Raw genomic sequence first — 230,686 nt, forward strand, 5'->3', positions numbered from 1 at the left:
CACCAGGTGTCGCACGAGACGATCTATCGCAGCCTGTTCGTCCAGGCTCGCGGCGTCCTCAAGAAGGACCTGCAGGCGCATCTACGCTCGGGCCGGGCGATCCGCCGATCGCGTCACGCCACCGGCAAGGGCGATGCGCGCGGCAGCCGAGCTTGTCACACTTCTTGATGTGGGAAGAAGGAAGCGGGCGTGGAGCAGGTATTTGCCGCTTTGGGGCGGCGCTGTGGCAGTCGGCCTTGTCGTTGGCATTGGACCGAGCTTACTGCGGGGCGGCACACCCAGCGCGGGCAAAGCGAGAAACAGCGGCCCCGACGATGGCCGCGCCAGAGAAAGCCCGAAGGAACACAGCGGAAAGTCCTTAATCCGCGTCTACCCAAGAACGCCGATCACCCCTGCAAGCTCCCAAGTTTCTGAAAAGGTAAGCGAAAACCGCCTGGCCGAGCCCGCCCTAGTGGCTGGTTCCGATGATCCACTGTTCCAGCCGCCGCTTGAGCGAGCGGCGCTGCGGAACGAAAGCGATCTGCTCCAGCGGAGCGCTCTCTTCGTGCGCTTCATACATCCGCAGGTTGGCGGGCACCTTCGGCCGCAACGTCTCGCGTCCGCGCATCATGTCCTCGGCCATGGCCAAGGCACGGTGGACGTCCTCGCCCGTAAACGGCTTCATCAGACAGCCGAGCGCCAGGTCCGGCATGGCGAAGCTGGGCGCCTTGCCGCTCACGAACAGGCAAGGGATATCGTAGTCGTTCAGCCGGACAGCGACGGAGAAGCCGGTGCTTCCGCGGGCAAGGTGGAGGTCTACCAGCGCAAGGTCGGGACTGTCCCCTTCCGCAATCTCGAGCGCACCCGCGAGATCCTCGGCGACGCCCACCACCCGGTAGCGAGGATTATCCTCCACCAGATATTTGAGCATCGATGCTAGCTGGCTGTCGTCTTCGACAATCAGGATCTTCAGCATATCTGCTCCCCCGCGCTCATCCTGTTGATAAGTCTTGGCGGAGGAGAGTCAGAGTGCGAATCCCTTTGCTACCACATTAACGACGAGCAGTTTTCCAGCCGCGCCGGGCTGCAGGAACTCAGTTCGCCGAACCGTATGTTAGCCGCGGTAGAAGATGTGTGCGCCGATCTTTTCGACGCGGTTCAGCCGCCGACCCCAGGACGGAGCGACATAGTCAGCATGGTACCACAGCACGTCGTCTGGCAATTCATCGACCAGCTTGTGCGCGGCAATGCGGGTGATCGCCTTCGCCTTCGCCCAGTGCGGGCAGTTCGGATCGATGCTCGGGAACTGGCCCCGCCGGACGAACGAAAATTGCGCCGGCTGCTTTACGACGGCGCACAGGCTGGCGGGATAGCGGCCAGATTGAGCCCGGTTCATGACGACCTCCGCGACGGCGAGCTGGCCTTCGAGCGGTTCCCCGCGGCTTTCGAAATATACGGCGGTCGCGACGCAGCTCAACTCGTCATTGAGCGCCTCGCCCGCCTTGTTGGCCTCGACCAACGCCCATAGGGGCCAAGTGGAGGCAACTGCAGCGACTGGAGTCGAGACCGTCAGCGGGCGCGCCGCCGGCAGGGTCATGGCCGGCAAGGTCGCTGCGGGAAGAGCAACAGTCGCGGTCGGGCTGGCCAGGCGCGCAGCGCCCGTTGCGGCGCTCTGCAAGGACGTGGGAGTCGTGCCTTGAACGACGGGAGCGGAAATTCGAATCTGCGCCTGCGCAGCGGTCGAACCGCCGACGGCTAGCACGAAGGTAGCAGCGATCGCCGACGCAGGGCCGGCACCGAGGAAACGCGTCAATCTTTTCTCTATCGTTGGCGGCCGAGGGGGCGGGTCCGCGCTTCGTCATCGCACCTGTTGCGCGATGTCGCGGCCCGCCACCATCGTCCGTCTTGCCCCGGGCCGGAAACTCACCGGCCCGCTCGCTCTCAAAATCGTGTGGTCAGCAGGTACGGTGTGCAGGCCGAAACACAAGCCGCGTGCCGGTGAAACGTTCGCTTGGTGAGACGAGCGACGGAACAAATCCCCTTGTGGGACAGAAACTTAGATCAGGCTGCCTCGGCCTTGCGTGAGTGGCGCTTACGCTCATGCGGGTCGAGGAACCGCTTGCGGATGCGGATGACCTTGGGCGTCACTTCCACGAGTTCGTCGTCCTGGATGTAGGCGATCGCCTGCTCCAGCGTCATCCGCCGCGGCGGTGTCAGGCGGATACCCTCGTCCTTGCCCGATGCGCGGAAGTTGGTCAGCTGCTTGGACTTGAGCGGATTGACCTCAAGGTCCTGGGGCTTGGCATTCTCGCCAATGATCATGCCCTCGTAGAGCATGTCCCCGGGCGAGATGAACAGGACGCCACGCTCCTCCAGCATGTTGAGCGAGTAAGCGACGGCGGCGCCGGTCTCCATCGAAATAAGGACGCCGTTCTGCCGACCGGTGATCGGACCCTTATACGGTCCGTATTTCTCGAACAGCCGGTTCATGATGCCGGTACCACGGGTGTCGGACAGGAACTCGCCATGATAGCCGATCAGGCCCCGCGACGGAGCGGAGAAGGTGATCCGCGTCTTGCCGCCACCGGACGGGCGCATGTCCGTCAGCTCTGCCTTGCGCATCGCCATCTTCTCGACGACCGTTCCGGAGAATTCGTCGTCGACGTCGATCACGACGGTTTCATACGGCTCTTCGCGGCCGCTCGGCCCGTCGCGGAACAGGACGCGCGGTCGGCTGATGCCCAGCTCGAACCCTTCGCGGCGCAGCGTTTCGATCACCACGCCGAGCTGAAGCTCGCCGCGTCCGGCCACCTCGAACGCCTCGCCGCCCGGAGTTTCGGTGATGCGGATGGCCACGTTGCCTTCCGCTTCGCGTTCGAGCCGCTCGCGGATGACGCGGCTCTGGACCTTGTCACCGTCCTTGCCGGCAAACGGGCTGTCGTTGACCGCGAAGGTCATCGAGAGGGTCGGCGGATCGATCTCGCGTGCATGAAGCGGCTCGGCGATCTGCGGCGTACCGATCGTATTGGAGACAGTGGCCTTCATCAGCCCGGCGATCGCGACGATATCGCCCGCCTTGGCGCTTTCAACCGGCACCCGCTCGAGACCCTGAAAGGCGAACAGCTTGGTGACGCGGCCGTCCTCGACGACCTTGCCGTTGACGTCCATCGCCCTGATGGGATCGTTGATGTTGAGTGTGCCGCTCTCGATCCGGCCGGTCAGGATTCGGCCGAGGAAGTTGTCGCGATCGAGAAGTGTCGCAAGCATCTTGAACTCGCCCGCGGGATCGAGCTGCGGCGCCGGCACATGGTCGACGATCTTTTGGAACAGCGGGGTGAGGTCGCCTTCCCGCACGTCATCGGTCGGCCCGGCATAGCCGGCGCGGCCGGATGCGTAGAGCACCGGGAAGTCGAGCTGCTCGTCGTTGGCGTCGAGGTTGAGGAAAAGTTCGAATACTTCGTCGAGCACTTCCGCCGGACGGGCGTCCGGACGGTCGATCTTGTTGACCACGACGATCGGGCGCAGACCAAGGCTAAGCGCCTTGCCCGTGACGAACTTGGTCTGCGGCATCGGGCCTTCGGCGGAATCCACCAGCAGGATCACGCCATCGACCATGGACAGGATCCGCTCCACCTCCGCGCCGAAATCGGCGTGACCGGGCGTATCGACGATGTTGATGTGCATGCCGTTCCACTCGACCGACGTGCACTTGGCGAGGATGGTGATCCCGCGCTCTTTTTCGAGATCGTTCGAGTCCATCGCCCTTTCTTCGACGCGCTGATTCTCGCGGAAGGTACCGGATTGACGGAAGAGCTGGTCGACGAGCGTGGTCTTGCCATGGTCGACGTGGGCGATGATCGCCACGTTGCGGAGGTTCATTGCGATGTCCTTGGAAGCGTTGGCGCGCCCCTAACGCAAATGGTGCGTTGCAGCAACCGCCGCCGGGCGGCACAAGCCTCCCGGTGACCTCCCGCCCTCGCCTGCCCCGCACCGTTTGGGTGCTTGGCTTCGTCAGCCTGCTGATGGACCTGAGTTCCGAGGTCTACCACGCGCTGCTGCCGTTGTTCGTCACGGTAACGCTGGCCGCCCCGGTCGCAATGCTTGGCGCGATCGACGGGATCGCGGAGGCAACCGCAAGCTTCGCCAAGCTGGCGTCCGGACGGCTGAGCGATCGCAGCCGCCGCCGCAAGCCGTGGATATTGCTCGGCTATGGGCTCGCCGCTGCCACCAAGCCGCTGTTCGCATTGGCTGCCTCGCCCGCGACGGTGCTCGGGGCGAGGCTGGTGGACCGGACGGCGAAGGGGGTTCGCGGCGCTCCTCGTGACGCCATGATCGCCGACGAGACGCCCCCGGAGGTGCGCGGCGCGGCTTATGGGCTACGACAGTCGCTGGATACGGTGGGCGCGTTCCTCGCGCCGTTGCTCGCGGTGGCGCTGATGTGGGCGCTGGCGGACGACATTCGCGCCGTCTTCTGGATCGCGGCCGTCCCGGCGGCACTTTCCTTCCTGCTGGCGTGGCTGGCACTGCGGGAGCCGGAGCGGCATGCGGGTGCCAGCAAGGCGCAGCCCCTGCTCGGCGGCTTTGGGCGCGTCGATGCGGCGAGCCGGAGACTCGTTCTCCTCGGCTTCGTGTTCACGCTGGCTCGCTTTTCGGAGAGCTTCCTGATCCTGAAGGGCAGCGCGGCCGGGCTGTCGCTGACAACCGCTCCGCTGGTGCTGGTGCTGTTCAACCTCGCCTTTCTGCTGCTTTCCTATCCCGCCGGAGCGCTGAGTGACCGGCGTGATCCGCGGGCGATCCTGCTGGGCGGGATCGCGCTGCTGGTGCTCGGCAACCTCGTGCTGGCGGGAACGACCGGGTTGGTTGGGCTGGTCATCGGCGTGGCGCTGTGGGGCGGGCACATGGCGCTGACCCAAGGGCTGTTTGCCCGCATGATCGCCGATACGGCGCCTGAGCCGTTGCGAGCGACGACCTTTGGGCTGTTCCACTTCGCGACCGGGGTCGCGACCTTGCTGGCCAGCGTCGCGGCGGGGTTGTTGTGGGATGCCCAAGGGCCGGCCGCTACCTTTGTCGCCAGCGCAGCGGTGGCGGCCGTGGCGGCGGTTATGCTTCTCGTGGTGCCTGCTCGTCCGCGGGACGTGTAGGCTCACCGCTCTTCGGCCGGAAGGGAGGCATCCTCCCGGCAACCTGGCGAGTGCTGTCGAAGAACTGCTGCTTCACGGCGGCGCCGACGTGCAGGACCAGGAGAGCAAGGGTGGTGAAGACCAGCACCTCATGCACTCCGCCCGACAATTCGCCGGTTGCTTCGTCGATCCCGGGGACGACCGGCAGGGGAATGCCGCCGACCAGCGGCGTATACCAGTCCTCGGCGCGTCCGGACACGGCGACCAGCCCGGTCAGGGGAAGGGCGAACAAGAGGAAGTAGAAGGCACGGTGGTTCCAGACCGCGGCGTGGCGCTCCCACGCCGGCAGTTCCGGCGGGAACGGCGGCGGGGGATTGCGCAAACGAACGATCAGGCGAGCGATGGCGAGCAGCAGGATCGTCGCCCCGACCGTCTTGTGCCAGGTGAAGAATTCCATCCGCTCGGGCCCGCGCGGCAGGTCGGCGAAGGTGAAGCCGAGCCAGACCTGGATCACGATCAGCAAGGCGGTGATCCAGTGGATCGCCACCGCCGCATTGACGTAGCGCCGTACCGGCTTCTGTTCGCGGGCTTCGGGAACGCTGGCCATGACGCATCTCTCCCCTGTTCAGGAGGCTAGATGCTCCGCAGCCGTAACGGTTCCCGTCAGCGCCCGAACTTCTCGCCCTTTTCCGCTTTATCGAAAAGCAGCTGGGAGAACGTGAAGTCGGGCATCCGCTCCTGCTGGCGCTTCAGCCCCTCGACAATCTTGCCGAGCCCTTCTGTATCCGCCCAGTGCATCGGCCCGCCGCGATAGACGGGCCAGCCGTAACCGTAGACCCACACGACATCGATGTCGGACGGGCGCTGGGCCATACCCTCCTCCAGGATCTTCGCGCCCTCGTTGACCATCGTATAGAGCGTTCGCTCGATGATCTCCTGGTCCGAGATTTCGCGCGCCTGCACGCCTTCCCTGGCGCGGAACTCCTCGATGATCTCCTGCACCTTCGGGCTGGGCGAGGGCTTCCGCTTGTCATCATAGTCGTAGAAGCCGGCGCCCTTCTTCTGGCCCCAGCGATCAACCGCGCAGAGCGCGTCGCGGATGTTCTCGATGCGGCCGGGATCGCGGTGCCAGCCAATGTCGACGCCGGCGAGGTCGGCCATCTGGAACGGCCCCATCGGCATGCCGAAATCGACGTGCACCTTGTCGATCTGCGCCGGAGTGGCGCCTTCGAGCAGAAGCTTGGTCGCCTCGACCTGACGTGGAATCAGCATGCGGTTACCGATGAAGCCGTAGCAAACGCCGGCGACCACCGCGACCTTCCGGATCTTCTTGGCCAGCGCCATGGCGGTGACCAGCACGTCCGGCGCCGTCTTCGCGCCGCGCACCACTTCCAGCAGCTTCATGATGTTCGCGGGCGAGAAGAAATGCAGCCCGAGCACGTCCTGCGGCCGGGAGGTCGCCGTCGCGATCTCGTCGATGTTGAGGTAGCTGGTATTGGAGGCGAGGATCGCGCCCGGCTTGGCGATCTTGTCGAGGCGCGAGAAAATTTCCTTCTTGATCTCCATCTGCTCGAATACCGCCTCAATGATGAGGTCGCAGTCGGCGAGATCGTCGAAGTTCAGCGTCGGCTTGAGCAATCCCATCGCCTGCCCGACCTGCTCGGCGGTCAGCTTCCCCTTGGCCGCGCTCGCCTGATAGTTCTTAAGCATCACACCGGTGCCGCGATCGAGCGCCTCCTGCGCCATCTCGACGATAGTGACCGGGATGCCGGCCGACAGGAAATTCATCGAAATGCCGCCGCCCATGGTGCCGGCGCCGATTACGCCGACGCGCTTGATTTCGCGGGGTTTCACGTCCTCGGGAATGCCGTCGATCTTGGACGCCTTGCGCTCGGCGAAGAAGAAATATTGCTGCGCCCTGGCCTGCGTGCCGCTCATCAGCTCCATGAACAGCCTGCGCTCTTCCAGCACGCCTTCGGCGTAGGGCTTCTGCGTCGCGACCCGGACGGCTTCGAGGTTCTTCATGGGTGCTTCAAAGCCCCTGAAGGTGCGGGCATTGGCCTTGATGAAGTCGTCGAACACGGCGGGATCGGTGCCTTCGATCTTGTCCTGCCGCTCGGAGGATTTGGGGAGCGGGCGCACGTCGACGCACTCGGTTGCGTAGGCGACGGCGTGCTGCAGCAGATCACCTTCGATGATGCGGTCGACCAGCCCTACGTCATAAGCTTCCCTGGCCGAGATTGGCGTTCCGCTGGTGGTCATTTCCAGCGCCTTCTGCACGCCGGCGACGCGCGGCAGCCGCTGGGTTCCGCCGGCGCCGGGCAGGAGCCCAAGCTTCACTTCGGGCACGCCGAGCTTCGCCGACGGCACCGCCACGCGATAGTGACAGGCCAGCGCGACCTCGAGCCCGCCGCCGAGCGCCGTTCCGTGGATTGCCGCGACCACCGGCTTGGAGCAGTTCTCGATGATGTCGACAACCTGCGGCAGCATTGGCGGAGCGAACGCCTTGGGCGTGCCGAACTCGCTGATGTCGGCGCCGGCAAAGAAGGTCTGGCCTTCGCCGATGATCACCACTGCCTGGACGCCGTCGTCCGCTTCGGCCTGTTCGATTCCCTTCACCAGCCCTTCCCGCACGGCGTGGCCAAGCGAGTTCACCGGCGGGTTGTTCGAGCGGATGATGAGAACGTGGCCGTGCTGTTCGGTGCTGATCGGGCTGGTCACTGGGGTCTCCGGGTCGGTTCGGGTCAAGGTGTAGAAAGGCGCGAATGTTCACAATGTTCACGGTAACGAGCGCCATTTTCGGCCATTTATCACCGAGAGAGGCAGCTTCTGTCCACGTCGCCCTGCTCTAACCTGAAGAGCCCGGTGTAGGACAGATGGTTCGGCCGGCTAGATCGCAGTGCGGCCGTAATCCTGGCGGTTGAACGGATGGGACGAGGACAGTCCGCCGTCGACCACCAGGGCGTGGCCGTTCACGTAGCTGCTCTCATCCGACGCGAGGAACAGCGCGGCGCGGGCAATCTCCACGGGCAAGCCGCCGCGGCGAAGGGGGTTGAGGTGGCCAAGCTTGTCCGCGACGCCTTTCTCGCGCGCCTTGTTGTAGACGAACTCGGTCATGCCGGTTTCGATCAGCCCCGGGCAGATGGCATTCACCCGGACGTTGCTGCCTGCCAATTGCTGCGCGGCCGTCTTCACCAGGCTGATCACGCCCGCCTTCGAGGCGGAGTAGGCCGGCCCGCCGGCGCCGGAGCGCAGCCCGGCGACACTGGCGGTGCAGATGATCGATCCGCCGCCGCGTTCCCTGATCAGCGGCGCCGCATGCTTGATGGCGAGGAACGGACCGATCAGGTTGACGCGCAGGATCTCCTGCCAGTCGTCAGGCGTCTGCTCGAAGATGGAAGCGAGCCCGCCGGAAATGCCGGCATTCGCGAAGAAGCCATGGAGCGCGCCATGCTCCTCCCGCGCCATGCTGATGAGGCGGAGGACATCCTCTTCCTTGCCGGCGTCGGCGATGTGGTCGGCGCCGCGGAGGTCGGCGGCGAGCACGGTCGCGCCGTGGAGTGCGAACAGGCGGGCAGTCGCCTTGCCGATGCCCGATCCCGCGCCGGTGACGATGATGACCTTGCCGGCGAGGCGGCCGCGGTCGGAGTCTTCGGGTTCGATGCTCATGGCCGTGTCACAACCCCGCACCGAACGTCGATCCGCCATCGACCACCAGCGTCTGCCCGGTCACGAAGCTTGCAGCGTCGCTGGCGAGGAACACCGCGGCCCCGGCAAGCTCGCGCGGCTCGCCGATGCGCTTGAGCGCGGCGACTCTGGTCACCGCCTTCAGGATCTCGGGATTCTCCCATAGCGCACGGGCAAAATCGGTGCGGACCAGACCGGGAGCGATGGCGTTGACGCGCACCCCGCTCGGACCGAACTCGGCGGCGAGGTTGCGGACCAGCTGGAGGTCGGCCGCCTTGGAGATGTTGTAGGCGCCGATCACCGTTGAACTGGTCAGCCCGCCGACCGAGGAGACGATGATGATCGCGCCGTTGCCGCGTTCCACCATCTCCGGCGCGACCATCTGAACCAACCAGTGGTTGGCGAGAACATTGTTGTCGAGGATCTTGCGGAACTGATCGTCCGTGATCCCCGCCATCGGTCCGTAGTAGGGATTGGACGCCGCGTTGCAGACCAGGATGTCGATGCGGCCGAAGCGTGCGCGCGTTTCGTAGACCAGCTCCTGCAGCGCCTCCTTGTCGGAGATGGAAGCGACGATCGCGGCCGCCGTGCCCTCACCGTGCCGGGCGTTGATCTCGGCAGCAACCTCATCGCAGGCGTCCTGCTTGCGGCTGGAGATGATCACCTTGGCGCCCTGTTCGGCAAGGCCCTCGGCGATCGCCTTGCCGATGCCGCGAGAGGAGCCGGTGACGATGGCGACCTTGCCGCTCAGGTCGAACAACGAAGACATTCACTTCTCCTGTGGCCTTCCCCTCTCCGCTCGTCCCGAGCGTAGTCGAGGGGCGTGTTTTCAATCTGTCAGCCAACGCCCCTCGACTTCGCTCGGGACAGGCGGTTCTGCTTGCCAGTACTCACATCGTCAGCTGCGCATGCTTGGCGAACTCGATTTGGGCGATGCTGCGATTGTGCACTTCGTCAGGACCGTCGGCCAGCCGCAGCGTGCGGATGCCCGCCCAGCTGTGCGCCAGCAGGGTGTCCTGGCTGACGCCCGCACCGCCATGCGCCTGGATTGCGTCGTCGATCACCTGCAGCGCCATGCGCGGGGCTTTGACCTTGATCATCGCGATTTCGGCCTTGGCGGCCTTGTTGCCGGCCTTGTCCATCAGGTCGGCGGCCTTGAGGCAGAGCAGCCGGGCGCAGTCGATCTCGATCCGCGCCTCGGCGACTCGCTGCTCCCAAACGCTATGTTCGGCGAGGCGCTTGCCGAAGGCGGTGCGACTCTGGAGCCGCTCGCACATGAGCTTCAGCGCTTCTTCGGCCGCGCCAATAGTGCGCATGCAGTGATGGATGCGCCCGGGACCGAGGCGCCCTTGCGCGATCTCGAAGCCCCTGCCCTCGCCCAGCAAGAGATTGTCGGCCGGAATGCGGACGTTCTCCAGCGCGATCTCCATGTGGCCGTGGGGCGCGTCGTCATAGCCATAGACGGTGAGCGCGCGCTCGACCTTCACTCCGGCAGCGTCCATCGGCATCAGGATCATTGACTGCTGCTGGTGCTTGCGGGCCTGGGTGTCGGTCTTACCCATCAGGATCGCGACCTTGCAGCGCGGATCGCCGGCACCGCTCGACCACCACTTGCGGCCGTTGACGACATAGGAGTCGCCGTCGTGTTCGATGCGGCACTCGATGTTGGTCGCATCCGAGCTTGCAACGCCCGGTTCCGTCATCAGGAAGGCCGAGCGGATTTCCCCGCGCATCAGCGGTGCCAACCACTGGTCCTTTTGCTGGCGCGTGCCGTAGCGGTGCAGCACCTCCATGTTGCCGGTGTCGGGCGCGGAGCAGTTGAACACCTCCGCCGACCACAGGATCCGGCCCATCTCCTCGGCGCAGAGAGCATATTCGAGGTTGGTCAGTTGCTCGCCTTCGAAAGCGAAGCTCTCGTCGACATGCTGGAGCGCGCCGCCCGGCGGCATGAACAGGTTCCATAGCCCCGCTTCACGGGCCTTGGGCTTGAGATCCTCGATGACCGAGAGGGGCTGCCAGCGGTCGCCGGTAGCGATCTCGCGGACGTAATCTCCCTGCCGCGGGCGGACGTGCTCGTCGATGAACTCGCGTACCCGGTCGCGGAAATGGGCCTGACGGTCGGTGAGATCGAAGTCCACGCGGCTTCCCCTTTGCTGGCCGAGAAAATGCGCTAGGACGCGTAAGGCATGGAGACAAGTGCGATGGCCGACCTCGATCAATTCCGCGCCGAAACCCGCTCCTGGCTGGAGGCGAACTGCCCGGCGGAGATGCGGGAGCCGATGAAATCGGAGGACGATGCCTGCTGGGGCGGGCGGCATTGGACGTTCGCTTCGGACGCCCAGAAACGCTGGCTGGAGGTCATGGCGGAGCGCGGCTGGACGGTGCCCGACTGGCCGAAGGAGTACGGGGGCGGCGGGTTCTCGCCGGCCGAAGCCAAGGTGCTGCGTGAGGAGATGCGCAGCATCGGGGCGCGCCAGCCGCTGTACAGCTTCGGCATCTCGATGCTCGGGCCGGCGCTGCTGAAGTACGGGACGGAGGAGCAGAAGAAGCGCTTCCTGCCGGAGATCGCGCGCGGCGAAATCCGCTGGTGCCAGGGCTATTCGGAGCCCGGTGCCGGGTCCGACCTTGCGGGGCTGCAGACTCGCGCCGAGGACAGGGGCGACCATTGGCTGGTCAACGGACAGAAGGTCTGGACCTCCTACGCGGACAAGGCCGACTGGATCTTCTGCCTGGTGCGGACCTCCACCGAGTCGAAGCAGGGCGGGATCAGCTTCCTGCTATTCGACATGGAGAGCCCGGGCGTTACGACCAAGCCTATCCTGCTGACCAGCGGCTATTCGCCCTTTTGCGAGACCTTCTTCGACGACGTGAAGGTGCCCAAGGATCAGGTCGTCGGCGAGGTGAACAAGGGCTGGGACGTCGCCAAATATTTGCTCGGCCACGAGCGCGAAATGATCAGCGGCATGGGCCTTGGCGGCGGGGCGGCGCTGCTCGGCAAGCAGGTCGGCAGCATCGATGACCCACTGCTACGCGCGGAGGTCGCGGCGTTCGATGTCGATGCGCTGGCCTTTGCGGCGATGAGCGAGCGGTTCCTCGACCAGCTGAAAGCGGGCGAGGCGCACCCGGCGATGCCGAGCGTGATGAAATATGCCGGCACCGAACTCAACAAACGGCGGCATGAGCTGATCATGGCGGCCGGCGGATCGGACGCGCTCGAATGGGACTCGGAGCGGAGTCGCGAAGGCAAGGCGGCACGCGAGTGGCTGCGGACCAAGGCCAACTCGATCGAAGGCGGGACGAGCGAAATCCAGCTTGGCATCGTCGCCAAGCATATTCTCCGCCTGCCGGGAGCCTGACGTGACGCTCCTTACCGACGATCAGAAGCAACTCCACGACATGGCACGGTCGTTCCTGGCCGAGGAAGGGGCGATCAAGAAGCAGCTGCGCCACTGGCGCGACAGCGGCTGCAAGGACGGGTTCGGGCATGGGCTGTGGAAACAGTTCGGCGAGCTTGGCCTTACCGGCATCTGCATTCCGGAAGCGCAAGGCGGGCTTGGGCTCGGCGCGACCGAGGCGGCGCTGGTGCTGGAGGAGGTCGGGCGAAATCTGACGCCATCGCCACTCCTGACGACCGCCGTGGCGGCAGTTCGTGCCCTGGACGGCTCCGCCCAGGGCGAGCGCTGGTTTCCGGGGATCGTCGCGGGCGACACGGTAGCGGCGCTGGCGATCGACGAAGGCCAGCATCATGCGCCGGCTGCCATCGCGCTGGAGGCCAGGCGTTCCGGCAATGGCTTCGTGCTGAACGGCGCAAAGCAGTTCGTGGTGCACGGAGCCTCGGCCGACCTGATCATCGTCGCGGCGCGAACCGGCGGGTCGGCCGGCGAGCACGACGGAGTGACCCTGTTCGCGGTCGAGCGCGACACGTCTGGGCTGCAAATCGAAAACGTGACCCTGGCCGATGCGTCCAAGGCTGCGCGGCTGACCCTTGCCGATGTCGCGGTCGATGCGGACGCGGTGATCGGGGAGGTCGATGGTGGCTGGACCCCGCTGGCCCGTGCGCTCGATGCAGGGCGCGCGGGTGCAGCGGCCGAGCTGGTCGGCCTTGCCAGCGGCGCGTCGGACATCACCGTCGACTATCTCAAGCAGCGTAAACAGTTCGGCCGGCTGATCGGTGAGTTCCAGGCGCTCCAGCATCGCGCCGCTCACCTGTACGGCGAGATCGAGATCGCCCGGGCTGCGGCCTACAAGGCTGCGGAGCTGATCGACCGCAACGATCCGAGGGCAGAGCTGATGACCGCCGTAGCGAAGGCCAAGGCGGGGCGATCGGCGGCGCTGGCAGTGCAGGAAGGCGTGCAGATGCACGGCGGCATCGGCATGACCGACGAGCATGACATAGGCCTTTACATGAAGCGGGAAGCGGTACTCGGGCGGCTGTTCGGCGACTGGCGATATCACGCTGGGCGAGTGGCGGAATTGAGCGGCTAGTAGCTGCTCCCCAGCGGGGGAGCTGCCAGCGCAGCAAGTCAGAGGGGTGTGACCCACGGTCGCTCCGCGAGCTGCTCCCCACGGGGGAGCTGCTAGGGCCGATCCAGCAGGAAGTTGATCCGGGCGCTGGCGATTGGGCGTGAGCGGTCGGCCTGCCAGGCGAACGCCTCGACGTTGGCGATGCTTCGGCCGAGCCGCTCGATCACCGCGCCGGCGAAAGTCTCTCGGTCCTTGCCTCCGAGCATGTAGTCGACCGTGACGGTGATCGGCTTTGGAGTGACCTCTTCGCCGATCGCCCGCAGCAGCGTGCCGTAGGCGGCGAACTCCAGCAGCCCGGCGATGGCGCCGCCATGGAGATATCCGGGCCGGCCGACGACATCGTCGTGGAAAGGCATGACGAACAGCAGGGAGCCGTCGTCCCGCACCTCGCTGCGGAGTTTCAGAAGATGCGCGTAGGGCGGAAGTTCGGTCATCGCCCTGCCTTACTCGGCTGCACGGCTGAGCCAAGAGGCGGGCAGGTGCACGAGGTCCGCAGGCTCGTCCACGTCGGGCAGCGGGTCGGCGACGTGGAACTTCCAGGCGATCATCCGCATCCGCTGCAACGTAGTTTCCAGCACGGAGCGCGTACTCCAAACGATTCCTTCGAAGATCACGGGGTCGAACCGGCGCAGGGCGAGCAGGACGTAGCCGCCATCGGTCGCGGGAATGATCGCAGCGTCATGATCCGCAAGCAGACCGGCAGCTTCGGCGATCCGCCGCGCACCTAGCTCCAGGCAATCCGTACCGATCAGGACCGCATGTTCGCTCCGCGCGAGGGTCCGGCGGGCCGCCTTGGCCATGCGTTGCCCGAGATCGCCGCCGCCTTGAACCGAGCGTTCGACCGGGACCCTGATCTCGCTCCAGTCCGGCCCCGTCGGGTCGGGATCGCCGACCAGCTCGACCGGTCCGATCCCCGCCAGCACCGCCTGCCGAAGGGTCTCGTCCAGCATCCTTGCGGCCAGGTCTGCCGCGCCCTGTTCGCCCAGCGCGGGGATCAGCCGGGTCTTAACTCGCCCCGGCACAGGCGCCTTGGCGAACACCAGCACACGGGCTGGCCTCACCCCTTCCGCCATTTTCGCGCCCCATTGCATTGTCAGTCGCGCAGCCTCTCTCTAGGACACAATCCCGCCATGACAGACCGCGACCAACGCCTCCAGACGATCCTGAAGCTGATCGAAGAGTTCAACAAGAAGGGCATCCCGGTGACGGAGGAAACCCGCTTCGCCCAGGACCTGGAGTGGGACAGTCTGACCGTTATGGATTTCGTGGCTGCCGTGGAGGACGAGTTCGACGTGCTCATCACCATGAACCGGGCTGCGGAGATCGAGACGGTCGGCCAGCTGGTCGATGCGGTCGCCGAGCTTCAGGGCTGATTTGGCAAAGCTAACATCCGCTCATCCTGAGGAGGGACTGAGTAGCTCCGCAGGAGCGTAGCGAAGCCGGTCTCGAAGGGTGCTTCGAGACGCGGCTTCGACAAGCTCAGCGGCTCCTCAGCATGAGCGGTGAAGGAAAGCAGTTCTTCATGACTGACCTGTTCGACAAGTTCCAGCCGCTGATCGACCAGCGCGAGGCGCTGCTTTCGACCGGCCTGACCGACCCGTTCAACCTGACGATGGAGCGGGTGGAGAGTCCGACCGTCGCCATCTGCAACGGCAAGCGGACGATCCTGCTCGGCACTTACAATTACATGGGGATGACGTTCGACCCGGATGTGATCGCGGCGGGCAAGAAAGCGCTGGACGAATTCGGCTCCGGCACCACTGGCAGCCGGGTGCTCAACGGCACCTATCAAGGCCACCGCGAGTGCGAGGATGCGCTGCGCGAATTCTACGGCATGGACCATGCGATGGTCTTCTCGACCGGCTACCAGGCCAATCTGGGGGTCATCTCCACCATCGCCGGCAAGGAGGATTATGTGATCCTCGACATCGACAGCCATGCGTCGATCTACGATGGGTGCGCGCTCGGCAACGCGCAGATCGTTGCCTTCCGCCACAATGACATCGAAGCGCTCGAGAAACGGCTCAAGCGGCTTCCCGCCGACGCGGGCAAACTGGTCGTGCTCGAAGGCGTCTACTCGATGCTGGGCGATGTCGCTCCGCTCAAGGAGATGGTCGCGGTGTGCAAGGCGAATGGCGCGATGGTGCTGGTCGACGAGGCGCATTCGATGGGCTTCATCGGCGACAACGGCCGCGGGGTTGCCGAAGCGCAAGGCGTGATCAACGACGTCGACTTCATCATTGGCACTTTCTCCAAGTCGGTCGGCACCGTCGGCGGCTTCTGCGTGAGCAACAATCCGCGGTTCGAGATCCTGCGGCTGGTGTGCCGTCCCTACGTCTTCACCGCCTCCCTGCCGCCGAGCGTTGTCGCCACCGCCGCCACTTCCATCCGCAAGCTGATGGGCGCAGCGGACAAGCGCCAGCACCTGTGGGACAACAGCCGCCGGCTGCACAAGGGCCTGCGCGAGCTCGGCTTCACGCTGGGCACGCAGGAGCCGCAATCGGCGATCATCGCAGTGATCATGCCCGATCTGGAGAAGGGCGCCGCCATGTGGGAAGCGCTGCTGCACGAGGGCTTGTACGTGAACCTTGCCCGGCCGCCAGCCACGCCCGCGAACATGACGCTCCTGCGCTGCTCGCTGTGTGCGCTCCACACGGAGGAGCAGGTCGGCGAGATCCTCGGCATGTTTGAAGCGGCGGGGAAGAAGACCGGCGTAATCTAGTCCCGCCGCGTCACCAGCCGCCAGTTCTCCGGCAGGTAGTCGACCGACATATAGTAATAGAAGGCGCAGCGCTGGCCGTCGATGAAGGCGCCGCCCTTGAGGATGCCGTAGGCGGTGGTGCCCAGGAACACCGGCCCGCCGCTGTCGCCGCGGCGGCATTCCGGACCCTTTACCGTCACCCAACTGGCCGAGCACAAGCCGCCGCACAGCTCGGCCGGTGGCGCGAAGTCGATAAGCTCGACCTCCGAGCAATTGTAGCCGCTCGATTCGCCGCGCATGCAGACGATGTCGCCGGCGCGGGTCATCGGCCGGGTGCGCCAGCTGGTGACGGCGCGGGCCTGCGTCCGAGCCTTGTCGGCGAAGAACAGCGGATCGGCCCGGCCAACGCCGGTATGGACCTGCACGTCGCGGTACGCCGTGCCCCACCCTCCGGCGAACTTGAGGAGCCGCTCCTCTCCGTCCGGGCCGCGATAGGTCATGTTGTCGGGGCAATGCGCCGCCGTCGTGATCCCGGCCAGCGCTCCGTAAGTGACGACAAAGCCGGTGGTGCAGACATAGCCGACGCCGTTGAGCGGCCCGACGACCCGCGATCCGCCCAGCGCGCCGGTGTTGGCAAAGGTCGCCTGCAGCCGGCGCAAGGTCACCGGAACGCCGGTCAGCCGCGCCAACTCACCCTCGATTTCCGCCGCCGGGCGACGGGCGGCGGAGGCACGCTGCATGACGATCATCCGCCCGGTGCGCGGATCGTGGCCGACGCCACGCACCCCGGGCACCGCACTGGAAATGGCCGCCCGGTGCAGATCGATGGCGGCGAGCACCTGCTCCCGAGTGACCTGCGCCCCGGCTTGGAAGGTGACCGGCACCTGCATCCCGCCGGCGGAAACCGTGTAATCGGCCGGCTTGTCCGTCCCGGTCAGCAGAACCACGATCCGCCACACCGGACGCTGCTCGATATACATCCCGGCCAGGCGCGAGCGGTAGGTGGTGCGCAGCCGCTCGGTCGTCGCGACGCTGTCCGCCTGCGCCTTCAGGCGCGCGAGCGCATTGGCGGGCGGCAGGGCATAGGCCTTGGCATAAGCGTCGGCATCCTGCGCCAGCGCATCCCTGGATGTCTGCACGACGGGCTCCGCGGCGATGCCGGAGGTCGCCAAGCTGGCGGAAACAAAGGCGAACAAAAGGAACGGGCGACGCATTCCCGTGCGATTAGCACGCTCTGCCTGAACGAAAACTCTGCGCCATTGCGTCTGCCAGCCGACACGGGCTAGTCGAATGGTGGGAGTGGGCTTATCACGGCAGACATGACGGCGGTCTTCGACGACCAACGGTTCGATTGGCGGCGCGGCGGGGCGGCGGCCGGGGCGCTGCTTGCAACCCTGGTCCTGCTGGGGATGGTCCTGCTGGTCGCCCTGTCCAACCAGGCCCGCGATCGAGCCTTGGCCCGCGAGAGGCAGGCCTATGACGTGACCCTGCTGGTCCGCACCGTCGACAACACCATTTCCCGGGCCGAAGGGGCGATCGGCCGCTTCGTCCTCGACGAGGACACCGGGCCGACCGGAAGCGGCGCGGTCTACGCCGACCAGTGGCGCCTTGCCTCGTATCAGCTTGGACAATTGCGCGAGCTGGTGCGCAACAACCCCGAGCAGGCCGCGCGAGTCGATGAGCTCCGCACCCTGTTCAATGCTCGCGGCGCCCAGCTCGCTGCCGCCGCCCGGGCAGCTGCCGCCGGTAAGGGCGAAGGCGGCCTTGGCGTACTCTATGCCTCGACTCGCGAGACCGACAACCCGCTCGACCAGCTCCGCCGCAAGATCGACGAGATCGCCCGCTCCGAGCGAGGCGCCCTCCGGGCGAGCATGGAGCAGACCCAATTCTTCTCCGCGGAGGCGGACCGTCTGACCGATTATCTGTCGTGGCTCGGCGTCATCGTCGGAGCCGCGGCTATCGGACTCGGCTTCCTGTCAATCCAGGCGATCCGGCAGAATTCCGCATCGCGGCGGGAGGCCGAGACGCTGGAACGCGCGGTGGCTCTGCGTACGCAGGAACTGTCGGACGCGAATGCGGCCCTGAAGGCCGAGGCCGAGGAGCGCGCCGCGGCCGAGGCGCAGCTTCGCCAGGTTCAGAAAATGGAGGCGGTCGGGCAACTGACCGGCGGCATCGCCCACGACTTCAACAACATGCTGGCGGTGGTGGTCGGCGGGATCGACCTTGCCCGGCGCCGCCTCAACGGTCCGCGCCGTGAAGTGCAGATGCACCTCAACAATGCGATGGAAGGCGCCACTCGTGCTGCCGCCCTAACCCGCCGCCTGTTGTCCTTCGCTCGGTCGGAGCCGTTGCTGCCCGCGCGCGTCGACACGTCCGAGCTGGTCAGCGGCATGTCGGAACTGCTCGACCGGACCTTGGGCGAGCGGATCACGGTCGATGTAGGCCTTGCCGGCGATGCCTGGCCGGTGTTCGTCGATCCGCATCAGTTGGAGAATGCGATCGTCAACCTCGCGGTGAATGCGCGCGACGCGATGGACGGCGAAGGACGGATGAAGATCTTTACCGCCAATGTCACGCTGTCAGCGAACGAAGTAGGGGACATCCAGCCGGGCGAGTACCTGCGCATTTCCGTCAGCGACACCGGCTGCGGGATGAGCCCGGAAGTGGTCGACCGCGCCTTCGAGCCATTCTTCACGACGAAAGAAGTTGGAAAGGGTACGGGTCTAGGATTGTCGCAGATCTTCGGGTTCGCCCACCAGTCGGGGGGCGAGGTCGGGATCGAAAGCAAGGTGGGCGAAGGGACCACCGTGTCCATCTACCTCCCGCGTACGGAGGTCCAGGCCGCGGAGGTTCGGATGCACCCAGCCATGCACAATCGCGAACAGCATGATCCATCGGTGCCAGGCGCTCGTATCCTACTGGTCGAGGACGACCCGCGCGTTCGCTCCGCCACAGTAGGGGCGCTGGAGGACCTCGACTACGAGCCAGTCTCCTGCTCGTCTGGCGCCGAAGCGATCGAACTGTTCGAGGCCCAGGACTTCGACCTGGTGATCAGCGACGTGATCATGCCGGAAATGACCGGCCCGGAATTGGTGCGCGAGTTGAAGGCGCGCCGCCCGGATACCGCCATCCTGTTCGTTACCGGCTTCGTCGGCGAGGGGGAGAGCGACGACCTGATCTCCCATGAGCTGCTCCGCAAGCCATTCACTGTCAGCGCGCTGGCGACCGCGGTCGCCGCCGCCCTTGACCGGGAAACTAGCGGATCGCGCGTGAGCGCAGCAGCCGGGGCACGAGCATAACCGCGGCCAACAGCGGCCAGCGGCGCTGCCACGGTTTGATGCGAATGGCCGTGCCCGCATGGCGATTGATCTTCCAGGCGATGTAATCGACTCCGCCGGCGAAGGTAGCGCTCGCCTTGGCTAGGCGGATCACCGATAGGGCCTTGCCTTCGATCCGCCGGCGCCGCCAGCTGGCCTGGCAGCGGCGGCCCTCGGCACGGGCTGCCGCCAGGGCGGGGGCGGTGAAGCGATGGTAACGCTCCGGGTCGGCATCCACCACCGATCCGCTGCGGCTCTGCTTCTCGGCCCTGAGTTCGGCCGAATAGGTCAGCGCAAAGGCGGCGCGCCACAGGTCGAGTGGTGGCTGGTCATTGGGCAGCACAGCCAGCGCGGCGCTCAGCAAGGTTGGCGCGGCACGGGCGATCGCGGCAATGGCCCTCCCCTCCGCGGCGGCATCCGCAGCCCACACCAACCGTGAGGGCTGGGCGAAGCGCGCCCATACCGAGACGTTGCGGGTCTCCGGCCCGTTCAGGCGGTGGAAGTCGGCTTCGCTCAGCACCGCATATTTCGCGGTCAGTCCGTCGTGCTCGAACGGGAAGACGTTCGGTGGAAACAGGCGGTTGGCGGCGGCGAGCCAGCCGCGGCCGTAAGCCGCGCGATAGTCCGATACGATCAGGTAGAAATCGAGCATCAGCCCGTCGAACCGGTGTTCCCGAAGACAAGAACCGTAGAACAACACCGCCCGGCTGGAATCGCCATGCCGCGCTGCGATCGCCTCGGCCAGGGCGCGGACCTTTGGATCCACCGGCTGGCGGAGTTCGGCGGCGACCAGGTCGCGAAGCTGGCTCATCGGTTCAGACCGCGAGGCGGACAAAGGACAGCGGCGACGCGGGACTGAGCAAGATCGGCTTGCCGGTGCTCGCCCGGAACATCTCGCCGTCGAGGATGACGTTGGAGCTGTCGCTTTCGATGCTGATCTCGTCCGATTCCTCGACGTGGACACCGCGCACTTCGCTGCGGCCGAGGCGCCCGGCGATACCTGCCCAGATACCCCGCAGGAGAGAACCAGGCTTCTGTTCGATGATGACCAGCTTCAAGGGGCCGCGGCCCGACCCCCGCAGCCCGCTTCCGAGCAGCAACTTCTCGAGCGTGGTCACGGCAAGAAGCGAGAAGCGGCCGGACAGCTGGCCGCTGCGCCGTACCGAAACCTGCACCGGCTCGGTGTCCGGCGGAAGAAAGCTGGCGCGAACCCCGAAGATCTGCCGGACCAGCACCGCAAGGGCGGTGATCACATGGCTGAGGCCGTTCGGTAGTCCGAGCGGATAGATCCGGTCTCGGCAGTACAGCATCGTGTCGGCCAGCCCGGCGCCGCCCAGGAACATACCGATCACGGGTTTGCCGGTGCTGTCCCCGCAACGCAGCGCAATCAGCTCGCGCGCGACGATTGACGATGCGAGGTCGCTGCGGGCGATCTCCAGCAACCGGCCGAGGGCAGTGATCGGGTCACCTTGGGCGCCAAGATCGAGAGCAATCAGATTGGTCTTCCCATTGGGGAGAACCGCCACCGGCGGCGGCGCGTCGGCGAAATGGCCGCCGTTGTGCAACTCGGTAAGGGCCGCCTGCACCGTTCCGTCGCCGCCGTTGATGACCAGCATGCAGGGCTTGACCCGCGCGATGGTCTTCAGCGCCTCGCCGATCTGTCCAGCCTGCTCAACTTCGTAATGGAAGATGTCCGGATGTTCGGCACAAAACGCCCGGATCCGGGGCAGCTGGGAAAGGTTGCCGGTCGACTTCGGGTTCGAAAGCAGTGCGATGCGCGTCTGACCCATCAGCTCTCCACGGGCCCGATCCGGAGCCCCTTCAGATATTGCAGCGTGACCGGCACCATCCGAGGACCGGAGCCGACGTCGAAGCTGGTTCGCGCGAAGCTTGGCCGGGCGCCGACCAGGCTCAACCCCGGGTTGCGGGAGAAGCCCCCGCCATCGGCCCGGTCAAGGTCCCGGTTTCCGTTGAGGTCGTGTTGGACCGCAACCGAATAGCGCCCGGGCTTCGGAACCGCGACGCAGACGTCCATGGCCCCACGCGAGTTCACGGGGACACGCACCTTGCGCAGCGAGGACTTCTTCTTGAGGTAACCGCGGGCATCGTAGAGCGTCACGCGCACCGTGCCGCTCGCCTGCTTGAAGCCGCTGACCCGCACTTGCACGGCCGGCTTGCCGGACTGGCAGGTGGCGGCATCCTTGCCCACCACGACGGCGGCAGCGGCAGAACCGGGCATCCCCACGGGAAGCACCAGCGCGGCGGCTGCGGCGAGGAGAACAGGTGTTCGAAGTTTGAGCATGCTTTTGTTCATCGGTCCGCTATATGATCAGTGGCCGGGAACGACCTGGAACACCCCTGTCGGTTTCGCATGTCGGCCCAGTTTGCGGCCAAATCATGGTGTTAGAGCGACTTAATCCGTGCGCAGCCTTTCGCTGATCGATCGATACATTGCGCGCTCGGTGGCGGTCCCGCTGCTTGGCACCCTGCTGCTCGCCGCGATGCTGCTGGTCCTGGACAAGATGCTTCGGCTGTTTGACTTCGTGGTCAACGCCGGCGGCCCGGTCAGCGTCGTCTGGCGGATGCTCGCCAACCTGCTTCCGGAATATTTCGCGCTCGGCATCCCCATCGGGCTGATGCTCGGCATCCTGCTCGCCTTCCGCAAGCTGGCCTTGTCGTCCGAACTGGACGCTCTGCGCGGCATTGGCGCGGGATTTGGCCGGCTGCTGCGCGTGCCGTATGCCTTCGCCGTCGGGCTGCTGCTGGTGAACCTGTTCATCGTCGGCTGGCTGCAGCCGTGGACCCATTACGGCTACGAACGGCTCCGCTTCGACCTGCGCTCGGGCGCGCTTGGTGCCAGCCTCAAGGTCGGTGAGTTCAACCAGGTCGGCAAGCGCTTCACCCTCCGGATCGACCGCAGCGAAAATGAGGGGACGCAACTCCACGGACTGTTCGTGCAGGTGGACGACCGCGACCGCAGCATCGTCGCCACCGCCGACCACGGCCGCTTTTTGGCGACCGACGACCCCGACACCATCCTCCTGCGCCTGGAGCAGGGGCGCCTCGTCCAGCAGGACAGCGATTTCAATGCGGCCCGCACCCTGGCGTTCGAAAGCTATGACCTGCCAATCAACCTGCCGGCGGTGGACGCCTTTCGTGGACGGGGCTCCGAAAGCGACGAAACGGACGAGCTGACGCTGCCCGAGATCATCCGCGAAGCCTATGGCGGGACCGCGGCCAACTACGAGGAGATGCTCGGCGCGCGGGCCAACCTCCACTTCCGCCTGACCGAGGTAGCAATGATGCTGCTGCTTCCCTTGCTGGCCATCGCGCTCGCGGTCCCGCCCAAGCGAAGCTCATCCTCGCTCGGCATCTTCGTCGGCATCGTGTTGATCGTGGCCTATCACAAGGTGAACCAATATGCGGAGGACGCTGGGGCGGCGGGGCGGATGGTCCCGGAGATCGCCCTGTGGGTTCCGTTCCTGCTGTTCGCGGGCCTGATCGCCTGGATGTACCTGACCCTTGCCACCAAGGTGGGGGGGCAGCCGATCGGCGCGCTTGAGCGGGGCGCGGGCAAGATTGGCAAGGCAATCCGCTCGGCTCTTCCACAGTTTGGGCGCGAGGCGGCAGGCGGCGCATGATCAACCTCAACTTCTTTCCGTCGCGGCGGATGGCCTTCTACATGGCCAAGCTGTTCGTCACTCGTAGCTTCGCCGTCCTGCTTGCCCTGGTGCTGGTGTTGATGACGCTCGATCTGCTTGGCGAGAGCGGCAAGATCCTTCGGGTGCCGGGTAACGGCGAGGCCGAGCTGTGGCGGTACGTCTCGCTCCGGGTGCCGATGCTGATCGCCCAGTTCCTGCCATTTGCCGCGCTGCTGGGCACGCTGATCACCTTCACGACCATGAACCAGAACAGCGAGGTCGTGGCGATGAAGGCTGCCGGTCTGTCGGCACACCAGATCCTGGCGCCCCTGGTGGTCGCCAGCCTCGGCATCGCGGCGGTCAGCTTCGTCTTCAACGAGCGGGTAGTGACCAAGGCGACCCGCGCGGTGACCGCCTGGGACGACAACGACTACAAACCCCTGCCCCCCGACAGCGGGATCATCAGCAATGTCTGGCTGATGGCGGGCGATGACCTCGTCAAGGCGCGGCAAGTGATCGGCCGCGGCCGCGCCACCCGCGTGCAGGGCCTGACGATCTACGATCGCGAGGGAAACCGCCTGCTCCGGGTGATCGATGCCGCTCGGGCAGCGCAAACCGCCGGCGGTTGGCGGCTGCGCGATGTACAGATCTACGACACGGCAATGAACATGACCCTGCGCCGGCCCGAGATGCTGGCGCTGGAAGGGGTCGAGCCGCAGCGCTTCACCCTCGCCAAGGTGGATCCGGACGAGCGGGACTTCACCGATCTCAGGCAGGCGATTGCAGCCCTAGAGCAGGGCGGTCGCCCGACGGCGGAAGCGGAAGCCGGGCTTTGGCACAAGCTTGCCAAGCCCCTGTCGACCGTTCTGATGCCGCTGCTTGCGGCGATCGCCGGGTTCGGGTTGGCGCGGTCGGGCAAGGTGTTGCTGCGCGCAACGATCGGCATGGCGCTCGGCTTCGCCTATTTTGTGGCGGACAATTTCGCCATGGCGCTGGGCAATGTCGGCGCCTATCCGCCCCTGCTTGCCGCCTGGGCGCCGTTCCTCCTGTTCCTGCTGATCGGCGAGACCGTCCTGATCAGAAGCGAGGAATGAGCGCAGCGCCCTAACGGCGCATCGTGCTTGCCGCGAGCCGTCCGACCAGTCCGGCCAGGCTGCGATGGTTGGTGGCGTGGAAGCTGGAGCGTTCGTCCAGCGCCCCGCTGATCCGGCGGTGAGCCTCGCCGAGGTTGTGGTACGGCACGCCCGGCAGCAGGTGGTGCAGCGCATGATAACGCAGGCCCACCGGAGCCCACAGCGCCGGCAGGGTGGCGGGCGGCGGCACGTTGACGCTATCCAGATATTGCGCCGTGACGGTCATCGGCTCGCCATCATTCTCCCACAGGTGCGCGACCAGAGTGCGCACCTGGTTGAGGAGCATGACGCCGGACACGACCACCAGCAGGATGATCGCATCGCGCAGTGGGAGCATGCTGCCCGCGACAAGGGCGATGAAGCCGATCGCCCACAGGCTGGCCGCGATTTCCTGCCAGCGCCACTGGGCCTTGATCTCGCCCTCGGGTGGGCGCCGGCGGAAATGCGGGTTGATCTGCAGTCCGGAATAACGCGCGACGACGATGTCGCGGAGCCGCGTCGACAACAAGGACAAGGGCGCCAGAACCGCGAACCGGATCAACAGCGCAACCGGCGCCAGCACCGACACCAGCAGGAACACTGGCAAGGTCCACGGCTTCATCAGCGCGAGCGGGAGGTATTCGGGATCCTCAACCGTGCCGTAGCGGCTCTTGGCATGGTGGAGATTGTGGACACCTTCGTACAGGAACGAAGGCGCCAGCAGCGGAATGCCGACCAGCAGGTTCCAGGCGGTGCGGAAGCCCGGAAGTGCCCGATGCTTGATGTGGGTCACTTCATGGATGAAGCTGCCTGCGCGATAAAGTGCGAGCACCGCAAGCACGCCGCAAAGCAGGGCCGCGCCGGCCGGCTGTAGCAGCATCGCCCCGGCGAGTGCGGCATAGCCGACCAACGCCGAGCCCAGCAGGTCCGCCCAATAGACGGGGGGTTTGGGCGTGTTGAGATCGCGGGTCAGATCCGCGGCGGCGCGCAGCATGGCCTTGTCATCGCCGCGGACACCATCGGCAAGTGGCCGCGGGCCAACGGCCGTGCCCTTTGCCTCGGCTCTGGCAAGCCGTGCTCCGTCGATGGTCAGCTGAGTCATAAGTCCTTGTCCGACTTGCGGGACTGCTCCGAGATAGTGGCACGAACATGGCGCAACAATGCGGATCGCCTCCGATATTTGCGATAGTGGTGACAGGACCGCCGGCGCGGGCTAGCCCGCAGTCATGAATGCTCCTGCCGCGACCCTCTCCATCCATCGCGTCGCCACGGCTGCGGACCGCCGGAAATTCGTCGATATCGCCTGGGAGGTGTACCGCGACGACCCGGCCTGGGTCCCGCCACTCAAGAGCGAAGTGCTGGGCCTGATCACTCCGGGCAAGAACCCGTGGTTCGAACATGCCCGTGCCGAATTGTGGCTGGCCATGCGAGGCGGCCGACCGGTGGGACGGATCAGCGCCCAGGTCGATCGGCTGGTGCTGGAGCAGATGGGCCCTGGAACCGGCCAGTGGGGCATGTTCGAGGCGCTGGACAGCGAAGCGGCGGCGGCGCTGATCGCCACTGCCGAAGAATGGCTGCGGGCTGAGGGAATGAGCCGCGCGCTTGGACCCATCAGCCTGTCGATCTGGGATGAGCCGGGACTGCTGATCGCCGGCTTCGACGAGGCGCCGACGGCGATGATGGGCCATCACCGGCCCGAGTATCGCGGCTGGGTCGAGGCTGCCGGATACGGCAAGGCGCGGGATCTCTACACGTACGAACTCGACATCCGGATCAACATGGTTCCGCTGATCCAGCGGCTGATCGACAGCGGCCATCGCAATCCCAGGATTGGGCTGCGCGAGGTCGACAAGAACCGGTTCGACGAGGAAGCGGCGATCCTGATGAGCCTGCTCAACGATGCCTGGTCGGAGAATTGGGGGTTCGTCCCCCTCACCGCGTCCGAGATCGCCTATGTCGGCAAGAAGCTGCGCCCGATCATCTACGAGGACCTCGTCTATGTTGCCGAGCTGGACGGGGTTCCTGCCGCCTTCATGATCACCATTCCGGACATCAACGAACTGACCGCCGACCTTGACGGCCGGCTGTTCCCGTTCGGTTGGGCCAAGCTGTTGTGGCGCCTGCGCAAGCCGCGAGTGCGACGGATGCGCGTGCCGCTCATGGGGGTCGCCAAGCGGCTTCAGGGCAGCCGGCTGGCGAGCCAGCTCGCTTTCATGATGATCGAGAAATCGCGGCAGGTTTCTGTCGCGAAATACGGCGCCACGCACGGCGAGTTCGGCTGGGTGCTGGAGGACAATCAGGGGATGATGTCGATCGCCCAGCTTCCTGGAGCGGGCATCAACAAGACATACCGGATCTACGAGAAGGCGCTCTAGGCGGCCAGCTTGATCCAGGTCGGCGCATGGTCGCTGGCCTTTTCCTCGCCGCGCGCCCAGCGGTCGACCCCGGCCGCCTGCAGGCGATCTGTGGCGACCGGCGACAGCAGCAGATGGTCGATGCGGAAGCCCGCGTCCCGCTGCCAGCAACCAGCCGTATAGTCCCAGAAGGTGTACAGCCGCTCCTCCTTCGGGTGCAGAGCGCGCAGGGCGTCTGTCCAACCCTGGTGCAGGATCCGCCGCCATGCCGCCCGGGTCTCCGGCTGCATCAACGCGTCGTGGCGCATCCGCTCGGCTGAGAAAACATCGCGATCTTCGGGGACGACGTTCCAGTCGCCGGCAAGCACCACCGGCCGCTCGGTCGCGAACAGCTCCGCCGAATGCTGGCGCATGCGCTCCATCCAGGCGAGCTTGTACGCGAACTTGTCGGTGCCCACCGGGTTGCCGTTGGGCAGGTAGAGCGAGGCGATCACCACCCCGTCGATCTCCGCCTCGATATAGCGGCTGTGGCTGTCTTCGGGGTCACCGGGCAACCCCACCCGGCGCAGATCGGGAGACCCGCCGCGGCGAAGAATCGCCACCCCGTTGAAGCCCTTCTGCCCATGCCACACCGCGCCATAGCCGGCGGCCTCGATATCGCTCACCGGCAGCGCTTCGTCCGCGCACTTTAGCTCCTGCAGGCAGGCGACGTCCGGCTGCTCCCGTTCGAGCCATTCCAGAAGGCGCGGCAGGCGGGCGCGGATGCCATTGATGTTGAAGGATGCGATTTTCATTGGGGTGGAGGACTAGGCGCGGCCCCCCAAAAAGCAACATCGCGATATCTAGACCGAGAAGCTTGATCCGCAGCCGCAACCGCTGGCAGCGTTGGGGTTGGTGACTTTGAACGCAGCACCGCCGAGATCCTCGACGAAATCGACCGCAGAGCCTTGGACGAGGTCGAGGCTGACCGAATCGACGACGAGCTTCACCCCGTCGGTCTCGGCCACGCTGTCGTCCGCCTCGACTGCATCGGCCAGCGCGAACCTGTAGCTGAACCCCGCGCAGCCGCCCCCATCGACGGAGAGGCGCAGCAATGGCGGCTTGCCTTGCCGAGCGGCGATTGCGGCGACGCGCCTGGCTGCGGAGAATGTGAGCGAGATTCGGGCCTGGGCTGTTGTGGTCACGAGCACGAGATAGGCTCGCGCGCCATCGACAACAAGTTAGCGCTGCGCCTTGGTCGGCCCGCCGAGCGCAACCTGGTCCATCGCGGCGCCGTTGCGGCTGCGGATCGCGACCAGATAGTCCGTCGATTTCATGAACGGGATCGGGTTGACCGCGCGACCGTCGATCCGGACTTCGTAGTGGAGGTGGCTGCCGGTCGAGCGGCCGGTCGAACCCATGCGGCCGATCACGTCGCCTCGCTTGATGCGCTGCCCGGGACGAACCGCGATCGACGACAGGTGGGCGTAACGGGTCTCGATCCCGCGGCCGTGGTCGAGCTTGATGAGGTTGCCGTAGCCGCCATTGTGCCAGCCCGCCGAGCTCACCACACCTTCGGCCGTGGCGTAGATCGGGGTACCGGCGGGACCGGCAAGGTCGATCCCGGCGTGCATCGCGGCGCTGCCCCGGAATGGATCCGAGCGGACCCCGAAGCTGGACGTAAAGGCGGCGGTGCGAACCGGCTTGTCGGCCGGAACGGCAATGGCGCTGTCCTGAAGCTGGTCGAGCTTCTTCCAGCTATTGAACAGGGCTTTGAAGGTCGGGTCGGCCTTGGCGGCTGGCTCGAACGGGCCGCCCACGGCCAGGCGGTTCGGCGACAGGCCGAGCTTCTTCAGCTCACGCGTAGCAACCCTGTAGCGCTCATCGAGCGTAGCAGCGGCGGCGCTTTCCTCGGCCGCAAGCTTGTCCTCGGCGCGGGCGAGCGGGCCAGCGATCTCGCTCGGCAGGGCGGCCAGAGTGGTGGTTTCCGGAAGTGCCGACGGGTCCACGTTGCCGCCGGCGATCATCTGGGCAAGCAGCTCCTGGCGCTGCTCGATCGCACGGGCGCGCAGCTCGGCGGCAGCGGCGAGTTGCTTGAGGCCGCCACCCTGGACGACCACGGTGGGACGAGCCGGAGCCGTCATGATCCGGGCAGCGGCAAAAACCGACCAGCCGACCAGAAGAACGGTGAGCGCAAAAAGAAACGCCTGTACCGGAAGGGACAGGCGGATGCGGCGGAGCTTGGTACCGTCGTGCACGAACAGGTCGCGGCTGCGGAATAGGCCGGGGGTTGCGGTCAAGGCGTGCGCCATGTCGGTGTATTGCTCCCAAAATCTCAAACGAAAGCCTCGCAGCGAAAAGCCACTCGGCTTTCTTGTTCTGTCGAGAGCTCCCCAGCCCCCGCCAGCCACTGCGATTTGCCCATCGCCGTGCTGACAGAGAATAAGAGACCTGCGTTGGTTAATGAATTCAACCTTCCGGGCGAGTTTGCGGGATGAGTTGCAGGGGCGAAGCGATGAGCCGAGCCGAGTCGTACCCCGCTCAAGGAACAATTTCGCGCTTATCCACAGAATCGAAGGTCTAGTCCCCGGTTGCGGCCAGCCGCAGATCGGCTAAGTCTCGTCGCGGGCCACGCCGTCCCAACGCGGCGCGTGCTCTCTGCGAGGAGAGTTGAAGTGAATCGTCCTGCCGTGCGGCCGCAAAGGCCGTTCTTTTCGTCGGGCCCCTGCGCCAAGCCGCCAGGCTGGAGCCCCGACAAACTCAGCCTCGAAAGCCTCGGGCGGTCGCATCGCTCCAAGATCGGCAAGGCGCGGCTGAGCCACTGCATTGCCCTAATGCGCGAAGTCCTGGAGCTTCCCGACACCCATCGGGTCGGGATCGTTCCCGGCTCCGACACCGGTGCGTTCGAGATGGCGATGTGGTCCATGCTCGGCGCGCGCGCGGTGACCCTGCTGGCCTGGGAAAGCTTCGGCGAGGGCTGGGTCACCGACGCGGTCAAGCAGCTGAAGCTCGACCCTACGGTGCTCCGCGCACCTTATGGCGAACTGCCCGCCTTGAGCCGGATCGACTGGTCGAACGACGTCCTGTTCACCTGGAACGGAACGACATCGGGCGTGCGGGTGCCGGACGGCGAGTGGATCGCCGGCAATCGCGAGGGCCTGAGTTTCGCCGACGCGACCAGCGCGGTGTTCGCGATGCGCCTTCCGTGGGACCGGATCGATGTGGCGACCTTCTCGTGGCAGAAGGTGCTCGGCGGCGAAGGCGCTCACGGAGTGCTGATCCTCGGCCCCCGAGCGGTCGAGCGTCTGGAAAGCTTCCCCCCAGACCGGCCGCTGCCCAAGCTGTTCCGTCTGATGAGCGGCGGCAAGCTGAACGAAGGCATCTTCAAGGGAGAGACGATCAACACACCCTCGATGCTGGCGGTGGAGGATGCGATCTTCGCGTTGGAATGGGCGACCGAGCTCGGCGGGCTCGAGGCCCTGATCGCGCGCAGCGAAGCCAATGCGGCCGCGCTCGACCGGATCGTGCAGGAGCGCAGTTGGCTTACCCATCTCGCGCACCAACCGGAAACGCGCTCGACCACAAGCGTTTGCCTGTCACTGGAGGGCGCGGACGAGGCTCGGATCAAGCAGATTGCCGCGCTGCTCGAAGCGGAGGAGGTCGCCTACGATATCGCGGGATACCGAGACGCTCCGCCGGGGCTGCGCGTGTGGTGCGGGGCGACGGTGGAAACGAGCGATATCGAAGCGCTCGGACCGTGGCTCGACTGGGCGTGGGAAGAAACTGCCCGCTGATTGTCTCCCCCCGCGAGGGTGGAATCCATGTGCCGCAGCGGAATGGCGCGGGATCAAATTCCGCCTTTGGATAACGAGGAAATAGCGTGAATTCCAAAGTTCTCATTTCCGACAAGATGGACCCCAAAGCGGCCGCCATCTTCCGCGAGCGCGGGATCGAAGTGGATGAGATCACCGGCCAGACGCCGGACGAACTCGCAACGATCATCGGCGACTATGACGGCCTGGCAATCCGATCGTCGACCAAGGTCACGGCCAAGCTGCTGGCATCGGCGGAGCGCCTGAAGGTCGTCGGTCGCGCGGGGATCGGGGTCGACAATGTCGACATCCCGGCGGCGACCGCCCACGGCGTGGTCGTCATGAATACCCCGTTTGGCAATTCCATCACCACCGCCGAGCATGCCATCGCCCTGATGTTCGCGCTTGCCCGCCAGCTGCCCGAGGCCGACGCCTCTACCCAGGCCGGCAAGTGGGAGAAAAACCGCTTCATGGGCGTGGAGCTGACGGCCAAGACGCTGGGACTGATTGGGGCCGGCAACATCGGCTCGATCGTCGCCAGCCGGGCGCTGGGGCTTCGGATGAAGGTCATCGCCTTCGATCCCTTCCTGACGCCGGAACGGGCGCTGGAGCTTGGAGTGGAGAAGGTCGAGCTCGACGAACTCCTTCGCCGCGCCGACTTCATCACCCTGCACACGCCACTGACCGACCAGACCCGCGGCATCCTCAGCCGCGACGCGCTGGCGAAGACCAGGCGGGGCGTGCGGATCATCAATTGTGCGCGCGGCGGGCTGATCGACGAGGGGGCTCTCAAGGAGGCACTCGACAACGGCCACGTCGCAGGCGCCGCGCTGGACGTGTTCGAGACGGAGCCGGCGACCGCCTCGCCGTTGTTCGGAACGCCAGGGTTCATCTCCACCCCGCACCTCGGCGCATCGACCAGCGAGGCGCAGGTCAACGTCGCCATCCAGGTCGCCGAGCAGATGAGCGACTTCCTGTTGCTCGGCGGGGTGACTAACGCGATCAACATGCCGAGCCTCAGCGCCGAAGAGGCGCCGCGGCTGAAGCCCTACATGGCGCTGGCAGAGAAGCTCGGCCGGCTGGTCGGGCAAGTGCTTGGCGAGGAGGTCCGCTCAGTCGCGGTCGAGGTCGAAGGTGCCGCGGCCGAACTCAACCAGAAGCCGATCACCGGGGCGGTGCTCGCGGGGCTGATGGGCACGTACAGCCAGACGGTGAACATGGTGAACGCACCCTTTCTGGCAAAGGAACGCGGGCTGGACGTGCGCGAAATCAGGCACGACCGCGAGGGCGATTACCACACCTTGCTCAGCGTGACGGTGGGGACCGGGTCCGGGGAACGGCGGGTCGCCGGCACGTTGTTCGGCAATCGGGCAAGCCGGCTGGTGGAGATCTTCGGCATCCGGGTCGAGGCCGATCTCACCGGCGACATGCTCTACATCGTCAACGACGATTCCCCCGGTTTCATCGGCAAGCTCGGCTCGACCCTGGGCGACGCGGGGATCAACATCGCGACCTTCAACCTGGGACGCCACGAAGCGGGGGGTGAGGCGGTCGCTCTGGTGGCAGTCGACGATCCTGTTCCAGCGGAGGTGGTTCGGAAGCTCTGTGCCTTGCCGGGCGTGCGGGAAGTAGTGCCCCTGAGCTTCTAGAAAGCCGGCCCGCGGGCCACCCACGCGCTGAGCGCAAGCAGGGCAGCGCCGAGCCAGCCGCGGGAAATGAGGAAGGGGTGCTGAACTGGACGCATCACCGCCTTCCCAATAGGAGGGCGGACTGAATCGCGGCTGACCGCGCCGTTCAGAAAAGGACCGACCGTGGGCAACGTCACCGTTATCGGCGCGCAATGGGGCGACGAGGGCAAGGGCAAGATCGTCGACTGGCTTGCCAGCCGGGCCGGAATGGTAGTCCGCTTCCAGGGGGGGCATAACGCCGGGCACACGCTGGTGGTCGGCGGCGAGGTGTACAAGTTGTCGCTGCTGCCTAGCGGAATCGTCCGCAGCACGCCCTCGATCATCGGCAACGGCGTGGTGCTCGACCCGTGGGCACTCCGAAAGGAGGTCGAGCGGCTGCGCGGGCAAGGTGTCGCTGTCACTCCCGAAGTGCTGCGGATTGCTGAAACCTGCCCGCTGATCCTTCCCATTCACCGTGACCTCGATGCCTTGCGCGAGGACGCGTCGGGAGCGGGCAAGATCGGGACCACTCGCCGCGGAATCGGTCCAGCCTATGAGGACAAGGTCGGCCGCCGAGCGATCCGCGTGTGCGACCTCGCCCATCTCGAGGAGCTCGACCCGCTGCTCGATCGTCTGTGCGCGCACCACGATCACCTGCGCGCCGGTTTTGGCTACCCGCCGGTGGACCGCGCCCGGCTGAAGAGCGATCTTCGCGAAATCGCCGACTTCGTGCTGCAGTTTGCGCGGCCGGTCTGGGTCGATCTCGACGAGGCGCAGCGAGCCGGCAAGCGCATCCTGTTCGAAGGTGCGCAAGGCGTGCTGCTCGACGTCGATCATGGCACCTACCCTTTCGTCACCTCGTCCAACACGGTCGCGGGGACCACCGGCAGCGGCAGCGGCACGGGCCCAGGCGCGGCCGGTTTCGTGTTGGGAATTGTAAAGGCGTATACCACGCGGGTCGGCTCCGGCCCTTTCCCGACCGAGCTGGAGGACGCCGTCGGCCAGCGGCTCGGTGAGCGGGGGCATGAGTTCGGCACGGTCACAGGGCGTCAGCGCCGCTGCGGCTGGTTCGACGCGGTGCTGGTGCGGCAGGCGGTGGCGGTGAGCGGCATCACTGGCGTGGCGCTGACCAAGATCGACGTGCTCGACGGGCTCGACAAGGTGCGGATCTGCACAGGCTATCGAATCGACGGGCGCGAGTTCGACTATCTTCCGCCGCACGCCGCGGACCAGGCGCGCGTGGTGCCGGTCTACGAGGAAATGGACGGCTGGAGCGATAGCACTGCCGGGGCTCGCTCGTGGGCGGAGCTACCGGCCCAGGCGATCAAGTATATCCGCCGGGTGGAGGAACTGATCCGCTGCCCGGTGGCGCTGGTGTCGACCTCGCCCGAACGCGACGATACGATCCTGGTGCGGGATCCGTTCGCGGGGTGACCCTCGGCGGGGGCTGCACCTTACTTCTTGTCAGGCGCCTGAGCTTTCATCTGCGCGCCGAGACCCGCTGCATCCTTCCCAAGCTCCGGCATCATCTTCATCATCTCCGGGAAGGACTGCATCGCTCCCCGAAGCACGTCGGGCTCGAACCACAGCCCGACCATCTGGCGGCCGTACGCCGCGCCGGTCGGGGTTGCGAGGAAGCCGTTGATCTCGCCAAGTTGCCGCGCATCAAACTTACGCGCCAGCGACCGCGCCATGCCCTCGCGGAACTTGGGCTCCGCAACGTCGCCAAGCTTCACGAACATGGTCTTCGCGAACGCCTTGCCAGCCGCCAGCTTTGCGTCGAACTGCGGGTCCTTTGCTGCCAGCGCCTGACCCAACGGTACCCGGCTTGGCGCCGCGCCAGCCTTGCTCTTGCCCTTGGCGGCGCCCGAAGGCATCAATTCGGCGAAATCCGCCTCGGTCATGCCGAGCACCTGATCCGCCGTCCTCTCGATGAAGCCGTTCATCGCCTCGGCATAGGCACCCTTGGGAAACATCAGCATGGTCACGCCGCGGGCGGCGGCAAGCCGCATCGGCTCGGGCTCCGGTCCCGCAGGGAACAATCGGTCGAGGAACTTGGTCATCACCGCCATGGCCTGCGCCGGATCGAGGTCGGGCTTGGTCGGCGTTTTCCGAGCCGCGGTCGCGGGCGATCGCTTCGCTGGCGCGGCAGCCAATGCTGCGGCGGGCGTGGCACCCATGGCAACTGCGGCCAGCAGGATATGAACCCACTTCATTTCTTCCCCTTTGTCAGCGACCACTCCCGCGGCTGGCCTGAGCCGTTAGCTGCCGAAGCTTAACCGGTGAGACCGTTGGAAAGGTTAACTGCTGCGCCTCGGCGAAGTTGAACGCTTAACCTCGAAGACGCTCGCTCCCGCGGGTTCACAGGGGTTCGAGATCAGCTCAGCCACCTCTGCCGCTGGAGGGCCACGGCGCATTCGTCCGATCAATGCTCCCACAGCCGGCTCGTCACCCTCAACATGAGCCTCGACCGAACCGTCCGGGCAATTGCGCACCCAGCCTTTGACAGCGAGTTGGTCGGCCTGCTGCTTGGTCCACTGGCGAAAGAAGACCCCCTGCACGCGGCCGGTGACTCGTGCATGGCGGGCAATGACAGAGACCACAGGCTTGTCTCCAGAAGACTGGGTTATGCCAGTAAGGCAACGCTGCCAGCAACGGCGAACACGCCCCCGAGGAGCGCCAAACCCCTCGAATAGCGCTTGAACCGATCAGGCTCGTCCCACCGGTTGATGTGCTTGAAGCCCGCAAGCGGAACATGCCCGACGATTTGACCAAGCATGTATCCAGCCCCGAACAGCAGGGCCAAGAACATCAAGAGAAGGGTCACACCGTCGCGATATCCGGCGCGTCTTCGGCCTTCATGCCGACAACGTGATAACCCGCGTCGACATGGTGGGTTTCGCCGGTCACCCCGCTGGCCAGATCAGACAGCAGGTACAGCCCGGCCCCCCCGACATCCTCGATCGTCACGTTGCGGCGCAGGGGCGAGTTATACTCGTTCCACTTCATGATGTAGCGGAAGTCGCCGATGCCGCTGGCGGCGAGCGTCTTGATGGGCCCGGCGCTGATAGCGTTGACGCGCACGCCGTCCGGGCCAAGGTCGGCGGCGAGATACTTGACCGAGGTTTCCAACGCGGCCTTGGCGACGCCCATGACATTGTAATGTGGAATGACCTTTTCGGCGCCGTAGTAGCTCAAGGTCAGCATCGAACCGCCCGGCTGCATCATCCGCGCCGCGCGCTGAGCGCAGGCGACGAAGCTGTAGACTGAAATGTTCATGGTCAAGAGGAAATTGTCGAGGCTGGTGTCGACGAACTTGCCGCGAAGCTCATTCTTGTCCGAAAATCCGATCGCGTGGACCAGGAAGTCGAGGCCGCCCCAGCGCTCCTGCAATTCGGCAAACGTCCGGTCGAGCGCCGCCATGTCGCCGACGTCGCAATCGAGCAGCAGGTTGGAGCCGAGCTGCTCGGCCAGCGGCCGCACCCGCCGCTCCAGCGCCTCGCCCTGGTACGAAAAGGCCAGGTCCGCCCCGGCCTGCCCAAGCTTCTGCGCGATCCCCCACGCCAGCGACCGATCGTTGGCGAGACCCATGATCAGCCCGCGCTTGCCCTGCATCAGTGCGGTCATGCCGCGACTCCTCCCCCTTCTTCCTTGCGCACGTCTTCGCCGGGCGCAGGCTCTTCGACTTCAAGTTCCTGGCTGAACGGCCCGGAGTAGATTTCCCCCTTTAGCGCCGTCGCGCCGGTTTCGGCCAGCGCCGCGTTCAACTCCGCGCCCATCACCACGCCGAGCCCGACGACGAAGAAGAACAGCAGGGCAATCATGACCCCGGCCAGGCTGCCGTAGGTGAGGTCATAGCCGCCTGCCAGGCTGATGGCTTCAGGCAGGAGTTCCGCGGTGCCGAGCCACCAGAGGGTCACTAGCAGCGCACCTGGCCACTTGCGGCACTCCCGCTTGCGGTAGCGCGACGGAGTGAGGATAACGAAGACGGCATAGACCGTGCCGAACAGCGCTGCCGCGGGAATGAGCCGGTAGACCTGGATCAGGCCCGCCACATCACCAAAGGCTGGCACCAGGTGGATGATCGCCTTCTCCAGCGAACTCATCGCCACCGAGGCCGCAAAGGCGGTCATCAGCAGGATCACCGCGCCCAGGATGAGCGCAATGGAGATCAGCCGATATTCCCAAAAAGGGGCGCAGAACTTCACCCCATAGGCTCGGCGCAGAATGTCCCGGATCGTTTCGGTGAAGCTGGTCGCGGTCCACAGACCGACCAGGCCGCCGAACCACAGCAAAGGTCCGGTCCGGGCCGTGAGCACCTCCCGGATCGGTTCTCGCAGCACAGCGGCGACGTCGGGCGGCAGTTGCTGGAGGAGCGCCGCAACCGTCATCTGGCTGTCTTCGCTCCGCCCGAGCAGCGAGGCCACGGCGGCCGCCGTGATGAAGAAGGGGAACATCGACAGCAAAGCCAGGTACGCAAGATTGCCGGCATGGATGAAGCCGTCGTTGTACACGCCGACCGCCACCCGCTTGATCACCTCGAACGGTCGGGAGCCCGGCTTGACTCGGTCGACGACGCGCTCGCCGAAGCGCGCCTTGAGCATGGCCAGGCGCTTGCGCCGGGCCTCGGGAGATTGTGGAGAGCCTTCCTGCATGGGAGGTTAGACGCCCAGGCTCCCCCGGGGGTTGCCCTCGCCACCCGACCAGCCGGCGACGAAGTTTTCCAGCGCCGCATCCCCGGCTGGCAAATCAACGCTGAGTGTGACCAGCTGGTCGCCCCTTGCGCCGCCCTTCCCGGAAAAGCCGCGGCCCTTGATCCGCAGCACCTTGCCCGACGAACTGCCCTTGGGCACGGTCAGCATCACCGGACCATCAGGCGTCGGCACCTTTACTTTGCCGCCCAACACCGCTTCCTTGAGCGTCACCGGCAAGGTCAACCGGATATCCTGGCCGTCGCGGGTGAAGAAGCGGTGGGGCTCGATCGCGATGGTGACCATGGCGTCGCCGGTGCCGCCCGGACCCGATTCGCCCTTGCCCGCCAGGCGGATTCGAGTGCCGTCCTCCACGCCGGGGGGAAGCTTGAGGTCGATGGTCTTGCCGTCTGCCAGCGTCACACGCTGCGGCGCGAGGGTTGCGGCGTCAACGAATGGGACTGTCAGCCGATACGCGACATCCGCGCCGCGTGGCGGTGAAGAAGAACGACGGCCACCGAAGCCGCCGCCCCCGAACGGGCCGCCGCGGCGAGCGCCCGCTGCACCGCCGAACAACCCCTCGAACAAGTCGGAGATATCGGCGGCATTGCCCTCGAACCCCCCGCCCCCGGGAAAGCCTTCGAACCCGCCTGGTCCGCCGCCCGGGCGAGCGCCGCCTGCCGCCCCGCCGAAGCCGCCGCCGAACGGCATCTTGGGATTGCCTTCCTCGTCGATCTCACCGCGGTCGTAGCGGGCGCGCTTGTCCTTGTCGGACAGCAGGTCGTAGGCGGACGTGATCTGCGCGAACCGCTCGGCAGCCTTGGGATTGTCCTTGTTGCGGTCGGGATGGAGCTGCTTGGCGAGGCTGCGGTAGGCCTTCTTGATCTCGGCTTCGGTTGCGCCCCGCTTGACCCCGAGCCGTGCGTAAAGATCCATGCGAAATTTCGACCCTTCATCACTCATCTGCCCGCGCGACGACGTACCCCGACGGGCGAACGCTGCCTCGGCCTGTTCGATGGTCGATATGGACGCTGAAGAGGCGCTCGCCAACCTTGGCGCAGCGCGGGACGCGCTCTCGACTTGCCCGGCGGTGCGGTTAAACGCGAAGGGATGACCACCGATCCGTTCGCTTTGTTCGCCGATTGGTTCGCCGAGGCGCGGACAAAGGAGATCAACGATCCCGACGCCATGGCGCTGGCGACCGCCGATGCGGAGGGGCGGCCCTCGGTGCGGATGGTCCTTTTGAAGGGCCACGGGCCGGAGGGTTTCACCTTCTACACCAACATGGACAGCCGCAAGGGCGGCGAGCTGGCCGCCAACCCGCACGCATCCATCTGCCTGCACTGGAAATCGCTCCGCCGGCAGGTGCGCGCGGACGGACCCGTTGTCCCGGTCAGCGAGGCGGCGGCGGACGCCTATTTCGCCAGCCGCGCGCGCGACAGCCAGCTTGGGGCGTGGGCGTCGGAGCAGTCTCGTCGACTAGATCGGCACGAAACCTTTGAGCAGCGGTTCGAACAGATGAAGGCGCGGTTCGCCGGGGGCGCGGTTCCGCGCCCGCCGCACTGGTCGGGTTACCGGATCGTTCCCCGGCAGATCGAGTTCTGGGCCGACCGGGCATTCCGGCTGCACGAACGGCGGCTGTTCACCCGGGTGGACGACGGCTGGGCCGAAAGCCTGCTTTACCCATGAGGGTCACCGGGCCGGAGCGGACCCGCCTTTCGACCCGCGCGGCGCTGGCCAGCGTGGCCATGGCCTTGTCGCTGCTGGTGGCGAAGGTGTGGGCGGCGGTGGCGACCGACTCTACTGCCATGCTCGGCAGCCTGGCCGACACGGCGCTCGACCTGGTGGCGAGCCTGGTGACCCTTGCCGGGGTACGGATCGCGGCGCTTCCGGCGGACACCGACCATCGCTTCGGGCATGGCAAGGCGGAGGCGCTGGTCGCCCTGGGTCAGACCGTGCTGATCGCCGCGTCCGGTATTGGCATCGGCTGGCGAGCGATCCACCGGCTGATCGAGGGCGCGCCGACGGCCAATGCGGAGCTCGGCGTCGGGGTCAGCATCGCCGCGATGGCCGGAACGCTGCTGCTGCTGTCGTATCAGCGGCAGGTGATCCGCAAGACCGGCTCGATCGCCATCCAGACCGACAACATCCATTACAAGTCGGACCTGCTGCTGAACGCCGCGGTGATCGCTGCGCTGGTCCTCGATCAGTGGCTGCGGGTGCGGGGCGCCGATGCGGCCTTCGGAGTGGCGATCGCCGCCTGGTTGATGTGGGGCGCCTGGCGAGCGGCGGGAGACTCGGTGGATCAGTTGATGGACAAGGAATGGCCGGTCGGCAAACGCGAGGCCTTTCTTGCCGCGGTGGCTGAATTTCCCGAGCTCAAGGGCATCCACGACGTTCGCACGCGGACCAGCGGCGCCCATGATTTCATCCAGTTCCACGTCTGGGTGCCACAGGACTGGACCATCCGCGAGGCGCACGAGCGGCTCGACTCGGCCGAGGAAGCGCTCCAGCGACGTTTCCCGGGGACCGAGATTCTGATGCACCTCGATCCGGAGGGACATACCGACCGTGAAACCCTGCTGCCGAGCCACCTGACGGAGACCCGCCCGTGATCTTGCCCTTCTTCCAGGTCGATGCCTTCGCCGAGCGGCCCCTGACCGGCAATCCTGCGGCAGTGATGCCGCTCGAGCATTGGCTCGACGACGCAACGCTGCAGGCGATCGCGGCGGAGAACAACCTCAGCGAGACGGCATTCACCGTCCCGTCTTCGCAGGACGACGCTGATTACGATCTGCGCTGGTTCACCCCAGCCGTCGAAGTCGACATGTGCGGGCATGCGAGCCTCGCCGCAGGTTACGTCCTGCTCACCGGCGAGCGCGTTCGCTTCTCAACCCGCTCGGGCGTACTGACCGTCGCCAGGACGGAAAAGGGGCTACTTGAGCTCAGCCTCCCTGCTGCCTCCCTCCGGAAAACGGATGAACCCGATCTGTGTGATGCGCTCGGCATTGCACACCGGCCGGCTTGGCTTGCGAGCGAATGCAACGACGCCGCCATCCTGCTGCTCGACAGCGAGCAAGAAGTGCGCGCGGTTGCTCCCGACTTCGCCCGCCTGCGCTCGATCCGACGGATGGCCGTGGTCACTGCTCCCGGCGCTCGGGAGGACATCGCCAGCCGGGTCTTCGTGTCCTACGTCGGCATCGACGAGGATCCGGTGACCGGATCGGCTCATGCGGCTTTGGTGCCGTTCTGGGCGGAGCGGCTCGGCCGGCACCATTTCTCCGCGGCCCAGGTCAGCAAACGCGGCGGGCTGCTGCAATGCGAGTTGCGGAACGACCGCGTGCTGCTCAGCGGCTCCTGTTTCACGGTGATCGAGGGCAGCTTCCAGCTTTGAGCGAGAAGCAGCTTTGAACGAACGGGTGGCCGCGCTGCCCCGCCGGATCGGCCTCGGCGGCGCGATCCTGCTGAGTTTCAATGGCGCCGTCGGAGCGGCGATCTTCGCCCTTCCGGCGACGCTGGCTGCGGATTTTGACGCGTGGTCGCCGTGGCTGTTCCCGCTGGTCGCATTGGCGTCCTTGCTGGTCGTCGTTCCGTTCTGCCGCAGCATCGCCGCCTTTCCGGAGAGCGGCGGGCCGGCGACCTACGGCCGGGCATTTGGACGACTGGCCGGCTTTGAACTCGGGTGGATTTACTACATCGCCCGTGCTGCCGCCTTTGCCGCCAACGCCAACGTGCTGACCGCCTATCTTGCCCGCTGGTGGAGCGGAGCCGACGAAGGCATTCTCCGCGCTGCGATCCTGCTCGCGGTGCCGGCGCTGCTCGCTCTTGCGAACCTTTCGGGAATGAAGCGCGCGCTTGGGCTGCTCGGCGGACTGACCCTGCTGAAGACGCTGCCCCTGATCGTCGCCGGTGTTGCGGCCCTGGTCTTGTTCGGCCCCCTGCCGGCGCCAGGACCATTGCCGCAGCTGAGCAGCGTCGAAGCGACGCTGCTGGTCGTGTTCTACGCCTTTGTCGGGTTCGAGAATGCGGTCGTTCCAGCCGGTGAGACGCGCAACTCCTCAGTCACCCTGCCCCGTGCCATCCTGCTGACCATCGCCGCGACCGCGATGCTGTACCTGCTGGTCCAACTCGCGTTCGTCGCCGCCTTTCCGGGCGGAGCAGCAGTCACCGATGCCCCGCTGATCGACCTTGGCCAGCGCGTCGCGGGGCCGCACGGCGCCGCCGTGCTGACGCTTGCGGCGGTGAGTTCGCTGACCGGCAACCTGCACGGGATCATGGCCTCTACCCCACGAGTCACTTACGCAATGGCAACCCGCGGCGATTTGCCCGGCTGGTTCGGCCGGGTCAGCGTGCGCCTGGAAAGTCCCTCCAATTCGATCCTCTTCCTAGCGCTGCTTGCCGCCGCGCTGGCGGTCAGCGGCAGCTTCGTCTGGCTGGCGGTCGTCAGCACCCTGGCCCGGATGATCGTTTACGGCGTGACCATCGCCGCCTTGCCGCGAGTCGCCGGGCGGCGTTTGTCGGCCGGGCAATGGGCGTCGGCGGCGGTTGGTATCCTGGTCTGCATGCTGGCCGCATCCCAGGCCGACCTCGCCGCCTGGGGCACGCTAGGGGCGCTCGCCGTCGCCGGATTGCTGCTCTACCTGCCGATGAGTCGCCGTTCGTCACCTGACTAGGTGAGCTTCGCCTCGAGGGCCTCAAGCAGCGGCAGCTGGCTCCGCAGCATGCGCCGGCGGGCCTCGGCGAGGCTCATCCATTCGGCTCGGTCCATCTCCGGAAAGCTCTGCTGCTGGCCGCTGTTGCGCGGCCATTCCATGGAGAAGTCGATGCTGCGCAAGGCAGCCGGGTCTAGGTCGCCTTCAGCCGCAAAGGCTTCGACAATCTTCCCACCGGACTGCCGGATGCGAGCCAGCGGAAACGGAACCGCCTTCAGCCGAGTGCCGGTCTCTTCCTCGAATTCGCGCAAAGCGGCCTCCACCGGCCGCTCGCCGGGTTCGACCTGCCCCTTTGGAATCATCCAGGCGCCTGCATCCTTGTGGCGCCAGAATGGCCCGCCTGGATGGCCAAGCAGCACTTCCACTCCGCCGTCGGATTTGCGGAACAGCAGGATACCGGCGCTGAGCGGGGCAGGCACCCGTCAAGCCGCCGCCAGGGCGGCTTCAGCTGGACTCGTCCTTGCAATCCACCCGCCGCCGAGCAGTCGGCTGCCGTTGTAGAACACCGCCGCCTGGCCTGGCGCGACGCCATATTCAGGATGCAGGAAACGGACTTCCCCGTCCTTGAACCGGGCGGGCACGGGAGGCGCGAGCGAGCGGACCTTGACCGCGACGTCCTGCTGCTCCTCGCCGATCCAGTTCAGTTGCTCGACCCATGCCCCGGCCACTGCCAGGGCCCGGCGCGGACCGACCACCAGGCGGCGATCCTCCGGCTCGATGCGCACCACGTAGAGCGGCTCGGCCTGCCCGCCGATTGTGATCCCGCGGCGCTGGCCCACGGTGAAGTGGACTACCCCCGGATGCTCGCCGAGGACACGGCCGGAAAGGTCGACAATCTCGCCTGGCGCCGCGGTCTCCGGCCTGAGCCGCTTGACCAGACCAGCATAATCGCCGTCGGGAACGAAGCAGATGTCCTGGCTGTCAGGCTTGCCGGCCACGGTCAGGCCCGCTTCCTCCGCCAGTTGGCGCACCCGGCTCTTGGGCAGGTCGCCCAGCGGGAAGCGCAGGAAGTCGAGCTGCTCGCGGGTCGTGCCGTACAGGAAATAGCTCTGGTCGCGCGCGGGGTCCGCGCCCCGGTGAAGCTCGGGCCCGCCGCTGCCGACCATTCGGCGCACATAATGGCCGGTGGCGAGGCAGTCGGCGCCGAGATCCTGCGCGAAGGCGACCAGGTCGGTGAACTTCACGCCCTGGTTGCATAACGAGCAGGGCACCGGCGTTCGGCCGCGGGCATAATCGTCCGCGAAGCGGTCGATCACGCCCGACCGGAAGCGACTCTCAAAATCCAATACGTAATGGGGAATGCCGAGCCGGTCGCAAACGGTCCTGGCGTCGTAGATGTCCTGCCCGGCGCAGCACGATCCGGAGCGCTTCACCGCCTCGCCATGATCGTACAGCTGGAGAGTCACGCCGATCACCTCGGCACCGGCCTTGGCCGCCAGAGTGGCCACCACCGAGCTGTCGACGCCGCCCGACATGGCGACCACGATCCGAGCCTCCCGAGGGGGCCTTTTCAGTCCTAAATCGATGAGCATGGGGCGCGTCTTTACCCGAAGTTCACCATCCGAAGCTAGGTCAGGTTCAAGGCCGGATCAGGCAGGAGAGTGGATTGGCGCTGCACCATGGGAAGCTGGAAGCGGCACGTGAGGCCTCGAGAGACGAGTTGCCGGCACTGCTGTCGCTTCTCCGCGGGCCGGCCATGCCGCCCTGCCCGACCGAGCGGCAGCGTGCGATCGTGTGCTTGCTGTCGGGATCGGACGGCTGGCGCGAAGCCTCGCGGCAGTTGAGCGGCGCCTTTGCGGGCGCGTCAGGGTTAACGGGCGATAAGGAGGAATGAGGGCCGCGTTTACCAGCAGGTTTCAGATTTCCTTGATTGGAGCCCCGGTAAACAGGCTCCACCACGTCGAACCCAAACGCCTTTGAGGAAGCAATGCTCGAGAATCAGAAGTTCCGGCCCCATCAGGTTATCGGCCCCCTCGGGGAGCCGCTGACGCTTGAGTCGCTTCCGCCGGCGGGCACCACTCGCTGGGTCGTGCGCCGCAAGGCCGAGGTCGTCGCAGCGGTGGCCGGGGGCCTGCTTACGGTGGACGAGGCCTGCGCCCGCTATACGCTCAGCCTGGAAGAATTCGCCAGCTGGCAACGCGCCGTGGACCGCAGCGGAATGCCGGGGCTGCGCGTGACCCGGCTCCAGCACTATCGCCAGGTTTACGAGCGTCAGCAGCGCTACTGACCGCGGCCCATCCTCGGACTAACGTTTCGTCAGCGTATCTAGACAGAGCGTTCCTGATGCGGAACAAGATGCGGGCATCACGCGTCTTGATGCCGGAAGGCTGCACCGACTGTGCAATCGTGCAGCCACGAACAGGAGGGAACGCATGACCTGGATTCTGATCATTATCATCGGTGGTATTCTTGGCTGGCTGGCCAGCATCGTGATGCGCACCGATGCGCAGCAGGGCATTCTGCTGAACGTGGTTGTCGGCATCATCGGCGCAATTCTCGGCGGTCTTCTGCTTGCCCCGCTTCTTGGCGGCGGTTCGATCACCAGCGGTGACTTCTCGCTTCCGAACCTGCTGATCTCGCTTCTCGGCGCGATCATCCTTCTGGCGATCGTCAACCTGCTGCGTCGCGGCCGGGTGCGCTAAGCCCCGCTTACGCGAAGCACTGCAGAACACGTGGAAAGGCCGCTCGGGAAACCGGGCGGCCTTTCTTCGTCAGCTCCTCACTGCAACTCGAAGCTCATGGTCACGCCGACCTGGAGCTTCTGCTCGCCCGGATTGATCTGCGTCTTGGCGTCGGCGGCCTGGGCCGTTTCTGCCCGCATGTACGGCATCGGTGGCGGCGCGGCGTAGCCGCCGGTCTCGCTGACCAGCAGCAGACGGACGATCCGCATGCCGAGCGAGCGGGCGTAGAGTTCGGCCCGGGCGCGCCCATTAGCGATTGCCGCGGTCCGCGCCTCGTCGAGCGCCGCCTCGGGCTTGTCGATAGTCAAGGTCGGGCCGCTGATCTGGTTGGCGCCCACCGACACCAGCGCGTCCAGCACCTGGCCGGTGCGGCGGATGTCGCGAAACCGCACGTTGACCGTGTTGGTCGCCTGGTAGCCGGTCAGCTGCGGCGGCTGGTTCTCGACGTATCGATATTCCGGATTGAGGTTGATGGTGCTGGTCTGGATATCGCGGTCCGCGATCCCCGCCCGCTTCAGCGCCGCCCGGACCCGTTCCATCCGCTCGGCATTGTCCGCGATCGCGCCGGTGGCGGTCGACGAGCGGGTCACCACCCCGGCGGAGATGATCGCCACGTCTGGAACACGCGTGACCTCTCCGGTCGCACTGATGTCCAGCCGGGTGCCGCTGACCGGCTGAGCGAAGGAGGCGCCCCCTTGCGCGGCGGCTGGCGTGGACATCGCCGCTCCGGCAAGCGCCAGTGCGAGGATCGAGGCTCTTGATATCATGCGTTCACTCCATGGTAGACCGGAGCGGCAGGCTGCTCGCCTGCCGCTAACTTCTTCCTGAACGGCGGTTCCGCCGGGTCAACGACGGCGCATGATGAGGCGGTAGATGAAGAGGATCAGGAAGGCGCCGACGATCGCGGCCAGGAAGCCTGCTGCTTCGCCGCCCTCGTACCAGCCGATGCTCTTCCCGATGAAGCCCGCCAGCAGCGCCCCGGCGATGCCCAGGAGAATGGTGATGATGCACCCGCCAGGGTCCTTGCCCGGCATCAGCAGCTTGGCGATCCCGCCTGCGAGCAAGCCGATCACGACCCAGCCGATCACCCCGTAATTCTCGATCATTCGTTCCTCCCTGTTCGTGGGGCCTGCCGAACCCGCACCATCTAGGTTATACACACAGAAAGATCGTTTGCGGCGCAAGAGGCGTCATTGGTCGAAAAGCGATTGCGTGGCGGGGCTCGTTCGGGCCCCTGTTGCAAGCAGTGACTTATTGAAGTAACACAGCCCGAGTATCCGGTGCGGAGCCGGGCAGGACGAAAGATTTGCGCATGAATCGGGAAACGCGTCTGGACCGGTCGGACACTCTGGTGGTGGTAGACAGCAGCAAGCGTCGCCGCAATCTCATCATTGCTGCGGTTGTCGGCGCGCTCGCGCTGGTGCTCGCATACGTGCTGTTCGGCGGCGGCAAGGGGGAGGAAACGACCTCCGGCCAGTCCGCGGCTGCGGCCGCGGGCAACGACAAGGGCGGACGCAGTCAGGTACCGACCGTGTCCGTCATCGTTCCCGGGCGCAGCCAGGTAGCGCGAGTCATCACCGCCAGCGGCGCGCTCGCCGCAAGGCGGGATCAGCCGGTCGGCGCCGCCGGCCAGGGCGGCCGGGTCACGGCGGTGCTGGTCGATGCTGGCGACTGGGTGTCCGCCGGTCAGACGCTCGCCAGGGTCGACCGCTCGGTGCAGGCGCAGCAAGCGGCGCAGCTTGCCGCTTCGGTCGAGTCGGCCCGGGCCAGCGCGGCGCTCGCCCAGAACGAATATGATCGCAGCGCCTCGCTGGTCCGCCGCGGCTTCGTCTCGAAGGCGGATCTCGACCGCAAGAAGGGTGCGCTCGATCAAGCCCGCGCCCAGGTCCGGGTCGCACAGGCGCAGCTCGAGGCGACGCGCGCGGGCATCGGCCTGCTCGACGTCCGCTCGCCGGCAAGCGGCCTGGTGCTTCAGCGCAACGTCGAAGTGGGCCAGGTCATCGGCGCCGGCAGCCAGGGGCTGTTCCGGATCGCGCAGGGCGGCGAAATGGAAATGCGGGCGCAGTTGGCCCAGCAGGACCTTGCCGCGATGCGCGTCGGCCTTCCGGCGACCGTGACCGCCATCGGCTCCAATCGGAGCGTCACCGGCCGCATCTGGCAGGTGGCGCCGGTGATCGACCCGCAGTCGCGCCAGGGTGCAGTGCGGATCGCCATTCCCTATTCGGCCGACATCCGGCCGGGCGGCTTTGCCGAAGCGCGGATCACGTCAGGGGCGTCCACCGCTCCGCTCCTTCCGCAAAGCGCGGTGCTCAGCGACAGCGACGGCAACTATGTGTACGTCATCAACGCCCGCAACGAGGTCGAGCGGCGCGCGGTCAAGGTCGGCACCGTCGACGACAATGGCGTCACCATCGCCGAAGGGCTGACCGGACAGGAGGCCGTCGTGCTTTCCGCCGGGCCGTTCCTGAACCCCGGCCAGAAGGTTAATCCGCGGCGCCAGGCGGCCCGCTGACGTTTTCTCTGTTGAAGGACGGCATGGTCCGATGAGTTTCCGCAACATCTCCGCCTGGTGCATCCGCAACCCGGTGCCGCCGATCGTGCTGTTCGTCGGTCTGATGCTGGCCGGCATCGTCTCGTTCATGAACATGGACGTGAACAACAATCCGGACATCGATTTCCCGGCCGCGTTCGTCCAGATCTCACAGCCGGGTGCCGCCCCGTCGGAGATCGAGAACCAGATCACGCAAAAGGTCGAGGCCGCTGTCCGCAGCGTCAACGGCGTCGACGAGATCAGCAGCACGGTTCGCGAAGGCAGCAGCCAGACTGAGGTGATGTTCGAGATCGGCACCCCGACCGACCGCGCGGTCAACGACCTGCGCGACGCCATCACGCAGATCCGGGGCGACCTGCCCGACGGCATCCTCGAACCCCAGATCTCGCGCGTGGACATTTCCGGCGATCCGATCCTGTTCGTCGCCGCCGAAACCTCGGACATGACGCTCGAGGAGCTCAGCTGGTACGTCGACAACAGCGTGTCGCGCCGGCTGCTCGGCGTCGGGGGCATCGCTGCGGTGACCCGCGAGGGTGGCGTTGATCGCCAGATCCGGGTGATACTCGATCCGGCGGCGTTGCAGGCGCAGGGCATCACCGCCGCTCAGGTCAACCAGCAGCTTCGGCAGACCAACCTGAACGCAGTCGGCGGCCGGGCGGAGATCGCCGGGTCGGAGCAGTCGGTGCGGGTCATCGGCAATGCCGACGACGCTTACGACCTGTCCCAGACCCAGATCGTGGTGGGTGGCGGGCGCACCGTTCGCCTGACCGACATCGCGCGGGTCGAGGACAGCTATTCCGAGCAGCGGACCATCGCCCGGATGAACGGGCGCCAGGTGATCAGCTTCAACGTCCAGCGGTCCAAGGGCTCATCCGAAGTCACCGCCTACGACGAAGCGTGGGCCGAGCTGCGCAAGATCGAGAAGGAGAACCCGCGGGTCCGCTTCGTCGAGATCATCAACCAGGTCGACTATACGAAGCAGCAGTACAGCTCTGCGATGAAGGGCCTGATCGAAGGCGCAATCCTGGCCGTGCTGGTGGTGTTGCTGTTCCTGCGCGACATCCGCGCAACGTTGATTTCGGCGCTGGCGATCCCGCTGTCGGTCATTCCGGCCTTCTGGTTCATGGACCTGATGGGGATCACCCTGAACGGTCTGTCCCTGCTGGCGCTGAGCCTGGTCGCGGGCGTGCTGGTCGACGATGCGATCGTGGAGATCGAGAACATCGTCCGCCACATGCGCATGGGCAAGACCGCGTGGCAGGCATCGATCGATGCCGCCGACGAGATCGGCCTGGCCGTGCTTGCAACCACCATGGCGATTGTCGCGGTGTTCCTGCCGGTTGCCCTGATGCCCGGCATCTCCGGGCAGTTCTTCAAGGCATTTGGCTTCACCGTTGTGCTGTCCGTGCTGATGAGCCTGCTCGTCGCCCGAATGATCACCCCGCTGATCGCGGCCTATTTCCTGAAGTCGCACGGCGTGCAACCGCACGCGTCCGGGCCGATCATGGACAAATATCTGTCGGTCCTTCGCTGGAGCATCAACGACAGCAAGGCGCGCGCCTATCGAGCTCGCCATCCCGGCATGTTCAACAGGGTCAAGTCGCTGATCTTCGACCACCGACTCTACATGGTCGGGGCCGGCTTCGCCGCGCTGGGGCTGACGGTCGTGCTGTTCATGACCCTGTCGATGACCTTCCAGCCGCCGTTGAACCTCGACTTCAGCCGCGTCCGCATCGGCATGCCGCCGGGAACCACCGTGCAGCAGACCCAGCAGATGGTTGCCAGGGTGGCGGACATCGTCGACGATGACCCGAACGTCGACCGCGTGTTCGAGCGGACGTTCACCGGGGTCGGCTTCCTCAACATCGTCCTCAAGAAGGACCGCGAGAAGACTTCGACCGAGTTCGAACGCTCGCTCCAGCCAAAGCTGGCCGCGATCCCCGACGCCCAGGTCAACTTCATGAGCCAGGGCGGCGGCGGGCCGGGCAGCGGCGGCCGCGACATGGTCCTGTACCTTGGCAGCGACAATCCCGTGCTGCTGCAGCAGACTGCGGAAAAGATCGAGGACGAGATGGCCGGCTTGTCGCAGCTGGTTGCGCCCCGTGTGGTCGGCGACCTTGTCCGTCCCGAGATCGTGATCAAGCCGCGCTTCGACCTTGCGGCCGACCTTGGAGTGACCACGGTCGCGCTCGGCCAGACGATCCGCATCGCTACGATCGGCGATATCGCCCAGAACAGCGCCAAGTTCAGCCTTGCGGACCGCCAGGTGCCGATCATCGTCTCCTTGAGCGAGAATGAGCGGCGCGACCTGTCGACGCTGGCGAACCTGCCGGTACCTACCTCCAGCGGCGGTTCGGTACCGCTCAAGGCGGTGGCCGAGATCGGCTTCGGGGCCGGACCGACGACCGTGCAGCGCACCGATCAGATGCGCCGGATCGCGGTGGGCGCTGACCTTGCGCCGGGCCTGGTGAGCGGCGACGTCTGGCCACTGATCAACGCCCTGCCAACGGTGAAGAACCTGCCGCAGGGCGTGCAGAAGATGAACCTTGGCGACCAGAAGTGGCAGGCCGAACTCATCTATTACTTCCTGATCGCGCTGGCATCGGGCGTGCTGCTGGTGTTCGCGGTGCTGGTGCTGCTCTACCGCCGCTTCCTTGCGCCGTTCGTCAACATGGGATCGCTCCTGCTCGCCCCCTTGGGCGCAGCGATCGCACTGCACCTGACGGGGCAGCCGGTGTCGCTGCCGGTGCTGATCGGCATCCTCATGCTGTTCGGCATCGTTGCCAAGAACTCGATCCTGCTGGTCGACTTCGCCGTCGAGATGATGAATCACGGCATGGAAAAGGATGAGGCGATTATCGAGGCCGGGCACAAGCGGGCGCAGCCGATCCTGATGACTACCATCGCAATGGTCGCGGGCATGGTGCCGATCGCCATCTCGCTCACCGGCGACGCCAGCTGGCGTGCACCGATGGGCATCACGGTGATTGGCGGCCTGATCTTCTCGACCCTGCTGACGCTGCTCCTGGTGCCGGCTTACTACTCAATTGCCATCAGCATCGAGAGCCGGATCGCGCGGGTGTTCCACCGCTTCATCGGCGACAGCGCGCATAAGCTGCCGCCCGGCACGGAACCGCACCAGCCCGCTCCACAGCCTGCGGAGTGAACCTTCAGCGCGGCTCGTCTATTGATGGACCGATGAGCCGCGCCGACCCGCCAAATCCCCGTCCCGTTCTTGCACGATTCAATCCCGCCCAGCCGGGAGCCGCGGGAATGAAGGCCATTGCCACCGGCCTGCTGGTGGTGATGGCGGCGATATTCCTCGCCACCCGGGTGCTGGAGCCGCGCTACCCCTGGCTCGGTTTCGTCAAGGCCTTCGCCGAGGCTGCCATGGTCGGCGGTCTGGCCGACTGGTTCGCGGTGACCGCCTTGTTCCGCCACCCGCTCGGCCTGCCGATCCCGCATACCGCGATCATCCCGCGCAACAAGGACCGGATCGGCGACACGCTGGCGCAGTTCCTGCGTGACAATTTCCTGGTCGCACCGGTGGTTGCGCGGCGGATGCGGCACATCGACCTGGCCGGAGCGGCGGGGCGGTTCCTCCAGGCCCCCAGCGGCGAGGGCACCCGGATTCGCAAGGGCGCATCGCGGCTGATCGCGGACATCTTCGAAGGGCTGGACGACGAGCGGCTGGGCGGGATCGTCAAGACGGCGATCTCCAGCCGGGTCCGGCAGGCGGAAGTATCGCCGCTAATCGGCCATGCTCTGGCCTCCGCGATCAATGAGGATCGCCACGTACCCATGCTGGAGGCCGGCATCCGCGCGCTTGCCCGGACGCTCGACGCGAACGAGCCGCTGATCCGCGACATGGTTCGCAAGCGGGCCAATTGGATGCTGCGGCTGGCCGCCCTTGACGAGAAACTGGCCGACTCGATCCTCGACGGACTGCGGAAAGTGACGGTGGAGATGAGCACGGACCCCGCCCACCCGGTCCGGTTAAGAATGGAACAGGCGCTGGCCGACCTTGCCAATGACCTCCAGACAAATCCGGAGACTCGTGCTCGCGTGGAAGGCTGGAAGAACGACCTGCTCGCCAACAAGTCGGTTGGGCTGTGGATCGACACGTTGTGGCAGAAGGGCCGCGCGGCGATGATCGCCGCGGCGCGCAATCCCGACGCGGTGATGGCCGGCAAGCTCGGCGAGGTGCTGCGCTCGATGGGCGCGACGCTGGAGAGCGATCCCGGCATCCGCGCCGCGGTCAACCAGTTCGCCCGCCGCGCCGTGTCCGGAATGGCGGCGAGCTACGGCGGATCGATCGTCCGCCTGGTGAGCGACACGATCCGCGGATGGGATGCGCGGACGATCACGGCGCGGCTGGAAAGCGCGGTCGGTCGCGATCTACAGTATATCCGGATCAACGGCACGTTGGTCGGGGGTCTGGTCGGCTTGGTCCTCCACGTCATCGATACGCTGTGAGCGACGACGCCGACGCGCTCGCCGAGGCCGCTCGTAATCGCGGACTGAAGCTCAAACGGTCCCGGGTGCGCACTCCAGGCAAGCCCGGATTCGGCATGTTCGGGCTGGTCGATGCGAATGACGAGCCCGTGTTCGGCATCCGCGGCAAGCGGGCGCTGCGGGCCAGCGCGGAGGAGATCACGGCGTTCCTGCGCAAGGGCGAGGTATCCGACTGGAAAGCTTCGCTGAAGGAAGTCGGGGCGCGGAAGGCACGTGCGACGCCACACCCCTCCCCCTCGGGGACGGCTCCCCCAAGGACGGCGGAGGGGTCACTGCGGCATGTTGGTACGGTTCCCACTGTCAGCCGCTCCGCGCCTGACATTTCCCCCAAGGAGGACAAGCAGGTGGCCGCGCCGCGGGCGGCCGAGTTGGGGGAGGCCAAGCGCACGGATGCCGAGCAAGTGTCGGGACTGTTCGCCCTGCTCGAACATCGGGTCGATGCAAAAACAGTTGCTCGCAACATCGCCGCGCTCGCCAAGGCCGGTGAGCCGCTGCTGGTGGTTGCGGAGGACAAGAAGGTGCTCGGCGCGTGCGGGATCCACCGCACGACCGTTCCACACCGCGACAGGCCGGTCGGCCGGATCACGATCATCATCGTTGCCGAAGACGCCCGCGACCGGGGCTTGGGCCGCATGCTGCTCGAGGAAGCCGAGCGGCGGCTGAATGCGCTCGGCTGCGGCATCGTCGAGGTCACTAGCAACGATCGCCTCGCCTCCGCCCACGCCTTTTACAGGCACATGGGGTATGAGCGCACCTCCATGCGCTTTGCGAAGACGCTGTCCAGGGGCTAAGCGCCGGCGCATGAACGAGAATGAGGTCCGCACTTTCACCGTCGCCGAGGACGACGACGGCATCCGCCTGGACCGCTGGTTCAAGCGCCACCTCGCCGATGTGAGCTTCAACACCGTGTCGCGGTGGGCGCGGACCGGGCAGCTGCGGGTGGATGGCAAGCGCGCGACGCCGGGTGACCGGATCGAGACGGGTCAAACGATCCGCCTCCCTCCGCCCGAAGCCGCTCCCGCCAAGCCCGCCCGCCCCCAACGGCGGATCGTCCCGCTCACACCCGACGAACAGGCGTTCGTGCAGGAAATGGTGATCGAGCGGACCCGCGACGCGTTCGTCATCAACAAACCGCCCGGCCTTGCCACTCAGGGCGGGACCAAGACCAACCAGCACCTCGATCGCCTGCTCGACGGGCTGGCCGACGACCAGGGCAACCGCCCCAAGCTGGTTCACCGCTTGGACAAGGACACCTCCGGAGTGCTGCTGGTGGCCCGGTCGGCGAGGGCCGCCAGCTTCTTTTCGAAGAGCTTCTCCGGACGGACCGCGCGCAAGGTGTATTGGGCCCTGATCACGGGCGTTCCCTCCGAAGAGGGCGGATTCATCGACCTGCCGCTGGCCAAGCAGCCGGGCACCGGGGGCGAGAAGATGCATGTCGACGAGGAGAGCGGCCAAGCGGCGCGCACCCGCTGGCGGATGATTGATCGTGCCGGCAACCGCGCGGCCTGGGTCGAGCTCCAGCCGCTGACCGGCCGCACGCATCAGTTGCGGGCCCACATGGCTGCGCTCGGCCATCCGATCGTCGGAGACGCGAAATATGGCGGGGCGGAAGCGTTCCTGACTGGCGGGATCAGCCGCAAGCTGCACCTCCATGCGCGGCGGCTGAAGATCGATGCCCCTGAAGGAGGGGTTATCGACGTCACGGCCGAGTTGCCGGCGCACTTCACGAAAAGCCTCGCGACGCTCGGCTTCGAACGGATGGCGGGCGACATGCTGCCCCTCGACACGCCCGATCCGGCCAAGGACCCCGTCGTCAAGCAGCGCCGGGTCGCAGCGGCCGCCAAGACCGCGCGCAAGGAGCGCAAGGGCGAGCGCCGCGCCCGCGGCGCTCCGGCCGGCAAGCCGCCCAAGGGTCGCCGCAAGTGACCCGCCTCGCCATCTTCGATTGCGACGGGACGCTGGTCGACAGCGGTGCGACCATCCACTCTGCACTGGCCCAGACCTTCGAGCGGCACGGCAGGCCCCTGCCGCCGCGTGACGGGACCAAGCGGGTTGTCGGCCTGAGCCTGGATCAGGCGATGGCCATGCTTGCTCCCGACGCGGACGCTGCCGAACATAAGCGCCTGTCCGGCACCTATCGCGACGTGTTCATCGCCATGCGCCAGGCCGGCCAAGTGGAAGAGCCCCTGTTCGACGGAATTGCCGAGCTGCTGGACCGGCTGGAAGAGGACGGCTGGCTACTCGCGGTCGCCACCGGCAAGTCGGATCGCGGGCTGCGGCACTGCCTCCAGTCGCACGGGCTCCACGCCCGCTTCCTCTCTCTGCAGACGGCCGACCGCCATCCGTCGAAGCCGGACCCGTCGATGGCGCTGACCGCCATTGCCGAATGCGGATCCTCGCCCGAACGCAGCATCGTCATTGGCGATACCGGCTGGGACATGGGCATGGCCCGTGCCGCCGGAGCAGGGGCGCTCGGAGCGGCCTGGGGCTACCATTCGGAGGCGGAGCTGCTTGCCGGCGGAGCGCAGGCCATTGCTCAGGGGCCGGCCAACGTGGCCACCTTGGCGGGCGTCCTCATCCAGGAGGGCGTTCGATGAGCGAGGAGGACGTCTGGAAGCGCCGGTTCGCCGTGTTCGCGCTGGTCCGCCTGGCAGGCCTCGCCATCTTCTTTCTCGGCATCGCCATCGCCTTTTCGGATTGGCTACGCGTCGGCGGCTGGCCGGTGCTGGGCATCCCGATCGCGCTGGCCGGGCTGGCCGACGCGGTGCTTGCGCCGCGATTGCTCAAGCGAGTGTGGGAGCGGCAGCCGCGGTGAAGCGCTTCTGGACGACGGCCGAGGCGCAGCCCGCGGATGGCGGCTGGAGCATATTCCTCGATGGCCGCCCGGTGCGGACCCCGGCGCGGGCCGTTTTGCGGGCCGAAACCGAGCCGCTCGCCCGAGCCATTGCAGCCGAGTGGCAGAACGCGCCGGAAACCGTCGATCCACGCGCCATGCCCATGACCGGGCTCGCCAATGCTGCTGTCGATCGGGTGGCGGCCGACCCGGCTTCCTTTGCCGCGGGGCTCGCGAAATATGGCGAAGGGGACCTGCTAACCTACCGGGCGGATGGTCCCGAGGCGCTGGTCAGCCGTCAGGCGGAACGCTGGGACCCGTTTCTGCAATGGGCCCGCCGGCGCTTCGATGTCGATTTCGCAGGCACCCACGGGATTACATTCGTTCCCCAGCCCGCGGCGACCATCGAGCGGCTGAGCCATGCGGTTGCGGCCATGCCGCCGTTCGCGCTTGCCGGACTGTCGCCTCTCGTCACAATCGGCGGTTCGCTAGTGGTAGCCCTGGCGGTGGCGGAGCAGCAGGCAAGCGTCGAGGAAGCGTGGGCGGCCGTCAGCCTGGACGAAGCCTGGCAGATTGAAAAATGGGGCAGTGATGCCGAGGCCGAAGCGATGTTGGAAGGGCGACGCGCGGAGTTCCTCGCCGGCGCGCGCTTCCTGGACCTGCTTCGCTAGCGGCTCGCCACCAAATCGCGGACAAACGCCACCAAACCGACCTGCCGCTGCCGCTTCAGCCGCTCGGCGGCGACGATCGCCTGGACTTGCAGCAGGCAGTCCTCCGTAGAGCGGTTGATCAGCACATAATCATATTCGGCCCAATGGCTGATCTCGCCCGCCGCCCGTTGCATGCGGAAGGCGATCACCTCTTCGCTGTCGGTCCCGCGAAAGCGAAGCCGGCGCTCCAACTCCTCCATCGACGGCGGGAGGATGAAGATCCGCACCAGATCCTCGCCCATGGCCGCGTGCAGTTGCTGTGTGCCCTGCCAATCGATGTCGAATAGGATGTCGCGCCCAGCCTTGAGTGCTGCCTTCACCGGCGCCTTGGGAGTGCCGTAGCGGTAATCGAACACCGGCGCCCATTCGACGAACTCGCCCGTCTCGATCAGCCGGTCGAACTCCCCGTCCGAGACGAAATGGTAATCGACGTCCTCCCGCTCGCCCGGACGCGCCGGCCGCGTCGTAGCGGAAACGGACATGGTGACCTCGGCGTCCGCCTCGAGCAGCATTCGCGAAATGGTCGACTTGCCGGCTCCCGAAGGCGAGGACAGCACGATCAGGAGGCCGCGGCGCTGGCGAGTGGTGGCAGACAGATCTCGGTCCATGCGCGCTAGTGGCGCGGCGCTGCGGAACGGTCAATGCTGCAGCGCACACAAGACTCTTGAAATCTTGTGCACCGCACTATATTGTGCAGTGCAACATCGAACCACAGGATTGAGCCATGGACAACGAAATCAACACCGTGCCGGAAGCCATCGAGGCTGCTCCTGCAGTTGAAACGATGGCCGACGTTGCAGCTCCGCCCCGCAAGGCGCGCCGCAAGGTGCAGGATGACGTCGTTGCCGCCGTCAAGAAGGTAAACGCCCGCCGCGTGAAGACCGAACGCAAGCCGCGCGCCGGCAAGCGTGCTCAGAGTGCAGTGAACGAAGCCGCCGCTTCGGCCCCGATCAACGAGACGGCTGCTACGCAGCCCCAAAAGGAATCCGTCATGAACTTCGACGCCACCAACTGGATGAACAACTTCTCCAACTTCAACGCCCTGCCGGGTGCCGACAAGTTCCAGTCGCTGTTCGCCCAGGCCGGCGAGCGCGGTCAGCAGGCGATCGAGCGTTCGCGCACTGTTGCCGAGGAAATGTCCGAGCTCGCCCGTGCCAACGTCGAAGCGCTGGTCGAGACCGGCCGCATCGCCGCTGCCGGCGCCCAGTCGCTCGGCCAGGAAGCCGCCGAGCGTGCCCGTGAAGGGTTCGAGCAGGCTGCGGCCCAGGCGAAAACCCTCGCCGAAGCCAACGGCCCGGCCGAATTCTTCCAGCTTCAGGGCGAGATCGTTCGTACCCAGTTCGACCGCTTCGTCGCGGAAAACAGCCGCATGACCGAGTCGCTGGTGAAGCTCACCGGTGAGGCGCTTCAGCCGCTGTCCAACCGTGCGGCGATCAACGCCGAGAAGCTGAACAGCTTTACTGCCTGACATTCCTCCTCCTGTCAGGCTAAGGGACGGCCGTTCTCCAATTGGAGGGCGGCCGTCTTTTTTGTGCCACGGCGAAACGGCGTCGGGAGCGGCACTGCTTGGCAAGCGTTCGCGGCTTGCCATATCTGTAAGTGAACCATGACCACGCGACTGACAGCAGGCCCCAGCCCCGACGAGCCCGGCCAGGGCGACGGCATCGGGGAGATCGAAAAGGGCGTCGTCACCCGGACGCGCCCGCGCACCCGCAAGCCCAGCAACTACAAGGTGTTGATGCTGAACGACGATTACACTCCGATGGAGTTCGTCGTGCTGGTGCTCCAGCGGTTCTTTTCCATGGGCATCGACGATGCGACTCGCGTGATGCTGCAAGTTCATCAGCAGGGCGTCGGCGTGTGCGGGGTCTTCACCTACGAAGTCGCGGAAACAAAGGTCAGCCAGGTTGTCGACTTCGCTCGGGAGAACCAGCACCCGCTGCAGTGCACGCTGGAAAAAGCGTAGGCTGTTCACCGGCAGGGGCTGCCCTTGCACCCCCGCAACGAATCCCTAAACCGCCGCGATGGATTCGATTCGCATCGTTGGCGGCAAGCGCCTGGAAGGCGCCATTCCCATCTCCGGGGCCAAGAATGCCGCCCTTACATTGCTGCCCTGCGCGCTTCTCACTGCCGACAAGCTGACGCTGACCAACCTGCCGCGCCTGGCGGACGTGGACAGCTTCGGGCACCTGCTCAACATGCTCGGCGTTTCGACCAAGATCGAGGGCGTGAAGAAGGGCGAGTTCGGCCGGAGCATGACGCTCCAGGCTGGCGAAATCGCTTCCACGGTCGCCCCATACGACATGGTCCGGCGGATGCGAGCCTCCATCCTGGTGCTCGGCCCGATGCTTGCCCGGGCGGGCGAAGCGACGGTGTCCCTTCCCGGCGGCTGCGCGATCGGCGACCGGCCGATCGACCTCCATCTCCAGGCGCTCGAAGCGATGGGCGCGGAGATCGAGTTGGCCGCCGGCTACGTCAAGGCGAGCGCTCCCAAGGGGCGGATCGCCGGCGGCGATTTCAGCTTTCCGGTGGTCTCGGTCGGAGCAACGGAAAATGCGCTGATGGCCGCCGTGCTGGCCACCGGCCGGACGCAGTTGTTCAACGCCGCTCGCGAGCCGGAAATTGTCGACCTGTGCAACCTGCTGGTGGCGATGGGCGCCAGGATCGCCGGGATCGGCTCCTCTCACCTCACTGTCGATGGCGTGGAGGGCCTCCAGGGCTGCACCTACGCCGTGATGCCCGACCGGATCGAGGCGGGCAGTTATGCCTGCGCGGCGGGGATCACCGGCGGCTCGATCGACCTGATCGGCGCCCGCCCGGAAGACATGCTCGCGATCACCAACGCCCTCGCGCAGGCCGGGCTGATCGTCGAGTTCCACGACAAGGGGATCAAGGTGAGCGCTGACGGGCGGCTTCGGCCCCTGGCGCTCTCAACGGCGCCCTTTCCCGGCTTTCCGACCGACATGCAGGCGCAATTCATGGCAATGCTGTCCATGGCGGACGGCGAAAGCTTTCTTGAAGAGACAATCTTCGAGAATCGATACATGCACGTGCCGGAGCTTCGCCGCATGGGCGCCAACATCGATGTCCGCGGGCGTTCGGCGATCGTCCATGGGGTCGATGGGCTGACCGGTGCGCAGGTGATGGCCACCGACCTGCGCGCATCGATGAGCCTGGTGCTCGCCGGCCTGTGCGCCGAAGGCGAGACCGAAGTGCTGCGCGTCTACCACCTCGATCGGGGCTACGAACGGCTGGAGGAGAAGCTCAGCGCGGTCGGGGCCACGATCGAACGGAGGTCGGCAGGCTAAGCCTCAGTCGACCGCGGTCAGCTGCCGCTGCCCGCCGAGCTTGAACACCTGCCCCCACTTCATCACGAAGCCCATTCGTTCGAGCAGACTGACGTCAGCCAGCGGATCGCCGTCGACCGCGACGATATCTGCATCCTTGCCGGGCTCGATCGTGCCAATGCTGTCGGACTTGCCGAGCAGATCGGCGGCGTTGACCGTCGCCGCCTTGATCGCCGCCATCGGCTGCATGCCGTTGCGGACCATCAGTGCGAATTCCTGCGCATTGTCGCCATGGCGCGACACGCCGCTGTCGGTTCCGAAGGCGATCTTCACTCCCTCGCGGATCGCCCGCGCGAAGCTCTTTTCGGCATTGCCCGCGGCCTGCTGCGCCTTGGCGTATTGGGCTGCGGTCAGCGCTCCCCGGCGGCCGTCGGCTACCGCGGCCGCCGGCGCCATCAGGGTTGGGACATAGTAGGCGCCGGTCTGGCGATAGAGCTTGAACGTGTCGTCGTTGGTGAAGGTGCCGTGCTCGATCGAGTCCACGCCGGCGCGCAGGGCCGCGTTGATCCCGTCCACCCCGTGAGCGTGCGCGGCGACCTTGCGGCCGAACGACCGCGCGGTATCGACCACCGCCTTCATCTCGTCGGGCATCATCTGCTGGTTGAGCCCACCCGCGACATTGCTGAGCACGCCTCCGGTCGCTGAAATCTTGACCACTTCGGCGCCAAGGCCGATCTGGTCGCGGACCGCCCGGCGGCAGTCTTCCGCGCCGTTGCAGGTGTTGATGATCCGGTCCGCCTCGACGTGGTACAGGTCGCGGTTGAGCCCGTTACGGGCATCGCCATGCCCCCCCGAGACCGAAATCCCCTGCCCGGCCGCGACGATGCTGGGGCCAGCGAACATGCCCTGGTCGATCGCGTCGCGCAGCGAAAAGATGAGCCGCGGATTGTTGCCAAGGTCGCGCACGGTGGTGAACCCGGCGAGCAGGGTGCGCCGGGCGTTCACCTGGGCGGTATAGGCTTCGTCCTCATAGTCGCGGGTGGCCGCCTGCAGTCGCGCCTGCATGCGGTCGTCCAGTCCGCGCATGTGGACGTGCATGTCGATGAAGCCCGGCATGACGGTGCCGGAGCGGAGATCCACTACCCGAGCGCCGGGCACCTCTGCGAAGCCATCCCGCACCTCCAGGATCTTGCGGCCCTGCACGATCACGCTGGCATTGCGGCGGGGCGCCTGGCCGGGAACCGCGATCAGCGTGCCGGCGTGGATCACCGTAACGGGCGCCTGCTGGGGAGCTGTCGGGGCGGGCGCCTGTGCGAAGACCGGAGCGGCGAAAAGGGTCAGTGCGGCAGCGCCGAGCAGTCGGGTGGCAAGCGTCATCGGTAGGTCCCCTTGTTTACAGGGACGAAGCTTAGTGCCAACTGCGTGGTCCGCAACGGGCTTCAGCGCTGGCGGTCGCTCCAATAGGCGAATGCCTCTGCCTGGAGCCGATCGATGAGTGCGCGGGCGGTCGGACCTTCCCAGCTGCCCTTGTGCCCGTGTTGCTCTGCCGACCCGACCCACCAGCCCTGGCCCGGCAGTCCGTCGGACTGACGCACCACAAGCGCCGCCAACTCCGGCTCGCCGGCCACGATGCCAAGCTCGTCGATCCGCGCCAGGACCTTGCACAACGCTCGCATCTTTGGCCGCGAGAAAGCGTAGCCTAGCTGTTGCAGCAGTTCGGAGTAGGTGATCGACCGGCCAGCCGATGCAGCCGCGATCAGGTGAGCGCGGACCTCCGCCGGATCGGCCAGCACCGCCTCACCCGGCCGCCGGCTGCTCGGCCACCGGGGTCAGTTCGAACACGTCGAGCTTGGACTTGGCCCGGGGCCAGGGAATCACCAGCCGCCACCGGAACGGTCCAACCCGCTCCAGCACCCCCGCCATGTCACGCGCCGGTTTCTCTCCGTAGGCCAGCGGCTGATCTTCGTTGCCGAGCGCCACGCTGCCGAGGAACACCAGGCGTGACTGGTTGTCGTCCTCCCACAGCCGCCCCGCCGGCCGCTCGCTGCCGGTCTGCTTGACGATGGTCAGCAGGTCGCCCTCCACCTCGACATAGCAGAAGAAAGGCTTGAACTTCTCGAACGGGCGGGTCTGGTTCGTGTACCGCCCCAGGCGCACCAGCCGGCAATTGTAGCTGCCGGGCGTCGGCGCCGGACGGGGCAGCGCCGCCTGCGGCTGGAGGAGGTCGCCCTCGGTCCGCAGGTCCCGCGCGAAGCCCCCCTTGCGCGCCTCCGCCAGGGCCGCCGCCCAAGCCGCCTCAAGCCGCCGGATCCTGTCGGCATCGTCGGGGGTCGCTAGGCTCAGCCAGGTGTCGGTCTTGGCTGGCGGCTCCAGGATGGCAACAGGCCGCGGGGGCGCTTTTTGTGGCAGCGAAGCGCACCCGGAAAGCAAGGTCACTCCGCACAACAGGATCAGGAACTGAGATCGGCTCACGGTCGGTCCTTCGGCATGAAATGACGCTAGCAGCACCGGGCCCTTCGAACCAACTGTCTTAGGCAGAGATAAAGGTTAACAAAGTCTTTCGCCCGCGCCGAGGCCCCGCTAGGCGGCGGCGAATGGATCGCGCCCCTCGCACTGTTACCGTCACAGCTGACCGCTCAGAGGCTCGCGCCGGGCTAGGCTTTGGGGTCGCCGCCTACGGGTTGTGGGGCCTGCTGCCGATCTACTTCAAGCTTCTGAGCGCAGTTCCGGCAGTGGCGATCGTCGCCCATCGGATCGTCTGGTCGATGGTCGCGCTGCTGGTGCTGGTGCTGGCGACCGGAGCGGCGAAGGAAATTGCCACCGCCGTACGGCACGGCCCGACGCTGCGCCTGCTGCTGCTGACCTCCGTGCTGATCGCGATCAACTGGCTGATCTACGTCTATGCGGTGAACAGCGGACATATTCTGGCCGGCAGCCTTGGCTATTACCTCAACCCGCTGGCCAACATCCTCCTCGGCCGGTTTGTCCTGAAGGAGCCGCTCGGCCGCATGCAGTGGGCTGCGGTTGCGATTGCCGGGGCGGGGATCGCGGTGCTTGCCGCGGGCGCCTTGTCGCACCTCTGGATCAGCCTGACGTTGTGCTGCAGCTTTGCCCTGTACGGCCTGCTGAGGAAGATCGCGAAGGTCGATGCGATTGCTGGTCTCACCATCGAAACCACCGTTCTTCTGCCGCTGGCTGTCGGCTGGCTCGCCTTCACCAGTGGCGGGCCGCAGCCGGTATGGGGCACGAATGCGACCGAGCTTGCCCTGCTGATCTTTGCAGGCGTCGCATCGACCACGCCCCTGCTGCTGTTCACCGCCGCGGCCCGGCGCCTGCGTTACTCGACCTTGGGTGTGCTCCAGTTCCTCGCGCCCACCCTGCAGTTTCTGATGGCCGTGTTCCTGTACGGGGAGCCATTCGGCCAGGCCCAGGCCATCGCCTTCGCCGCTATCTGGACAGCGGCGACGCTCTACCTCATCTCCTCCCTTCGGAGCGCCCGCACCCACGCGGAGATGCTGCCCGAATAGGAGCCGGCCGACGATGCTGAACCTCGTGTCCCTGATGATCGGCGCTGTGGCGCTGGTCTGCGCGGCCGTCGCTTTCCTGCCGCTGCTTGGCTGGGCCAACTGGCTGATCATTCCGCTGGCCGTGATCGGCGCCGGGATAGGGCAGATGAGCGCCAGCCGGTCGGGCCGCAACCTGAACCTTTTCGTGATCCTGGTCGGCATCGTCCGCCTGAGCCTGGGCGGCGGCATTCTCTAGGCTAGTCGTGGACTTTCAGACCACGACGAAATCGCCCGGATTCAGCGAGGCGCGGTTCGCGATCGTGGCTGCGGAGGTTCGTGATCAGGTGCGGCGCACCGCCATCGACATCCTTGTCGAGCGTAGCCTTTCCCCGCTCAGCGCGTCCGCACGTAACGCCCGGGCGCATCTTCGATCGCCTTGAGCTTGCCCTTGCCGGGCTGCCGCGCGCCGTCCGCCTTCACTTCGGTGGGGTCCTGGCTGCGCAGCCATTTGAGCCAATCCGGCCACCAGCTGCCCTTGTGCTCCGTCGCGCCGGCGACAAACTTCTCCAGGCTCTCCGGATCGCCTTCATTCACCCAATACTGATACTTGCCCGCGCTGGGCGGGTTGACCACGCCCGCGATATGACCGGACCCGGCGAGCACGAAGCGCTTGGGTCCGGTGAAATGATGCATGATCTTCCACACGCTTTCCGGGGGCGCGATATGATCCTCGCGCCCAGCCTGTACGTAGCAGGGCGTCGCGACGGTGCCGAGGTCGATCGGGGTGCCGGCCACGCTGATCCCGCCGCTCTCCGCCAGCTTGTTGCCCTTGTAGAGCGTCTCGAGATAGTCCTTGTGCCAGCCGGCAGGCAGGTTGGTTACGTCCGCGTTCCAGTGCAGCAGGTCGAACGGCGCCGGCTCTTCGCCCAGCAGGTAATTGTTGACCACATAGTTCCAGATCAGGTCCCGCCCGCGGAGCAGGTTGAAAGTCGCGGCCATGTAGCGGCCGTCAAGGACCCCTCGTTCTTCGGTGAGCTTGTCGAGCAGGCTCATGACCTCCTCGCCGAGCAGCAGCTTCAGGTCACCCGCCTGGACGAAGTCGACCTGGGCGGTGAAGAAAGTCGCCGACTTGACCTTCTCCGCCTCGCCCTTCGCCTGAAGGTACGCCAGGGTCGCGGCCAGGGTGGTACCGGCGACGCAGTAGCCGATCGCATGCACGCTCGGCACGTCGAGGAGGTCGCAGACGGTCTCGATTGCGTCGACCTGCCCGCGCAGGACGTAATCGTCGAGTGAGACGTGGGCGATACTCTCGTCGGCCGACTTCCAGCTGACCATGAACAGGCTGATCCCGTTCTCGACGCACCAGCGGACGAAGCTCTTCTCCGGCGTCAGGTCGAGGATGTAGAAGCGGTTGATCCACGGCGGAAAGATCACCAGCGGCGTCGTCAGCACCGTGTCGGTGACCGGCGTGTAGTGGATCAACTGGTAAAGCTCGGTTTCCTTGACGACCTTGCCCGGCGTGGTCGCCAGGTTCTTGCCGACCTCGAATGCACCTTTCCTTGTCTGGGTCATCTGCCCGCTGCGGATATCCTCGAGCATGTGCTTGAGGCCGTTCAGCAGATTCTCGCCGCGCGTGTCCATCGTCCGCTTCAGAACCTGCGGGTTGGTCAGCGCGAAGTTGGACGGGCTCATCGCATCGACGAAGCTCTTGGTCGCGAAGCGAAGCCGCTGGCGCGCCGCCTCATCGAGCCCCTCGACCTGCTCGACGCTCTTGAGCAGTTGGTCGCTGATCGCCAGGTACGACTGGCGGATGGTATCGAACACCGGATTTTCGCGCCATTCGGGCGCGGCGAACCGGCGGTCCTTGGCCTCTGCCGCCTTTTGCCCTGCACCGAGCATCCGGCCCCAGGATTCGAAGCCCTTGCTCCACGCGTCAGCGCTAGCGGTCAGCCACGGCATCGGATCCGCCGCCGCGGGCGACGGCTTCACCCCCGGCAGGGGCTCGCCGGCTTTCAGACCATCCGCCCACGCCTCCATCAGCATCTGCTGGGCCCGACCCATCACGAGGGTCCAATGCTGCCAGTCTTCAATGGTCGGGAAAGGCGGAGTGGTGCTCTCGGTTGCCATGGCGACAGCATAACGCTTGAGGAGCCACACCGTCACCATGTCTCCGACGCCGTCCGCCTTTTCTTCCCGGCACCGGTTGAGAAAGACGGGCGGATGCCGGATCAAGCCCAGCATGACGGAAACCGTTCCAGTCCCCACCCTGCCCGAAGCCCTCATCCTGATCGATTACTTCGGGATTGCCGTGTTTGCCGTCTCGGGCGCGCTGCTCGCGGCCGAGCGGCGGCAGACGCTGGTGACCTTTATCTTCTTCGCGGTGGTGACCGGAGTCGGCGGGGGCACGATTCGCGACCTGCTGATCGGCGCGCCGGTGTTCTGGATGCATACCAATTCGACCCTGCTGATCTGCTTTGCCGCGGCATTGCTGGTGTGGATCGCAAGCCGGCACCGCTTCGCCGGGCAAGCCCTGCTGTGGTTCGATGCCGCGGGGTTGGCAGCGTACGCCACCTATGGCGCGGCAAAGGCGCTCGGTTGGGGGGTCGCCCCCGTTCCGGCCTTCGCCATGGGCGCGATCACCGCCTGCGCCGGCGGGATCATCCGCGACGTGCTTGCGGGCGAGCCGTCGATCCTGATGCGGCCGGAGCTCTACGTCACGGCGGCAGCGCTCGCCGCGGGGCTGTTCGTGGCCCTGTCGCTGCTGGGAGTAAGCCTGCCGCTGGCGGCGCTGCTGGCGGCAGTGGCAGGGTTCGCCTTGCGCGGGCTGGCGATCGCGCGCGGGTGGTCGTTGCCCGCCTATCGGGATTGATGCCATGACGCCAGGCATGGACTCCGACTTCTACCGCATCCGCCGCCTGCCGCCCTACGTCTTCGCCGAAGTGAATGCGATGAAGGCGGCGGCAAGGGCCCGCGGCGAGGATATCGTCGATCTCGGCATGGGCAATCCCGACGGAGCGCCGCCCCCGCACGTCATTGCCAAGCTCGCTGAAGTGGCGGCCAAGCCGACCGCCCACCGCTATAGCGCCAGCCGCGGTATCTCGGGTCTGCGAAAGGCCCAGGCCGCTTATTACGAGCGCCGGTTCGGGGTCAGCCTTGATCCCGACAGCGAGGTGATCGTCACGCTGGGCAGCAAGGAAGGCCTCGCCAACCTGGCCCAGGCGATCACCGCTCCCGGTGACGTGGTGCTCGCCCCCAACCCGTCCTACCCCATCCACAGCTTCGGCTTCATCATCGCCGGGGCAGCCATCCGCTCGATCCCAGCGGCCCCCGGCGACGATTTCTTCGAAAGGCTGCGGCTGGCCATGCGCTACACTGTGCCGCGGCCCAAGGTGCTGGTCATCGGCTATCCCTCCAACCCGACCGCTTATGTCGCGGACAAGCCCTTCTACGAACGCCTCGTCGCCTTTGCCCGCGAGCAACAGCTGTGGATCATCTCCGACCTCGCTTATGCCGAAATCTACTTCGGCGAGGAGCCGACGCCGTCGATCCTCGCGGTCGAGGGCGCGAAGGAGGTGGCGGTCGAGTTTACCTCGATGTCCAAGACCTATTCGATGGCCGGCTGGCGGATCGGATTTGCTGTCGGCAACCCGACCCTGATCGCGGCGCTGGCGCGGGTGAAGTCCTATCTCGACTATGGCGCCTTCACGCCGGTCCAGGCGGCCGCCGTGGCGGCTCTCAACGGCCCGCAGGATTGTGTCGAGGCCAACCGCCAACTCTACAAGAAGCGACGCGACGTGATGGTCGGATGCTTCGGACGGGCGGGCTGGAACATTCCCGTGCCACAGGCAAGCATGTTCGCCTGGGCGCCCATCCCCGAAGCCTTCCGCCACCTCGGCAGCATGGAGTTTGCCAAGCGCCTCCTGACCGAGGCCCATGTCGCGGTGGCGCCGGGTGTAGGCTTCGGGGAGGAAGGCGAGGGCTTCGTCCGGCTCGCGCTGGTCGAGAATGAGCAACGCCTGAGGCAAGCCGCGAGGGGCGTGAAGAAAATGCTTGCCGGCGCTTAGCGGTAGGACATCATGTCCAATGGCCGGTGCTCGAAATCCGACCTACCTGCTGGCTTGAAAGCGAGGCTCCATGTCCCCCAACAAAGAGCAGGCCGCGGCCGAGTTCCGGCGCATGATCAAGTGGATCGCGCTCATCGGGGTGGTCGCGACCGGTTTGGCCATTCTCTATCTTGCGGCGACCGGCGACCTCCACCTGCACATGGTTATCGCCGTGATCGGCGGCGTGTTCCTGTCCGTGCTGCTGGGGTGCGGCTTATTTGCCGCCTCCTTCTTCAGCGACAAGAGCGGTCATGACCAAAGCGTTACCGACGCGACGAAGCGCAAGACTGACTAAGGCCCACCCCGGCGATTTGCGTCTGCCCGGCCCAGGCACCATGAGGGTGGCGGCATGCTCCCTACCCCCGAATCCGCCACCCAAGTCGCGCAGGTTGTCCAGCTGGCGGTCGCGCCGGTGTTCCTACTGGCCGGAGTCGGTGCTTTCCTCAACGTCTGCGCCTCTCGCCTGTCGCGGATCGTCGACCGATCGCGCAGGCTCGAACCCCAGATGCTGGACTCACGCGGTGCGGAGCATGACCGCTTGCTGCACGAGCTCCGCATCCTCGACCGGCGCATGGCGCTGGTCAGCCGTGCCATCTTCTCGTCCGTTCTCTCCGCGGTGCTGACCTGCGCGGTGGTTGTGCTGCTGTTCGCGGGCGGGCTGACCGGAGCCCATGTCGGCACCCCTATAGCCCTCCTGTTCATCGCCTCGATGGTGAGCCTGGCGTTCGGCTTCTCCATCTTCCTCGTCGAAACCCGCCTCGGCAGCCGCGCCGTGCGGATTCGCCCAGCGCTCCTCCAGCACGAGGTGGATGAAGTCGCAGGCGACTAGGCTCCGATCATCCGCTGCACGCTGGCCGGCCGGCCAACGTCGGCACCCGGTGTTTCAAAGGTTCGCCACCCACTGCCCTGCCGCAGGCCGGCGAGGAGCCCATATTGGGCCGGGTCTATCACGAGGAAGGCTTGGCCATCGTGCGCCCGGGTAACGATCACCCGCCCTTCCCGCACCAGCGGGGTGGCATTGTGGAGTGCGGCGCGGAAGCGGGCAACGTCCGGGCCGAGCATGGCGTTGAGGTCGACCAGCACCGGGCTCTCCTCGAACAACCCGCTTTCGACCGGAGTGCGGCCGATCATCCCAGACAAGGCCGACCAGTCTCCCGGCACTTCACTCATGAGGTTGAGATCGGGAGCAACGGCGTTCTCGGCAACGACGTCGTCGCCGCCGCAGGCCGCCAAGGCGGCGGAGAGGATCGGGAGCAGGCGGTTCATGCCAGCCCAACGCACACCGCCTCGACAGGAGCCACCCTCCTGCCTAGTGCATCAACCAACACCAACCATGGAGTTTCTTCGTGATCCACGCCAGCAGCCTGCTCGATCGTGTCCTGGTCCTCGAAATGGTGCGGGTCACCGAAGCGGCGGCGATCGCTGCGTCGAAGCTGATCGGGCGCGGCGATGAAAAGGCCGCGGATGCCGCCGCGGTCGAGGCGATGCGCGCGGCTCTGAACGAGCTGCCGATGGATGGCACCGTGGTGATCGGCGAAGGCGAGCGCGACGAAGCGCCAATGCTGTTCATCGGGGAAAAGGTCGGCACCGGCACCGGCCCGGGCATCGACATCGCGCTCGATCCGCTGGAAGGTACCACCATCACCGCGAAGGCCGGCCCGAACGCCCTTGCAGTGCTCGCGATCGCCGAGCAGGGCTGCCTGTTGAACGCGCCCGACGTGTACATGGACAAGCTGGCAATCGGGCCGGGCTATCCCGAAGGCACCATCGACCTTGCCCGCTCCCCGTCGGAGAACATCCGCTCGATCGCGGCGGCGAAGGGCGTCGAACCGAGCGAGATCATCGCCTGCGTCCTCGACCGACCCCGCCATGCCGAGCTGATCGCCGAACTGCGCTCGCTCGGCTGCGGAATCATGCTCATCCCCGACGGAGACGTCGCCGGCGTGATCGCGACGACCGATCCGGACACGACCGTCGACGTCTACATGGGGTCCGGTGGCGCTCCCGAGGGCGTTCTCGCGGCCGCGGCATTGCGCTGCGTCGGGGGACAAATCCAGGGGCGGCTGCTGTTCCGCAACGACGACGAGCGCGGCCGTGCCCGGCGCTGGGGCATCGAGGACCTCGACCGCATCTACACGCTGGAGGACATGGCCAAGGGCGATTGCATCTTCGCGGCCACCGGGGTCACCGATGGATCGCTGCTGGAGGGCGTGAAGCGCCGCAAGAGCTGCGTCACCACCGAGAGCATCGTCATGCGCGCCAGCTCTGGCACCGTGCGGCGGGTCAAGGGCGAACATCGCAAGAGCGTCGACGCGTGACCGAAGCGGCGGCGCCTGCTGCCGCCTTCGCCGGGACCGACCCCATCCCTGACGATGGGCTGCTTCCGGTCGAGCCGGGCTACCTCCATGTGCTTCGCGCAAGAACCCTCTTCGCCTGGCTGCCGCTGATCGTGGGGGCACTGATCCTCGACTCGACCCTTCTCGACGGGTCGCCATTCCACGGCTTGCCCAGCGTCGCCGTCCCGCTGCTGGCGCTGGCTGTCGTGCTGGTTGCGCCCGGGCGGGTGTGGGCCCGGCTCGGCTACCGCCTTGCGCCGACCCTGCTGCAGGTGGTGCGCGGCTGGCTGTTCCATGTCGATACCGTGGTGCCGTTCGTCCGCGTCCAGCATATCGACGTCAGCCGGGGGCCGCTCGACAAGATGTTCGGCACGTCAACGCTGGTCGTCCACACCGCCGGGACTCACAACAGCATCGTTACGCTGCCCGGCCTGTCACCCGACCGCGCCGCCGAGATCCGGGAGATCATTCGCGGCCAGATTCGCTCCGACTTTGATGATCGCTGAACCGCACAGTCCCGACGTCGCTCCGGTCGAGCGGCTTCACCCCTTCTTCCTGTTGACCGGGCTTGGCCGCAGCCTTCGCCAGGTCGCGGGCGGATACGCCGGCATCGCCTATCTCGCCGCAACCGGCCGGATCAGCACCGCGGTCCTGGTCGGCATTGCGCTGTTCGCCTTCTTGGGCGTGAGCCTTTTCCTCTACTGGCGCCGCTTCTCGTTCCGCGTCGGAGCGCACGAACTCCGGATCGACAGCGGCATCCTCAACCGCACCCACCGCTCGATCCCGTTCGACCGGGTTCAGGACGTCGACATCAGCCAGGGTCCGGTCGCCCGTCTGCTCGGCCTGGCGCAGGTGAAGTTCGAAACCGGCGGGTCGGCCGCGGCAAGTAGCGATGACGGAGTCCTCCCCGCCATCGCGCTCGCCCGTGCCCAGGATCTTCGCGAATATGTCCGCTCCCGCCGCGGCGCTGCGGCGGTGCCGAGTGCCGAGGTTTCCAACTTCGGGCCCCTGTTCTCGATGAGCCTGCCGCGGGTCCTGCTGTCCGGCATGTTCGGCTTCAGCCTGGCGATCTTCGCCGGCCTTTTCGGGGCATCGCAGACGCTGGGCGACGTGATCGGCTTCGATCCGCTGGAACCGAGCTTCTGGCGCGACTTGTTCACGGGCAGCCCCGTTGCCGCCTTCGTCATGGGTCACCAGGTCGCGGCGGCGATCGGTGGCCTGCTGGTGCTGGTCCTGGCCGGGTTTGCCACCGGGATCGTCCGCAGCCTGCTGCGCGATTACCGCTTCCGGCTGGAGCGGACCGGAACCGGCCTGCGCCGCCGCCGCGGGCTCCTGACCATCACCGACGTGACCCTGCCGCTCCGGCGGGTGCAGGCCGCGCTGATCCGCTCCGGTCCGGTCCGCAGTCGCTTCGGCTGGAGCGAGCTGAGGCTCCAGAGCCTTGCCCGCGACGAGGAGAGCAAGGGCGATCACGTGGTCGCCCCGCTGGCCCGTCCGTCCGAAGTACAGGCGGTCCTCGATGAGCTCGGTTGGCCGGACAACTCCCCCGCCTGGGAGCGGCTGCCCTTTGCCCATGTCACCAGCTTCGCGCTGCTGGCGCTGCCCTTGCTGGTGGCGGGATTGTTGTGGCTGCTCCTGTTCCTGTGGGCGGCAGCGCTTGCCGGAAGCAGCCCCGACTGGCGGTTCGACGATCAGCCGGCCGCCGCGGTCGTGCTTGGCCCAGCCCTCCTCTATCCCGTGCTCGTGACCATGCGCTGGCTATCATGGAAGCGGGAGGCCTTTTCCCTGTCCGGCGAACACCTGCTGGTTCGTTCCGGCTGGTGGCGACGGCGCACTGTCGTTCTTCCGCTCGCCAACGTGCAAAGCATCGACCTCACGGAGAACGCCCTTGGCCGGAAGTTCGGTATTGCCGCCCTGGTCATCGGGGTGGCTGGCGGCAGCGGCTTTGCCGGCCACCGCATCCCCGCCCTTTGCCGCAAAAGGGCAGACGAAGTCCGCGCCGAACTGCTATCGCGTTTCGCATGAGTATAGCGTTGGGGGTGGAACGATCCGTCACGGGGCAGCCGTGGCGCTGGCGGCGAGCGCAGGAGGGCGAGCTTGGCCGTGACGCGCTGGTCGACGAGCTGCTCCTCGGCCGCGGGATCGCGCGCGAGGATCTCGCCCGCCATCGGGCCCCGACCATTCGTGACTTCCTGCCCGACCCGTCCTCCTTCCGCGACATGGACAAAGCCGCCGCACGTCTCGCCGGTGCGGTGAAGGCGGGCGAGAGCATCGCCATCTTCGGCGACTATGACGTCGACGGCGCGACCAGCTCGGCCTTGTTGGTGCTGTTGCTGCGGCGGTTGGGGGTTGAGCCGATCGTCTACATCCCGGACCGCCTGATGGAGGGCTACGGCCCGTCCGGCCCGGCGCTGCTCGCCCTCCAGGACGCGGGCGCCAAGCTGGTGGTTACGGTCGATTGCGGGGCGCAGGCCTTCGATGCGCTGGAGGCGGCCCATCGCGCGGGGCTCGAGGTGATCGTCGTCGACCATCACCAGTGCGCCGCCGCCTTGCCGCTGTGCCACGCGCTGGTGAACCCCAACCGGCTGGACGAGGAAGCGATCGGGGCCGCTCACGGCCACGTCGCCGCCGTCGGCATGGCCTTTCTGCTCGGCGTGGCCCTGCTTCGCGAGCTGCGGCGCCGAGGGTATTTCAACCCCTCCCATCCTGAGCCCAAAATCATCGACCTGCTCGATCTAGTCGCGCTCGGGACGGTGGCAGACGTCGCCCGCCTGCAGTCGCTCAATCGCGCCTTCGTCACCCAAGGGCTGAAGGTGATGGCGACGCGGCAGAATGTCGGTTTGGTCGCGCTCGCCGAAGCTGCGCGGCTGGTGAAGAACCCCTCGTGCCGCGACCTGGGCTTCGCACTCGGACCCCGGATCAATGCCGGCGGGCGGGTTGGCAAGTCGGACCTCGGCGTCCGCCTGCTCACCACCACGTGCCCCGAGGAAGCGCGGACCCTCGCCGCGCAACTGGACCGCCTCAACGAGGAACGCCGCGCGATTGAGATGCTGGTGCTCGAAGCCGCCACGGATCAGGCCGAGCAGCAGGGGGACGTTCCCCTGATCCTGGTTTCGGCGCCGGGCTGGCATCCGGGCGTGATCGGCATCGTGGCCGGCCGCCTCAAGGAACGGTTCGGCCGCCCGGCGATCGTGATCGCCGAAGACGAGGACGGCACCGGCAAGGGCTCCGGCCGCTCGATCAGCGGAGTCGACCTCGGCGCGGCCGTGCTCGCGGCCAAGGACAGCGGCCTCCTCCGCGCCGGCGGAGGGCATGCGATGGCGGCGGGCCTGACCGTCGGGCCGGGCGGTATTCCGGCCTTGCGCAACTTCCTTCATGAGCGGCTGGCCGCGGACGTGGAGCAGGCGCGGCAGGGCCGCTCGCTCTTGCTGGACACAATGTGCGCCCCCCGAGGAGTCGCCGCCGGGCTGTGCGATGCGCTCGACGCGGCGGGCCCCTATGGCGCCGGGTGGCCCTCCCCCCGCGTCGTGTCCGGGCCGGCGCGCCTGATCAAGACCGGGGTGGTCGGCAACGGCCATGTCCGCGGTCTCGCCTGCGGCGACGACGGCGCCAGCTTCAAGTGGATCGCGTTCCGCGCCGCCGACACGCCGCTCGGGCAGACCCTCCTCGCGGCGGGCAGCGACCGCCGCTTCTGGCTCGCCGGATCGATCAAGCGCGACGAGTGGAACGGCGGGGACCGGGCCGAGATGCACCTCGACGATGCGGCATTTGCCTAGGGGCTCGCTTGACCCCCGCAAAACCCTCGCCTAAGCGCGTCCCCTCCTCCGATGGCCCCTTCGTCTAGCGGTTAGGACGCGGCCCTTTCACGGCTGAAACACGGGTTCGATTCCCGTAGGGGTCACCAGGCGATCAGCGAACTGCCCGGGAGCAGTTTGCCGCCTGATGATAGGGCAGCCATGCTGCGGGGCGAGCACTAGGACGCCGAGGAGAGCAATGCAGAGCTTGCGATCGCCTGTGCCTTCCGCAAGATCACCTTCTCGGCACCCCTTCGCCGATCGGCACTCGTCATTGGCCTCTCGCAACGTCGCCCTACAGCAGCCAAAGCCCAACCATGCGGTTGACCCCTCAGCTCGTAGAAGCAAGCTTGTGGCTGCTTCAGGACCAATCTCAGTTGGGCTTCCGTTCAGCAACGCTGGGTTCCCTGGGACCCAGTTTGTTCAGGAGGGCGGCGCCTGCTTCGTGCCTCTTGAGTGAATATCGGCTCGAACGATAAGTGCGACCACGCCAAGCATTGGAAACAGGAGTTCGGGAGCGATGCTAGGCTCCCCGCGCCAAACAATGTGGGCGAAGATCATTGAAGCGATTGCCAGCAGGTCACCGTTCGCCGATCGGTTTTGCGGAGCACGCGATCTTTTCGATCGCTCTCCCGGTTCACGGCGCTGATCTGCGCTCTCAGCAAAGCGTGCGTTAGCTTGCGGCGTTCGCAGTCCGCTGCATTCTCGGCATCAAGCTCGTTTGCGGGAATGTGCGCACGAACAAGCTCAACGCCTAGGTCAGTCGCTTCGATTGGAACAGGTTTGATCTGTCGTTCCGACTGGCGGCATCGCGAGATCGACAAATTGAGCCTGTATCAAGTTGTGAGGGATGTCCCGGAACCTGCCGGCTCCATCGGCGAAGACCTCGGCCCAAGGCGCGCCATTTCGCCGGAGTAAGGCGGAAAGCTGCGGTGCACCGAACGTCCCGTAATCTCTAAAGACCCGCTTCAAGATGTCTTGCGCAATCGGGTCCAAATTGGACGAAGCGGGTTCCACGGGGTCAGACATCGGCAGCCCGGGGTAGAGTTCCGCAACAGTTACCTGCCGCTCGACCGGAGCAGTTCCGTATCGAGCAAGTGCATCTGCCAGGCGCCGGTAAACGGGACCATAGCTCCAGGCTTCCGGGCGATCGCCGGTCAGCGGCTCCCCGGTGATTGCAAGGCACCACAGCCGTGGGCGATGTACACCAGAGCCTGTAGCTGCATCTGATCCAGCCTGCGGCCCTCTTTTGCAGCCAACAGGATAAAGTCGTTGGCAATTTCCGGCGACCACGTCGACATACCCGAGTCCTTGTAGAACCCGAGGTAAACATATCTCGAACATAGCGGGAACCATGTTTGGCTCCACAGTAAATGAACTTACTCCAGTGCGGATTCGTCTGGATCGCGGCAGGGGAAGCTCTACGTCATCCCGATGAGCGACCGCGGAACGGACCTGATCGTCGGGGTTGGCTGCCTGATCCTGGCCCTGCTGCTGATCCTCCGCATCGGCCGAGCCTTGCGCACCGGGGAAGTCCCGCTCTACCGCACCCGGGTGACGCGCGCCGAGGCTGGCGACGCTCGCTTCTTCACGCTGGTCGGGCTGAATGCGGCGGCGTTCGTGGCGATGTTCGTGATCGCCGCCGACCTGATCTTCGGGCTTGGCCTGCGGCCACGGTAGATGCTCCCAGCTCGTTCGTCCCGAGCGCAGTCGAGTGATCCTGCCGAGGGCTCGACACAAACGGACGTGGGTTTTCGAGCACGCGGGAAGAGTTTAGGGCCTCACCCATGCCCACCGACAAGCACGACGCCTGGAAAGCCCTCGCCGCCAAGGAAGCTCGCGGCGCCGACCTCAGCCGCACTACGCCCGAGGGCATCACCCTCAAGACCGTCTACGGCCCCAACGACGCCGCCGGGATCGACAGCGGTTATCCCGGCGTCACGCCCTACACCCGCGGACCCTATGCGACGATGTACGCGGGCCGCCCGTGGACGATCCGGCAATATGCCGGCTTCTCGACGGCGGAGGAGAGCAACGCCTTCTACCGCCGCAACCTCGCCGCCGGGCAGAAGGGGCTGAGCGTCGCCTTCGATCTCGCCACCCACCGCGGCTACGACAGCGACCATCCGCGCGTCGCCGGCGACGTCGGCAAGGCGGGTGTGGCGATCGACAGTGTCGAGGACATGAAGCTGCTGTTCGACGGCATCCCGCTCGGCGAGATGTCAGTCTCCATGACCATGAACGGGGCGGTGCTGCCCATCATGGCCTTCTACATCGTCGCCGGCGAGGAGCAGGGCGTGCCGCGCGACAAGCTCAGCGGCACGATCCAGAACGACATCCTCAAAGAGTTCGCGGTCCGCAACACCTACATCTACCCGCCCGAACCCTCGATGCGGATTGTCAGCGACATCATCGCTTTCACCTCCGCCGAGATGCCGAAGTTCAACAGCATCTCGATCTCCGGCTACCACATGCACGAGGCCGGGGCGACGGCGGTGCAGGAGCTCGCCTACACGCTGGCCGACGGCATGGAATATGTTCGCGCCGCGGTGAACAGCGGGCTCGACATTGACGCCTTCGCACCGCGCCTCAGCTTCTTCTGGGGCATCGGCATGAACCTGTTCATGGAGGTCGCCAAGATGCGGGCCGCCCGGACGCTGTGGGGCAGGATCATGACCGATCTCGGCGCTAGGTCCGAGAAGTCGAAGCTGCTGCGGACGCATTGCCAGACCAGCGGCGTCTCGCTGACCGAGCAGGACCCGTACAACAACATCATCCGCACCACGATCGAGGCGCTGGCGGCGGTGCTCGGCGGCACGCAGTCGCTGCACACCAACAGCTTCGACGAAGCGATCGCGCTGCCGACGGATTTCTCGGCGCGGATCGCCCGCAACACGCAGCTGATCCTGGCGGAAGAGAGCGGCGTCACGGCTGTGGCTGATCCGCTCGGCGGCAGCTATTACGTCGAGCGTCTGACCCGTGATCTCGAAGAGCGGGCCTGGGCGCTGATCCAGGAAGTCGAGGCTCATGGCGGCATGACCAAGGCGGTGGCCGAGGGCTTGCCTAAGAAAAGGATCGAGGAAGCAGCGGCGGAACGTGCGGCCAAGGTCGATACAGGCGAGACGGTGATCGTCGGAGTTAACCGCTATCGGCTGCCGGAGGAGGCGCACCTCGACATTCTCGAGGTGGATAATGCGAAGGTGCGCGCTGGGCAGATCGCTCGGTTGGAGCAGGTTCGCGCGGGCCGCGACGATGTGCAGGTGCGGTCCGCATTGGACGCTTTGGAGCAAGGCGCTCGTGGTGGCGGAAACCTATTGGCTCTTGCCGTCGAAGCTGCCCGCGCCCGCGCCACGCTTGGCGAAATCTCCGACGCCCTCGAACGCGCATTCGGCCGCTACGCCACCAAGCCCGAGCCGGTCACCGGCATCTACGGCCGGCGCTCCGACGCCCGCTGGGCTGGTGCCAAGCAGGGCACCGAGGCCGTCACTTCCCGCCTCGGCCGCAAGCCTCGCATCCTTGTCGCAAAGATGGGCCAGGACGGTCACGACCGCGGCGCAAACCTGGTGTCCAGCGCATTCGGCGACCTCGGCTTCGAGGTCATCGCCGGCCCGCTGTTCCAGACCCCGCGCGAGGCGGCCGAACTGGCCGTCGGCAGCGACGTCGACGTGGTCGGCGCCTCCTCCCTCGCGGCCGGGCACAAGACGTTGATCCCCGAGTTGATCGATGCACTGAAGGAGATGGGCCGCGCCGACATCAAGGTCGTCGCCGGCGGAGTCATCCCGCCGCAGGACTATCCGATGCTCCGCGCCGCGGGCGTCCAGGCGATCTTCGGGCCGGGCACGAACCTCGCGGATGCCGCGGACGAGGTGCTGCGCCTGCTCGGCCATAACAAGCCGCCGCTTAACGAAGCCGCTGAGTGAGGGTTGCAACCTTCATAGCGCTGTCCCTCGCCTATGCAGTGGCGGCCTTTTTCCTCATCCAGATGTACGCGCTTCGATGCGGCGTTGGCTTCGCGGACGAACGTTGCGTCCGACCGGTGGAAGCACGATGGCCCTATGTGCTTGGCGGGCTGATCATCCTCTATGCCGCCTGCAGCTTGCTGTTCTGGCGGCGCGGACGAAGATCCTGACAGGGTGAACTTGTTTCAGGATCGATTTTCGGGAAGTGCAGTGCCGGTCGCGAGATAGCCGCTGAAGCAAGCTCCGTGGGACGATTGAGAGTGTGTCGATGTTCAAGAAGATTCTGATCGCCAATCGCGGGGAAATCGCCTGCCGCGTAATCCGCACGGCGAAGCGCATGGGCATCAAGACTGTTGCCGTCTATTCCGACGCCGACACCCGCGCGCCGCATGTGCGCATGGCGGACGAGAGCGTAAGGCTGGGGCCCGCACCGGCCGCGCAGTCCTATCTCAATGCCGAGCTTATCCTCGATGCGGTGCGCGCGACGGGCGCGGAGGCGGTGCATCCGGGCTATGGCTTCCTGTCGGAGCGGGAGAGCTTCGCGCGGGCTTTGGCTGAGGCGGGCGTCGCCTTCATCGGCCCGCCGCCGAACGCCATCGCGGCGATGGGCGACAAGATCGAATCCAAGAAGCTGGCGCGCGATGCGGGCGTCAACGTCGTCCCCGGCTACCTCGGCGACATCGCGACCACCGACGAAGCGGTGAAGATCGCGGCCGACATCGGCTTTCCGGTGATGATGAAGGCTTCGGCCGGCGGCGGCGGCAAGGGGATGCGGCTGGCCTACAGCGAGCAGGACGTGCGCGAGGGTTTCGAGGCAACCAAGCGCGAGGGCCTCGCCAGCTTCGGCGATGACCGCGTGTTCATCGAGAAGTTCATCGAGGACCCGCGCCACATCGAGATCCAGGTGCTGGGCGACCAGCACGGCAACATCCTCTACCTGGGCGAGCGCGAATGCTCGATCCAGCGCCGCCACCAGAAGGTGGTCGAGGAAGCGCCTTCGCCCTTCGTCACGCCCGAGATGCGCAAGGCGATGGGCGAGCAGGCGGTCGCCTTGGCGCGCGCGGTTGGCTATTTCTCCGCGGGCACGGTGGAGCTGATCGTCTCGGGCGCCGACCCGACGGGCAAGAGCTTCTACTTCCTGGAAATGAACACCCGCCTGCAGGTGGAGCATCCAGTCACCGAGGAAGTCACGGGGCTGGACCTGGTCGAGCAGATGATCCGAGTGGCAGCTGGTGAGAAGCTCGCTTTCACTCAGGACGATATCAAGCTGAACGGCTGGGCTATCGAGAACCGCGTCTATGCGGAAGACCCCTACCGGGGCTTCCTGCCGAGCACGGGCCGCCTTGTCCGCTACCAGCCGAGCACGCCAACCCGCTCCGACGATCACGTCGTCCGCGTTGACGACGGCGTGTTCGAAGGCGGCGAAGTCTCCATGTTCTACGACCCGATGATCGCCAAGCTGATCACCTGGGCCCCCACCCGCGAGGCTGCGATCGATGCTCAGATCGAGGCGCTCGACGCCTTCGATATCCAGGGCATCGGCCACAACGTCGATTTCCTCTCCGCGCTGATGCAGCACCCCCGCTTCCGCGAGGGCAACATCACTACCGGCTTCATTGCCGAGGAATATCCCGACGGCTTCCAGGGGGCGCCCACCGACGAGCAGCTCACCGCCGACCTCGCCGCCATCGCAGCCCTCATCGCGACCACGCATGAAAGCCGGGCCGTGATGATCGACGGGCAGCTCGGCGGTCATATCCGGGTCAACGAAGACCACATCGTTCGCCTCGACGGCGGCGCCGAGCATCGCGTCCATTTCGAGCTCGACCGGGTGGTCGTCGACGGTGCCGAGCCGCAGCGCTTCGACGCCGACTACCAGCTCGGCCAGCGGCTCGTCCGCGCCCGCATCGGCAACCGTAACCGCACGGTCCTTGTGGCGAAAAACGGCCGTTCGTGGAACATGACCACGCGCGGCGCAAAGCACCGGGTGACGGTCATGACCCCGCTGGTCGCGGAGCTTGCGCGGCACATGATCGAAAAGGTCCCGCCCGACCTTTCCAAGTTCCTGATCGCTCCGATGCCCGGCTTGCTGACCCGGCTGGACGTCAAGGCCGGAGACAAGGTCGAGGCCGGCCAGCCGGTCGCCGTCGTCGAAGCGATGAAGATGGAGAATATCCTGCGGGCCGAGAAGAGCGCGGTGGTGAAGGCCACCCCGGTCGGTGCGGGCGAAAGTCTCGCGGTGGACCAGGTGATCGTCGAGTTCGAATAGTGCTTCCCGCCAAGTACTATTCAGTTCGTCGTATCCCCCGACTCGGTCGGCTGCGCTATCCTTCCGTTCGGCGACGAGGAAGGAGAACGATCATGCAACGAAGTCGTTACCTCGCGTTCCCGGCGGCCGTGACGGCGCTCCTGTTGGCAGCGCCCGCTCCCGCCCTTGCTCAGGACGAAACGCAGCAGATCGTCGTTCGAGGCAAGCAGATGCCGCGCGGCTACGGGCCGGTCGAAATGATCGTCAAGATCGGCGACCTCAACCTTTCCTCCCGGGCCGGCGTGGGGGAGATGGAAAAAAGGGTCACTAACACAATCAGGCTGATGTGCCGGATCAACGCGCCGATCAATGCGTCCAACAAGCGCGAATCCAAAACCTGCAGCGAGTTCGCCTGGGCCAGTGCACGGCCGCAGATGGACCGGGCGGTCAGGGCTGCAAGCGACTAAGCTGGGGGCGCCGGCGGTCTTCCTACGGGGCGGGTTTCCTCAGCTCGCTCCGCCGCAGCTTGCCCGTCGCCGTTTTCGGCAACTCCTGCACGAACTCGACAAGCCGCGGATATTTGTAGGGGGCGATCGCCTGTTTGACGAAGGCCTGCAGCTCGGCGGCGAGGTCCTCGGAAGGTTTCGTGCCGGCCGCCGGCACGACGAACGCCTTCACCCTCTGCCCGCGTTGCGCGCAGGGCACGCCGACGACCGCGCATTCGGCCACCGCCGGATGGGCGAGTAGCGCATTCTCCACCTCGGGCGCACCGATGTTGTAGCCGGAACTGACGATCATGTCGTCGCTCCGCGCCATGTACCAGTAATAGCCGTCCGCATCCCGGCGGTATGTGTCGCCCGTGACGTTCCAGCCGTTCGCTACATAGTCGCGCTGGCGCTGGTCGGCGAGGTAGCGGCAGCCTGTAGGCCCCTTCACCGCCAGGCGCCCCGGCCCTTCGCCTTCGATCTCCTCCCCGGCCGCGTCGAGCAGGGTGGCGGTGTAGCCCGGCACCGGCATGCCGGTCGCCCCGGGCCGGATGTCCTCGCCTGAGGCCGAGATGAAGATGTGCATCATCTCGGTCGATCCGATGCCGTCGATGATACGGATGCCGGTGGTGTCGAGCCACGCCTGGTAGGTTGCGGCCGGGAGGTGCTCGCCCGCCGAGATGCAGGTGGTGAGGGTGGCAAGCGCCTTGGTCAACGCCCCCTCCCCGTCCGGCGTCTCTTCCTGGGTGGTTTGGCGGAGCTGACCGTCCGATGAAAGCATCGCCTTGTACGCCGTCGGCGCCGTTGCAAGGTGGGTCACGCCATGCCTGGCGATCGCTTCCAGTATGGCCGTCGGGCTCGCCTGCTCCAGCGTTGCCGCGGTCGCTCCCGCGCGCAGTGGGAACAGCAAGGTCGCGCCCAGCCCGAATGTGAACGCCACGGGCGCCGAGGTGAGGACCACGTCACCGGGTTTCATCCCGACCACATGTTCTGCGAAAGTGTCGCACGGCGCCAGCACGTCGCGATGGAAATGGACGCAGCCCTTGGGCGCTCCCGTGGTGCCGCTGGTGAACGCGATCAGTGCGGGATCGTCGCGGCCGGTCTCGAGGGCCGGGAGCGGCTGGAGCGCCGCGGTGCGTGCCTCGAGCTCGCCTCTCCCATAGTCGCCGTCATATTTGATGACGTGCTTAACGTGATGCGTCTGCGACACTGCCTCGCGCAGGTCGCCAATGAACCGGCTGTCGCACAGGACGTAGCTGATTTCGGCCTTGTCGATGATTCCGGCGATCTCGCCCGGCCGCAGCAGCGGCATGGTTGCCACCGCCACCCCGCCCGCCTTGAGCACGCCAAGCCAGGCGGCGAACAGCGTGTATCCGTTGGGCCCGCGCAGAAGGACCCGATTGCCGGGCACGAGCCCGTATTGCCCGACCAGCAGGCGGGCGATGCGGCCGGAAAAGGCATCGAGCTGGGCATAGGTCCAGCGGCCGTGATCGTTGACGACAGCCAGTGCGTCCGGCTCGCCGCCTCTGAGCAGTTCGGCTGCGGCATTGAGCCGCTCGGGATAGCGCAGTTCGGGCAGGTCGAAGCGGAACTCCGGAAGCAGCTCCGGCGGAGGGAGGTTGTTGCGGACGAATGGGTCGTATTCGGTCACGGCACGGCTCTCGAATGGCGGGCGACAGGCCATTCCTCCCACGAAATCATCACTCCGGCACCACGGCAGTTGCTTCAATTTCGATCAGTGCTTCGCGCTCGACCAGCGCCGCCACCCCCACCAAGGCCATCGCGGGATAGTGCCGGCCGATGATTTCCTTCCAGGCCGCGCCGATTTCCGGAAGGCTCGCCCGATACTGCTCGATGTCGGTCACGTAGCAGGTCATTCGCGCGATGTTCCGCGGGCCCGCGCCGTCACAGGCGAGGATCGCCAGGATGTTGCGGAGCGCCTGGGCGAACTGCCCGGCGAGGGTGTCGCTGGTGAAGCGCTCCGCCTCGTCCCAGCCGATCACGCCGGCGGTGAAGATCACCCGGCCCTGCGCCGCCATGGCGTTGCTGTAGCCCTTCGGCCGAGGCCAGTCCGGCGGCAGCAGTGACTTCATCCGCGATGCTCCCTGACGAGGTCGCGCGCGATGATCTGGCGTTGCACCTCGCTGGCTCCCTCATAGATGCGCAGCGCCCGGATTTCACGATAGAGTTCCTCGACCTTGACGCCGCAGGTGACTCCGGCACCGCCGTGCAGCTGCACCGCCATGTCGATCACCTTCTGCGCGGACTCGGTGGCATGGAGCTTGGCCATCGCCGCCGCCCGGCGCGGGTCGCCCGGCTGCGTGTCCTGTGCCCAGGCCGCGCGCGCGATCAGCAAGGCGGCAGCGTCGTTGCCCAGCGCCATCTCGGCAAGGCCGGCCTGCGTGACCGCATTGTCGGCCAGTGTCGCCTTGCCCAGCTTTCGCGTGGAGGTGAAGGCGATGGCCTCGGCCAGCGCGCGGCGGGCGAAACCCAGCGCAGCCGCGGCGACGCTGACGCGAAAGCGGTTGAGCGTCTGCATCGCGATCCGGAAGCCCTGCTCGGGCTGACCAATCAACTCGGCAGGGACCTCCTCGAAACGCAGCCGCGCCAGCGGATGCGGAGCGATGACGCGGATTCGCTCGGCGACAGTCAGGCCGGGAGCGTCGCCGCGCACGATGAATGCGGAAATGCCGGCATGCCCCTCCCCGCCGGTTCGGGCGAAGACGGTCAGCACATCCGCGATGGTGCCGTTGGAGATGTAGCTCTTCTCGCCCGAAAGACGCCACCCGCCGCCCTCCCGCCGCGCCGACATGGCGATGTTGGCGGCGTCCGAGCCAGTTTCGGGCTCCGTCAGCGCGAACGCGGCAATGGCTTTCCCCACTGCGACCTCCGGCAGCCACTGGGCGCGCTGTGCCTCGCTGCCCGCGATGGCGATCGCCCCTGATCCGAGCCCCTGCATGGCGAAGGCGAAGTCGGCAAGGCCCGAATGGGCGGCAAGCGTTGCCCGGGAGATGGCCAGGCTGCGCACGTCCGGTTCGATGCAGGGCTGGAGGAGGCCCGCACCACCAAGGTCCGCGACAAGCGTCCGGCACGCTGCGTCGACGTCCCGACCATGGGAGAAGTCGCGCCCGGCGCACCATCGCTCGACGCAATCGGCAAGTACGCGGTGGCGCTCTTCGAAGAACGGCCAACCCAGCCAGCCAGTCATTCCCCGTTATCCCTGCGCAGGCGGGGGCCCCGCTGGCCTTGGGCCGGGCTAGTCACCCCGAAACTCCGGCGTTCGCTTCGCGGCGAAAGCCTCATAGGCGCGGGTGAAGTCGCGGGTCTGCATGCAGATCGCCTGGGCCTGCGCCTCCATCTCTAGCGCCGTGTCGATGCCGACGGCCCATTCCATGTCGAGCTGGCGCTTGGTCATGGCATGGGCAAAGGCCGGGCCGGAGGCGATCGCTCGGGCCGCTGCCGCCGCTTCCCCGTGAACATCCTCCGCGATGCGCGAATAGAATCCCCAGCGCTCCCCCTCCTCCGCACTCATCGCGCGTCCGGTATACAGCAGCTCCGCCGCCCGGCCGTGGCCGACGATCCGCGGCAGGATCGCGCAGGCCCCCATGTCAGCCCCCGCCAGGCCGACGCGGCTGAACAGGAATGCCGTCTTCGATCCGGGCGCGGTCAGCCGGATGTCGCTGGCCATCGCGAGGATCGCACCCGCTCCCGCGCACACGCCGTTCACCGCGGCAACGATCGGTTGCGGGCACGCACGCATTGCGCGGACCAGATCCCCGGTCATCCGGGTGAAGGCAAGCAGCCCCGGCATGTCCATCCTGGTCAGCGGACCGATGATCTCATGGACGTCACCGCCGGAGCAGAAGTTGCCTCCCGCCCCCGCCAGCACCACAGCGCGCACCTCCGGCTCGACCACCAGCGCGCGGAACGTGTCGCGAAGCTCGGCATAGCTGTCGAAGGTGAGCGGGTTCTTCTTCTCCCGCCGGTCGAGGGTAATCGTCGCGACTCCGCCGGCGAAGTCCCAGCGGAAGTGGGCGGGCGGGAATGCTGCGGGATCGAAGCTCACGCGGTGGTCCCGCCGTCGATGGTCAAGGCCGCCCCGTTCACGTCGCGGCTCTGCGGCAGGCACAGCATCAGGATCATCGTCGCCACACCGTCGGGATGGATCAGCCTGCCATGGCGGTTCATGCCGGCAAGCGATTGCCGCGCCTCCTCCTCGCTGCGCCGCGAGACGGCCGCGATGCGGGCGGCCGACTCATCCACCATTGGCGTGTCGACGAAGGCGGGACAGACCGCGTTTACTGTCATGCTGCTGGCGGCGAACTCCACCGCCATGCTGCGCATAAGGCCGATCAGCCCATGCTTGGAAGCAGCATAGGGCGCCGCATAGGGCGCTCCCTTCAGGCCCGCCACGGACGCCACGAACACCAGCCGGCTGTCCTCACCTGCGAGCAGGTCCGGCAAGGCCAGTTGCGCGCTGTCGAAGGCCGCGCTGAGGTTGGTCGCGATGATCCGGTCCCACGCCTCGCGTGAAGTGCGTGCGAATGGCGCGCTGTCGCCAATCCCGGCATTCACCACCAACATGGAGATCGGGCCGTTGGCGGCGCGAGCTTCATCAAAGGCGCCACCCAGGGCCTCCCGGTCGGTGACGTCGCACCGGATCGCCCTGCCGTTCACGACCTTCGCGGTCCGCTCGATCGGCTCGGACCGGCGCCCGAGGACCGAGATGGTCGCGCCGGCGGCGTGGAGGTGTGCTGCGGTCGCAGCCCCAATCCCGGTGCCGCCACCGGTGATCAGCGCGTGGCGCCCCTGCAGCCAGTTGTTCGCCTGCATGCTTTCCCCTTGCCGGTGAAGCATTGGCCCAAGCGCAGGAGCGTGGCAAGGCGGCCCCATCCCGGAACGAGGAGCCATCATGAAGACCCGCGCCGCCGTCGCATTCGCCCCGAAGCAGCCGCTCGAGATTGTCGAGCTCGACCTGGAAGGCCCCTGCGCAGGCGAAGTGCTGGTGGAGATCATGGCGACGGGCATCTGCCACACCGACGCCTACACTCTCGACGGGCTCGACAGCGAGGGCCTGTTCCCCTCCATCCTCGGCCATGAGGGGGCGGGCATTGTCCGCGAGGTCGGACCGGGCGTCACTTCGGTGAAGCCGGGCGATCACGTCATCCCGCTCTATACCCCCGAATGCCGCCAGTGTAAGTCGTGCCTGTCCGGCAAGACCAACCTGTGTACCGCCATCCGCGCCACCCAGGGCAAGGGCGTGATGCCCGACGGCACCAGCCGCTTCAGCTACCGTGGGCAACCGATCTTCCACTACATGGGCTGCTCGACCTTCTCGAACTTCACGGTACTGCCGGAGATTGCAGTGGCGAAGATCCGCAAGGACGCGCCGTTCCAGACCAGTTGCTACATCGGCTGCGGGGTGACCACCGGGGTCGGAGCGGTCGTGAACACCGCCAAGGTCCAGGTCGGCGACACTGTCGCCGTGTTCGGACTTGGCGGGATCGGCCTCAACGTCATCCAGGGCGCGCAGCTGGCCGGCGCGAACCGGATCATTGGGATCGACATCAACCCTGCCCGGGAGGAATGGGGCCGCCAGTTCGGCATGACCGACTTCCTCGACACCAGGGGGATGAGCCGCGAGGAGATCGTCGCCAAGGTCGTGGACCTGACCGACGGAGGCGCGGACTATACGTTCGATGCCACCGGCAACACGGAAGTGATGCGGACCGCGCTCGAATGCTGCCACCGCGGCTGGGGCACGAGCATCGTCATCGGGGTCGCCGAAGCGGGCCAGGAGATCGCCACCCGGCCGTTCCAGCTGGTCACCGGCCGCAACTGGCGTGGCACCGCATTCGGCGGCGCTCGCGGACGGACCGACGTGCCGAAGATCGTCGACTGGTACATGGACGGGAAGATCGCGATCGACCCGATGATCACCCATGTCCTGGCGCTGGACGAGATCAACCGAGGCTTCGACCTGATGCACGCGGGCGAGAGCATCCGTGCGGTGGTCGTGTACTGATAGAGGAGAGCAGCCGATGTTCAGTCATGTCATGGTCGGGTCGAACGACCTCGACCGGTCCAAAGCTTTCTATGACGCCCTGTTCGAGAAAGAGGGCCGCCGCGACGACAAGGGGCGGCTCAGCTACGGCCGGCGCGGGGCGGTGTTCATGGTCAGCAACCCCATCGACGGCCAGCCCGCCACTGCTGGCAACGGCGGAACAATCGGCTTCGCCTTCGACACGGCGGAGGAGGTCGACGCATGGGTCAAACGCGGGATCGACGCCGGCGGCAGCGCCATCGAGGATCCTCCAGGCATCCGCCAGAACGCCTTCGGCAAGCTCTACTTAGCCTATCTTCGCGACCCGGACGGCAACAAGCTGTGCGCCTTGCACCGGCCGGAGCAATGAGCATGGAGATCCTGTCGGAAGCCCGTGCGCACGGCGGCCGGCAGTTGGTGGTCAAGCACCGGTCGGCGGCAACGGGCACCGACATGACGTTCTCGATCTTTCTTCCGGCACAGGCCGAAGAGCGGGAGTGTCCGGTCATCTGGTATCTGTCCGGCCTGACCTGCACGCACGCCAACGTCACCGACAAGGGCGAGTATCGTGCCGCCTGTGCCGAGCTGGGGCTGATCTTCGTGGCTCCGGACACCAGCCCGCGAGGCGATGGTGTTCCGGATGACCCGGATGGTGCGTGGGACTTCGGGCTGGGAGCTGGCTTCTACGTCGACGCGACGCAGGAGCCCTGGGCCCGCAACTATCGGATGTGGAGCTATGTGACCGACGAGCTGCCCTCAATGGTCGCGGCGGAGTTCCCGGTCGACATGGAGAAGCAGGGCATCACCGGCCATTCCATGGGCGGACATGGGGCTCTGACCGTTGCACTTCGGCAACCCGGCCGCTTCAGAAGCGTGTCGGCCTTCGCGCCGATTGCCGCACCTTCGAAGGTCCCTTGGGGCGAGAAGGCGCTGGGCAACTACCTTGGATCCGGCCGCACCGCCTGGGAACAGCATGACGCGGTCGCCTTGATCGAGGCGGGCCGGACCGTCCCAGCCTTGCTGGTTGACGTGGGCGGCGACGATCCCTTTCTGGAACAGCAGCTTCGTCCCGATCTGCTCGAACAGGCCTGCCGGGCCGCGGGCCTGCCGCTCACCCTCCGCCGCCAGCCCGGCTACGATCACAGCTACTATTTCATCTCGACCTTCATGGCCGATCACCTGCGCTGGCATGCCGCCCGCCTTCTGGGATGATGCTTAAATACACGGCTACAAGCGAGTTTTATATCCGAACTGAATCTGTGTCTTCAAATCCACACGACTGATCTTTATGCAAGCAGGCGAAACCCGGCACCTCAAGGTAGCGTTGGGCAGGGGTTCGACTTTTCAGGGGGCATCAATCCAGATGCTGTTCCAAAGTAGGGAGCTTCGCGTGAAGACATCCATGACTCGTATTGCGCTGCTCAGCACAGCGTCGGCCGCCGCGGCCGCGTTCGTGCTGCCCAGCACCGCCGCTGCGCAGGCCACCAGCTGCGCCCCCGGCACAGCTACCACGACCCAGGCGATTGAGTGCCGCGACGGCGCCGCGCTGGTTGCCACTGGCAGCACCGACCTCACTTCTGTCGTCGCGACCGGCCCTGGCCTGGTCGTCACGAACCCGGGTGCGGCTAACGTGTCGCTGTCGGCGACTGCGCTGTTCAACGTCGGCGCCAACCGCGGCATCGTGGTCAACAGCAACGGCGACATCATCCTCAACGCCCTCGATGTCAGCGTCGCCACCTCAGGCGGCATTGCCACGCACGCGGTCGTGCTGTCATCTAACGGAAACGACGTCATTGCGCGCGTTGGCAACCTGTTCACCAATGGCGACAACAGCTTTGGCGCTTATGCTCCGAATGCTGCCACGCTGAACCTCACCACCGGCAACATCACCACCACCGGCACCAACAACAGCGACGGCGTCGTCGCGTTTGGCGGCACCGGCGCGTACAATGTGAACACCGGCAACCTCACCACCAACGGCGCAGGCGTCGACCTGCAGTCGACCGGACCGATCACCGTTAAAACCGGCGCGATCCGCACTGCGCAGGATAACAATGACGGCGTCCGAATCGTTGGCGGAGCGGGCGCGGTCAACGTCGGTACCGGCACCATCGCCACCACTGGCGCCAACTCGCAGGGCATCGAAATCACCGGCACCGGCCCGATCACCGTTGCGGGCACCGGCGCGATCTCGACCACCGGTGCGGGCTCTCAGGGCATTCTCGTCAACGGCGGCGCGGGCGCGGTCAACGTGACCTTCGGCACTTCCGTGACCACCACCGGCGCCGGTTCGACCGGCGTCCAGCTGACCAGCACGGGCAGCCAGACGGTCAACGGCGGCAACGTCAGCACCTCGGGTGCGGCGACCAATGCGGTTGTGCTCACCGGCGGCAGCCTCACCGGCACCGTCGGCAACCTGTCGGCCACGGGCGCCGGCTCCAGCGGCCTGCTCGCCACGGCGACCGGCCCGGTCAACCTGACGACCGGCAACATCACGTCGACCCAGGAAGGCGCGATCGTCAACGCGGGCACCAACAACGTCCGCCTGGCCGTCGGCAACGTTGCCACCACTGAAGCAGCGGCTCCGGCCGTGGTTATCAACACCACCGGTGCGATCACCAGCCTCAACGGCAACCTGAGCACCACCGGCGCGGCCAGCGACGGCCTCCAGATCAACGGCGGGGCGGCTCCGATCGTGGCGACCACTGGAACGGTCTCGACCACGGGCCTGGATTCCGATGGCGTGCAGATCACCGGCACCGGCACGATCACCAGCACCACCGGTGCGATCACGACCACCGGTAACGATTCGGCCGGTCTCCAGATCACCGGCGGCGCCGGCGCGATCACGGCCAACTACGGCAACATCACCACCAGCGGCACGGGTGCTTCGAACGCTTTGCTGATCACCGGCACTGGCCCCGTTGCGCTGAACGGGGCAGGCGCGACCCTGCGCACCAACGGCGCGGGCGTAACCGCGGCGTCGGTGACGGGTGCGGGCGTGACCGGTAATCTCGGCAACGTCACCACCACCGGTGCAGGTTCGCAGGGTGCGGTGATCACGTCGACGGCTCCGGTGAACCTCACGGTCGGCAACGTCTCCACCACCGGCAACGGTCTGACTGTCAACGCCGGCCCCAATGCGGTGACGCTCACGACCGGAACGGTCGCTGCGTCCGAGACCGGTGCGCGCGCCACGACCATCAACTCGACCGGCGCGATCACCTTCAATGGCGGTCGTCAGACATCGGTCGGAGCTGACGCTCTGCAGATCAACGGCGGTGCGGACGCGATCAACGCCACCGTTGCCGGCGCCGGCACCACCGGCGACAATGCGGATGGCGTGCAGATCACCGGGACTGGTCCGCTGACCTTCGCCAACACGGCCGGCATCACCACCACCGGTGCTGGCTCGCGCGGGATCGCCATCTCCGGCGTGACCACCGCTGCGGTCACTTGCGGTAACGTTTCGACCACGGCGGCAGCCACTCCGGCAGTGGTTGTCGCTGCCAACGGCAACACGACCGTGACCTGCGGCACCGTCACCACCACCGGTGCCGGTTCTGACGCAATCCTGGTCACCAACACGGCGGGCACCACCACCGTGACCGGCGGCACGACGTCGGCCACTGGTGCCGGATCGCGCGGGATCGTCGTCACCTCCTCGGCTCCGACCACGACCGGTACTGGCGCCGTCAGCGGTGCAGTTGTGGTCAACACTGGTGCGGTCACCGCTAATGGTAACGCCGTTGTCGCGACCTCGACCGGCGCTGCCAGCAACGTGACGGTGAACGCCACCGGCAACGTCACCTCGACCACCGGGACAGGCATCACCGCCACTGCTCCGGGCACGGCCACGGTCGTGATCGGTGCGGGCACCACCACGCAGGGTGCAACCACGGGCGTGGCGCTGAACGGCACCACCGGCAACGCTCTGACCGTCAATGGCACGCTGCGCAGCAGCACTGCCGCCAACGCGCCCTACACGGTCGCTGGCGGTCCGCTGACCCTGACGTTGGGCTCGGCTGGCGTGATCACCGGTCCGCTGACCTTCACGGCTGGCGCCGACACGTTCAACAACGCGGCCAACTACACCCAGTCGGGCGTGATCGACTTCCTTGGCGGAGCCGACACGTTCAACAACACCGGCACGTTCACCCAGAATGCTCTGGTGAACTTCGGTGCGGGTGCGGACACGCTGAACAACAGCGGTACGTACAACGCGGTCGGCACCACCGACTTCGGTGCCGATGTCGATGTCGCCAACAACACGGGCACGATCCGTGTGACGGGCGCCGCGGCGACGTTCGCCAACCTGGAAACGTTCAACAACCGCGCCACGGGCTTGATCGAAATGCGTGACGGCGCTGCCAACGACACCTTCACCGTGTCCGGCAACTATGCCGGGACCGCGGGGTCGCGTCTTGGCATCGACGTGGTCGGCACCAACGCCGGCAACACCGCCGACCTGCTGGTCGTTGGTGGCAACATCACCGGCAGCACCACTGTCCTCGCGCAGTTCACCAATCCGGTCATCGATCCGGACGGTGTTCGCATCGTCGATGGCGGCGGCACGGTTGCGGCGGGCGCCTTCACGCTCGGCGGCGAAACGAGCCAGGGGCTGATCAACTACTCGCTGGTCACCTCGGGCAACGACGTGCTGCTCGTGTCCACCCCGGACGAAGCGATCGTGGATGTCACCGCCCTTGGCCTGATGGGTCAGGAGATGTGGCACCGCTCGCGTGACGCCTATGGCGCTTATGCCTCGGCCCGCCGGATCGACTTCGGCAACGAGCGCAAGCACCCGATCGGCCTGTGGGCGCAGCTCTACGGCGGCTCCGACAAGGTTGGCGATCGCGATGGATCGGTCACCGTGTTCGACACCGACCTGGACGTGGGCGATCGTCTGAAGACCGACTATCGCGGTGCTCAGACCGGGATCGACTTCGGTGCGCCGAACTTCGTGGTTGGCGTCACCGCCGGCTACGGTCACTCGGATGCGGACACGGAGTCGGGCAGCGAACTCGACCTGGAAGGCTACAACTACGGTGCCTATGCCCAGTTCGGCATGACCTCGGGCCTGTACGCCGGCGTGCTGGTGAAGCGCGACAATTACGACGCGCGGCTCCTGAACAGCCTGGTGGGTGACTCGGAGCGTCCGGACATCCGCAGCACGGGCATCGACGGTGAAGTCGGTGCGCGGGTCGGCGGCTTTGGAACGACCAACGTCGATGTCGGCGCGGGTCTGTCCTACGTCCGCACCAAGGTCGATGCGTTCAACTATGGCTTCATCGACTTCGACGCGGATCGTTCAACCAGCCTTCGTGGCCGTCTTCAGGCGCGGGCCAGCTGGGCCGCGACCCTGTCGCCGTTCCTCGACGCCAAGCTGTTCCACGAGTTCAAGGGCGACAGCGATGTCGAAGTCGGCAGCGCCTCGCTGCTCGACACCATTGAGCGCAACGGACGCGGCACCTGGGGCCGGTTCGAAGGCGGCATCGGTGGCGGCACCGGCGGCGGCCCCCTGCTCAGCGCATGGGTCGACGTTGGCGACGTCAAGGGCTGGGGTGTCCGCGGCGGTTTCCGCTTCTAACACCCAAGCCGCTCACCCGAGCGACAAGAGCGGGCGTCTGGGAAACCAGGCGCCCGTTTCTTTTTGCCGGGAGGTCGAGGCTGGTTCAGGCAGAGACGCAGAGACGCAGAGGTGGAGCCGCCTGCTGCGGGCACCCCGGGAACTAACCAGGTTGAGAAATGCCGGCTTTCACGCGGCAAGCAAGCACTAGCCGCGTGAACGAACTGCCGGGGTTACCCGAACACACGCACCGCGTCTCTGCGCCTCTATGCGAGTCCGGGCACGCTCGTCACCGCGAACGAAGATGAGGCTCAGGGACACCAATGAATGTCAATCGGCTGCTCGGCCTCGGCCAGCACGCGGCCGATGGGCAGCTTGCTGCTGTGGCCGTCGGCGATGGCATGCTCCAGCAGCGCGCGCTTGGCATCGCCGCGGATGGTGATCAGCACCGTCCGGGCGGACAGGATTGCGGCCCGGGTCAGGGTCACGCGCGCGACCGGCGCATCGGCCGGCAGCGGATCCGGCATAACGCCAACGGCCCGGCGAGCCTTGGGCGCATCGAGCGCGGCCTGCAGGTCGGGCCCGGCGAAGATCGAGGCGGTATGCCCGTCCTTGCCCATGCCGAGCCAGACGAGGTCCGGTGGCCAGGGCAGGTCCTGCAACCGGGCATCGGCGGCATTGCCGGCCAGGCGATAGTCGGCATTCTCCGTCGCGATCGGGATCACCCGCGCGCCCACCGGAAGAAAGGTCTTTGCGATCGCCCGGATGTTGGACTGCTCGCTTTCGACGCTGACCAGCCGGTCATCGGTCGGGATAACAGTCACCCGCTTCCACGGCAGCTTGGCCGAGGCGAGCTTGGGCAGGATGGGCGCGGGCGTGGTTCCGCCCGGCAGCGCGATCAGCGCCGCGTTGCGGGCCTCGACCGCGCTTTCGACGATGAACCCGACATCGCCGGCGACCGCGTCGGCCATCTCCTCGGCGCTGTCATAGTCCCACCACTCGGCTTCGATCATGCTGCTGTCCTTTGTGCGAAGGCTGGCCCATCGCGCCAAGCTGGCGGAATGTAAATGCGTCGCACGGCCAGTCGGACGCAGCGCTCGCCATGTCGCCGCTCAATGCGCCTGGCGCGGGCTTTCCATGATCTCGGTCAGCACACCGCCCATGTCCTTCGGGTGCAGGAACACGATCGGCGTCCCGTGCGCCCCAATCCGCGGCTCGCCCAGCACGCGCACGCCCTTGCCCTTGAACCAGGCCACGGCGTCACCGATGTCCGGAACCTCGAAGCAGACATGATGCTGCCCGCCCTCCGGGTTCTTCTCGAGGAACTTCGCAATCGGCGATTCCGGCCCAAGCGGCTCGATCAGCTCCACCTGCGTGTTCGGCGCATCGACAAAGCACACCCGCACGCCCTGCGCCGGCAGGTCGAACGGCTCGCCGATCTGCGTCGCGCCCATCCGCTCGCGGTAGAGTGCCACCGACTGCTCGATCGAGGGCGTCGCCACGCCGATGTGGTTGAGACGCCCGAGTTTCATACGTGTCTAGTCCAACTCCCGATCAAGACGTTCCTGCTCTTCTCGACGCAGTGCATTCTCGCGATGGCGGTCGTACGCTTCCATGTCCTTCTTGTAAAAGAGCCACGCAATTAATGCGCTTCCGACGAGTAGGACCGGCCACGGCAGCTGCGAAATTCCTCCGTCGATGACGACCAGCACAATGACAACAAGAATGCCTACTGCGATCTTCTCCATCGCGGCCTCCTGAACTTAACTACAACGGGATATTGTCATGCTTTTTCCACGGGTTCTCCAGCTGCTTCCCTCGCAGCTTGCGTAACCCCAGCGCGACCCGCCGCCGTGTCGAGTGCGGCATGATCACCTCGTCGATAAAGCCCATACTCGCCGCCACGAACGGATTGGCGAAGCGCTCTTCATATTCGGCGGTGCGCTCGGCGATCTCATCCGCCGTCTTGCCCCGGAAGATGATCTCGACCGCTCCCTTGGCGCCCATCACCGCGATCTCGGCGGTCGGCCAGGCGTAGTTGAGATCCCCGCGCAGATGCTTGGACGCCATCACGTCATAGGCGCCGCCATAAGCCTTGCGGGTGATCACCGTGATCTTGGGCACCGTCGCCTCAGCATAAGCGAACAGCAGTTTCGCGCCATGCTTGATGATGCCGTTATGCTCCTGCCCCACCCCCGGCAGGAAGCCCGGCACATCGACAAAGGTCAGGATCGGGATCTCGAACGCGTCGCAGAAGCGGACGAACCGCGCCGCCTTCTTCGACGAGTTGATGTCGAGCACCCCCGCCAGCACCATCGGCTGGTTGGCCACCACGCCGACCGTGCGGCCCTCGATCCGGCAGAAGCCGATTATTATGTTGCCGGCATGGTTCGGCTGGATCTCGAAGAAGTCGCCCTCGTCCGCCACCTTCCGGATCAATTCGTGCATGTCGTAGGGCTGGTTCGCGGACGGCGGGATCAGCGTGTCCAGACTATCCTCGACCCGGTTCCATGGATCCTCCGTCGGCCGCTGCGGCACGCTCTCGCGGTTGGATAGCGGCAGGAAGTCGAAGAACTCGCGCGCCGCCAGCAGCGCGTCGATGTCATTCTCGAACGCCACGTCGGCCACGCCCGACTTGGACGTATGCGTCACAGCGCCGCCCAGCTCCTCCTGGGTCACCACCTCGTTGGTGACGGTCTTCACCACCTCAGGGCCAGTGACGAACATGTAGGAAGAATCCTTCACCATGAAGATGAAGTCGGTCATCGCCGGGGAATAGACCGCGCCGCCCGCACACGGCCCCATGATCAGGCTGATCTGCGGGATGACGCCCGAGGCGTTGACGTTGCGCTGGAACACCTCGGCGTACCCAGCGAGCGACGCCACGCCCTCCTGGATACGGGCGCCGCCGCTGTCGTTGAGGCCGATCACCGGGGCGCCGACCTTCATCGCCGCGTCCATCACCTTGCAGATCTTCTGCGCGTGGCGCTCCGACAGCGAACCGCCGAACACGGTGAAGTCCTGCGCGAACACGAACACCAGCCGGCCGTTGATCGTGCCCGATCCGGTGACCACGCCGTCGCCGGGGATCTTCTGCTCCCCCATCCCGAACTCGGTCGCATTATGTTCGACGAAGGTGTCGACTTCCTCGAAGCTGCCCTCGTCCAGCAGCACGGACAGGCGCTCCCGCGCCGTCAGCCGCCCCTTGGCGTGCTGCGCGTCGATCCGCCGCTGCCCGCCGCCTAGCCGAGCGGCCTCGCGCCGCCGTTCCAGTTCCGCAATCGTGGTGGTCATGGCCCGGGCTGTTCCGACATCCGGCCAGCGGCGTCAATCACCGTCCCTTCCATAGCCACTCGCAGGGGCGGTCGGTCGCTTGTGCGGCACAGCAATTTTACCGCACCGCAGCATAAAAATGCATATCATGGGTTAGTGTTCGGGAACCCGAATCGGCCCTTCATTGTTCCCCCGTAATCGTATCTATTTTTTGGGGCTATTGAGCATGTTCGACAACGTCGGTGTCCGTGGTGAAGGTAGCGTTCCGGCGCCGGCATCGTCGAGCAAGACTACCCTTGTCTGTTTCTCGCACCTGCGGTGGGAATTCGTGTTCCAGCGCCCGCAGCACCTGATGAGCCGCTTCGCCAAGGCGATGCCGGTCGTGGTCTGGGAGGAGCCGATCCCGGCTGCTCCCGGCGAAGGTCCGTCCCTCGACGCTCGCCCCGCGAAGAACATGCCCAACCTGACGGTCGTCACGCCACGCCTGCCCGAAGGGCTGGACGTCGAAGCGCAGCGGACTGTCCTGAGGGGCCTGCTCGACAATTACGCGGCCACCCTGCCCGGCAAGCTGATCCGCTGGTATTACACGCCGATGATGCTGCCCTTCTCGCGGCATCTCGATGCGGTCGCGACCGTCTACGACTGCATGGACGAGCTGTCCGCCTTCCGCTTCGCCCCCCAGGAGCTGCTGGAACTGGAATCGGAGCTGCTGGAGGCTGCGGACGTCGTATTCACAGGCGGCTATTCTCTTTATGAGGCGAAGAAGAAAAGGCACGGTAACGTCCACCCCTTCCCCTCCTCCGTCGACCGTCACCACTTCGGCAAGGCCCGGACCGGGATCGCCGACCCGGCCGACCAGACCGCCATCGCTCGTCCCCGTTTCGGCTTCTACGGCGTGATCGACGAGCGGATCGACCTCGACCTGCTCGCCGCAGTGGCCGACGCCCGGCCCGACTGGCAGATCGTGATGGTCGGCCCGGTGGTGAAGATCGGCGAGGACGAGCTTCCCCGCCGCCCTAACATCCACTACCCGGGCGGCAAGTCGTACGACGAGCTGCCCGCTTATCTGGCGAACTGGGACGTCGCGATGATGCCGTTCGCCATCAACGAGGCGACCCGCTTCATCTCGCCGACCAAGACGCCCGAATATCTCGCCGCCGGCCGTCCGGTCGTATCCACGCCCATCAAGGACGTGAAGCGCCACTACGAGAAGCTGTCCGGGGTGCAGATCGCCGGCACCCCGGAGCAGTTCGTCGAGGCATGCGATCGAGCGCTGGAACTGGCCCGCTCCGACGGCGACTGGCTGGCCGAGGTCGACCTGGCGCTGGCCGACATGAGCTGGGACACCACCCATGCGCGCATGGCGGCGCTGATCGACCAGGTCGTCGAGCCGGCCAGCAAGATCGAACGCCCCGCTTTCGGCGCGGGCCACTTTACCCACATCCCCAAGGCGAAGAAGTACGACTATCTGGTGGTCGGCTGCGGCTTTGCCGGCTCGGTACTGGCCGAACGCCTCGCCACGCAGCATGGCGCCCGCGTGCTGATGATCGACAAGCGCGATCACATCGCCGGCAATGCCTATGACGAGCTGGATGCGAGCGGCATCCTGTACCACAAGTACGGCCCGCACATCTTCCACGCCAACAGTGACGAGATCGTCAGCTACCTGTCGCAGTTCACGCAGTGGCGGCCGTACGAGCACCGTGTCCTGGCGCACGTCCGCGACCAGCTCGTGCCGATCCCGATCAACCGGACCACGCTGAACAAGCTGTTCAACGCCGGTCTCAAGACCGACGAGGATGCCGCGGCCTTCCTGGCGGCGCGCGCCGAGCCGGTGGCCAACATCCATACTTCGGAAGACGTGGTGATCAACGCCGTCGGCCGCGAGCTCTACGAGCTGTTCTTCCGCGGCTACACCCGCAAGCAGTGGGGCCTCGATCCGTCGGAGCTCGACAAGCTGGTCACCGCCCGCATTCCGACGCGGACCAACACGGACGATCGCTACTTCACCGATATCCACCAGATCATGCCGCTAGAGGGCTACACCCGGATGTTCGAGCGGATGCTCGACCACCCGCTGATCGACAAGTCGCTCGGAACCGACTTCCGCGACGTCCGCGACGAGGTGGATGCGGCGCACATCGTCTACACCGGCCCGATCGACGAATATTTCGACTGGAAGTTCGGCAAGCTGCCATACCGCTCGCTCCGCTTCGTCCATTCAACGATCGACAAGGAGCAGTTCCAGGAAGTCGGGACCGTCAATTATCCGAGCGAGGACATCCCCTACACGCGGATCAGCGAGTATAAGCACCTGACCGGGCAGAAGCATCCGAAGACCAGCATCACGCTGGAATATCCCGCGGCCGAGGGTGATCCCTATTACCCAATCCCGCGACCGGAGAACCAGGCGCTGTTCAAGAAGTATGAAGCGCTGGCCGACTCCACGTCCGGCGTGACCTTCGTTGGCCGTCTGGCGACCTACCGCTACTACAACATGGACCAGATCGTCGGCCAGGCGCTCGCCACCTTCCGGCGCATGGACCGGGTCCGCAGCGACCTGCTCGACGGCTCGGGAATGCGGGTCGCCGTCTGACCCTTCGGCAGCGGCCGAGGCCCCGGGTCGCGGCCGCTTGTGAAATCGTTTCGGTAACGGCAAGAGTTCGCTCGTGACGACCGAACCGCTTTTTCCCAGCTTCTGGATGGCGGGCTTCGAATGCTCGTCCCACCGCCGGCTGGACGGGGTCCGGCTCGATCTGCTGCGGGCGACGCGGCACGACCGCTTTGCCGCCCTAGATTATCAGCGCTGCGCCGCGCTCGGCTTTGCCGCTGTGCGCGACGGCTTGCGCTGGCACCTGATCGAACAGCAGCCTGGCCAGTTCGACTTCTCGAGCTGGCTGCCGATGGTTGACGCTGCCGCGGATGTCGGCATCGAGGTCATCTGGGACATCTTCCACTACGGCTATCCCGACTTCCACGACCCACGCTCGGACGACTTCATTCCGGCCTACGCTGCCTATGCCGCGGCTGTGGCGGAGAAGCATCTTCAGCATACCGGCAAGCCGATCCGCGCCGTGCCCCTGAACGAGATCAGCTTCTTCACCTGGGCGCTGGAGGTCGGCTATTTTCCTCCCGAACTGGGCGACGATCATCCGATCGGCTGGATGAAGCGCCGGCTGGTTCGCGCTGCCATCGCCGCTGCGGAAGCGATGGAGGACGTCTGTCCCGGCCGGCGCTTTTACTGGGCCGAGCCGCTGATCCACGTCGCACCGCACAACCGCTCGTCTGTGCAGCGGCGCGAGGCCGGCCGCATGCGCCGCTCGCAGTTCGAAGCCTACGACATGCTCATGGGCCTGCAGGAGCCGGAACTCGGCGGTCATCCGGAGATGGTCGATGCCATCGGCCTCAACTTCTACCCGCACAATCAATGGTATTATGAGGGCCCCACCATCCCCATGGGCCATCATGAATATCGCCCCATGCGCGACATGCTAGTCGAGGTGTGGGAGCGCTACAACAAGCCGCTATTCATCTCCGAAACCGGCGCGGAAGGCAGCGGCCGTCCTGCCTGGCTCCACTATGTCTGCGACGAGGTCCGCGCCGCAATGAAGGCCGGCGTCCCGATCGGCGCTGTCTGCCTTTACCCGATCACCGACTATGCGGGCTGGGACAACGGCCGCCACTGCGAAGTCGGCCTGTTCGGCGATGCCGACCGGTACGGCGAGCGGCAGGTACATGAGCCGATGCTGGGAGAAATGCAGCGTCAGAAACAGCTGTTCGAACACCTGACGCGCGAACCAGCGGCCCGTTAACGACGGCCGCCGAGTGAAGCTGGCGTCTACTATGGGAGGGTTTCGGACATGGCACCTTGGCCGGAGGTCAGACCATACCCTCCGACAGGTGACGTTTGGGCCACGGCTGACATAGCGGCAATAAGTGGACGACCTTTCGTGATTGCCTGTTTTACGGAAGGTAGGGAGAGCGATGCCTCGTGAGCGTCCTTGCTTGTCCAAGCCTCGGTGATCCAGATTAGGTTTGGATCAGCAGGGTCGTTGGCGATGATGTAGCTAAGACAACCGGGCATGCCCGCCACGCCGTGGAGCAGGATCTGAACAAGCTCGTCGCGCTTTCCCGGCTGCGCGATCATTTTGCCGATTAGGCCATACATGTCTTGAACCTTCGCAATCCGTGTCGTTGGAGTAGCGCAAGCAGCAGCCGCAGAGGCGGCTCCTACAACAAACGTTCTTCGGTCAATGCTCACCAGCGCCATGTAGCTGCCCATCTGGCTCACGCAATCGACAAGTGCGGCTCGCACACGGTGGCAGCGCTATGTCCGCAATGGTTGAAAGCAGACCTCCCCTCTCGTTGGACCCAACCCGCCGCTCATGCTTTCTCCTGCCTATGAGGAGACGGAGTTGAGCGAGCAGAAGGAACCCCGCCCGCATTGGCCCGAGCGGCTGTGGCTGGTGCGGCACGGGCAGAGCCAGGGCAACGTCGCGCGGGACCATGCCGACCTGCACGGGCTCGCCACCATCGGGATCGAGATCCGCGACGTGGACGTGCCCTTGTCCGACCTCGGCCACCGCCAGGCGGAGGCGGCCGGGCGCTGGTTCGCGGCACTGCCCGAGGACCGGAAGCCGGAGGTCATCATGTCCTCGCCCTATCTGCGGGCACGACAGACGGCCCGGCACATCTGCGAAGCCGGGGGACTAGCCGGAGGCAAGGCCCGCACCGTGATCGACGAGCGGCTGCGCGAGCGGGAATTCGGCGTGTTCGACGGCCTGACCACGCTCGGCATCCGCGAGCGCTTCCCGGACGAGGCCGCGCACCGCAACCGGCTGGGCAAATTCTACCACCGGCCGCCCGGCGGAGAGAGCTGGGCGGACGTCATCCTCCGCCTCCGCTCGGCGATGAACAGCATCAACCTACACTACCCCGACCGCCGGGTGCTGATCGTCTGCCATCAGGTGGTGGTGCTGTGCATGCGCTACATCCTGGAAGAGCTGGACGAAGCGCAGATCCTCAGCATCGACAAGCAGGCGGACGTGCTCAATTGCGGCATCTGCGCCTTCGACTTCCAGCCGCACGAGCTGGAATGCGCGCCCAAGCTGTCGGTGTGGAACCACGCCGCCCCGCTGGTGGAGGAGAATGCGCCGATCACCTCCGAACCGGACGCGGTGGTCGCCACGCGATGACGAACGTCACCCCGCTCGACCGGGGCACGCTCGACAGGCATCCATTGCCGCGGATCGGATCGGGCGACAAGGACGACCGCGGCTCCATCCTGATCATCGCGGGCAGCCGCGATGTCAGCGGCGCCGCCTTGCTGTGCGCAACCTCGGCGATGCGGGCCGGGGCCGGGCGGCTGCAGATCGCCACCGTCGGAAGCATCGCTCCGCACCTTGGCATGGCGATGCCCGAGGCCATGGTCGTCGGCCATGTCGAGGACGGCAACGGCGGCTTCGCGGCCGAAGCCACCGCGCCCTTGGTGGAGCGGGCTGGCAAGGCGGACGCGATTGTCGCGGGCCCTGGACTGTACGGCAACGATGGCTGCGCCGAGCTGACGGCCGGGCTGCTGAAGCTCGGCAAGCCGCTCGCGCTGGATGCGGCACTGCTACGCATTCTGCCGAAGCGCGAGAAGGACGCGAAACGAGCCGCCCATCCGCCGATTCTCCTGCCCCACTCGGGCGAGCTGGCGGCGTTGCTCGAGTGCGATGAGGACGAAGTCGAGCGCGATCCCCTCGCTGCCGGACGGGCCTGTGCCGAGCGCTTTGATGCCGTCACCCTGGTCAAGGGTGTGCAAAGCCACGTCGTCGCGCCTGACGGCGCCGCTTTCCTGTACCACGGCGGAGGTCCGGGGCTCGGCGTGTCGGGCAGCGGCGACACGCTTGCCGGGATTGTCGGCGGCCTGCTCGCCCGCGGAGCCGACCCGCTGACCGCGCTTCTGTGGGGTGTCTGGGGTCACGGCGAGGCGGGCCGCCGGCTGGGCGAGAAGGTCGGTACCCTCGGCTATCTCGCGCGGGAAATTCCGGGTGAAATTCCGGGCCTGCTGGAGGCCTCGTGACGATCTTCGAGACGGCCTTCGTCTCGAAGGATTGTAGGACCGAAGGATCAAACCCCCGACGACTCGTCCAGCTCGTCCCCCAGCAGCCGGGCTACATGGATCACATTGGTTGATCCGCTGGTGCCGAACGGAATTCCGGCCATGATGATGATTTGCTCGCCACCGGAGGCCAGCTTGTGCCGCAGCGCCATGCGCTTGGCCTTGCCGACCATCTCCTCGAAGCTCGCGACGTCCCGGGTGTTGACCGCGTGCACGCCCCACACCAGCCCCATACGGCGTGCGACCTTGCGGCTTGCGGTCATCACCAGCAGCGGCACGGGTCCGCGCTCGCGGGCGATCCGGCGGGCCGTCGAACCGCTGCTGGTGTAGCAGACCATCGCTGACATCGGCACGGTGTTGGAGATGAGCCCGGCGCTTTCCGCCAGCGCGTCGGCGGTGGTCGGCTCGGCCGGCGTAGCGGTGAAGTGGACCCGGCTTTTGTAACCCGGATCGGCTTCAACGGTCCGGCCTATCCGGTCCATCATCGTCACCGCCTCGCACGGATAGTCGCCCGCCGCGCTCTCCGCGGACAGCATCACCGCGTCGGCCCCATCGTAGATGGCGTTGGCGACGTCGCTCACCTCGGCCCGGGTCGGAGTCTGCGAGGTGATCATCGTCTCCAGCATCTGGGTCGCGACCACCACCGGCTTGCCGAGTTCCCGCGCCCGGGCCACGATTCTCTTCTGCAACGGAGGGACCGCTTCCGGCGGCAGCTCGACGCCAAGGTCGCCGCGCGCCACCATCACCGCATCGGCTAGGGCGAGGATTTCCTCCAGCCGGTCGATCGCGGCCGGCTTCTCGATCTTGACCATCAGCGCTGCCTTGGCGCCGATCAGCTCGCGCGCTTCCTCGACATCCTCGGGCCGCTGCACAAAGGAAAGCGCGATGTAATCGGCCCCCTGCTCGAGGGCGAACTGCAGGTCGGAGCGATCCTTCTCCGTCAGCGCCGGGATCGGCACCACCACGTCGGGCACGTTGACGCCCTTGTTGTCGCTGATCCGCCCGCCGACCTCGACGATCGTTTCGATCCGCTCGGGCAGCACGGCCGTGACCCGGAGTCTGATCTTGCCGTCGTCAATCAGCAGCCGATGGCCCTCGCTGACCACCAAGAACAGCTCGGGATGCGGCAGCTCGACCCTGCTCGTGTCGCCCAGCTCCTCCGACCGGTCGAGCACGAAGCGGCCGCCGGTGTCGATGGCGACACTTCCCTCGGCAAAGCGGCCGACCCTCAGCTTGGGCCCCTGGAGATCGAACAGGATGGTGGTGGGCCGCTGCAGTTCCGCCTCGAAGCCCCGGATCGTCTCCACCAGCCGGACCTTGGCGCCCTGATCGCCATGACTCATGTTGATCCGGAAGGCGTCGGCGCCAGCGCGAATCAGCTTGCCGATCATCTCCGCCGAGTCGCTGGCCGGCCCCAGGGTCGCCAGGATCCTGACCTTGCGCCCGCGCGGGCCCACCGAAACCGCCACTACCTTCTCCCACCTGGCCACTACGCGCCTTGGGGGGTGCCATAGCCTTCTGCCGCCGCGGTTCAACCGGCTTGAGCGGGCCGTCCCGCTCGCCTAAGGCCCGCCGGCACATTTTTGCACAAGCGGGGACTATCAATGGCAGACGGCAACGTCGCAGCGGATCAGCTGCGGCTGTTCATCGAACGCATCGAACGGCTCGAGGAAGAGAAGAAGGGCGTCGCCGACGACGTCAAGGACGTCTACGCGGAGGCCAAGGCCAACGGCTACGACACCAAGACGATGCGGGCCGTCGTCCGCCTCCGGAAGATGGAGAAGCACGCCCGCGACGAAGCGGACGCGCTGCTCGAAACCTACCGCAACGCGCTCGGGCTGCACTAAGGAGTCCGCCCCATGGCTGGCCATTCCAAATTCAAGAACATCATGCACCGCAAGGGCGCTCAGGATAAGAAGCGCTCGGCGATGTTTTCCAAGTTGAGCCGCGAGATCACTGTCGCGGCCAAGATGGGCCTGCCCGATCCGGACATGAACGCCCGGCTGCGTGCCGCCGTGCTCGCCGCCAAGGCGCAGTCGATGCCCAAGGACAACATCCAGCGCTCGATCGACAAGGCGAGCTCCAGCGATGCCGAGAATTACGAGGAGATCCGCTACGAGGGCTTCGGCCCGGGCGGCGTGTCGCTGATCGTCGAAGCACTCTCCGACAACCGTAACCGCACCGCCACCAACGTCCGCACCGCCTTCAGCAAGAATGGCGGCAACCTAGGCGCCTCCGGCTCGGTCAGCCACGGCTTCGAGCGGATGGGCCTGATTGAATATCCGGCGACCGCCGGTGACGCCGACACGGTTCTGGAAGCCGCGATCGAGGCTGGCGCCGACGATGTCGAAAGCGACGAGGACGGCCACCAGATCTGGACCAGCGTCGACGCCTTGCACGAAGTCGCCAAGGCGCTCGAAGCGACCCTCGGCGAACCGGACAGCACCAAGCTCGCCTGGCGCCCGCAGACCCCAGTCGACGTCGCCGAGGAGGACGCCACCCGGCTGATGAAGCTGATCGACACGCTGGAGGACGACGACGACGTCCAGACCGTGTGGGGCAATTACGAAATCAGCGACGCGGTGATGGAGAAGCTGGGTTGAACCCTCCCCTCCCCCTTGGGGGAGGTGCCGCGAAGCGGCGGAGGGGTGAAGCCTCTTCGCGCATGACCCCTCCGTTCCCAAGGACGCGGGGCGAATGCTGATCCTTGGCCTCGATCCGTCATTGACTTGCACGGGCTGGGGGCTGATCCGCGCGGAAGGCAATCGCCTGAGCCATCTCGCCAACGGGCAGATCAAGACCCGCTCCGGTGACCCGCTGGCGCGGCGGCTTGGGGAGTTGGCCGAGGCACTTGAAGCGATCATCGCCGAACATCGCCCCGAGGCCGCCGCGGCGGAAGAAGTGTTCGTCAACCAGAACCCGGCCTCGACGCTCAAGCTCGCCCATGCCCGCGGGGTCGCCCTGATGTGCGCTGCCCGCGCTGGGCTCGACGTTGGCGAATATGCCCCGACCTTGGTCAAGAAGGCGGTGGTCGGCACCGGTGGCGCGTCCAAGGACCAGGTCCACGCCATGGTCTCGCGCCTGCTGCCCGGGGCGAAGATCGCGGGACCCGACGCCGCGGACGCGCTGGCGGTGGCGATTACCCACGCGCATCACCTGGCCACCCTCTCCCGTTCGTCCCGAGCGTAGTCGAGGGACGCTGGCCGGGGAGAACGTGTCTCGACTTCGCTCGACACGAACGGATAGGGTGGGCTCGAAATGATCGCGCGCCTCGCCGGAACCCTCGCCGAAACCACCGCAGACAGCGCCGTCGTCGATGTGAACGGCGTCGGCTACCTGGTCCTCGCCAGCACCCGCACCCTCGACGCCCTCGGCCCGGTCGGCGGTTTGGTCACCCTCCTCACCGAGCTCCAGGTCCGCGAAGACAGCATGACGCTGTTTGCCTTCGGCTCTGCCGGCGAGCGTGAGGCATTCCGCCAACTCACCAGCGTCCAAGGCGTCGGCGGCCGCGTCGCCCTCGCCATCCTCTCGGTCCTCGGCCCCGAAGAGCTCGCCCGTGCCGTCGGCACCGGCGACAAGGCGATGATCGCGCGTGCAAACGGCGTCGGCCCCAAGCTCGCCGGGCGCATCGCGATGGAACTGCAAGGCAAGCTCGGCACTCCCGGGCTTGCCGGTACGGTCGGCACACCCACCCCGAAAGGAGGCGCCGCCCAGGACGCGCTCTCCGCCCTTGCCAACCTCGGCTTCAAACCTGCCGAAGCCAGCGCAGCGGTGACGGCCGCCAGCGAAGACCTTGGCCCGGACGCAACGCTCGACGCGTTGGTAAGGCTGGCGCTCCGCAAGGCGGCGAAGTGACCGCCTCCTCACGCCGCTTGGGCGGCGAAGCGATCGGCACCTTCTTCCTGTTCGCAACCGTGATCGGCTCCGGGATCATGGCGGAGCGGCTCTCCGGCGGAAATGTAGCGCTTGCCCTGTTGGCCAACAGCCTGGCCACCGGCGGTGCCTTGTTCGCGCTGATCACCCTCTTCGCGCCCGTGTCGGGAGCGCAGTTCAACCCCGCGGTAACACTCGCCCTCGCCCTCCGCCGCCGCCTTCCGGCCGGGGACGCGATGACCAATGTCGCGGCACAGCTCGCGGGAGGTCTGATCGCCGTCCTCGCCACGCACGCGATGTTCGACCTGCCGCTCGTCCAGGCCGCCACCCACCTGCGCTCCGGACCCGGCCAGTGGCTGGCCGAATTCATCGCCACGTTCGGCCTCGTCCTTGCGGTGTTCGGCGTCGCCGGAAAAGAGGTACCCGCCGCTGCCGGCGTAATCGCCAGCTACATCGTCGCCGCCTACTGGTTTACCGCTTCGACCAGCTTCGCCAATCCGGCCATCACAGTAGCCCGAAGCCTGACCGACACTTTTTCCGGCATCGCTCCGGCCGACGCTCCCGGCTTCATCCTTGCCCAATCGGTCGGTGCGGCTGTGGGCGCGTTCACCGCCCGTTGGCTGTTTGTGGAGGACGCATGATGACCAGCCGCACGCGCACCGCCACCTGCCGTTGCGGCCAGCTTCGCGCCACCGTGGCCGGCGAGCCGGTGCGTGTGTCCGTCTGCCATTGTCTCAATTGCAAGAAACGGAGCGGCAGCGCGTTCGCGGTGCAAGCGCGCTGGCCCTCGGAGCAGGTCGTGGTTGAAGGCTGCTCGAAGTTCTTCAAACAGACATCCGACAGCGGCAACTGGGCGACTTTCCACTTCTGCGCGGAATGCGGTTCTGACGTCTACTATGTGAATGGAGGTCGATCCGTGCACGCGGAAGTTGCCGGCTTTGTCGCCATCCCGCTCGGCGCGTTCGACGATCCGTTCTTTGCCGCGCCGAACTTCTCCGTGTGGGAAGAGCGCAAACACTCATGGGTTGAGATTTCGGGCGAAGGCGTCGAACACGACTGAAATGGCCACTGATCCTGCTCGCCTGACCACGCCGGAGCGCACCGCCGAGGACGCCGACGCCGCGCTGCGCCCCAAGAGCCTCGACGAGTTCGTCGGCCAGAAGGGCGCCCGCGAGAACCTGCGCGTGTTCATCTCCGCCGCGAAGAGCCGTGGTGAGGCCCTCGACCATGTCCTGTTCTTCGGGCCGCCCGGCTTGGGCAAGACCACCCTCGCCCAGATCGTCGCCCGCGAGATGGGTGTCGGGTTCCGCGCCACGTCCGGCCCGGTGATCGCCAAGTCGGGCGACCTCGCCGCCCTCCTCACCAACCTCGAGGACGGCGACGTCCTGTTCATCGACGAGATCCACCGCCTCAATCCCGCGGTCGAGGAAGTGCTCTACCCGGCCATGGAAGACCGCGCGCTCGACCTGATGATCGGCGAAGGGCCATCCGCCCGCTCGGTCCGGATCGACCTGCCGCGCTTCACCCTGGTCGGCGCGACCACCCGCCAGGGTCTGCTCACCACCCCGCTGCGCGACCGCTTCGGCATTCCGGTCCGCCTCAATTTCTACACGGTTGACGAGCTTCAGCAGGTCGTCCGCCGCGCCGCCCGCCTGCTCGGGGCCGACCTTGCCGAGGATGGCGCGCACGAGATCGCTCGCCGCAGCCGCGGAACTCCGCGTATCGCCGGCCGCCTGCTCCGCCGGGTGCGCGATTTCGCCCACGCTGGTGGCAATGACCTGATCGATGCCGTGACAGCCGACCGCGCCCTCTCCCGGTTGGAGATCGACGCCCTCGGCCTCGACGCGATGGATCGCCGCTATCTCCTGATGATCGCCGATCTCTACGGCGGCGGTCCGGTCGGTGTTGAGACGCTCGCCGCCGGCCTCAGCGAACCGCGCGACACGATCGAGGACGTGATCGAGCCTTATCTCATTCAGCTCGGCCTCATCGCCCGCACCGCACGCGGGCGCTGTCTCAATGGTCGCGGCTGGACCCACCTCGGCCTCAACCCACCCGCTGGTGCGCAGACCGGCCTGTTCGACGGCAACGGAGTGAAGTGAGCATGGACACCCAACCCGCTCATGCTGAGGAGAGGTTGAGCACGCGACGCGTGTCGGATCGAAGAGACCGTCAGGGCAAGGCTCGTCTCGAAGCACCCGCCAAGTCCTTCGAGACGCCGCTTCGACGAGCTCAGCGGCTCCTCAGGAGCGGGTTGATGGGAGCCTTGGCTCTTGGCGCATCACCAGGATGGGCTCAGCCCGCCCCCGCAGCCCCCAACTACACCAGCGAGTCTACCTGGCTCTGCTTGCCTGGCCGGTCGGATTCCTGCTCGACCCCGCTCGCGACTGCAGCGCTCAACCCCAACGGTTATGGCTCAAACGGCCTCAGCCCCGTAGCCAAGGCCCCAGCGCTCGACTGTTTCTATGTCTACCCCACCGTATCCCGCGATCGCGGCCTGAACAGCGACCTCCGTGCAAACGAGGAACGCGGCGCGGCGCGGTCGCAGTTCGCCCGCTTTGCCGGCGTGTGCCGCACCTTTGCGCCAGTCTACCGGCAGATGACCACCGCCGCGGTCGCCGCCGCGGCCACTGGCGGCGACATTCGCCCGGCCTTCAACACCGCGTTCGGCGACGTCCGCGCCGCGTTCCGCAACTATCTGGCGACCCGCAACAACGGGCGCCCGTTCGTCCTTGTCGGCCACAGCCAGGGAAGCTGGCTGCTGCAGGAGCTGATCAAGCGCGATATCGAAAGCACTCCGGTCGCGCGCCAGATGCGCCTTGCCATCATTCCCGGCTTCAACGTCCTCGTCCCGCAAGGCAAGCTGGTCGGCGGAACCTTCAAGTCCACGCCCCTGTGCAGCCGCCCCGGCCAGACCGGGTGCATCGTCAGCTATGTCAGCTACCGCACCCGCAACCCGCCGCCGGAGGGCGCCGTGTTCGGCCATGCCCCCGCGCCCGGGATGACGGTCGGCTGCGTCAATCCGGCCCGCCCCGGCAGCCGAGGCTGGGAGAAGCTCGACAGCTACTGGTTCGCCCGCTCGACTCAGCCGGTGCCTGGAGGGCCGATCGCCTGGTCGGCGCAAGGCGCTCCGCCAGCGCCCTACGTGCGCACCGACGGACTGGTCTCCGCCCGCTGCGTCAACGAAGGCCAGCGTGGCTATCTCGAGGTCCGCGTGAACGCCGATCCCTTCGACAAGCGAACCGACCGGATTGGGGGCGAAGTCGGGACCGCCACTCCGCTCGGCGCGTTCTTCCTGCCGGGCTGGGGCATGCACCTCGCCGACATGAATGCGCCGCAGGGGGATCTGGTGCGGCTGGTGGAGGAGATCGCTCCCGGCGGCTCGGCTGCCCGAGCGGCCCGGCGCTGATGGGGCGGGACGATCTCGACCAGCCGTATCGCGGCGGCTTCGTCGGACCGGAGCACCGCTTCGCGCTGACCGTCTATTTCGAGGACACCGACACTGCCGGCATCGTCTATTATGCCAATTACCTGAAGTTCATGGAGCGCGCCCGGTCCGACATGCTGCGGGCGGTCGGTGTCGATCAGCGCGCGGCGCTGGCTGCCGGCGACGGCGTCTACGCGGTGGCCGAAGCTAACATCCGCTACCTGCGCCCAGCCCGGCTCGGCGACGACCTGGTCATCCGCTCAACCGTGGAGCAGGTCCGCGCCGCCTCCGTGCTCATCCGCCAGCGCGTGTTCCGCGGTGCGGAGCAGCTAACCGAGGCACGGGTCACGGCCGCCTTCCTTACGCTCGACGGCCGTCCCACCCGCCAGCCTCGCGACTGGGTCAAGCGGTTCGAGCGGATCCGTCAGGCGGCGTAGCGCTGCTGGCCCATGCCGAGCCATGCCCGCGCCTGCTTCTGTGCCTCGGCGATCTCGCGAGCGGTCATCTCGACGCTGATCTCCGCCCGGCACTGCTGACCGCGGGTGCAGCCGTTGAGCGCCGCGAGATTGAACCATTTGTGCGCTTCGATGAGGTCCACCGACCGGCCTCCGCGCCCGGTCGAATAGGTCACCCCAAGCTCGAACAAGGCGTCCACGTCCCCGCCTTCCGCGTCCGCAAGCCGGCTCCGAAGCAGGAAATCCGCCGCTTTTTCACTGATTGCCATGTCACACCCCCTTGTTGTTGAGGGCAGGTTCGGCCTGATTCGCCTACGAAATGGTTAACGGCCGCAAACCATGTTCTCTCAGACCGGAATATTGTCGATCAGGCGGGTCGTCCCGATGGTCGCCGCAGCGATCAGCCGCATCTCGCCGGCCGGCGCATTCAGCGGCTCCAGCGTCGCGGCATCGACCAGCGCCAGATAATCAATCCGCTCGAACCCCGCGTCGCGGAGTGCAAGCTCCGCCTGATCCAGCACCGTCGCAACGTGCTGCCCGGCGCGGATCGCTTCGGCCGAGTCCTGCAACCCCCGCGGCAATGCCAGCGCCCGATGGCGCTCCTCAGCGGTCAGGTAGATGTTGCGCGAAGACAGCGCCAAACCATCGACGTCGCGCACCGTCGGCACGCCAACGATTTCCGGACCGAGCCCGAGGTCGGCGACCATCCGCCGGATCACCGCCAGCTGCTGGAAATCCTTTTCCCCAAACAGCGCTACGTCCGGCCGCACCGCCAGCAGCAACTTGGCGACCACCGTCGCCACGCCCGCGAAGTGCCCTGGCCGCGCCGCTCCGTCCCAGCGCTCGCTCACCCCAGCCACGCTGACCGTGGTCGCGAACCCGTGCGGATACAGCTGCCCTGGCGTCGGCAGCCACAGCAGGTCGCAGCCCGCCGCCTCCAGCATCGCCGCATCCTCCGCTTCCTGCCGCGGATAACGGCCAAGATCCTCGCCCGCGCCGAACTGCAGCGGGTTGACGAAGATGGTCGCGGCGACCTTGTCCGCCCGGGCCCGCGCCTCGGCGACCAGCGCCATGTGCCCGGCATGCAGGGCCCCCATGGTCGGTACCAGCGCCAGCGTTGCACCGCCGCCACGCACCGCCCGAAGCACGGCAGGCAGGTCGGCCATGTCACGGATTGTTTGCACGGCCCCCGCCCCTTCGATAAACCGCTGTTCGGGAAGGTGCTTTGGCCCGCACCGGGGGAAAATCCAAGTGACTCAACCGCACTTCATCGTCTTCGCCAATGAAAAGGGCGGCACCGGCAAGTCGACCACGGCGGTCCATACCGCCGTTGCCCTGGCCGCGTCTGGCCACCGGGTCGGCGCGCTCGACCTCGACCATCGCCAGCGCACCACCACCCGCTACCTTGAGAACCGCGCCGCAACCATGCGCCGCACCGGCTCCGACCTTCCGCAGCCAGTGTTCAAGGTGCTGGACGACCAGATCGAGGAGGCGCTGGACGCCGCCATCGCCGAGCTTGCCCAGCACTGCGACGTGCTGGTGATCGACACGCCGGGCCGCGACGATCCGGTCGCGCGCGCCGCCATTCTCAAGGCCGACACTTTGGTCACCCCGATGAACGACAGCTTCGTGGACCTCGACCTGATCGGCCAGGTCCATCCCGAGAATTTCAAGATCACCCGCCCCAGCTTCTATGCCGAACTGGTCTGGAACAGCCGCACCCAGCGCGCCAAGACCACCGGTCGCAGCGTGGACTGGGTCGTCCTTCGCAACCGCCTCCAGCACATCCAGTCCCACAACCAGCAGCGCGTCGGCGCGGCGATGGACGAACTTGCCCGCCGCGTCGGTTTTCGAGTCATCCCCGGCCTCGGCGAGCGCGTCATCTACCGCGAGCTGTTCCCCAAGGGCCTGACCCTGCTCGACCTCAAGCAGATGAGCGACGTCGGCATCGGCCACATCGCAGCCCGCCAGGAATTGCGCGAGATGATCGCCGGGCTGGCGGTGCCAGGGACCGAAGAAGCGCGGGCAGCCTGAATCCCTCTTCGTTATTGCGAGCGCAGCGAAGCAATCCAGTTCACGTTTAAAGAGCACTGGATTGCTTCGTCGCTGTGCTCCTTGCAATGTCGTGGAGAAACAAACCTCATCCTGCTACGTTCGGCCCCGTAATGACCCACAGCTTCCACCCCTCCATCCTCCGCGAATATGACATCCGCGGGGTCGTCGGCTCCACCCTCTCTGACCAGGACGCCTTCGCGCTCGGCCGGACCTTCGCCGCTCATGCCGGTGACGAGGGCGTCAAGCGCCTCGCCGTCGGCCGCGACGGGCGCGAACATTCACCAATGATGGAAGAAGCGCTGGTCCGCGGTCTCACCGAGGGCGGGATCGACGTGGTTCGCGTCGGCCAGGGCCCCTCGCCGATGCTCTATTACGCGGTGGCGGAGCTCGACGTGGACGGTGGCATCCAGATCACCGGCAGTCACAATCCGGCAGACTATAACGGCTTCAAGATGCTGCTCCCCAACCGCTCGGTGTTCGGCGAGGAGATCAAGAGCCTGGGCCTGCGCGCGACCGAGGGCCGCTGGAGCGAAGGCCAGGGACAAGTGACCGAGGTCGACATCCTCGATCGCTACGTCGACCGGCTGGTGCAGGACTTCCAGGGCGGCAGCTTCCGGATCGGCTGGGACGCCGGCAACGGCGCCGCTGGCCCTGCCCTCGAGAAGCTGATCGCGAAGCTGCCGGGCGAACACCACACGCTCTACACCGACGTCGACGGCCGCTTCCCCAACCACCACCCCGACCCCACGGTCGAGAAGAACCTCGAAGACCTGAAGCGTCTTGTCGCTGACAAGCAGCTCGACTTCGGCATTGCCTTCGACGGCGACGGCGACCGCATCGGCGCGGTGGACGGCCGCGGGCGGGTAATCTGGGGCGACCAGTTGCTCTCGATCCTGGCCGAGCCGGTGCTCAAGGCCAAGCCCGGCGCGACCATCATCGCCGACGTCAAGGCCAGCCAGACCCTGTTTGACCGGATCGCCGAGCTCGGCGGCAAGCCGCTGATGTGGAAGACTGGCCACAGCCTGATCAAGTCCAAGATGAAGGAAACCCACGCCCCCCTTGCCGGCGAGATGAGCGGCCACATCTTCTTCAAGCACCGCTGGTACGGCTTCGACGATGCCCTTTACGCCGCCGTCCGCCTGATCGAGGCGGTGAGCCAGTCCGGCAAGACCTTGACCGAGCTGCGCGATGCGATGCCGACCAGCGTCGCTACGCCCGAAATGCGTTTTCCCGTGGACGAAGCGCGCAAGTTCGCGATCCTCGACGAGGTGCTCGACCGGCTGAAGCAGACCGGCGCAAAGGTCGATGCCACCGACGGTGCGCGCGTCATGAACGGCGACGGCTGGTGGCTGCTCCGCGCCTCCAACACCCAGGACGTCCTCGTCGCCCGGGCCGAAGCACAGGACGAAGCCGGGCTGCAGCGGCTGATCGCTGAGATCGACGAACAACTGGCAGCGTCGGGCATCAAGCGCACCGAAGCCGCACACTGAAGCGTCACCCCGGCCATGAGCCGGGGTCCGCCTTCTTGAGTCTCTTGCTGCGCAGCGAGTTGGCGAAGGGGCCTTTGCCCCTCCACCGGCACAATCAGTTAGATGCGCGCACCACGCCCGCGCAGGCTCTTCAGCAGCCCGAAGCCGAACAGGGCGGCTGCAGCCGCCGTGGCGACCGGCTGCCGCCGCGCGAAGTCGCGCACGGCGCCCACGCCCTTGCGCACGCCGCCTGAAACCTGATCCACTGCGCCGTCCTGCTGCAGCGCCGGATCGCCCGTCGCATCGCCCAGCGACGACTTGAACCGCCCCTTGATCTGAGTGCCTTCACCCGCAAGCGTGTCGATGTTCATGGTCGTGCTCCGTGACATTGATGTTCGGGTGCGCAACGCCCGGAGCACGGCTTCTGTGCCATCATGCGCCGCTGGAGCTCATGTCGGAATTGTGAACATTCACCTCCCGCCACCCTGGATTTCCCGCGCGCTCACTCCTCCTCGTCGTCCTCATAGCCAACCAGGTTCAGCTCCCGCGCCTTGATCTGATGGAGCATGCACCAGTGCATCAGGGCATCCTCGCGGCCGTGGGTGATCCATACTTCCTTGGGCGCGACTTCGCGGATGGTGTCGATCAGTTCGTCCCAGTCGGCATGGTCGGAAATGATCAGCGGCAGCTCGACATTCTTCTGCCGCGCCCGCTGGCGGATCCGCATCCAGCCTGACGCCATCGCGGTGATTGGGTCCGGGAGCCGCCGCGACCAGCGGTCGTTGAGCGCGGACGGCGGGCAGATGATCAGCTTGCCCTGAAGCTCCGCCTTGGAGGCGCCGGTCGCCGGCCTGAGCTCGCCCAGCGGCACGCCCAGCTCCTCATAAAGCAGGCACAGCCGCTCCATCGCGCCGTGATAATAGATCGGCTCCTCATGGCCGCGCCGCCTGGCCTCAGCCACTACCCGCTGCGCCTTGCCGAGCGCGTAGGCACCGACCAGTACGCATCGTTCGGGATTGTCGTGCAAGCGGCCCAGAAGCCGGTCGATCTCCCCGCCAGTGTCGGGGTGGCGGAACACGGGAAGGCCAAAGGTCGCCTCGGTGATGAAGATGTCGCACGGCACCGGCACGAACTGGGCGCAGGTCGGGTCCTCGCGGCGCTTGTAGTCGCCCGACACCACCACCCGCTCTCCGTTCCAGTCGAGGATGATCTGCGCCGATCCCAGCACATGCCCAGCAGGCACGAAGCTGATCTCGACCTCACCGACGGTGACGCTCTGGCCATATTCAACCGGGCAGCCGTTCTGGTCGCCGTAGCGCACGCCCATGATGCTGAGGGTGTCCGGCGTCGCCCACACCGTGCCGTGCCCGCCGCGGGCATGGTCGGCATGGCCGTGGGTGACCAGCGCCCGTTCCTTGGGCTGGGAGGGGTCGATCCACGCATCAGCCGGGCGCACATAAATGCCTTCGGGAAAAGGCTCGATCCAGGAACCGAGACGGGCCATCGCGCACTTAAGGGGTGAATGGCGGGATGGTTCCGCCGACGAAACGGGAGCCGAGCACATGGCCGAAGGCAGCGACGTCAATTATTGGAGCCTGGTGACGATCATCGGGCCCCTCCTGCTGCTGGCAGTGATCGCCTGGGCGGTCCTCCGCTCGAAGAAGCGCGGGGCGGAAATGAACCAGCGCGAGACGGAGGAAGGCACCCGGCGGCTCTACCAGAAGGAGCAGGAGGCTCACGAGAATGAGCCCGGCAGCGGCCTCTGAGCGGGCCTGACCTGCCGGAGCCGGTCGCGCGGTGGTTCGCCGCGCGCGACTGGCAGCCCCGGCGGCACCAGCTTCAGATGCTGGAGCGTGCCCGCGCCGGGCGCAGCGCGCTGCTGATCGCGGCCACCGGCGCGGGCAAGACGCTCGCAGGTTTCCTGCCGACCATCTGCGAGCTGGCGGAAAAGTCCGCGGAGGGCCTGCACACCCTCTACATCTCCCCGCTCAAGGCGCTGGGAGTGGACGTCCAGCGCAACCTGCTTGGCCCGATGGAAGAGATGGGCCTGCCGATCCGGGTGGAGACCCGCAGCGGCGACACTCCTTCGGACCGCAAGGCTCGCCAGCGCGTCCGCCCACCGCAGATCCTGCTGACCACACCGGAATCACTGAGCCTGCTGCTCAGCTATCCCGACAGTTTCACCCTATTCGCGGGCCTGAAGGCGGTGGTGATCGACGAAATCCACGCCTTCGCCCGGGACAAGCGCGGCGACCTGCTCAGCCTCTCGCTGGCCCGCCTGCAGGCGATCGCCCCGGCGCTGCGCCGCGTCGGCCTCTCCGCCACCGTGTCCGATCCCGATGCCTACCGCCACTGGCTCGCACCCGACGCGGACGAGCAGCTGGTCGACCTCGTCATCGGGGACCCCGGCGCGGAGCCCAACCTGTCGATCATGATCCCCGAGGGCCGCGTTCCCTGGTCCGGCCACTCCGGCCGTTACGCCGCAAAGCAGGTCATGGAGGAGATCGAGCGGCACAAGACGACGCTCGTCTTCTGCAACACCCGAAGCCTTTGCGAGCTGATCTTCCAGGACCTGTGGAAGGTGAACGACAAGGCGCTGCCGATCGGAGTCCACCACGGCAGCCTGGCGCTGGAGGCGCGCCGCAAGGTCGAGGCGGCGATGGCGGATGGTCGGCTCCGTGCCCTGGTCTGCACCTCCAGCCTCGACCTCGGAATCGACTGGGGCAATGTCGAGCTGGTGATTCAGATGGGAGCGCCTAAGGGCAGCTCGCGCCTGCTCCAGCGGATCGGCCGCGCCAACCACCGCCTGGATGAGCCTAGCGAGGGCGAGATCGTCCCCGGCAACCGCTTCGAATATCTCGAAGCCCGCGCCGCCCTCGACGCGATCGACGCTGGCGAACTCGATCCGGAGATCTTTCGGCCGGGCACGCTCGACACGCTCGCCCAGCATATCCTTGCCTGTGCCTGCGCGGCTCCGTTCGAAGAAACGAAGCTGCTCGCCGAACTCCGCTCCGCAGCGCCATATGCCGGCCTGACCGAAGAGGTCTACCACCAGGTTATCAACTACATCGCCACCGGCGGCTATGCACTCAAGGCCTACGACAAGTTCCGCCGCCTGACCCCCGACGGCCCCGGCCGCTGGCGGATTACCCAGCCCGCCGTCGCTCAGCAGCACCGGATGAATGCCGGGATCATCGTCGACAATCCGATGATGGATATCCGCTTCAAGAACGGACGCATGCTGGGCCGGGTGGAGGAAGGCTTCGCCTCGACCCTTACCGTCGGCGACCACATCTTCTTCGCCGGCCTCAGCCTGGAGGTCGAGCGCTTCAAGGACAGCGACATCCTCGTCCGCGCCTCGGCCAAGGAGGCTCGCCTGGTCACCTACGGCGGCCAGCGCATGAGTATGACCACGCACCTTGCCGATCGGGTCCGCGCCTTTCTCGCCTCGCCGGATGAGTGGCACCGCTTCCCCGACGACGTTCGGGAATGGCTCGAAGTCCAGCAGCGCCGCTCGAAGCTGCCGCAGCCGGACGAGCTGCTGGTGGAGACCTTCCCCTTCGAGAAGCGCCACTACATGGTGATGTACAGCTTCGAAGGCTGGAACGCCCATCAGTCGCTCGGCATGCTGATCACGAAACGGATGGAGAAAGCAGGCCTCAAGCCGTTGGGATTCGTCGCCAACGATTATGCCATCGCCGTTTATGGGCTCGAGCCGATCGACGATCCGGCGCCATTGCTCTCCCCGGACATCCTCGAGGCCGAGTTCGTCGAATGGGTCGAGCAATCGATGCTGCTCAAGCGCGCCTTCCGGGAGGTTGCGGTGATCGGCGGGCTGGTCGAACGGCAACATCCGGGCAAGCGCAAGACGGGCAAGCAGGTCAGCTTCTCCACCGACCTCATTTATGACGTGCTGCGCAAGTACGAACCCGAGCATCTGCTGATGAAGGCCGCTTGGGATGACGCCCGCGCCCGCATGACCGAGCTCGGCCGCCTCGCCAGATTGGTCGAGCGCGCCGCGGACCAGATGGTCCACGTGCCCGCCCCCAGGGTCACGCCAATGGCCGTCCCGCTGATGGTGATCGTCGGGCGGGAGGCACTTCCCAGCGGTGGCGCTGCCGAGGACAGCCTGCTGATCGAAGCGGAGGCACTCGCCGAAGAAGCGATGCGGTTGGACTAAGAGACCTGCCGCCCGACCAAGAACCGTATGTGCTGGAGCCCATCGAAGCACTGCCCCTGCCTTCGCTGCAGGAGAGAAGGACGACAGGCCCTTCGCCACGCTCAGGGCACACGGACAGGGTTACGGGACTCGGTTCACATGCGAGCAATCTTGCGGCAGAGAGAACGGCGTCATGCGCATCCTCCTGCCAGTCCTGCTTATCCCCGCCCTTTCCGGCTGCGTCGTCGGGACCATCGCCAGCACCGCGGTCGACATTGCGACGCTGCCGGTGAAGGCCGCCTCGGCGGGCGTAGACGCGGTCACCACCAGCCAATCCGAAGCGGACGAGAAGCGCGGCCGCCAGATTCGCAAGGACGAGGAACGCCGCGGCCGCGAGGCGCGGGCGATGGCCGAGCGCTGCCGCAAGAACCGCCCGCTGCCCACCGACCTGTGCGCGCAGCCGCAATCGCGCTAGCCGTAGTATTCCGGCCCTCGCCGGGATACGAGGCCGCCCATGCGCTATTTCCTGGACTGCGAGTATAACGGTTTCGGCGGAGCCTTGCTCAGCCTGGCGCTGGCCCCGGAAGACGGCGGCGAGGAATTCTACGTCACCCTCGTCTGCGGCGACCCGATTCACGAATGGGTTGAGCGCAACGTCCTGCCCTACATGGATCATGTCCCGGTCGGCCTCCAATCGCCGCGGCTCGGCCATGAGCAGGCCGCCATGCATCTCTCCGCTTGGCTGGCGGGTCTCAGCGAAGCGGAGATCATCGCCGACTGGCCGGAGGATATCCGCCTGTTCTGCGACTTGCTGGTGATCGGCCCGGCGCGGATCGTGCCCTTCCCCCCGCTGACCTTCAAGTTGATGCGCCTGCCCGGCTTCAGCACCGCGGCCAACAGCGCCGTCCCGCACAATGCGCTGCACGACGCCCGGGCGCTACGCGAGCATTATACCCACTTGGAATAGCAAGCTTTCTACGGCACAGGCGCAAGATCATGGTTCCCTTTTCGTTCGCCGGCCACGACTTCCTCGCCGATCCGCAGGGCGCGCTTCACTGGCCGGCCGAGCGGGCGCTGCTGGTCGCCGACCTGCACCTGGAAAAGGCCAGCTGGTTCGCTCGGCTGGGGCAATTCCTGCCGCCGTACGACAGCCAGGCGACGCTCGCCGCCCTGACCACCCTGGTCGACCGGACCGGGGTCGAGCGGCTGTATTGCCTCGGCGACAGCTTTCATGATCGCTTTGGCTGCGACCGCCTGCCGGAGGCGGCGCGCGCCATGCTGCTGGCGCTGACGGCAAGGCTCGACTGGGTTTGGATCCTCGGCAACCATGACCCGGGCTTCGCTGATCATTGCGGCGGGCGCCTGGTCGAAGAAGCGACCGTTTCCGGCATCACCCTTCGCCACGAGGCTGACCCGCGCGATCCCGCGCCCGAGATGTCCGGCCATTACCACCCCAAGCTGCGGCTTCACCTTCGCGGCAAGAATGTCTCGCGCCGCTGCTACGTCGCGACGGCGAGCAAGGTGATCCTGCCGGCCTTCGGCGCTCTGACCGGCGGGCTCGACGCCGACCATCCGGAAATCCGGCGCAAGGTGGGCACCGGGGCGGCTGCATTGATCCCCGTCGCCGACCGGATGCTCCGCTTCCCGATCGCAGCTTAGCCGGCGAGCCGCGCCGGGATCAGTCCCCGGACAATATTGCCGACCATGAATCCGTCCTCCAGGTCGGCCGGCGTCAGGTCCGCTTCCTCCGCCCGGCCTTCGTCGATCAGCTTGGCCCGCAGGATGCCCGGCATCAGCCCGCGCGCCAGCGGAGGAGTCAGCAGCTTGTCGTCCCGCTCCACGAAGACGGACGAGTAAGTCCCCTCGGTGATCTTGCCGTCGGGCCCCACGAACACGGTTTCGTCCGCGCCGCCCTCTGCGCGCGCCTCCTCGTAAAAGTCCCGGTCGGTCGTCTTGAACCGCAGCCGGTAGTCGCTTGGATCGACCGGCAAGGGCTTCAGCACCACCCGCAGGGGCACCGCCGCGTGAGCGGGAATGGTCTTCACCTCGACGGCCATCACCCCGGTCGGCGAGAGCATGAGCCGGGCCATCGCGACATGCTTGCGCCCGAAGGTCGCCGCCTGCAGCTCGTTGCGCGCGGCGTGGCGGTCGAACCGGAAGCCCAGTTCGGCCGAGGCCTTCTCCAGGCGGTCCAGGTGCCGGTCCAGTTCGACGATGCCTTCGTGGGGATCGAAACGCATGGTCTCGATAAGGTCGATCGGCGGCATGGATCGGGTCACGAACGCTCCCTTGGCAAGGCACTCGTCCCACTCATTGCCGGGGACGCTGTCCACCACAAGCCCCGAACCAAGCCCCAGCCGCGCGATCCGCGCACCATTGCCGAGTTCGAGAGTGCGGATGAGAACATTAAAGCTCGCGTCGCCGCCGGGATCGATCCACCCCATGCTGCCAGTGTAGGCTCCGCGCGCCTCCGGCTCGAGGTGCCGCAGCGCAGTCATTGCCGCAACCTTCGGCGCTCCGGTGATCGATCCGCACGGAAAGATCGTCCGGAGGACGTCGACGGCGTCGCGACCGGGGCCCAGCCGGGCGGTCACCCGGCTGACCATCTGGTGCAGCGTCGGATAGGTCTCGACCGCGAACAGCTCCGGCACCTCCACGCTTCCCGGCACGGCGACCCGCGCCAGGTCGTTCCGCAGCAGGTCGACGATCATCAAATTCTCGGCCCGCTGCTTGGGATCGTTCCGCAGGGCTTCGATTGCGGCCACGTCCGCCGCGGCAGTCCCCCCGCGAACCGCAGTGCCTTTCATCGGCTTCGCTTCGATCCCGCCGTCCCGAATGGTGAAGAACTGTTCCGGGCTCAGCGAGAGCAGCCAGCCGCCCGGGTGCCTGACCACCCCTCCCCAGCCCGCCTCCGCCGACCCGCGCATCCGTCCATACAGCGCCAGCGGATCGCCTGCGATCGCGACATCGCAGCCGAACGTCAGGTTGGCCTGGTAGAAGTCGCCGGCCAACAGATGTTGATGCACCTGCTCCGCAGCCGCGAGATAGTCGGCCCGCTCCAGCCGAGATTGCGGCGACGCGGCTCGGCCGCCGTCTTGGGGGGGAAGTATCCTCTCGGCGTCGACCAGCTCGAACCCGTTGAACAGTCCGAACCACAGCAGCGGCGCGGCACCTTTCCGGGCGTGATCCAGGAGCGCCGGGTCGAGCGCATAGCCGGCCTCGTAAGCGATGAACCCCGCCGCATGGGCGCCCCCGCGTACCGCCACCTGCAATCGCTCAAGCGCCGGCAGCACCTCCTCCAAACGCTCCGCGACGATCGTGTCCGCCGGCTGCTCATAGAGCCGCGCCTGTGCCGCGCCGTCGGCGCGGGCATCGTCGAACAGCAGGAAGGGTCCCGGCGGGATCATCGCCGGGCCCGTTTGCCCCGGACGCGAGCCGCTCGTAAAGCTCGGGCCAAGATCATTCTCGTTGGGGAAGTCCGATGCGTTGCGCCCTGTTTCTAGCTTTGCTCGCCATCGTTGCCAGCCCGGCCGCCGCCCAGCCGATCGATCCGGCGGTCGCCAAGCGCATCGACCGTATCCTCAAGCGCACCCCCCTGATCGACGGTCACAATGATCTCCCGGGCGAGTTGCGCGAGAAATACGGCAGCAGCGTCGAGGGCCTCTCCGCCGGCACCGACAAGCTGCCTCAGCCGCTGATGACCGACATGGCCCGCCTGCGCGCCGGACGGGTGGGCGGGCAATTCTGGTCGGTGTACATCCCCGCCACGGTGACCGGCCCGCCGGCGATTCAGATGACGCTGGAGCAGATCGACATCGCCCGCCGGCTGATCAATGCTTATCCGAACGATCTTCAGCCGGCCGTGACTGCAGACGAGATGGTGCGAGCGCATCGCCGCGGCCGCGTCGCTTCGCTGATCGGGGTCGAAGGCGCCCACCAGATCGGCGACTCCATGGCCGCGCTTCGCCGCTACCATGACCTCGGCGTCCGCTACATGACGCTGACCCACAACAAGACCAACACCGTGGCGGACTCGGGCACCGACGAGCCCAGGAATGGCGGCCTGTCCCCGTTCGGCGAGAAGGTCGTCGCCGAGATGAACCGGCTGGGCATGCTGGTGGACCTCAGCCACGTCTCCCCCGACACGATGACGGACGTGCTCCTCCTCACCCGCGCCCCGGTCATCTTTTCCCACTCCAACGCGGCCGGGGTTGCTCCGCACCCGCGCAACGTACCCGACGAGGTGCTTCGCCTCCTCCCTGCAAACGGCGGCGTGGTGATGGTCAACTTCTATCCGGTCTTCCTGTCCGAACAGGTCCGGCAGTGGAACGCGGCCCGCTCGGGTGAGGAAGCGCGCCTCAAGAGCCTTTATTCATTCAGCGCCGCGCGCGTCGCCGAAGGGCTCGCCTTGTGGGACGCCGCCAACCCCCGCCCTGCCGTTCCGGTCCGGGCCGTCGCCGATCATATCGACCACATCGCTCGGATCGCTGGACATGACCATGTCGGCATTGGCGCCGATCTGGACGGTGTCCCCTTCACCGCCGTCGGCCTGGAAGGGGTGGAGGGCTACCCCCGCCTGTTTGCCGAGCTGATCCGCCGCGGCTGGTCGGACAGCAACCTTGCCAAGCTGGCGGGCGGCAACGTGCTGCGGGCTCTTCGCGGCGCTGAAGCCGCGGCTCGCGCAATGAAGGGTCAGCCGCCGTCGCTGGCGACCCTTGAGCCCGCCGCGCCCACCCCCTAAGCATCGGTCATGCAGACCTTCCTCCGCCTGGCGCTTGGCGCCACCGCCGCCCTTGTCGCAGTCCCGCTGGCCGCCGCGAACGTGGACAAGCCCGCCGCGCTGACCGCCGACGGCGTGCCGGCCATCCCGCGGGAGCTGGCGGCCCGCTCGCGGCCCTACATGGAGTTCCGGACCGCCGGTTTCGCCGGCTGGAATGCGCGCGACAAGTCGATGCTGATCTCGACCCGCTTCGGCAACGTCGCGCAACTGCACTCGGTCGCAGGCCCTGGCATGGACCGCCGCCAGATCAGCTTCGAGGCCGAGCCGCTCGGCGGCCGCTGGTCGCCGCGTGGGGACGTGCTGGCGGTCAGCAAGGACAATGGCGGCGACGAATTCTACCAGATCTACACCCTCGCGAACGGCCGGCTCAATCTGCTCACCGACGGCAAGAGCCGCAACGAGATGGGTCCGTGGAGCAAGGATGGCCGCCTGCTCGGCTACAGTTCGACCCGGCGCAACGGCAGCGACAGCGACCTCTATGTCGTCGATCCGCGCAATCCCGCCAGCAACCGCATGGTGGCTCAGGTCAAGGGTGGCGGCTGGGGCATCGCCGACTTCGCGCCCAACGGCCGCCACGCGGCAGTGGTCAACTACCAATCGATCACCAACAGCGACCCCTATCTGCTCGACCTTGCCTCGGGCAGGCTGAGCCCGATTGGCGACCATGCCAAGGACATCTCCTATGGCGGAGCCGAGTTCGCGCCGAACGGCACCTTGTGGGTCACCTCGGATGAAGGCGCCGACGTGCAGCGCCTCGGCACCCTGGACCCATCAACCGGCCGCTTCACGCCGGTGGTGGCTGCGGGCCGCTGGGACGTGGACAGCTTCGACATCTCGGACGAGGGCCGCACCATCGCCTATCTCACCAACGAAGCCGGGATCAGCCGCCTCTACCTGCTCGACGTCGCCAGCGGGCGCAGTCGCCAGGTCACCGGACTGCCGGTCGGCGTTGCCGGAGGCCTCGAGTTCGCCCCCTGGGGAACGCTCGGTCTCACCATCAGCTCGGCTCGAAGCCCATCCGATGCCTATACGGTCGATCCGAAGTCGCTGAAAGTCACCCGTTGGACCAACAGCGAGACCGGCGGCCTCGACCCGCAAGCCAATGTCGAACCGGAGCTCATCGACGTGAAGAGCTTCGACGGCCAGGCGGTCAGCGGCTTCCTGTACCGCCCGGACCCGCGCCGCTTCCCCGGCAAGCGCCCGGTGATCGTCAATATCCACGGCGGCCCGGAAGGGCAGACCCGCCCCGGCTTCCAGGGCCGCAACAATTACCTGCTCAACGAGCTCGGGATCGCCATCTTCTACCCGAACGTGCGCGGCTCGACCGGCTACGGCAAGCGCTTCGTCAGCCTCGACAACGGCCCGTTCAAGCGGGAGGATTCGGTCAAGGACATCAGCGCTTTCCTCGACCGCCTGTCCGCCGATCCCGCACTCGACCCTGCCCGCATGGCGGTAACCGGCGGCTCGTACGGTGGCTACATGTGCTACGCCTCGGCGATCCGCTACGCGAACCGCTTCAAGGGTGCGCTCTGCAACGTTGCCATCTCCAACTTCGTGACCTTCCTGGAAAACACGCAGAGCTATCGGCGCGACCTGCGCCGGGTCGAATATGGCGACGAGCGCATCCCCGCCGAGCGTGCCAAGCTGGAAGACATCTCCCCGCTCCGCCGCATAGGTGAGATCAAGGCGCCGCTATTCGTGGTGCAGGGCGCCAACGACCCGCGCGTGCCCAAGTCCGAAGCTGACCAGCTGGTGAAGGGCCTTCGCTCCCGCGGCAACCAGGTCTGGTATCTCGTCGGCGAGAACGAAGGCCACGGCTTCGCCAAGAAGGAGAACCAGGATTATCAGTTCTGGGCCAGCCTCCTGTTCTGGCAGAAGGAACTTCTCGGCCAGTGAGCGAGGCCAATCCCCCGCTCAAGGCCGCGATCATCCCGGTGACGCCGCTGCAGCAGAATTGCTCGCTGATCTGGTGCACCGCGACGATGAAGGCGGCGTTCGTCGATCCGGGCGGCGACCTGCCCAAGCTTCGCGCCGCCGCCGCGCAGGCGGGGGTGAAGGTGGAGAAGATCCTCCTCACCCATGGCCATATCGACCATTGCGGGCAGGCCGGCATCCTCGCGGCGGAGTTGGGCGTGCCGATCGAAGGCCCGCAGGAGGAAGACCGCTTCTGGATCGCCAGGCTGGAAGAGGACGGGCGCGGCTATGGCATCGATGCAAAAGCGTTCGAACCTGATTGCTGGCTGGAGGATGGCGACAGCGTCTCCGTCGGCGAGCTCACCCTGTCGGTCCACCACACGCCCGGACACACGCCCGGACACGTGATCTTCCATCATGCGCCGTCCAACCTCGCGCTCGTTGGCGACGTGCTGTTCGCGGGCTCGATCGGACGCACCGACTTCCCGCGCGGCGACCACCAGCAGCTGCTCGATTCGGTCACCGGCAAGCTTTGGCCGCTGGGTGATGAGACGGTGTTCATCCCCGGCCACGGCCCCGTCTCCACCTTCGGGCGGGAACGGGCCAGCAACCCGTTCGTCGGCGACCGCGTGCTGGCCTCCGCTTAGCTTCTCCCCCAGGGGGGAGCGGCTGAAGTTGTCCGTCGGGGCCACAGCGGAAGGAAGCTGGGCCGAACCCTTGCACCCGCAGCGCTTTTCGCTATAGGGCCGCATCGTTCGCGACGATCTTTCGCCGCCGCGGGTTCGCCCGTTCGAGCATTGGCGAGGTTCGTCGCATCTTTTTTTGACCGTTGAAAACAAGGTGCCGCAATGGCCGTCCCCAAGAGAAAAACCTCGCCCTCCAAGCGGAACATGCGCCGCAGCCACCATGCGCTGAGCCCGGCCAGCTTCCAGGAGTGCGCCAATTGCGGCGAGCTCAAGCTGCCGCACAACCTGTGCAACTCCTGCGGCCATTATAACGGTCGCGAGATCGTCTCGACCGAGGCCTGAGCGGCGACACAATCGTGACCCGCAACACCGACAGCGCCGGCCATCTGGAGGCGCCGCGGATTGCGATCGATGCCATGGGAGGCGACTCCGGTCCGGCAGCGATGCTGGGCGGAATGGCGCGCGCCCTCAAGGCCGACCGGTCGCTCCGTTTCCTTGTGATCGGCGACGAGGCGCGAGTCCGCCCGGAGCTGGAGCGGCTGACGCTGCCGGCTGGGTCGGTCGACCTCCTTCATGCCGCCGACGCGATTGAATCGAGCGAGAAGCCGAGCCAGGCGCTGCGCCGCGCCCGCACCACGTCGATGGGAATGGCGATCAACGCGGTCAAGGACGGCAGGGCCCACGCCGCTCTGTCTGCCGGCAACACCGGCGCCCTGATGGCCATCGCCAAGCTTGCGCTCAGGACCATGCCCGGGATCGACCGCCCCGCGCTCGCGGCCCTGCTGCCGACGCTCGGCGACCATGACCTCGTCATGCTCGATCTCGGCGCCAACACCGAGTGCGATGCCCAGAACCTCGTTCAGTTCGCGGTCATGGGCTCGGCCTATGCCCGCACCGTGCTTGGCCTTCGGAAACCCCGCGTGAAGCTGCTCAACATCGGCACCGAGGAACTGAAGGGTACCGACGAACTGAAGGATGCCGCCGCCCTGTTGCGCGAAGCGGCCGGCTACCTGCCGATGCAGTTCGACGGCTTCACCGAAGGCGACCAACTGTCCCGCGGCAAGGTCGACGTGGTCGTGACCGACGGCTTCTCCGGCAACATTGCGCTGAAGACCGCGGAGGGCACGGCGCGGTTCGTGACCGACCTGCTCCGCCGCGCGTTCACCTCTTCGCTCCGTTCCAAGGCCGGCTTCGCGCTGTCCAAACCCGCCTTGCACATGCTCAAGGTCCATCTCGACCCCAACAACCACAACGGCGCCGTCTTCCTGGGCCTCAACGGCCTGGTGGTGAAGAGCCACGGCAGCGCCACTGCCAAAGGCGTAGCCAACGCGATCGGCGTCGCCGCCCGAATGGTCCGCAACGACATCACCCGCAAGATCGGTGACGATCTCGACAACTTCCGCGCCCACGCCTTTGCGGCGGAGGCGGCCAAGTGAGCCCCACTCCCACTCGCCGCGCCGTGATCCAGGGCGTCGGATCCGCGCTCCCCAAGCGCCGGGTCGACAATGCGGAGCTGGCGGAACAGGTCGACACCACCGACGAGTGGATCGTCGAGCGCACGGGCATCCGCACCCGCCACATTGCCGGCGAAGGCGAGACGACGGCGACGCTGGCTGCAGATGCCTGCCGGGCGGCGCTTGCCCATGCGGGCATGGAGGCGGGCGAGATCGACCTGATCGTCCTCGCCACCGCGACCCCGGACCAAACCTTCCCATCCTCCGCGACCCGCGTGCAGGCGATGCTCGGCATCGACGATTGCATCGCTTTCGACGTTCATGCCGTCTGCACCGGCTTCCTTTATGCGGTGTCCGTCGCGGACGCGATGCTGCGCGCGGGCAATGCCCGGAGCGCGCTGGTCATCGGCGCAGAAACCTTTAGCCGAATCCTCGACTGGGAGGACCGCACCACCTGCGTCCTGTTTGGCGACGGCGCCGGCGCGCTGGTCCTCAAGGCCGAGGAAGGCAGCGATCGCGGCATCCTGGCAACCAGGCTCCATGCCGACGGCCGTCATGGCGACATGCTCTACGTCGACGGTGGCCCGTCCACGACCGGGACGGTGGGCAAGCTGCGCATGAAGGGCCGTGAAGTCTTCCGCCACGCCGTGGTGAACCTAGCCGACGTGCTGAAGGAAGTACTCGAAGCCGCCGGCCTGACCACCGCCGACGTGGACTGGGTCGTTCCCCATCAGGCCAACGCCCGGATCATCGATGCCACCGTGCGCAAGCTTGGGCTGCCGGCCGAGCGGGTGGTCATGACCGTGGATCGCCACGCCAATACGTCCGCGGCGTCCGTGCCCCTTGCCCTGGACGTGGCCGTCAAGGACGGGCGCATCAGGCAGGGCGACTGCGTCGTCCTCGAAGCGATGGGGGGCGGCTTCACCTGGGGTGCCGCGGCCTTACGCTTTTAAGAATAAGCCTTTAGGACGGTGTTTGTCGAATTGCCGACAATGACACTATTTAGTAGAGAGGGTTCGGCGCAGATGCGCTGAACAGGGGGCGGAGAACGAAAATGGCCGATGCGGGTGTTGCCCGGTCTGGGCAGAGCAACGAGTTGCATTCAGGGACGCTCACACGGGCGGACCTCAGCGACCTTGTCCATAACAAGCTCGGCCTGTCTCGCGCCGAAAGTGCAAGCATGGTCGAACGCTTGCTGTTCCACATGTGCCATTCGCTGGCCGAGGGCGAGAATGTGAAGATCAGCGGCTTCGGCAGCTTCATCCTTCGCGACAAGGGCGAGCGGGTCGGCCGTAACCCAAAGACCGGCGTTGAAGTGCCGATCGCCCCGCGCCGGGTGATGACCTTCCGCGCCAGTCAGATGATGCGCGACAAGGTCGCGCGCGGCTGAGCAGCGGGATGGCCGGCACCAAGGCGCCTGACGCCTTCCGGACCATCGGCGAACTGTCCGATGAACTGGGCGTCGCCCAGCACATCCTGCGCTACTGGGAAACCAAGTTCCCGCAGCTTCGGCCGCTGCAACGGGCTGGCAACCGCCGCTACTATCGCCCGGCGGACGTCGATCTCGCCCGCCGAATCCATCAGCTGCTGAGCCAGCAGGGCTATACGATGCGCGGCGTTCAGCAGCTGCTGAACAATGGCGCGGGAAAAGCGCCGGTGCCGGCGGAGGCTGCCCCTGCTGCGGAGTTCCCGAAAACGGACGCCGCCAAGCTCCGGGCTATTCGGAAACATCTCCTCGACGCCCTCGAGGCTTAGTGTCCCGTATGCCCTGAGCTTGTCGGATCGAAGAGACCGTCAGGGCAACGGCCGTACTCCTCGTCCGATCTTGGCGCTGAAAAGGGCGGTGCTTCGACAAGCTCAGCACATGCGGCACTTCTGCTGAAGCCCCTCACCCGCGCGATCGCCTCGTCCAGCGGCAGGCGCAGCACCGGCACCCCTGGCGGGAACGCGCTCAACAGACGGGACGGCATCGCTGCCGACAGGATCACGAACTGCCCCCGATCACCCTGCCGGCGGATCAGCCGCCCGAAGGCCTGCGCCAGCCGCGCGCCAACGACCCGGTCGTCATAGACGGAGCCACCGCCAGCCATTCGCCTCGCGCCATGCAGCACCGTTGGGCGGGGCCAAGGCACCCGCTCCATCACCACCAGTCGCAGCGACTCTCCCGGCACGTCCACTCCGTCCCGCAGCGCGTCGGTGCCGAGCAGGCTGCTGCGCGGATCGTCCCGAAAGATGTCGACCAGCGTGCCTGTGTCGATCGGATCGACATGCTGGGCGAGCAGCGGCAACCCCTCGCGCGCCAGCCGGTCGGCGATCCGCGCGTGCACCGCTTTCAGCCGCTGGATGGCGGTGAACAGCCCAAGCGTTCCGCCGCCCGCGGCCTCGATCAGCCGGGCATAAGCGCCCGCCAGCGCCGGCAGGTCACCTCGTCCGAGATCGTTGACGATCAGCACCTCCGCCGATGTCGCATAATCGAACGGGCTGCTCGCCGCGAAATGCTGCGCCTTGCCCGGAAGGTGGACCGCACCGCTCCGTTGCTCCGCACCCGCCCACTCCTCGGCTCCGCCCCGCAGCGTTGCAGACGTCACCAGTACGCCCTGTGCCGGCTGGAGCACCGTCGCGGCCAGGGGGCGGGTCGGATCCAGCCAGCGGCGCTGGATCGCAATGTCATATTCCCGTCCCTCGACCCGCTCCACCGCCAACCAGTCGACGAAGTCCGGGTCAGCCGTCCCCCCGATCCGCGCCAACAGGGCGATCCAGGCGGCCAGCGCCCCACCCCGCCAGCCGAGGCTCGCCACTGCCCCCTCCACCCGCGCCCGAGCAGCGCTATCGAGCCAGTCGGGCGCATCCTCCAGCACCGCTTCCAGCCGCCGGCCGAGCGCCGCCAGCGGCCGCTGCAAGGACTCCAGCGCCTCCAGCGCGGCGGCCGCTGCGGCAACCAAATCGCCGTCCGGTTCGGCCAGCTCCGTTTCCAGCCCGTAGCCCGCGTCCTGCGCCCGCGCCCGCGAATAGACCGTACCCCTCACCTCCCCGAGCAGCCGCTCCAGCGGCCCGAACGGCGCACCCTCGCCGATCCGCCCGACCCAACCGTCCAACGGCAGCAGGCGCGCCGCGTCGACCGCCGCCTCCAGCGCCTGCGCGCCCTGCTCGTCGTAGGACGCAACATCCATCAACCGCGCCGGCAGTCCCCGCCGGCGACCGCGGCTGCTCTTCTCCGGCCCGACGATCCACCGCCGCAGCTCGATCGCTTCCTGCCCGCCCAGCGTGACCGCAAAGGTCGAATCGGCGGCATCGAACAGGTGATGTCCCTCGTCGAACACGATGCGCTCGGGCGGCCGGACACCTCGTCCCCGGGCCGCGTTGACCATCACCAGCGCATGGTTGGCGATCACCAGATCCGCATCGCGGCTGGCGCGCTCGGCCCGTTCGATGAAGCAGCGGCGATAATGCGGGCAGCCGGCATAGACGCACTCGCCGCGGCGGTCGGTCAGGGCGGTCGCCCCAGCCCGCCGGAACAGGCTCGGAAGCCAGCCCGGCAGGTCACCGCCGACCATGTCCCCATCCCTGGAATAAGCCGCCCACCGGCCGACCAGTTGCGCCAGCACCGCCGCCCGCCCGCTAAATGCGCCCTGCAGCGCATCCTCAAGGTTGAGCAGGCACAGGTAGTTCTCGCGCCCCTTGCGCACCACGATCCGCTTCGCTCGCTCAGTCGGATCGGCGACGATCTTGTGCCCTTCCCCATCCAGCTGCCGCTGCAGCGCCTTGGTGAAGGTCGACACCCAGACCGGCCCGTTGGCCCGCTCCGCCCACAGCGACGCCGGCGCCAGATAGGCCAATGTCTTGCCGATCCCGGTCCCCGCCTCGGCCACGAGCATGTTGGGCGAATCGCGCCGCTCCTTCGGCGCGAACACCGCCGCCGCCGCCGCCGCAAAGGCGCGCTGTCCTTCCCGAGCTTCGGCGGCGTGTCCGGTCAGCGCCGTCAGCCGCTCCTGCGCCTCAGCCTCGCCGATGCTCACCGGCCGCGGCGGCGGGCGGTCCGACGCTTCTTCCCATTGCGGCAGACGCGAGAACAGCATCCGCTCGGCCCGTTCCGGCCTTGGTAGCCGCTGCGCGATCACCCCTGCCCAGCCCCACCCCAGCCGATGCAGCGTCGCGTTGCTCGTCCACGCGCCCTCGCGCTCCGCCCAGCTTGGATCATCGAACACCGCCAGCAGCGCCGCCGCGATCCTTGGCAACAGCGCCGCAGCCTCGGCATCGCTCTCAACCGGCTCCAACCCCGCCGCCCGCGCGAGCCCGGCCACCGTCGGCACCGCGAACCGCGCCGGATGAACGAATGCGAACAGCTCAAGCAAATCGAGCCCACTCAGGTCCGGATAGCCAAGCCGCTGCCCGGCCAGCGGCGCGTTCAGCAGGATGTGCGGGGTCTCCGCCACCCGAGCGATTGCCTCCCCACGGCTCGCCTCACGCACCTCGCCAGAGGGCGCGGCCAACCAGATACCGGCGTGGGTTGCGTGCAGCGCGGGAAGGGGCAAAGGAGCGGCCACTTGGCATCTCTGTCGCCAAGAGAACGAAAGGGCAACAGTTGACAGGCGCGATCCGCGATGCGGCGATGAATTCAAAGGCTTGGCCGTTCGAGGAGGCCCGCAAGCTGTTGAAGCGCTGGGCCGACGGCAAGCCGAACGGAGAGCCGATCGTCTTCGAGACCGGCTACGGCCCCTCCGGCTTGCCCCATATCGGCACCTTCACCGAAGTCCTCCGCACCACCTGGGTCCGCCGCGCCTTCGAGACCCTGACCGGCGGCGAGGTCCCGACCCGCTTGATCGCCTTCAGCGACGACATGGACGGTCTCCGCAAGGTGCCCGACAACGTGCCCCACCAGGAGATGCTCGCGGAGCACCTTGGCCGTCCGCTCACCCGAGTCCCCGACCCGTTCGGCACGCACGAAAGCTTCGCCCACCACAACAATGCGATGCTCCGCCGATTCCTAGACCGGTTCGGCTTCCATTACGAGTTCCTCTCGGCCAGCGATTGCTACGCCGCTGGCCGGTTCGACGAGACGCTCCGCCAGGTGCTGCGCAAGTGGGACGACATCCTCGCCGTCATGCTCCCGACGCTTCGCGAGGAGCGCCGGCAGACTTATTCGCCGGTGCTCCCGGTCTCGCCGACGAGCGGCCGGGTGCTGCAGGTGCCGGTGCGCGTCGTCGACGCCGAGGCAGGCACCATCGCCTTCACCGACGAGGACGGCCAGGAGGTCACCCAATCGGCGCTCGGCGGCCTGTCCAAGCTGCAGTGGAAGGTTGATTGGGCGATGCGCTGGGTCGCGCTGGGTGTCGACTATGAGATGGCCGGCAAGGACCTGATCGACTCGACCATCCAGTCTGGCAAGATCGCCCGCATCCTCGGCGGCCGCCCGCCCGAAGGCTTCAATTACGAGATGTTCCTCGACGAAAAGGGCGAGAAAATCTCCAAGTCGAAGGGTAATGGCCTCAGTCTTGAGGAATGGCTGACCTACGGCAGCGAGAAGAGCCTCGAATTCTACCTCTACCGCGAACCGAAGAAGGCCAAGAGCCTCCACCTCGGCCTGATCCCGCGCGCGGTCGACGAATATTGGCAGTTCCGCGAAAAGTGGCCCGAGCAGCCGGCCGAGCAGCGGCTCGGTAATCCGGTTCACCACATCCACAATGGCGAGGTGCCGGAACCGTACAGCCTTCCGGTCAACTTCGGGCTGCTCCTGAACCTCACCAGCCTGCCCGGCTGCGCTGACAGGGCGACGGCATGGAACTTTGTCCGCCGCTACAATCCGGCCTGCTCGCCGGATAGCAATCCCGAGCTGGACGAGCTGATCGGCCTTGCCGTCAACTACGCCCGCGACTTCGTCGCCCCGACCCTGAAGCGCCGTGCTCCGGTCGGCCACGAGGCCGACGCCCTCCGCGATCTCGACGCACTGCTGTCGCGGCTCCCGGCGGGCGCCAGCGCTGAAGACATCCAGAACCAGGTGTTCGAAATCGGCAAGCGCTATCCGTTCGAAAGCCTCCGCCACTGGTTTCAGGCGCTGTACGAGACCCTCCTGGGCAGCAGCCAGGGCCCCCGCATGGGCAGCTTCATCGCCCTCTACGGCGTCGAAAACACCCGCCGCCTGATCGCGGAGGCCCTCGCCGTCGGCTGACGCCTTGGGTTGGTCATGATTGGCTGGTAAGCGGCCGCGCATGCTGACCATCAATGGAATCACGGTGCGCCTTGGCGGACGCACGATCCTCGAGCGCGCCACCGCCGCGATCCGCCCGCGCAGCCGCGTCGGCCTGATCGGCCGCAATGGCGCGGGCAAGTCGACGCTGATGAAGGTGATGATCGGCCAGCTCGAAGCCGACGAGGGCGAGATCGAGATGCCGCGCCGCACTCGCCTCGGTTATATCGCGCAGGAAGCGCCTAGCGGCACCGCCACCCCGTTCGACACGGTCCTCGCCGCCGATGTGGAGCGCGCCCGCCTCCTGGCCGAAGCGGAAAGCTGCACGGACATGGACCGCCTTGGCGATGTCCACGACCGGCTGATCGCGATCGACGCTTATGGCGCGCCGGCCCGAGCGTCGCGGATCCTGCTCGGCCTCGGTTTCGACGAGGAAATGCAGGGCCGGCCGCTCGACAGCTATTCGGGCGGCTGGAAGATGCGCGTGGCACTCGCCGCCCTGCTGTTTTCGGAGCCGGACGTCCTCCTGCTGGACGAGCCGTCGAACCACCTCGACCTCGAAGCAACCCTGTGGCTGGAGAATTTTCTCAAGAGCTACGCCGGCACCCTCGTGGTGATCAGCCACGAGCGCGACCTGCTCAACAATGTCGTCGACACGATCCTTCACCTCGAAGGCGGCAAGATCACCCTCTATGCCGGCGGCTACGACGACTTCGAGCGCCAGCGCGCCGAGCGCGCCGCCCAGCTGGCTGCGGCCAAAGCGTCGCAGGATGCGCAACGCGCCCGGCTGCAGGATTATATCGCCCGCAACAGCGCCCGCGCCTCGACCGCCAAGCAGGCCCAGTCGCGCGCCAAGATGCTCGCCAAGATGCAGCCGATCGCGGCGATGGCCGAAGACCCCAGCCTCAGCTTCGCTTTTCCCAGTCCGACCGAACTCAAGCCGCCGCTGATCACGTTGGACATGGCGGCGGTCGGCTACGCGGCGGACAGCCCGGTGCTGCGCTCGCTCAACTTGCGGATCGATCCGGACGACCGCATCGCGCTGCTCGGCCGCAACGGCAACGGCAAGACGACCCTCGCAAGGCTGCTTGCTGCACAGCTTCCAGCGATGGAAGGCTCGGTCAACGCATCGGGCAAGATGCGCGTCGGCTACTTCACCCAATATCAGGTGGAGGAGCTGCACGGCGACGACACGCCGCTCCAGCACATGAACCGCGCCATGGAGGGATCCAAGCCAGGCGCGGTCCGGGCCCAGCTCGGACGATTCGGCTTTTCCGGCGACAAGGCGACCACCGCGGCGAGCCGCCTCTCCGGCGGCGAGCGGGCCCGCCTCGCGCTCGCGCTCATCACCCGCGACGCACCGCACCTGCTGATCCTCGACGAGCCGACCAACCACTTGGACGTCGATGCGCGCGAGGCGCTGGTCCAGGCGTTGAACGATTATGACGGCGCCGTCATCCTGATCAGCCACGATCGCCACATGGTCGAGCTGACCGCCGACCGGCTGGTGCTGGTGGAGAATGGGATTGCGGTCGATTACCCGGGCAGCATCGACGATTACATCGACTTCGTGCTCGGCCGGAACCAGCCCAAGGCCGAGGCCAAGCCCAAAGCGGCAAAGGTAGACCGCAAGGCCGCGGCGAAGGCTCGTGACGACGAACGCGCGCTCAAGAAAGCCGCCTCGGAGGCGGAACAGGAAAGCGCCCGGCTGGCTGCCCAATGCTCGGCGATCGACCAGGCAATGTTCGATCCCTCGGCCGCCGATCCGCAGCTTGCATCGCTGCCGATGAGCGAGCTTTCACGCCGCCGGGCGAAGCTCGCCGCGGACCTCGCGCTTGCCGAAGCGCGCTGGCTGCAGGCCAGCGAGCAGCTGGAGAGCCAGGCGGCCTGACCCCCGCGCGGACGTGATCCTTGAACAATAGGATTGCGCCTGCTTGGTTTCGGGGAGCGGTTCGCCGGGCGGCTCTTTGACATAATCCAACGCAATGGCCGATTTGCGCCGTTGTCACCGTGAGCATTGTGAACATTCGCGGGCGGCGGAGCGCGCGAACGGCCCGGCCTAAGCCGCCTTCCGCTCCGCGATCCAGCGGTCGATCTTCTGCTCGAGGATTGCCAGCGGCAAGGCCCCCGTCATCAGCACCTGGGCATGGAAGTCCTTGACGTCGAACTTCGGCCCAAGCTCGGCCTCCGCCTTCTTGCGCAGCCGCTGGATGGTCAGGGCACCGATTTTGTAGGCGAGCGCCTGGCTCGGAATGGCGATGTAGCGCTCCACCTCTGCGGTGGCATCGGTCTTCCCCATGCTGCTGTGGTCGATCATGTACTGGATCGACTGGTCGCGGCTCCACCCCTTGGAGTGAATGCCGGTATCGACCACCAGACGCATCGCGCGAAGCATTTCGTCGTCGAGCGTGCCCATCCGCTGGTAGGGATCGCGGTAGAAGCCCATGTCGTAGCCCAGCGTCTCGGCGTACAGCGCCCAGCCTTCGACAAATGCGGTGTTGCCGCCGAAGCGCATGAACGGGGGCAGCGCTTCATTCTCCTGAGCCAGGCTGATCTGGAAATGGTGCCCCGGCGCTCCCTCGTGCAGGTAAAGCGTCGTCATGCCCGGCGTCGTCCGCGACGGCAGGTCGTAGGCATTGAAGTAGAAGGTGCCTGGGCGCGATCCGTCAGGCGTGCCCTGCTCGTACGAACCCCCGGCCTCGAACTTTTCCCGGAACGGCTCGTAGGGGCGGATCACCAGCTTGGCCCTGGGAATGGTTGAGAAGTACTCCGGCAGCTTGGCATCGACCTGCTTGCCGACCGCATAATAACCCTGCGTCAGCGCGTCGCGGCTCTTCGGCTTGAACTTGGGGTCGGTGCGCAGGTGTTCGAAGAACTGCTTCAGCGTGCCCTTGAAGCCGACCTCCTGCCGAACCTTCTCCATCTCCGCGGTGATCCGGGCGACTTCGCTGAGGCCGGTCTGGTGGATTTCCTCCGGGGTCAGCGGCAGAGTCGTCGTCGACTGCACCTGGTAGCGGTAGAGCTCCGGCCCGCCCTTCATCGATAGCAGGCCGACGCCGTCGCGAGCCTTAGGCAGATACTCGCTCCGCAGGAAATTGCGGACGCGGGTCAGCGCAGGGTACAGCTGGCCGCTGATCGACGCACGATAGGCGGCGGTCAGTCGGGCGCGGTCAGCGGCGGAGACGCTGTCCGGGAACTGCTTGACCGGACCGAAGTAAGGCGAGTCCTCCGGCTTCTGGGCCAGCTGCGTCGTCAGCTGCTCGATCATGTTGCGGGTGGTGAGCCTGGTATCCACCACCCCGCTCGCCAGCCCTTCACGCCAGCGGCCGATCGCCCGGTCCATGTAGGTGACGAAGTCGGCATGCCGCTTCAGATTGTTCTCATAGTCGGTCAACGTCTTGAACGGCGCCGCGCCCTTGCCGCTCGCGAAGGTCGGGTAAAAGGTATGGATGCCGAAGAAATGGTTCATCGGCCGCACCTTGCTCAACAGCAGAAGCTCCGGCTGATAACCGCGAAGCGTGTCCTCGGTGGAGAACTTGAACACGTCATAGGCGAGCTGATCCGTCGGCTTCAGCACCGACCGGTCGATTCGGGCCAAGGCACCGAGATCGGCTTCCGCGGCCGCTTTTTCCGCAGCAAAATAAGCGTCGGTGATGTTGTCGCCGAGGCGATCGGCGTACCGCATGTCGCCGCGGAACAAGGCCTGCAGCGGGTTGCGCTGGAGCGAGGCTTCGTCGCTGGCCTTGAACAGTGCGAACAGCTTCTCCCGCTCGGTGTCAGCGGTCGCGGTCGGAGCAGCGGGCGGCGAGGCTTCCGCGACCAGCGGGGCAGCGCTAGCCGGCTCGACCGGCGCGGTGGTCGCACAGCCAGCCAGGGCGGAGGCGGCAAGCAGAAGGGCGGCGGCGGTCAGTCGAGTCTTCACAAATGTCCCCCGGTCAATGAATATCACGGTCATGAAAGCGAAAGGGCGCCACCGCAAGCGCGGCAACGCCCCTTCGACCAACTGCGATCGACGATCTACCAGAAGACGCTGTAGATAACGTCCACGACGCGGCCAGTGCGCGTGTCGATCAGCAATGCGTCGTCCCAATAGCGGACCCAGCGGTACGGACCGTAGGCCGGCGGTAGGCGGTACATCCAGGGATCCTGGATCCAGTAGTTGCTCCCCCAGTACCGTGAACGGATCGGCCAACCGACGTTGTACGGCCGGTAGCTGTAGCCGAACGGATCGTAGTAGAGGCCGAAGCGGTACAGCGACCGATGGCGGTTGCGGTGCCCACGCCAGTCGTAACGCCCGTCCTGCCGCCAATCGTGTCGCCAGTTGTGGTCGTAGCGGCGGTCGGCCTTGCGCCAGCGGTCGCCGTCGCGGCGATGGCCCTCGCGCCAGCTGCGGTTGCGATCCCGATCGCGTTGCCCGTCGCGCAGGTCGCCGCTCTGCCGTGCCCGTTCGATCGCCACCGCATCGCGCAGCCGGTCGTCGAAGCCGCGCGGCTGCGTCGTATCGGCCAGGGTTCTGTCACGCAGCGCCCGTTCGCGCAGGCGTTCGGCACGCTCTACGCGGCGGACCTGCACCTGCTCGTCGCTGCGCGGCTGAACCGCTTGAACTCGCTGCTGCTGGCGCTCCTGGCGCTGCTGTTGCCGCTCCGCACGGACCGAAGAGTCCGCGGGCTCGGACCGCCGCTGTTCGACCGCATCCCGCAGCCGATCCCCGAAGCCGCGGCGCTGGTCGCCGCCGTCCTGAGCAAGGGACGGAGTTGCTGCCGCTGTGGCCAGCAAGGTGAGAAGAAGGAAGTTGCGCATGACTACCTCAAGGCAAGACTGTTGTTGAACCTTCACTCTCTGCCCCTGCCCATGAGCCGTGCCTTAACGTCGGTGAATTGCACGGTTCATCTGCGGGGCGGTGGTGCTGCCCGGGTTGCGGGAGCCTGCGGTACCGCCGCCGCTGCCATCGCTTGAGCCGCACGGGCGATGGCTCGCCGGATGCGCGGCTGCGCTCCGCACGGGCAGACGTTGGGCAAGGCATCGACCTGCTCGGCGGAGGGCCGCGGACTGGCCTGAAGCAGCGCCGCTACCGCCATGATGAAGCCACTGTCGCAAAAGCCGCATTGCGTCACCTGCTCCGCGGCCCAGGCCTGCTGCACCGGGTGCGCGCGGCCGCTCGACAAGCCTTCGATGGTGGTGATGTCGGCGCCCTCCATGGCGGCGATGGTGACAGTGCAGCTCATCACCGCCTTGCCGTCCGCAATCACGGTGCAGGTCCCGCAGTCACCCGTCCCGCAGCCGTACTTGGTCCCGGTCAGGTTGGAAGCATCGCGCAGCGCCCACAGTAAGGGGGTGTCCGGATCCAGCCTGTAGTGGATCGCCTGCCCGTTCACCGTCATGCTTGTCATCCCGCACGGCCTAGCGCGCCCGCCGCTGCACTGCCAAGATGCGGCATGGCGCGGATCGACATCGGCAGTGGAAACATCGGTTTTGTCGAGGCAGGTGGCGGTCCGGCAACGCCGATGATCCTCCTGCACGGCGTCGGGTCCGACAAGACGGTGTGGCACCCGCAGCTTGAGTATTTCGCGGCCAGCCGCCGGACAATCGCGTTCGACTATCCCGGCTATGGACAAAGCGACCCCATCCCCGGCGCAGACGGCGAGACCTTCGCCCGCGCCATACTCGCGGCGATGACCGCGCTGGAGGTCGAAGAAGCGCACATTTGCGGCCTTTCCCTGGGCGGAGTGATCGCGATCTCCATGCACGCGCACTCTCCGCAGCGCTGCAAATCCCTGATCCTGGCGGACACGTTTGCGACACACCCGGAGGGTCAGGCGATCCTCGATCGATCGATCTCCGCCAGCAGCGAACTGGGCATGCGCGGCCTCGCTGAAGCGAGGGTAGAAGCGCTTATTGCACCCGGAGCCAGTGATGCGGTCCGAGCGGAGGTGGTCGAAACCATGTCGCGGATCGACCCTGCCGCCTACGCCTCGGGCGCCAAGGCGGTTTGGCTCGCCGATCAGCGGGAGCGGGTTGCCGCCATCGCCTGCCCGACGCTGATCCTGTGCGGCAGCGAAGATCGGATCACTCCGCCTTCGCTGAGCGACGACCTCAAACATCGCATCCCGCACGCCGCCCTGGTTGAAATTGCTGGCGCCGGGCACCTGTCCAACCTTGAGCAGCCGGACATCTTCAACCGGGTTCTCGACGGCTTCCTGGCCGGCATCGAGGATTAGCTTAGCGACGCGTTAACCATGACCCTTAGCGCGGCTTTTGCCATCGCCTGCGACAAGCGGCCTCATGGACAGGACGTTCTTCCCGACGCTGGCCGTCATGCTTCTGGCAGCCTCTCCTGCCGGCGCGCAGCAATTCGCACCTTCGAGCCAGGCGACCAGGGCGTCGCTGACGTGGAGCAAGTCTGACGCCATTCTCGGCGGAGCGCCCAGCCGGCTCGCTGCGCTGGTCGCTCAACAGTCCGGCGCAACGGCTCGACCGCCAATCACGCCCGCGCCGCTTGCCCGCTCCCATTCCGTTGCCACACCGCAGCGAGCCAATCTCTCCGCTGAGCCCGCGGGCGACCGCCCGGACGTCTTCGGCACAGTCGCACTGCCGGTCGGCCGAACGCCGCTCGACACACGCTGGCGCAAGGTCCGGCGGCAGGGAGCGGCGGGAACGGAGGCTGCGTTCGCATCTTCGCTACGCAGCCACGATCCGGACGCCCGGATCGCTGCGGTGAATCGGTTCGTGAACGCCCGCGTGGCCTTTGTCGACGACAGCCGCCAGTACCGCGCCGCCGACGTGTGGCAGGCCGCCAAGCTCACGCTTCGCACCGGCCGTGGCGACTGCGAGGATTATGCGATCGCCAAGCTGCAATTGCTGCGCGCCGCTGGCTTTGCCGAGCGCGACCTCTACCTCGTGATCGTTCGTGACTTGGTTCGCCGCGCTGATCATGCGGTGCTGGTCGTCCGGTCGGGGGATCGGCTGCTGATGCTCGACAACGGAACCGATCGGATCGGCGACGCGACCGAGATGCAGGACTATCGCCCGATGTTGAGCTATTCGGCCGGGCGGTCCTGGGCCCACGGCTACCAGCGACCAAACATGACCTTCGCCGCTGTCGAACGCTTCGCGCCGGCCACTCCGGTGGCGCCCGCGGCCGCGCCGGTCGAGCCTCTCGAAACCACCGAGATCGAGATTGCTCAGCGCTCGGTCAGCGCGTCGCTTCTCGCCTTCAGCACGGGCTTGAGCAGGTAGCTCAGGATCGACTTGCGCCCGGTAATGATCTGCGTGTCGGTCATCATGCCCGGAGTGATCGGCAGGCGTCGGCCCGCTGACATCAGGAAGCTCTTGTCGGTCTCGACGATGACGTTGAAGTAAGCCTCCTTCGTCGCCTCGTCGTAGATCGAGTCCGCCGACACCTGCACGACTCGCCCATCCAGTCCGCCATAGATCGAGAAGTCGTAGGCGGTGACCTTGACCAGCGCCTTGTCGCCGACCTTGATAAAGGCGATGTCGCTGGGCTTAACCCGCGTTTCTACCAGCAACTTGTCGCCCAGCGGGACGACCTCCATGATCTTCTGCCCTGCCTGGACAAAGCCGCCGCGCGTGGTGACCTGAAGGTCGTTGACGACGCCCTCGACCGGCGAGCGAAGCTCGGTTTTGCTGAGCCGCCCTTGCGCGCCGCGAAGCGTTTCCTCGTTGACCGCGATCTTGGCCGTGACCTGGCTGCGTTCGTTGAGCGCGTCCTGGCGGAACTCGAAGTTGGCCTCGGATGCCTGGCTTTGCGCCTCGCGCACCGCGGCCATCGCTCGCCCCTGCTGCTCCCGCGCCGCGGCGATCCGGCCCTGGATATCGACCACTTCCCGCTGCGCGTTGGCGAGTTCGGTCTGCGGGACGATGCTCCGTGCGGCCAGCGGCGCCAGCCGGTCGACATTGTCCTGCGCCAGCTGCAGGCTGCGCGAGAGCGAGCCGATCGTCGCCTGCGCCTCGGCGGCCTCGCGCCGGCGCTGATCTGCCGTCGCTCCAAGGGTGGAGATGCGGCTGCGCAGCGCCGACTGCCGCGCTGCGAGCAAAGCGCCTTCGTCGCCGCCGACACCGCCGCCCATCCCGCCTTCGGCGCCAAGCCTTGCGGCGCGCGTCTGCAGCGATCGGGTCTCGGCTTCGATCTGCCCGACGTCGGCTGAGCTTTGCGTGTCGTCCAGCCGCACGAGCAGTTCGCCCGCCCGCACGCGCTGACCCGATCGCACCAGGATCTCGCGGATCGAGGCCGGCTCCGTCGCCTGCACCAACTGCACCTTGCTGGACGGGATGACCCTGCCCTGGCCTTGGGTCACCTCGTCGACATGGGCAATCATTGCCCAAAGAAGGAACAGGAAGAAGCCGATCGCGGAAAAGACGATGATCTTCTGCGAACCCGACAGCGGGGCCCTGCGACTGCCGCGTGGCTGGGGCGAAGTGAAGGGAATGGTGGCCATGGTGACGCCTTGCTCTAGTTGACAGCCGCGACGACGCTGCCGCCGGTGGCGCTGATCACGACCGTGCCCGCCAGCGGCCTGGCCTGCTGCTCCGCAACCTGGGTGCGGGCCCGGTCGATCTCGGCCGGGACGGGGATGCTCAGGGTCCATCCCTTGCTGGTGTCGAGCAGCCCGCCGACGTCATTGGGCGCGCGGGCGATTGCTGGGCCTTGGGTCAGCGGCGTGGGGGTAACATCCCCGCCTGCGCTGCGGACTTCCGCGGCAGCTAAGACCCGACCCTGCGGCCGCAGAACCGACGGATCGGCCGGCTCGCCCGCATAGCGGCCGGTGAAGGCCGAGGGTTGTCCCCAGGCACCGGGCCAGCGGTAGAAGATGTGCGCGCCAATCTGGCTGATCTTGGCCAGCAAAGGTGCCCACCGGGGCGCGACATAATTGGCGTGATAATGAGTCGCTTGGCCCACCGAGCCTTCGACATGGCCGGCCAATGCAGCGGCGGCAATGTCTCGCGCGCTTCGCCACGCCGCAGCGGCCGGAGCCCGGTTCAACGACCCGTCGCATACGAAACTGAACTGGCACACTGGCGTGGAGTTACGCTGGTACACGACTCCGCAGACCGACTTGGGGAAAGCCGGGTGACGCATGCGGTTGAGGATGACCTGCGCCACCGCGCGACGGCCGGGCAGCGGCTCGAAACCGGCTTCATAGTAGACCGCCTGGGTTAGGCAGGTCAGGGCGCGATCGTACGACGTGCCGCCGGTCGGCGTTTCGAACGGCCGTGCCGCCTTGAGCGGCGCCGCACTGAACGGAAGCGCGGCATTGATCTTCAGGGCATCATCGCCGGTCGCCTGAACCGCGGTGGCCGCGGAGCCGGCGGTCGCTTCGATCAGCGCGGCGGCTTGCACCGGCGCGATCGCCTGCGCTGCTGCGCTCTGTCCCCGCGGAGCAAGAGCGTCGCTGCTCAAGGTCGCCGCATAGCTCAGGGCTGCGGCCAGCAAAGCCGGGACCGCGACGAGGACAAAGGCCAGCGTCTCCAGCCGGAGCCCGCCGAAGCGGATCGCCAGTCGGCGACGGGCAAGCTGCACGGCCGTCATGCCGGCTTCCTTTCCGTCTGGGCATCTGGCCCGGCAGCGGCTGCCAGCTTGCCGAGCACTTCGTCCCGGGGCCCGTCTGCCAGGATCCTGCCGCCGTCGATCACCAACAAGCGGTCGACTATGGACAGCATCTGGTGACGATGGGTCGAGACCAGCAATGTCTGGTTCGGAGCCAGCGCGGTGCGCAGATGGTCGATGAAATAGGCTTCCGTCTGCGAGTCCATCGCTCCGGTGGGCTCATCGAGGAACAGCATCTTCGACGGGCTGACTAGCGCCCGCGCGAGCACCAGCAGCGAGCGCTGCCCGCCGGAGAGGAGGGCACCGCGCTCGCCCACCGGCAGGTCGAAGCCGGCGGCGTCGCGCGAGAGGAAGATGTCGGCGCCAGATCGCCTCACGGCCTCGACCAACTGCTCGTCCGTCGCCCGGGCCGAGCCGAGCAGCAGGTTGTCGCGCACGCTGCCGCTGAACAGCTCCGCATCCTGACCGACGAAGCGAAAGGAGTCGCGCAGCTGGTGCGGATGGTACTGGCGGCTGTCGAGGCCATCGACGGTCAGGACCCCTTCCGTGGCGGCGTATAGCCCGCACAGCAGCCGCCCCAAGGTCGACTTGCCCGACGCCACCCGGCCGATGATCCCGATACGTTCGCCCGGCCGGATTACCAGGTTGAGGTCGGACAGGCTGTCCCTGGCTGCTCCTGGATAACGGAAGGAGGCACGGCTGAGCTCGAGGTGGCCGGTGCGGATTGCTGGAACGATCGACCGCGCCGCGCTGGCCCGCTCGTCGCCGGCGTCCATCATTCGCTGAAGGCTGGCGAGGGTCGCAAAGGCCTGCTTGCCGCGGGTGATCAAGAAGGCGAACTGGCCGATCGGGGCGAGTGCCCGGCCGGCCAGCATGACGATAGCGATGATCGCGCCCATCGACATGGCGCCCGCGTTGAACAGGTAGAAGCCGCCGATCAGCAGGCCAATGCTGATCAGTTGCTGCGCGTAGCTGGCGAGGTTGACTGCCACGGAGGTCAGCCGCCGCATCTTTTCCTGCGTGCCGGCAGACATGTCGGACAAGCGCCGCCAGCGGCCGAGCATCTGCCCTTCGGCGCGTGCCGCCTTCAGCGTCTCGATGCCGCTGATCGATTCCACCAGCACCGCGTGCGTGAGGCTGCTGTCCGCCTGCGCGTCGAGTGTCGCCTGGTTCATTCCCTTCTGCAGGGCAAAGCCGGCGAACAGCATCACTCCCATGCCGGCGAGCGGGATCAGCACCAGCCAGCCGCCAAGCACCGCGATCAGCGCCAGGAACAGGATGAGGAAGCTCATGTCGACAGCCAGCACCACGGTCGTCGACGCAAAGAAGTCCCGAACCGACTCATATTCAGACACACGCTTGGCCAAGGCGCCGGTGCTTCCCTGGCGCTCGGCCATGGGCAGGTTCATGACCTTCTCGAACAGCTTCTGGCTCAGCCGCGCGTCCAATTTGCGGCCCACCTCGTCGATCAGCTGTCCTCGAGCCAGGCGGAGAACGAAGTCGAGGGTGAGCGCCAGCAGCACGCCCCCGGCCAGCACCCACAGGGTGGAGATCGCCTTGTTGGGGATGACGCGATCGTAAACGTGCATGGTGAACAGCGGCACCGCGAAGGCCAGCAGGTTCACGACCAGGGCCGCCAGCAGCACCGGGCTCAGCTCCTTGCGCACCTTCCAGGCTTCCGACCAGAACCAATGCGTCCGCTTGGCCTTGTCCCACGGCCGCTCGCCCGCCCGCTCCTGGGTCGGATCGGCCTCAACGTGGACGGCCCGGCCGGTGAAGACCTGCTCCACCTCTCCAAGCCCAACCCATGTCGGCTCATCGATCCCGGGCGCATGGATCAGCGCATCGCCGTCACGCAGATCGAGCAGGACCGCAGCGCGATCCTCCTCAAGCTCAAGAAGCGCGGGCAGCTGGCGCCGCGGCCAGCCCCGCAGGTTGCGGGTCAGCGGAACCCCGCGCATGCCGACCTGCTCCAACGCGGGTTCGACCTGGTGGAACGGCAGGACGCCGCGTGCCGACAGGGCCAAACCCGCGCGCAGGAGGACCGGGGAAGACGGTCGGTCCGCCCGGCGCGCGAGAAAGGCGAGGCAATCGAGGACGGGGTCGAGCTCCTGCGCCTGCGCGGAGTCCAGCCAGTTCATCAAGCTCAACGTCGGTCCCCCCTTCAATACCTACGGCGTAGTGGTCGGCGCCGGGGTCACCGGAGCCGCTGCCGGAGCAGCATCGACCACGGCGGCAGGCGGACCCATCACCGGGTAGCGGAGGCTGTTCTCCTGGCGATCCGTTGCCGGCACCGGCGCGACCCGATAGCGCGTGCGCAGGTCGGCGTATGCATCCCTCGGCATGGCCACGCCCAATGCTTCGATCAGCCGGTTGACCGAGGCAAGCACGCGATATTGTGCGAACAGCCGTGACATACGCGCGGTTTCGGCCTGGGCTTGCACGTTCTGTCGGGTGTTCTGCGCGTCGAGCACGTCGAGCAGCGAGCGCCGGCCGACGTTGAACTGCTCGCGGTAAGACAGCAGCAGATCGTCCGATACGCGGCCCTGCGTTTCCAATTCGCCGACCAGGCGCGACTGGTTCTGCAGGCGGCTCCAGGCCGAGCGGACATCGTCCTCGGCGGCGCGCTGCAGCTGGAACAGGCGTGCATGGGCCTCATCGGCCCGGCGCGACTGTTCGCGAACATTCGCTTCCTTGATGCCGCCGTTCAGGAGCGTCCAGCGAAGCACCACATTGCCCTGGAAGTCGCGGGTCGTGCCGGAGAAGCCGTCGATGTCATGGCCGACGCGGGCGCGGCCCTCGGCATTGATCCGCGGTGCGGCATCCGACCGCGCCGAGCGGACGAGCTCGCGCGAGGCGGACAGGTCCGCCAAGGCTTCCTGCACCCGGGGATTGTTTTCGCGAGCAAGCGCCTCGGCCTCGGCGAGTGTGGCGGGCAGCGCAGCCGACAAATCGGGCGGCACCGTGACGCTGTCGATCGGCACTCCGGTGAGCGTCTGGAACGAGATCGCGGCGGTATCGAGGTCCTCGCGGGCCTCGGTCACCCGGGCGCGGGCCGACTGCAGCCGCTCCTCGGCCTGCTGCTGGTCGGCAATGCTGATGGAGCCTCGCGACACGCCTTCGCGGAGGTCACCTGCAAGCCGCTCGTGGAAGGTGACATTGTCCTCCGAGATCGCAACGAGCCGCTGCTGGAGCAGGTAGTCGATGTAGTTGCGGGCGACGTTCAGCGCGACGAACTCGCTGCGCTCCTCGATCCGCGAGGCAGCGCCATCGGTGCGCGCGGCCTGGCGGCGGATTTCGGCCTGGCGGCCACCGGCGTCCGCCAGCAGCTGGTCGACGACCAACTCGCCCTCGACCGGCTGCAGCCAGTCGCCCGACAGGCCGATCGAACGGCGGGTCGGATTGCTGAGCTTGCGCACGCCGGCTCCCGCCCGGAAGTCGACCCGCGGGTACCACAGGCCCTTGGCCTGGTTCAGTTCCTCCGAAGTCGCCTCCCGATTGTGAACGGCCTGGCGGATGTCGGGATTGCTGTTCAGCGCAGTTTGCACGGCCTGCCGCAAGTCGATGGCATTGGCCGGCATTGCAGCGAGCAACACCGCGCCCGGCAGGATGAGAGTCCAGTGCTTCATGGTCTTAATCTTCCCCTTTGGTCATGTTCGGCAGGACTCCGTTCCACCGGGAGAGCCCGCCATTCGGATCAGCCGTTCTGCACCGGCTGAACCGCGTCATGATGAAGCGCCGACGCCTCCATCGTGAGTGAGTGCATCTGGAACAAGGGGGCGAACTGGCCACTGTTCCACGCCGATACGTCCGTGCCGTCGGGGCTTGCCAGTGCGATCAACGCCGGATTTTCGCCAAGTCCCACCTCCCCAGCCGGAAGTGCGTCCAACAGGCTGTCGATGCTCGGCCCATCCGAGTGGCCGCCGCTGAGCGCATCGGCGACGACCTTTCCGAGCACCGCGTTGCTCTTGTCCTCACCCGTCGCGGCAGCTTCGCCGGCGAGCGCCGCGAGGGCTTCTGGTGCCGGCATGTGAAGTTCGGCAATTGGCACGGGCGCGGCTACTGCCGGAGGTTCAGTCCCCTGCGCATGGTCCGCAGTCTGCTCTTCCGCCTGGCCCGCAGCGGAAGGCACCACATCCAGCTCGCCAGCAGCTTCGCGGACGGCACTTGGCGTCGACTGGGATTCAGTCCCGGCCGCGTCGACCGCCATGGTGGATTCCTGGCCGAACCCGATCCGGTCCGAGCCGTCGACGGAGTTCAGTTCGACCGTTGGGCTGACCGCCAGGGCCGGCATGGCATTGCCGTGCAGATCGGGCTCGGCAATCTCGTACGTCCCTTCCACTGCAGCGCTTCCCGACAGTCCCAACCCCGCCGCCGCGGTGACCGCCATCAGCGTTGTGTTGGTGTTCGCCGCACTCATCGAGCGCAGCGCCTGCAAGCTCGAGCGGCCGCCGATCGCAGCATCGCTGTCGGAAGCGAGCAGCAGGCTGCTGCCGCTCTCGTCAAGGGCCAGGCTGGCGACCGACTGGGTAGAGGCCGCCCCGGCCGTCGTCGCCGCGGGCGCGTTCACCAGCAGATGCTGGCTGACCGCGTCGCCATCGCTGTCGGTCAGCGTGACATTGAAGTCGAGCGAGAGCGACTGCGGCGTGGCGGTCGTCCGGACAATTCCGATGTCGACGATCTTGACCACATCCTGGTCGTTGGTTTCGTCGGCGGTCGCGGTGTCGCTGTCGCCGAACAGCTGCGTTCCCGAGCTTGCCCCGCTCGCGCCCGTTGCGCGGACGAGATCGATCCCACTCCCGGTTAAGCCACCTGTCGAGGTCAGCAGTTGCGCACCGACGATCGTCAGGTTGGCGTTGCCGAGCTGATAATCGTTCGCCTCGATTATCACGAACCCGTCGTTGTTATCGAGCGGGTCGCCGACAACGTACCCAGTCGGGATCGAGTCCCCTTTTCGGTAGATGTCGTCCGGGCCGACAATCACCGCACGCGTGGTATATGCGCCGGTCGCGGTGTCGTAGAGCTTCAGCACGACCACCAGGTCCGTGCTGCTCCCAATCCCATCGAGCCGAAGCGTCAAGCCGCTCGCTTCGACCTGGTTCTGCGGGGTCGACGAAGTGATCGCGCCTCCCGGATTGGTCTTGAAGAAATTGAAATCGAGCACCTCGCCATTCTGGATGGTGTCGCTCGCAACGCCGTTTTCGGCATTGCCGACCGAGACGAAGGCCTGCGCCGCGGTAAACAATTCGCCCGCAGAATATGCCGTGTTGCCGCCTGCTTGCAGCGGCGCCCCATTCTTCACTTCTCTGCCCGTGAACTGCACGAACAAGGGCGTCGTCGAGTTGAGCTGCGATACGACCACTTCCGGCTTGGGCGTATCGCCAAGATCATAGCCGACCCGGTCGATCGCATTGCTGGTCTGCGTGGTGCTGAGCGACACGATCGGTTGAGCGATCGACACCGTGTAGGTGCCCGCCGCCTGGTCGAAGCTGATGGTTCCGCTGTTGGCGCGTGTGTCGACCGCGGCGCCGGGATCGGCGTCGTACGTGAAGGCGAAATTGTAGCTCGCGACGCCGTTCACCGTGCCGGCATAGGTCGGCTGGGTGGTCATCGTGATCGCCCGGCCGCTCACGCTGCCGGTCACCGTTGCGCCGAGGTACTGGCCAGCGTTCAACGGATCGAACGCATTGTCGGCACCGATCGCGAAGCCGAACGCCCCGGTCGAGCTCGTCTGACCGGCGAGCGTGACGTTGGTCGCCGAATTCAGCGACGGCATGTCGTCGTCGAAGGTGATGCTCAGCGATCCGGGCGCGGCCGATAGACTGCCGTCCAAATCACGCAACTGATACGGGATGGTCAGTGCCGCATCGTTTTCGGTGTTGTCGCCGACCTCTCCGTTCAGGGGCTGATGCTGGACGCTATCGTTCAGCGTCAGCGTGTAGGCACCGGTCTGCGCGTTGGTGATCTGCACCGTTAACAGAAGTCCGCGAGGACCGGTCGCAGTGAGGGTCAGCCCATCGCCGCTGACGGCGTAGGTGACCGTCTCCTCGCCTACAATCGCCGTGGTGTTGTTCAGGCTGGCGGCAAACAGGAAGGTGGTGATGCCGTCGCCCGGAGTGCCCTGCAGCGTACCGGTAAACACCGCTTCGTTGGTGTCGCCGGCACCGGTTTCGCCGGCATCGGCGTCAAGATCGCCGCTGGTGCTGCCCGGGTTGCCGTTGCCGACATATGCGACGCCCTGCATCAAGCCGTCGTCATCGACCGCCGCATTTGCAGAACCGGCGACTGGCGCCCGGCTGGCGATCGAAATCGTTAGGGTGGCCGTCGAAACGTCGCCGTCGCCGTCGGTCAGCGTGTAGGTGAAGCTGTCGCTGACACCGCCGGGACTTCCCGGGCTACGGGTGTAGACGTAGGTGCCGTCTGCATTCAGCTGCAGCTTTCCATATTGCCCATCAACCTGCAGGTTGCCCGATCCATCGAGGGTGTCGTCGCTCGATCCGCCGAAGCCGACCACCTTGCTGACGCTGGCTCCATCGGCACCCAGGGTGTCCGCGCCGCCAGGAGCGGCAGTGGTGGTGCCTGCGCCGGTGATCACATTGCCGGTGGCACTGGTGCCCCCTGCAGCGATCGCGTCAAGGTCATTGCGCGCGGTCGGTATATCGTCGATCACGTCGACCTTGATGGTCCCCGTGATGCTGTTGCCGATAGCGTCGGTCCCGACGTAGGAGAAGGTCTCGACTGCCTGCTGGAGGTTCGCGCCATTGTCGGCGGTGGCTCCATCGAACGGGGCCGTCAGCGTATATTTGAACGTGCCGTCCGCATTCAGCTGGAACACGCCAGAGGCGGTGGTGACCGCCTGCGCCGTGTAGGTGACGCCGGCCAGAGCTATGGTTCCGCCGATCGTTTCAGCACCCGACGCCGGGTTGCTGCCCGTCGCGGTGCCCGGCGCGAGATCCGCGGCGTCCTTGACGAGGTCGAGTGCAGCTTCGCTCACTTGCACCGTCGGGCTGGGGCCAACGATCGTCACGTCCTGGACGTTGATCGTCAGGGTCGCAGTTGACGTGTCGCCGTCGGCGTCCTCGATCGTATAGCGGAATACATCCTGCTGATTGCCTGTCACGGCATTGGCCATAGCGACGTAGGTGTAGCTGCCGTTCTGCCCGAGGGTGAGCGTGCCATATTGGCCGGGCAGCACGTAATTCCCGCTGGTCGGGCTCGTATCGGCCGTGCCCTGGTTGACGCTCGCAATGCCAGTCACGCGGATCGGCGCATAGCCGTCCACCCCGGGGCTGTCCGCTCCGCCTGGCGCCGGCGTGGTCGTGCCGCTGCCGTCGAGCACGTTGCCGGTCGTGGACCCGCCCTCGACGACTGCGTCGCTGTCGTTGCGAGCGGCGGGGCCGTCGTCGAGGATCTGCACACGATCGCCGATCGCCACCGTGGCCGTTGCCGTGTCGCCGTCGAAGTCCTTGATCGTGATCGACGCGCTGACCAGCCCGGCTAGGCTGAGCACATCGTCATGGTCGGCAGGCTGACCCCCGTCCTGGTTGTGCTCGAGCGCGACGTTTTGCGTGTAGGTCAGGGTGCCGTCGGCATTGATGTGCAACGTGAAGGCGGTCTGGGCGCCGGCATTCTGATAGGTGCCGGCGATCGTCTGCGCGTCGATCTGAATCAGCGTGATCGGGAAATCGCCGGCCGCTGTCTTCAACGTGGTTGCGCCGTTCAAGCTGGTGATCGACAGGGCGTAGCTGACCGCCCCGCTCGCTGCCGCGCCATCGGCGCCGAACGCTTGCGTCGCGGTGAGGATCGGAGCGTCGCTGGTGTCGCTGACCGGAAAGCCGGTGCTGGCCGCGGCCGTCTCGTCGACCGTGGCGCTGCTGCCGGCTGCGACCGCACTCAGGACCGGGCCATCGTCGGCGAAGCGGACGTTTCCGCCAAGGTCGAGCTGCTGGCTGGACGTCGCGATGTCGCCGTCGCCATCGGTGACGACCAGGCTGCCGGTGAGCACGAGCTTGCCGGCGGCGAGAATCGCAAACTGATCGTCGAACGGCGCGTTGGCGGGAGCTGCCTCGGCCCCATGGTCGATCTGGCTGTACTGGGTCAGCGTCACGACGCCGTCATCACCGACCTGCAGGGTGAACACCACGGACGGGTCGGACACCGACGCCGGTGCGCTTGCCGCGGTCGAGCCGATGACCAGCCCGTTACCGATCTCGTAGAGGTTCACGGCCTGGCCGCGGCTCTTCAGCCCCGAATTCTTGACGAGCACATCGAAGTCAAAGGTCTTGACCGTCGACACCGCGCCATCGGCACCGGCTGCGGAGGAGAAGGTGAACACGCCGCCAAAATCGACACTGCTGCTGTCGACGTCCTCGGCGGTCGGAACGCCGTCCGTCTCTGCGTCCTGGGTCGTCAGCGTCGGCTCCCCGCCGGTGCCAAGTGCAACCGTCGCGGTCGGCGCGTCGTCGTTAAACTCGACGTTCAGCATACCCGTTGCCGAGCTGTTGTCGCTGTCGAGCACGGTGAAAGTAAGCCCGACGAGCGGAGCGCTCGCCTCGTCGCCGCCGGATGCGTGCAGGACATTGTCGAGCATGGTAAGGGTGTAATTGCCGCTGGTCGCATCACCCAGCACGACGGTGAACAGGGCGGTGCCATCGCGTGCACCGCCTACCACGGTCGCGGTAAGCTTCAGGCTTGCCTCGTCCCAGCTGTAGCGCACGGTCTCGGTTCCGACGGTGGCGGTCTTGGCGTTCATAGCCGCAAAGCTGATCGAACCCGCACCGTCCCCGCCAAACCCGAAGTCGAGGAGACCCCGGAAGACAGCTTCGCTCGGATTACCCGGAGCGATCTCCCCGATATTGGCGTCGATGTCGCTGGTGGTGCTCGCCGGGTTGTTGACCGGGAGGCCATCGTCATCGACCGTCGCGATGGTGGTTCCGGCGCGCGGCACGTTGGCATCCACAATGGTGAAGCCGAAGCTTGCGCTCGCCGTGTCGCCGTCTCCATCCGTAATTGTGAAGGTGCCGCTCGGGCTTCCCGCACCCGCCGCATCGGCGGTGTAGGTGTAGCTGCCGTCGGCCTTGACGACGATCGTCCCCTGCCCGACCGCCACCGCCTGGCTGAAACCGGTCGCGGGGTCGAAGACCAATGTCACGCCGTCGATCGCCGTGACCTGGCCGCCATCCTCGCCCGGATCGAAGTCGAAGCGCCCGGATACGGAGCTGCCTTCATTGACCCGCTGAGCCGCTTCATTGCTGCCCATCGGACCGTCGTCCTGGATCTGGAACACGCCGCGGCTGACGTCCACGTCGGCCGTGTCGGTGTCGCCGTCGAAATCCGTGACCGTCTGGCGCACCACCAGCGACTCGGCGGCCGCATTAAGCGCCGCCGTTTCGTCGAAGCTAGTGCCCGCAGTCGGGTGCCAGATCGGGCGCAGCTGGGTGAAGGTCACCTCGCCCGTCGCCGGATCGATGCCGATCGTGAGGTACTCCTTGCCACCAACCGAGCCGGTGATGAGATTGCCGCTCTGGTTCAGCAGTATCTCGGCGCCCTGGCCGTGGCCGTCCGCATCGGCAGACGTATCGGTGGTGTCCAGCGCGAACAGGCCGGACCCGACATTTTGGCCGGTCAGGACCAGGGCATAGCGAACGCCGCCCGCGCCATCGGCGCCATAGTCGATCGCCGTCACGAAGTTGTCGGCAAAGCTGGCGGTAGTTGTGGCCAAGCCTACGGGAGTGTCTCCGCCCGCGGTGTCGGTGCCGGTCGGACGGCTCTCGTCCAGCACCAGCACCTCGTTCGCCGCTGCGCGATCCACGCGAGCGTCCGGACCGTCGTCGGTGAAGCGGAGATTGGCTCCGATTGCCAGCGTCTCGCTGGCGGTGGCGCTGTCGCCGTCATTGTCGACGATCGTCGCACTCGCAGTCAGGGTGACCAGCCCGTCGGCAAGGCTGATCGACTGATCCGCGAAGGGCGCAGCCGAGGCGCTCGGATCGTCCGCGAGCGGATGGTCGATCTGGCTATATTGCGTCAGGGTCACCAAGCCCGCTCCGTCGACCGAGATCGCGAACACGGTGTTCCCATCGGTGATCGAGGCTGCATCGGCGGCAGTCGAGCCAACGACCTTGCCGTCGACCCGGTACAGGTTGATCGCTGCCCCGCCCTGCTTCAACCCGGACGCACCACCCGGTGTGTCGAGGGCGTAGCCGAGCGCCGGCGTACCTGCGCCATCGGCGCCGCCCGACGCGACCAGGCTGAATACGCCGCCGAACGCGCCGCTGCTGCTGGCGGTATCGGTCGCCGTGCCGCGGGTCTGCGACTCGTCGGTGACGAGGCTGATCCCCGCGTCAGCGCGGGCCGTGACGTCGATTGTCGGGCCGTCGTCGAGGAAGCTGACCAAGCCGCCGATCGGAGCGGAGGCGGTCGCAGTGTCACCGTCGAAATCGGTCAGGGTCAGCGTTGCATCGACCAGCCCGGCGAGGCTCAGTGCATCGTTGTACGCCGCTGCCGTGCTGCCAACCACACCGTGCTCCAGCGCGAGGTTCTGGACCAACGTCAGCGAACCGTCGCCATTGATGGTCAGCGTGAACGCGGTCTTGGTGCCGGTTCCGTCGTCATACTGTCCGGTCACGACGTTTGGAGCAGTCGCGACCAGCGAGATGGCGAAGTCGCCCGCGGCGGTTCGCAGCGGAGTCGCGCCGCCGCCGACGATCTGCAACCCGTAGCCGACCGCGCCGCTGGCGGCAGGTCCGTCTGCACCAAAGGCCGTCGACGCGGCGAGCACAGCGCCGCTGCTGCTGGCGCTGATCGGGAAGCCCGCGGGGGTGCCCGCGTCCGTTTCATCGAGGGTGACGCCACTGCCGGCAACAAGGCCGGTCAGGCGCGGGCCATCGTCGGCAAACTGCAGGTTGGCGCCGATGGCCACGGTCTCGCTGTCGCTGGCGACATCTCCGTCATTGTCGACGATGGATGTAGTCGCGGTCAGCGTCACCAGGCCATCCGCCAAGCTGATCAACTGGTCGGCAAAGGGCGTTCCGGTCGCGCTCGGATCGAGGCCGATCGGATGATCGATCTGGCCGTACTGGGTCAAGGTGACAACGCCCGCGCCGTCCACCGCTACGTCAAAGACGATATTGGCCTGGGTGATCGAAGCTGCGTCCGCCGCGGTCGAGCCGACGACCTTGCCGCCGACGAGGTAGAGGCTGATCTCCACGCCGCCCTGCTTGAGGCCGGACGCCCCGCCAACAGTGCCGAGCGCGAAGGTCGGAACGGTGATGGCGGCGCCATCGGCACCGGGCGCGAAGGAGAGGCCGAACAGGCCGCCGAAATCGGCGCTGCTAGAGGCACTATCACTGGCGGCGCCGATTGTGTCCGCGTCCTGCGTCTGCAGCAGGATCCCGGCATCTGCTCCGGCGGTCACGTCGATTCTCGGGCCATCGTCGAGGAAGGTGATGAGGTTGCCGACCGGCACCGAGCCGCTGGCGGTGTCACCGTCGAAATCGGTGAGCGCAACGGTGGCATCGATCAGCCCGGCCAGGGTCAGCGGATCGTTGAGCGCCGCTGCCGAGCTGCCGTCCAGATTATGTTCCAGCGGAACGATCTGGGTCACGCTGATCGACCCGTCGGCGTTGATGGTGACGGTAAAGGCCCCCTTCGCTCCGGTTCCGTCGTCATACTGGCCGGTGACAACATTCGGCGCGGTCTGGACCAGGGTGATGGCGAAATCGCCGACGGCGGTGCGCAGGCCGGATGCCGGGTTGACGATCGTCAGGCCGTAGGTGGCCGAACCGCTCGCCGCAGGTCCATCGGCGCCGAACGCGAGGGCGATGCCGATCGCCGGACCGCTGCTGGTCCCGCTGATCGGGAAACCGACTGGCGTGGCCGCGCTGGTCTCGTCGAGGGTCACGCCGCTGCCGGCGCGCACGTCGGCCAGGCTTGGGCCATCGTCGGTGAAACGCAGGTTGGCACCGATCGCCACCGACCGCATGTCGGTTGTGCTGTCGCCGTCATTGTCGGTGATCGTCGCCCGCGCATTCACGAAGATGCTGTTGTCCGGCAGGGTCACGAACTGATCGGCGAACGGGGCGTCGTTGGCGCCGCTCTGCACCGGATGGTCGATTTGCCCGAACTGGGTCAGGGTCACCGCACCGGTCGCGTTCAGGGTGACGCTGAAAATCGTGTTGGCACCCGTGATCGCGGCGGAGCTGGACGCCGTGGAGCCAACGATCGTGTTGCCGGGCAGGAGGAACAGCCGGATCGCGGCGCCGTTGCTGGTCAGTCCCGTGGCGGAGCTGCCGAGGCCGAGCGAGTAGGTGATCGCGGGGTTGGCCGCACCGTCGGCGCCGCCGCTGAACGACAGCCCGAACACTCCGCCGAAATTCGCGCTGCTGCTCGCGCTGTCCGAGGCCGCGCCGACCGTGTCGGCGTCGTCCGTGGTCAGGATGACGCCGGCATCGCTGCCCTGCGTGATCGTCAGGCGCGGGCCGTCGTCGAAGAAGCTGATGCGCTGGCCGACCGCTGCGCTCGCGCTTGCAGTGTCGCCGTCCAAGTCCCGCGCGGTCACGGTAGCGTTGAGCAGCCCGGCGAGCGTCAGCTCGTCATTGTAGGCTGCACCCGAATCGCCGTCGACATTGTGCTCCAGCGGAACGGCCTGAGTAACAGACAGGGTACCATCGGCATTGATTGTAGCGGTGAACGCCGTCTTGGTGACCCCGCCCTCGACGTACGACCCGGTGACCAGGGTCGGAGAAGTCTGCGCCAGCGTGACGGGAAAATCGCCGATCGCCGTCTTCAGGGCAGTGGCACCGCCGCCGACGATTTGCAGGCTGTAGCTGAGCGAGCCGGTCGCGGCGGGCCCGTCGGCGCCGAACGCCGCGGTCGCGCTGATCACGGCCGCAAGGCTGGTCGCGCTGAGCGGGAAGCCGGCCGGGGTCGCCGCAGCGGTCTCGTCGAGCACGATCCCGCTCGCGGAAACGGCATTGCCGATGCTCGGGCCGTCGTCAGCGAACTGGAGGTTGGCGCCGATGTTGATCACGGCAGTGTCCGACGCGCTGTCGCCGTCGCGGTCGGCCATGCTCGCACTGGCGGTCAAGGTGACCAGGCCGTCGGCGAGCGAGATCAGCTGGTCGGCAAAGGGCGCTCCGGACGGGCTTGGATCCGCTGCGGCCGGATGATCGATCTGGCTGTACTGGGAGAGCGTGACGACGCCGGTGCCGTTGACGGCTACGTCGAACACGGTGTTCGCCGCGGTGACCGCACCCACGCTGCCGGCGGTCGAGCCGACGACCTTGCCGCCAACCATGAACAGATTGATGGCGGTGCCGCCGGAGGTCAGGCCGGAGGCACTTGCAGTGACGTTGAGCGCAAAGCCGAGGCTGGCCGGCGCTGCCGTGCCGTCCGCTCCGCCCGACGCGCTGATCCCGAACATCCCCCCAAAATTCGCCGAGCTGGACGCCATGTCGCTCGCAGTGCCGACGGTTTCGGCATCCTGCGTCTGCAGCACGATCCCGGCGTCCGCGCCGGCGGTCACGTCCACCACCGGCGTGTCGTCGTCGACGTTGACCGTCAGCGTGCCCGTTGCGGTGTCGCCGTCCTCGTCGCGGACGGTGTAGCCAATCGTGAACTCGACATTGTTCTCGTTGCCGCTCGCCTCGTGCCGGACCGCAGCGTTCTGGGTGATCGTATAATCGCCGGTTGCCGGGTTCACAGTGATCGTCAGGACAGTTACGGTGACGCCGTTCTGCACCTGCTGGACAAGCACGGAACCGTTCGGCCCGTGGACATAGCTGAACCCTGCCGGTGCGCCGGTGAGCAGCAGGTCCCAGCTGAGATCGCCGTCGCCTCCTGAGCCGGACAGCCGGCCCGACGCGGTCGGCCCGGCATCCGGATCGTCTCCGACCCCACCGGCGGCACCGCCGGCAAGCACGTCCTCATCGAGCGGAACAAGCGGATTTAGGCCGATCTCGACCTCGCGGTCGACCAGCTGTTCCAGTTCGCGGAACTCGGGCGGAGTGTAGCCAAGCTCGGTCGGCGGAATGAGATCGCCCAGCGCCACGCCCGGATCGAGCGGCCCCACGAGAAGGCCGAAATTGCCGCCGCTCGACTGCGGGGTACCGGCGGCCGGCTGCGGCTCGCTGTCGATCAGCAGTGCGGCCAGGTTGGTCGCAGGCACTTCCACTGTGCCAAGCACCAGCTGCGGGACGAAGATCGCGCCATCCACTATCACCATCTGTGTACCGTCGGGGAGCATGACCACCAGGTCGCGCCCGATCACGCGAATGTCGCTGAGGTCCACGCCGGCGGGCAGGGTCACGACCCCGTCTGGTCCGGGAACGACGCGCTGGGCACCGGCCTGCACAACGGCGGGGGTCTTGCCGATTTCAATCGTCAGGCGGGCAGTGTCGGTGCCGCCTTCCCCGATCAGGGTGTAGGTGAAAACGTCGCTGACGTTCTCCGGAGTGCCCGGCTTGGGCGTGTAGCTGTACTCGCCGCGGGCATTGATGGTCAGGGTACCATGCTCACCGTCGACGCGCAGTTGCCCGCCCGAGAAGCTGCTGTCGGAGCCCCCAGCGCCCTCGATCGCGGTGATGCGTCCTCCGGCCGCAACGTCGGCACCCGCCGATCCGGTGACGGTGCCCGCCCCGGTGATCGTGTTGCCGGTCGCCGGGCCACGATCGCCGGCAGCAAGGGCATCGCCGTCGTCACGAGCATCCGGCCCGCGCGAAGCGTCCTGGAACGAACCCGTCCGCGATGCATCATCGAAGCGCATAAACTACCCCCGCCATCGGCCGCCGCCCCAATCGCGCCGCCCCTGTTGCCGAACCGGGAGGTCAGGAAGGCCCTCCGGTTTAACACCGATGGTTAACGCCTTGCCCGCACGTTCGTCGGTTCGCAACAAAGCAAGCACAAGTTCAGCGGGATTGGCAAGAATCGTGCTTTTAACGCCACCCTTCATAGTTAGGCGATGAGCGCCTCATGGAAGTTAAAAATGTTAACGATGCAGAAGATTATAAGTTAACCAGATGAAGGGGCGCAGGATTTGCTATCGGTGTCGCGGTTGTGAATGCGTCTGCGACTTTGGAATACAACCAAGGTTGTAAGTAGTAGACCTACTTGATACTGTAGTAATGCGATGGGTGCGGCGGCGCTCTCGTGGCAGAAACCATTCATTAACCCTGATCGATAAACTGATTTCGGGGCGAGAACAGCAGCAGCATTGAGTCGGGCGAACCGACGCCGGATGCGGGCCACGTCCCGTTTTGGGACCTTCTCAGGGCGCGGAGTCCATCGGCCGCACCAGAGCCGCCGCGAATCGGACCACCTTGCTGGCCCGCTTTTCTGTTGCAGCGGTCTTGCGACGCTTTACGAAAGCTCCATGCGCATCGCGGTTGTCGGCGGCGGGCCGGCCGGCCTCTACTTTTCCTGCCTGATGAAACTGCGCGAACCGGCGCACGAAGTGACCCTGTTCGAGCGCAATCGAGAGGGCGAGACATTCGGCTGGGGCGTGGTCTTCTCTGACCAGACGCTTGAAAGCCTGCAGGCGGCGGACCCGGTCAGCGCCGCGGCGATCGCCGGCGAGTTCGCGCATTGGGATGACATCGCCGTTCATATCCATGGTGAGACCATCCGTTCTTCCGGTCATGGTTTTATCGGCATCGCGCGCAAGCGCTTGCTCGAGATCCTTTCATCGCGCGCCCGCGACCTGGGAGTGGATCTCCGCTTCGAGACGGAGTGCGGCGAGAGTCCGGAAGGCTTCGACCTGGTCGTCGCGGCGGACGGAATCAACAGCCGCCTGCGCGATGCCCGTCGGGAGGTCTTCGGGGTCGAAGTGGACGTCCGCCGCAACAAGTTCGTCTGGCTGGGCACGGGCAAGGCGTTCGACGCCTTCACCTTCGCGTTCGAGCAGACCGATGCCGGCTGGGTCTGGGCCCACGCCTATCGCTTCGACGAGGAGCTCTCGACATTCATCGTCGAAATGAGCGAAGAGACCTGGCGCGGCCTTGGTCTCGACGCAATGGCGCAGGACGCCGCGACCGCGCTGTGCGAGCGGATCTTCGCCCGCCACCTCGACGGCGAGAAGCTGCTCAGCAATTCCAGCCACCTGCGTGGATCGGCGGCTTGGCTCAATTTTCGCCGGATCAGTTGCAAGCGCTGGCACCACGGCAATCTCGTCCTGCTGGGCGACGCGGCCCACACCGCGCATTTCTCGATCGGGTCCGGCACCAAGCTGGCGCTGGAGGACGCGATCGCGTTGGCCGATGTGCTGAACCGCCCCGGTCTTCCGCTCGACCGGGCGCTGGAGAAATATCAGTCCGAGCGCGAGATCGAAGTGGTCAAGCTGCAGAACAGTGCCCGCAATTCGACCGAATGGTTCGAAACGCTGGAGCGCTACCTGCATTTCGAACCGATCCAGTTCGCCTATTCGCTACTCACCCGGTCGCAGCGGATCAGCCACGACAACCTCCGCGTGCGCGACTCCCGATGGCTGGAGGGTGTGGAACGCTGGTTCTGGGAGCGGGCAGGCCTGCCCGGCGGCAACGCCCCGCCGATGTTCGCGCCATTCAGGCTGCGCGGCATGGACATCGAAAACCGCATCGCGGTGTCGCCGATGGCAACCTACTCCGCGCAGGACGGCACGCCTGATGACTTCCACCTGGTCCATTACGGCGCGCGGGCGCAGGGAGGCGCGGGGCTGCTGTTCACCGAGATGACCTGCGTCTCGCCGCACGGCCGAATCACCCCCGGATGCGCCGGCATGTGGAACGACACTCATGTTGCGGCCTGGCGGCGGATCAGCGATTTCGTCCACGGCAACAGCCATGCAAGGTTCGTCCTTCAACTCGGCCACTCTGGCGGCAAGGGCTCGACCCAGCTTGGCTGGGAGAGGATGGATGCTCCGCTGGACAGCGGGAACTGGCCGCTGATCGCTGCGTCCGATGTGCCCTGGTCCCCTGACAACCAGCGCCCACGGCCGATGACTCGAGCCGACATGGACGAGGTGCGCGAGCTGTTCGTCTCCTCAACGCGCATGGCGATCGATGCGGGCTTCGACATGATCGAGCTCCACGCCGCGCACGGCTACCTGCTGTCGAGCTTCATCACTCCGCTCCAGAACCGGCGCACGGACGATTACGGCGGCAGCCTGGAGAACCGGCTGCGCTTCCCGCTGGAGGTGTTCACCGCAATGCGGGCGATATGGCCGGAGGATCGACCGATGTCGGTTCGCATCTCGGCGACCGACTGGGCAGGGGATGAGGGGGTCACCCCCGCCGAAGCCGTCGAGATCGCCCGTGCCTTCGCGGATGCCGGCGCCGACCTGATCGACGTCTCCGCCGGCCAGACCTGGACCGACGCTCGGCCGGTCTACGGGCGCATGTTCCAGACACCTTTCGCCGACCAGCTACGCAATGAGGGCCGGCTCGCGACCATGGCGGTGGGCAACATCTTCGAGCCGGACCATGCCAACGCAATCCTCGCGGCCGGCCGGGCCGATCTGGTCGCCCTTGGCCGGCCCCACCTCGCCGATCCTTATTGGACGCTGCGCGCAGCCGCGGCGCAGGGCTACGAAGGCCAATGGTGTCCTCCACCCTATCTCAACGGTATTGCCCAGCTGTCGCGCAATCTGAAACGGGCTGCGGACGCAGCGGTAAAGGTGTAGCCTGGTCCGGACAGCGCGTGTTAAGCTGTTGAGAGGCAAGGTGCCGACGATCATGCCCTACGCGTCGAACAGGACCGACCGCGCCACGGCCGCACTGCTGGTGATCGTCATCCATGCCGGCATGGCGATCGTGCTGGCGAATGGTTTCAGGGCTGATACCGCCAACTCGTTGACCGATGCGCTCAAGAGCTTCGAAGTCCTGGACTCGCCCGAGCCCGAGCTTCCGCCGGAAGACATTCCGCCCCCGCCTGACGTCCCCGAACTGGATATTCCGCCACCGCCGGACGCGCCGCTGCTGCCCTTGTCGCTGCTGCAGATGCTGCCGCAGCTTTCGCTGGCAGCTCCGCCCGAGGCGCCCGCGGCACCAAACATCGTTTCCGCGCCCGCCCCGGTGATTGCGCCGACACCGGCCGTCCAGCTGCCGCTTCCCTCACCGGTCCGGACGGCGGAAGTGAGTGCGCCCGTTTCCGGCACGGACAGAACCGTCGGAGCGGCAGCAGTGGCTGGTCCAGGCACCGGCGCCGCCGGCAGCGGCACCGGCTTTGGCGGCGGAGGCAGCGGGGGCAACGGGGCAGGCGGCGGCGGCATTGGCCGACCCGCAAGCTATGTGCCCGGAAGCGCCCGCGCTCGCCTGCCGGGCGAGATCGTCCGCACCGCGCCGGCGCCGGCGGGCCGATTGCCGCTCCGCCTGAGTATCCTGCCCACCGGCCGAGTCGGCGCTTGCGCCCCGCTCGCCACCAGCGGCAGCCCGATCCTTGATTCAGCCCTGTGCCGGAGCGTCGCCGCTCACAGCCGCTGGATCCCCGCGACCGACCGGGCAGGCCAGCCCATCACGGTGGACCTAGTGTTCCAGGCGACCTGGACCGATCGCTGATTGCTGTCGGCTAGCGACGGCTGGCGAGGACCGCCGAACCGCCGAGCTGGGCCAGCCGGCTGGCATCGCGGCCATAGATGTCCTGGTAGAAGGCCACCGAACTGCCGGACGGCACTGCGGTCAGATAGGTGAGGTAGACCGGTACCGGCTTGTCCAGCATCACCTTCTGCTCGGGCTTGGCCCCCTGCGCCTTGGGTGCCCGGCCGTTGTACAGCCAGGCTGCCAGCCGAGGCGCCGCCTCCAGCCGCACGCAGCCGCCGCTGAACAGGCGCGACGCCTCGCTGAACAGCTCGGTCGACGGGGTATCGTGCAGATAGATGCCTTGCGGGTTGGGGAACATGAACTTCATCGCGCCCATGCCGTTCGCCGGGCCCGGCAACTGGCGAACGCGAATTTCGCGGGTTCCGGCAGCGACCGCTTTCCAGTCGACTGTTCGCGGATCGACCACCTCCGGCGCATCGCCCCAATCGGACAACACCTGGTAGCCCTTGGCCTTGAGGAACCCGATGCCTTCCTTCAGCACGAACGGCGCGACCCGCTCGGCGACCAGGTCCGGCGGAACGTTCCAATAGGGATTGAGGCTGGTGTAGCGGATCAGCGCCGCCATCATTGGGGTCGCGTGGACGGGCTTGCCGACCACGACCCGCATCATGTCGACGACCTCGCCCCGCTCCATCATGAAGAGGCGCTGCTGCGCCGCATTCATGAGAACGTAGCGGCCGGCCTCCGAACCGGGCAGCGCCCGGACCCGCTCCAGGTTGAGCGCCAGCAAGGCCCGCTGCTGTTGATCGTGCCCCCCGTCCGTAAGCGCGTTCCGAAGGGGTGCGTAATAAGGATGCATCCAGCCCATGGTCTGGACGTAGCGGACAAGATCCGCCTGCCGTGCCGCCCCCTCGAGGATCGCGCGAGCATCCAACGCCTGCGACCGGAGCTGCGGATCGACGTAGATGATCCCGAGGTCCGGCCCCTGCCGAAGGTCGCGGACGTAATCCACGAAGGCGTCGCTGAGAAGCCGCTCGGCGCGTTGCGCCGCAAGCGGCGAACCGCCCCAGGCGGCGCGAAGGGCACGTTGCAATTCCTTGGTTCGGTATCGTCGCGGATCGAGTCCGTCGACGCGGGAGGCCGCCATCAGCGCGACGAGATCGGCGGCCGCCTGTTCCTGTCCTGGGCGGAGCCACCGCGGCGCGGCGCTCAGCGGGGTGGCGAGCCCGGCAACCGATCGGCCGTCCGGCAGCACCGCCGGGGCGGCAACGCTGGCCGACGAACCAACCGTTTGTGCGAACAACGGCGCCGGCGACAGCACCAAGGCTGCCGCGACGCCGCTGATCAAACACGAACGTGCCGGCCGCACGGGGCGGCCGGCACGCTGAACAGCTTTGGTACGCAAGCTGATCATTAACCTCCTTAGCCGCGCTCGCCGCTGCGGACGGGGGCGGTGTAGGTCGGCTGCTGGTAGGACGGGGCCGGAGCCTGGTAGCCGGCCGGTGCGCCCTGATAGTATTGGCCGTTCTGGACATAGCCGTCGACCCGGCCGTCATTGTTCTGGTCGGCCCAGATCGCGCCGGCGAGACCGCCGACCACTGCACCAGCGATCGCGCCTTCGACAACACTCACGCCAGGGATCAGCGCACCGGCGCCCGCACCGACGGCAGCACCGACACCGGCACCCGTGGCAACGCGGCCAAGCGTCGAATCCCAGCCAGACGGCTGACCCTGGTAATACTGGCCATTCTGGACGTAGCCGTCGGCATACCCGTCATTGTTGCGGTCGGCCCAAACGGCGCCCGCGAGGCCGCCAACCGCTGCGCCGACGGCGGCACCGGTGATGGTCGACACGCCCGGGACCACGGCGCCGACGGCCGCGCCGCCTGCGGCACCGACGGCGGCGCCGGTCGCGGCGTCGGCGAGGGTGTCATTGCTGGTGCTGGCGCAAGCGCCAAGCGACAGCGAGCCGGCCAACAGCAGGCCCATCGCAGTTTTCTTCATATGCTCTCTCCCGATGGTAAAAACGACAGACCGTGCCCCGACGGTCTTAACCGGCGACGGCGCACAAAGTCAGCGCTCCTCCAACGACACAGGGTTGAGAGGGTTCCGGCGGTGAAACAAACCACTGCAACCATTGCGTTTCATTCGTGGCCAAAACGCATCGGGCGCTCGAAGGCTCCCTGCGGGAGAGGGCATCTTGAGGCCCTTTCGAGGCAGAACGCGGCAGGCTGGCGGAGACGGAGGGATTCGAACCCTCGGTAAGGGAATTCCCCCTACGGCGGTTTAGCAAACCGCTGGTTTCAGCCACTCACCCACGTCTCCGGACGCCGCGGCAGCGAGCCGCTTAGCGGAGTGCTGCGCCGGGTTCAACCACACTCGTTTAGTCCAATTTCGCCGCTCGTCAGAGCGAGAAGCAACGCAGCAAACGTCGGCTGACCGACATTCGGTGCAGTGTAAGTGCTTCAAAGCAAACCTATTGCCAGTATTCGGAACGTTGGCGTAATGCTCGTCGAAGGGGGGGCGCAGAGCCGCTAAGCGGCTGGGCCGCCCCGTGCCATCGCGACGCTGGGGAGCCCGCAAGTGCATTCGGATCCAATTTCCAGGTCGCCGCTGTCTGCGGAAGCCTTCGCCGGCAACCGCTTGCTCGCGGCGCTGCCGGCGCAGGCACTCGCACTGATCGAACCCAGTCTGCAGCTGCGCGATATCGCCCCGGGTGAGATCGTCCTCACCTCCGGGGAGCCGGTCAAGCAGACGTTATTCCCGTGCGACGGGCTGATGGTGTCGATGCTGGTGGAGCTAACCGGCGCCCGGGCCGTGGAAGTGGCGTCGATCGGCAAGGAGGGCGCGATCGGCGGCATCATCAGCTGCGGCGCAGCGCCTGCCTTCACTCACGCGGTGGCGCAGACAGGCGGGCAGGCCTTGGCCATGCCGATGCATGCGCTGGAACTTGCCAAGAGCGCTTCGCCGGACATCAAGAACCTCTTCTGCCGCTATTCCGACTACCTGCTCTCGCAGGTGATGCAGTCGGTCGCGTGCAACGCCTTCCACCCGATCGAGGCGCGGACCGCCCGCTGGCTGCTGACGGCGCAGGATCGGGTCGGCAGCGAACGCATCCCGCTGACGCAGGAGGCGCTGGCCGGCCTGCTGGGCGTCCAGCGAACCACCGTCAATGCGATCGCCCGCGCCATGCAGGACCAGCAGCTGATCTCCTACCGGCGCGGAGCCATTCAGATCCGCAGCCGCGAAGGCCTGCTCAAGGCCAGCTGCGAATGCTACAGCGCGGTCGAGGACCATTTCGCCAACGTGCTCGGGTCGGGGAACGTATTTGGCGAAACGGGCTGCTAGCCGACGGCGGCAAGTTTCCAGTGCAGGGTCTCTCCGGCGTGGAACGGCACTACTGCGCTGCTCCCGGCCGCCAGCGACACCGGAATTTCGACATCGGTTCGCTCCAGGGTCAGCGAGCTCTCGTTGAGGGGCAGGCCGTAGAAGCGCGGCCCGTTGACGGACGCGAATGCCTCAAGCCGATCCAGCGCGCCATCGGCGTCGAACACGGTGGCGTAGCTCTCCATCGCATAGGGCGCGTTGAAGATGCCGGCGCAACCGCAGGAGGCTTCCTTGGCTTCCCGCACATGGGGAGCGCTGTCTGTGCCCAGGAAGTAGCGCGGATTCCCTGACGTCGCCGCCGCCCGCACCGCCAGCCGGTGCCGCTCGCGCTTTGCCACCGGCAAGCAATAGGCATGGGGACGAAGGCCGCCGGCAAACAGCGCGTTGCGGTTGATCAGCAGGTGCTGCGGCGTAATCGTCGCGCCTATCCCGGTCCGAGCATCGCGAACGAAGTGAGCCGCCTCCTCGGTCGTGATATGCTCCAGCACGATCCGAAGCTCCGGGAAGTCGCGGGCCATCGGCTCCAGCACCTGCTGGATGAACACTGCTTCGCGATCGAAGACGTCGATCGCCGGATCGGTCACTTCCCCATGCACCAGCAGCGGCATGCCGATCCGCTGCATGCGCTCCAGAACCGGCTGGAGCTTGCGGAGGTCGGTCACCCCGAAGGCGCTGTTGGTCGTGGCATTGGCCGGGTAGAGCTTGCACGCGATCCACACCCGTTCCTCAAACCCGCGCGCGATCTCGTCCGGATCGCTGGCATCGGTCAGGTAGCAGGTCATCAGCGGAGTGAAGCCGCTCGCCTCCTCAACCGCCGCGACGATCCGATCGCGGTACGCCAGTGCCGCCGCAACGCTCGTTACCGGCGGCGTGAGGTTGGGCATCACGATCGCCCGGGCGAACTGCCGTGCCGTGTAGGGCGCGACCGCCTGCAGCATCTCGCCGTCGCGAAGATGCACGTGCCAATCGTCGGGTCGGCGGATGGTGATGCTTTGCGTTTCCACGCGGGCTCCTTAGCTAAGGGCCATGCCCGCCACCACCCTTCCCTCGCGCGCCCTCCTCCGCTTGGCCGGCGAGGATGTCCGCGGGTTCCTCCAGGGGCTGGTGACCAGCGACTTGGCAGGCGATCTGCCGGTCTGGACCGGGCTTCTGACCCCACAGGGCAAATGCCTCTTCGACTTCCTCGTATGGGACGACGGCGACGATCTGCTGCTCGACTGCGAGGCCCAGGCGAGCGCCGACCTGGCCAGGCGCTTGTCGATATACCGTCTGCGCCGGAACATCACGATCACGCCGGACGGGGCGCTGGCCGTCCATTGGTCCCCTGACGGACAGCAGGGTGTCCCGGACCCCAGGCTTCCGGCACTTGGGCAGCGCTGGCTGGCCCCGCCCGAGGATGGCTCCGCGGAGGCCGCATGGCTCGCCCATCGCCTTGACCTTGGCGTCTGCGAAGGCCGCGCCGAACTCGGCGACCTGCTCTGGCTGGAGTGCAATGCGGCGGAACTCAACGGGGTCAGCTTCACCAAGGGATGCTTTGTCGGCCAGGAGAATACCGCTCGGATGAACTGGCGCAGCAGGGTCAACCGGCGGCTGGTCATTGTCCCGGCGGCGGCGCAGGGCCCACGAACGAGAATGCTGTATCCGGATCTCGGATTGGCCGTCGAGCACCGCCGGGTGGAGGAGCTTGGCAGCCTCCCCTTGCCGGACTGGCTCGCCCCCGCCGTCTGAAACGCGGTCCCCCTGTGGCTTCCCGGTCACTTGTGTTGTCGAGTCCACCTCAGCCATAAACGACGGCAGAGAGCCGCGTTCGCCGCGGCTGAGGGAGGAATTAACAATGTCGTTCACGAAGCTGACCGGCGCCCTGCTCGGCGCATCCGCCATCGCCTTTACCGCCGCCGCGCCGGCCTCCGCTCAGAGGGTCGACAAGATCGTGTCCTTCGGAGACAGCTATGCCGACACCGGCAATGCCGTCGCGCTAACGCCGGCGGCGATCCGAACTCAGCTCCAGACGCTGTACCCGACCGGCCGCTTCTCGGGCGGGACCAATTACATCGATACGCTGTCGCAGATTCTCAATGCTCCGATCGAGAATTACGCCATCGGCGGCGCCCAGACCGGCACTGGCAACCAGAATTTCGGCCTTCCCGGCTTCACCCAGGAAACGCAGATTTTTGTGACCGGCACCGTTCCGGCTGGCACCACGACCTTCCCGGTCAGCAATCGCGTCTTCGAGCCGGGCGACCTTCTGGCCGTGTCGATTGGCGGCAACGATGCACGGGCCTATCAGCAGCTTAATCCGACTGCCACCACTGCCACGGCCCAAGCTGCCGCTCAGCTGTCCGTCGCCAACGCCACGGCGAACCTGAACGCGCTTGTCGGCGCCGGCGCTCCGACCATCAGCTTCCTGGCGGGCGACACCGGCCGTCTGCCGGAGATCGCTACCAATCCGGCCGGGGCAGCCATCCGCAGCACCTTCTCGACCGCCTTCAATACCGGCATCCAGGGAACGCTGGCCGGCTATGCGGCGGATGGCGTGGTGGTCCACTACCTCGACCTCAATGCCGTGCTCGACAATGTCATCGCCAATCCGACGGCGTTCGGCATCACCAACGGCATTGCCTGCCCGGTTGCTCCCAACCCGACCTGCATCTCGACGAGCGGCGCGGGCTACCTGTTCTATGCCGACGCGCTTCACCTGACCTCCGACGGGTTCGAGGTCGTTGCCCGTTACGTCGCCGCGCAGCTGCAGGCCCCGCTAACGCTCGCCGCTCCATCTGACCTGGCCCTCGACACCGCCCGCCAGTTCGGCCGCACGCTGACCACCCGCGTGGACCTCGGCTCGCCCCGCGATGGCGAAGTCGGCCAGGGTGTCCGCCTCTTCGTCACCGGCGACATGTTCTCCCGCGACAATGAGCGCACCGCAAGCACCGATCCGTTCGACATCGACGGCGTCGGCGGAACCGCCGGGCTCGAGGCCGGCTTCGGCAATGCAGTCGTTGGCGCGGCGGTCAACTACACCCGTGCCCGGGCGCGGTTCGGCGCGGGGATCGCCCGCGACCGCAGCCGCACCGTCCAGGTCGGCGGCTTTGCCGGCTACGCGCTAGGGCCGGTGTTCGCCCAGGCCCACGCCGGCTACGGCTGGGACAACCACAAATTGCGCCGCAACGGCGTCGTCGAGGGCCTGCGGGCCGACGCGGACGGCAACCATTGGACGCTGGGCGGCAAGGCCGGATACCTGATGCCGATGGGCGCGGTGCGGATCGGCCCGGTCGTCGCGCTCGACTATGCCCGCGCCAAGGTCGACGGCTACACGGAGGAAGGCGACGCCGCCCTGACCCTCAACGTCGGGCGCCAGCGCTATACGGCGCTGACTGGCAACCTCGGCCTCGAGGCCCGGAGCGATTTCGCCGGCGGCGGCATCGCGCTGCGGCCGTTCGTCGCCGCGATGGTGGAAAAGGACTTCAAGGGCGACGGCCGGATCGCCACCTTCGCCCAGACCAGCGCTCCGGGCATCGTCAACCGCTGGGACCTCGGCGAGCGCTCCAAGAAGGCCTACGCCCGTCTGACCGGCGGTGCCAGCGCGGCGATCCTGCCGGGCGCCAGCCTCGACGCCGCCGCCAGCGCCACCTTCGGCAAGGATGAAGGCGAGGACGTCTCGGCGCACGTCGGCTTCCGCCTGGGCTTCTGACGAGGAGGGCGGCCGGTTAAGCGCCGGCCGCCCCTCTCTTGACAGCAGGGCCCGCCAGTCCGCCTCATGCTTCCGGGTCCCCGAAGCCGCTCCTGTCCGGCCGTCAGTACCAACCCTTGTGCTGCTGACGGTTGCGCTTTTTCTCCTTGAGCTGGCACCCGGTCCAGCCGCCCGGCCCGACTGCCGAGCAGGACCCGATCCCACTGTCGCCATGCTCGGTCCAGCGCGACCGCTCTCGGGAGACGCTGTCGACGCCCGCCGTCGGTTCCCACTTCTTCGGGTCGCTCACCTGATACCGCCCCACCGCATCCCGGCGCCGGCAAACCACGATCGCATCCCCGTCGTCCTGCGACCGGCACTCCTGCTCGGCGACCTGCCGGGTCGCGGCGCCAGCAAGATCGGGCCCTGCGGCAGCCGCGAACATGATCAGGATCAATGACACCCGCCGCACCATGGCTCCATGACTGGCCTATTGGAAGCCTCCGCTCCAGCTCATGTCTCGCCTGGCGCAAACCCTGGTCATTGCCGGTCAAGGTCGGGCAGCCTATGTGCCGGCCATGGCCTCGCTCGTTCGCCTGCTCGCCCTGCTCGCGCTGGTGCTCATGCCGTTCGGCATGGCGTCCGCTCCGGCTGCTGCCCACGGCGCGGCCACGACGCAGCCCGTCGCGCCGGCAGCGCAGACCGGTGAGCACTGCGACCAGCAGCAACGCCCCGACATGCCGGCCAAGCCGAAGACGGATTGCGCGATGGCCTGCGCTGCCTTGCTGCCCGAGGGCGCCATCCCGCTCGTCGAAGAACTGCGCCCGGCCGCGCCGCGCCACGCGGTCCTGATTTCGCCTGCGCCCGGTGCCGGGCCCGAGCTTGCCACTCCCCCTCCGAAGCTGGGCTGAAGCTTTTCCTTCCCCAGACCATCAGTTCGTTCGGAGTTTCTGCACATGAAGACCATCATCGCCGCCATCGCCCTCCTCGTCGCGGCTCCGGCCGCGGCTCAGGCCGCTCCTGCGGCAGACCCTCACGCCGGCCATGCCCAGCACCAGCAGGGCGGCCAGCATCACGACGGCCATGGCAGCAAGGGGCAGGCTCATGCCGGCCACGACATGGCCTGCTGCAAGGACGGCAAGAATGCCGACTGCTGCGCCAAGGCGAAGCAGAAAGGCGCAAAGGCCGATTGCTGCGCCGAGCACAAGGGCAAGGCCGGCGAGCATGCCGGCCACGGCGGCCACGCCGGCCATTGATCGATGACCTAAGGCGCCCTGGCTCCGGCCGGGTGCCTTTGGCTCCCGACACTCCTACAGGACGTTCCCGCCCTCGGGGACGCGGATAAGCAATGACCTCATTTCCCGTTGATCGCCGCGGCTTCCTCGCCGCTGGTGGTGCCGCTGCCGGCATTCTCGCCCTTCAGCCGGCCTGGGCTCGGACAAACAGCCACGGCACCGTCCACAAGGGTTTCCAGCCGCTGGCTGGCAAAGACCTGACCCTGACGGTCGCCCACACCCGGTTCGCTGTCGATGGCCGCGTCGGTCATGCGATCGCGCTGAACGGCACCATTCCCGCGCCGCTGCTGCGGCTGAAGGAAGGCGAGAACGTGCGCCTGACTGTCCGCAACGAACTGGACGAGGACACGTCAATCCACTGGCACGGGCTGCTCGTCCCCTTTCAGATGGACGGCGTGCCGGGGGTCAGCTTCCCCGGCATCAAGGGCAAGTCCACTTTCACTTACGAATTCCCGCTCAAGCAGTCCGGGACCTACTGGTACCACAGCCATTCCGGGCTCCAGGAGCAGATCGGCCACTACGGTCCGATGATCATCGATCCGGTGGGCCCGGACCCCGTCGCCTACGACCGCGAGCATGTGCTCCTTCTCAGCGACTGGACCTTCCTGCACCCCCATACCGTGTTCACGCGGTTGAAGCAGGAAGGCGGCTTCTTCAACCGGCAGAAGCAGACGCTGACCGATCGCCTGTCGGGCAAGGCGGATCCGATGACCGCGCAGGAACGTGACATGTTCGCGCGGATGCGAATGGATCCGACTGATATCTCGGACACGTCGGAAGCCGCATTCAAGTTCCTGCTGAACGGTCACACGTCCGCGGAGAATTGGACCGGCCTGTTCCGCGCCGGCGAGCGCGTCCGGCTGCGGATCATCAACGCCGCCGCACAGACCGTCTTCAACCTGCGCATCCCCGGGCTGCGCATGACGGTGGTCGCGACCGACGGGATCAACGTGCGCCCCGTCGCCGTCGATGAATTCCAGATCGGCAATGCGGAGACGTACGACGTCATCGTCGAGCCGGAGGATCGCGCCTATTCGATCGTCGCCGAGACGATCGACCGCTCCGGCATGGCGCTCGCGACGCTGGCGCCGCGGGTAGGCCTGCGCGCCGCAATTCCGCCGCTTCGCGAGCGGCCGACGCTCGGCATGAAGGACATGGGCATGGATCATTCCGCCGGCGGGCATGGAGGGTCGGGCGGAGGCGTCGACCACTCGGCCCATGGCGGAGCCGCGCCGGCCGCGACCGCGTCGGCGGCGCCGCCCATGGACCATGGCGACATGGACATGCGCGACAAGTCGAAGGTGACCTTCCCCGTTGAGGTTGGAGTGGACATGATCGCGCCGATGCCGACCGATCGCACCGGCGATCCCGGTGTCGGGCTGGAGAATGTCGGCCACAAGGTGCTGACCTATCGCGACCTGATCGCGCTCACCCCCAACGCCGATACGCGCGCGCCGACCCGCCGCATCGACATCCACCTGACCGGCAATATGGAACGGTTCATGTGGTCCATGGACGGCGAGCAACTGTCCGAGAACCCCGAACCCTACCGTCTGGCCCGCAACGAGCGGGTCCGGATGCGGCTGATCAACGACACCATGATGACGCATCCGATGCACATCCACGGTCACTTCTGGCAGTTGGTGAACGGCCATGGCACCCACCAGCCCGCCAAGCATACGGTGCGGGTGCTGCCGGGTGGTTATGTCGATCTCGACATGACTGCGGACGCGCCCGGCGATTGGGCGTTCCACTGCCACCTTCTCTACCACATGCATGCCGGGATGATGCGCGTCGTCCAGGTTCGCCCGCTCGATGGAGCCGCGGCATGAAGCGGCTGCTGATGATCCTGGCGGCAACCGCCTTGTCGACCGCTCCGGCGCTGGCCCAGCACGCCGGGCACAATCCGCACGCCGGCCATGTCATGCCCGCCAAGAAGCCCGCCCCTCGGAAGGCGCCAGCCAAGAAGCCTGTCGCGAAGAAGCCGGTTGCCAAGAAGCCACTTGCCAAGAAGCCGGCTTCGACGAAACCGGCCGTCAAGAAGGCTGTGGCTAAACCATCTGCGGGCAAGAGGGCCACGGCCAGGAAGCCGGTCCCCAAGGCGCAACCGGCAAGGAAACCCGCAACGAAGGCGATCGACCCACATGCGGGTCACCGCGCCGCGATGCCGGCGTCGACTCTGCAGAAGGATCCGCACGCGGGCCATGCGGTGCCGCAGACTGACCCGCATGCCGGCCACACAATGCCTCCGCCGGACCCCCACGCCGGCCACGCCATGCCTCAGGCGACCCCTCCCCCAGCAATGGCGGACCCGCATGCCGGCCATACGATGCCGCCATCGCCGGTTGCCGGCGCCGACCCGCACGCCGGGCACGGGACCGGAGACACCGCCGCGGCGCCACCGGTGGCGGGCCCGCCCCCCGAAGCACTGAGCGGACCCGAGCATGCTGCCGATGCATTCTGGGGCGCCGGCGAGATGCAGCGCGCCCGCCGCGGGCTGCTCGCGGAGCATGGCGACATGCCCGCGTACAAGGTGCTGGTCGACCAGGCCGAAACCCGGCTGCGCAAGGATCGCGACGGCTATTTCGTGAACGCGGAGGCCTGGTACGGCGGTGACATCGACAAGTTGTGGCTCAAGACCGAGGTTGAAGGCGACCACGGCAGCAAGCCCGAACAGGCCGAGGTGCAGGGGCTATGGAGCCACGCCATCGATCCCTGGTTCGACCTGCAGACCGGCATCCGAGTGGACCTTCGCCCGCAACGCCGGCCGCATCTGGTGGTCGGCGTGCAGGGCCTCGCCCCCTACTGGATCGAAGTCGATGCCGCGGCTTTCCTGTCGAGCAAGGGCGACGTCACCGCCCGCTTCGAGGCGGAGCATGACGCGCGGATCACGCAAAAGCTGATCCTCCAGCCCCGCGCCGAACTCGACTTCGCGCTCCAGGACATTCGTGACGAGAGGATCGGCGCCGGGCTGTCGAATGCCGAGCTTGGTCTGCGCCTCCGCTACCAGGTCACCCAGCAATTCTCGCCCTATGTCGGCATCGCCTATGAGCGCGCCTTTGGCGATACGCGCCGGTTCCGGCGGGCGGATGGTGATGATATCGGCGGGGCGGCTCTGGTCGCGGGCCTGCGCTTGTGGTTCTGATGCCTCGATTAACGGCCATGCTGGCCAGCGGCTGAGCATCTTGTAAGCTGGTCAGTCTCCAGGAGTTGTCATTGCCGCTGCGCATTCCCGTTCTCGCTCGCAAGACGCACAAGTGGCTCGGCCTGTTTGTCGGGCTGCAGGTGGTCATCTGGTCGCTGAGCGGCGTCTACATGACAATTGTCCACATCGACACGATCCATGGCGACCACTTCATACGCCATCAGGCTCCGGCAGGTGTGCAGCCGTCTCGGCTGAAGGACCCCTTGGCGCTCGCCAAAGGCGCGGACGGCATCCGGCTCGCGTGGGTTGCGGAGCGGCCGGTCTACGTGGTGACGAGTTCGACCGGCGAGCAGCTGTTTGATGCGAGGAGCGGGGAACGGTTGGGGCCGCCCAGCAAGGCGCGTATCCGGGCACTTGCACGTACGATCTACACCGGCGACGAGCCGATCGCCTCGGCCGCCCTGATCAGCGACCTCCCGGGAGAAGTCCGCGGGCGCAAGCCGCCGCTGTGGCGCGTTGAGTTCGCCCATTGGAACAAGCCGACGCTCTACCTGTCCCCGGCAACCGGCGAACTGGTGTCGCGCCGGCACGAGCTGTGGCGCATCTTCGATTTCGTCTGGATGCTCCACATCATGGATTATGACGAACGCGAAAACGTCAACAACCCGCTGCTCCGCGCCTTCACCTGGGGCGCGGTGGTGATGGCCCTTTCGGGCGCGTGGCTGCTGTTCTTCGCGTTTCCGAAAAAGAAGAAGAAGGCGCCGGTTCGCTCATGAGGATCAAGTCGATCTGGCTCCGCCGCATCCACAAGTGGGTCGGGCTTGCGATCGGGCTGCAATTCCTTCTGTGGGCGGTCAGCGGCGCTGCCATGGCGCTGCTCGACATGGAGGCCGTCGCCGGTGGGCAGAGCGCCCATGAACGGCCCGCTGCCCTGGTTGCCAGTCCCGGCGCCTGGCCGCGGGTCCAGCAGGCACTCGCCGGGCAGAAGATTACGGCGCTGTCGCTGCGGCCGCTGCCATGGGGGCAAATGCTGCAGGTCACGACGGCCCAGGGCGTGGCCTTGTTCGACCCCGCCGACGGACAGCGCGTGCCGATCGACCGCGCCAAAGCAACCGCCATCGCGCGTTCCGCGCACCCGGAGCGAGCGACCGTCACCAACGCTGTCGCCCTCCGCGATCTCCCGCTCGCGGTTCGCGGTCACGAACTGCCGATCTGGCAAATCGATTTCGCCGACGCCGGCCACAGCAGCTATTATGTCTCGGGCACGACCGGAGCGATCCTTGAACGGCGCAACGACAGCTGGCGCTGGTGGGACCTGTTCTGGATGCTCCACACGATGGACTATGCGGAGCGGACCAGCTTCAACCATCCGCTGATCGTGCTAGTTGGCATCGCCATGGCCTGGCTCGCGCTGACCGGGGTCTGGCTGCTCTTCCGGACCACCTGGCGCCACGATTTCGCCTGGGCGCGAAGAAGCCGGCGGCCCGCCCGTCATCCCTGATCGCGCCTCACTGCCTCCGCGATACCAGCGGAAAGCCCTCCCAAGGTGAACGGCTTGGCGAGAACCACCATCTGGTCCAGCTTCTGGCCGATCTCTTCCGTGTCGGCATAGCCGGTAATCAGCAGCGCAGGCAGGTCGGGTTGGCGTTCCCTGACGCGGCGGACCACTTCCATGCCGCTGAGATGCGGCATGGCATAATCGCTGATCACCAGCTCCAGCCGCCCGTTAGCGTCAGCCTGCTGCTCCAGCAGCTCCAAGGCCTCCACGCCGTTGCAGGCCTCGGTCACCTTGTGGCCGAGGTCGTGCAGCATGGCCGCCGTCATTGCCCGGACACCGGGATGATCATCCACCAGCAGAATACGGAGCGGACGTGTCGTGAGGACCGAGTCTGCCCGAACGCTGGTCAAGTCTGAGACGCCCTCGGCTCCAACCGCGCGGGGGAGGCAGATCGTTGCGCTGGTACCCTCGCCGGGCTTGCTGCTGAGCTGGAACGCCCCGCCCGACTGCCGGGCGAAGCCGTAGACCATGCTGAGGCCGAGCCCGGTGCCCTTGCCGACCTCCTTGGTCGTGAAGAATGGCTCTAGGACTTTCTCCAGGTTTTCCGGTGCGATCCCGCAGCCATGGTCAACCACCTCGAAGAAGACGTAGTCGCCGGCGGGCAGCTCCAGCGCGTTGCCTGCCGCCAGGCCCCGGTTCGCGGCAGTGATCCTGATCGTGCCGCCCTCGGGCATAGCATCTCGCGCATTGATGATGAGGTTCATCAAGGCGAGTTCCAGCTGCGCCGCATCGGCATAGGCCGGCCACGCGTCGTTGGGCACGCTCCAGTCGAGCTCGACCAGGCCGCCCAGCGTGTGCGCCAGCAGATTGTTCACCGCCTCGGCGAGTTCGCGTGGCGGGACCTTGCCCGGCTTGAGCTGCTGGCGTCGCGCAAATGCCAGCAGGCGGCCCACCAGGTCGGTGCCCTGCTCGGCCGCGTGTCGAGTCATCCCAAGAATCTTGCGGTGCTCGTCGGCCAGGTTCGCGCGCCGTTCGACCAGGCCGATGCCACCCAGCACCGCCGCCAGCAGATTGTTGAAGTCATGCGCGATGCCGCCGGTCAGCTTGCCGATCGCATCCATCTTCTGCGCCTGGACTAACTGGTTCTCCAGGCTCTTGCGATCGCTGACATCGGTCAGCGTGCCTGCGAACTCAAGGGCGACGCCGGCATCGTCCTTCAACAGCACCGCCTGATCGTGGAAGTGCTTGTAGGTGCCATCGGCGCAGCGCCAGCGATATTCGACCGACAGCCGGCCCGTCCGGTCCCGCTCGGCGACCGCGGCGAGGACTCGAGCGCGGTCCTCGTCGTGAAGCCGCTCGGCCCACAGCCGGGGGTTCTCGAGCACTTCGGCGAACCGGTACCCGGTCATCGCCTCAAAGCTGCCGCTGACGAAGTGCGGGCAACGCGTCTCGCAGGTCAGCGGCTCGAGATACAGGATGATCGGTAGCGACTGGATGATCGCCGCCTGGCGGCCTTGGGCGCGGCGCAGTTCGCGCTCCGCGCTCAGCCGTTCGGCGTTGGCCTGTAGCGCGGCATCGAGCAGCGCCTGTTCCTGGCGCGCCTTGCGCTCGATCTCCTTGGTCTTTGCGAACAGGTCGACGAACACCGCCACCTTCGACCGCAGGACCACGGCATCGACTGGCTTGAACACATAGTCCACGGCGCCCATTGCATAACCGCGCATCAGGTGCTCGGCTTCCTTGTTCACTGCCGACAGGAAGACGATTGGAATGCGCTTCGTCTGCTCGCGCTGGCGGATGACTTGGGCGGTTTCGTAACCGTCCATGCCGGGCATGTAGACGTCGAGCAAGATAACCGCGAACTCGCCTTTCAAGAGGTGCCGAAGAGCTTCCTCGCCGGAGCGTGCAACGACCACCTCGCCGACGTCCTCAAGTACCGTTTCAATCGCGAGCAAGTTGCGCTCATCGTCGTCGACGACCAGCACGCGGGGGCGCTCCACCGGCTGATCCAGCACCTCCGGGCGAACGACCGGCCCGGCCCGGAGCGGCACGTTCATTCCGCTGCCTCGGCCGAGCGCGATTCAGCGGTCGCGCGGGAGCGCGTCACCCACACGCGCAGGAGGGCGAGCAGGAGCTCGATATCCACCGGCTTGGCGATATAGTCGGAGGCACCCGCATCCAGGCACTTCTGCCGATCTTCCTTCATCGCCTTGGCTGTGACCGCAACAAGCGGCAGGTCGGCAAGGGAGGAGTTCTGCCGGATCTGGCCCATCGTCTCGTAACCGTCCATCTCCGGCATCATGATGTCGATGAGCGCGATATCGATGTCCGGGGTGGCTTCAAGGATGGCGATGCCGTCCCTGCCGCGCTCGGCATGGAGGACCTCGACATTGTAGCTTTCCAGCACGCTGGTCAGCGAGAAGATGTTGCGGATGTCGTCATCGACGATGAGCACCTTGGCGCCTGCAAGCTCCGGGATGTTCTGGTTGTCGCGCTCCGTTTCGCGGGATTTCTCAGCCGGCTTTGGCTTGTTCCTGGTCCTGGCGTTCTGCCCAACCTTGAGAAGGTTGGTGAACACTTTCTTGAGTTCGCGCTCATCGGCCGGCTTGGTCGATACGCCGAACGCCCCCAATGCGGCCGCGGCCGGAGCCTTGTCGGTCCCGGTGATCACATGCACTGGCAGGTGGGCCGTGTCCGGATCGTGCCGTAGCAGGTCGAGCAGCACCAGGCCGTCGATGTCGGCCAGGTTGAGGTCAAGCGTCAGCGCGGACGGCCTCAGTTTGCGCGCCATCTGCAGGGTTCCAGCCCCGGCGGTGGAAACAACTCCCTTCATCCCGACACTGCGCGCCGCTTCCAGCAGGATCGCGGCAAAGGTCGGGTCGTCCTCGATGATCAGCACAAACGGGGCCCGGCCAAGCTCGTCGCGATCGTCGGCAACTTCGAAGCCGGTCGGCAGCGCGGTCGGAACAACGGCCCCGCTGTTGTCGTAGCGCGCCGGAGTGCGGCTCACGCTCGGGGTCGAGGCCGGCTCGGCCGCGGCAACCTGAAGCGGGATGAAGAGGGTGAAGGTCGACCCCTCCCCGGGCTTGGAGCTGACCCGTAGCTCGCCGCCGAGAAGTCGCGCGATTTCACGGCTGATCGACAGGCCAAGACCGGTGCCGCCATACTTGCGGCTGGTGGTGCCGTCGGCCTGCTGGAACGCCTCGAAGATCAGCCGTTGCTTGTCCTCGGGGATGCCGATGCCGGTATCGGTGACGGAAATGGCGACGGCCTCGTCGCCGACCCGGAGTACCGGATGATTGCTGCTCCAGCCCTCCCGGACGGTGCTCACTCCAAGGGTCACGCTGCCTTCCGTGGTGAACTTGAAGGCGTTGGACAGCAGGTTGAGGATGATCTGCTGAAGCCTCTTCTCGTCCGTTCGGATTGCGTGGGGCAGGTTCGGTCTGAACTCCATGTTGAAGTCGAGACCCTTGTCGGCGGCAAGCTGACGGAAGGTCCGCTCCATATGCTGGCGAAGCGAGCTGATCGGCATGTCGCCAACCTCGATCGTGACCGTGCCCGACTCGATCTTGGACAGGTCGAGGATGTCGTTGATCAGGTTCAAGAGATCGGACCCGGCCGAGTGGATCGTCCGGGCGAAATCGACCTGCTTGTCGTTCAGGTTGCCCTGCTGGTTGTCGCTGAGCAGCTTCGACAGGATCAGCAGCGAGTTGAGCGGCGTGCGAAGCTCATGGCTCATGTTGGCCAGGAATTCCGACTTGTACTTGGAGGTAAGCGCCAACTGCTCGGCCTTTTCCTCCAGCGCGCCGCGCGCCATTTCGATCTCGAGGTTCTTGGCCTCCACCTGGCGCTTCTCATTCTCCAGCGCGACCGCCTTTTCCTGCAGTTCCTCGTTGGTGGCGTGCAGTTCCTCCTGCTTGGTCGTGAGTTCGGTCTGGCGGGCCTGAAGCTCGTGCGTCAGCCGCTGCGACTGGGTCAGCAGGCCTTCCGTGCGCATGGTGGCGGCGATCGTGTTCAGCACGATGCCAATCGACTCCATCAGCTGGTCGAGGAAGCTCTGGTGAGTCTCGTTGAATTCGCCGAACGAGGCGAGCTCGATTACCGCCTTGACCTCGTCCTCGAACAGCGCCGGCAGGATGGTAACGTTGGCCGGCTTGGCGTGACCCAGCCCCGATCCGATGCGCAGGAAGTCGGCCGGCGTATCCTTGAGCAGGATGGGTCGCTTGTCCGCCGCGGCCTGGCCGACCAGGCCTTCGCGCAGCTGGAATTCCTTTTTCAGCTCGTCCGGCTTCTCCGCGCCGTAGCTGGCGACCAGTTCGAGCTTGTTCTCGTCCTCCTCACGCTTGGTAACGTAGAACACGCCATATTGCGCGTTCACCAGTGGCGCGAGTTCGGACATGATGAGGTTGGACACGGTCGCGAGATCGCGTTCCCCCTGCAGCATCCGGCTGAACCGGGCGAGGTTGGTCTTGAGCCAGTCCTGCTCCGCATTCTTCAAGGTCTGTTCCTTGAGGTTGCGGATCATCTCGTTGATGTTGTCTTTGAGCGCCGCCATCTCGCCCGACGCTTCCACCGCGATCGAGCGGGTAAGGTCGCCCTTGGTCACCGCGGTCGCCACTTCGGCGATGGAGCGCACCTGGTTGGTGAGGTTCGCGGCGAGCTGGTTCACGTTGTCGGTCAGGTCGCGCCACAAGCCGGCGGCGCCCGGCACGCGGGCCTGGCCGCCAAGCCGGCCCTCGATGCCGACCTCGCGGGCCATGTTGGTCACCTGGTCGCCGAAGGTGGACAGCGTCTCGATCATGAAGTTGATCGTCTCGGCCAACGCCGCAATCTCGCCCTTGGCGTCCAGCGTCAGCGTACGGCGGAGGTTGCCTTGCGCCACCGCGGTCACGACGTCGGCGATGCCGCGAACCTGACTGGTCAGGTTGCCGGCCATCATGTTGACGTTGTCGGTGAGGTCCTTCCACGTTCCGGCGACGCCCGGCACCTGCGCCTGGCCACCGAGCTTGCCTTCGGTTCCGACTTCGCGCGCCACGCGAGTCACTTCGGAGGCGAAGCCGTTGAGCTGATCAACCATCACGTTGATCGTGTTCTTGAGCTCGAGAATCTCACCCTTCACGTCGACGGTGATCTTCTTCGACAGGTCGCCGCGAGCCACGGCGGTGGTCACGTCGGCGATGTTTCGCACCTGGCCGGTCAAATTGTCGGCCATCAGGTTCACATTGTCGGTGAGGTCCTTCCACGTCCCGCCGACGCCGCGGACCTGCGCCTGACCTCCGAGTTTGCCCTCGGTGCCGACTTCGCGCGCCACGCGCGTGACCTCGCTGGCGAACGAATTGAGCTGGTCCACCATGACGTTGATGGTGTTCTTGAGCTCGAGGATCTCGCCCTTCACGTCGACCGTGATCTTCTTGGACAAGTCGCCCGACGCCACCGCGGTCGTCACTTCGGCGATGTTGCGGACCTGACCGGTGAGGTTGGCGGCCATGGCGTTCACATTGTCGGTGAGGTCGGCCCAGGTTCCGCCGACGCCCGGCACCTGCGCCTGACCGCCCAGCTTGCCTTCCGTGCCGACCTCGCGCGCAACCCGGGTCACTTCGGACGCGAACGAGTTGAGCTGATCCACCATGACGTTGATGGTGTTCTTCAGCTCGAGAATTTCACCCTTCACGTCGACGGTGATCTTCTTGGACAAGTCGCCGCGGGCCACGGCGGTCGTAACTTCGGCGATGTTCCGCACCTGGCCGGTCAGGTTGCCGGCCATCAGGTTCACGCTGTCGGTAAGATCGGCCCACGTGCCCGCGACGCCTTCCACCTGCGCCTGGCCGCCCAGCTTGCCTTCCGAGCCCACTTCGCGCGCCACGCGGGTCACTTCCGACGCGAACGAGTTGAGCTGGTCCACCATGGTGTTGATGGTGTTCTTCAGCTCAAGGATTTCGCCGCGAACGTCGACGGTGATCTTCTTGGACAGATCGCCCTTCGCAACCGCGGTGGTCACCTCAGCGATGTTGCGGACCTGCCCGGTCAGGTTGCCGGCCATCAGATTCACGTTGTCGGTGAGGTCGGCCCAGGTTCCGCCGACGCCTTCCACCTGCGCCTGGCCGCCGAGCTTGCCTTCCGAGCCCACTTCGCGGGCAACGCGGGTCACTTCGCTCGCAAAGCTGTTGAGCTGGTCCACCATCGTGTTGATGGTGTCCTTGAGCTCGAGGATCTCGCCGCGCACGTCGACGGTGATCTTCTTTGACAGGTCCCCCTTCGCCACGGCGGTGGTCACCTCGGCGATGTTGCGGACCTGGCCGGTCAGGTTCGCCGCCATCAGGTTCACATTGTCGGTGAGGTCGGCCCAGGTGCCCGCAACCCCCGGCACCTGCGCCTGGCCGCCCAGCTTGCCTTCGGTGCCAACCTCGCGCGCAACGCGAGTCACTTCGGAGGCGAAGCCGTTGAGCTGATCCACCATCACGTTGATGGTGTTCTTCAGCTCCAGGATCTCGCCTTTCACGTCGACGGTGATCTTCTTGGACAAGTCGCCGCGTGCCACCGCGGTCGTCACTTCGGCGATGTTGCGCACCTGGCCGGTCAGGTTCTCGGCCATCGAGTTCACATTGTCGGTCAGGTCCTTCCAGGTTCCGCCGACGCCTTCCACCCTGGCCTGCCCACCCAGCTTGCCCTCGGTACCCACTTCGCGCGCCACGCGGGTGACCTCGCTGGCAAAGGCATTCAGCTGGTCCACCATGACGTTGATGGTGTTCTTGAGCTCCAGGATCTCGCCCTTCACCTCCACCGTGATCTTCTTGGACAGGTCGCCGCGGGCCACGGCGGTGGTCACCTCGGCAATGTTGCGGACCTGGCCGGTCAGGTTGGTGGCCATCGCGTTGACGTTGTCGGTCAGGTCCTTCCAGGTTCCGGCGACCCCCTTCACGTTGGCCTGGCCGCCCAGCTTGCCCTCGGTGCCCACTTCACGCGCCACGCGGGTGACTTCGGCCGCGAAGCTTGCGAGCTGCTCGACCATGGTATTCGTGACCTTGCCGATGCGCAGGAACTCACCCCGCAGCGGGCGACCGTCGATCTCCACAGCCATCGCCTGGGACAGGTCGCCCTTGGCGACTGCGCCAATGACCCGAGCGACCTCCGTGGTCGGCTGGACCATGTCCTCGATCAGCTCGTTCACCGCGCGCAGCTTGGTATCCCAGCCCCCGGTCGCACCGCGCACCCGGGCGCGCTGGTTGATGCGCCCCTCCTTGCCCACGACAAGCGACAGTCGCTCGAATTCCCGCGTGATGGCATCGTTGAGTGCGACAACCTCGTTAAAGGAGGCGGCAATCTCCGCGTCGACCCCGTCGCCGTCTTCCGGCAGCCGCACGGAGAAGTCGCCCCGCCGCAACGCCCGAAGCGCGGTGACCAGTTGCCGGCGGTCGAAGATGTCTTGGGGGACCTGTACGTTCACCTAAAAACTCCGGTGTCCAAGGTTGAAGCGGGCGATTGGAGCTGGCCAAGCTCGCGATAGCAAAGGAATCTTTCGCAGTGCTGAAGTGCCTCTGCCTGTGAGTAGGGCCTGGCGAGCATTTCGCAACCCTTCGCCGCTCGGCGGAAGCTCAGCTGACCGTTCCGTTGTCTAGGAAAGTTCACCCTAAAAGTTCAGCGCTTACCGCGCTGCTCTCGCCTTGCAGCAGACGCTCCAGCGCGGCGGCGAGGTCGTTCTGGCGGAAGGGCTTGGCGAGTTGCGGGAACTTGAGGCTGAGGTCACCACCGGCATAGCCTGTCACCACCAGGATCGGCATTCGCGGGTGCAGTGTCCGCACCCGCTCGGCAAGCTGAGCGCCGTTCATGCTAGGCATCATATAATCGGTGACGACGGCCTCGATGTTCCCATGGGCCCGAAGATGGCGGAGCGCTTGCTGACCACTGTCCGCCTCGTGCACCTCGTGCCCCATCTCGCGCAGCATTTCCGCCGTTCCGGCGCGTACCAGTTCCTCGTCATCGACCAGCAGGAGGGTCAGAGGTTCAAGGCTTCTCGGCGGCATCGGAGCAGCAACCGGCGCCGTTTCGGCCGCCTCTCCGGTGATCGGCATGTACAAGTCAGCGCGCGTACCTTGGCCTACCGTGCTGGTCAGCAGAAAGGCGCCGCCGAGCTGGGCCGCAAGGCCATGGACCATGGACAGGCCAAGGCCGGTCCCCTTGCCGACATCCTTGGTGGAATAAAAAGGCTCGATGGCTCGCGCCAGCGTTTCTTCGCTCATCCCGCAGCCCGTGTCGGTCACGGACAGCCTGACATACGCCCCGCGCGCAAGCTGCCCGGTGCTCTTCCCGATATTCGCCCGGTCCGCCGAGATGGTCAGCACACCGCCCTCCGGCATGGCGTCGCGCGCGTTGACCGTAAGGTTCAGGATGGCCAGTTCCAGCTGGTTGGGGTCGGTCAGGGCAGCGGGCAGGTCGGGATCCTGCCGGATCTGCAGCTGAATGCCTGGCCCGATCGAGCTCAGAACCAGATCGCGCATCCCCTCGACCAGCGCGGAAATGTCGACTGGCCTGGTCTGGAGCACCTGACGGCGGGCAAACCCCAGCAAGCGGCTGACCAGGATTCTCGCTCGCTCCGCCGATTGGAGCGCACCCTCCAGGAGCCGCGCCGTGCGAGCGTCCTCGTCGCCGTAGCGCCGGGCCAGCAGGTCAAGCGTCCCGGTGATCGGCGTCAGCAGGTTGTTGATGTCGTGCGCGACCCCTCCGGTGAGCTGACCGAGGGTTTCCAGCTTCTGCGCTTCGTGCAGCTGCGCGGTTGCCTCCTCCCGCTGGGCCACAGTTTCCGCCACACGCTGCTCCAAGGTTTCGTTGAGGTCGCGTAATTCCTGGTCGGCCCGGTTGCGGTCCGTGACGTCCTTGAACAACACGGCGACCTCGCGCCGGCTGGCGGGTTCGATCCGGAACGCGGCCAACTCGAGGTGGCGGCCAGTCTCGATGAGCTCACGCTCGAATCGTAGCGATTTGCCGGTGGTCAGCACTTCCCGATAGATCCCGGCCCAGCCATCGGCCTCAGCACTGGAAACGATCTCGCGCAACCGCTTGCCGACGATGTCCGGGATCCCGGCGTTCACGGCGTAAGCGGGGTTGGCTTCGACGTGAACGTAATCGCTGGCAGGTCCCTCGGGACCGTCCAGGAAGCGGATGACGCAGAAGCCTTCGTCCATGGTTTCGAACAACGTGCGGTAGCGGGCTTCGCTTTTGCGCAGATCCTCGAGGCGCGACCGTGCCTCATACTGGCGGCGCCGGGCCCGCAGCGCCGAGCGGGCCAGGCTGATCAGGGTCGTCGGGTGAAACGGCCGCTCCAGAAAGGTCACGTTCCCGAGCAGGTCGAGGTGCCGGGCTGCCGAAGGATTGCGCTCCAGTCCGCCGCCACGGCTGGTGAGCAGGATGAACGGCAGGTCCGACCATTCCTCCTGATCCTGGAGCCATGCCGACAGTGCGTGCAGATCCGCGGTAGCGATCGCTTCTTCCGTGAGAACCGCGAATGCCGCGCCCTCATCGAGCGCACGAATGAGGTCAGCCAGCGAAGCGCATTGGGTTGCCTCGATCCTCGCCTCCGCGAGCATGGCCGCCGCGATCGCGGCATCCCGCCCCCGAGGGGTGAGGACCAGCGCGCGTTCAGAAAGCGTGGTTGTCTTCTTCACGCGGTCTCGCGACCCAACAGGTCGGAGTTGCCGATCAGCTCGGGCACGCCGCGCAGGATGCCCTGAAACCCGACGAGAGGGCGACCGAGCGTAACCCCGCGCTCCCCGATCTGATACTCGCGAATGGTATCCTCGTGCGCGCCGGTGCGCTTCTTCACGACCGAAATCGCGCGGCGGACGCGGCCGACGGCTTCAAAGTAGCGCAGCAGGACAACCGTGTCGGCCAGGTAGGTGACATCCACCGGCGCCCTCATGTCGCCGACCAGGCCATGCTGCGCCACCGTCAGGAAGGTCGTTGCCCCCTGGCGGTTCAGATATTGCAGCAGCTCGTGCATGTGCAGCACCAGGGCATGCTCCCCTGGCATTGCCGCCTGGTAGCCGTTGAGGCTGTCGATCACTACTGTTCTGGCGCCATAAGTTTCGACGCAATGGCGGACACGGGAAGAGAATTCGCCGGGAGACAGCTCGGCCGCGTCGACCTGTTCGAGCACCAGACGCTTGGTCTCGACCATGGCTTCCAGATCGATGCCGAGCCCCTTCGCGCGTTCGATTAGCAGGCCAAGTTCCTCGTCGAACACGAACATCGCCGCGCGTTCGCCGCGGGCGATGGCACCGGCGATGAACGTCAGCGCCAGCAGCGACTTGCCGGTGCCAGCCGGCCCTAGAACCAGCACGCTCGATCCTCGCTCCACACCACCACCGAGCAGCGAGGTCAGTTCGGGCGACCCGGCTTCCACCTTTTCGCGAATGAAGCTCGACCGGTGCTCGGCCGAGACCAGGCGCGGAAAGATCTGCACTCCGCCAGTTTGAATCGCGAAGTCGTGATAACCACCCCGGTATCGGCGGCTCCGATACTTGATCACCCGCATTCGCCGCCGCTCCGCTCCATATTCGGGCGCAAGCTCTTCCAGTCGAAGCACGCCGTGTGCGACGGAATGCACCGTCTTGTCGTCGACCTCGGCGGTGAGGTCGTCCAGCATCAGCACGGTAGCACCACTCTTTGCGAAGTAATGTTTCAGCGCGAGGATCTGCCGCCGGTACCGCAGCGAACTCTGCGCGAGCAGGCGGATTTCCGACAAACTATCGAGGACGATGCGATCTGGCTTCAACTCCTCGAAAGCCTCGAAGATGCGCTTCGTGGTCTCACCAAGTTCAAGATCCGACGAGTAGAGCAGGCTTTGCTGCTGTTGCTCGTCGAGCAGGCTTTCGGGCGGGACGAGTTCGAAGATCTGAACGCCCTCGAGCGACCAGCCGTGCGAAGTGGATGTCGCACGCAGTTCGGCCTCGGTCTCCGACAGAGTGACGTACAGGCAGCGCTCGCCCCGAGCGGCCCCCTCCATCAGAAATTGAAGAGCGATCGTGGTCTTTCCGGTACCGGGGCTGCCTTCAAGCAGGTAGGTCCGGGCGCGCTGCAGGCCACCGCCGAGCACATCGTCCAGTCCCTTCGTGCCAGTAAGGGCCTCGTCGGACGCTGTGTGCTGCATTCAATCCTCCTGATGGTCGGCCAAGCGCCGGTGCCGGCGCGGCGGGTAGCATAAGCTCTCATGGGCACCAACGCCGCCGATGGCTGCGCCGGCTATTGCGGCACATCCTCACGGGGCGAGGCTCGAGTGCCTTCCGGAATCGCATCGATCTCGTCGGCGTCGTTGGTCGAGAGCTGTTGGTCCAGCCGCTGCGACTTGTTCCGGAGCTCCCGTTCCGTGTCGTCGAACTGCTCGTTGAACGACCGCTGCTCGCCGCAGCCGGCCGCAGCCACCAGGATCAGCAGCGCAAGGCCCGCGCGCATCAATAGGTTTTCCGATAGCGCACGTTGACGTTGGTGCTGTTGGACCCGCCGGCCTGGCTGAGGATCGACAGGCTGCGGCTGAGCGCCACTTCCAGCTGGGTCGCGGTGAAGCCGCGCGCGTCGGTCACGACCTCCAGGTAGATGTCGTCGGTCAGATACTTGCCCGCCGCGAGCGCCGTGCCGCGGCCGCTGGTGTCGTCCGGACCCAGGATCCGCAAGCGGTCGATGCCCGCCACCTGCCGGAGCTTGCCGAGGGGATTGAGCCCGCCGCCGGAGCTCCGCAGCGTGTTCAGCGACGCCGCCAGCTGCACCGCCTGGATCGCGGACAGTTGACCGACCGAATTGCCGAACAGGATGCGCGAGACGATCTCGTCCTGTGGAAGGCCTGGCGAGCTGGAGAAACTGACTCGCGGATCGGTCACGGAGCCGGAGACATTCACCCTGACCTCCACGTCGTCGATCGTCTCCTCCGCGCGGAGGGCGACCGTTGCGTCGTCCGTGCCTCCGCCGGCGAAGCGGACGCGACCCTCCCGCAAGGCGAACGAGCGGCCCGCGAAGCCAAGCGTGCCCCGCACCAGATCGATCGATCCCCCAATGCGCGGATTCTGGCTGCTGCCGCTCACGGCAAGGTCGGCCCGCCATTCGGATTCCAGCCCCATTCCAGTGACGGACAGCTGGCCGGGCGCAACGATGCGGAGGTCGAGCTGAACGTCGCTGAAGCCGGCACTGGTCGGCGGCGGAGCGTCGCCGGTGATCCGCGGGCGGCCGCGCGGCGGCCTGAATCGGACTCCGGTCAGCTCGGGTACCTGCGCCGCGCCCTGACGGACGATCTGGTAGCGCGTCGCGGGCAAGCGCACCGTGCCGGTCAGTACCGGCTTCTCGTTCGCCGCCTTGACCAGCCGGACGTTGCCGCTGGCGGTCACCCGCAGCGCGTCGCTGTTGGCGAGGCGGGCATTGTTGAGCGCCAGGTCGAAATTGGCGGGATAGCCGCTGGCCGCGGCGAGGCTGACGTAGCCGGTGCCGGTCACCGATCCGGTGCCTGCCTGGGCAGTCAACTGGTCGATCTGCAGCCGCTCGCCGGTGAAGCGGCCCTGCAGCGCCAGATTGGTTAGCCGGGTGCCGTAGGTCGCATTGGCATAGGTCAGGTTGCGGCCGCGAACGACGCCTTGCAACGACGGGCGCTCCACCCTGCCGCCGAAGTCGGCCGCGACTCCGAGCGGGCCGGCAAGACTCTGATCGGCAAGGCCGGCCAGGGAGAAGAGCGCATCCGCCGGACCGATGTAGCGGATGCCGCCCTGCAGCGGCGCTCGGGCGATGCGCTGGGTCCAGCTGCCGCCGCCTGTCGGCTGCACCGCCGCCTGCACGCGGCCCACCACCGTTCCGCGGATGCGCATGACGGCGCGCAGGTCGCCGGCACCGGGTACCAGCCTGGCGACCAGATTCACGTCCAGCGGCCGGCTGATCGACGCGGCGGTGGTGCGGGTGAAGTTGCGGATCGCAAGACTGGCGTCGAGGCGCGGAAAGGCGCCGCCCACCTGGACGAAGTCGACGCTTCCGGTCGCCCGCCCGCCGATCCCGAGCCCGGGCGCGAAAACGTCGAGCAGCGCCATGTCGAGGCTGTCGATCCGGCTCTGCAGGCGCAGCTCGCGCCCGTAGCTTCCCGACAGCCGCATGCTGCCGCGGTCGAACAGCAGGCGGGTCGGCAGCAGCTCGTAGGTGCCGGCTCGGGGAACGATCCGCGCCGGGCTGTCGGTGCGCACGTCGACGCCGTTGATCCGTCCCTTGAGCGCCGCCCGCCACAGGCCCGGTTGAAGCTCGCTGTTGAAGGCCATCCGGAACGGCACGCCCGACGTGCCTTCGGCAAGGCCCCGCGCGAAGCCCCGCCCGCCCCGGTAGTTGACGACCGTCCGCAGCGCCGCAATGTCGGTCGTTCCGAACCGCGCCTGCGCCAATTGGGCGTCGGCGATCACTTCCGGCTGGTCGTACAGCGTGATCCGCGCATCGACGATCGCCGCGCCGACCGCGACGTTGACCGGGTCCGGCAGCACGGCATTGCGCGCTCGCAGGTTGACCAGCGCCTGCTGATAGCGGCCCGCCGCGGCGAGCCGGACCACTCCGTCAAGACCCTCCCCGCGCGCGTCCAGCCGGCCGGCGAACGGCCCTGCCGTGGTCTGCCGCACCCGGCCACGCACCGTGACCCCGGCCAGAGTCGCGCGGCGGATGTCGAGCGTCAGCGGCCCGGCGGCAGTCTGCACCGCGACATCGGCCGTGAAGTCGCCAAAGTCACTGCGTCCCCGCGCCAGCACCTGATAGGCGTTGCCGACGCTGCGGATTTGGGCGGTGAGGCCCGCGATCCCCAGGCCAAAGCCGGGCCGGGCGGCGGTGACGATCGCCCGTGGTCTGGCGACGGTGCCCGCGACCTGGACGCCGACCGGACCATATTGCCGCGACACCCCGCTGGCGCGAAGATCGATGCGCCCGTCCGCGAATAGCTGCCGCGGCCATCCGTCACGCGCAACTGAGGGGCGTTGAGGCGCAGCCGCGAAAAGCGGATCACACCGTCGGCGCCGTAGGCGACATCGCTCGACGCGACCAGATTGCCGCCGAGGAAGCTGCGCACGCCTTCGTTGAACAGGCGGGTGGATTGCGCCCGCACTCGCCCGACCAGGGTGAACCCGCCGTTCGCCAGCGTTTTGACGTCGGCCTGCGTATCGATGTTGAAGATGCCGACGCTGTCGATGCGATAATCGTTGACGCGGCCTTCCAGCGCTCCGGTGTAGAGGCCGCTTGTCACGTCGGCGAGGATGATCGCCTTGGTGTCGATGCGGTCGGATCGCAGCCGCAGGTTGTCCGACACGATGCGCGGCCAGCTTACCGCAAGATCGCCGTCGAGCCGGACATTGGTGATGGTTCCGCCGGCGGCCACGTCCAGCCCGGTGATCGCTCGGGCGCGGGCGGCGACCGGCACCACCAGATGATCGCGACCGAACTTGGCCATGCCCCGGGCGTCGAGCCCCTGCAGGCCCATGTCATTGAACGCGAGCGTAGTCGCGGTCACCCGATAGTCGACCGTTGGCCGCCGCAGCGCCCCGTTCAGCGTCGCCACGACCCGCAGATCGCGGCCAGCGAGATTGGGCGCGAGCACCTGCGGCTTCAGCAAAGCGAAATTCAGCCGCAGGTCGTCGAAGCGGTCGCGGCCAAGGTCGGCGATACCGTTACCGACCAGGGTGAAAGCGTCGCTCGACAGGCGCGCGCTGAGGTCGGCCCGACGATTCTCCCACGTCGATTGAACCGCAACCGTCGTGATCGGCCCCAGCAGCGCCGCGGTGGGGCCTTCCACCAGGCGCGCCACGCGGGTCGGCCCGCGCACTCCGAAGGTCCCGTCGCGGGCGCTCAGCGCCAGCCGGGCGAACGGCGCGTTGTCGAGGTCGGCCAGCAGCAGCCCGTCCCACCGCTTCCAGTCACCGGCCCCCTGCAACCGCAAGCGCAGCGGCGCCGACAGGCCGGCGAGTTTGGCCACCACGCCGTTCGCCGGAGCGTTCAGGAAAGCGCTCAGAGCCAGCCTGTTGCGCTCCGGCACCGCGTCGAGGCGAAGCACCAGCCGGTCGCCGCCGGCGCGCCCTTCCCCGCCGATCGCGGCAGCTTCCAGGGCCACTTGTGCGCGGCGGTCGGCAATGCGCGCCCGTCCGTCGACGAACGCCACCCGGCGCTCGCCGGTGACCGGCCGCTCGATGATCAAGCGATCGATCTTCATGCGGCCGATCGAGATGTCGAGGTCGGGCAGCAGCGGTGCATCGCTCGGCGGTGCGGCGCGGAAGTCGGGCAGCCGCGCCAGAGTCGCGGTCGGTGCATGGAGGCTGCGAATGTCGACGTGGTTGTTGAGGTAATCCAACGGACGCCAGTCCAACCGCACCAACGGGCTCGAGAAGAACACGCCCCTGGGATCCGACAGGCTCAGCCGGTGGATGGTCATGCGGCCGTACAGCGACCCGTCGATCCGGCCGACGCCGATCTTCATGCCATTGGCAAACTCCAGCCCCGCGATCCGCTCGGCGACGAAGCGGCGACCCGGGTCGGTGTTGATGCCGACCACCGCCAGGCCGGCCAACAGGGCGAGGCCGACAATGAGCCCCAGCAACCATTTGGCGACCCGCGCCGGCCAGTTCACCTGGCGGCAAACGACAACCGTTCGTTCCTCGCGCTCGGGGAGCGCTCCGGGCTGACCGGCCATCTCGTTCATCTAGAAGGCCTGGCCAATTGAGACGTATATGTTGAAGCGGCTCTCGCCTTGCTTGCGCCCAAGCGGCGTCGCAACGTCCACTCGCAGCGGGCCGAAGTTGGTGTGATAGCGCCCGCCAATCCCGGCTCCGGTGCGGAGCCCGCGGAAATCCGGCACCCGCTGCTCATAGACCTGGCCCATATCGACGAAGCCGACCACGCCGAAGTCGCCGAACCGATAGCGCACTTCGGCGGCGGCCTCGGTCAGGCTCAACCCGCCAATCGGCCGCCCGCCAGGGTCCTTGGGCCCGAGCTCCTGGAAGCCGAAGCCGCGCACCGATCCGCCTCCGCCAGCGTAGAAGCGGCGGGACGGTGCAAGCTCGAACCGGTCAATGCCCAGCGTGGTCCCGACCCGCGCCCGGCCGGCGAGCACGACGCTCTTGCCCACCGGGTAATACGCGCTGCCGTCCAACTGGCTGCGCAGGTAGGGTCGAAAGCCGTCGCTCAGCGCCCCTTCCGGCTGAGCCAGTATCTGCGCTCGAAAGCCCTTGGTCGGGTCGAGCAGGCTGTCGGTCTTGTCGAGCCCAAGCTGCCCGCTGAGCCCACCAATCAGGAACTTGCGTTTGTCGCGTTCGCCGAGCGCGAAGTTGAAATCCTCTTCGACCGTGCCGAGCACTTCCGCGCCCAGTCCCCAGGTCAGCGTCTTTCGCCAGATCGGCGTGCTGTCGTAGCTCAGCCGGACGAACAGCCTGCCAGTCAGCGCGTCGAACGCGTCGTAGCGGCTGCGCAGCGCCTCGACCCCGGCCTGGAACGTGCGGTCCCGCTTGCCCGCGTTGGACCGGCGGAAGACCAGGCTCGCGCCCTGCTCCTCGGTGCCGGCAAGGGCGCTCGCCACCAGCGCACCTTCTGGCCGGAACAGGTTGCGGTGGGTCCAGCTGCCCTCCACCCGCAGGCCCTGTCCGGTTCCGTAGCCGGCGCCTGCGGCCAGGGTCCGCGGCGGCCCCGCATCCTGGGTAACCAGCATTGTCACCGTCTCGGTGCCGTCCGGATTGACCTGCCCGGTGCGCTCCGGCTCAACCCCCACCGTGGAGAACAGGCCGGTCCCAACCAGTGCCTGGCGGAGGTCGTCGACGTCGCGGCTGTCGTACAGCTCGCCCCGGTCGAAGCGCGCCAGCACTTCCACATGCCTGGCGCCGAACGCCAGCTCGCCGGCAGTGCGAAACCCGCCGAAGCGCGCCCGCGGCCCGAGCGTCACCGGCAGCGTGTAGTCGCCAAAATGTGTTTCAGGGTCGAGCAGGACGTCTCGCTGGCCGACCGCGGCGAACGGATAGCCTTCCTGCGGCAGGACCACCGCGACGTTCGCCTCCGCGCCCTGGATACGTTGCGCAACGATCGGCTCGCCGACCTGCAGCGCCAGATTCTTGTCGATCAGGCCGGCCGGTACCGTGCCGTCCGCCTGCACGGCGATGCTGCCAAACTTGTAGCGCTCGCCCGCCGATACCAGCAGCAGGGCGTTGACCGGCTGGCCGTCCGCTGCCGGGGATCGGTCGATGCGGGTGTCGATCTTGGCGTCGTACCACCCCTCTGACTGGAGAATCCGCTGGATGAGCTTGCTGTCTTCGGTCAGCCGGGCCGACAGCATCGCCTCATTGGCAGCCTTGCCCCCGCCGGCGCGAAGGGCAGACAGAGCCTGGAACTGGCGGACCAGGTCGGCTTCGGTCGCGCCGTCAGCCCCCTCCAGTCCTTCGATCCGCATGACGTAGTGCAATTCCGCCACCGCCTCGGCCGGGTCGGGCTGCGCGAGTTCCACTTCCCGCACGTCGAACTGGTTGAGCGGCGGCAGCGGCTGGACCAGTTCGGGATCGGCGGTCGGGGCCACCTCTCCGGGGCGGGCCTCCACCGCCCGGAGCCGCGCCTCGAACTCGGCCACGCTCTCCAGCGGCTGAGAAAGGGCAGGATCGTCCGCACCGATCGGCGGGGCCTCACGCTCGAGTTCGTCCTGGCAGACGATCGGCTCCACCGCCTGAAGGTCGGCCCCCGCCGGCGGCGGCGGCGCGACGGTGGAAGCTTCGGGAGGACAGGCGGGCCGCTCGTGCGATACCATCACCTGCGCTTGCGCCGCCCCGGGGCCGAGCACGGTGATCGCGGCGGCGGCCGCACGGGCCAGCAGACACGTTCGCAACATTCGTCCACCAAGCGATTGCAAAAGAAGCTCTTTCATGGCCGTGCAACCAGCGCCCTTGCCGGAGGCGAGCCGCCAAGTCACCCATCAATGCGGCTCGTCAGCCCATTGCCTGCCGCACTGTAGTTCGTTGAACACAGCCAAGCGCTTGAACATGAACGCCTTTTAAGAAGTGCGCTTGTTAGAAAGGGTGGTGCCCCGCAGGAGACAAAACCGGGCACTCAAATCATTGGAGAATTTCACTGCCCCGTGGGGGTAAGTAGTCTTTCCCACAGTTGCGTGCTGAGGAACCATCGCCTGCTGCGGACGCTCGTTCTTGTGAGCAATGTTCCTTTTAATAGCGCCGAAGGCGCTCCAGCTGTTGATTTGCTTCAACTGACCCCTGCCGCTCCGAGGCAATCAAGAGGCTAATTGCCTTCCGCCTGTCAGGTCGGACCCCGCGCCCGATAAGATACATTCTGGCAAGCCGCACCTTCGCCTCTGTAAGACCAGGCAGATCTGGCCCCGTCCTAACCGGAAGGACGCGTCCCGCCTTTTCCTTACCGATGGGCGGGGAGTAGACGTAAGTTGTGCCGGAACTCGAACTCGCAGCCGCCTTGTAGAGCTGGACAGCGCGACGCAGATCCTGATCCGAGGCTGCCCGCTCGTCTAGGAAAATGCCCATCTGAAGCTGAGCATGCTTGTCACCGGCCGCGGCGCGGCAGTGAAGCGAAAGGGGCGCAGGCGCACACTGCTGGGGAATGTGCGCACAGGCGGTCGAAAAAAGCATAATTGCGGCAGCTAGCGACAGCCGCCCACGTTGCATCATCATGCTGCCTTAGAGCCGGATGGACCCAAGGTAATCTTGTCCTTGCGCCCAGTTGCAGGATCGGTCCGGTGCAGGCTGAAACGCTTGCCGGCGAACGGTCCTTGCATGAGATCAGCGAGCATGATCTCGGCAAGCTTGTTTTCGGCTGTCGCGAATGGCGCGATCAGCTCAAGGAGCCAGAGCCGATCTCCGGACTTCCACTCCTCAGCACTCAGCCTCTCGCCGGCTTCAACCTTTTCCTCGGCTGCAGGCGAGAGCCATCCCCACAGCGCGACGCCAAGCGGCATCTGCTCCAGGCCCTCCCGAGTGACGCCGGGAAGCAGATCCTCCGGTTTGGCGTCTTCCAATCCAGGAAGCGGACCGAAGCTGAAGATGCGAAACTGCTCATGCACCAACGCCGGCATCACGGACCACTCAAGGTCGGAGATCTTCAGGTGTTTATGGGCGGGTGACTGGGTAAAAAGCCAAGTCACTTGTCCCAAAGCTTCGGCAATCGTCTTCGGTGTGCCAGACGCGTTCATGTTCAAAGCGAACCCGTTATGGTGATGGTCGCAACATCGGACTGAGCCAAACGGGTGCTTGCGTCAATGGCGACGCCTTCACCGGACTGGAGCTGCGCCATGGCCGAGACCAGCCGATCCAGCTTGGCCGCGTCCGGGCCATTCATGATTTCCCGCCGATGAAGGGCGTAACGGCTGGAACGATCAGCGTCGCCAAGGAGTTGGGGGCTGCCGAACGTCAGTCCAGATATTTCGCTCCGCCTGCGAGCCGCGGTCAATTGCTCTCCTTTCTTCTCGTCCCGCCGCGCACGAGCGCGAAGTACGGCCTCCCTCAGGGCTTCGCGGAAACCAAGCTTTCGCCTGGCCCCTTGGGTCGCAGCAGATCCCAACTCCTGCTGCTGAGAGGTCGCATTACGATTCCGCAAACTGCCTTCATCAATCCCGTCAGGACTCAATTGGAACTGCGGCTGGTACGGTCTCGATTCCCCGAAAGGCGTAGCCTGGATTTCGTCCTCAACCTGAGCCACGCTGTTCGATCCCTCGAACGTTCTCAACCTATCCACCGAAAGGTGATCCATCACAGGCGCATGTTTGGCCGGCGTCGTCTCGAGGTTGTGATCCATCACCGGAACGTGCTTTTTCTTATCGGATTGCACGAGGTGATCTGCCTGGGTCTGACCAGGAACTGGATCACGCCCAGTGACCTGATTCCGCAGAAACGCTTCCGACGAATTGCTCATTCCTGCCAACTCCTCGTGAATGGCGTCCTGCCCCGCCGAGTTTTGCGCTGCCAGCATCGCGGTGGGGTGGGTGATTGCGGGGTTGTTTTTTCGTTTGAGTTTCGCATGCAGCGGCTGGTCGTTGTCGATGCCGGCATGCTTGATCTTCTTACCCTTCTTGAGCTTGCCGCTCCCATCTAGGTCGGTAGCGCTCTTGTAGGCAAAGAAGACATCACCGACATCACCGGTCGAGCCGTTGGCCCGGATGAACTCGCTGGTTGCGTACAGGACGTTATCGGTAGCGCCTTCGACGGTAGCCCCCGTCTCCTGAAGCTCCAAATCTATCGACCTGATTCCGGTTTCGGTCAGGCTCTTGAGCTCATCAGGGGCGCTTACGCCATCCTGGTTCTTATCCTGCCAGACCTGGAAGCTCTTGAACTCCATGTCGCCGGCATCGAACGTCCCATTGGCATTGGTGTCAAACGCGGCCAGACCCTCGAGGTCAGACACTGCACCGTTGAGGTCGGTGACGAAGCTGATCTCGTCGACGCTCGCGATCTGGCCATCGCCGTTCCGGTCCAGGACGAGCAACCCGTCGTCCGCGCCTACCCAGCCGGTCTGGTCACGCAGGCCATCGCTGTCCATGTCGAACTTTGCCGTCGACTTCGCCAGGCTGACGATCTCCACGCCGTCACCATCCAGATCAAGGACGATCGGAGGAATTTGCTCGCCTGGACGAAGAGGCCGACCGTTCATAGTGTAGGAAAAGCCAACGTGAGCAATCCCGCCACGGCCATCGGAGATCGTGACGGTGGCGTTACCACCGTAGCTTTCGGCCACCCCCGCTGAGCCGAGCACGGTAATTTTATAGGCACCTTTCGTAGAGTCCCAGACTACCCCGACGCTATCGGGAGACATCCAGTAACCGTCAGCACTCGCGGTGACGGAAAGCGGATCGCCGTCCTGATCTGCCACGTACACGTAACGGACTTCCTGATTGGTGCTCCGTGACCAGAAGCTCTGGCTGGCCGTTGGGTTATCGTTAGCGTTGGTGACGTTGATCCCGATTGTCTGGGTCATCGCCGCGCCGGCGGCGTCCTGGACCCGCACGACAACATCATGGCGGGTCGCCGACTCATAATCGAGCGCGCCGCTGAGGCGGATTTCGCCGTTGCTCGAAACTAGGAACTTGTCGGAACCGCCCGCCCAACTGTAGCTCAGCGCGTTAAACGCCGGGCTGAAATCCCCGCTCCACCCGTACACCTGGCCGACGACGGTCTGGCCGGCACCAACGGCGTTCTCCGGAACCGTGAAGTCTACCGCGCCAAGCCACGGTGTCTCATTCACATCCTCGATGAAGACGTGGTAGTTGAACGGATCCGATCGCTGGGAGGCGGCATCCTGAGCCGCCATCGTGAGCGTTGCCACCCTGATTTCCTTGGCGCCGTCACCATCATTGTCATAGTAGAAGTCGGAATCCACCCCGTGAGTGCCTCGGTAAGCACGGAGCCAATCGGCTGTCCAATTGGCGCCTGCGACGGCAAGATGGTTGCCGTTGATCGTGAACCAACCGTGATCGTTGCCACCGAGGATCACCAATCCCGGGGTGGTCCCATCGGGATCGGATAGCCCAAAGCGAGCGATAAGATTGCCGGGGTGAGCCCAGCCGCCAGGGAAGGTCTCCGGGAAGAAATTCTGGGCTTCCAGAATGGCGTTGTTCGGGCGTTCGTTTACGTCCGAGATGAAGACCTGCGTAACGACCGCGCTCGACGGCGCGTCGGGCCGGCCGTCACTGGCGTAAACCCAGACATCGCCAACGTGAGCTTCAAGGCGCCCGTCGCCATTCAGGTCGTAGATCCCGTATCCCTGCGCACGCATTTGCTCGAAATCGAAATGCAATCCTGACCTCAGCCGGACCTCGTTCCCGATAATATCGAACCATCCGCCCGGATTGTGGTGGAACTGGAGGGTCGGGGCAGTGCCGTCGGGATCGCTCAGCCCGTAGGTGGCCACGACGGTTCCCGCATTGGCAGGACGAGCACCAAGGCCGGTTTCGTCGAGCCAAGTCCGGGATGGACCTTGGGGGGCGTGAGGAGCCTCATTGACGTTGGAGATGAACACCTGGGTCGTGAACTCAGCCGAGCCATATTGGCCATCGTGCGCGCGAACGCGAACGTCCGCGACATGCGCCTCGGCAACGCCATCGTTATTTAGGTCGTAGATGCCGTACCCAGCCGAGCGGAATGCCTCGAAATCGAAGTTCAGACCCGAGCGGAACCGGACTGTGTTCCCGACGACCTCGAACCAATTGCCCGGATTGCTGGTCAGCTCCAGCTGAGGCGTAGTGCCATCAGGGTCGGAAAGGGCGTATGTCGCAACAGTCACACCGGCGTTTGCCGGCTGACCGCCAAGGCCCGTCTCCGTAAACCAGACCCGTCCCGGTCCGCTGGGTGTTGCCGGACCCTCGTTCACATTCTCAATGAAAACATTGTACGTGAACGCATCCGACTGCAACCCGCCGGCATCGCGGGCAGCCAGCGTTAGGGTTGCGACTCTTATTTCCTTCATGCCGTCGCCGTCGTTGTCGTATGTGAAATCGGCATCGACGCCGTGCTGGCCTTTGTTCGCGCGGAGCCAGTCCGCGGTCCAGTTCGCGCCTGCCACCGCAAGGTGGTTCCCAGTAGTCGTGAACCAGCCGTGGTCGTTGCCCCCGAGGATCACTAAGCCAGGCGTCGCTCCGTCTGGATCGGCCACGGTGAAACGCGCCACCAGCCGATTTGCGTGCGACTCGCCCGGGAAGGTCTCCGCGAAGAAATTTTGCGCTTCCAAAACGAGATTGGATGGCCGGCCGTTGATGGTCACGTTGAGCGGAACTGCGGGGCTTGTCGACCAGGGGCCATTTGATCCGCCGTCTTGCGATGTCGCCTGAATCTGCAGTGCCGCCGCGCCCGAAAGATCCTGCGACCAGTGGGGGGGGGCGATAAGCCGCAAGCCCGTTAGCTGCGCCGGAGTGAACCGCCAGCGACCGTTACCCAAGTAGTTAGCGCCCGTCGTCACGCTTCCAGCAGCGTTCTTAAACTGGAAGCCGTCTGGGACGTTGGAAATCTCTATGTTGACGATCGTCTCCGATCCGTCGGCATCGGTTAGATGAGGAGCAATGTCGATTGGAATTTCTGCGCCGGCGTTTCCGCCCGGGCTGCTCACCAATACTATCGGCGCATCGGCCACAGGTCGGACCGTGACCTGGACCCACTTGTCCGTGATCAGCCCGCCAGCGTCCTTCGCGTGGACCCAGACAAAGCCAATGCCACTCGCGTTCGGAACCGAGCGGATGTTGATTGTTCCCGTTCCTCCGTTGATCGTCGGGCTTGCTGCCGAGACTTCAAGCAGACCGGTTTTCTCCGTCATCGAGCCGCTCGACTCCACCGAGCGCACCCAGAATTCGGAAAGCTGAGCGGGCGAATCGTAATCGTCTCCAAGCGTGAAGCTCAGGGCGTACGGCGCGTCACGGTGCTGATCTTCATCGACCCCGGTAGCAAGTGCCCCGATCTGATCCGACGCGAAGCCAATCAGGGGCGGTTTGTTGCCGGTCCAAAAATTGTTCCAGGTCTGGGCAAAAGTCAGCCCGTCGATCTTGAGAGTCGTATTCGCGAGCAACTCATTGAACTGCGTCTGAGTTGAGGGCGTGTAGCCTAGTTGAGCGCTGTATCGGCCGATCGCGGTCGCAAGTTCACCAATCGCAAGATCGATGGTGGCATCCCTGCCCGCGATGACCACTCGGATGTTTGCGCGCTGATCCGCGTCGGCGGTGCGGAATCCGAGCAGACGCACGGTGCTATCGTAGCCCGTTTGCCCAAGCACTCCGGCGACGATGTCGTCGCCGTCCCAGCGGAACCAAAGATTGTCACGGACAAGGTCTTCGAATCCGACGATGTCCGAATCTACGCCGATCGTTGAACCGGTCTGATCGACAATATCATGTCCGTCGCCTCGGACGAATAGATAGCGATCATCGCCAGCGCCGCCGACAAGGAGATCGTCGCCCGAGCCGCCGCGCAGGACATCGTCCCCATCCATTCCGTAGAGGTTGTCGCCGCCCCCTTGCCCTAGGAGCGCGTCATTGCCGCCCCCCCCATGGAGTTTATCGACACCCGCACCACCTTCGATGCTATTAGAACCCGCATCCCCGGTGAGTTCGTCGTCGTAGGCGGAGCCGACAAGATTCTCCACCTCTCTGAGACGATCGACTTTGTCATCTCCAAGTTCTGCACCTACGCCTTCGGTCAGATTAACGGTGACGCCCCTCGATGCGCCGGAATAATCTGCGGTGTCGATTCCCATGCCGCCGACAAGCTCGTCGGCCCCCATGCCGCCGACCAATCGGTCGTCACCGTCGTCTCCATGGAGAACATCGTCTCCAGTTCCACCACTTAAATGGTCGTTACCGAAGCCGCCCAAGATCGTGTCAATGCCCTCATCGCCTTCGAGAAAGTCAAAACCCTCCCCACCCCTTAGACTGTCGTTGCCTTCGCCGCCTCTAAGGGTATCAATACCGTCGCCGCCATCGAGATCGTCCGCGTCTGCGCCGCCCTGAAGGACATCAGCGCCGGCTCCTCCGATCAGGATATCCTTTCCGGCGCCGCCCTGGAGATGGTCATCCCCGTCGCCGCCGTCCAGGTAATCATCCCCGCCGGCGTCCTCAATCACGTCGTTGCCGGTATCGCCGAAGGAGCGGTCATCCCCTTCACCGCCGTACAGACGGTCGTTGCCATTTTCGCCGTGCAGCTCGTCATTGCCTTGATGGGCGACCAACGCCTGATCGCCATCGCCGCCGAACATGACATCGCGCCCCTGAGCGCCATTCAATTCCTGACCAGGCGAGCCATAATGGAAATCGTCCTGATCAGTGATGTACATGCGCACGTTCTGGGTCAGAGACAGGCCGTTCCCGAAGCGATCTCGCACGGTGATCGGCACGTCAACATAACGGCGACCCTGCGCGTCGGTGGCCGCAGACTCGTAATCGAGGCTTGCACCATCGGCGAGCCGCAACTCATGGCCGTTGTGGATGACAAAGCGGGAGTCGCCGACCGAATAGCCGTGATTAGTGTCGCCAGCGATGGCGTCTGGATCCGACGCGCTCAAGGTCCCAAGGCTTACGTAACCAAGGTAAGAGCCGGCTGCCGGGTTGTCGCGCTCTACCGTGGTTGCGCCACCCGCGAGACTGATAGCCGTAGGGGCTTCGTTGACGTCTTCAATCCAGATGTCGAACGGAACCTCTTCCGAGCTCAAGCCGCCAGCATCCTGAGCAGCAAGCCGCAACTGCGCCACCCGGACCTCCAGGAGACCATCCCCGTCGCTGTCGCGGGTGAAGGCCGGATCCTGGCCATGCTGGCCCAAGGTCGACCGCAGCCAATCAGCCGTGAAGTTTGACCAGGAGAAGGTGAGTTGGCTTTCGCTGGTCGTGAACCAACCGTTCTCGTTCCCACCGACTATCGTCAGCCCCGGCGTAGTCCGGTCGGGATCGGCAAGCTGGAAGGTCGCGATGCTCTGCCACGAATGGGAGGTTCCGATTTGCTCCGAATGAAGCGTTTGCGAGAGCGCAACTGGCGCGTCAGGCCGTTCATTCAGGTTGCGCACCGCAACGGTGAACTGCCGCTCGGTTCCCGCGGTGGTTCCGTCGGCCACGCGCAGCGTAACCAGTTGGCTCGAGGCGGTCTCGGCGTCGAGCACGACGCCAGCGCGGACGCTGAGCACGCCAGTTGACGAGATTTCAAACGGACTGTTCGGGTCGGCCATCGAGAAACTGACGCTTGCACCTTCGGGATCGCTGCCCGAAAGAGTGCCGATGACCGTCCCTCCAGCCGAATTCTCGTCGACCGCAAGTTCGGGCTGAGTTGCCGAAAACTGGGCGCGGCTGTCGATCGCAGCCACGCTGACGGTCACCGTCTGCTCGACGACGTGACCATCCGCATCCGCGACGCTGAAGCGGAAGCTGTCGGCGCCATTGAAGTAAATATTGGGCGTGTAACGCCAAGTCCCCGGGCCCGCAGCCGGGTCGAACACGACTTGTCCGTTGGCTGCCTGGCCGGTCACCGCGTAGCTCGACGAACCAGGCAGATTCTCGTCATCGTCAGTCGCCTGGATGACCCCGACAATCGAGTCATTGGCACCTGGTTCTGCCCGTTCGCTCATGGACAGCGCCAGCTCGGCGGCAACGACAGGCTTGGCCTTACCACCTGCCCACCAGTAACGCGTGGCCGAAGCTGTCACGTCCGCCGGCAATTCGGCTGTGCTGCCGGGCAGCGTGCTAGCGCGGCTCATCGCGGAAAGCAGCGAGTTCGGATTGTTGAGGTCGGCTGCGTTCTTGAGAAAAATCGAGTGCGTGCCCGTCGAGATTTCCCGCACCAGCGTCGGATTGGAGCCCGAGAAATAGCCTTCGACATTCACAACGGATGTCCCGCCGATCACTTGAACCCGCAAGTCGTTGCCGACCCTGCTCAGCCAGATCTGCTCCGGCGTGACACCCTCGAACAGGAGTCGGTTTACGCCATTCTGGTCGATCAGCCGATCCGTCCCCGAGTTCGCGTCAAAGACGTAAGTGTCGTTGCCCTGGTAATCATGAACTATGTCGTCACCGGCGCCGCCGATGATCGTGTCGTTCCCGTGATTGCCGTCGAGATGATCATTGCCCCCGCCGCCATCGAGGTGGTCGTTGTCCTCGCCCCCATCCAAGATGTCATCACCGGTTCCGCCGACAAGGACGTCGGCGCCAGCGCGCCCGTATAGCTCGTCATTGCCCGCTTGGCCCGTGGCCTCGTCGTTTCCGGTGCCACCATCCAGATAGCTGCCTTCTAGGCCGCCAGTGATCGTGTCGTTCCCGGCCTCGCCGAAAGCCTGGCCGCGAGTCCCGACGTCAAGCAGGTCATCCCCGTCACCGCCGGTGAGATGATTTTGACCGTCATCGCCCGACAGGTTGTCGTCGCCGGCCCCGCCGTGTAGCTGGTCATCCCCGCCGCCACCGACCAGCACGTCGTGGCCGCCGCGGCCCTCGAGATGATCGTTGCCGGCAAGCCCGAACAGACGGTTGGCGACCTCATTGCCGAACAGCCGATCGCCGACTGACGTCTCTACGGTGGAGCCGACCACATTCTCGATATTGGAAAGTGAGTCGCCCGCTGCGTCGCCGCCGCTCGCCGTGCCCGTCGCTAGGTCGATCGTAACCGAAGCCGCCGAGGCTGCATAGCGAACAGTGTCGCCATAAGGTCCATCGCCCACCTCAAGACCGGCACTTGCCGAATCCGCGCCGCCATCCAAGGTGTCGGCACCGGCACCGCCTTCGAGGAAATCGTCGCCGTCTCCGGCCTGAAGCGTGTCGGCCCCGTCGCCGCCGCTCAGCACATCGTTGCCGGCTCCAGCAATAAGGGTCTCGGCACCGGCCGCGCCGACCATGAAGTCTTCACCGTCGCTGGAAGCGGTCCCAGGCAGACGGATCGCGGTCAAGTTGATAGCGAACCCGTCAGCGAGGAGCAGGCTCTCGATCGCGCCGTCCGGTCCCTCGAAGAAGTACTTGAGAGTGGCCCGATCGGAGCCTCCGATCCAAATCTCAAGGTCCGAGCCGGTCCGCACGAAGTTGAGGTCGGAAAGGCTGAGATTGGAGTCGAGCTCAATCGTATCCGCTCCGGCATCTCCCGCAGCAATCACGGCATCAACTGTCGATCCATTCACTTCCAAACTAAACAGGCGGTCTACGAACACGTCATGGCCCATGCCGCGCTTCATGATATAGAGATCATCGCTTGCGCCGCCGTGAATGACGTCGTTGCCCTGCGCGCCATCGAAGCTGTTGTCGAACTCGTCGCCGTAGATTCGGTCGTTGCCCTGCGAGCCCTCGATACCCTCGATAGAGTCATAGACGTCGCCGGCTGCCTCTCCGGTGCGCTGGGCGGCGAACGCCTCATCGAGAATAAGGACATGGTCGCCGCCGACCTCGCTGTAGCTGGCGACATCGTGACCGGAGCCGCCAATCAACTGGTCTGCCGCTCCTGCGCCTCCGGAAAGGTGATCGTCTCCTTCACCGCCGAACAGGACGTCGCTGCCGCCGCCGCCTGTGAGACGGTCCGCGTCGCCGTTGCCGGCGAGGATGTCGTCCTGAGCGGTTCCGGTCAGGCGATCATCTCCGCTCCCGCCCGTGATCCACGCTGCGCGCATTCCGGTCGCGACGATCTCGTCCGCGCCGTCCGTTCCGCCATGCAGCGCCATCGCGCCGACTTCGACCTCGCCGACGCTGACAAAGGCAAACCTTTCGATGTCGCGCAAAGTCCAGGGGTTGTCGGCGATCGGCCGGAACCACTCCTTGAGCAGCAACTCGTCTCCGGTCTCCGCCGCCGCGCCGGCGTTGACGATGATCCGGAGATTGTCACCCTCTCGCTTGAAGACGAGATCGGCGGGGTCGATTCCGACACCGAATTCGAGTGTGTCGACGCCCGAATTCGTTACCTTCGGTCCGGTTGCGGGCTCGATCAGCCGCTGCAGCGTCTTGAACGAGCCGTATTCGTTGTAGTCCCAGGTGCCGTCCCAATCGCGCGTGCCGACCTGCACGCCACCCTTGAAGACGTTGCCTTCGGCATCGACCGAATAGCCGTTCTGCCACACGCCGTTCTGCCAGACGACCTCCCAGGTCCCGGCATATTCGTCGATGATCGTGTCGCGGCCATCGCCGCGATTGTAGCGGAACACGTCGTCGCCGTGCCCACCGACCACAATATCGTCGCCAAGGCCCCCGGTCACGATATCGTTGCCCGTTCCACCATAAACCTGGTCGTTGCCGAGATCGCCGGAAACCACGTCATCGCCATGGCCGCCAAGCGCTACGTCATCGTCGTTCCCCCCCAGCACGATATCGCCAACGAGCGTCATTCCTTCGGGAGAGGCGTAGCTGTTGTCGTTGCCGCTAACGAGATCGCGGCCTTTGCCGCCTGCCACAACGTCCTGACCGTCGAGGCCCCACAGCTTGTCGTCACCATCGCCGCCGTACATGAAGTCGTGGCCGTTGGTTCCGACTAGGACATCAGCGCCGTCGCTGCCGACGACGAAGCTGGTGAAATCGGAGATGCGGATCTTCTCGCCGTTGGCGAAATCCAGCCACTCGATACGGCGGGTGCCTTCGAACCAGTCCTTGACGATGATCCGGTCGTCGCCTGTGCCCCAGACGCCATTCGTTTGGATCTTGATGATCAGATCGCCCGTGGCGACCTTGTTGCCGTTGGCGTCATAGGCGCTGCCACGCTCGATCAGCAGATCGGCGAGCGTTATTTCCGTCCCGAAGCTGATCCGATCGTCGCCACCGCGGGTCGAGCCGTCGACCAGGAACTCGTTATCGTCGTGCCAAACCTTGGCAGCTTGGCCGCGACTGCGCGCCTTCAGCTTGGCGCTGATGCTGTCGCCCTGAACTCCCGGAGCAGCTCCCGGGGTGGACTCGTCGAAGTAGGTGTCCTGTCCATCGCCGCGGTTGAACACATAATAGTCCGAGCCTGCGCCGCCGCGTAGCGTTCCCTCATTGCCCGCGCCGGCATTGAGGATGTCGCCGCCGCGACCGCCCTCGAGCACGTCTATGCCATCGCCGCCGGCTAGCCAGTCGGAGCCCGCCGATCCGTACAGCGTGTCGTCGCCCGCCCCGCCGTCCAGGTAATTGCCCGAACCTCCGGCCACGGCCAGCGCGGTGTTGGCGTCGACATTGCCGTCGGCAACCCTACCCGCAAACAATCGATCGTTCCCCTCGCCACCGATCAGCCAATCGTCCAGCTTGCCACCAATGAGTGTATCGTTACCGGCGCCGCCGAGGAGATTGTCGCCACGGTCCGACCCATAAACTACATCATGGCCACCGCCAGCGTCTATTGTGGCCGCCACATCGACCGTTTTAGAGTGCCCGTCGAACGCTTGACCGTCTACAGTTAGACCTATGTTAGACGTCTCTGAAACGGGGAGAAGCCGGTCCTCCAACAAGCGAATAACATCATCGTTGACCGTACCGTCAATGAGCGTCTGCCCAAGAACATCGACAACGTCACCCAAAAGGTAAGGTCCGAGAGCAGTCAACCGTGAGTGTTGGTTGGCATAGGCATCATAGTCAAAGCCCATCTCAACTTGGGCGGCAGTAACGCTCGCCTGTTCGAGGAGATGGCCGAAACCGCCGTACCAATCACTTTCGTGCCGGCGTGTTAGACCCAGCTCAACCGCCCGCGACAAGACAACCAGCCACTCGGCAGTGAACACACTGTCCGGCTCCGCCGCAATAAGAGCATTGATGCTCGTAGAATTGGCAAGGTAAGTTTCGTAGCGCTGAGCTGTCATCAAATTACCGAGCAAAACTCCGGATTCAAAGTCGTTTTTGTCAAGACCTCCGATGAGGAAGGTATTGTAAAGTGCGCGCTTGGCGTAAATATCCCCACCAGCAATCTTGAAGTTGGGATCGGTAAGCCCTTCGTATATTCCGTACCCAATAAGCTTTTCTGCGCCCCGTTTTCCTGCAAATCGTTTTGTGATGGCGTCCTTGTCACGGGTAGAGAATGGTCGATAAACATAGTCCGACTTGCGCATCCCATAGTTACCCGCCTGCACAAGTTCCGGTGAGATCAACTCGCCGCCTGTCATGGCAAGCACTGAGTTAAAAGTGCCAGCGACTGCCTCTGCCATGCCTACGGCGGCCTTCTTGGATCCACCGTGCTTGCGATATGCATTGGCGACCTCAAACTGCCCAGTGCTGTCATTCCAATGCACATCGGCACCAGCTCGGGGCGTCCCCCCGAACACAGAGCCAATCAAGCCGCCGGCGATAAAGCCGATGAACGCAGCCACGGCCATGCCAACGGGTCCCCCAACGAGTCCCAAAGGGCCGATCGCCGAGAAGAAGCTGCCAACGCCCGTTACAGCCACCGCTCCACTTGCCGCGGACATCGCCGAGCCAAGCGCCAGCGTTGCTAAGCTTGAACCGATTGCCGAACCAAGCTGCCCTCCGACGGTGTCGAATGTCACGAGTTCAGAGGCTAGTTTTGTACCTAGAAATGACCCAAGGACATTCCCAACGTTTACGTTACCCAGAACTTGCTGGAAGGTCTTAGCGCCGCTTGCTAGTTGCGGCAGGTTGGTGATTATGGCTGAGACGTAAGAATTCAGTCCTGTGTGGGCAAGTTCAGCCGCGAACCCTTCTACTCCCAAGGCGTTGACTAGCTCGGCCGTAAGATAAGAAGAGACAGCTCCAATCCCGGCGGACGTGAGATTCTCTAGGAACTCAGAGCCAGCGGCAGAAACGGCTCGATTCACGGACGCCGAAATCGAGCCTCTTGAGACTAGTCCATCAAGAATATCGCCGAAGTTGTCACCTATCGTCTGAAGAGCGGCAGAGGCAACCACGCCGGTGAGCGCGTCACCTTTCGCCAAAAATCTACCCAGGTGTGAGCCTATAACACCGCCAGCTTGAGAGAAGTCCAGGTGCACTTCATTCCCAGGTATTTTGATGTCAACGTCCACAACTTGGAAGCCACCATCGTCCGTGTTCGGACGCAATCTAGAGACGCTCGTCAACCCGTTTGAATAATCTGTCAAAGCCGTTGGGCCTGTTAGGTTACCTGCGGAGTCCCGCCTGATCCGGCCATTCTCGTCACGTTCGAAATGCAGAACTGTGGAGGCAACGGTGGTCGTCGTGCCATCGGGGGCCTGCTTGTACAGAACAACGCCAACCACAACTCCCTCGGCGTCGCTGATAAATTTCTCGCGCAAAAGGTTTTGGTCTAAATCTCGGGAGCTCGACCTAGCACTCCTTAAATAGCTGTTGTATATTCCGTCAACAAACCGAAGGTTGTCGGCATTGATTAGGCCCTTCTCGGCCGCTCGCCGTGCTACCTCCTTGAAATGCTTGTAAGCAACTCCTTTGCGCGTGAGTGCGTCCTGTTTAGTGACAAGAAGTCGCTTCAGACGCTCCATTTCCTCCGGAGTAGTCTGCGGATGAGCAGTATTATAATCGAACGAGTTTGCGCCCCCTCCAGTCCTTCTCGCAAGATAATAATCTACATCGCCATTAGCCTCAAATATTTCGTTATAAAAAGCATTAGCGATGTCAGTCGTGAGCTGCTCGCCATCGGTAACTTGATAATACGGAGCAAGAATGTAGTCTAGCTCGGCCTTGGTTATTTCTCCTCTCAGATAAGCTTGATTGGCGGCACCCCCAGCAGCACCCACTAGTCCACCGAGGTTATAGTCCTGTCCCCCAGTCACGAACCCGGCATTATCGTCCAGCAAATAATGCACTATTTCGTGAAGCAGTATCTGCTCCATTCGATAAGGGCTGCCATCCTTGTTCTTCGTCAAGTTACTGCTGGAAAACGCTGTCAGATTGTTAAGGCCTATCCTAGATCCACCTAAAAAGATCCCGAAGGAATCTAGCGAGGGATCCCCGACAATCGTCAGCGTACCGCTTCGCGCTGAAGGAAAAACATTACTGACGACGGGCCAAGGTCCCGTCCTCCGGTTTATCTCTGAAAGTATCAGACGTCCGGCCTGAGTAGCGTTCATGCGCTCAAAGAAATATTCGATGCGTGTGCGTTGAGTCGCGCTAAAGGCTCCTCGGATATCGATATATCCCCGCCACGAAGGAAGCTCCGGCATATCTATACTCCTTCATATTTATCGCGGAGGCAATCGAATACGCCATCCTGTATGGAAGACTGGGGCCGATAGTCAGAGTTGAAATCTTTCAAACGCGTCGGTGTGAAAATACACACCAACGTAGATCCGTTATTATTGGTGCGCCTAGTCGCGACACCTAAAGCAAAGCTAGAACGCGCTTTGTTACTGTACGAAGCTGATATCGTGCCCTCTGCTTCCTGAGACAAGTCACGATAGGGAGCGTACGCTGCAACTTTAGGTTCAAGACGAAAGTTCACCGAACTGACAAGCGCACGAAGATCAGAGACCCAGATACCCCGAGGAAGCGGGCAGTCAGTCGATGCTAGCCCTGCAATCATTGTCCTTGGTGATAAGCCAATCACATTCGGGCTCACGTCGGAGGAGTAACATTGGCTATACAGACGCCCTGCAGATACCATCTCCGACTCTGTGACATGGACCAACGCGAGCCTATACTCATCAACCCGACCACGGTCACACGAACGGGTGACTTTGAAGAATGATGCGTTGGAAACTTCCTTGATGACTTCGTCGGTAGCCGTATTCGTCTCTACCTTCAACGCTTCTACACTGCACCCTTGCAGCTCGAAGGTGGCATGATCCCTCTGCTCAGATCTAGCGCAGGCAGATAATAGAGCAGGCAGCGCGGCACAGCTGCCCGCGAGCCAAAGACGGTTATTCATTAACGAAGGCACGAATTCACCAATCCCTGCTCCGCAGGCTTTTTCAATGCACCGAGCAAGTGAAGGTGATGCTGTGACGCGGACATCTCAACGACTCCTGCAAACCTGCTCGACCGCTTGGATCCGGGTGCCAACAGGCACCTTGGACAAATAGCATCCACGCGTTCTGACGTAGAGAGCGTAAGGTACGAAGTCAGGCAAACCGCTACGATTCACGAAAAATGGTGTTGCCTGGACAGGGCGCGTCAACTCCTCTTTGGAACTCTTCAGCGCCAACGCCCAGCCCTGTAGAACGTACAGGCCACGGTACACACATGCGAGCTGCGTACGCCGGTCCGAACCGAGTGCGTAAATCTTGAATTCAGAGATAGCCCCATCCGTCATTTTGCCGCGCAACTTGCAACCATTGTCGGCGTAGAATGTCGTGAGATATCTATTTGGATACTTGGAACTTGAGTAGATTTCTACGTCGCACTTTTCCTTGCCGGCGGCCCCGCCGAGGAGGCGTCCGAACTGACCTTCACCGAAAAGCCGTGTAAGTCCCACGCCAGTAAGGTCACGCATCGTCTGGGCTCGATCACAAATCCACAAGGCGTGATTGAACGACCCCCTGGCAAAGTTGCCAGAACTATCTTGCATCCAGTCGAATTCGTTGGTTGGAGAAGATGCGCCCGTACAAGCGACCAGAGGCGCGCTGAGCGCGAATATCCGAAGCAACCCGCGCCACAATAAGTTGCACGCCCTTACCGAATCGCGATAGCGCAAACATAGCGAAGTCGGCTCACCAGATACGCGGTTCACCCCAGCCCCCAACGTTACACGATGCAGGTCATCTTATCAGGGCACGATCGACTCGCCTATAGGCAGAGTCAAGGTCAGTTTTCTTGCTATTTTTACTTGAGGCGCACATCGACTTGGAGCGCCTAGCGTTCGCGGCCTGCCTCGCTGACGCGCCGCTCAAGCGGGCTTAAGAGATAATCGATGACCCGCCGCTCATTTGTCCTAATCTCTGCCGTGGCCACTAGCCCTGGCGAAACGGTCACGCCTTCCGCACGGGCCTCTCCAGTTGGAGGGTCGACAGCCACCCGCGCCGTGTAGACAGGACCGAGTTGCTCATCCTGCACGGCATCGCGGCTGACTTGTATAAGCTTTCCTTCCAGCGCGCCAAAGCGGGTGAAAGGAAATGCTTCGAGCTTCACTGTCACCGGCTGTCCCGGGCGGACGAAACCGATATCCTTGTTTAGGACTTGCGCCTCAACCACGAGCTCGGCGTTGGCGGGTACAACGACCAGGATCGGATCGGCGGGTTTCAGCACCGCACCTTCAGCGAACACAGCGAGCTGCTGCACCGTGCCGTCCACAGACGCGCGGATGATCTGGAAGCTCGACCGCTGGTCCGCCTTTGTCAGTTCCTCGCGGGCAAGGCGCATGTCGGCCTCGGCCTTGGTAAGATCAGCCAGAATCTCGCGCATTGCCTCCGCACGGGACATCGCGATCTGCTGACCGACTGCAGCCTGTGTCGCTCTCGCACGAGCGGCATTCTGCTGCTGCACGTCGATCTGGCGCTGGTGATCAACCAATTGCTGCTCCAGCTCCAACTGGGTCAGACGCGAGCTATATCCTTTGCCGGCAAGTTCGCGCCGACGTTCCACGCGCTCCCGAAGAAACGGGAGAGTATCGTTGAGTCGCGCTGACTCCGCCAGCGCACCGCGGCTGCTGGCGCTTGCTTCGGCCGCTTCTTCCTGAAGAGCGCCAACCTTGGCGCCGAGCTCGCTCAGGCGCGACTGGATCAGCTGACGCTGAGTAACAACAATCTCCGGCGGCGTTCCCCGAGGAGCCACGAAGTTGGCAGAGCCGCCGCGAAGGGCCGACAGGAGAGCTCGCGATCGAGCCGCATCGATTTCTGCCGTCTGGAGTTGCGCCGCCGCTTGGGCGAGGTCCGCACCGCTGGCCGTCGGATCGAGCGTGACAAGCGGCTGACCTTTCCGGACCTGCTGCCCCTCCTGCACGTGAATGGCCCGGACTACTCCGCCTTCTGCCGCCTGAACCAGCTTGTTGCGTCCGACAGCGACGACCTTGCCCGGCGCGACCGCGACAACGTCGACGCCTGCAAGAATCGACCAGCCGATTGCAAGGGCTACGAAGCCGAGCAGTGTCCAGAGCACCAAGCGGCCAAGCGGGTTCGGCGGGCGCTCGACGACCTCGAGCGCCGCTGGCAGAAAGTCGGTTTCCCGCCAGCGCTGCCGTGTCTTCCTTCGCTCGGACTCCAGTGCCCAACTGTCGCGCAGCACCGCCCAGTGCCGCCCCACGCCGGCAAAGAGACCTGAACCTTGCGCAACTGCTTCCGACAACGACTAACTCCTTTGAATCAACCGGTTCCCATTTGCTTGGCGTGCAATTGAGCATAGCGGCCACCTGTCGCCAAGAGGCTCTCATGCGTGCCTTCCTCGGTGATCTGACCGTCCTCGACCGTGACAATGCGGTGGCACTGCCTCACGGCGGAAAGCCGGTGGGCAATGATGATTACCGTGCGGCCCTCAGCAATGCGTCGAAGGTTAGCCTGCACGATTTCCTCGCTCTCGGCGTCCAGCGCAGACGTCGCCTCATCAAGGATGAGAATGCGCGGATTGCCGATCAGCGCACGGGCGATGGCGATCCGCTGGCGCTGTCCGCCCGAGAGGTTGGCGCCACGTTCGTCGATGCGGGTGTCGTAGCCTTCCGGCAGGCTGAGGATGAATTCATGGGCGCCAGCGAGTTCCGCTGCAGCAATCACCCGCTCCATCGTCAGCGTCGGGTCGGCGAGCGCGATATTCTCCCGAACTGTGCGGTTGAATAGGATATTCTCCTGCAGCACAACGCCCACCTGCCGGCGAAGCCAGGCAGGGTCGACCAAGGATAAGTCTACCCCATCGACGAGAACGCGCCCGCCCTCGGGGACATGAAGCCGCTGGACCAACTTGGTCAGGGTTGATTTCCCGGAGCCTGAAGGGCCAACGATGCCCAGCATTTCGCCGGGCGCGATCTCCAGGCTGACGCCGCGCAACACCTCCGGCCCGTCGAGCCGGTAGCGGAATCGAACCTGATCGAAGCGGATTGACCCCTTGATCTCCGGCAGCGCCGATCGCGAAGCGGATGTCGGCTCGGAGGGCGAATTGAGGATGTCGCCAAGGCGATCGACGGCAAGCCGAGCTTGCTGGAAATCCTGGGCAAGCTGAGCCAGCCGCAGCACCGGCTGGGAAACCCGACCGGCCAGCATATTGAATGCGACTAACATGCCGACGGTGAGCTTGCCTTCGATTACGAGCTTGGCGCCGAAATATAGGATAGCGACCGTGGTTAGCTTCGAGACGAGTTGGATCGCTTGGCTGCCCCAGTTCGCCAGCATCGCGGCGGAGAAGCCCGAGCCCACGTAGCCGGCAAGCTGCCGCTCCCAGCGGTTTTGCATCTGCGGTTCAACCGCCATCGCCTTTAGCGTCTCGATAGCGGTCACGCTCTCAACCAAGAACGATTGGTTCTCCGCATGCCGCTTGAACTTCTCGTCGATCCGGCGTCGAAGGCCCGGCAGCACGGAGAGGGAGATGAGGATGTAGAGCGGGATGCTGATGAGGACGATGAGCAGCAGAGCGGGCGAGTAGAGATACATGACGGCGAGGAACACCACCGTGAAGAGAAGATCGAGCACCACGGTCACGGAATTGGACGTTAGGAAATCCCGAATGGTCTCCAACTCGCGAGCGCGCGCCACGGTGTCTCCGACCCGTCTGCTGGCGAAGTAGCTCATTGGCAGCGACTGCAGGTGCCGGAACAGTCGCGCTCCCAGCTCGACGTCCACTCGGCTCGTGGTGTGGGCAAAAAGATACTGCCGCAAACCAGACATCAGCGTTTCAAAGATGAAGATCGCGGTGAGGCCAACCGCCAGCACCTCAAGCGTCGTTAGCGAGCGGTGGACCAGCACCTTGTCGATCACCACCTGAAAGAACAGCGGCGAAAGGAGGCCAAGGATCTGGATGAAAAGGGAGGCCGCGAAGACTTCTCCCAGCAGGCCGCGATAGCGGACCAGCGCAGGAATGAACCAGCTGACGTCGAACTTGCGCGCAGGGCCAGCCACGCTTTCGCGCGTGGTCATGAGCACGATACGACCGGAGAACTCCGCTTCGAATGTCTCTTGGTCAAGGCGGCGCAGCTCGCCCGTCAGCGAGTTCTGCACGAGCGCTTGGTCGCCATCGGCTGCGCCCAAAAGCGCATGACCATTCTCACCTTCGACGATGCCAGGCAGCGGCAGTTCCGGAAGCGCTTCCCATTTAACGGGAACAGCACGTGCCCGAGTTCCCTGCCGCTTAGCCAATCGGACAAGGTCCTGCGTCGTGGGGGCACCACCGTGTCCTAATTCATGACGAAGCTGCCCGACATCGCCAGGTTTCCGATGATATTTTAGGAGTAGAACCAGAGCCGCGAGCCCGCTCGTTTCCGGGATCGCACCGCCTTCTTCATTGATCACGCGTGCCACATCGCCACGGATAAGGAACAAGACGCCCCTTGGCTATCACTGACTTCGCAGGTCTCGTCGCGTGGTATGCGCGGGCGGTGATGGCGAGCCGATTGAACTTGCTGAGCGTGCATGCATTGGTGAAGATGATCGCCGACAGCTCGCTATGGGCGTCGTTGCGGAACAACCCGGCCGGAAAGGCTGACGCGCCGAGCAGCCGGCTCGCTTCGCCGCCTACCGCGATGCGCTCGCCATCGATTTCGATCGTCTCGGCGCTTATCCCGTACAGGTATCCCATCAGCGCCTCGCGGCTCCACATCATCGACGCGGGCGCGTGGAAATCTGCAAGCCCGACCGCGAACGGCATGCCCTGCACATGGTCAAGGTCGGCATATTTGCGCTGGAGCTTGTTGCCGATCGTCTTGGCGAAGCGCAGCGCCGCTGGGCCGAAGAACAGCTCGGCGGGTTCGGCGGGCTGGCGCGTCGGGCGAGCCCCTACCGGCTCGAAGCGGACCGACGGATTGGCGGTCACGGCCTCGACCCACGCTGCGCCGCCCTTGCGGTTCTCGATCAGGAAATCGGGCGATTCGAACGGTTGGGTCACCAGGATGCCCTGTTCGCGAAAGCTCGCCAGGAGCTGCGCCTCCCACAACCGAGTGTGGAAGTTCTCGGTCTGGCAGTCGGCCGCCCAGTTCCGGTCGGGCCGCGGCAGCGCAAGATAGAGCTGATTGAGTAGCCAGGCGACATTCTGGTGCGACGGCTGGTATAGCATCCTGAAGATCTTGCTCGGCTCGCGACCTTCGAGATCGTGCAAGGGCGGGCGGCGCTGCACTCCCGATGGGAGCGGCTCCAGCGGGGCGCCGAGCAGCGAGTTCAAGGCTGTAGCAAAACATCGGCCGCTGGCCTCTCGTCACGCGAAAGTCGCCGCTGCTGGCCAGACTTCCGCCAAATAGCGGGCTATACACCGTCGGTCCGCAGTGGTGGCGTCGCTAAGGATTGGTAAGCCTCACGGCGGCGCATTGGAAAACTTGAGAGACTAGAAACTTAGCGTGAGCCTCTTCCATGCTCGCACTGCAGGGCATCATGCAGCTAAAGGAAAGAGCCTTTCCAACGGCACAAACGGGTCGCCGGTCTCAGCTGCCTGCCGGATTTTGGCTCGAAGAATGTCAATCAAGGGGATCTGGCGTTCCAGCCCCTCGTAAATGTCCCGTCCTTCGACGCAGAACATGCGCCGCGCCGTGCCGAACGCCTTCAGACCATCAGCCGTGAAGCCCCCGTAGCTGATGAATACGCCCCGGGTCCAAGCCGCCTTGTCGAGCTTGCCGTGAAAAGCATGAAGGTCGGCTGCGCCGATCTCCGAGCGCGTCCACTTTGCCTCTAGCAGATAGACTTCACTGTCGAGAACGAAGCTACCATCGATTTGCTCGCCAACATTCCGGAAGGGCTGCCGTGGCGCGAGCCCCGCGTCGTCGAACAGCCGCTGGAGGAAGCTTTCGAACGCATAACCACGCCGCTGGGGTTCGAAATCGCGCAGTTGGTAAAGCTCGTTTCGGAATGCTTCAATCTTTTGGCGGTCATGCACCGGCCGGCCTGGCTCGCCTGTCCCCGCGTTAGGACCGCCGCTCAATTTCCGTAACAAGGTAAGATAACGACCCTCAGCGTTGTGAACCGGGTCGGCGTTGCCGGTGCTGGCGAGGAACTCGGCGCGGTGAGCCCACAGGGCATTTAGCGTTCGTGTGGCGGTTTCATCGTCAACCATCGCCAGGAAGGTGCGCAGACGCTTCCCCTTCGATCCACCGTTCGCGGCGTATACGGGGTCGTCGATGTCCACGTTTAGCTCATCAGCGAAGAACTCGGAAAAGGTGATGTCCGAGAATCCGAGCACGTAGCCACGACCTCGGATAAACTCGACCAGCTCATCGATCAGGCGAAGGTCAGCCCGGCTAATGCTGCTCATGCAAAAGCCTCACCCATCCCGATCGCCGTTAGCCAAGCCTGCACCTGTCCTAGCGCGTCTTGCTGCCACTCGTCCGGCGAGCGGCCCTCGAGGATGTCTGATCCCTCAACGAACCGCCGGACACAAGTGGGCCCGAAGTCCTCGAAGCCGCGAAACTTGGACGCAATTTTGGTGTAGCCGTCCACCGCGCTCGGCTCGCCAAGCAATTGCTGGCACGCCGCTGCCAAGGCATCGATGCCCCCCGGGAAGTTTCGGATGGAGAAATAAATATCGTAAGCGTCCTTAGGCTTGTCGCGACCGTCAAGCGCATGCCCCTTCATAGCCAGCAGAGCCGGAATGGAGGCGACCGCGATCATGACGCGATTGACGCCGCCGTTTGGCATGGCGCCTTCCACTGCAACCATCTCGTAGAAGCGGGTCGCTAGATCAGCACCGAATGCGCGCTGTGTCGCGAAGTCTGTCGTGAGTGGAGGTCGATTCTTCTCGATCACAGCGTCGTAAGGGCGGAGGAAGTCCACGACGATAGTGATGGGCGCACCGCCGTCACCAGGGTCGATGGTGCGCAGCATCTGAAAATTCTTTATGTCCTCGGCCGGCGCATAGCCCTGCTGGTGTAGGGATTCGACGAGCCCGACATATTCGGCGTCCTCGGCCAGTGCTTCCGCGTTGAGGCTGAGATCAACGTCAGCCGTGCCGACATGCTTCATCTCGCTATCTTCTAAGAGCAGCCACGGGACAGCACCGCCGATGACCGCGAACTTGCCACGAAAGCTGCCCAGCGTCTGGCCGATCTCGACGAGAACAGATCGTACTGCATTGCTCGTGCGGTCGTCATACTGCGTAGCCGACTGAAGCTCGTCCCTCATGCCGGCCAATCCAACAGGCGGCGTCGCAGTTCGGCTGCCCCTTCCTCGCCGCGGTCGCCACTATGGACGAGGTCGAGGTAGGTTTGAACCGGGCTGGTCACCACGATATCTTCGGCAACGCAAGTTGCGTCATCCAGGACGCCGTGCTCTTCGGGAATGACGACAATGACGTTAGCGCCTTTGGGCGAGAGCTTGGCCTCGAGCGACTTTCCGAGTGCGTCGAGTCCGGCCTCATCGGCATAGAAGTAGGTGTTAGGATGGCGGACGAAGGGCGCTAGCCATTGGGCGGCCGAGAACGAGGCGAGGGCTACCCGACCATCTTCCATTGCAAGCTTGCGCAGGCGTTCGGTCAGGGCAGGACCATGCAAGCTGGTGTATAGGCGGAATTCCTCGCCGCGCGGCGGCTCGTAGTTTTCGGACCAGCTGTCCAGCAAGGCATTCGGGTCGGTGAGGGACAGTCCCTCGTTCGTTTGCTCCGCCCACGTTCGCTCGCGCAGCGCAGCACCGACATTGCTTACAAGTCCGATGCTCACGCCGGCGGCATGAGCAAGTTCGGCGGTACGCCAGCCTCGACCGGGTTCCCGTAGCAGTCGACGCAACACGCGCGCGGATTTCGGCTTGTAAAGCGAGCGTAGCGCTCTGCGTTCAGGTTCTGGCTGACCGGGGAGTTCACGCTCGATGTAGATCGAGTCGGAAGCAATGAACGCGTTGCCCATGAAATCGAGATAGCCGACGCCCTCCTCGCGACAGACATCGCGTGCTTGTCGTGAGAGGTAGGGTGCCACGACCACGGGGACTGCATGCGTGACGTGATTGCGCATGTAACGATGGAGTTGTGCGGCGGCATTGCGCACAGTGCGGGGCTGCCCGTTGTTCTTCACTTCGATAATCAGACGCAGCGGCTTGCCCGCGAAGCGGCTGTCAACGACGATATCGATGCCGTCGTCAGGCTCCCCTGCAATGCCGTGTGATACGACATGAGCGTTCGTCAGATTAGGTAGACCGGCAAGGAAGGCTTTGATTTCCTCAGTAGCTTTCCGCTCAACGTTCAATGATTTTAGCTGTTTCACCAAACGTTGAATATGCCATCCTAGTGAACAACGCAAGTCGGCTGATTCAGAAAATAGGCTAATTCATCGATCCGCTGAAACGGTCTCCGCAGTGAACGCTGAACGTTCCCTCTGATTCCCTCGCGGCTTTTTTGTGAGGCTCCGCACGCTGCTCAACGCCTCTGAAGCTAGAACAAGCGGTTCAGCAACCTCGGCTCGCTCGCCTTGAGTCGATCCAGCATTGTGTTGACGTAGAACATGTCTGGGCTGGCAACTGCCGGCAGGACCACCACTGTATAGTCAGGCAGTTCGACATCGAGGTTGAAGACGACCAAGCCAACCCCGTGGATGCTGCACAGCGAGGTCAGACGGTTCATGTCATCGCTGGTTGTGGTGCGGGGCACGACGATGTAGCTTTTATGGCTGAATAGCCGATAGGCGACCGCCTGGCCGAAGGCGACAACAGGTTGGCCCGGCGTGGCCTTGATCTCGGCGGCGACGATCTGGGGCTCGAATTTGAAGATGTCCTGTGCTCGGGGGCGCAGCACGCCGATGACGTCGGGGGTGCCCCATTTGCCACCTAGGCTGCTCCCGCCGAGCGCGCCGGCGACGGTGACCTCGTCATTCTCCTCCAGCCATTCGGCGAAGCTGGCGTAGAAATCCTGCTCAGTCAGCGCGTCCATGGTTCGCGCCGCGACGTCGCCTGCATCATCGGTGGCGTCCAGCACGGGCGCAGCGGCCCCGTCCCCCACGGCGGCATCGGTGTCGGCGAAGCGGGCGAGCTGATACGTGCCGCGCGCGATCTTCACGATCCCGTCGCCGCGCTGGAACAGATGGTGCGTCGCGCCCCGGATCGAGTTGAGCGGCGTCTCAGGATGGTCGGCGGCGACCGCCTTCAACACCTCGGCCCAGCGCACTCCACCCGGGTGACGTTCGAGTACGGCGCGGGTGGCGTCCTCGATCTGCCTGCGGTTCAGCTTGACCATGGTCGTGCCCCCTGGTTCATGCGCACGCGTCGGTGCCGAAAGTCTCGTTCAGCATGGCAGGGAGCAGCGCGGCGAGTTCGGCCGCCGCATCCGCCTGTGCCTTGCGGGCCGCCTGCGCCTTCGCAAGCAACGTGTCGAACCAGCGTTGCGCATCGAGCGGCGGGACGGGCACCTCGATCGCAGCCAGCCGCTTTGTGGCAAGCGTTCGGTTGCGATCGGCGCTGCCTGGAGATGCCTCGTTGATGCGGCGCATCCCGTCTTCGGACTGGAGATAATACCATAGGTATCCGGCCGTGGCGCGGTAGGGGTCGGGCACGCACGTCAGGTAGCGGTGAGAGCCGTGCTTGCCGGCGTGTTCCGCGCCCGCAACGGCGAAGGCGCCTTCCCATGCCTTGATGTTGCTGAAAATCAGATCGCCCGCCTCAATACGGTAGAGGGACTGCCACGTTACCTCGGCGCCGATCACGTCGGGCTTGGCGAACAGACCGCGGCCAAATGAACGGGCGCCGAGCTCGGGATAGGTAGCATCAGGGTCGATCGTCACCGGGCGGCGTACGAGGGGTGCAACGTCGCCCATCGGCGCGCGCGGCGCCCGGGCGGTGATGCGGGCGAAACCAGCGGCGAGCGCCGCGGTGATCTCCGCCTCCGCCGCCGCCGCGCGCTCCCTTCGTGCCCCAATCGCCGCCGCTACGGCATCCAGTCGCGCCACGATCCGCCGTTGGTCCGGGAGCGGCGGGAGCGGAATCTTTTGGGCAAGAAAACGCGTTTCCTTGAGGCGAACTCGATTGGTGCTGCCTTCGCTCGCCTGCTTGCAGAGGGCGACGAACCAATCCGTCCGACTTACCCACGCGACATAATGGGTGAGCGCTCGGTCGGGTTGCACGTCGAAGACCGGAAAGTCGTTTGATACAACCGCGCCGTCCAAATCCGGTGGCACGACGCCAAAGGCACCGTGTCGCGCATCGATCTTCGAGATGACAAATTGGCCTTCTCGGACCCGGTTTTGGTGCGAAGCTGCGATCTCCGCTCCCGCCACTTCGCCGCGCAGCGTCAGGCCCTTGCCCCAAAGCTTCGCCGTGACCTGCTTGTAGCTGGTGTCCGGTAAAAGCGCGATCCGGTCGGTCGAAGGTCGCAACACCTCGCCCAGTCTCACCGTTTGCCAGTTCATGCAGCGTCTCGCTCCGCCACAAGCGCGTGCAGATCCTCAAGGATCGCCAGCACCTCGCGCTCCTTCGCCAGCGCAGCGGCGACGATCTCGGCCGGGGCGCGGTGCTCCTCGGCGGCCTTGGCGTTGGGGTTCTTCTGGTCGAGGTTGACCGCGCGGACCACGCCGTCCCCATCGCGCTCGATCAGCGCGAGGCCGTTCACTACCCAGGCGCGGGCGTCCTCCCCGCGCACGTCCCACCATGCGGCCAAGTCCGCAAGGTCGGCGGACTGGAGTGGCGCGGTCTTGCTGTACTTGCGCCGCCCCTCCGGAACCGGCTGCTCCCAATAGTGGATGTCACCGGTCGGGCCGGTAGTGTCGAAGAACAGCAGGTTCGAGGCGATGTCGGTATAAGGTGCGAACACGCCCTCGGGCAGGCGGACGATCGTGTGAAGGTTGAACCGCTCCAGCAGGTCGGCCTTGATCCGCGCGGCGACGCCATCCCCGAACAGCACACCATGCGGCACGACCACGGCGGCGCGGCCTTTACCCTGCCGCTTCAGTTTGCGCATGATGAGCTGCAGGAATAGCAGCGCCGTTTCCGCCGTGCGACGATCGTTGGGGAAGTTGGAGAGGATGCCGGCTTCTTCCTCGCCGCCGAAAGGCGGATTGGACAGGATCACTTCCACCCGCTCGCGCTCGCCGATATCAGCGAGGCGGTGGCGCAGGGCGTTTCCCGGGTCGATGTCAGGCGCCTCCATCCCGTGGAGCAGCAGGTTCATCTGCACCAACAGATAGGGCAGCGGCTTGGCCTCGACGCCGATCAGGGCTCCGGTCTGAAGCTGGCGCTGCTTCTCCACGCTGTCGGCCTGCCGGGCCATGTGCGCATAGGATTCGGTGAGGAAGCCGCCGGTGCCGCAGGCGGGATCTAGCACCTTCTCGCCAATCTGTGGGTTGATCCGTTCCACCATGAAGCGAACGACTGGGCGCGGCGTGTAGAACTCGCCGCTGTCGCCTGCGGCGTCCCGCATCTCCCGCAGCAGTGTCTCATAAAGCCGTCCGAGCGTGTGCAACTCGTTCGAGCTGTCAAAATGAATGCGATCGATGAGGTTGATGACCTCACGCAGAATGTAGCCGTCGATCATGCGGTTCTGAACGCCCCGGAAGACGGTGGCGATCACATCCCGCCGGTCTCGCCCACCGTTCCTGCCGCGCAAGGCACGCAGATAGGCGAACAGGCCGGGGCCTTTGGTACCATCTGGCCGGATAGGCTCTTCGGCGTTGATGAAGGACAGGAGATCCGGGCCGGTGATCCCCGCCTTATCGGCAGCCCAGTCTCGCCAGCGATACGGGGCTTCGATCGCGGCATGGAACGGCTCGCCTGCCAGCTCGGCCTCGTCCTCGTGCACCCGCTCAAGGTCGTCGAGGAACTTGAGAAACATGATCCACGTGAGCATGGGCAGCCGGTCGAGATCGCCGTTCAGCCCCTTATCCTTGCGCATAATCTTGCGAGCGGATTTCACAATCGAGTCGAGACGCTGGGCTGTGGTCTGGGGGTCAACGGCCTTAGACGCATGTGATTTCCGGGGCTGGCGCGCCATATTGTTCCTTCAGGGTCGGGTCAGGCCGCGTAGAGGGCGGCGGTGAGTTCGGCGACGGCCTCGCGCATCGGCTGCGGACCGCCAAAGTGGCGGGCGATCTCGCTGGGGTTGCCGAAGTCGGACACGGGCTGGACCTTCAGCGCTTGCGGCAAGGCGAGCTCGTCCGCACCGCCGTTAGCATAGCGGTCGAGTAGCGCGTCAAGGATGGCCCGGGCGTCCTCGCCGTAGCGGTCGAACAGGCCTGCATCGCGGAGGCGGCGTGCGCGCTCAGCTCGGGTGGTTAGCGGCGCGTTCCACGCGAGGTGGCAGAGTAGGTCGAACGGGTCGTCGTCGGGTCGACCGACTTCAAGGGCGAGTGCGTGCAGGTCGATCCCGCGCTCGGCCAGCGCATCTATTATTGCGCTGCGCTTGTCGGGCATCGCCCACTCGGCACGGAACGTGGCCGGAGTTGCGAAGAGAGTCCGCACCTTCTCGCCGGTCCAGTCGGTAAGCTTGCGGCACGTCAGCCGCTTGCCGTCGCTGTCGAGATCATAGATGAGGTGGGCAACCACCTCCACCTCGCCCCCATCCACATAATACTTGCGCGGCAGGCCATCGGTTTCATCGTCCGGCGGTATCACCGCCGTTGTTGGCGCGGCCGCGTCGGCAGCGCCGTCGTCATCCGCCTCACTATGCTCGTCCACCTCGGAGGTGACGATCTCGCCAGTGTCGTCGATCTCAGTTGTGATTTCCGCCGTCGGCTCGCCGTCGAAGGCCGGATCGGCGAACTTCTCGGTCGCGGTGCCGGTGTAATCGAGGATCGAAAACCACAGCTTGCCATAGTCCTCACGCAGGCGCGTGCCGCGGCCGATGATCTGCTTGAACTCGGCCATCGAGCCGACCACGCGGGCCAGTACAACGTTTTTGCAGGTCGGTGCGTCGACTCCAGTCGTCAGAAGCTGCGACGTAGTGAGGATGACCGGCGTTTCCGCCTCCAGATCCTGGAAACGGCTCAGCATACCCTTGCCGATGTCGCCCTCGTCAGCGGTGACACGGGCGACGTAATTGCGGTGTTTCGCGACCATGTCGGCATTGAGCCGTACTAGCGCGGCGCGCATCTCACTGGCGTGATCCTGATCGACGCAGAAGACGATCGTCTTGGCATAGGGGTCGGTGTTCTTAAGGAAGTGGGTCAGGTGACCGGCGATCGCCTCCGTTCGGGCACGCAGCGCGACGATGCGCTCGAAATCGCGGGTCTGGTACTCCTCGTCGGGAACTTCACGGCCATATCGGTCTAGCTCACCGGCACTCGGCCGCCAGCCGACCGCGTCGAGATCGGTCACGATGCGGTGGACGCGATAGGGCGCGAGAAAGCCGTCGGCGATTCCCTGCGCAAGGCTGTAAGTGTAGAGCGCGTCCTTGAAATAGGCGTAGGTGTCGCGGCTTTCCTCGCGCAGCGGCGTGGCCGTCATGCCGAGCTGATAGGCTGGCTCGAACCAGTCGAGGATTTCGCGCCACGAACTGTCCGCGCGGGCGCTGCCCCGGTGGCATTCGTCGATGATTATCAGATCGAAGAAGTCGCGCGCGAACTCACGATAGAGGCCGGGACGGCGCTCGTCCGCCGCGATCGCTTGGTAGGTCGAGAAATAGATATCTCGCCCGTGACTGATCGAAGAGGCGCCGAGCTTCCAGCGCGCGTCGGCGAACGGCGTGAAGGTCTTGTCCTTGGGGTCGTCGACCAGAATGTTGCGGTCGGCGAGGAACAGGATCTTAGGCCGCCGATGATCGCCACGTTTGTTCCAGCTCGTAGCCCATAAACGCCAGCAGATCTGGAAAGCGACAGCAGTCTTACCAGCGCCCGTGCACAGGTTCAGGAGAAGGCGACGCTGACCCCCGTGGATTGCCTCCAGCGATCGGTTAACCGCAATCTCCTGATAATAGCGCAGCGGCCTGTCGGCATCAGGGAAGCCTGGTTCAAGGACGCGCTCGGCCGCCAACCGGGGCAGATCCAACCGCTCGCACTGCCGCGACCAAAGCTCCTCTGGCGTGGGGAAATCGGGGCGCGCGGTCTCAGTCCCCGCGCTCATGTCGATCTCGATGATCTCATGGCCATTGCTGGCGTAGGCGAAGCGAAGCCCGAGCACCTCCGCATAGTCACGGGCCTGCTGGACGCCATCCTGCGCGGAGCGGTAGCCCGCCTTCGCCTCGATCACCGCGATCGGATAGTCAGGCCGGTAGCGCAGGATATAATCAGCCCGCTTCTTCTGCCCCCGGCGTGGGCGACCTCCAACGAACATCACACGGCCGTCGGTGAAGGTCCGCTGTTCCTGGATGGCGCAGGGCTCATCGTCCCAGCCTGCTGTCTGCAGGCGGGGAACGATCAGCTTCCGGCAGGTATCCGCTTCAGTGACCATCAATCAGTGGGTCTTGTGCCGCCACAAGAACAACCTGGCAACCGCTCGCTTTGCCAACAGCCTCTCGCATGTGGGAGCGATCACGGCAGCGGCGAGCGGCTTCCCTATCCGACCGTGCAGTAAAGTATGAAGCAGAAAGTACTGAATAGGGGGTGGTGCGCAATTAAGGACAAAAACCGCCCTGTCCGTTAGGGCGCTTTTTATCCTTTTCGACCACCCCCCTTTCTTCTGTGTAGTTGGAGCGTAAGGGCATGAAACGCCCCTCGATGACCATTCGCGGTCGGCCAGTTACCCCGCAGCAGGTGCAGTCAGCGGTCAGCAAGGCCTCGACAGCCTGGCTCAGTGATTGTCGACCCAAGAAGGCTGCCAAGCGGAAGCGGCCCCATCGTGCCCTCACCCAAAAGGAGAAGGACGCGAAAGCGCTCGCCACTGCTGCGGCCAAGAAGACGCGGGATGACGAACGAGAGGCTCGCGAGCTCGACCGCTTGCTAGCGCGGATCGGCTACCTCAGCCGACGATCCCAGCAGGAGGCGGAAGCGATGCTCCGTGTGCGGGTGAGCTGGAAGAGCAGCGCTCAACCCAAGGTAACTGCGATCTGCCCACGCAACCTGTATTCGAGGATATCCCCGGAAGTAGCGGAGCGGACGAAAGCCGCACTTGCCCCTCGCTCCCGCATCGCAGCTGACGGCTTCAAGAACATTGTTCTGCGGAAGAACCCACGCGGATACGGCCGCAAGGAACAGGGCACCCGTGCCTACCAGCATGGTGAGGCGGCTGACCTGGCCAGATATATCCTGAGGGAAGACGCGCTCGAAGTCGGGATCGTCAACCGCTTCAGCAACATTCTGGAATTCGACGGACCCAACGCGCTGTATGAAACGGACTCGTTTTCGGTGGACGATCGCCGCTGTGCCCAGATCGTGGCCTTCTGGAACGCGCTTGAGGCATTCGAGGCAAAGGCTGATGCAGACGGCAACGTCTACAGCCACCTGATCCTGGCGATGCCGCATGAGCTCAGCCCGGAAGGTAGGGCGAATGCGCTGGAGGATCTCTGCTTCCGGCTGGATGCCCTTCATCTCCCGTTTGTCGCCAGCCTGCACAAGCCTGATCCCGAGGGAGATATCCGGAACTTCCATGCACATATCATCATGTCGCCCCGACCATTCGCCATTGAAGGGCCGTTCGCCTGGAGTTTTGAGGCGGGCAAGGCGACGGAGCTCAACCTTCGGGCAGGATATGACTGGCTGCGTGAGCAGGCTGCAGCCGCGTTCAATCAGGCACTAGAGCGGGAAGGAAACGCGCTGCGCTATAGTGGGACCTCTCAGGCCAAGCGGGGAGTCCCATCGACCGGAGAGACTCACGACGGCCCGGCGAAGACCGCCCGCAAGCGGCAACATGAGGAAGACGAGGCCGAACGGAAGCGGCTGATCGACCAGCTCGCCGCGCACGTTTCCGCAGTTATGGACCGGCAGACCTCGCTGGGAGTTCAGATACAGCAAGCTTTGCAGCCGCCCGTGCCGAGCGGGCCCCAGCCTGCCATTTCTCCAGCGCTCACGGCGCTTCGTGAGAAGTATCCGGATCCGCTCAAGCTCTCGGGGCTGTCGGCTCTCGACTTCACAACCTTCACCTACGCTGACCACGCCAGCGACGACTGGTTCGGACCGGCGTACAATCTTGCCGCTGAGCTACGTCGAGGAAATTGGGAGTTGGTGCGCGATAACGGGGGCCAGCCCGAGCTCGCGATCGAGGAACTCGAAGACTACCGGGGGCTGCTCGAAGCCACGGCACTGCCCGACATCGTCGATGAGGCCCTTCGTGAAGCCCACCGGCGCATGGTGGCAGAACGTGAGTGGGTGCGACGGGTCCGACGGGACAAGGAGCGGATTCGAAAGGAGACGGTGACGTGGCTTCGCGGCGCGCCAGTGCTGCTGTTCGATCGCGACGCGAATGTCCTCCCCGAATTTCGGGGCCGCTTCCCCAAGCACGTGATGGCGCTCGATGGCGTCCGGCATGCCATGGTCGACTGCCACATCGCGGCACTGGAGCTGCTGAGGCGCCCAGCGGCTGCCGCAACCAAGCGTGTCCCGGAAGTAGAAGCAACGCCATCGGAGCCCGGCCCCGCCTTGCCTCCTTTAGTGCCTTCAAGCCCGGCCGTCGACGATGGTACCGAATATGATCTGTTCGACACTGTTCGGCAGGGTGTGGTCAAGCTCCCTGGCAAGGACCGAGGTGGCAGATAGAAGTGTCGGTGGCCGAGACCACCGGCTAGATAGCCTATCTTGATTTAATGGTCCGCGCGTCGTGATGACCAGTTCGACCACTTCGTTCCCGGCAAGACACGAAAGTAGCAAGCAACCCGGTCGCAAACGGAGCGCGCGGCATGCTCTAGCTGAACTTCCTCCACAGCTTCGGGAGGAAGAATGTTCGCCCCTTTTCAGCCGGACCACCGGATCAGGTCAGTACTCGCGCAATTCGGATTGGACGAGGAAGCACCGATCACACCGCTCCCTGATCTCAAGCGTGAGATCCATCAGTACGGCAAGCGCCGCTGTGACAAGGAAGCGAGCCGCGACAACCTCATCTACTATCTCGGGTTCGCCTTCGCGGTGAACGAAGCTCTCGACGTCGACAGTCTGGCCCTGACTGGACTCCTGTCTATCCCGAGGGAAGGCTTCACTTCGATTTTTGAGAATTCAGACAGTCTCGACGAGGTGAGCGACAGGCTCGTCGACGCTCTTCGCTATGCGCTCTCCCAACCGTCGGTCCTCGAGTGGGCTCGAGCAAAGGGCGTATGGCTGCAGTGGAAGCGCCTGGAGGTGGTCTATCGCAAGGAGATCGTCGACTTCCGGAACTCGGACGCGTTTGACCGCCCCGGGTGGCGCGAAAGGTCGATCAGCAAGGCCCAGCGCTACATGATCGGCGAAATCGTCCGTATGCTCGGGGTTGCGAAGCCGAGGCTCGCCACGCGTGGCGAGGCGTTCAACTTCATCGCCAATCATGGCGGCAATCCGCGCTTTCTCTTGGAGCCGCCCGTGCCTGCCAACTTTTGGGAGGCCTGACCCATGACGCTCCACGATTTCCTGTCGCAGGCGCTGGCCGCGCTCGACCTGCTGGCCGAGGTGCAACGGCTGCAGGCGAGCATGGGTGCCCAGGTCGACGCATTGCGAACTGCCGACAGCTCGAGCCCATCCTGGGCACAAGATCTTGGGCAGGTACGGCAGGATTACGAGGAGGTCAGCGGCAAGCTCGTGATCCTGTCAGAGTTCATCACCGTATTTTCCGTCCATCGCGAAAAGCTTGACAAACCGTGATCGGCTCCCATCTTTCTAGCCGACTTGGGACTCCTCAATAGGTTCATTCGAGAACCGTATTGCAGGGGAGTATTCAAGTGTTTCAGTACAATCTCGACGCCTTCGAAGCCGTGCAGGATGCCTGGGCTGGCGAGATTCTCGGCGCTGCTGCGGTGGTTGCGGCACCCACACCTGCCGCCAGCGAGCCGCTGCTGGCAGGCACCAGCTTGGTCAGCGTGGCGCGAGCGCTCTTGTGCCAGGACTTTCACAATGCCTTGCTAGGGCTCCCCGAGGCTGAGCAGAGCGGACGCGCGCTGCTCGGATCCACCGACTTCTGTGATGTAAAGAACTTCCACCTCTGGTGTCCCCGCGTGAGGTTCCTTGCCGTACCGGAGAGCGCTCCTGCCATGGCCGAGCGGATCAACTGGATGTGGCATGCAGGTTCGCTGCGGACCGATGCCGACCCATTCAACCGCTCCACCGAGGCGATCGACATCATGATCGGGCAGGTGGCCGCGGGCGGGGAGTTCGATCCGGAAACGCTAGCACAAGACCTCTTCGACCTTGGTACGGACCACGCCGAAGTCGTCGAAGCACTCTTCGGGGGCGACCTCGACGATGTGCCTGACCTCATCGACGTGGCCGAGGTGGGGCGTGACGAAGCGCGGGACCTGGTCCAAGTAGCTGCCCGGATGTACGTCTGCTGGAGCGGCTTCGAAGGCCAGCGAGAAGCCTGCCATGGCTGGCGGCAGAAGCACGTGCCGCTGGACGGCGTGTGGAACCAGTCGGGCATCAAGCCGTGGACGATCGGGCAGCTCTTCCGAGCTCAGCTGCAGCAGCGCGAATTCGCCTACAAGATGAAGCACCTCTACGAGGACAATCTCGCCAGCAAGACCATCAAAGTAGCTGACGGGCGAACCATCAACGGAATCGAGCGTCAGCTGCGGGAAGTTGGTCTCGGCCTCATCAATCGCGAGAGCGAGAAGGAAATCATCGAAAAGTTCGGGGCGGGCCGGGTTGCCACCCTTGTCGCGGAGCTGGAGCAAAGGAGCGCTGCCGCCGACGCTTATGTGCGATGCTATGAAGCCGATCTCAAGGGCTCCAACGGGAAGAGTAGAGCCGGCCAGGATGCCGATGCTCTGCTAGCGCGGATCTCCTGTGTCGACCGCCTGGCCATCGTCGTCGCCCGCACCTGCCACTTGGCGGAGCTCGCTCGGAAGGCCGAGACCAGCGATGATCTCCGCGTGATGCTCGACGCGCACCTGCCAGACATACTCCGCCCACTGGAGGAGAAGCATGAGTCGCCGGAGAAGTTTCGCATGCGGCAGCTCTTCCATGTATTTCGCGTCGAGTTCCTTCGGGACGGCGAGCATTGGTCGAAGGCAGAGAAGAAGCGGCCTCGACACAAGCGCGGGCTGCCAGCTTTGGAGTTGACCAAGGCAGAGCGCCAGCGCGGTCACGAGATCTTCAATCGGTGCTGGTGGGAGCTCCAAGAGCAGCCCTCGAACTGGCGCTTTCTCTCGCCGTTCGGTTGGTCGTGCGACGGACGCCCGCGCGTTCGCTTCAGCGCACCCCGGTGAAGCCGGGATCGGATGAAGGTCGCTGTTCAGCGGCCTTCATCTGGTCTCAAGTACATCCTCCTAGGGCTAGGCGTATGTGATCAAGCCGCGTCAGCTATGCGCCCATAGCAGTCGCTTAGAGCCGCCAGCGGGCGACCTTGAAGCGGACATCCATTCAGCTGTGGACCAATGACGGGCGCTGTTCTTCTGCAGCGAGGGGAGATCAGGCTCAGAACGCAAGAACGTCCTGTTGAAAGGACTCACCGGAACGAAAAACATTTTGAATCGCACGGATCTGCGAATTGCCGTGCTCGACCTTGAAGCATCGGCGCTGGGCTTCGGAAGCTATCCCGTGGAAGTAGGAGTCGCGCTGATCCAGCCAGCTGGGCATCCGATCCGCACCTGGTCAGCGATGATCCGGCCAACGGAGGCATGGCTCAGCAACGGCCTGTGGTCACCGGCATCAGCCGGAGTTCACGGCATCTCGCTCGAGACGCTCGGTCAGCAGGGGTATGCGGTGGAACACGTCTGCGACTGGCTGAACAATCTTCTTGGGTCGAAAACGATCGTGGCCACGGATGCACCGAGGTATGATCAGGATTGGCTCGACACGCTCTTCAAGGCAGCGAGTCGAGAACAGCGCTTCACCCTGTATGACTTCGAAATGCTGACGGGCGGCTTGGGCCCCGATCAGTACCGGCAGCTCGTCTACCTGCTCGAGCGCGACCAGGTCCCGCACCGGGCCGGTCCGGATGCACTGCGGCTCGCCTCCAAGCTGATGGAAGCACATCGCGGATACCCGCCCCGGTCGGAGCCTCTGGAGCATCCGCCAGGCGGCGGTCCATTAGCTAAGTAGCTTATGTCCGCTTTCGACCCATTGCGGACATTCTCTGCCCGCCGAGCGTCGTCGTCATTGTCGACCTGACGTAAGAGCAATGCCGCGCTGCCGCGCTGCAGACACGTAGGCAACGGCCATGCGTCGAAGCTCCACGTGATGGCGGGCGCATTCGCGCTGGTAACTCAGCTTCAGCTGCAAATCTCCGAGCCGGAATACGTCATCGCAATGGGGGAGAGGCACGCTCTCGACGCGACTACAGGTAAGCAAGTGGCTGGGCTGTCCTGCTGGGCCACCCCCATCAGTGCAAACTCCTTCGTCGTTCGTCTGATCGGGATGATATCGCAGGCAATCCAGCTGGACCCAGCGATAAGATTGTGCAGGGCGGATCAGCGAGCTGGTTGGCCCAAGCGCAACCAAGTCAATCAAACGGTGCCAGCGCTTCTCCGCCGTTTCACTCGGATCGGGTTCGTCCACAAACAGCCGCGCGTGGAGATAAGGCGTGTACTCATCGAGGCCGCTGCTGCGTGCGTTGCAGTCACCAAACGACGCCTCTTCAAGAGGCATCAACAGCGACACTGCACCAGGGCTGACCGAAGGAATGCCGCCGCCCTCGATTTGAGCGACAACGAAGCAGTGCGTGTTGCCTCCGAAAGCCGCGCAGTCAGTGCTTTCTTTCGCTTGAGCGGAAGAAGGCGTGGGTACATCGGGAAGAGATGCGCAGCTCGCCAGCATCGAGAAGGCGATCGGGAAAACAAGGCGTCGCATCATGACGTTGTTGCAAGCATCATACGCACGCGCCAACTCTTTTTGACTCTGGAGCGCGCCTTCAATGTCCGCTTTCTACCCTTTATGACCGCACTGGGTGGAAGGGGACATTAGAGGTACGTCGTTCCCCTGAGTTGTCGGTGGTGATACAGTTTGGACCGGAGACTAGGTAACGGGGGCTTTGCCATGGCGACTCTTGCCGGGAGTCAGAGTGTAGCGGAGCGCAGGCCGGACGTTCTGTCCGGATCTCCGCGGGCGCACGCCGTCGATAGATGGATCTTCGTGTTCATGGCCGCGTGGTTCATTGCCATTGTGCTGGCCGGGTTCATCCCGGACTCCTTGGTGAAGATCGGCATGGTGGAAGCGGGAGCCAGGCCACCTTTCCCGCCTGTGCTGCACATACATGCAGTACTCATGGGCTCGTTCATGCTGCTGCTCCTAGGTCAGACTTGGCTGATGGCGACTGACCGAAGCGCTCTGCACATGCGCCTCGGGGTCGCATCCCTAATCGTCGCCCCGCTACTCGTGATTGTGGGCTTCATCCTTGTGCCGACCATGTACCATCAGGTCTGGCAGGGAGCGCAGAACGCCCCATCGGAGATGCGCGAGAAACTGCAGGGCATCGTGCGGATGGTTGAGAACATAATGCTGCTGCAAATCAGGGTTGGTATACTATTTCCGCTGTTCCTCGGCATCGCAATCATGGCGCGCGGGCGCAACTCCGGAACTCACAAAAGGATGATGTTCTTAGCCACGGCCATGGCACTGCCGGCAGGCATCGACCGGATACCGTGGCTGCCTCACACGATGCCCGCTAGTCCGTTGTCCGTCGACCTTTACACTCTAGCGGCAATCTCGCCGATGCTCATCTGGGATGTGGTGCGAAACCGAAGCGTGCACCGTGCCTACTGGATTGCTCTTGCTTTCTACGTACCGTTTGCGGTTGCGATCCATGCCTTGTGGGACACCCAATGGTGGCACCAGACTGCGCGACAGATCATGGGTGTCGGATAGACGTCCCGACACGATCTCGTGTCCGTTTCCGGTCGAAAGCGGACGTGCGGCGGGCAGGTCTGCTTTGGGTCGATTCCGGACATTAGCGGCTCAGCTGAACGGGGGTCCCTTTCGAGCTCTAGGCCCGATTACCGAACCTGCCGCACGGGCCATGAGTTATTCGCTAAGCGGCGCTGGTGCTCAATTCTGCTGAAACCCCTCGCACGCAATGCCGTCGTTGTCGGCATACAGCTGGGTGCGATAGCCAGGCGAGCCGCGAGCAATGGGCGCTGCGCCTGCCGAGCGCGCCCAAGAGCAGCTTGGATAATAGGTCGGCAGCATTGCCCGCAGCGCGGTCCAGTTCGTAAGCATCATCCCGAGTACGAAAACACTGAGCGATATGGAAGCGAGCATTCCGGCGGAGCGTAACGCTCGCTTTCGGCGCTCCCGGCGCTGTTCTGCACGCCAGTAGGGGCCGAGCTTAACCGGCTGTGCTTGGAATGGCTTTCCAAAGCTCATGAAGGAAAGATACCCACCGATCTGAGATGTCCGCAATGGGTCGATGCCTCGCTAGAACGGGCGGTCCGCTAGCGGCCAGGTGCAGGCGTTCGGTGGCCGAGGGAAGACAAGGATCAATGAAGAAGGGGCAAGGAGTTGCTCCGCCCGAGCGGATGAAAAGAAGTCCGGGTCGAGGAGCGATTCATTGAAGAGGATACGCCCTTGTTTTCCGTTAACAATCCCAAGGTCGCGCCAGCGATCTGTGATTTAATCGCTACTACCTTCGTCCACAGCGGGAAGGCCTGATCCATGGTCGACTATAAGGCTGACCGGACAAAGGTGCCGGTCGACGTTGCCGGCGGCATCATCGAAGGTGAGTTCAACGGCAAGGTCAACCGCACCGATGAGGTAATCGGGCGCCGGATCATGCTTCACGACGGTCGATCAAGCTGCCAGCGAAATGAAACGCTGATCCCACCCCTCGCTACCGACATGCTGCGAGACCTCGACATGCTGGTCCGGCGCTATGAGGAGCAGCGCCTGCCGAACGTCCGGGATTTGATGATCCTGTTCACCGTGCGGTTCAAGGCTGGCGGCACCTTCCATGCGCAGTTCGAGGCAGCCCGCTCGTTCGCCTGGGCCAAGCTCTGCGTGGAGCGGCGCCTGCCGGTGGTTGTCGTTCAGCATCAGCCCGGGCTTAGCGGGTACGCGGAAGGCAAGCCGCACTGCCACCTGCTGATCTTCGCCCGCGAGCTCCACGACAGCAACTTTCTGGGATTCACCCCGCTGCTGAAGACCTCGCCCAAGGCCGTCCTCGCGGCCGAATGGGCCGCCTGGCTCGACCAGGTCGCCTGAATCACAGCCATTCGCCGCCACTCTCCTCGCCGGCCCCGGCGAGGCGAGCCGGCGCGCGCACCCACAAGGAATACCAAGTGAAAACTGTTAGCATTGATATCGAGACCGTGCTGGACGAGGAGGCCGCTCAGCGCTGCGGCTTCGTTCCTGGAGACGAGTTCGCTCCTTTCCCGCTCCACCGGATTGTCTGCGCCAGTGCCTTTTCCGTCATCCGCAGCGCGCATGGTGAGCAATACTATGCGCTCGAGTGCTTCTCGCGCGGAGCCATGTCCGAGCGCGGCATCGTTATGGCCGTCGAGGCGGCCGTCGATGACGCCAACGTGGTGCTCACCTACAACGGCTACAGGTTCGACCTTTCGGTGCTGCTCGCCCGGGCCATGGTTCATGAGGTCCATGTGCCCCGCCTCATCGACCTGCAGAACCGGTCGAGAGTCGGTAAGCATGTCGACCTCTTGGATCAGCTGAAGCGGGACGCGGCGCCCGTCAGCCTTGCCCAGCTCTGCGCTCCCTTTGCCATCCCGGTGAAGCGGGACCCGTCCGCAACCGTCGCCGAACTGGCTGCTCGTGAAGACTGGCTTGGCCTCGAAGAATACTGCGAGACCGATGTGGTGGGCTGCTGGCTCGCCAGCCTCTTCTGGACCAAGGTTCAGGAGCCGGGCTTCGCCCGGGCAGCCTGGCGAAACTTCGCAGTCTGGGCGGCCGATAACGCCACCGAGCATCCAAGCCTCGCCGCGTTCACCACGGTCCCGGAACCGCCTCGCCAAGATTACCCGGCGCGTGGGCTCGACGACTTCGACTTCTAGCCTGCAGCGGCGGCATCGGCTCGGTGCCGCCGCTCTCGCCTCGCTAGGTGAGACTGGAGGGAAAAAGCTCCTTGGCAATGACGCCCGGAGGAAAAATGATGAAGTCAGGTTCTCACGACGCCACACTCAGCAACTGGATCATCTGCGAGCTGTCGGATGGCCGACGTTTTGTCGCCGGCAAGGTGTCCGGCGATCGCAAGGGGCGCTTCCGGGAAGGCGCCTACATCACTACTTCGCTCCTCGTCAGCCCGATCGAGGCGATCGCCGACGGAGAGATCATCGAGACGCTCAACAGCCGTTACCTGCTCACCGAGCGCAACAAGGCTGATGACGAGATCTTCGCCAAGCTGGATGCCTGGCTGGCGCAGCAGCCGACACCGCCTACACTGTTCGACGTTCTGGCCGTGCGCGATATCGACCTGCTGAACGCCTTTGTCCTTCGAGGCTTCCGGGCAGCGGCCGCCGAGGCAGCGTGGCGCAGCAAGAAGGCCGACTGACAGGCAGGCGCGGACCCTAGCCAAAGCGGCGTCCGCGCCGACCCCGAAAGTAGCAAGCAACCCGGTCGCAAAGGACCGAGCGCGAGCATGACATGGAGCGGGCATGTCGTTCCATTCGCCCATCGATGTCCAGAAAGCAGGAGGCCGAAACGCTGGTTCCAGGCGCATCCGCTGCGACCTGCCGAGCGAGCTTCCGGTCTCAACCGAAGAAGTCGACCTGCTCCTAGCATGGCTGGGCGACGTTGTCTCAGACCTTCTTGGGTCTGCCGGCAGCGGGAACGACAACGCACACGGAAGAAAGGATTCAAAATGAAGTACCAAGGACTTCGCGTTGCCGCTTACGCCCGCTCCAGCACCGACGCGCCGCATCGTCTTACCGAGGAGCTGCGGCAGTTGGCCCGCATTCGGGCCTTCTGCGCGACGAACAAGATGACGATCGTCTCCTCCGCCATCGAGGGCGCGAAGAACGCCATCGGAGCGGGCGACGGTCAGCGTGACTTCGATGAGCTGCTCGATCGCGCCTGCTCCGCAGGGCGCCCGTTCGATGCCATCGTGGTCGCTTCGGCTTCCCGCGTCGCCCGCCGCGTTGGCGAGTTCGAGAGCTACGCGGACCGGCTGAGCGCCGCCGGCGTCCAGCTGATCGCGGTCGACAACGGCGCCGCCAACCTCCAGGGCCAGGAGGCTTAAATGAAGGCTCCCCTCAAGGTCGCCGGCTACGTGCATCCGCCGCTGGAGCTGCAGTACGCCCGGTCCATCGTGCCCGAACAGATCGCCCGGATCCGAGCCTACTGCCGGCAACGGGGCTTTGCCCATGTGATCACGATCGTCGAGACCGCGTACGACGGGCAGCGGCACTATGGCCGGTTGGTGGAGCTGGTAACCGCCGCTTGCCGGCCCGAGCGCCCGTACGACCTCCTGGTCGTTCCTTGGTGGTCGCACGTCACCCAGGCTGGCCCCGCGCTCGAACGGATCGAAGCCATGCTCCTAGGTGCTGGCTTGACCCTCGTGGCGATTAGCGATCGTTCTCAGCCGAAGCATGATGTTCTGGTCGGAGGAAAGAAGCGGTGAAGCTTCGAGCATGCGGCTACGTGCGGGTCAGCACCGATGATCAGGCCCAGCACGGAATCAGCCTTCCCAGTCAGATCTCGAAGATCGAGGAGTTCTGCGCGGCTCGGGGCTGGGAGCTGGTCGAGGTGCTGCAGGAGCCCGGCATGTCCGGCAAGGACGAGGGCCGGCCGGTCTTCCGCAAGATGATGAGCCTCGCGCAGAGCGCCCTGCGTCCATTCGACGTGATCGTCGTTTTCGCTCTCAGCCGGTTCGCGCGTAAACTGTCGCTGCAAACGAACTCCTTCGACCAGCTTCAGGCAGTCGGCGTCGGGCTCGCCTCCGTGACAGAGACGTTCGGCAAGGGTCCGAACGGGAACCTGATGCGATCGATGGTCGGCGCCTTCAACCAGCACGTGTCGGACCAGTCGTCGGTCAACACGATCCGGACCATGAACGAGAATGCGGCGCAGGGCTTCTGGAATGGCGGCCCCATCCCATTCGGCTACCAGTCGATCACGGTCGAGCGGCGAAAGGATAAGGAGAAGAAGAAGCTCGCCATCCGAGAGGATGAGGCAGAGGTCGTCCGCCAGTCGTTCCGCCTCGCCCGCTACGGCGACGGAAAGGGTCCTTTGGGCGCTAGGGGCATCGCTCAGTGGCTCAACTCGCGGGGCTACACGCTGCGTGGCGCCCGTTTCAAGAACTCGAACGTGGCCGGTATCCTCAGCCGCACCCATTATGTTGGCTACTACCTCGACGGGAAGAAGAACGAGTTCAAGGAGCCGTTGCCCGAGGACCAGTGGATCACGGTGCCGTGCCCGGCGATCATCAGCGAAGAAGAGTTCCTTGAGGTCGCTGCCCTTCGCGCGAAGCGGTCGCCCAGGGTCACGCCGCCTCGGGTGACGAACGGCACCACCTTGCTTCCTGCCACCATCGCCAAGTGTGGTCAGCCGGGATGCGGCGCCGGGTTGACGGTGCGCACCGGCAAGAGCGGCGCCTATCACTACTA

At 65.6% G+C, this 230,686-nt stretch carries 191 protein-coding genes, 2 tRNA genes and 1 pseudogene (1 of these 194 cut by a window edge); 105 read left to right on the forward strand and 89 right to left on the reverse strand.

Annotated features, from left to right (window positions below):
* Nucleotides 1-144, forward strand: a pseudogene (locus ACFQPG_RS00005) (IS30 family transposase); the annotation flags it as partial.
* 304 nt (nucleotides 145-448) lie between these two features.
* Here the strand turns inward: ACFQPG_RS00005 and ACFQPG_RS00010 are convergent.
* The 3 genes from ACFQPG_RS00010 to typA form a co-directional block, all read right to left on the reverse strand.
* Nucleotides 449-955 carry a response regulator gene (locus tag ACFQPG_RS00010; protein ID WP_380809223.1) on the reverse strand — a complete coding sequence of 169 codons (507 nt, stop codon included), beginning with the start codon at nucleotides 953-955 and terminating at the stop codon, nucleotides 449-451.
* A 138-nt stretch (nucleotides 956-1,093) separates the two neighbouring features.
* Nucleotides 1,094-1,657 (reverse strand): cell wall hydrolase, encoded by a 564-nt coding sequence (locus ACFQPG_RS00015; protein WP_380809225.1) that lies wholly within the window; start codon nucleotides 1,655-1,657, stop codon nucleotides 1,094-1,096.
* A gap of 383 nt (nucleotides 1,658-2,040) precedes the next feature.
* On the reverse strand, nucleotides 2,041-3,858 hold the full coding sequence (gene typA, locus ACFQPG_RS00020; protein ID WP_380809226.1) for a translational GTPase TypA: 1,818 nt from the start codon (nucleotides 3,856-3,858) through the stop codon (nucleotides 2,041-2,043).
* A gap of 83 nt (nucleotides 3,859-3,941) precedes the next feature.
* Between typA and ACFQPG_RS00025 the strand changes: the two genes are divergently transcribed.
* Entirely contained in the window at nucleotides 3,942-5,120 is a 1,179-nt protein-coding gene (locus ACFQPG_RS00025) for an MFS transporter (RefSeq protein ID WP_380809228.1), read from the forward strand.
* Here ACFQPG_RS00025 and ACFQPG_RS00030 read toward each other — a convergent pair.
* The 5 genes from ACFQPG_RS00030 to ACFQPG_RS00050 all read right to left on the reverse strand — a co-directional run bounded on the left by ACFQPG_RS00030 (nucleotide 5,080) and on the right by ACFQPG_RS00050 (nucleotide 10,924).
* Nucleotides 5,080-5,706 carry a cytochrome b gene (locus ACFQPG_RS00030; RefSeq protein WP_380809229.1) on the reverse strand — a complete coding sequence of 209 codons (627 nt, stop codon included), beginning with the start codon at nucleotides 5,704-5,706 and terminating at the stop codon, nucleotides 5,080-5,082. The genes ACFQPG_RS00025 and ACFQPG_RS00030 overlap by 41 nt on opposite strands.
* Before the next feature lie 56 nt (nucleotides 5,707-5,762).
* Complete coding sequence (locus tag ACFQPG_RS00035; protein ID WP_380809231.1) at nucleotides 5,763-7,820, reverse strand: 3-hydroxyacyl-CoA dehydrogenase NAD-binding domain-containing protein; 2,058 nt, start codon at nucleotides 7,818-7,820, stop codon at nucleotides 5,763-5,765.
* A 168-nt stretch (nucleotides 7,821-7,988) separates the two neighbouring features.
* Nucleotides 7,989-8,768 (reverse strand): SDR family NAD(P)-dependent oxidoreductase, encoded by a 780-nt coding sequence (locus tag ACFQPG_RS00040; protein ID WP_380809232.1) that lies wholly within the window; start codon nucleotides 8,766-8,768, stop codon nucleotides 7,989-7,991.
* 7 nt (nucleotides 8,769-8,775) lie between these two features.
* Nucleotides 8,776-9,555, reverse strand: coding sequence for an SDR family NAD(P)-dependent oxidoreductase (locus tag ACFQPG_RS00045; RefSeq protein WP_380809233.1), 780 nt, complete (start codon nucleotides 9,553-9,555; stop codon nucleotides 8,776-8,778).
* Nucleotides 9,556-9,676: 121 nt separating this feature from the next.
* Nucleotides 9,677-10,924 (reverse strand): acyl-CoA dehydrogenase family protein, encoded by a 1,248-nt coding sequence (locus tag ACFQPG_RS00050; protein ID WP_380809234.1) that lies wholly within the window; start codon nucleotides 10,922-10,924, stop codon nucleotides 9,677-9,679.
* 63 nt (nucleotides 10,925-10,987) lie between these two features.
* Between ACFQPG_RS00050 and ACFQPG_RS00055 the strand changes: the two genes are divergently transcribed.
* Together ACFQPG_RS00055 and ACFQPG_RS00060 are read left to right on the forward strand one after the other, a co-directional pair.
* Nucleotides 10,988-12,142 (forward strand): acyl-CoA dehydrogenase family protein, encoded by a 1,155-nt coding sequence (locus ACFQPG_RS00055; RefSeq protein ID WP_380809236.1) that lies wholly within the window; start codon nucleotides 10,988-10,990, stop codon nucleotides 12,140-12,142.
* Between the two features lies 1 nt (nucleotide 12,143).
* Nucleotides 12,144-13,271: an acyl-CoA dehydrogenase family protein gene (locus ACFQPG_RS00060; RefSeq protein WP_380809238.1), complete on the forward strand. Its 1,128-nt coding sequence runs from the start codon at nucleotides 12,144-12,146 to the stop codon at nucleotides 13,269-13,271.
* 92 nt (nucleotides 13,272-13,363) lie between these two features.
* On the opposite strand, the gene ACFQPG_RS00065 is transcribed toward ACFQPG_RS00060, so the two are convergent.
* Together ACFQPG_RS00065 and ACFQPG_RS00070 are read right to left on the reverse strand one after the other, a co-directional pair.
* Nucleotides 13,364-13,744, reverse strand: coding sequence for a PaaI family thioesterase (locus ACFQPG_RS00065; protein WP_380809240.1), 381 nt, complete (start codon nucleotides 13,742-13,744; stop codon nucleotides 13,364-13,366).
* 9 nt (nucleotides 13,745-13,753) lie between these two features.
* Entirely contained in the window at nucleotides 13,754-14,371 is a 618-nt protein-coding gene (locus tag ACFQPG_RS00070; RefSeq protein ID WP_380809242.1) for a TIGR04282 family arsenosugar biosynthesis glycosyltransferase, read from the reverse strand.
* A 69-nt stretch (nucleotides 14,372-14,440) separates the two neighbouring features.
* Here ACFQPG_RS00070 and ACFQPG_RS00075 point away from each other — a divergent pair, with 69 nt between their 5' ends.
* Together ACFQPG_RS00075 and ACFQPG_RS00080 are read left to right on the forward strand one after the other, a co-directional pair.
* The gene (locus tag ACFQPG_RS00075; RefSeq protein ID WP_380809244.1) at nucleotides 14,441-14,683 is read left to right on the forward strand and encodes an acyl carrier protein; all 243 of its coding nucleotides are present in this window, start codon (nucleotides 14,441-14,443) and stop codon (nucleotides 14,681-14,683) included.
* Between the two features lie 149 nt (nucleotides 14,684-14,832).
* Nucleotides 14,833-16,032, forward strand: a complete 1,200-nt coding sequence (locus tag ACFQPG_RS00080; protein WP_380809245.1) for an aminotransferase class I/II-fold pyridoxal phosphate-dependent enzyme — start codon at nucleotides 14,833-14,835, stop codon at nucleotides 16,030-16,032.
* On the opposite strand, the gene ACFQPG_RS00085 is transcribed toward ACFQPG_RS00080, so the two are convergent.
* Nucleotides 16,029-17,225 carry a hypothetical protein gene (locus ACFQPG_RS00085; protein ID WP_380809247.1) on the reverse strand — a complete coding sequence of 399 codons (1,197 nt, stop codon included), beginning with the start codon at nucleotides 17,223-17,225 and terminating at the stop codon, nucleotides 16,029-16,031. The two genes, ACFQPG_RS00080 and ACFQPG_RS00085, sit on opposite strands and share 4 nt — an antisense overlap.
* A 105-nt stretch (nucleotides 17,226-17,330) precedes the next feature.
* Between ACFQPG_RS00085 and ACFQPG_RS00090 the strand changes: the two genes are divergently transcribed.
* Entirely contained in the window at nucleotides 17,331-19,310 is a 1,980-nt protein-coding gene (locus tag ACFQPG_RS00090; protein WP_380809248.1) for an ATP-binding protein, read from the forward strand.
* On the opposite strand, the gene ACFQPG_RS00095 is transcribed toward ACFQPG_RS00090, so the two are convergent.
* From ACFQPG_RS00095 to ACFQPG_RS00105, 3 genes are read right to left on the reverse strand one after another with little or no spacing between them, the layout of a single operon-like run.
* Nucleotides 19,267-20,139, reverse strand: coding sequence for a hypothetical protein (locus ACFQPG_RS00095; RefSeq protein ID WP_380809250.1), 873 nt, complete (start codon nucleotides 20,137-20,139; stop codon nucleotides 19,267-19,269). The two genes, ACFQPG_RS00090 and ACFQPG_RS00095, sit on opposite strands and share 44 nt — an antisense overlap.
* A 4-nt stretch (nucleotides 20,140-20,143) precedes the next feature.
* A complete protein-coding gene (locus ACFQPG_RS00100; protein ID WP_380809252.1) occupies nucleotides 20,144-21,118 on the reverse strand; it encodes a diacylglycerol/lipid kinase family protein in 975 nt (324 codons plus the stop codon).
* Nucleotides 21,118-21,630 carry a DUF2141 domain-containing protein gene (locus ACFQPG_RS00105; protein WP_380809254.1) on the reverse strand — a complete coding sequence of 171 codons (513 nt, stop codon included), beginning with the start codon at nucleotides 21,628-21,630 and terminating at the stop codon, nucleotides 21,118-21,120. The genes ACFQPG_RS00100 and ACFQPG_RS00105 overlap by 1 nt, the downstream gene beginning before the upstream one ends.
* A gap of 118 nt (nucleotides 21,631-21,748) precedes the next feature.
* Here ACFQPG_RS00105 and lptF point away from each other — a divergent pair, with 118 nt between their 5' ends.
* Nucleotides 21,749-22,969: an LPS export ABC transporter permease LptF gene (lptF, locus tag ACFQPG_RS00110; RefSeq protein ID WP_380809256.1), complete on the forward strand. Its 1,221-nt coding sequence runs from the start codon at nucleotides 21,749-21,751 to the stop codon at nucleotides 22,967-22,969.
* Entirely contained in the window at nucleotides 22,969-24,063 is a 1,095-nt protein-coding gene (lptG, locus tag ACFQPG_RS00115; RefSeq protein ID WP_380811641.1) for an LPS export ABC transporter permease LptG, read from the forward strand. Before lptF ends, lptG begins: the two co-directional genes overlap by 1 nt.
* Before the next feature lie 10 nt (nucleotides 24,064-24,073).
* On the opposite strand, the gene ACFQPG_RS00120 is transcribed toward lptG, so the two are convergent.
* The gene (locus tag ACFQPG_RS00120; RefSeq protein ID WP_380809257.1) at nucleotides 24,074-25,183 is read right to left on the reverse strand and encodes a fatty acid desaturase family protein; all 1,110 of its coding nucleotides are present in this window, start codon (nucleotides 25,181-25,183) and stop codon (nucleotides 24,074-24,076) included.
* Between the two features lie 124 nt (nucleotides 25,184-25,307).
* Here ACFQPG_RS00120 and ACFQPG_RS00125 point away from each other — a divergent pair, with 124 nt between their 5' ends.
* Complete coding sequence (locus tag ACFQPG_RS00125) at nucleotides 25,308-26,456, forward strand: N-acetyltransferase (RefSeq protein WP_380809259.1); 1,149 nt, start codon at nucleotides 25,308-25,310, stop codon at nucleotides 26,454-26,456.
* Here ACFQPG_RS00125 and xth read toward each other — a convergent pair.
* The 3 genes from xth to ACFQPG_RS00140 are packed head-to-tail and all read right to left on the reverse strand — an operon-like array spanning nucleotide 26,453 to nucleotide 28,714.
* Entirely contained in the window at nucleotides 26,453-27,229 is a 777-nt protein-coding gene (gene xth, locus ACFQPG_RS00130) for an exodeoxyribonuclease III (RefSeq protein WP_380809260.1), read from the reverse strand. The genes ACFQPG_RS00125 and xth overlap by 4 nt on opposite strands.
* A gap of 48 nt (nucleotides 27,230-27,277) precedes the next feature.
* Nucleotides 27,278-27,619, reverse strand: coding sequence for an iron-sulfur cluster insertion protein ErpA (erpA, locus tag ACFQPG_RS00135; protein ID WP_380809262.1), 342 nt, complete (start codon nucleotides 27,617-27,619; stop codon nucleotides 27,278-27,280).
* A 36-nt stretch (nucleotides 27,620-27,655) separates the two neighbouring features.
* Entirely contained in the window at nucleotides 27,656-28,714 is a 1,059-nt protein-coding gene (locus ACFQPG_RS00140) for a M23 family metallopeptidase (protein ID WP_380809263.1), read from the reverse strand.
* Between the two features lie 375 nt (nucleotides 28,715-29,089).
* Here ACFQPG_RS00140 and ACFQPG_RS00145 point away from each other — a divergent pair, with 375 nt between their 5' ends.
* The 3 genes from ACFQPG_RS00145 to ACFQPG_RS00155 all read left to right on the forward strand — a co-directional run bounded on the left by ACFQPG_RS00145 (nucleotide 29,090) and on the right by ACFQPG_RS00155 (nucleotide 33,327).
* Nucleotides 29,090-30,208, forward strand: a complete 1,119-nt coding sequence (locus ACFQPG_RS00145) for a phosphoserine transaminase (protein WP_380809264.1) — start codon at nucleotides 29,090-29,092, stop codon at nucleotides 30,206-30,208.
* 116 nt (nucleotides 30,209-30,324) lie between these two features.
* Complete coding sequence (gene serA / locus ACFQPG_RS00150; protein ID WP_380811643.1) at nucleotides 30,325-31,875, forward strand: phosphoglycerate dehydrogenase; 1,551 nt, start codon at nucleotides 30,325-30,327, stop codon at nucleotides 31,873-31,875.
* Nucleotides 31,876-32,037: 162 nt separating this feature from the next.
* Nucleotides 32,038-33,327, forward strand: coding sequence for an adenylosuccinate synthase (locus ACFQPG_RS00155; protein ID WP_380809266.1), 1,290 nt, complete (start codon nucleotides 32,038-32,040; stop codon nucleotides 33,325-33,327).
* A gap of 20 nt (nucleotides 33,328-33,347) precedes the next feature.
* Here the strand turns inward: ACFQPG_RS00155 and ACFQPG_RS00160 are convergent, their stop codons facing one another.
* The 6 genes from ACFQPG_RS00160 to ACFQPG_RS00185 form a co-directional block, all read right to left on the reverse strand.
* Complete coding sequence (locus tag ACFQPG_RS00160) at nucleotides 33,348-34,109, reverse strand: hypothetical protein (RefSeq protein WP_380809268.1); 762 nt, start codon at nucleotides 34,107-34,109, stop codon at nucleotides 33,348-33,350.
* A gap of 84 nt (nucleotides 34,110-34,193) precedes the next feature.
* A complete protein-coding gene (locus ACFQPG_RS00165; protein WP_380809270.1) occupies nucleotides 34,194-34,496 on the reverse strand; it encodes an acylphosphatase in 303 nt (100 codons plus the stop codon).
* Between the two features lie 23 nt (nucleotides 34,497-34,519).
* A complete protein-coding gene (locus tag ACFQPG_RS00170; protein WP_380809271.1) occupies nucleotides 34,520-34,672 on the reverse strand; it encodes a hypothetical protein in 153 nt (50 codons plus the stop codon).
* 44 nt (nucleotides 34,673-34,716) lie between these two features.
* Nucleotides 34,717-35,520: an enoyl-ACP reductase FabI gene (gene fabI, locus ACFQPG_RS00175; protein ID WP_380809273.1), complete on the reverse strand. Its 804-nt coding sequence runs from the start codon at nucleotides 35,518-35,520 to the stop codon at nucleotides 34,717-34,719.
* Nucleotides 35,517-36,548, reverse strand: coding sequence for a YihY/virulence factor BrkB family protein (locus ACFQPG_RS00180; RefSeq protein ID WP_380809275.1), 1,032 nt, complete (start codon nucleotides 36,546-36,548; stop codon nucleotides 35,517-35,519). The genes fabI and ACFQPG_RS00180 overlap by 4 nt, the downstream gene beginning before the upstream one ends.
* 6 nt (nucleotides 36,549-36,554) lie before the next feature.
* Entirely contained in the window at nucleotides 36,555-37,520 is a 966-nt protein-coding gene (locus tag ACFQPG_RS00185; protein WP_380809277.1) for a DnaJ C-terminal domain-containing protein, read from the reverse strand.
* 174 nt (nucleotides 37,521-37,694) lie between these two features.
* On the opposite strand from ACFQPG_RS00185, the gene pdxH reads away from it, so the two are divergent.
* Genes pdxH through ACFQPG_RS00205 form a run of 4 tightly spaced genes read left to right on the forward strand, consistent with a single transcriptional unit; the run spans nucleotide 37,695 to nucleotide 41,257 of the window.
* Nucleotides 37,695-38,273, forward strand: a complete 579-nt coding sequence (pdxH, locus tag ACFQPG_RS00190; protein WP_380809279.1) for a pyridoxamine 5'-phosphate oxidase — start codon at nucleotides 37,695-37,697, stop codon at nucleotides 38,271-38,273.
* Nucleotides 38,270-39,199 carry a cation diffusion facilitator family transporter gene (locus ACFQPG_RS00195; RefSeq protein ID WP_380809281.1) on the forward strand — a complete coding sequence of 310 codons (930 nt, stop codon included), beginning with the start codon at nucleotides 38,270-38,272 and terminating at the stop codon, nucleotides 39,197-39,199. Before pdxH ends, ACFQPG_RS00195 begins: the two co-directional genes overlap by 4 nt.
* Complete coding sequence (locus ACFQPG_RS00200; RefSeq protein ID WP_380809283.1) at nucleotides 39,196-39,978, forward strand: PhzF family phenazine biosynthesis protein; 783 nt, start codon at nucleotides 39,196-39,198, stop codon at nucleotides 39,976-39,978. The genes ACFQPG_RS00195 and ACFQPG_RS00200 overlap by 4 nt, the downstream gene beginning before the upstream one ends.
* Before the next feature lie 25 nt (nucleotides 39,979-40,003).
* The gene (locus ACFQPG_RS00205; protein ID WP_380809285.1) at nucleotides 40,004-41,257 is read left to right on the forward strand and encodes an APC family permease; all 1,254 of its coding nucleotides are present in this window, start codon (nucleotides 40,004-40,006) and stop codon (nucleotides 41,255-41,257) included.
* Here the strand turns inward: ACFQPG_RS00205 and ACFQPG_RS00210 are convergent.
* A complete protein-coding gene (locus tag ACFQPG_RS00210) occupies nucleotides 41,254-41,715 on the reverse strand; it encodes an NUDIX domain-containing protein (protein ID WP_380809287.1) in 462 nt (153 codons plus the stop codon). The genes ACFQPG_RS00205 and ACFQPG_RS00210 overlap by 4 nt on opposite strands.
* Nucleotides 41,716-41,718: 3 nt before the next feature.
* Complete coding sequence (gene mnmA / locus ACFQPG_RS00215; protein WP_380809289.1) at nucleotides 41,719-42,828, reverse strand: tRNA 2-thiouridine(34) synthase MnmA; 1,110 nt, start codon at nucleotides 42,826-42,828, stop codon at nucleotides 41,719-41,721.
* Nucleotides 42,829-43,223: 395 nt separating this feature from the next.
* Between mnmA and ACFQPG_RS00220 the strand changes: the two genes are divergently transcribed.
* A complete protein-coding gene (locus ACFQPG_RS00220; RefSeq protein ID WP_380809290.1) occupies nucleotides 43,224-43,523 on the forward strand; it encodes a DUF1153 domain-containing protein in 300 nt (99 codons plus the stop codon).
* 145 nt (nucleotides 43,524-43,668) lie between these two features.
* Nucleotides 43,669-43,938 carry a GlsB/YeaQ/YmgE family stress response membrane protein gene (locus ACFQPG_RS00225; protein WP_380809292.1) on the forward strand — a complete coding sequence of 90 codons (270 nt, stop codon included), beginning with the start codon at nucleotides 43,669-43,671 and terminating at the stop codon, nucleotides 43,936-43,938.
* Nucleotides 43,939-44,015: 77 nt separating this feature from the next.
* On the opposite strand, the gene ACFQPG_RS00230 is transcribed toward ACFQPG_RS00225, so the two are convergent.
* Together ACFQPG_RS00230 and ACFQPG_RS00235 are read right to left on the reverse strand one after the other, a co-directional pair.
* Nucleotides 44,016-44,744, reverse strand: a complete 729-nt coding sequence (locus ACFQPG_RS00230) for an SIMPL domain-containing protein (protein WP_380809294.1) — start codon at nucleotides 44,742-44,744, stop codon at nucleotides 44,016-44,018.
* Nucleotides 44,745-44,822: 78 nt separating this feature from the next.
* A complete protein-coding gene (locus tag ACFQPG_RS00235; RefSeq protein ID WP_380809296.1) occupies nucleotides 44,823-45,083 on the reverse strand; it encodes a GlsB/YeaQ/YmgE family stress response membrane protein in 261 nt (86 codons plus the stop codon).
* A gap of 206 nt (nucleotides 45,084-45,289) precedes the next feature.
* On the opposite strand from ACFQPG_RS00235, the gene ACFQPG_RS00240 reads away from it, so the two are divergent.
* The 8 genes from ACFQPG_RS00240 to ACFQPG_RS00275 all read left to right on the forward strand — a co-directional run bounded on the left by ACFQPG_RS00240 (nucleotide 45,290) and on the right by ACFQPG_RS00275 (nucleotide 54,547).
* Nucleotides 45,290-46,489 carry an efflux RND transporter periplasmic adaptor subunit gene (locus tag ACFQPG_RS00240; protein WP_380809298.1) on the forward strand — a complete coding sequence of 400 codons (1,200 nt, stop codon included), beginning with the start codon at nucleotides 45,290-45,292 and terminating at the stop codon, nucleotides 46,487-46,489.
* Between the two features lie 31 nt (nucleotides 46,490-46,520).
* Complete coding sequence (locus ACFQPG_RS00245) at nucleotides 46,521-49,694, forward strand: efflux RND transporter permease subunit (RefSeq protein WP_380809299.1); 3,174 nt, start codon at nucleotides 46,521-46,523, stop codon at nucleotides 49,692-49,694.
* A 107-nt stretch (nucleotides 49,695-49,801) separates the two neighbouring features.
* Complete coding sequence (locus ACFQPG_RS00250; RefSeq protein WP_380809301.1) at nucleotides 49,802-51,004, forward strand: DUF445 domain-containing protein; 1,203 nt, start codon at nucleotides 49,802-49,804, stop codon at nucleotides 51,002-51,004.
* Nucleotides 51,001-51,834, forward strand: a complete 834-nt coding sequence (locus ACFQPG_RS00255; protein WP_380809303.1) for a GNAT family N-acetyltransferase — start codon at nucleotides 51,001-51,003, stop codon at nucleotides 51,832-51,834. Before ACFQPG_RS00250 ends, ACFQPG_RS00255 begins: the two co-directional genes overlap by 4 nt.
* 10 nt (nucleotides 51,835-51,844) lie before the next feature.
* Entirely contained in the window at nucleotides 51,845-52,969 is a 1,125-nt protein-coding gene (locus ACFQPG_RS00260) for an RluA family pseudouridine synthase (RefSeq protein WP_380809305.1), read from the forward strand.
* Nucleotides 52,966-53,640, forward strand: a complete 675-nt coding sequence (locus ACFQPG_RS00265) for an HAD hydrolase-like protein (protein ID WP_380809306.1) — start codon at nucleotides 52,966-52,968, stop codon at nucleotides 53,638-53,640. The genes ACFQPG_RS00260 and ACFQPG_RS00265 overlap by 4 nt, the downstream gene beginning before the upstream one ends.
* Complete coding sequence (locus tag ACFQPG_RS00270) at nucleotides 53,637-53,858, forward strand: hypothetical protein (RefSeq protein ID WP_380809308.1); 222 nt, start codon at nucleotides 53,637-53,639, stop codon at nucleotides 53,856-53,858. Before ACFQPG_RS00265 ends, ACFQPG_RS00270 begins: the two co-directional genes overlap by 4 nt.
* Entirely contained in the window at nucleotides 53,855-54,547 is a 693-nt protein-coding gene (locus ACFQPG_RS00275) for an ATP12 family chaperone protein (protein ID WP_380809309.1), read from the forward strand. The genes ACFQPG_RS00270 and ACFQPG_RS00275 overlap by 4 nt, the downstream gene beginning before the upstream one ends.
* Here the strand turns inward: ACFQPG_RS00275 and gmk are convergent.
* On the reverse strand, nucleotides 54,544-55,194 hold the full coding sequence (gmk, locus tag ACFQPG_RS00280) for a guanylate kinase (RefSeq protein ID WP_380809311.1): 651 nt from the start codon (nucleotides 55,192-55,194) through the stop codon (nucleotides 54,544-54,546). The two genes, ACFQPG_RS00275 and gmk, sit on opposite strands and share 4 nt — an antisense overlap.
* Before the next feature lie 116 nt (nucleotides 55,195-55,310).
* Here gmk and ACFQPG_RS00285 point away from each other — a divergent pair, with 116 nt between their 5' ends.
* The 3 genes from ACFQPG_RS00285 to murA all read left to right on the forward strand — a co-directional run bounded on the left by ACFQPG_RS00285 (nucleotide 55,311) and on the right by murA (nucleotide 57,894).
* Entirely contained in the window at nucleotides 55,311-56,054 is a 744-nt protein-coding gene (locus ACFQPG_RS00285) for a phasin family protein (RefSeq protein ID WP_380809312.1), read from the forward strand.
* Between the two features lie 138 nt (nucleotides 56,055-56,192).
* Complete coding sequence (clpS, locus tag ACFQPG_RS00290) at nucleotides 56,193-56,552, forward strand: ATP-dependent Clp protease adapter ClpS (RefSeq protein ID WP_380809314.1); 360 nt, start codon at nucleotides 56,193-56,195, stop codon at nucleotides 56,550-56,552.
* A gap of 58 nt (nucleotides 56,553-56,610) precedes the next feature.
* Nucleotides 56,611-57,894: a UDP-N-acetylglucosamine 1-carboxyvinyltransferase gene (gene murA / locus ACFQPG_RS00295; RefSeq protein WP_380809316.1), complete on the forward strand. Its 1,284-nt coding sequence runs from the start codon at nucleotides 56,611-56,613 to the stop codon at nucleotides 57,892-57,894.
* Between the two features lie 3 nt (nucleotides 57,895-57,897).
* On the opposite strand, the gene ACFQPG_RS00300 is transcribed toward murA, so the two are convergent.
* From ACFQPG_RS00300 to ACFQPG_RS00310, 3 genes are all read right to left on the reverse strand, one after another.
* Entirely contained in the window at nucleotides 57,898-59,250 is a 1,353-nt protein-coding gene (locus ACFQPG_RS00300; protein WP_380809317.1) for an amidohydrolase family protein, read from the reverse strand.
* Nucleotides 59,251-59,312: 62 nt separating this feature from the next.
* On the reverse strand, nucleotides 59,313-59,666 hold the full coding sequence (locus ACFQPG_RS00305) for a ribose-phosphate pyrophosphokinase (protein WP_380809319.1): 354 nt from the start codon (nucleotides 59,664-59,666) through the stop codon (nucleotides 59,313-59,315).
* A gap of 4 nt (nucleotides 59,667-59,670) precedes the next feature.
* The gene (locus ACFQPG_RS00310; protein ID WP_380809321.1) at nucleotides 59,671-60,345 is read right to left on the reverse strand and encodes a DUF4893 domain-containing protein; all 675 of its coding nucleotides are present in this window, start codon (nucleotides 60,343-60,345) and stop codon (nucleotides 59,671-59,673) included.
* Between the two features lie 122 nt (nucleotides 60,346-60,467).
* On the opposite strand from ACFQPG_RS00310, the gene rarD reads away from it, so the two are divergent.
* Together rarD and ACFQPG_RS00320 are read left to right on the forward strand one after the other, a co-directional pair.
* Nucleotides 60,468-61,400: an EamA family transporter RarD gene (gene rarD, locus ACFQPG_RS00315; RefSeq protein WP_380809322.1), complete on the forward strand. Its 933-nt coding sequence runs from the start codon at nucleotides 60,468-60,470 to the stop codon at nucleotides 61,398-61,400.
* A 13-nt stretch (nucleotides 61,401-61,413) separates the two neighbouring features.
* Nucleotides 61,414-61,635, forward strand: coding sequence for a hypothetical protein (locus ACFQPG_RS00320; RefSeq protein ID WP_380809323.1), 222 nt, complete (start codon nucleotides 61,414-61,416; stop codon nucleotides 61,633-61,635).
* 137 nt (nucleotides 61,636-61,772) lie between these two features.
* Here ACFQPG_RS00320 and ACFQPG_RS00325 read toward each other — a convergent pair whose 3' ends face one another.
* Nucleotides 61,773-63,506, reverse strand: coding sequence for a PHA/PHB synthase family protein (locus ACFQPG_RS00325; RefSeq protein ID WP_380811645.1), 1,734 nt, complete (start codon nucleotides 63,504-63,506; stop codon nucleotides 61,773-61,775).
* A 112-nt stretch (nucleotides 63,507-63,618) separates the two neighbouring features.
* Here ACFQPG_RS00325 and ACFQPG_RS00330 point away from each other — a divergent pair, with 112 nt between their 5' ends.
* The 4 genes from ACFQPG_RS00330 (at nucleotide 63,619) to ACFQPG_RS00345 (ending at nucleotide 66,311) form a co-directional block, all read left to right on the forward strand.
* Nucleotides 63,619-64,248 carry a trimeric intracellular cation channel family protein gene (locus ACFQPG_RS00330; RefSeq protein WP_380809325.1) on the forward strand — a complete coding sequence of 210 codons (630 nt, stop codon included), beginning with the start codon at nucleotides 63,619-63,621 and terminating at the stop codon, nucleotides 64,246-64,248.
* Between the two features lie 16 nt (nucleotides 64,249-64,264).
* Nucleotides 64,265-65,443: an LL-diaminopimelate aminotransferase gene (locus ACFQPG_RS00335; RefSeq protein WP_380809326.1), complete on the forward strand. Its 1,179-nt coding sequence runs from the start codon at nucleotides 64,265-64,267 to the stop codon at nucleotides 65,441-65,443.
* Nucleotides 65,444-65,513: 70 nt separating this feature from the next.
* Nucleotides 65,514-65,777, forward strand: a complete 264-nt coding sequence (locus ACFQPG_RS00340; RefSeq protein ID WP_380809328.1) for a hypothetical protein — start codon at nucleotides 65,514-65,516, stop codon at nucleotides 65,775-65,777.
* A 54-nt stretch (nucleotides 65,778-65,831) separates the two neighbouring features.
* Nucleotides 65,832-66,311, forward strand: a complete 480-nt coding sequence (locus ACFQPG_RS00345; protein WP_380809330.1) for a DUF2721 domain-containing protein — start codon at nucleotides 65,832-65,834, stop codon at nucleotides 66,309-66,311.
* Here the strand turns inward: ACFQPG_RS00345 and ACFQPG_RS00350 are convergent.
* Nucleotides 66,308-66,748: a hypothetical protein gene (locus ACFQPG_RS00350; protein ID WP_380809332.1), complete on the reverse strand. Its 441-nt coding sequence runs from the start codon at nucleotides 66,746-66,748 to the stop codon at nucleotides 66,308-66,310. The two genes, ACFQPG_RS00345 and ACFQPG_RS00350, sit on opposite strands and share 4 nt — an antisense overlap.
* Before the next feature lie 80 nt (nucleotides 66,749-66,828).
* Between ACFQPG_RS00350 and glpX the strand changes: the two genes are divergently transcribed.
* From glpX to ACFQPG_RS00375, 5 genes are all read left to right on the forward strand, one after another.
* Nucleotides 66,829-67,800 carry a class II fructose-bisphosphatase gene (gene glpX / locus ACFQPG_RS00355; protein ID WP_380809333.1) on the forward strand — a complete coding sequence of 324 codons (972 nt, stop codon included), beginning with the start codon at nucleotides 66,829-66,831 and terminating at the stop codon, nucleotides 67,798-67,800.
* Nucleotides 67,797-68,324, forward strand: a complete 528-nt coding sequence (locus ACFQPG_RS00360; protein WP_380809335.1) for a PH domain-containing protein — start codon at nucleotides 67,797-67,799, stop codon at nucleotides 68,322-68,324. Before glpX ends, ACFQPG_RS00360 begins: the two co-directional genes overlap by 4 nt.
* Entirely contained in the window at nucleotides 68,314-69,843 is a 1,530-nt protein-coding gene (locus ACFQPG_RS00365) for a PH domain-containing protein (RefSeq protein ID WP_380809336.1), read from the forward strand. The genes ACFQPG_RS00360 and ACFQPG_RS00365 overlap by 11 nt, the downstream gene beginning before the upstream one ends.
* On the forward strand, nucleotides 69,840-71,594 hold the full coding sequence (recJ, locus tag ACFQPG_RS00370) for a single-stranded-DNA-specific exonuclease RecJ (protein WP_380809337.1): 1,755 nt from the start codon (nucleotides 69,840-69,842) through the stop codon (nucleotides 71,592-71,594). The genes ACFQPG_RS00365 and recJ overlap by 4 nt, the downstream gene beginning before the upstream one ends.
* A 53-nt stretch (nucleotides 71,595-71,647) precedes the next feature.
* Nucleotides 71,648-71,722, forward strand: a tRNA-Glu gene (locus tag ACFQPG_RS00375).
* Nucleotides 71,723-72,371: 649 nt separating this feature from the next.
* Here ACFQPG_RS00375 and ACFQPG_RS00380 read toward each other — a convergent pair.
* Nucleotides 72,372-72,803, reverse strand: coding sequence for a Panacea domain-containing protein (locus ACFQPG_RS00380; RefSeq protein WP_380811647.1), 432 nt, complete (start codon nucleotides 72,801-72,803; stop codon nucleotides 72,372-72,374).
* Nucleotides 72,770-72,913 carry a hypothetical protein gene (locus tag ACFQPG_RS00385; protein ID WP_380811754.1) on the reverse strand — a complete coding sequence of 48 codons (144 nt, stop codon included), beginning with the start codon at nucleotides 72,911-72,913 and terminating at the stop codon, nucleotides 72,770-72,772. Before ACFQPG_RS00385 ends, ACFQPG_RS00380 begins: the two co-directional genes overlap by 34 nt.
* A 133-nt stretch (nucleotides 72,914-73,046) precedes the next feature.
* Here ACFQPG_RS00385 and ACFQPG_RS00390 point away from each other — a divergent pair, with 133 nt between their 5' ends.
* From ACFQPG_RS00390 to ACFQPG_RS00410, 5 genes are all read left to right on the forward strand, one after another.
* The gene (locus tag ACFQPG_RS00390) at nucleotides 73,047-73,292 is read left to right on the forward strand and encodes a hypothetical protein (RefSeq protein ID WP_380809339.1); all 246 of its coding nucleotides are present in this window, start codon (nucleotides 73,047-73,049) and stop codon (nucleotides 73,290-73,292) included.
* Between the two features lie 107 nt (nucleotides 73,293-73,399).
* Nucleotides 73,400-75,532 (forward strand): methylmalonyl-CoA mutase, encoded by a 2,133-nt coding sequence (gene scpA, locus ACFQPG_RS00395; RefSeq protein ID WP_380809341.1) that lies wholly within the window; start codon nucleotides 73,400-73,402, stop codon nucleotides 75,530-75,532.
* The gene (locus ACFQPG_RS00400; RefSeq protein WP_380809343.1) at nucleotides 75,529-75,741 is read left to right on the forward strand and encodes a hypothetical protein; all 213 of its coding nucleotides are present in this window, start codon (nucleotides 75,529-75,531) and stop codon (nucleotides 75,739-75,741) included. Before scpA ends, ACFQPG_RS00400 begins: the two co-directional genes overlap by 4 nt.
* Before the next feature lie 98 nt (nucleotides 75,742-75,839).
* The gene (locus ACFQPG_RS00405; RefSeq protein ID WP_380809344.1) at nucleotides 75,840-77,840 is read left to right on the forward strand and encodes an acetyl-CoA carboxylase biotin carboxylase subunit; all 2,001 of its coding nucleotides are present in this window, start codon (nucleotides 75,840-75,842) and stop codon (nucleotides 77,838-77,840) included.
* A 92-nt stretch (nucleotides 77,841-77,932) separates the two neighbouring features.
* The gene (locus tag ACFQPG_RS00410; RefSeq protein ID WP_380809346.1) at nucleotides 77,933-78,286 is read left to right on the forward strand and encodes a UrcA family protein; all 354 of its coding nucleotides are present in this window, start codon (nucleotides 77,933-77,935) and stop codon (nucleotides 78,284-78,286) included.
* 22 nt (nucleotides 78,287-78,308) lie between these two features.
* Here ACFQPG_RS00410 and ACFQPG_RS00415 read toward each other — a convergent pair whose 3' ends face one another.
* From ACFQPG_RS00415 to ACFQPG_RS00435, 5 genes are read right to left on the reverse strand one after another with little or no spacing between them, the layout of a single operon-like run.
* Nucleotides 78,309-79,955, reverse strand: a complete 1,647-nt coding sequence (locus ACFQPG_RS00415; RefSeq protein WP_380809347.1) for an AMP-binding protein — start codon at nucleotides 79,953-79,955, stop codon at nucleotides 78,309-78,311.
* Nucleotides 79,956-80,004: 49 nt separating this feature from the next.
* Nucleotides 80,005-80,397 carry a RidA family protein gene (locus tag ACFQPG_RS00420; RefSeq protein ID WP_380809348.1) on the reverse strand — a complete coding sequence of 131 codons (393 nt, stop codon included), beginning with the start codon at nucleotides 80,395-80,397 and terminating at the stop codon, nucleotides 80,005-80,007.
* The gene (locus ACFQPG_RS00425; RefSeq protein ID WP_380809350.1) at nucleotides 80,394-81,512 is read right to left on the reverse strand and encodes an acyl-CoA dehydrogenase family protein; all 1,119 of its coding nucleotides are present in this window, start codon (nucleotides 81,510-81,512) and stop codon (nucleotides 80,394-80,396) included. The genes ACFQPG_RS00420 and ACFQPG_RS00425 overlap by 4 nt, the downstream gene beginning before the upstream one ends.
* A 48-nt stretch (nucleotides 81,513-81,560) precedes the next feature.
* Nucleotides 81,561-82,370 (reverse strand): enoyl-CoA hydratase family protein, encoded by an 810-nt coding sequence (locus ACFQPG_RS00430; RefSeq protein ID WP_380809351.1) that lies wholly within the window; start codon nucleotides 82,368-82,370, stop codon nucleotides 81,561-81,563.
* Nucleotides 82,367-83,137, reverse strand: coding sequence for an SDR family NAD(P)-dependent oxidoreductase (locus tag ACFQPG_RS00435; protein WP_380809353.1), 771 nt, complete (start codon nucleotides 83,135-83,137; stop codon nucleotides 82,367-82,369). Before ACFQPG_RS00435 ends, ACFQPG_RS00430 begins: the two co-directional genes overlap by 4 nt.
* A 79-nt stretch (nucleotides 83,138-83,216) precedes the next feature.
* Here ACFQPG_RS00435 and ACFQPG_RS00440 point away from each other — a divergent pair, with 79 nt between their 5' ends.
* The 4 genes from ACFQPG_RS00440 (at nucleotide 83,217) to ACFQPG_RS00455 (ending at nucleotide 89,937) form a co-directional block, all read left to right on the forward strand.
* Nucleotides 83,217-84,329 (forward strand): S-(hydroxymethyl)glutathione dehydrogenase/class III alcohol dehydrogenase, encoded by a 1,113-nt coding sequence (locus ACFQPG_RS00440; RefSeq protein ID WP_380809355.1) that lies wholly within the window; start codon nucleotides 83,217-83,219, stop codon nucleotides 84,327-84,329.
* Nucleotides 84,330-84,345: 16 nt separating this feature from the next.
* The gene (locus ACFQPG_RS00445) at nucleotides 84,346-84,717 is read left to right on the forward strand and encodes a VOC family protein (protein WP_380809357.1); all 372 of its coding nucleotides are present in this window, start codon (nucleotides 84,346-84,348) and stop codon (nucleotides 84,715-84,717) included.
* A 2-nt stretch (nucleotides 84,718-84,719) separates the two neighbouring features.
* A complete protein-coding gene (gene fghA, locus ACFQPG_RS00450; protein ID WP_380811649.1) occupies nucleotides 84,720-85,559 on the forward strand; it encodes an S-formylglutathione hydrolase in 840 nt (279 codons plus the stop codon).
* A gap of 190 nt (nucleotides 85,560-85,749) precedes the next feature.
* A complete protein-coding gene (locus ACFQPG_RS00455; protein ID WP_380809359.1) occupies nucleotides 85,750-89,937 on the forward strand; it encodes a beta strand repeat-containing protein in 4,188 nt (1,395 codons plus the stop codon).
* Nucleotides 89,938-90,227: 290 nt separating this feature from the next.
* Here ACFQPG_RS00455 and pgl read toward each other — a convergent pair whose 3' ends face one another.
* From pgl to ACFQPG_RS00475, 4 genes are all read right to left on the reverse strand, one after another.
* Nucleotides 90,228-90,929, reverse strand: a complete 702-nt coding sequence (gene pgl / locus ACFQPG_RS00460; protein ID WP_380809360.1) for a 6-phosphogluconolactonase — start codon at nucleotides 90,927-90,929, stop codon at nucleotides 90,228-90,230.
* 99 nt (nucleotides 90,930-91,028) lie between these two features.
* Nucleotides 91,029-91,448: a methylmalonyl-CoA epimerase gene (gene mce, locus ACFQPG_RS00465; protein WP_380809362.1), complete on the reverse strand. Its 420-nt coding sequence runs from the start codon at nucleotides 91,446-91,448 to the stop codon at nucleotides 91,029-91,031.
* Nucleotides 91,449-91,454: 6 nt separating this feature from the next.
* Entirely contained in the window at nucleotides 91,455-91,664 is a 210-nt protein-coding gene (locus ACFQPG_RS00470) for a hypothetical protein (protein WP_380809364.1), read from the reverse strand.
* 19 nt (nucleotides 91,665-91,683) lie between these two features.
* The gene (locus ACFQPG_RS00475; protein ID WP_380809366.1) at nucleotides 91,684-93,210 is read right to left on the reverse strand and encodes an acyl-CoA carboxylase subunit beta; all 1,527 of its coding nucleotides are present in this window, start codon (nucleotides 93,208-93,210) and stop codon (nucleotides 91,684-91,686) included.
* Nucleotides 93,211-93,415: 205 nt separating this feature from the next.
* Here ACFQPG_RS00475 and glf point away from each other — a divergent pair, with 205 nt between their 5' ends.
* Together glf and ACFQPG_RS00485 are read left to right on the forward strand one after the other, a co-directional pair.
* Nucleotides 93,416-95,785: a UDP-galactopyranose mutase gene (gene glf / locus ACFQPG_RS00480; RefSeq protein WP_380811651.1), complete on the forward strand. Its 2,370-nt coding sequence runs from the start codon at nucleotides 93,416-93,418 to the stop codon at nucleotides 95,783-95,785.
* A gap of 73 nt (nucleotides 95,786-95,858) precedes the next feature.
* On the forward strand, nucleotides 95,859-97,001 hold the full coding sequence (locus ACFQPG_RS00485; protein ID WP_380809367.1) for a hypothetical protein: 1,143 nt from the start codon (nucleotides 95,859-95,861) through the stop codon (nucleotides 96,999-97,001).
* A 29-nt stretch (nucleotides 97,002-97,030) separates the two neighbouring features.
* Here the strand turns inward: ACFQPG_RS00485 and ACFQPG_RS00490 are convergent, their stop codons facing one another.
* Entirely contained in the window at nucleotides 97,031-97,471 is a 441-nt protein-coding gene (locus ACFQPG_RS00490; RefSeq protein WP_380809368.1) for a putative quinol monooxygenase, read from the reverse strand.
* A gap of 103 nt (nucleotides 97,472-97,574) precedes the next feature.
* Between ACFQPG_RS00490 and ACFQPG_RS00495 the strand changes: the two genes are divergently transcribed.
* Both ACFQPG_RS00495 and ACFQPG_RS00500 read left to right on the forward strand, forming a co-directional pair.
* Nucleotides 97,575-98,384: a histidine phosphatase family protein gene (locus ACFQPG_RS00495; protein ID WP_380809370.1), complete on the forward strand. Its 810-nt coding sequence runs from the start codon at nucleotides 97,575-97,577 to the stop codon at nucleotides 98,382-98,384.
* Nucleotides 98,381-99,253, forward strand: coding sequence for an NAD(P)H-hydrate dehydratase (locus tag ACFQPG_RS00500; RefSeq protein ID WP_380809372.1), 873 nt, complete (start codon nucleotides 98,381-98,383; stop codon nucleotides 99,251-99,253). The genes ACFQPG_RS00495 and ACFQPG_RS00500 overlap by 4 nt, the downstream gene beginning before the upstream one ends.
* 47 nt (nucleotides 99,254-99,300) lie before the next feature.
* Here the strand turns inward: ACFQPG_RS00500 and pyk are convergent, their stop codons facing one another.
* Nucleotides 99,301-100,761 carry a pyruvate kinase gene (gene pyk / locus ACFQPG_RS00505; protein WP_380809373.1) on the reverse strand — a complete coding sequence of 487 codons (1,461 nt, stop codon included), beginning with the start codon at nucleotides 100,759-100,761 and terminating at the stop codon, nucleotides 99,301-99,303.
* A 135-nt stretch (nucleotides 100,762-100,896) separates the two neighbouring features.
* Between pyk and ACFQPG_RS00510 the strand changes: the two genes are divergently transcribed.
* The 9 genes from ACFQPG_RS00510 (at nucleotide 100,897) to ACFQPG_RS00550 (ending at nucleotide 107,029) form a co-directional block, all read left to right on the forward strand.
* Nucleotides 100,897-101,139, forward strand: coding sequence for a DUF2312 domain-containing protein (locus ACFQPG_RS00510; protein ID WP_380809375.1), 243 nt, complete (start codon nucleotides 100,897-100,899; stop codon nucleotides 101,137-101,139).
* 12 nt (nucleotides 101,140-101,151) lie between these two features.
* Nucleotides 101,152-101,895, forward strand: a complete 744-nt coding sequence (locus ACFQPG_RS00515) for a YebC/PmpR family DNA-binding transcriptional regulator (RefSeq protein WP_380809377.1) — start codon at nucleotides 101,152-101,154, stop codon at nucleotides 101,893-101,895.
* Between the two features lie 94 nt (nucleotides 101,896-101,989).
* Nucleotides 101,990-102,481, forward strand: coding sequence for a crossover junction endodeoxyribonuclease RuvC (gene ruvC, locus ACFQPG_RS00520; RefSeq protein ID WP_380809379.1), 492 nt, complete (start codon nucleotides 101,990-101,992; stop codon nucleotides 102,479-102,481).
* 69 nt (nucleotides 102,482-102,550) lie between these two features.
* Nucleotides 102,551-103,147 (forward strand): Holliday junction branch migration protein RuvA, encoded by a 597-nt coding sequence (gene ruvA, locus ACFQPG_RS00525; RefSeq protein ID WP_380809381.1) that lies wholly within the window; start codon nucleotides 102,551-102,553, stop codon nucleotides 103,145-103,147.
* Complete coding sequence (locus tag ACFQPG_RS00530; RefSeq protein WP_380809382.1) at nucleotides 103,144-103,806, forward strand: aquaporin; 663 nt, start codon at nucleotides 103,144-103,146, stop codon at nucleotides 103,804-103,806. Before ruvA ends, ACFQPG_RS00530 begins: the two co-directional genes overlap by 4 nt.
* Nucleotides 103,803-104,225, forward strand: coding sequence for a GFA family protein (locus ACFQPG_RS00535; RefSeq protein ID WP_380809384.1), 423 nt, complete (start codon nucleotides 103,803-103,805; stop codon nucleotides 104,223-104,225). The genes ACFQPG_RS00530 and ACFQPG_RS00535 overlap by 4 nt, the downstream gene beginning before the upstream one ends.
* Nucleotide 104,226: 1 nt before the next feature.
* Nucleotides 104,227-105,267 carry a Holliday junction branch migration DNA helicase RuvB gene (gene ruvB / locus ACFQPG_RS00540; RefSeq protein ID WP_380809386.1) on the forward strand — a complete coding sequence of 347 codons (1,041 nt, stop codon included), beginning with the start codon at nucleotides 104,227-104,229 and terminating at the stop codon, nucleotides 105,265-105,267.
* Nucleotides 105,268-105,422: 155 nt separating this feature from the next.
* Nucleotides 105,423-106,574, forward strand: a complete 1,152-nt coding sequence (locus ACFQPG_RS00545) for a DUF3089 domain-containing protein (RefSeq protein ID WP_380809388.1) — start codon at nucleotides 105,423-105,425, stop codon at nucleotides 106,572-106,574.
* A complete protein-coding gene (locus tag ACFQPG_RS00550) occupies nucleotides 106,574-107,029 on the forward strand; it encodes a YbgC/FadM family acyl-CoA thioesterase (RefSeq protein ID WP_380809389.1) in 456 nt (151 codons plus the stop codon). Before ACFQPG_RS00545 ends, ACFQPG_RS00550 begins: the two co-directional genes overlap by 1 nt.
* Here the strand turns inward: ACFQPG_RS00550 and ACFQPG_RS00555 are convergent.
* Both ACFQPG_RS00555 and panC read right to left on the reverse strand, forming a co-directional pair.
* On the reverse strand, nucleotides 107,017-107,316 hold the full coding sequence (locus ACFQPG_RS00555; protein ID WP_380809391.1) for a hypothetical protein: 300 nt from the start codon (nucleotides 107,314-107,316) through the stop codon (nucleotides 107,017-107,019). The two genes, ACFQPG_RS00550 and ACFQPG_RS00555, sit on opposite strands and share 13 nt — an antisense overlap.
* 78 nt (nucleotides 107,317-107,394) lie before the next feature.
* Nucleotides 107,395-108,231: a pantoate--beta-alanine ligase gene (gene panC / locus ACFQPG_RS00560; protein ID WP_380809393.1), complete on the reverse strand. Its 837-nt coding sequence runs from the start codon at nucleotides 108,229-108,231 to the stop codon at nucleotides 107,395-107,397.
* 61 nt (nucleotides 108,232-108,292) lie between these two features.
* Between panC and ACFQPG_RS00565 the strand changes: the two genes are divergently transcribed.
* Nucleotides 108,293-109,081 (forward strand): division plane positioning ATPase MipZ, encoded by a 789-nt coding sequence (locus ACFQPG_RS00565; protein ID WP_380811653.1) that lies wholly within the window; start codon nucleotides 108,293-108,295, stop codon nucleotides 109,079-109,081.
* 131 nt (nucleotides 109,082-109,212) lie between these two features.
* On the forward strand, nucleotides 109,213-110,592 hold the full coding sequence (gene pgmG, locus ACFQPG_RS00570; protein ID WP_380809394.1) for a phosphoglucomutase/phosphomannomutase PgmG: 1,380 nt from the start codon (nucleotides 109,213-109,215) through the stop codon (nucleotides 110,590-110,592).
* Between the two features lie 98 nt (nucleotides 110,593-110,690).
* On the opposite strand, the gene ACFQPG_RS00575 is transcribed toward pgmG, so the two are convergent.
* Both ACFQPG_RS00575 and ACFQPG_RS00580 read right to left on the reverse strand, forming a co-directional pair.
* On the reverse strand, nucleotides 110,691-110,942 hold the full coding sequence (locus ACFQPG_RS00575; protein WP_380809396.1) for a CsbD family protein: 252 nt from the start codon (nucleotides 110,940-110,942) through the stop codon (nucleotides 110,691-110,693).
* Nucleotides 110,943-111,073: 131 nt separating this feature from the next.
* Complete coding sequence (locus tag ACFQPG_RS00580; protein WP_380809397.1) at nucleotides 111,074-112,075, reverse strand: ligase-associated DNA damage response exonuclease; 1,002 nt, start codon at nucleotides 112,073-112,075, stop codon at nucleotides 111,074-111,076.
* 58 nt (nucleotides 112,076-112,133) lie between these two features.
* Here ACFQPG_RS00580 and ACFQPG_RS00585 point away from each other — a divergent pair, with 58 nt between their 5' ends.
* From ACFQPG_RS00585 to pdeM, 5 genes are all read left to right on the forward strand, one after another.
* Nucleotides 112,134-112,337, forward strand: coding sequence for a hypothetical protein (locus ACFQPG_RS00585; protein WP_380809399.1), 204 nt, complete (start codon nucleotides 112,134-112,136; stop codon nucleotides 112,335-112,337).
* Complete coding sequence (locus tag ACFQPG_RS00590; RefSeq protein WP_380811655.1) at nucleotides 112,334-114,751, forward strand: ligase-associated DNA damage response DEXH box helicase; 2,418 nt, start codon at nucleotides 112,334-112,336, stop codon at nucleotides 114,749-114,751. Before ACFQPG_RS00585 ends, ACFQPG_RS00590 begins: the two co-directional genes overlap by 4 nt.
* A gap of 172 nt (nucleotides 114,752-114,923) precedes the next feature.
* On the forward strand, nucleotides 114,924-115,205 hold the full coding sequence (locus ACFQPG_RS00595) for a hypothetical protein (RefSeq protein WP_380809401.1): 282 nt from the start codon (nucleotides 114,924-114,926) through the stop codon (nucleotides 115,203-115,205).
* Nucleotides 115,206-115,244: 39 nt separating this feature from the next.
* Complete coding sequence (locus ACFQPG_RS00600; RefSeq protein ID WP_380809402.1) at nucleotides 115,245-115,697, forward strand: hypothetical protein; 453 nt, start codon at nucleotides 115,245-115,247, stop codon at nucleotides 115,695-115,697.
* 29 nt (nucleotides 115,698-115,726) lie between these two features.
* Nucleotides 115,727-116,389 carry a ligase-associated DNA damage response endonuclease PdeM gene (gene pdeM / locus ACFQPG_RS00605; protein WP_380809404.1) on the forward strand — a complete coding sequence of 221 codons (663 nt, stop codon included), beginning with the start codon at nucleotides 115,727-115,729 and terminating at the stop codon, nucleotides 116,387-116,389.
* On the opposite strand, the gene pabB is transcribed toward pdeM, so the two are convergent.
* Nucleotides 116,386-118,137 carry an aminodeoxychorismate synthase component I gene (gene pabB / locus ACFQPG_RS00610; protein ID WP_380809406.1) on the reverse strand — a complete coding sequence of 584 codons (1,752 nt, stop codon included), beginning with the start codon at nucleotides 118,135-118,137 and terminating at the stop codon, nucleotides 116,386-116,388. The two genes, pdeM and pabB, sit on opposite strands and share 4 nt — an antisense overlap.
* A 74-nt stretch (nucleotides 118,138-118,211) precedes the next feature.
* Between pabB and ACFQPG_RS00615 the strand changes: the two genes are divergently transcribed.
* The 8 genes from ACFQPG_RS00615 (at nucleotide 118,212) to ACFQPG_RS00650 (ending at nucleotide 125,319) form a co-directional block, all read left to right on the forward strand.
* The gene (locus tag ACFQPG_RS00615) at nucleotides 118,212-119,471 is read left to right on the forward strand and encodes a dipeptidase (protein WP_380809407.1); all 1,260 of its coding nucleotides are present in this window, start codon (nucleotides 118,212-118,214) and stop codon (nucleotides 119,469-119,471) included.
* A gap of 9 nt (nucleotides 119,472-119,480) precedes the next feature.
* Entirely contained in the window at nucleotides 119,481-121,406 is a 1,926-nt protein-coding gene (locus ACFQPG_RS00620; RefSeq protein WP_380809408.1) for a S9 family peptidase, read from the forward strand.
* Complete coding sequence (locus tag ACFQPG_RS00625; protein WP_380809409.1) at nucleotides 121,403-122,071, forward strand: MBL fold metallo-hydrolase; 669 nt, start codon at nucleotides 121,403-121,405, stop codon at nucleotides 122,069-122,071. Before ACFQPG_RS00620 ends, ACFQPG_RS00625 begins: the two co-directional genes overlap by 4 nt.
* A gap of 201 nt (nucleotides 122,072-122,272) precedes the next feature.
* Nucleotides 122,273-122,452: a 50S ribosomal protein L32 gene (gene rpmF / locus ACFQPG_RS00630; RefSeq protein ID WP_380809411.1), complete on the forward strand. Its 180-nt coding sequence runs from the start codon at nucleotides 122,273-122,275 to the stop codon at nucleotides 122,450-122,452.
* 44 nt (nucleotides 122,453-122,496) lie between these two features.
* Nucleotides 122,497-123,546, forward strand: coding sequence for a phosphate acyltransferase PlsX (gene plsX, locus ACFQPG_RS00635; RefSeq protein ID WP_380811657.1), 1,050 nt, complete (start codon nucleotides 122,497-122,499; stop codon nucleotides 123,544-123,546).
* The gene (locus ACFQPG_RS00640) at nucleotides 123,543-124,517 is read left to right on the forward strand and encodes a beta-ketoacyl-ACP synthase III (RefSeq protein WP_380809413.1); all 975 of its coding nucleotides are present in this window, start codon (nucleotides 123,543-123,545) and stop codon (nucleotides 124,515-124,517) included. The genes plsX and ACFQPG_RS00640 overlap by 4 nt, the downstream gene beginning before the upstream one ends.
* Nucleotides 124,518-124,618: 101 nt before the next feature.
* Nucleotides 124,619-124,954, forward strand: coding sequence for an integration host factor subunit alpha (locus tag ACFQPG_RS00645; protein WP_380809414.1), 336 nt, complete (start codon nucleotides 124,619-124,621; stop codon nucleotides 124,952-124,954).
* Nucleotides 124,955-124,962: 8 nt separating this feature from the next.
* Nucleotides 124,963-125,319, forward strand: a complete 357-nt coding sequence (locus ACFQPG_RS00650; RefSeq protein ID WP_380809416.1) for a MerR family transcriptional regulator — start codon at nucleotides 124,963-124,965, stop codon at nucleotides 125,317-125,319.
* Here the strand turns inward: ACFQPG_RS00650 and ACFQPG_RS00655 are convergent.
* The gene (locus tag ACFQPG_RS00655; RefSeq protein WP_380809417.1) at nucleotides 125,316-128,108 is read right to left on the reverse strand and encodes an ATP-dependent DNA helicase; all 2,793 of its coding nucleotides are present in this window, start codon (nucleotides 128,106-128,108) and stop codon (nucleotides 125,316-125,318) included. The two genes, ACFQPG_RS00650 and ACFQPG_RS00655, sit on opposite strands and share 4 nt — an antisense overlap.
* 65 nt (nucleotides 128,109-128,173) lie before the next feature.
* On the opposite strand from ACFQPG_RS00655, the gene ACFQPG_RS00660 reads away from it, so the two are divergent.
* Both ACFQPG_RS00660 and ACFQPG_RS00665 read left to right on the forward strand, forming a co-directional pair.
* Nucleotides 128,174-129,730 carry a lysine--tRNA ligase gene (locus tag ACFQPG_RS00660; RefSeq protein ID WP_380809419.1) on the forward strand — a complete coding sequence of 519 codons (1,557 nt, stop codon included), beginning with the start codon at nucleotides 128,174-128,176 and terminating at the stop codon, nucleotides 129,728-129,730.
* Nucleotides 129,731-129,770: 40 nt separating this feature from the next.
* Complete coding sequence (locus ACFQPG_RS00665) at nucleotides 129,771-131,639, forward strand: ABC-F family ATP-binding cassette domain-containing protein (RefSeq protein WP_380809420.1); 1,869 nt, start codon at nucleotides 129,771-129,773, stop codon at nucleotides 131,637-131,639.
* A gap of 168 nt (nucleotides 131,640-131,807) precedes the next feature.
* On the opposite strand, the gene ACFQPG_RS00670 is transcribed toward ACFQPG_RS00665, so the two are convergent.
* From ACFQPG_RS00670 to ACFQPG_RS00680, 3 genes are all read right to left on the reverse strand, one after another.
* A complete protein-coding gene (locus tag ACFQPG_RS00670) occupies nucleotides 131,808-133,703 on the reverse strand; it encodes a DUF885 domain-containing protein (protein WP_380809422.1) in 1,896 nt (631 codons plus the stop codon).
* Between the two features lie 62 nt (nucleotides 133,704-133,765).
* Complete coding sequence (locus ACFQPG_RS00675; protein ID WP_380809424.1) at nucleotides 133,766-134,548, reverse strand: RcnB family protein; 783 nt, start codon at nucleotides 134,546-134,548, stop codon at nucleotides 133,766-133,768.
* A gap of 86 nt (nucleotides 134,549-134,634) precedes the next feature.
* The gene (locus ACFQPG_RS00680) at nucleotides 134,635-135,138 is read right to left on the reverse strand and encodes a (2Fe-2S)-binding protein (RefSeq protein WP_380809426.1); all 504 of its coding nucleotides are present in this window, start codon (nucleotides 135,136-135,138) and stop codon (nucleotides 134,635-134,637) included.
* A 45-nt stretch (nucleotides 135,139-135,183) separates the two neighbouring features.
* On the opposite strand from ACFQPG_RS00680, the gene ACFQPG_RS00685 reads away from it, so the two are divergent.
* Together ACFQPG_RS00685 and ACFQPG_RS00690 are read left to right on the forward strand one after the other, a co-directional pair.
* Complete coding sequence (locus ACFQPG_RS00685; RefSeq protein WP_380809428.1) at nucleotides 135,184-135,966, forward strand: alpha/beta fold hydrolase; 783 nt, start codon at nucleotides 135,184-135,186, stop codon at nucleotides 135,964-135,966.
* Nucleotides 135,967-136,030: 64 nt separating this feature from the next.
* Entirely contained in the window at nucleotides 136,031-136,984 is a 954-nt protein-coding gene (locus ACFQPG_RS00690) for a transglutaminase-like cysteine peptidase (protein WP_380809430.1), read from the forward strand.
* Here the strand turns inward: ACFQPG_RS00690 and ACFQPG_RS00695 are convergent.
* The 5 genes from ACFQPG_RS00695 to ACFQPG_RS00715 all read right to left on the reverse strand — a co-directional run bounded on the left by ACFQPG_RS00695 (nucleotide 136,930) and on the right by ACFQPG_RS00715 (nucleotide 154,074).
* Entirely contained in the window at nucleotides 136,930-138,204 is a 1,275-nt protein-coding gene (locus ACFQPG_RS00695; protein ID WP_380809431.1) for an HlyD family type I secretion periplasmic adaptor subunit, read from the reverse strand. The two genes, ACFQPG_RS00690 and ACFQPG_RS00695, sit on opposite strands and share 55 nt — an antisense overlap.
* A 14-nt stretch (nucleotides 138,205-138,218) precedes the next feature.
* Complete coding sequence (locus ACFQPG_RS00700; RefSeq protein WP_380809432.1) at nucleotides 138,219-139,295, reverse strand: cell wall hydrolase; 1,077 nt, start codon at nucleotides 139,293-139,295, stop codon at nucleotides 138,219-138,221.
* Nucleotides 139,292-141,454, reverse strand: coding sequence for a type I secretion system permease/ATPase (locus ACFQPG_RS00705; RefSeq protein ID WP_380809433.1), 2,163 nt, complete (start codon nucleotides 141,452-141,454; stop codon nucleotides 139,292-139,294). Before ACFQPG_RS00705 ends, ACFQPG_RS00700 begins: the two co-directional genes overlap by 4 nt.
* Before the next feature lie 30 nt (nucleotides 141,455-141,484).
* On the reverse strand, nucleotides 141,485-142,942 hold the full coding sequence (locus ACFQPG_RS00710) for a TolC family protein (protein ID WP_380809435.1): 1,458 nt from the start codon (nucleotides 142,940-142,942) through the stop codon (nucleotides 141,485-141,487).
* Between the two features lie 68 nt (nucleotides 142,943-143,010).
* Entirely contained in the window at nucleotides 143,011-154,074 is an 11,064-nt protein-coding gene (locus ACFQPG_RS00715) for a beta strand repeat-containing protein (protein ID WP_380809437.1), read from the reverse strand.
* Nucleotides 154,075-154,680: 606 nt separating this feature from the next.
* Between ACFQPG_RS00715 and ACFQPG_RS00720 the strand changes: the two genes are divergently transcribed.
* The gene (locus tag ACFQPG_RS00720; protein WP_380809439.1) at nucleotides 154,681-156,963 is read left to right on the forward strand and encodes a bifunctional salicylyl-CoA 5-hydroxylase/oxidoreductase; all 2,283 of its coding nucleotides are present in this window, start codon (nucleotides 154,681-154,683) and stop codon (nucleotides 156,961-156,963) included.
* 52 nt (nucleotides 156,964-157,015) lie between these two features.
* A complete protein-coding gene (locus ACFQPG_RS00725) occupies nucleotides 157,016-157,837 on the forward strand; it encodes an energy transducer TonB (protein WP_380809441.1) in 822 nt (273 codons plus the stop codon).
* 10 nt (nucleotides 157,838-157,847) lie between these two features.
* Here ACFQPG_RS00725 and ACFQPG_RS00730 read toward each other — a convergent pair whose 3' ends face one another.
* The 3 genes from ACFQPG_RS00730 to ACFQPG_RS00740 all read right to left on the reverse strand — a co-directional run bounded on the left by ACFQPG_RS00730 (nucleotide 157,848) and on the right by ACFQPG_RS00740 (nucleotide 160,144).
* A complete protein-coding gene (locus ACFQPG_RS00730; RefSeq protein ID WP_380809443.1) occupies nucleotides 157,848-159,140 on the reverse strand; it encodes a L,D-transpeptidase family protein in 1,293 nt (430 codons plus the stop codon).
* A gap of 101 nt (nucleotides 159,141-159,241) precedes the next feature.
* Entirely contained in the window at nucleotides 159,242-159,823 is a 582-nt protein-coding gene (locus ACFQPG_RS00735; protein WP_380809445.1) for a YMGG-like glycine zipper-containing protein, read from the reverse strand.
* Between the two features lie 228 nt (nucleotides 159,824-160,051).
* Nucleotides 160,052-160,144: transfer RNA gene (locus tag ACFQPG_RS00740), tRNA-Ser, on the reverse strand.
* 258 nt (nucleotides 160,145-160,402) lie between these two features.
* Between ACFQPG_RS00740 and ACFQPG_RS00745 the strand changes: the two genes are divergently transcribed.
* The gene (locus ACFQPG_RS00745) at nucleotides 160,403-161,167 is read left to right on the forward strand and encodes a Crp/Fnr family transcriptional regulator (protein WP_380809446.1); all 765 of its coding nucleotides are present in this window, start codon (nucleotides 160,403-160,405) and stop codon (nucleotides 161,165-161,167) included.
* On the opposite strand, the gene pyrC is transcribed toward ACFQPG_RS00745, so the two are convergent.
* The gene (pyrC, locus tag ACFQPG_RS00750) at nucleotides 161,164-162,210 is read right to left on the reverse strand and encodes a dihydroorotase (protein WP_380809447.1); all 1,047 of its coding nucleotides are present in this window, start codon (nucleotides 162,208-162,210) and stop codon (nucleotides 161,164-161,166) included. The genes ACFQPG_RS00745 and pyrC overlap by 4 nt on opposite strands.
* Nucleotides 162,211-162,232: 22 nt before the next feature.
* Here pyrC and ACFQPG_RS00755 point away from each other — a divergent pair, with 22 nt between their 5' ends.
* Both ACFQPG_RS00755 and ACFQPG_RS00760 read left to right on the forward strand, forming a co-directional pair.
* A complete protein-coding gene (locus tag ACFQPG_RS00755) occupies nucleotides 162,233-162,934 on the forward strand; it encodes a YgfZ/GcvT domain-containing protein (RefSeq protein WP_380809449.1) in 702 nt (233 codons plus the stop codon).
* Nucleotides 162,935-163,040: 106 nt separating this feature from the next.
* Nucleotides 163,041-164,894 carry an autotransporter domain-containing protein gene (locus ACFQPG_RS00760; protein ID WP_380809451.1) on the forward strand — a complete coding sequence of 618 codons (1,854 nt, stop codon included), beginning with the start codon at nucleotides 163,041-163,043 and terminating at the stop codon, nucleotides 164,892-164,894.
* A 103-nt stretch (nucleotides 164,895-164,997) separates the two neighbouring features.
* On the opposite strand, the gene ACFQPG_RS00765 is transcribed toward ACFQPG_RS00760, so the two are convergent.
* Nucleotides 164,998-165,336 carry a hypothetical protein gene (locus tag ACFQPG_RS00765; RefSeq protein WP_380809452.1) on the reverse strand — a complete coding sequence of 113 codons (339 nt, stop codon included), beginning with the start codon at nucleotides 165,334-165,336 and terminating at the stop codon, nucleotides 164,998-165,000.
* A 52-nt stretch (nucleotides 165,337-165,388) separates the two neighbouring features.
* On the opposite strand from ACFQPG_RS00765, the gene ACFQPG_RS00770 reads away from it, so the two are divergent.
* The 6 genes from ACFQPG_RS00770 to ACFQPG_RS00795 all read left to right on the forward strand — a co-directional run bounded on the left by ACFQPG_RS00770 (nucleotide 165,389) and on the right by ACFQPG_RS00795 (nucleotide 170,814).
* Nucleotides 165,389-165,784 carry a hypothetical protein gene (locus tag ACFQPG_RS00770; RefSeq protein WP_380809454.1) on the forward strand — a complete coding sequence of 132 codons (396 nt, stop codon included), beginning with the start codon at nucleotides 165,389-165,391 and terminating at the stop codon, nucleotides 165,782-165,784.
* 45 nt (nucleotides 165,785-165,829) lie between these two features.
* Complete coding sequence (locus tag ACFQPG_RS00775) at nucleotides 165,830-166,129, forward strand: hypothetical protein (RefSeq protein WP_380809456.1); 300 nt, start codon at nucleotides 165,830-165,832, stop codon at nucleotides 166,127-166,129.
* A gap of 92 nt (nucleotides 166,130-166,221) precedes the next feature.
* Entirely contained in the window at nucleotides 166,222-168,000 is a 1,779-nt protein-coding gene (locus ACFQPG_RS00780; protein WP_380809457.1) for a copper resistance system multicopper oxidase, read from the forward strand.
* Nucleotides 167,997-169,313 (forward strand): copper resistance protein B, encoded by a 1,317-nt coding sequence (locus ACFQPG_RS00785; RefSeq protein WP_380809459.1) that lies wholly within the window; start codon nucleotides 167,997-167,999, stop codon nucleotides 169,311-169,313. Before ACFQPG_RS00780 ends, ACFQPG_RS00785 begins: the two co-directional genes overlap by 4 nt.
* 71 nt (nucleotides 169,314-169,384) lie before the next feature.
* Entirely contained in the window at nucleotides 169,385-170,089 is a 705-nt protein-coding gene (locus ACFQPG_RS00790; RefSeq protein WP_380809461.1) for a PepSY domain-containing protein, read from the forward strand.
* Nucleotides 170,086-170,814 carry a PepSY domain-containing protein gene (locus tag ACFQPG_RS00795; protein WP_380809463.1) on the forward strand — a complete coding sequence of 243 codons (729 nt, stop codon included), beginning with the start codon at nucleotides 170,086-170,088 and terminating at the stop codon, nucleotides 170,812-170,814. Before ACFQPG_RS00790 ends, ACFQPG_RS00795 begins: the two co-directional genes overlap by 4 nt.
* Here ACFQPG_RS00795 and ACFQPG_RS00800 read toward each other — a convergent pair.
* From ACFQPG_RS00800 to hsdR, 21 genes are all read right to left on the reverse strand, one after another.
* A complete protein-coding gene (locus tag ACFQPG_RS00800) occupies nucleotides 170,805-172,868 on the reverse strand; it encodes a response regulator (protein WP_380809464.1) in 2,064 nt (687 codons plus the stop codon). The genes ACFQPG_RS00795 and ACFQPG_RS00800 overlap by 10 nt on opposite strands.
* Nucleotides 172,865-178,255 (reverse strand): HAMP domain-containing protein, encoded by a 5,391-nt coding sequence (locus tag ACFQPG_RS00805; protein ID WP_380809466.1) that lies wholly within the window; start codon nucleotides 178,253-178,255, stop codon nucleotides 172,865-172,867. The genes ACFQPG_RS00800 and ACFQPG_RS00805 overlap by 4 nt, the downstream gene beginning before the upstream one ends.
* A 178-nt stretch (nucleotides 178,256-178,433) precedes the next feature.
* Complete coding sequence (locus ACFQPG_RS00810; RefSeq protein ID WP_380809468.1) at nucleotides 178,434-180,470, reverse strand: response regulator; 2,037 nt, start codon at nucleotides 180,468-180,470, stop codon at nucleotides 178,434-178,436.
* Nucleotides 180,467-181,954, reverse strand: a complete 1,488-nt coding sequence (locus ACFQPG_RS00815) for an ATPase domain-containing protein (protein ID WP_380809470.1) — start codon at nucleotides 181,952-181,954, stop codon at nucleotides 180,467-180,469. Before ACFQPG_RS00815 ends, ACFQPG_RS00810 begins: the two co-directional genes overlap by 4 nt.
* 92 nt (nucleotides 181,955-182,046) lie before the next feature.
* The gene (locus ACFQPG_RS00820) at nucleotides 182,047-182,256 is read right to left on the reverse strand and encodes a hypothetical protein (RefSeq protein WP_380809471.1); all 210 of its coding nucleotides are present in this window, start codon (nucleotides 182,254-182,256) and stop codon (nucleotides 182,047-182,049) included.
* On the reverse strand, nucleotides 182,256-184,088 hold the full coding sequence (locus ACFQPG_RS00825) for a translocation/assembly module TamB domain-containing protein (protein ID WP_380811659.1): 1,833 nt from the start codon (nucleotides 184,086-184,088) through the stop codon (nucleotides 182,256-182,258). The genes ACFQPG_RS00820 and ACFQPG_RS00825 overlap by 1 nt, the downstream gene beginning before the upstream one ends.
* A 398-nt stretch (nucleotides 184,089-184,486) precedes the next feature.
* Nucleotides 184,487-186,496 carry a hypothetical protein gene (locus ACFQPG_RS00830; RefSeq protein ID WP_380809473.1) on the reverse strand — a complete coding sequence of 670 codons (2,010 nt, stop codon included), beginning with the start codon at nucleotides 186,494-186,496 and terminating at the stop codon, nucleotides 184,487-184,489.
* Nucleotides 186,497-188,659 carry a BamA/TamA family outer membrane protein gene (locus ACFQPG_RS00835; protein ID WP_380809475.1) on the reverse strand — a complete coding sequence of 721 codons (2,163 nt, stop codon included), beginning with the start codon at nucleotides 188,657-188,659 and terminating at the stop codon, nucleotides 186,497-186,499. It abuts the gene before it with no gap.
* Nucleotides 188,660-188,990: 331 nt separating this feature from the next.
* The gene (locus ACFQPG_RS00840) at nucleotides 188,991-189,467 is read right to left on the reverse strand and encodes a hypothetical protein (protein ID WP_380809477.1); all 477 of its coding nucleotides are present in this window, start codon (nucleotides 189,465-189,467) and stop codon (nucleotides 188,991-188,993) included.
* Nucleotides 189,464-189,985 carry a toxin-activating lysine-acyltransferase gene (locus ACFQPG_RS00845; protein ID WP_380809478.1) on the reverse strand — a complete coding sequence of 174 codons (522 nt, stop codon included), beginning with the start codon at nucleotides 189,983-189,985 and terminating at the stop codon, nucleotides 189,464-189,466. The genes ACFQPG_RS00840 and ACFQPG_RS00845 overlap by 4 nt, the downstream gene beginning before the upstream one ends.
* 2 nt (nucleotides 189,986-189,987) lie before the next feature.
* On the reverse strand, nucleotides 189,988-203,052 hold the full coding sequence (locus ACFQPG_RS00850; protein WP_380809480.1) for an Ig-like domain-containing protein: 13,065 nt from the start codon (nucleotides 203,050-203,052) through the stop codon (nucleotides 189,988-189,990).
* A gap of 1,924 nt (nucleotides 203,053-204,976) precedes the next feature.
* Entirely contained in the window at nucleotides 204,977-206,404 is a 1,428-nt protein-coding gene (locus tag ACFQPG_RS00855) for an HlyD family type I secretion periplasmic adaptor subunit (protein WP_380809481.1), read from the reverse strand.
* A 17-nt stretch (nucleotides 206,405-206,421) separates the two neighbouring features.
* Nucleotides 206,422-208,581 (reverse strand): type I secretion system permease/ATPase, encoded by a 2,160-nt coding sequence (locus ACFQPG_RS00860; protein ID WP_380809483.1) that lies wholly within the window; start codon nucleotides 208,579-208,581, stop codon nucleotides 206,422-206,424.
* Entirely contained in the window at nucleotides 208,541-209,416 is an 876-nt protein-coding gene (locus tag ACFQPG_RS00865) for a hypothetical protein (RefSeq protein WP_380809484.1), read from the reverse strand. Before ACFQPG_RS00865 ends, ACFQPG_RS00860 begins: the two co-directional genes overlap by 41 nt.
* Nucleotides 209,417-209,620: 204 nt before the next feature.
* The gene (locus ACFQPG_RS00870) at nucleotides 209,621-210,496 is read right to left on the reverse strand and encodes a restriction endonuclease (protein WP_380809486.1); all 876 of its coding nucleotides are present in this window, start codon (nucleotides 210,494-210,496) and stop codon (nucleotides 209,621-209,623) included.
* Nucleotides 210,493-211,362: a nucleotidyl transferase AbiEii/AbiGii toxin family protein gene (locus tag ACFQPG_RS00875; protein ID WP_380811661.1), complete on the reverse strand. Its 870-nt coding sequence runs from the start codon at nucleotides 211,360-211,362 to the stop codon at nucleotides 210,493-210,495. The genes ACFQPG_RS00870 and ACFQPG_RS00875 overlap by 4 nt, the downstream gene beginning before the upstream one ends.
* A complete protein-coding gene (locus ACFQPG_RS00880; RefSeq protein WP_380809487.1) occupies nucleotides 211,359-212,432 on the reverse strand; it encodes a type IV toxin-antitoxin system AbiEi family antitoxin in 1,074 nt (357 codons plus the stop codon). Before ACFQPG_RS00880 ends, ACFQPG_RS00875 begins: the two co-directional genes overlap by 4 nt.
* Before the next feature lie 167 nt (nucleotides 212,433-212,599).
* Nucleotides 212,600-213,397, reverse strand: a complete 798-nt coding sequence (locus tag ACFQPG_RS00885) for a hypothetical protein (RefSeq protein WP_380809489.1) — start codon at nucleotides 213,395-213,397, stop codon at nucleotides 212,600-212,602.
* 16 nt (nucleotides 213,398-213,413) lie between these two features.
* On the reverse strand, nucleotides 213,414-214,565 hold the full coding sequence (locus ACFQPG_RS00890; protein ID WP_380809491.1) for a restriction endonuclease subunit S: 1,152 nt from the start codon (nucleotides 214,563-214,565) through the stop codon (nucleotides 213,414-213,416).
* The gene (locus tag ACFQPG_RS00895; protein WP_380809492.1) at nucleotides 214,562-216,043 is read right to left on the reverse strand and encodes an N-6 DNA methylase; all 1,482 of its coding nucleotides are present in this window, start codon (nucleotides 216,041-216,043) and stop codon (nucleotides 214,562-214,564) included. Before ACFQPG_RS00895 ends, ACFQPG_RS00890 begins: the two co-directional genes overlap by 4 nt.
* A 119-nt stretch (nucleotides 216,044-216,162) precedes the next feature.
* Nucleotides 216,163-218,535 carry an EcoAI/FtnUII family type I restriction enzme subunit R gene (gene hsdR, locus ACFQPG_RS00900; RefSeq protein ID WP_380809494.1) on the reverse strand — a complete coding sequence of 791 codons (2,373 nt, stop codon included), beginning with the start codon at nucleotides 218,533-218,535 and terminating at the stop codon, nucleotides 216,163-216,165.
* A gap of 251 nt (nucleotides 218,536-218,786) precedes the next feature.
* Here hsdR and ACFQPG_RS00905 point away from each other — a divergent pair, with 251 nt between their 5' ends.
* From ACFQPG_RS00905 to ACFQPG_RS00925, 5 genes are all read left to right on the forward strand, one after another.
* Nucleotides 218,787-220,775, forward strand: coding sequence for a MobA/MobL family protein (locus ACFQPG_RS00905; RefSeq protein ID WP_380809496.1), 1,989 nt, complete (start codon nucleotides 218,787-218,789; stop codon nucleotides 220,773-220,775).
* A gap of 180 nt (nucleotides 220,776-220,955) precedes the next feature.
* Nucleotides 220,956-221,594: a hypothetical protein gene (locus tag ACFQPG_RS00910; protein ID WP_380809498.1), complete on the forward strand. Its 639-nt coding sequence runs from the start codon at nucleotides 220,956-220,958 to the stop codon at nucleotides 221,592-221,594.
* Between the two features lie 3 nt (nucleotides 221,595-221,597).
* Nucleotides 221,598-221,846, forward strand: a complete 249-nt coding sequence (locus ACFQPG_RS00915) for a hypothetical protein (RefSeq protein WP_380809499.1) — start codon at nucleotides 221,598-221,600, stop codon at nucleotides 221,844-221,846.
* A gap of 77 nt (nucleotides 221,847-221,923) precedes the next feature.
* On the forward strand, nucleotides 221,924-223,405 hold the full coding sequence (locus ACFQPG_RS00920; RefSeq protein WP_380809501.1) for a hypothetical protein: 1,482 nt from the start codon (nucleotides 221,924-221,926) through the stop codon (nucleotides 223,403-223,405).
* Between the two features lie 229 nt (nucleotides 223,406-223,634).
* Nucleotides 223,635-224,240 carry a hypothetical protein gene (locus tag ACFQPG_RS00925; RefSeq protein ID WP_380809503.1) on the forward strand — a complete coding sequence of 202 codons (606 nt, stop codon included), beginning with the start codon at nucleotides 223,635-223,637 and terminating at the stop codon, nucleotides 224,238-224,240.
* Nucleotides 224,241-224,294: 54 nt separating this feature from the next.
* Here the strand turns inward: ACFQPG_RS00925 and ACFQPG_RS00930 are convergent, their stop codons facing one another.
* The gene (locus ACFQPG_RS00930) at nucleotides 224,295-224,990 is read right to left on the reverse strand and encodes a hypothetical protein (protein WP_380809504.1); all 696 of its coding nucleotides are present in this window, start codon (nucleotides 224,988-224,990) and stop codon (nucleotides 224,295-224,297) included.
* A gap of 183 nt (nucleotides 224,991-225,173) precedes the next feature.
* Here ACFQPG_RS00930 and ACFQPG_RS00935 point away from each other — a divergent pair, with 183 nt between their 5' ends.
* The gene (locus ACFQPG_RS00935) at nucleotides 225,174-226,001 is read left to right on the forward strand and encodes a hypothetical protein (RefSeq protein WP_380809506.1); all 828 of its coding nucleotides are present in this window, start codon (nucleotides 225,174-225,176) and stop codon (nucleotides 225,999-226,001) included.
* 180 nt (nucleotides 226,002-226,181) lie between these two features.
* Here ACFQPG_RS00935 and ACFQPG_RS00940 read toward each other — a convergent pair whose 3' ends face one another.
* Entirely contained in the window at nucleotides 226,182-226,355 is a 174-nt protein-coding gene (locus ACFQPG_RS00940; RefSeq protein WP_380809508.1) for an excalibur calcium-binding domain-containing protein, read from the reverse strand.
* Nucleotides 226,356-226,787: 432 nt separating this feature from the next.
* On the opposite strand from ACFQPG_RS00940, the gene ACFQPG_RS00945 reads away from it, so the two are divergent.
* From ACFQPG_RS00945 to ACFQPG_RS00970, 6 genes are all read left to right on the forward strand, one after another.
* Complete coding sequence (locus ACFQPG_RS00945; protein ID WP_380809510.1) at nucleotides 226,788-227,333, forward strand: hypothetical protein; 546 nt, start codon at nucleotides 226,788-226,790, stop codon at nucleotides 227,331-227,333.
* 77 nt (nucleotides 227,334-227,410) lie between these two features.
* Nucleotides 227,411-228,136 carry a ribonuclease H-like domain-containing protein gene (locus tag ACFQPG_RS00950; protein WP_380809511.1) on the forward strand — a complete coding sequence of 242 codons (726 nt, stop codon included), beginning with the start codon at nucleotides 227,411-227,413 and terminating at the stop codon, nucleotides 228,134-228,136.
* Nucleotides 228,137-228,231: 95 nt separating this feature from the next.
* Entirely contained in the window at nucleotides 228,232-228,633 is a 402-nt protein-coding gene (locus ACFQPG_RS00955; RefSeq protein ID WP_380809513.1) for a hypothetical protein, read from the forward strand.
* 309 nt (nucleotides 228,634-228,942) lie between these two features.
* The gene (locus ACFQPG_RS00960) at nucleotides 228,943-229,320 is read left to right on the forward strand and encodes a recombinase family protein (RefSeq protein WP_380809515.1); all 378 of its coding nucleotides are present in this window, start codon (nucleotides 228,943-228,945) and stop codon (nucleotides 229,318-229,320) included.
* A complete protein-coding gene (locus tag ACFQPG_RS00965) occupies nucleotides 229,321-229,701 on the forward strand; it encodes a hypothetical protein (protein WP_380809517.1) in 381 nt (126 codons plus the stop codon).
* Nucleotides 229,698-230,686 carry the 5' portion of a recombinase family protein gene (locus ACFQPG_RS00970; RefSeq protein ID WP_380809519.1) on the forward strand. It continues 631 nt past the right edge of the window, so only the first 989 of its 1,620 coding nucleotides appear in the window; its start codon is at nucleotides 229,698-229,700; its stop codon lies off the right edge, out of view. Before ACFQPG_RS00965 ends, ACFQPG_RS00970 begins: the two co-directional genes overlap by 4 nt.

The organism is Sphingomonas sp. GCM10030256 (assembly GCF_042666415.1).
Lineage (GTDB): Bacteria > Pseudomonadota > Alphaproteobacteria > Sphingomonadales > Sphingomonadaceae > Sphingomicrobium.

Excerpts from the sequence above, each read along its gene's own strand:
- ACFQPG_RS00010 (WP_380809223.1), bottom strand. The coding sequence starts at position 955 with ATGCTGAAGATCCTGATTGTCGAAGACGACAGCCAGCTAGCATCGATG.
- typA (WP_380809226.1), bottom strand. The coding sequence starts at position 3,858 with ATGAACCTCCGCAACGTGGCGATCATCGCCCACGTCGACCATGGCAAG.
- ACFQPG_RS00030 (WP_380809229.1), bottom strand. The coding sequence starts at position 5,706 with ATGGCCAGCGTTCCCGAAGCCCGCGAACAGAAGCCGGTACGGCGCTAC.
- ACFQPG_RS00040 (WP_380809232.1), bottom strand. The coding sequence starts at position 8,768 with ATGAGCATCGAACCCGAAGACTCCGACCGCGGCCGCCTCGCCGGCAAG.
- ACFQPG_RS00045 (WP_380809233.1), bottom strand. The coding sequence starts at position 9,555 with ATGTCTTCGTTGTTCGACCTGAGCGGCAAGGTCGCCATCGTCACCGGC.
- ACFQPG_RS00055 (WP_380809236.1), top strand. The coding sequence starts at position 10,988 with ATGGCCGACCTCGATCAATTCCGCGCCGAAACCCGCTCCTGGCTGGAG.
- ACFQPG_RS00065 (WP_380809240.1), bottom strand. The coding sequence starts at position 13,744 with ATGACCGAACTTCCGCCCTACGCGCATCTTCTGAAACTCCGCAGCGAG.
- ACFQPG_RS00075 (WP_380809244.1), top strand. The coding sequence starts at position 14,441 with ATGACAGACCGCGACCAACGCCTCCAGACGATCCTGAAGCTGATCGAA.
- ACFQPG_RS00080 (WP_380809245.1), top strand. The coding sequence starts at position 14,833 with ATGACTGACCTGTTCGACAAGTTCCAGCCGCTGATCGACCAGCGCGAG.
- ACFQPG_RS00085 (WP_380809247.1), bottom strand. The coding sequence starts at position 17,225 with ATGCGTCGCCCGTTCCTTTTGTTCGCCTTTGTTTCCGCCAGCTTGGCG.
- ACFQPG_RS00090 (WP_380809248.1), top strand. The coding sequence starts at position 17,331 with ATGACGGCGGTCTTCGACGACCAACGGTTCGATTGGCGGCGCGGCGGG.
- ACFQPG_RS00095 (WP_380809250.1), bottom strand. The coding sequence starts at position 20,139 with ATGAGCCAGCTTCGCGACCTGGTCGCCGCCGAACTCCGCCAGCCGGTG.
- ACFQPG_RS00100 (WP_380809252.1), bottom strand. The coding sequence starts at position 21,118 with ATGGGTCAGACGCGCATCGCACTGCTTTCGAACCCGAAGTCGACCGGC.
- ACFQPG_RS00105 (WP_380809254.1), bottom strand. The coding sequence starts at position 21,630 with ATGCTCAAACTTCGAACACCTGTTCTCCTCGCCGCAGCCGCCGCGCTG.
- ACFQPG_RS00120 (WP_380809257.1), bottom strand. The coding sequence starts at position 25,183 with ATGACTCAGCTGACCATCGACGGAGCACGGCTTGCCAGAGCCGAGGCA.
- ACFQPG_RS00125 (WP_380809259.1), top strand. The coding sequence starts at position 25,308 with ATGAATGCTCCTGCCGCGACCCTCTCCATCCATCGCGTCGCCACGGCT.
- xth (WP_380809260.1), bottom strand. The coding sequence starts at position 27,229 with ATGAAAATCGCATCCTTCAACATCAATGGCATCCGCGCCCGCCTGCCG.
- serA (WP_380811643.1), top strand. The coding sequence starts at position 30,325 with ATGGACCCCAAAGCGGCCGCCATCTTCCGCGAGCGCGGGATCGAAGTG.
- ACFQPG_RS00160 (WP_380809268.1), bottom strand. The coding sequence starts at position 34,109 with ATGAAGTGGGTTCATATCCTGCTGGCCGCAGTTGCCATGGGTGCCACG.
- ACFQPG_RS00170 (WP_380809271.1), bottom strand. The coding sequence starts at position 34,672 with ATGCTTGGTCAAATCGTCGGGCATGTTCCGCTTGCGGGCTTCAAGCAC.
- fabI (WP_380809273.1), bottom strand. The coding sequence starts at position 35,520 with ATGACCGCACTGATGCAGGGCAAGCGCGGGCTGATCATGGGTCTCGCC.
- ACFQPG_RS00180 (WP_380809275.1), bottom strand. The coding sequence starts at position 36,548 with ATGCAGGAAGGCTCTCCACAATCTCCCGAGGCCCGGCGCAAGCGCCTG.
- ACFQPG_RS00185 (WP_380809277.1), bottom strand. The coding sequence starts at position 37,520 with ATGGATCTTTACGCACGGCTCGGGGTCAAGCGGGGCGCAACCGAAGCC.
- pdxH (WP_380809279.1), top strand. The coding sequence starts at position 37,695 with ATGACCACCGATCCGTTCGCTTTGTTCGCCGATTGGTTCGCCGAGGCG.
- ACFQPG_RS00195 (WP_380809281.1), top strand. The coding sequence starts at position 38,270 with ATGAGGGTCACCGGGCCGGAGCGGACCCGCCTTTCGACCCGCGCGGCG.
- mnmA (WP_380809289.1), bottom strand. The coding sequence starts at position 42,828 with ATGCTCATCGATTTAGGACTGAAAAGGCCCCCTCGGGAGGCTCGGATC.
- ACFQPG_RS00220 (WP_380809290.1), top strand. The coding sequence starts at position 43,224 with ATGCTCGAGAATCAGAAGTTCCGGCCCCATCAGGTTATCGGCCCCCTC.
- ACFQPG_RS00225 (WP_380809292.1), top strand. The coding sequence starts at position 43,669 with ATGACCTGGATTCTGATCATTATCATCGGTGGTATTCTTGGCTGGCTG.
- ACFQPG_RS00230 (WP_380809294.1), bottom strand. The coding sequence starts at position 44,744 with ATGATATCAAGAGCCTCGATCCTCGCACTGGCGCTTGCCGGAGCGGCG.
- ACFQPG_RS00235 (WP_380809296.1), bottom strand. The coding sequence starts at position 45,083 with ATGATCGAGAATTACGGGGTGATCGGCTGGGTCGTGATCGGCTTGCTC.
- ACFQPG_RS00240 (WP_380809298.1), top strand. The coding sequence starts at position 45,290 with ATGAATCGGGAAACGCGTCTGGACCGGTCGGACACTCTGGTGGTGGTA.
- ACFQPG_RS00245 (WP_380809299.1), top strand. The coding sequence starts at position 46,521 with ATGAGTTTCCGCAACATCTCCGCCTGGTGCATCCGCAACCCGGTGCCG.
- ACFQPG_RS00250 (WP_380809301.1), top strand. The coding sequence starts at position 49,802 with ATGAAGGCCATTGCCACCGGCCTGCTGGTGGTGATGGCGGCGATATTC.
- ACFQPG_RS00260 (WP_380809305.1), top strand. The coding sequence starts at position 51,845 with ATGAACGAGAATGAGGTCCGCACTTTCACCGTCGCCGAGGACGACGAC.
- ACFQPG_RS00270 (WP_380809308.1), top strand. The coding sequence starts at position 53,637 with ATGAGCGAGGAGGACGTCTGGAAGCGCCGGTTCGCCGTGTTCGCGCTG.
- gmk (WP_380809311.1), bottom strand. The coding sequence starts at position 55,194 with ATGGACCGAGATCTGTCTGCCACCACTCGCCAGCGCCGCGGCCTCCTG.
- ACFQPG_RS00285 (WP_380809312.1), top strand. The coding sequence starts at position 55,311 with ATGGACAACGAAATCAACACCGTGCCGGAAGCCATCGAGGCTGCTCCT.
- clpS (WP_380809314.1), top strand. The coding sequence starts at position 56,193 with ATGACCACGCGACTGACAGCAGGCCCCAGCCCCGACGAGCCCGGCCAG.
- murA (WP_380809316.1), top strand. The coding sequence starts at position 56,611 with ATGGATTCGATTCGCATCGTTGGCGGCAAGCGCCTGGAAGGCGCCATT.
- ACFQPG_RS00300 (WP_380809317.1), bottom strand. The coding sequence starts at position 59,250 with ATGACGCTTGCCACCCGACTGCTCGGCGCTGCCGCACTGACCCTTTTC.
- rarD (WP_380809322.1), top strand. The coding sequence starts at position 60,468 with ATGGATCGCGCCCCTCGCACTGTTACCGTCACAGCTGACCGCTCAGAG.
- ACFQPG_RS00320 (WP_380809323.1), top strand. The coding sequence starts at position 61,414 with ATGCTGAACCTCGTGTCCCTGATGATCGGCGCTGTGGCGCTGGTCTGC.
- ACFQPG_RS00325 (WP_380811645.1), bottom strand. The coding sequence starts at position 63,506 with ATGGCAACCGAGAGCACCACTCCGCCTTTCCCGACCATTGAAGACTGG.
- ACFQPG_RS00330 (WP_380809325.1), top strand. The coding sequence starts at position 63,619 with ATGACGGAAACCGTTCCAGTCCCCACCCTGCCCGAAGCCCTCATCCTG.
- ACFQPG_RS00335 (WP_380809326.1), top strand. The coding sequence starts at position 64,265 with ATGGACTCCGACTTCTACCGCATCCGCCGCCTGCCGCCCTACGTCTTC.
- ACFQPG_RS00340 (WP_380809328.1), top strand. The coding sequence starts at position 65,514 with ATGTCCCCCAACAAAGAGCAGGCCGCGGCCGAGTTCCGGCGCATGATC.
- ACFQPG_RS00345 (WP_380809330.1), top strand. The coding sequence starts at position 65,832 with ATGCTCCCTACCCCCGAATCCGCCACCCAAGTCGCGCAGGTTGTCCAG.
- ACFQPG_RS00350 (WP_380809332.1), bottom strand. The coding sequence starts at position 66,748 with ATGAACCGCCTGCTCCCGATCCTCTCCGCCGCCTTGGCGGCCTGCGGC.
- ACFQPG_RS00365 (WP_380809336.1), top strand. The coding sequence starts at position 68,314 with ATGATCGCTGAACCGCACAGTCCCGACGTCGCTCCGGTCGAGCGGCTT.
- recJ (WP_380809337.1), top strand. The coding sequence starts at position 69,840 with ATGAGTATAGCGTTGGGGGTGGAACGATCCGTCACGGGGCAGCCGTGG.
- ACFQPG_RS00385 (WP_380811754.1), bottom strand. The coding sequence starts at position 72,913 with ATGTCGACGTGGTCGCCGGAAATTGCCAACGACTTTATCCTGTTGGCT.
- ACFQPG_RS00390 (WP_380809339.1), top strand. The coding sequence starts at position 73,047 with ATGAGCGACCGCGGAACGGACCTGATCGTCGGGGTTGGCTGCCTGATC.
- scpA (WP_380809341.1), top strand. The coding sequence starts at position 73,400 with ATGCCCACCGACAAGCACGACGCCTGGAAAGCCCTCGCCGCCAAGGAA.
- ACFQPG_RS00405 (WP_380809344.1), top strand. The coding sequence starts at position 75,840 with ATGTTCAAGAAGATTCTGATCGCCAATCGCGGGGAAATCGCCTGCCGC.
- ACFQPG_RS00410 (WP_380809346.1), top strand. The coding sequence starts at position 77,933 with ATGCAACGAAGTCGTTACCTCGCGTTCCCGGCGGCCGTGACGGCGCTC.
- ACFQPG_RS00420 (WP_380809348.1), bottom strand. The coding sequence starts at position 80,397 with ATGAAGTCACTGCTGCCGCCGGACTGGCCTCGGCCGAAGGGCTACAGC.
- ACFQPG_RS00425 (WP_380809350.1), bottom strand. The coding sequence starts at position 81,512 with ATGACTGGCTGGCTGGGTTGGCCGTTCTTCGAAGAGCGCCACCGCGTA.
- ACFQPG_RS00435 (WP_380809353.1), bottom strand. The coding sequence starts at position 83,137 with ATGCAGGCGAACAACTGGCTGCAGGGGCGCCACGCGCTGATCACCGGT.
- ACFQPG_RS00440 (WP_380809355.1), top strand. The coding sequence starts at position 83,217 with ATGAAGACCCGCGCCGCCGTCGCATTCGCCCCGAAGCAGCCGCTCGAG.
- ACFQPG_RS00445 (WP_380809357.1), top strand. The coding sequence starts at position 84,346 with ATGTTCAGTCATGTCATGGTCGGGTCGAACGACCTCGACCGGTCCAAA.
- fghA (WP_380811649.1), top strand. The coding sequence starts at position 84,720 with ATGGAGATCCTGTCGGAAGCCCGTGCGCACGGCGGCCGGCAGTTGGTG.
- ACFQPG_RS00455 (WP_380809359.1), top strand. The coding sequence starts at position 85,750 with ATGACTCGTATTGCGCTGCTCAGCACAGCGTCGGCCGCCGCGGCCGCG.
- pgl (WP_380809360.1), bottom strand. The coding sequence starts at position 90,929 with ATGATCGAAGCCGAGTGGTGGGACTATGACAGCGCCGAGGAGATGGCC.
- mce (WP_380809362.1), bottom strand. The coding sequence starts at position 91,448 with ATGAAACTCGGGCGTCTCAACCACATCGGCGTGGCGACGCCCTCGATC.
- ACFQPG_RS00470 (WP_380809364.1), bottom strand. The coding sequence starts at position 91,664 with ATGGAGAAGATCGCAGTAGGCATTCTTGTTGTCATTGTGCTGGTCGTC.
- ACFQPG_RS00475 (WP_380809366.1), bottom strand. The coding sequence starts at position 93,210 with ATGACCACCACGATTGCGGAACTGGAACGGCGGCGCGAGGCCGCTCGG.
- glf (WP_380811651.1), top strand. The coding sequence starts at position 93,416 with ATGTTCGACAACGTCGGTGTCCGTGGTGAAGGTAGCGTTCCGGCGCCG.
- ACFQPG_RS00490 (WP_380809368.1), bottom strand. The coding sequence starts at position 97,471 with ATGGGCAGCTACATGGCGCTGGTGAGCATTGACCGAAGAACGTTTGTT.
- ACFQPG_RS00495 (WP_380809370.1), top strand. The coding sequence starts at position 97,575 with ATGCTTTCTCCTGCCTATGAGGAGACGGAGTTGAGCGAGCAGAAGGAA.
- ACFQPG_RS00500 (WP_380809372.1), top strand. The coding sequence starts at position 98,381 with ATGACGAACGTCACCCCGCTCGACCGGGGCACGCTCGACAGGCATCCA.
- ACFQPG_RS00510 (WP_380809375.1), top strand. The coding sequence starts at position 100,897 with ATGGCAGACGGCAACGTCGCAGCGGATCAGCTGCGGCTGTTCATCGAA.
- ACFQPG_RS00515 (WP_380809377.1), top strand. The coding sequence starts at position 101,152 with ATGGCTGGCCATTCCAAATTCAAGAACATCATGCACCGCAAGGGCGCT.
- ruvC (WP_380809379.1), top strand. The coding sequence starts at position 101,990 with ATGCTGATCCTTGGCCTCGATCCGTCATTGACTTGCACGGGCTGGGGG.
- ruvA (WP_380809381.1), top strand. The coding sequence starts at position 102,551 with ATGATCGCGCGCCTCGCCGGAACCCTCGCCGAAACCACCGCAGACAGC.
- ACFQPG_RS00535 (WP_380809384.1), top strand. The coding sequence starts at position 103,803 with ATGATGACCAGCCGCACGCGCACCGCCACCTGCCGTTGCGGCCAGCTT.
- ruvB (WP_380809386.1), top strand. The coding sequence starts at position 104,227 with ATGGCCACTGATCCTGCTCGCCTGACCACGCCGGAGCGCACCGCCGAG.
- ACFQPG_RS00545 (WP_380809388.1), top strand. The coding sequence starts at position 105,423 with ATGGGAGCCTTGGCTCTTGGCGCATCACCAGGATGGGCTCAGCCCGCC.
- ACFQPG_RS00550 (WP_380809389.1), top strand. The coding sequence starts at position 106,574 with ATGGGGCGGGACGATCTCGACCAGCCGTATCGCGGCGGCTTCGTCGGA.
- ACFQPG_RS00555 (WP_380809391.1), bottom strand. The coding sequence starts at position 107,316 with ATGGCAATCAGTGAAAAAGCGGCGGATTTCCTGCTTCGGAGCCGGCTT.
- pgmG (WP_380809394.1), top strand. The coding sequence starts at position 109,213 with ATGACCCACAGCTTCCACCCCTCCATCCTCCGCGAATATGACATCCGC.
- ACFQPG_RS00575 (WP_380809396.1), bottom strand. The coding sequence starts at position 110,942 with ATGAACATCGACACGCTTGCGGGTGAAGGCACTCAGATCAAGGGGCGG.
- ACFQPG_RS00580 (WP_380809397.1), bottom strand. The coding sequence starts at position 112,075 with ATGGCCCGTCTCGGTTCCTGGATCGAGCCTTTTCCCGAAGGCATTTAT.
- ACFQPG_RS00585 (WP_380809399.1), top strand. The coding sequence starts at position 112,134 with ATGGCCGAAGGCAGCGACGTCAATTATTGGAGCCTGGTGACGATCATC.
- ACFQPG_RS00595 (WP_380809401.1), top strand. The coding sequence starts at position 114,924 with ATGCGCATCCTCCTGCCAGTCCTGCTTATCCCCGCCCTTTCCGGCTGC.
- ACFQPG_RS00600 (WP_380809402.1), top strand. The coding sequence starts at position 115,245 with ATGCGCTATTTCCTGGACTGCGAGTATAACGGTTTCGGCGGAGCCTTG.
- pdeM (WP_380809404.1), top strand. The coding sequence starts at position 115,727 with ATGGTTCCCTTTTCGTTCGCCGGCCACGACTTCCTCGCCGATCCGCAG.
- pabB (WP_380809406.1), bottom strand. The coding sequence starts at position 118,137 with ATGATCCCGCCGGGACCCTTCCTGCTGTTCGACGATGCCCGCGCCGAC.
- ACFQPG_RS00615 (WP_380809407.1), top strand. The coding sequence starts at position 118,212 with ATGCGTTGCGCCCTGTTTCTAGCTTTGCTCGCCATCGTTGCCAGCCCG.
- ACFQPG_RS00620 (WP_380809408.1), top strand. The coding sequence starts at position 119,481 with ATGCAGACCTTCCTCCGCCTGGCGCTTGGCGCCACCGCCGCCCTTGTC.
- rpmF (WP_380809411.1), top strand. The coding sequence starts at position 122,273 with ATGGCCGTCCCCAAGAGAAAAACCTCGCCCTCCAAGCGGAACATGCGC.
- ACFQPG_RS00645 (WP_380809414.1), top strand. The coding sequence starts at position 124,619 with ATGGCCGATGCGGGTGTTGCCCGGTCTGGGCAGAGCAACGAGTTGCAT.
- ACFQPG_RS00650 (WP_380809416.1), top strand. The coding sequence starts at position 124,963 with ATGGCCGGCACCAAGGCGCCTGACGCCTTCCGGACCATCGGCGAACTG.
- ACFQPG_RS00660 (WP_380809419.1), top strand. The coding sequence starts at position 128,174 with ATGAATTCAAAGGCTTGGCCGTTCGAGGAGGCCCGCAAGCTGTTGAAG.
- ACFQPG_RS00665 (WP_380809420.1), top strand. The coding sequence starts at position 129,771 with ATGCTGACCATCAATGGAATCACGGTGCGCCTTGGCGGACGCACGATC.
- ACFQPG_RS00670 (WP_380809422.1), bottom strand. The coding sequence starts at position 133,703 with ATGACCGTGATATTCATTGACCGGGGGACATTTGTGAAGACTCGACTG.
- ACFQPG_RS00675 (WP_380809424.1), bottom strand. The coding sequence starts at position 134,548 with ATGCGCAACTTCCTTCTTCTCACCTTGCTGGCCACAGCGGCAGCAACT.
- ACFQPG_RS00680 (WP_380809426.1), bottom strand. The coding sequence starts at position 135,138 with ATGACAAGCATGACGGTGAACGGGCAGGCGATCCACTACAGGCTGGAT.
- ACFQPG_RS00685 (WP_380809428.1), top strand. The coding sequence starts at position 135,184 with ATGGCGCGGATCGACATCGGCAGTGGAAACATCGGTTTTGTCGAGGCA.
- ACFQPG_RS00690 (WP_380809430.1), top strand. The coding sequence starts at position 136,031 with ATGGACAGGACGTTCTTCCCGACGCTGGCCGTCATGCTTCTGGCAGCC.
- ACFQPG_RS00695 (WP_380809431.1), bottom strand. The coding sequence starts at position 138,204 with ATGGCCACCATTCCCTTCACTTCGCCCCAGCCACGCGGCAGTCGCAGG.
- ACFQPG_RS00700 (WP_380809432.1), bottom strand. The coding sequence starts at position 139,295 with ATGACGGCCGTGCAGCTTGCCCGTCGCCGACTGGCGATCCGCTTCGGC.
- ACFQPG_RS00705 (WP_380809433.1), bottom strand. The coding sequence starts at position 141,454 with ATGAACTGGCTGGACTCCGCGCAGGCGCAGGAGCTCGACCCCGTCCTC.
- ACFQPG_RS00710 (WP_380809435.1), bottom strand. The coding sequence starts at position 142,942 with ATGAAGCACTGGACTCTCATCCTGCCGGGCGCGGTGTTGCTCGCTGCA.
- ACFQPG_RS00715 (WP_380809437.1), bottom strand. The coding sequence starts at position 154,074 with ATGCGCTTCGATGATGCATCGCGGACGGGTTCGTTCCAGGACGCTTCG.
- ACFQPG_RS00720 (WP_380809439.1), top strand. The coding sequence starts at position 154,681 with ATGCGCATCGCGGTTGTCGGCGGCGGGCCGGCCGGCCTCTACTTTTCC.
- ACFQPG_RS00725 (WP_380809441.1), top strand. The coding sequence starts at position 157,016 with ATGCCCTACGCGTCGAACAGGACCGACCGCGCCACGGCCGCACTGCTG.
- ACFQPG_RS00735 (WP_380809445.1), bottom strand. The coding sequence starts at position 159,823 with ATGAAGAAAACTGCGATGGGCCTGCTGTTGGCCGGCTCGCTGTCGCTT.
- ACFQPG_RS00755 (WP_380809449.1), top strand. The coding sequence starts at position 162,233 with ATGCCCGCCACCACCCTTCCCTCGCGCGCCCTCCTCCGCTTGGCCGGC.
- ACFQPG_RS00760 (WP_380809451.1), top strand. The coding sequence starts at position 163,041 with ATGTCGTTCACGAAGCTGACCGGCGCCCTGCTCGGCGCATCCGCCATC.
- ACFQPG_RS00770 (WP_380809454.1), top strand. The coding sequence starts at position 165,389 with ATGTCTCGCCTGGCGCAAACCCTGGTCATTGCCGGTCAAGGTCGGGCA.
- ACFQPG_RS00775 (WP_380809456.1), top strand. The coding sequence starts at position 165,830 with ATGAAGACCATCATCGCCGCCATCGCCCTCCTCGTCGCGGCTCCGGCC.
- ACFQPG_RS00780 (WP_380809457.1), top strand. The coding sequence starts at position 166,222 with ATGACCTCATTTCCCGTTGATCGCCGCGGCTTCCTCGCCGCTGGTGGT.
- ACFQPG_RS00785 (WP_380809459.1), top strand. The coding sequence starts at position 167,997 with ATGAAGCGGCTGCTGATGATCCTGGCGGCAACCGCCTTGTCGACCGCT.
- ACFQPG_RS00795 (WP_380809463.1), top strand. The coding sequence starts at position 170,086 with ATGAGGATCAAGTCGATCTGGCTCCGCCGCATCCACAAGTGGGTCGGG.
- ACFQPG_RS00800 (WP_380809464.1), bottom strand. The coding sequence starts at position 172,868 with ATGAACGTGCCGCTCCGGGCCGGGCCGGTCGTTCGCCCGGAGGTGCTG.
- ACFQPG_RS00815 (WP_380809470.1), bottom strand. The coding sequence starts at position 181,954 with ATGCAGCACACAGCGTCCGACGAGGCCCTTACTGGCACGAAGGGACTG.
- ACFQPG_RS00820 (WP_380809471.1), bottom strand. The coding sequence starts at position 182,256 with ATGCGCGCGGGCCTTGCGCTGCTGATCCTGGTGGCTGCGGCCGGCTGC.
- ACFQPG_RS00825 (WP_380811659.1), bottom strand. The coding sequence starts at position 184,088 with ATGGCCTTCAACAGCGAGCTTCAACCGGGCCTGTGGCGGGCGGCGCTC.
- ACFQPG_RS00830 (WP_380809473.1), bottom strand. The coding sequence starts at position 186,496 with ATGAACGAGATGGCCGGTCAGCCCGGAGCGCTCCCCGAGCGCGAGGAA.
- ACFQPG_RS00835 (WP_380809475.1), bottom strand. The coding sequence starts at position 188,659 with ATGTTGCGAACGTGTCTGCTGGCCCGTGCGGCCGCCGCCGCGATCACC.
- ACFQPG_RS00840 (WP_380809477.1), bottom strand. The coding sequence starts at position 189,467 with ATGATGATGCAACGTGGGCGGCTGTCGCTAGCTGCCGCAATTATGCTT.
- ACFQPG_RS00845 (WP_380809478.1), bottom strand. The coding sequence starts at position 189,985 with ATGAACGCGTCTGGCACACCGAAGACGATTGCCGAAGCTTTGGGACAA.
- ACFQPG_RS00870 (WP_380809486.1), bottom strand. The coding sequence starts at position 210,496 with ATGAGCAGCATTAGCCGGGCTGACCTTCGCCTGATCGATGAGCTGGTC.
- ACFQPG_RS00875 (WP_380811661.1), bottom strand. The coding sequence starts at position 211,362 with ATGAGGGACGAGCTTCAGTCGGCTACGCAGTATGACGACCGCACGAGC.
- ACFQPG_RS00885 (WP_380809489.1), bottom strand. The coding sequence starts at position 213,397 with ATGGTCAAGCTGAACCGCAGGCAGATCGAGGACGCCACCCGCGCCGTA.
- ACFQPG_RS00890 (WP_380809491.1), bottom strand. The coding sequence starts at position 214,565 with ATGAACTGGCAAACGGTGAGACTGGGCGAGGTGTTGCGACCTTCGACC.
- ACFQPG_RS00895 (WP_380809492.1), bottom strand. The coding sequence starts at position 216,043 with ATGCGCAAGGATAAGGGGCTGAACGGCGATCTCGACCGGCTGCCCATG.
- hsdR (WP_380809494.1), bottom strand. The coding sequence starts at position 218,535 with ATGGTCACTGAAGCGGATACCTGCCGGAAGCTGATCGTTCCCCGCCTG.
- ACFQPG_RS00905 (WP_380809496.1), top strand. The coding sequence starts at position 218,787 with ATGAAACGCCCCTCGATGACCATTCGCGGTCGGCCAGTTACCCCGCAG.
- ACFQPG_RS00910 (WP_380809498.1), top strand. The coding sequence starts at position 220,956 with ATGTTCGCCCCTTTTCAGCCGGACCACCGGATCAGGTCAGTACTCGCG.
- ACFQPG_RS00915 (WP_380809499.1), top strand. The coding sequence starts at position 221,598 with ATGACGCTCCACGATTTCCTGTCGCAGGCGCTGGCCGCGCTCGACCTG.
- ACFQPG_RS00930 (WP_380809504.1), bottom strand. The coding sequence starts at position 224,990 with ATGATGCGACGCCTTGTTTTCCCGATCGCCTTCTCGATGCTGGCGAGC.
- ACFQPG_RS00935 (WP_380809506.1), top strand. The coding sequence starts at position 225,174 with ATGGCGACTCTTGCCGGGAGTCAGAGTGTAGCGGAGCGCAGGCCGGAC.
- ACFQPG_RS00940 (WP_380809508.1), bottom strand. The coding sequence starts at position 226,355 with ATGATGCTTACGAACTGGACCGCGCTGCGGGCAATGCTGCCGACCTAT.
- ACFQPG_RS00945 (WP_380809510.1), top strand. The coding sequence starts at position 226,788 with ATGGTCGACTATAAGGCTGACCGGACAAAGGTGCCGGTCGACGTTGCC.
- ACFQPG_RS00955 (WP_380809513.1), top strand. The coding sequence starts at position 228,232 with ATGATGAAGTCAGGTTCTCACGACGCCACACTCAGCAACTGGATCATC.
- ACFQPG_RS00960 (WP_380809515.1), top strand. The coding sequence starts at position 228,943 with ATGAAGTACCAAGGACTTCGCGTTGCCGCTTACGCCCGCTCCAGCACC.
- ACFQPG_RS00965 (WP_380809517.1), top strand. The coding sequence starts at position 229,321 with ATGAAGGCTCCCCTCAAGGTCGCCGGCTACGTGCATCCGCCGCTGGAG.